The following is a 230,686-nucleotide window of genomic DNA, read 5'->3' as shown; positions in this document are numbered from 1 at the left end:
CCAGATACTGGAACTGTCTTCGCCGGAGCTGTTCGCTATTGTCGCTCCCGACATGGAGCCCACGTTCGAGTTGCTCACCCCGCCACAGGATATTTACGATATTGCCGTCGTGTCGAAACCTATCGTGCGTGCCGCCCAACATCGCGTGGCGGGAGCCGAACGGAGTATCCGTATTGCCCAAAGTGCCTTGTACCCGCAGTTGGAATTTGCCGCCGGGATTACCACGGGCTACTACACCGTGGCGAATTTCGACAGCCCCTCGTTCAGCAGCCAGTTCACCAACAACATGAACAAATCGTTCGGTTTTACGCTGACCATTCCTATTTTCAACCGTATGGAAACGCGTGACAAGGTAAAGAGTGCCCGTTTGCAGATGCAGAACCAATCGTTTATGCTCGATGCCGCCAAGAAAGCTCTGTTCAAGGAGATACAACAAGCCTATTATAGTGCCATTGCCGCCCAATCCACTTACCTCTCCAGTGCCACCGCCGTGGAAGCTGCCGAGGAATCCTATCGCCTCACGGAGCGGAAATACGAGGAAGGCAAGGCTACCGGGGTTGAATTTAACGAGGTCAAAACCCTTTTGCAAAAAGCCGTTTCCGATCGTATTCAAGCGAAGTACGACTATCTCTTCCGGTTGAAGATATTGGATTATTACAAGGGGATACCGATTGTCTTGGAATAAAAGAAGGTGTGTTTTTAACACACCTTCTTTACCACTATTTACTACTAACCCTAAAATTGGAACTACTTCGTGAGTCCACTTTTTTATAACCCATTTTTATTACTTAGTCACATTCAATAGATGCAGGAAATATAAAAAGGTTGCGTTGGGAGGAGAAAAAAAAGTATATTCGCGTTTGATTGTAAAAAATGAAGCGTTATGGCTTGTTGTAATAATAGACGTAAACCGGAATGGTTGAAAATTAAATTACCGATGGGACAGTTGTCCACGGGAGTTTTGAACATCGTGCGGGGACATAACTTGCACACGATTTGTACGAGCGGGATGTGCCCGAACCAAGGGGAATGCTGGGGAGCGGGTACTGCCACGTTCATGATCGGGGGCGACGTGTGTACGCGTTCGTGCAAATTCTGCAACGTGGCGACAGGGCGTCCGGCTCCGCTTGACCCGCGGGAACCGGAGAATATAGCCAACTCCGTGAAGTTGCTGGAATTGAAACATGCCGTGATAACCTCGGTGGATCGCGATGATCTCGAAGATTTGGGCGCGGGGCATTGGGTGCGGGTGATCGAAGCCGTGAAGAGGGAGAACCCGAACACGACGATGGAAGTTTTGATACCCGACTTTCAAGGACGGCGGGAACTGGTGCAACAGGTGATAGACGTCCGTCCGGAGGTAATATCCCATAATCTGGAAACCGTGCGGCGATTGTCGGATAGCGTGCGGAGCCGCGCGAAATATGATATCTCGCTGGAAGTGATCCGGCAGGTGAGCGAGTCGGGAATCGTGTCCAAGTCGGGTATTATGCTGGGACTGGGAGAGACGCGGGAGGAGATATTACAGACGATGGACGATTTGCGTGCCGCGGGATGCAAGGTGATGACCATCGGGCAATACCTCCAGCCGACATCCGCGAACTTGGAAGTGAAAGAGTACGTGACCCCGGAGACTTTCGAGGAGTACGGGCGTATCGGGCTGGAAAAGGGATTCCGCCACGTGGAGAGCGGTCCGTTGGTGCGGTCGAGCTATCACGCGGAGAAGCATGTAAAATGAGTTCATCAAGTTCATAAGGTTTATAAAGTTCATAAAGTTCATAAAGTCTATTAAGATACCATGAACTTTATGAACCTTATAAACTTTATAAACCTTATAAACTAAACATGAAAAAGACAAAGTTTCTTGACTTGGGTACGGCAAGTTACATGCCGGTATGGGAGAAGCAGGAAGAATTGCACGAGCGGGTGATTGCCGCGAAGTTGCGAGGGGAGGAAACGGAAAACTATTTGCTTTTCGTGGAGCATAACCACGTGTACACGCTTGGGAAAAGCGGAAACGAGGCGAATATGCTGATCGGCGCGATACAGTTGCAGGCGGCGCATGCCGAGTTCGTGAAGGTAAACCGGGGCGGCGACATCACGTATCACGGACCGGGACAATTGGTCGTGTACCCGATCGTGGACATGGCTAATTTCGGGGTGGGGGTGAAAGACTACGTGGAGCGTCTGGAAGAGGTCGTGATTCGTGTCATCGGGGAATACGGTATCTGCGGGGAACGGCTGGCGGGAGCCACGGGCGTGTGGATTGACACGGGTACGCCCCGTGCCCGTAAGATATGTGCCATCGGGATAAAGTGCTCCCGTTACGTGACCATGCACGGTTTCGCGCTAAACGTGAACACGGACTTGAACTATTTCAATTATATCAATCCTTGCGGTTTCGTTGACAAGGGGGTGACGTCCATTGCTAAAGAGCTGGGACACGACGTGCCGATGCAAGAGGTGAAAGACGCCGTGAAACGGTATTTCATGGAACTATTCGGGATGGAATTTGTTGATTCAGTGATTCAATGATTGCGGATCCCGTGATTCTTGTAATTATTCGTGTAACTCAATAGACAAAATAAAATACTATTGTTTTTATTGAAAATATCAATATATTTGTGTATAATTAAACGATCGTTTTTAGAGAGTTAACGTGCGGCTCCTCGGCGTGAAAAAGACAGTTATTCCCGGTTACAGCGGGCTACAATGTAATAATTATTATTAAATTGAAAACCATGAAAAGAACAGTAACGGCTATCACTATCACCCTGCTTGTCCTTCTTGCGGCATCCTGCGGGAAAGACAAAGTGCAGCCTGACTACAGTGTCACCCTCTCCGTCTCCATTGATAACGGCACGTCGCCTGCCGGGACGATCGCTATACCCGAGGGACACAAATTGCGCTACATCGTGGAAGCATGGGATGCGGAAACCCCGGCAAACCTCATCCTCCGCGAGGAGAAAATCGCCGATACGGGCGAGAACGTTGAGTTTGCCTTCCAGCTTCCCGGTACTAGTGACTACAAGGCGTTGCTATGGGCGGATTTCATTAAGGAGAACACCGGCACGAGCGTGGAGGTACACTGCGCTTCCCCCGGTGATGTCACTTTCAACCACTACGCCGACCTGTACTATAATACCTTGAATCTCCTTACCGCCGTAGCCATCCGGAAAGCGGGCACCGGTTACAAGGTGAACGACTCCGCCCGTGACGCCTTCTGTGCCAGCCTCGACATCAAGAAAGAGTATGGTGCGTGCCGCCGTACGGTCACCCTCACCCGACCTTTCGGGCGACTTTACGTTGCGAATAACGACATGGTGTCCGTCGCCGCCACATTTGCGTACAGCGTGCCGAGAGGCTTTAACGTTGCCACTGGTACCCCCGCCGCCGACCTCGTTGCGGTGAATCCCACCGTCGCTGCCCCCGCCACCGAGACGGGACTCCTGCTCGAGGACTATATCTTTGCCCCGCTGCGCCCGGCGCATATCGCACTCGGCGAGATTGTCATGACCCTTGCGGGCGGTGATTCCTTCACTGTCCCCGCCGATATTCCCGTCGAACGGGACCGGAACACCGCAGTCATTGGCAACATCCTTTACCTGGCCGGCACATTGCGCCCCGACGTCAATCTTTCCGTGTCCGTCACCGCTAAGGAATTTGACCTCTACATCCCCGACGTCAGTTTCCGTCGCATCTGTATCATGAAAGGTTATGCCGACAACGAGGGCTACATCATCAAGGAAAAAGCTGCGGTCGTCACCGAGCTTAACGTGGATTACCAGAACATTTGGACGTTGAAAGGGATCGAGTACTTTACCGGGTTAACGACATTGTGTTGTAACGGTAACCTGCTCGCGACGCTGGACTTGGCGGGACGCACGGGGTTAACGAGGCTGGAGTGTCACTTTAACCAGATACTGGCGCTGGACTTGACGGAATGTCCTGCGTTAACGAAATTGGCTTGTGGCAACAACCCGATCGCCAAACTGGACGTGGCTGGACGTGCGGCGTTAACGACATTGTATTGCAACAAAACCCGGATCGCAACGCTGGACTTGACGGGATGCACGGCGTTAACGATTCTGGATTGTAGCGAGGCCGGGATTGCGGCGCTCGATGCTTCCACCATGGCAGATCCGGCGGATTATGACCTCGTGTGTGGCAAGCAAACGGGAAGTGACGGGAACGACCAATCGCTTTCCCTGACCTTGCACCCCGACCAACGGGTGCGATGGGAAGAAATAGCTACCCGTTTCGAGAACAAGAACGTGAACGTGAATTACAAGAGCGATTGAATAACTAACTGACGCCCTTGTCTTGCTACGTAGAACGAGTATTTTAATTTTAATTTAATGATTTCCGATTCCGTGATTCATGTGGCATCGTTTGTGTAGCTAGAATTATTCAATCTAAAATTATAGAATTACAGAATCGACAAACTCCCTCCCGTCTCCGCCGTACTCTCTCTATAAACAGAGGGAGAGCTGGAATACAGTCCCGTCTTCAGCTAACTTTTCCAATCATAAATCAAGAAATCATAAATCTAAAATTCCTCAATCACTGAATCGGCAATCAATAAATCACTGAATTGATAGGATCACGGAATCGACAGGAGCATTAATTTCTTGAATTATTTGCAGGTTGTCGATTATTTCTTTATATTCGTGTTATGAAACGGATTTCGCGTTAAGAAGATTGTAAGGAAATGAAGAGAAATATTGAGGTTGAGGTTTGCACGTTTTCATTGGAATCGTGCATGAATGCCCAAACGGCAGGTGCTAACCGGGTAGAGTTATGTGCGGCGATGTATGACGGGGGGACGACACCGTCGGCTGGGATAATCCGTATGGCACGGAAACTGTTGTCCATAGAACTTTACGTGATGATTCGCCCGAGAGGCGGGGACTTTCTTTATTCCGGGCAAGAATTTGAGTTGATGAAAGAGGAGATACGGCACGTGAAGGAGAGCGGTGCGGACGGTGTCGTGCTGGGAATTTTGAAGGCTGACGGAACGGTGGACGTGGAACGTACCCGTGAACTGGTGGAGCTTGCCGCCCCGTTGAAAGTTACTTTCCACCGGGCGATAGACATGACGCGGGATTTGAACGAGGCTTTGGAAGACGTGATTCGGGCAGGATGTTATCGTGTGTTGACCTCGGGAGGGCGTAACACGGTGGCGGAAGGACTGGAGCAAATAAGAGTATTGACCAAACGGGCAGCCGGACGCGTACAGGTCATGGCGGGAAGCGGGGTGAACGCCGCGAATACACGTTCGTTACTGGACGCGGGGGTGGATGCCGTGCATTTGAGCGGCAAGAGCGGCAGGGATAGCCGGATGGTGTACCGTAACCCGGACGTGTCAATGGGTGGAGTACCGGGATTGCCGGAATACGAGCAGTATTACAGCGACGTGGAGAAGATAGAGGCGGTGGTGAAAGAAGCGAAAGATGATTTTAGATTTTAGATTTTAAATTGCAGGACGCCGGAAGCCCGTGTTAGAATTTAAAATGAGTGCGGCTCGCGCGCGGGTAATCGTAAATCCTTGAATCATTCAATCTAAAATTTAAAATCTAAAATCTAAAATAAAATAAAAGGGTAAACTAAAAGCGAAGACGATGTTGCGTACATTTGTAGAGAAAATATTAAACGCGGAAAAAGGAAGTGTTGTGATTCGGGAACCGGATTACGTGATGAGTCATGATAATTCGGCAAGGGTCAGATTCCTTTTCGAGCGGATTCACGGGACGAAGGTACACGACCCGTCGCGGGTGGTAATCGTGCTGGACGGGAAAGCCTCCGGGCTGATGCACGAGTTGTCGTTCGAGTATAACTCGATACGGGATTTCGTGGAGGAACAGGGAATTGAACATTTCTACGATTGCGATAGCGGGATCAGTCACCAGATATTGGCGGAGCTGGTGCGACCGGGCATGCTGGTGGTGGGAAGTGATTCACACACGGCAACAGCGGGAGCTTTCAACGCGTTTGCCTTGGGAATCAACAAAACTGAAACTGCGGTATTGTGGAAGACGGGAAAAATGTGGTTCCGGGTTCCGGAAACAGTAAAGATCGTGTTGAAAAACCGCTTGCCGGAAGGTGTTCTGGCGAAGGACTTGGCACTGTGGATTAAAGGTGTACTCGGGGAACTTGACGTGAACGGGCAGGCGATAGAATATCACGGCGAGGGCGTGGAGTCGTTGACGATAGATGACCGTATGACGATAGCCAATATGTCTACCGAAATGGGCGTGGTGAGTGCCGCGTTCCCACCGGATGACACGCTGGCGGATTATTTCAACGAGCCTGCCGTGAGAGGTGTTTGGGCTGACGAGGGAGCCGTGTACGACCATTCGATAGAAATTGATTTGGCGAAAGTCTTTCCTTTGATATTCAATACCCGAAAAGGAGAGATTCGAAGCGTGGATGAATTTGAAGGTTTAAAAATACAACAGGGATTGATCGGGGCTTGTGCGTCGGGACGTTTGGAAGATTTAAGATTGGTGTCGATGATTCTCGACGGGAGGCGTATCGCTGACGGCTTCCAGTTGTTCGTGGTACCCGCTTCAAGGGATATTTATTTGAAAGCGGTAGAGGAAGGCATTATTGACAAGATCGTACACTCGGGCGCGATGGTATTGGGTTCGAGTTGCGGACCGTGCCTCGGTGTCGGACACGTTGCCTCGGCAGGGAACAGTCGTTTGATATCGACGGCGAACAGCATGTATATCGGGGGTGCGAATGCCTCCGGTGTTGAGAAATATATTGCTTCTCCCGCCACGATTGCCATGACCGCTTTGCGCGGGGAGCTCTCGTCGGTGATTCATTTCGAGGGAGCGCGTTATAAATACGAGGTAAAACCCGTTGAGCCGGTGATGTTGGGCGGCTATGATTATCGTAGGGTGAACGGGGTATGGAATTATGCGGACGTGGATAATATCTCGAGTAACCAGATTTTCGCGGAGAAATTGATGTACCGTTTGACACTGGAACAGGTGGAGGAGATCAAGCCTTACCTGTTCGCCGGGTTGGATAAGAATTTTGCCACGGACGCGAAACCGGGTGATATTATCATAGCCGGGGAGAACTTCGGTCGCGGACCGTTGGTGAAACACGCCGCCACGGGGTTGGTGGCTGTCGGGGTGAAATTGGTTATCGTGAAATCGGTAAACCATGATTTCTATCGTATGGCGATTAATCACGGTTTGCTGATTCTGGTAGACTGGGCTATCGCGGATGCCTATACTTCCGGTGAATCATTGAAATTCGACTGGGAGAATCGGGTGGCGTATTTGAATGACAGAGAATACCCACTCCCGAGAATGGACAAGGAATTTAGTGAAATTATCGGAAAAGGCGGACTCGCGAAAGCCTTTTCATGATTTAAAGATATGATGCGACTGACGATTTTCATGTGTGTGTTGTTTTTTGTTGTATCCGGGTACGCCGGAACAGAGAGAGGGCAATCCTTACGGGTTGCCCTTATTCAAGCACACTTGCAATGGGGTGATGTGGACGGAAACCTGAAAGCGTTCGGGGAGAGGGTGGAGAGATGTGGCGAGGCGGACGTAATTGTGTTCCCGGAGTTGTTTGCATCGGGTTGCGAGATGAAGAAAGGAGGCGGGGATAAGAAAGCTGAGATTGCCGCCCGGTACGGGGATATACGTGAAAAGTTGAAAGAGTGGGCGGTAAATAAAAAAGCGGTGGTGATGGGTTCGACGATATTCGCGGAAGGCGATCGGTATTACAATCGGTTGATTGCGGCTTTCCCGGACGGGAAGTGTTTGTATTACGACAAGCACAACTGTTTTAAAAAAGGAGCTTTCTCGCCGGGAGAAGGGCAACTTATTTTTGATTACAAGGGATTCAAGATAGCCACTTATATTTGTTATGACTTACGATTCGCTGAATGGAGCCGGAACACGACGGGGTACGACGTGGCGGTATACGTGGCGAATTGGCCGGCTTCCCGTCGGGAAGACTGGCAGAAACTGTTGCGGGAAAGGGCTAAAGAAAATAAAGCTCACGTGATAGGAGTAAATTGCGCGGGTACAGACTCGAATGGATTGTATTATGCCGGGGATTCGGGAATAGTCGGCACGGACGGGGAGTGGATAGACCGTTGTGATGAAGGAAAAGACGAGGTAAAGGTGGTGAGGATTTATAAAAACTAAAAGTTGGGAAGTAGCCTCAAGCTATCTCAAACTTTTAGTTTTTAACTTTTATCTTTTAGTTTTCTATTGTAATGTTCCTGCTTCTGCTTGTTTAATCATGTTGGCGTTAGCCGTGATGTATATTTCCACCCGGCGGTTTTGCGCGCGTCCCTCGGCTGTACTGTTGTCCGCGACGGGTTGGTCAAACGCAAGTCCCTCGGTTGTGATACGGGCGCGAGAAATACCGTTGCCCACGAGGAAGTTGGCTACCGCGTCCGCGCGTTGTTTGGATATTCTTTCGTTTACTTCACGGGTACCCGTGTTGTCCGTGTGCCCGTAGATTGTAACATCCGTGTCTGGAGAATTTTTGAGTGAATTGGCGAATTTCGTCAAAGCATCGCGGGATGAATTGCTTAATTGGCTGGAATTAGTGGCAAAAAGAATACCGTTGTCGAAAGTTACCTTGATCGCTTGCAAGTCATTGGCATCGGTAACTGTTTCTACTTTTGCTCCTTCGATAGCTTCCAGTTCTTTCTTTTGCTTGTCCATCTTCTTCCCGATCAAGGCTCCCGTTCCGGCTCCCACTGCACCGCCGATGGCTGCACCGATAGCCGCACCTTTGCCTTTACCTACCAAGGCACCGATGCCTGCGCCAAGTGCCGCACCGCCACCGGCACCGATGGCCGCACCTTTACCCGTGTTACTCATGGAAGCGCATCCGGAAAGAATGATACTTCCGCTCAATGCTAAAATGGTGAATAAATTAGTCCTTTTCATATGTATTTAATTTGAAATGTTGGTTTCACTCGTTAATTTCTCCGCAAAAGTAATACCATTTTAATAATTTCAAAATAAAGTGAAGGTAAGGGGATAAAAAAAGAGGTATGTCACAGACACACCTCCTTGTTTTTTATAAACTAAAGTATTAGAACATCGGTAATTGATAAATAAACCCGACTTCTACTCTTTGCGTGTTGTAGTTATTTTTACCGAGTACTTTAGCGCGATCGGTGAAATTGTAGCTACGTCCCACGAAAGTACAGAAGAAGTGCAAATTGGATTCCATCGGGTAGAATTCAACACCTGCCAAGTAACCGTATGAGGTGCGGTATTTACCTTTTTCTACATTTTCGGTAGCTTTGAAGATAGATGCGGTTTCATACATTCCTTTCATGAAAACGTTCCATTTCGGTAAGAAACGATAGTTTACCTTGGCTACCAATGACATGTATTTGGCATTGAAAGCGTTGTGTTCATCTTCTAGTCCCACGATACCGGTCATGATACCTTTGCGGTCAATGTCCTCGTCGGAATACATGAAATCCACGAATGCGTTTACTTTCTTGGAGAAGGTAAAATCGTTACCTAACGCGTAGTAATACATTTGTTTGTCTTTTGCTTCGGACATAATGGATGCAGACCAACGGGTTTTGTAGAAACCGTCGAATAAACTACCGTTCCAGTTTATGGTATAAAGTAACGGGGCTCTTCCGTCTTCAAGGTTCTTTCCGTAAGTATCTTCAAATGAATTATTACGGCTATCCAAAATTTGGAATTGTATCTGATGATTATCATCAACTTGGTAAGCGATGTTCAATCCGGTCATGAAATTGCTCATGTTCTCGATCATGTCGCTATACTCGTAGATTTCAATAGGATTAAGGTCAAATTCAATACCCCCGTAAGCGGCACATTGTTTTCCTGCGAAGAAAGAGAATTGGTCGTTTAGTTTTACCCCGATACCGGCAATATCGATAGAGGTCGGCATATTGTCAATCGTACCGCTACCGTTATTACCGCGGTTCAAACGTTGCCGCCAGCGATAGGACAACCACGGGGTAATGTTACCTTTTGCCTCGATACGGAATTGACGCATCTTGAAAGCTGCTTCGCTCAATCCGTTCCTGTCATAATTGAAGCTGGCATCGAATGACCCTTGCATATTCAGGTAGAAGTTGAACCAGTCGATTTTTTTCTCGACATTGCTTACTCGTTCAAAAAGTGTTTTTTCCTTGGGAGAGCTTTGCGCGAATGCACTCGCGCCGAACCCCATAACGACTATTAATATGGCTAATTTTTTCATGTTCTGCTTTGTTATGGTAGAAGGTCGTGTCGTTATACGCGGCTACGACCTTCTACCTGTATTGTTTTCAGTTGGTTAGTATTCGTTGAAGTATTGTTGGATTTGTTTCCAATCACTGGTTTTCGTCAACGCTAACATTAATAAAATACGGGACTTTTGGGGGTTCAATTCTTGAGAAGCGATGAACTTGTATTGATTGTCATCCACTTCTGCATCAAGGGTGGTAGGACCTGTCGGTACACGGGTGGAACGAACGATAAGAATACCTTTGTTCCGCGCGCTAATCAGTTCCGGGAATACATTCTTGTGAATGTTACCGTTACCCAAACCGGCATGAATGATGCCCTTGTAACCGCTGTTAGCCATCATTTTAACAACATCGCCTTCCATGTTGGAGTAGCTGTAAACGATACCTACTTTCGGAAGCGCGTTTAAGTTGGTCACGTCGAACACGGATTGGCTGGTGTGTTTTTTCAACGTGGCTTGGTTATAGAATACTTTACCGTTGTAAATGTACCCGAGAGCCCCTGAGTTCGGTGCTTGGAACGTTTGCACGTCGATAGTGTTCATTTTAAGCACGCTTTGCGCGCCGATAACGAGTCCGTTCATGGCAACCAGTACGCCTTTACCGATGGATTCTTTCGCTCCGGCAACAACTACGGCGTTGTAAAGATTCAACGGTCCGTCTGCGCTGAGGGCGGTAGAGGGACGCATTGCCCCGACAAGAACGACGGGTTTGTTGCTTTTCACTACCAAATTCAAGAAGTAAGCCGTTTCTTCCATCGTGTCGGTTCCGTGAGTGATGACGATACCGTCAATATCTTTTCTAGCCAATAATTTGTTGATGGTCTTGGCAAGAGTCAACCACACGTCGTCCGTCATATCCTGAGAACCAATCTTCACGATTTGTTCCCCGGTTACGTTAGCAATCTTTTGAATTTCGGGAACGGCTGAAAGCAATGTCCCGATAGCTACTTGTCCGGCAGTGTAATTTGTTCCGGTAGAAGAGGCACCTGTTCCGGCGATAGTACCCCCTGTTGCCAATATGTGTATGTTAGGCAACTTTTGTGCAAACGTTGTTGCAACAGAAAATAGCACCAAGGCTACCAGCAAACTTAAATTTCTAAACATTTTCATAACTTGTGTTTTAAATTTACTATAATATAGACTATTAGAAAATCTGAATAAAAAGCAATCCAAGCCCGACGGCTACAACCGTGGCAACGAGTCCGGGCATCATGAACGAGTGGTTCAGCACGTACTTCCCGATGCGGGTGGTACCCGTCCGGTCAAAGTTAATGGCGGCAACCACGGTGGGGTAGTTCGGGATAAAGAAATACCCGTTTACTGCGGGAAACATGGCGATTAGCATATAAGGCGATATACCCAACGCGATCCCGAGAGGCATCAAAGCGCGGACTGTTGCAGCCTGACTATACAGTAATATAGACATGACGAACAAGGCTATACCGAACAACCACGGCATCTGTCTTACGACTTCTTCGATGGAAGATTTCAATTCAGCCATATTGCCTTGCAGGAATGTATCACCCATCCACGCTATACCGAAGATTGCCACGACGGCTTGCATCCCTGCCCCGAACACGGAACCTTGCGCGGCTTTCAACCCGTCCGTGCGGGTTACCAGCAAGATAAGCGCCGCGGCAGACAGCATCAGAATCTCGATGATTGCCGGCATATCCAGTAATACTTGGTTCCCGTCAATCATGAAGGAAGGGCGTAAGTTGTCGAATGAACCGAAAAGCACGATAAATACGGTAGCGAGGATAAACACGAGAACGGATAGACTTGCCTTCTTTTTGTTGGCCACGTCCTTCAACTCGTATTTCTTATCGTTGAATACACCTTCTTTCAAACGTTTTTGGTATTCCGGGTCATCAACAAGCTCTTTACCCACCCGCATGGAGAAGAATGCCCCTACAAGCACGCCGATCAAGGTGGCGGGAATCGTGATTTTCAGAATATCGAACAACGTAATATCGAAACCGGCTAATAGCCCGAGTAGGGCAACCGTGGCAGCCGAGATAGGACTTGCCGTGATAGCCTGTTGTGACGCGATGACTGCAATCCCGAGCGGACGTTCCGGTCGGATTTTCGTTTCTGTCGCGACCTCGGCGATAACCGGGAGCACGGAGTAAGCCACGTGTCCTGTTCCGGCGATGAATGTAAAGGCGTAAGTCACGAGCGGACTTAAAATCGTCACGTGCGCGGGGTTCTTTCTGAGTAAGCGTTCGGCGACCTTAACCATTAAATCGAGTCCTCCGGCGGCTTGCATGGCGGCCGCGGCTGATATTACCGCCACGATCATGAGCATGACATCAATAGGAGGGGCTGTTGGTTGCAGTCCGAACACGAATGTTAAAATCCCCAGCCCGATTCCGCCCATAACACCCAACCCGACACCGCCTAGACGCGCTCCGATGATGATTGCCGTTAAAACGAAAGCTAATTGTAAAATCATCTCTTTTCTTTATTTTAATGTTTAATAATGCAATTATTCTAATTTCAACACCCATACTTTACGGTTTTCTTAACAAGAAGGTTTCACATTTTTATCAACAATTAGTTACAATAAAAGGTTTTCTCGTTAAAATAATAATCCGATAATAGATATTATAATGTTTAAAATTAACAAATGCATATAGTCAATTTGTATGCCAAACTTTCAATTTCTTATAAATAAATGATTGCTTTTAGGGCTTTATGGAAGGGGGTATTGAGCTAGAATAAAGACAGATAGAGTCTATGAGGTTTATAAAGTTCATAAAGTTCATAAAGTTTATAAAGTCACGGGTGTCCTTCGGACAAAGCTTAACGGCAGCGTGAGCTGCCGTGGGCAAAGCGCCCGCAGGGTCAATGAACTTTATGAACCTTATAAACCTTATAAACTTTATAAACTCTACGTCCTTTCTATATTCATCCGAAAGTATTATTTTTGCTATAAATTTTGGAATATATGCAAGATCTGTACCTGTTTAATCCGGATAACGAGATTTCTGTTGCTAACGGCACCAATGGTTACACGCCGAAAGCGAATATCGCTGTGATGGCGGATAATCTTTCTTTTTTGATGGCGTATTTGACGGGGGAAGAGGATTATGTTCTGGTATCCCGGCTACCGGGATATGATTTCTTGGAGAGAAGACGGGAAGTATTCGGTTTGACGTGCAAGCCGATTCTTTGGGATAGAGCGTGTTTATTGTCTTTCCGGGAAGTTCGCCCGTGGGGGTGGAGTCCTAGGGTACATAATTTACTGGGCGAGTTGAAAACCCGTTGCGGTGAGCGATTCCGGCAAGGTGTTATGGCGGAATGGAACGATGAACGACGGGAGTTGTATAGCAGGCAAAGGGCTCGCGAATGTTTGGAGTTTATCCGGCAACGGTTACCGTTGGTCGAAGCGACGGTCGTACCCCGGCAATGTTCTTCCTTGGATGCCATTCGGGAGATCACCGGCGAGGAAAGTGTAGTGGTGAAGGCACCATGGTCGTCTTCCGGGAAAGGTATATTATTTATACCGCGGGGAGAGTTCACGAAGAAAGAAGAAGAGATTGTTTCCGGAATGTTGCATAAGCAAGGATTCGTGATGGTCGAGAAGCGTTTGAATCGAATACTTGATTTCGCCATGGAGTTCAAGATGGATAATGATTTTCAATTGCAATATTTAGGATTTTCCGTGTTTAAAACCGGTAAGCGGGGGGAATACGAGGGAAATGTCGTCGCGTCGGAAAGCCGATTGCGGGGCATGATATCGGCTTACGCGGACGAGGAGGTATTGGAACGTGTCCGGGAACTTTTGACGGAAGCCTTGCTCGAACAGTATCGAGGGATATACACGGGATATTTGGGCGTGGATATGATGATTTATCAAGACGAAGAGGGACGATACCGGGTACAGCCATGCGTGGAAATCAATTTACGCTACAACATGGGGATTGTCGCTTTACAGTTACAACGGCATTTGGCGGAGGGAGCGGAAGGTCGTTTCTGTATTCGTTTTTCAGCCAAGGCGGGAGAAATCCGCGGTTCCGCAGAAGAGCGACGGAAAATGTTTCCGTTGGAAATTCATCACGGGAAGGTCGTTTCAGGGTATATCAATCTGACTCCGGTTGATGAAGAAAGTCGCTTCGTGGCAGAATTAATCGTGGAGAAAAAATAAACTTTGTAAACTTTATAATCTTTTATGTAGTAAAATAAAGAAAATTTTATTCTCTTTGTACTTGATAATGAATTACGGATCTGGCAATAAATAGGGGTTAGCATATGCACATGAAAATTAAGATCGAGGGTATTAAGGAACTTTTTATAGAGGATATCCTTCCTACCATGGAAAAGCACGGTTACCATTTTCTAAGGTCAAAGAACTCGTTTGTTCACGAGAACAGGGAATGGAAAAACGAGTGCAATCTGCGTTTCACGGATTGGGGTGACGATCATGTATCATTGCGAACAGAGTATTTTGTGACGAGCAAGAAAGTTTCCCGTTTGTTTAGCGAGGCAACTTTAGAGTCGGGATGTATGCCGACTTGTGGTGTGCTCGACGTGGGATGGGCGTATAAATATCTGGGGATTCCGTTGGAAGATAAGCCGTGGTTTGAAATGAGAATCGCCAAACTCGATTCTATCGTGCAGAAATGGATCGTTGAATTCGAGAGCGTGGGTTTGTCTTTTTTCAAGGAGATGAACGATTACGAGAAGTTGGAGAAGGTATTGGATATATATAACGTGTCCGGTTGTCCGGCTTTGTCGGTATGGACAGGTGAGCGCATTCTGCACGGGATATGCCTGCATTATATCAAGACGAGGGACAGGCGTAGGACATTGGAACTTTTCTCCATGTACCGGAAAAAGGTCGAGGGGATGGATTACTCGTTGATAAAAGATCAGTTTATTCGTTTGGAACAATATTTCAAGAATTTACCGGACGGTTTAAATCGGAAGTTATGAGAATTGCAGGCGTTTGTTTACCTGTTTTATTGAATTTGGTGTTTGTATTTACATCATGTAGTGACGATAAGGATGAATCGTTGAAGATTTTGGATCCATCCGGTGTGAATACATTGACGGAAGTGAATGTTAGTGTCGGGGAAAGTTGGATTCGGGTAAGTGGCGGTGACGGCGAATATTCGGTGGTTTCCGGGAATAAAGAGATCGCTGATGTCAGTGTTGATAAGGATGTGATGGAAGTTCGGGCTTATCGTCTGGGCGATACGGAAATTACGTTGGCGGATCGTGCCGGGGAACAAATAAAGCTTCCGCTTCACGTGGAAGCAAAAAAACGAGCCTTGGAGGTCAAGCGTGTTGCCGTTTACGTGGAAACGGAGGACGCGGATGTAAAAGAGATGCTCGAGGAAGAATTGCGGGCGAAGTTTCCGGTTTCAGAGGGCGGACGATATGGATTGATGCAGGAGAAATGGAGTTCTACGCGATATGAAGGAAAACTTGTCGTTTACCCGGGGACGTCAAACGATGAGAGTTACCCGGGGACATTCGTGTGGGATAGGAATGTGAAGCCGGAACGATTGACGTTTGAATACAATGGCGTGACACACGTGTACGAGTTGCCTGTAAAAGGACTACCGGAAGGAGGCGAATCCGAAGCGGGTAAAATGATTCACGGGGATGAATTGTTCGAGGGTAAGTCTGTTGCAAGAGACTTAGGACCTGTCCAAGCGTGGATGGGAGAGGATTTTACAGAACAATACCGACGGGATTATCCGAATGTTACGCGGGTGATAAGTTTGGAATATGTTTCATTTTCCCGGTAAGGACAGAACAAAAAATCTATAAATTCGGAATGTTTTTTTGACCATCATGGCTAGTCTATGGTGGTCTTATTGTACTATTATCCCGGTATAACCCGTGGATAACCTATATATTATTAATATAATATATGTATTTAAGATATATCAAATATGTATTAAATCATATTCATTCCCTATTAAAATACTATTTTTATCCCTTTGGAATAGGAATTAAATGGGAGATGAATAGGAGTTGAATAGGAGATGATATAAAGAAACTACTAATTTAATACATTGAATATTTATATTATTATACTGTTATCTCACTGTTAAATACGGTTAATGCACGGAAAACGGAAAGTAAATATGCGGCGATGTTCTCACTTGAAAAGAGGTGAGTCACGAGTTTGGGAAAGTTGGTTTAAAGGGTGAAAATATCTCGTTAAAAGTTCGATATTCCGGCATATTTTTACTATATTTGTACGTTTTGTGGAAACACAATGGAAAGCTTGACGGAGAGGGATTTAGAGATATTTGAAAATATAGAAAACCATTAAATATGAGTGAAGAAATAGAGCAGAACATGAATGAAGAATTAGAGCCGATGAATAACGAGTATTCGGCTGACAGTATTCAGGTGTTGGAGGGGTTGGAGGCCGTGCGTATGCGTCCTTCCATGTATATTGGTGATGTGAACACGAAGGGGTTGCATCATTTGGTGTATGAGGTGGTTGACAACTCGATAGACGAGGCGTTAGCCGGTTATTGTAAAAATATCGAAGTAACGATTAACGAGGATGACTCGATAACAGTTAGTGATGACGGTCGCGGTATTCCCACGGGAATGAACCAGAAAGAGAATCGTTCTGCGCTTGAGGTCGTGTTGACGATTTTGCACGCCGGGGGTAAGTTCGATAAAGGATCTTACAAGGTTTCCGGTGGTTTACATGGCGTGGGTGTGTCTTGTGTGAACGCTCTTTCTATCAAATTAACCGCCACGATTTACCGGGAAGGGAGTATCTGGTTTCAAGAATATTCCAAAGGTGTGCCTTTGGAAGACGTGAAGATTATCGGTGAAACCGATCGTACCGGTACGACGATTACTTTCAAGCCGGATGATTCGATCTTTTATGTAACGGAATATAAATATGATATATTGGCCGCCCGTTTGCGGGAATTGGCTTATTTGAACCGGGGTATTCGTTTGTCTTTGACGGATAAACGGGTGATTGATCCCGACACGAACGAGTTTAAATCCGAAATTTTCTATTCCGAAAAAGGATTGAGCGAGTTCGTGGAATATCTGGATGCCAATCGTGAAAAACTGATTGACGAAACCATTCATATCACGACCGAGAAAAACGGTATCCCGATCGAGGTGGCTATGCATTATAACACGGAGTTCAAGGAAAACGTGTTCTCTTACGTGAATAATATCAACACGATGGAGGGTGGTACTCACCTTGCCGGCTTCCGCAGGGGAATCATGCAGACGTTGAAGACGTATGCCGACAATTCCGGCGCGTTGAGTAAATTGAAGTTTGATATTAACGGGGATGACTTCCGTGAAGGTCTGACTGCCATTATTTCCGTGAAAGTGGCTGAACCGCAATTCGAGGGACAGACAAAAACCAAGTTGGGTAACACGGAAGTGGGTACGGCGGTGGCTCAAGCGGTAAGTACGGCTCTGGCCAATTATCTGGAAGAGCACCCGAAAGATGCCCGTTCGATCGTGGACAAGGTGATTCTCGCTGCACAAGCCCGTCACGCGGCTCGCAAGGCACGTGAGCTGGTACAGCGGAAAACGGTACTTTCCGGTTCCGGGCTTCCCGGTAAACTGGCGGACTGTTCGGATAATAACCCGGAGAACTGCGAGATATTCCTCGTCGAGGGAGATTCTGCAGGGGGTACGGCAAAACAAGGACGTGACCGTAAATTTCAAGCTATCCTGCCTTTGCGCGGTAAGATACTGAACGTGGAGAAAGCGTTGGCTCATCGGGTATGGGAGAGTGACGAAATTAAAATTATATTCCAAGCGTTGGGTATCACGATCGGTACGGCAGAGGACAGCAAGGCCGTGAATCTCGAGAAATTGCGTTACCACAAGATCGTGATCATGGCGGATGCCGACGTCGACGGGGCGCATATCGCTACTTTGATTATGACTTTGTTCTTCCGCTATATGAAACCCGTGATCGAAAGTGGTTATCTATATATCGCTACCCCACCTCTTTTCTCCGTGAAGAAAGGAAAAGAGCAACGTTATTGCTGGACGGACGAGCAACGTTTGCAGTTGATTCAAGAAATGGGAGGCGGAAAGGAGAGCAGTTTGCATATCCAGCGCTACAAAGGTTTGGGTGAGATGACCGCGGAACAGCTATGGGATACGACTATGTCGCCTGAAGCGCGAATCCTGCGTCAGGTGACGATAGAGAATGCTGCTGAAGCGGATCGTATTTTCTCCATGCTTATGGGAGATGACGTGCCGCCTCGTAGACAATTTATCGAGCAGAACGCCACGTACGCGAATATTGACGCCTAGGGTGTCAATGTTACAGGTTGCAGGTTGACAGGTTACAGGTTTGTGACTGTCCTGCAACCTGTAATTTTAGTATTTGATTTCTATATATCTGGTTTTATGAGAGTTTGTGTGTTTTGTGCTTCTTCTGAAAAGATGGAGAGCGTGTATTTCGAGGCGGCGGCCGAATTGGGGGAGGAGATCGTGAAGAATGGCTGGGAGTTGCTGTATGGCGGGACGAATTGCGGGTTGATGCGGGAGGTTTCGGACGCGGCGAAGAAAGCAGGAGGGAAGGTAACGGGAATTATTCCGCGATGTATCGTTGACCGCGGCGTGTCGGCTCAAGGGATAACGGAATTGATAGTTGCTCCCGATATGAAAGAACGGAAAAGTATGATGCGGGAGCAAGCCGACGCGTTTATCGCTTTGCCCGGCGGATGGGGTACTTTGGAAGAAATCACGGAGGTAATTACCTTGAAACAATTAGGTGTTCACAACAAGCCGATTGTCTTTATTAACACGAATGATTTCTATGAATACTTTTTTTTGTTTATCAATAATATTCGAAAAGAAGGTTTTGTATCAAATGCTTACGATGGTTTGTACACGGTCGTGAATGATGTTGAAGAAGCCCTGGCTTATATTAAAAAATACAAGGCGAAAGAATTTTCAAGTAAATATTAGGAAATAGTTGTTTTTTTAATATTTATGGACTATATTTACAGTGCTAATATAGCGTATGAGTTGACTATTGTAGTGATACAAAAGTTTGGTTAGTTTAGTTTAGAATGTAAAGGGTGATTTTGGTCACCCTTTATTAATTTGGCGTGAAATAATATGATTTAGATTTTCGGTATGAACACGTGGTTGGTTTTAGTATTGACCACTATTTAGGGGTATATTGAACAAAATCGTTTGTTTTTTCTTTTTTAATATTTAAGTTTGCAAAATGAAATAATAAAAAGTGAGGATAATATGAACAAACATGAATTAATTAGGATTGCGGCTAAAAAGAGCGGAGTGTCACAGAAAACAGCAGGAATAGTTGTATCGTCAATTCTTGAAACAATTTTAGAGAGTCTTAGAAATGATGAGGCTGTATCCATGTTGAATTTTGGAAAGTTTTCCATAAAAAAATATGATGCTCGCAATGGCTATAATGTTGCAACAAAGAAAATTATGACGATTCCGGAGAAAAAAGTTGTCCGCTTTAAAATAGCGAAAGGCACTGGTTTAAAATAAAACAATTTTAGCCCGGTAGAATAACGAAAGGCGTAGAAAAATGCCTCTTGTATGCGGTACGTATTATGCGTACCCGTAATTTAATAAACCTAAGGGCAAAAAGCGTTTTGACGCGTTTGCCCTAGTCGTGGTATTATCCGGATAGCTTCTTGTTTATTCCATTAATCCTCTACCAATCTTTTTGATTTGATTTTTCTCTTTGAGCAAGATAACTACTTTATCCAGTACCCCGTTGATGAAACTGCTACTTTTGGGCGAACAGTAGTTTTTGGATATTTCAATAAACTCGTCCAGAGTAACTTTTACCGGGATAGACGGGAAATATTTTAACTCGGCGATGGCGATGTCCATGATCAATTTATCCATTTCGGAAATACGGTCTAATTCCCAGTTGGCGGTAAACTGATCGATGATTTCCATGTTCTCTTTCATGTCGAGGATAGACTTCCGGAACAGGGTTTTGGCAAAATCCAAGTCTTCTTCTTCATTATATAACGAGATAAAGAAAACGGTGTTTTCCGAATAACTTTCTCTCATGTTTTTAACTGTCTTGTAGACGATGCTTAACACCAGTTCGAAATCGTCGTTCCAGAAGATGTTTTTCTCTTCCATTGCCTGCTCGAAGTCTTCGTCAACGGCAATAAGTTCTGAAATCATGTCCAACACGAGTTGCTTGTGGTCGTCATAAGTAACGGTCGGTTTGTTCATGTACAGGTTAAAGAAGTCGGTTTCTACCAGTTTGTTGTGTAAGGAAACTACCACGTCTTGACACTCGTTTAATGAAACGAGATTGGTTGAAACGTATGTTTTGAATTTCCGGTTTTCGGCTATTTGGTTGATTACCGGGTTATCAATGAACCGGGTGTTCGGGTTTAAGTCCTTGTGGGATGCAAGCTTTCGATTGCGGGCGGCATCTATTTTTAGAAACGCGTGACGTTGGATCTCTGTAATCAGAAGGAAGACGTGGTAATACAAGTCTGTACTCTTTGTAATACTCTTGAACAAATCCCGTTCCACTTCCGTGATTGTCACTCCCTCTTTCTTCGTGTAAGAATATAAAAGCTGTAAAACTTTAATTCTAATTAATCTTCTGCTTGTCATTTTATAAAGAACTATTGTTATATCGGGCACAAAAGTACGAATTTAATTGAAAATTGGAAATTGATAATTGAAAATTATTCGTTACTTTCGCACGGATTATGCAGTAAAGGATTAAAGATGATACGACATATACATATAGTAAATTACGCTCTGATTGACAAGACGGATCTGGAGTTGGAGAAAGGGTTTACGATTATCACGGGGGAAACAGGTGCCGGGAAATCTATTTTGTTGGGGGCTATTGGGTTGACTCTCGGACAGCGAGCCGATGCTTCGGCTATCATGGATAAGGACAAGAAATGTATCGTGGAAATCACGTATGATGTCGCGGGGTATCATTTGCGGCAGTGGTTCGAGGATAATGACTTGGATTATGATGACGAGGTGGTGGTACGCCGGGAATTGAACGCGGACGGAAAGTCCCGTTCGTTTATCAATGATACGCCCGTGAATAATAAGGTTTTGAAGGAATTCGGGAGTTTCTTGATTGACGTGCATTCCCAGCACCAGTCTTTGTTGATTGGGCAGCCGGAATATCAATTGGAGATTCTGGATGCTTTTTGCGGCAATCAGTCTTTGTTGAAAGAGTACAGGATGAAATATGCATCCCGTCAGTCGTTGCTCTCGGAGTTGGAACAGGTGAAGCGGCAGGCACGGGAAGCCGAGCAGGAGGAGGATTATTTGAAATTCCAGTTTAACCAGCTGGATGAGGCGAATTTGAGGGAAGGGGAACAACAGGAGTTGGAAGACGAATTGGCCGTTTTGAATCATGCCGAAACTATAAAAAGTGTCTTTTCCGAGGCTACTTACGCGTTGACGGAGTCGGATGCGCCTGTTATTCAAACATTGAAAGGTATACGGAATAGAATAGCCGCTTTGGATGAAGTGGTGAAGGAGGCAACGGATTACGGTCAGCGATTACATTCGGTGATTGTCGAGTTGGAGGATATCGCTGATGAGGCGGAACGGGTTGCCGAACGGGTGGAATATAATCCCGGACGCGTGGACGTGATAAATGACAGGCTCGGGGTGATGTATGACCTTCTGCACAAGCATAAAGTGGAACGGACGGAGGATTTAATCGCTTTGAAAGACACTTTGCGGGAGAGATTGAAAGGTATACAATCTTTTTCTACCCGCGTCGAAGAGTTGGATACGCGAATTGCCGCGTTGGAAGCGGAAATGGAGGTTCTGGCTCGGAAGATTCACGCTGCCCGGGTGGATTCGGAAGGGAAATTGCGGGAGGAGATGCAGGGGTTGTTAGTGGGGTTGGGTATCAAGCACGCCTCGTTTAAAGTCGGGATTGTTCCCGTGGAGCATTTTACCCCGACGGGAAAAGATGAGGTTACTTTCCTGTTCTCGGCGAACAAGAATCAAGAGCCGGGTGAATTGTCAAAAGTCGCTTCCGGGGGAGAGATTTCACGCTTGATGTTGTCTTTGAAGTATATATTGTCCCGGACGAAACAGTTGCCTGTTATTATTTTTGACGAGATAGACACGGGTGTGTCCGGTGAGATTGCCCACCGGATGGCTGCCATGATGAAGGAAATGGCTGCCCGTATGCAGGTAATCAGTATCTCGCACTTGCCCCAGATAGCGGCGGCGGGAGATAGTCATTTTAAAGTGTACAAGGAAGATGATCACGCGGGAACTATTTCGCGGATTCGCCGTTTAACAGAGGAAGAACGGGTGACCGAAATAGCCGGGATGATTAGCGGAAGCGTGGTGAGTGAGGCAGCTTTGGAAAATGCCCGGTTATTACGGGAACAATTTTAATTTAATATTTATGAGTTACAATTTATTGAAAGGAAAGAAAGGAATTATTTTCGGCGCGTTGAACGAGATGTCTATCGCTTGGAAAGTAGCGGAGAAATGTTTGGAAGAGGGGGCGCAAATCGTTTTGACGAACACGGAATTATCTATTCGTATGGGAAAGGTGAAGGAGTTCGCGGAACAGAATAATATTCCTTTGATTCCGGCAGATGCTACTAGCGAGCAGGATTTGGAACAATTGTTTCAAGCGTCGATGGATTTGTTGGGTGGAAAGATTGATTTTATCCTGCACTCCGTGGCAATGTCTTTGAACGTGAGAAAGAAACGCTCTTACGATAATTTGGATTACGACTTTTTGCAGAAGACGTTGGATATTTCAGCCGTATCGTTTCATAAGGTATTACAGACCGCGAAGAAGCTGGATGCCATGAACGAGTGGGGTTCCGTGGTAGCGCTCTCGTACGTGGCCGCGCAAAGAACCATGTTCGAGTACAACGATATGGCGGATGCCAAAGCGATGCTGGAGTCTATTGCCCGCAGTTTCGGGTATATTTACGGGCGGGAAAAGCGGGTACGCGTGAACACGATTTCCCAATCCCCGACGATGACCACGGCAGGTAGCGGTATCAAAGGTTTCGATTCGTTGATTGATTTTGCCGAGCGTATGTCCCCGCTAGGGAATGCCGATGCCGACGAATGTGCCAATTATTGTATTACCTTGTTTTCCGACCTTACCCGCAAGGTTACCATGCAGAATCTTTTCCATGACGGCGGATTCTCCAGTATGGGTATGAGTTATCGGGCAATGCACCAGTACAACAAGAGTTTTGAAAACGATAATTCAAAATAAAATCGGATTTCCGGTTTGTGATAGTAGAAAATCATAAATCGGAAATCATAAATCGGATATAGAAAAGATGTTTTTATTTTTTGACACGGAAACGACGGGACTTCCACAACGGTGGAATGCTCCCATAACCGACTTGGATAATTGGCCTCGTATGGTGCAGTTGGCGTGGATTATGTGCGATGAGAAAGGGAATATTATTGAAGAACGGAGTGACATTGTGAAACCGGAAGGATTTTTGATTCCGGCAGAAGCGTCCCGGGTGCACGGGATAACGACGGCGAAAGCGCAGGCCGAAGGTAAAGAACTGCTGTCTGTTCTGGAAGTTTTTTCAGATAAAATAGACGAGGCGTACGCGATGGTCGGTCATAACATCAGTTTCGACGAGTGTATCGTGGGCGCGGAGTTTGAGCGTAAACGAATCATGAGTTCGATGTTTTTGAAGCCGAAGTATTGCACGATGAAATCATCCACGAAATATTGCAAGCTGCCGGGCGGGAAGCAAGGATTCAAGTCCCCGAAGTTGTCCGAGTTGCATCAAGTGTTGTTCGGCGAGGGATTCGAGAACGCTCATGACGCGTTGGCTGACGTGAGGGCTACCGTGCGGTGTTTCTGGAAGTTGAAGGAACTCAAGGTGATGTGAGGAAAATAAATAAAAAAACGTATGGCTAAAAAGCAGGAATATAATTATAAATCATTACAATCGGATTACGGGAAGATGCCGCCGCAAGCGGTTGATTTGGAAGAGGCGATACTGGGTTCTCTGATGTTGGAAAAAGATGCTTTTATTACCGTGAGCGACTTTTTGAAGCCGGATTGTTTCTATAAAGAGGCGCACCAGAAGATATATCGCGGAATCCAGAATCTGTCCTTGAATAACGAGCCGGTGGATATTCTGACCGTGAGCGAGGAGATGAAGCGGTTGGGAGAACTGGAAGAGATTGGCGGTTATTATTATCTGGCACAGTTGACTTCCAAGGTGGCTTCTGCCGCCCACATTGAGTTTCACGCTCGCATTATCGTGCAAAAGTATATCCAGCGGGAGTTGATTCGCGTATGCACGGATATCCAGAATAAGGCTTATGACGATGCCACGGATGTTGCCGACCTGGTGGATATGGCACAAAAGCAGGTATTCGAGATTGCCGAGGGAAACATCAAGAAGGAGACGACGGCTATTAACGCTTTGATTGATGAAGCCATCAAGGGAATCGAGATTGCCGGGAATCGTCCCGACGGATTGAGTGGTGTGCCTTCCGGTTTCACGGCATTGGATGAAGTTACTTCCGGCTGGCAACCTTCCGACCTCGTGATTATTGCCGCGCGTCCTTCTATGGGTAAGACGGCATTCGTGTTGTCCATGACCCGGAATATGGCGGTAAACCATAACCAGCCTATCGCCTTGTTCTCTTTGGAGATGTCTTCGGTGCAGTTGGTCAATCGTTTGATTGCCAGTGAAACCGAGTTGGGCTCCGAAAAGATTCGGAACGGACGTTTGTCCGAAGACGAGTGGCAACAGTTACACGCGAAAATCAAAGCGTTGATAAAGGCTCCTATATATGTAGACGATACTCCGGCTCTTTCTATTTTCGAGTTACGGGCAAAATGCCGTCGTTTGCAGCAGCGTTATGGTATCAAGGTGTTGATTATCGACTACTTGCAGTTGATGACGGCGGGAGCCGATATGCGAGGAAACCGGGAGCAGGAGGTAAGTATGATTTCCCGGCAGTTGAAGATTATCGCCAAGGAGTTGAATATACCCGTGATTGCCTTGTCGCAGTTGAACCGCGGCGTGGAGCAACGTACGGGAGATGCCAAGAAACCGATGTTGTCCGACTTGCGTGAGTCGGGAGCCATCGAGCAGGATGCCGATATGGTGCTTTTTATCCATCGCCCCGAACGTTACGGGATCATGGAAGACAGTATGGGAAACAGCTTGAAAGGGATTGCCGATATCATTATCGCCAAGCATCGTAACGGTGCCGTGGGGGAGATTCAATTGCGCTTCCGTAACGAGTTGGCTCAGTTCTGCGATCTGGAAGAGGTTTCTCCTTTTGCATCCGGTGGTTCAACGGTAAAAACCGTTACTTTCGGTTCCCGTATGAACGAGGATGCCGCTCCGCAAATGCCGCCCCTCGATACGGATTTCCGGGACGGGGGAAAGAGTTTCGAGAGCGGTGGTAACAGTGGGGCTGCACCTTTCTAATAATTGAAAATGGAGAATTGAAAATTGAAAATGAAAGGATTCCCGAAGACGATAACTATTCTATCTCCTCCTCTGTTTATAGAGGAGGTGCCCGAAGGGCGGAGGAGTTCAATCTAAAATCATAAATCATAAATCTAAAATCATAAATGGTCAGGTTTTTATTGAAGTATTACGTGTTTTGGGTCGTGTTCTCGATCGCGGCAAAGGTGATCTTTCTGGTTTACCAGTGGAAAGAAACGGCGACACTCACCGGGTACGATTACGTGATGTTGTTCACGAGAGGGTTGCGTATGGATCTCTCTTTCGGGGGATACGTGATGGTATTGGCTTGCGTGATTATGGCGATAGGTGTGTTCCTGCCGCCCAAATGGTTGAAACGCGTGTATTCGGTAATAACCTTGATACTTTTGGCTATATCCAGTCTGATTGTTGTCGGAGATTTGGAGTTGTTTAAAAACTGGGGCTATCACATGGACGCGACCCCGCTATTCTATTTGAAAACGCCGGGAGAGGCAATGGCTTCGACTCCCACGTGGTTGATATTGGCATTGGTCTTGCTTTGCGCGGTTATGGTAGGGGTATTTTATAGCCTTTATCGCCATTGGGTGGCAAATTCCTTGAAGCCGGTCCGGGAAGCTGCTTGGAAGAGCGTCGTTTATCTCCTTTTGGGTGGATTGATGATTATTCCGGTGAGGGGCGGTTTCAACGTGGCTCCGATGAACGTGAGTTTCGTGTTTTTTAATAACAAAAATATGTATGCCAATCAAGCGGCAGTGAATCCGGTATGGAATTTCTTGTACGAGGTGGCACACGTCAACAAGATTAAAAGCGACTTCGTTTTTATGCCGGAAGATAAGGCAAGACAGCTGGTGGACAGCGTGTACACGGAAACGGGTACTTTCCCGAGTGTGTTGAAAACGGATAAACCGAACGTGGTGGTGCTTTTGCTGGAAAGTTTTACACTGAACGCTTGGGACGCCATGCCTAATTTGCAGGCGGTGGCGAAAGAAGGCATTTTCTTCTCGAATATATACGCCACGGGAAATCGTTCCGACCGGGGAATACTGGGGGTTATCAGTGGTTTTCCCGCCCACCCGCAGGTGTCCATGCTGAAGTACCCGAATAAAACGTATCTTCATCCTCGTTTCCCGTTGGATTTTGAGGCTAACGGGTATAGTACCCGGTTTTATTACGCGGGGGATTTGAATTTCGGGGGATTTCGTTCCTACGTGACGATGAGTTTTCAAGGTAGCGTGACGGAGAATGATTTTTCCGGGGAAGCTATCGAGAACCGCTTCAAATGGGGGGTACATGACGGTTATATGCTGGAGCGGTTGTATGAAGATTTGCGTGTGGCGAAAACTCCGTTCATGTATATGGCATTTACCATGAGTAGTCACGAACCGTTTGTCGTACCCATGAAAACGAAAATTCCGGGAAGTGATACCGGTTCGAAGTTTAAAAATGCCATTGCTTACACGGACCAGTGTTTGGGTGAATTTTTTGAAAAGTGTAAAAAGTCCGGGATTTGGGATAACACGTTGTTTGTGTTGATTGCCGACCACGGGACTCGGCACGTGGGAAACCTGCAACCTCATGCGCCGGAAACTTATCGTATACCGATGATATTTACCGGGGGGGCTATGAGTGTGCAGGATTCGGTGGTGAATACCTTGGGTTCGCAAACAGATATGGTAGCTACTATGTTGGTACAGTTGGGAATAGATGCTTCGGCTTATCATTACAGCAAGAATCTGCTTGACCCGAGTGCCGTACCTTTTGCTTTCTATGCCTTTACCAATGCGGCAGCCGTGGTGACAAGCAATGGAGCCTATATTTATGATTTGAAGTCTAAAAAGGATATCGGGGCGAATACTAATCCTAGAGATGAAGCCTTGCTGAAGGCTTATTTACAAATTATCGATCAAGACTTCAAGGAAAGGCATTGAGAATATAGGTTTATTCGTGAGTTTGACAAAATATGCAATTAATATGCTGATTGTTGCGAATAAAAGTAATGTGAATTGAGTTTTGTTCTTGTATCAAAATATTTTAATTGTGAAATTTGCGAATTTGCAATAAATTTTATATCTTCGTAACAAAGAAATACTAACTATTGAATCGTCAAGTTATGAAGAAAATTAATCGAAAATTTTTTAAGCCATTCATGTTTATTTGTGTGGGCTTAATGGCTGTAATGCTTATGGGGGCAGCAAACCCGTATGATCCTCCTGGAGCACCCGGAAAACCCGAAATGGTCGACGTTGGGAATGATTGGTGTACAATTAAATTTACTCCCCCAACAAGTGACGGGGGGTCTCCTATAACCTCTTATCTTGTTGATTATAGAGATATAAAGGGAGGACGTTGGGTACGGGGGGCTGAAACAGATAAATGCAAAGTAACAGTTCGTAATCTTAAAGAAGGTACTAAAGTTGAATTTCGTGTTAGTGCTGTAAACGAAGGAGGAGAAGGTCCTCATTCTGAAGCCAGTGAAGTTATCTTAATCAAAGAATAGAATAATTTTTCAAGATTATAATATAAAAAGCCAACTATGAATTAGTTGGCTTTTTATATTATAATCTTCCGCTTAAACCTACCTACTCACTTTCACCCATTTCATGGCATCTGCCACTACCAACTGAGAGTACTTTTCTTCACCCCATTTCTCTGTCACCTCAAACGGGGGAATACCCCTATCATCTAAGACGACACGGGATTCTCCTGCTGGTAATTCAAATTTCCCTAATGAAATCCACTCATTGGTATCGTCCCCAGTCCTCTCGATCACGATTTCTTCGCTTCCCTTCGGGGTATAGACTGTATAGTAATTCTTCATTCCCGGATAATTTGATTCACACCTCATCCCCTTAGCTAGTTTTTTAATACGAGATTGATAAATAAAAATCTCGTATTTGCCCGCTTCCGGAAGATTCGCTATCCACTCTGCCTTACAACTTCCGTTCCCGGAAATCTTGATAAAGGCACTCTGCACCTCATCCCCGTAAACTCCACCTGGGTCAAGAAATGGTCTTCCCCACGTGCTCTTCTTGAAATCAAGACCAATTCTATATCCCTCCTTGTCTTCTTCCGTCAATCGATCTGCTAACCGCTTAAACCTGTTTCCCGACGAATCGATTAAATGAAAATCTTCGTCCTCGTTATCAACTATAATCTCCCCGGGAGGATAAAACTGATTTTTGTCAAGGGATTCGACACACTCTGCTGGAATATCCCCCTTCCACAATGGGGTACCATGACCGCCCAACATAACTCGTTCTGGTACGCTCCTTGCGAAATTAGTAGATACAAAAAAATCTGTCCTATTAGTCTCGTGGGCAATAATCCGCTTGTATTCTCCCGGTTTGACCAAGTAGCTCCGCCAATTGTCAATAACCCATTTCCCGTAATCATCTTGATAACTACTGATTACCGAAATCAAACCATCCACTTTACCGATATTGCCAACCTTGAAATCAACCGACTGCATATCCTCTGTCTGCCGGAATGTCAAATCCCTTATCGCCAACCTCGGTACATCATGCGTCGTGTACCAATCCTCCACGAATGGCTTGATGTCCTGCCCGAAACGCTCGCGGAATCCCTCCATGAACACGTCAAAATCCACCTCCCGGAAACGGGCATTCTCGTAGAACTCCCGTGTGTAAGCGCACACCGAATTCCAACTGGCAATTGTTGTCAGGTAGGCGAGTAACTGCGAAACTTTTATGCTAATCAACTTATTGTATCCATTCGGATACTCTCCCCGGATTATCCTTTCCAATCCCTTTGCCGCAATGCTATCTAGCATCGGTGGGAATAAAATAAACTTGTCAAGTGTCGGGTTTGCTATTTTACCGAACAACATGTCTATCCCTGCGTACCTGTCGGAAGCAACACTCCAGTGGAAATCCGAGAAAAGTCGTTCCGCATGTATGTTCTTCAAGAAATAAAGAAAATCATTGAATAACATATCTTCTTGCACTTTCGTGTACTCCAGTTCGTCAACGGAAGGGGGACCTGGTTTATAGTCTTTCTCTAACAACCGTTCCCCGAAAAATGCCATTTCCGGCTGTATATGATTATGGAAATAATAATCATTAAGGAAAGAAGAAGGTGCCTCCACGAATTTTAGAAGCTTGAAAGGATACGGGTTAGGCATAGTTCCTTCTATAAGGTTACGGCACTTGTTTACCAATTCCTCCCAATACTCCTCTGCGTTCGGATACCCCGCTATTTCATCCATCCAACCGTCAAACGGCTTCAAGTAAAAATCATTTCCCGGGTACGTGTAGAACTCCAACGTGATGGAATCCGCCACCACCGACCGCTTCACGTAATTGCCCATGCAAAGTGACAATCCGGTTAGAGCCTGTAAATTGTGGAACGTCACTTCGTCCTGTCTTTCCTCCGGTATGCCTTGCGACAACACCACCTGCCCGTCGGGATTCTTCACGTGCAATGTGTAATCCGTGAAATTCGTTTCTTTCGACGGCTGTAAGGCTACCGGTGCTACAGTCGCCGGGTACCATAATACCTCCGGTATAAGCAGCGTGTAATCCTCTGATACGAACGCCGAATGCTTCCCGTACCGCTCTATTTGCCCCGATTGCCGTACGGGAGCGAAATATCTATTATCATCGATATTTACCTGATAAATATCTTCATCAATATACCCGGCGTACTCCATTTCCAACACCACGCTATCTCCGGGAGTCAACGACCGCTCTACGACAACCACTTGTTTGTCCCTCTGAAAAGGTATTTCCCGTCCCTCCGACTCCAGTCGGCTGATTTTTAGTCCGGGATTCAGGAACAGGAGCAACTTTTCCATGTTCTTTGCTTTCCGATTCACCACCGCCATCCGGCTCACCGCCGAGAAATTCTTACCCTCGGGCATATAGGTGATGTCATGCGTCAAGATTCTTGCCTTGGGATATGACTCGTACCGCGAGAATGTATCCCGGTACGCCTCTCGGTTCTCCCGGCGGGTCTGGAACTTATCGATGTAAATATATCCCATCCCCACGGCTAATACCAGTAACAGACCACCTGTCGCGTGATAAAACGCTTTCCGTCCCGGCACGTTGGGTAACCGCCTCGTGAAAGGAACTGCCAGACATAGTAATCCCAGCCCCAGTAACAAGAAGGTCCCCCGTTGCAACAGACACACGCCGGAATGCATAAATCCCACGATCGAGGAAAAAGATTCCGGTAACAAACTTCCCCGGAAATCCAGTATCCCGTGAAGTGGCTTCGTCAGGTAAAGATACGATATGCAAAGAAACCCGGTCAGCACGAACCAGCTCACGAAAGGATGTCGCAATATCCTGTTCACCAGTAACGACATCCCCGTCACGAACACGAACGTCGGCAACACATCTCTCAACAAGAAGGACAGATACACCCACGGGTTCACCGGCGAATCCGGAATAATCAAATTAATAAATAGCCAGAATGCCATGAAAATAACATCCACGACCAAAAAAGGAATGACCAGCCCCGCTAATTCCGCCCCGAAAATCTGGCTATTACTTAGTGACCGAATAGAGAGCACTTCCCGGCTATCCGCTTTCTTTCGAGCCCTCGACCTGTCGCAAGCCAGAAATACCACGACTAAAGATTGGAACAAATTCAAAAAATAGACTCCTCTCACCGGGATAGAGGATGCGAACACGATGTTCGCCCACGCCTCCTGATGAATGTCCCATGGGATTAGAAACGCCAGAGTGTAACCCAATACACCCAGGATAAAAAGACGGAACAACCAGTTCCTCCTTACTAACTTACTCTCGTAAGTAGTAGTAATTTGCCATCCTGCCATACACAACATTTTTTATTAGTACACATTTTAATAAATACTTGAATATTCTTATCTCATAAAACTTATTTTATTTACAATTGTTCGTTAATTCTATCAGCGTGATTTCCGGTCGTTGACCGATGCGTCCGGCAAAGCCGAGGTAACCTTCGCCGCGGGAAACGTATAATTGGTGTCCATTCGTTTCGTACAATCCGTTGTATTCGGGGTAGATGTATTTTGAAGGACTCCACCGGAAGCTGCCGATTTGTATCCCGATTTGCATGGCATGGGTATGGCCTGCCAGCATGAGAGCCACGGGATAGCGGATTACCTCGTCCCGCCAGTGTGACGGGTCGTGGGAGAGGAGTATCACCGTGTGTCCTTCCGTGCCTTGCAGGGCTTGTGGAAGGTTCCCGAAACAGGGGAAAGGTGGACGTCCGCAATTCTCGACTCCGGCAAGATAAATCGTATCGGTACCGATAACGAGGGGAACATTGGTGTTGTTTAGCATGTGGAAGCCTGCCGCTTCCATGTTCTTGAAGAATTGTTTCAGGTTATCCGCCTGTTCTTCCCGGGTAGCCCATCTCACGTATGTACCGTAGTCGTGATTACCCGTGGAGGAGTAGACGCCGTATTTAGCTTTCAGTTCTTTCAATTGGTCAATCCACGGGTTCATTTCCGAGGCAAAGCTATTGACCATATCCCCGGTAAACACGATAAGGTCGGGGTTCAGCGCGTTGACTTCTTCCACGAGTTTTTTAATACCGGGATAATGCTCCCCGTAACTTCCCAAGTGCAGGTCGGTTAGTTGCACGATACGATACCCGTTGAAATTGTCGGGAAGTTCTTTAATGCATACTTGCTGGCGTTCTATTTTGTAGTTGCAGCGTCCCCACGTGATACCGTAAAAAATGACTAAAAAGGAGAATAGGGCGATGCCTAAAGCTGTTCTGCTTATAATACGGGCAGCCGGAATGCATTTTAATTTTCGTAACAGGATTGCAAACGCGTTGATAATGATATATAGTGTTTTCGGGGTATAAAAAAGTAAAATCACGGAAACGCCTTTGCCTACCCAAAAATAGGCTTCCGGTCCTTTCAACGTGGGAATAAAAAAATGGTACACGAAAATACAGGCCATGAAAAACAAGGAGTGTGCCCAGAATAGACAAGTGTAAATTCGTTTTCTCAAGTAACGTCTGATTTGCAAATAGAGTAGCGAGTCATTCAGTAACACGCAGAGAAGTCCGGCAACGAGTATGAACAGTCCTGTTTTCATGTCAGTTTATTTAAAAATGAGTGTACCGAAATGTTCCGGTTGGTGAAAGTCCGGTTTGGGTGTTTTCACGGGGTGCCATGTCACGAAATGCGGGTGTGGCAATTTGTTACCGCATTTGTGGATATTACCTCGGATGGTAGTACCCGGTTTGGGTTGGAATTTATGTCTGAAAAAAACGGTGTATGGTATTTTCACCATGAGCGACCATTGATAGTAGGCTTCGTCCGGGTTCTCGTTGTTGAACTTTATCGTGGAGTCACGGAGAATATCGCTATCCAGTCTGCGGGGTATGGGTCTTCGTTTCTCCCGGCTGGTGCCGAAGGCTCCCAGTACCGTGCCGATAGCGTTGAGCTCGATGTTGTAATATCCCGTGCATTTTTCCGGTTGTATGAAAAATTCGACGCATGAGTCTTCCCACACGGGAGAGCAAGGCGTGAGCGCCGTGGCACGAAATTCATATTCCTGCACGTCGAATTTCAAGAAAAGATGGTGTTCATTGTAGGCAATCCGGAAATAAACTTCCGGCTTGTATGGATATACATCCGGCCAATTGATTTCCTTCAAGTTTATTCGGTTACATTCTCGGTCTAGGTGATAGCTTAGAGCCTGTAATGTTTCACTACTCGCTACTTCCGGAAACTTTTTTATTTCAATGATATCCATGATATGAGAGAAAATAAGACGTGTCAGGCAATTTTCACCTGACACGTCGGTATAATGTTTTAGAACAGGCCGGTAATTTTACCGTTGTTGTCAATATCTATTTTTTCCGCGGCGGGAATATCCGGTAAACCGGGCATTCGCATGATACTACCCGTGATCGGTATGATAAATCCTGCTCCGGATGCTATCTCGATCTGGCGTACGGTAACCACGAAATCTTTCGGGCGTCCCAGTAATTTCGGGTTGTCCGAGAGTGATTTTTGTGTTTTGGCGATACACACCGGAAGTTTGTCCAACCCGAGATCCATTACTTTCTTCAGGTCGGCTTTGGCCTCTGCCGAATAGTCTATCGCGGCGGCACCGTATAGTTCTTTGGCAATGGTTTCAATCTTTTTCTCCACGCTCCAGTTCCAGTCGTAGAGAGGTTTCATGCTGCAAGTGCATTGCTCTGCCACCTTGGATACCAGTCGGGCAAGGTTTTCGGCTCCTTCACCGCCTTTTGCCCAGACTTCGGCGACTTCCATGGGTACGTCCAGTGCTTTACACGTTTCGGCAAGGAACGCAATCTCTTCGTCTGTGTCCGTCACGAATTTATTGATCGCTACAACGGGGCAGATGTTGAATTTCTTCATGTTCTCGACTTGTTTTTCCAAGTTGCCGATACCTTTCTTCAAGGCTTCGAGGTTCGGTTCTTTCAATTGGTCGAGTTTCATTCCCCCGTGATATTTCAAAGCTCTCACGGTAGCCACCATGACCACGGCACTGGGTTTCAATCCTGCTTTCACGCATTTGATGTCGAAGAATTTCTCCGCGCCCAAGTCAAAACCGAATCCGGCTTCCGTGACCACGTAATCGGAAAGAGTCAAGCCCATGCGGGTGGCGATGATAGAGTTCGTTCCTTGCGCGATATTGGCAAAAGGACCACCGTGTATAATGGCGGGGTTGCCTTCCAGAGTCTGCACGAGATTGGGTTTGATGGCATCTTTCAACAAGGCTGCCATAGCCCCGTGCGCGTTTAAATCACGGGCGTAAATCGGTTTCTTGTCAAACGTGTAACCGATGAAGATGTTCCCGAGTCTGTTCTTCAAGTCTTCAAAGTCGTCCGACAAGCAGAGGATAGCCATTACCTCGGAAGCGGCAGTGATGTCGAATCCGGTTTCACGGGGAATACCGGCAGATGTACCGCCCAATCCCACGATGATGTGGCGTAGCGAACGGTCGTTCATATCCATTACCCGTTTCCATGTCACCGTGCGCGGGTCGATGTTCAACGAGTGGGTTTTGCTCTGTATGTTATTATCAATTAAAGCGGACAGTAAGTTGTGGGCTTTCTCGATAGCCCCGAAATCACCCGTGAAGTGCAGGTTGATGTCTTCCATGGGAACGACTTGTGAATATCCGCCCCCGGTGGCACCTCCCTTGATACCGAATACCGGACCTAGCGAGGGCTCGCGCAACACCACGGTGGCTTGTTTGCCGATGCGGTTCAATCCTTCCGTCAGACCGATGGAGATGGTCGTTTTTCCTTCACCCGCGGGGGTGGGGGAGATGGCGGAAACCAGTACCAGTTTTTTCCCGTCGATTTTTGATTTATCGATCAGGCTTAACGGTAGTTTCGCTTTATATCTTCCGTAGGGTTCCAGTAGATCCCTATCGATTCCTAACTTATCTGCGATCTCGTAGATCGGCTTTATCTGTATGGAATTGGCAATTTCAATATCTGTTTTCATACGCGTGTAGTTAATGTTATTTTAATATGAATTTTGTTGTCCCGATCTGTTGGTTGTCCGAGAACAAATCGGCAATGTATTCTCCTTTTTCCAGACTGCCGTCATTCGGCCAGAATATGGCGATTTCCAGTTTTTCGCCCTCGTACTCTATTTCGCGTCTGGCGGAATAGGTCAGCGTGGCGTTTTGGTATTTGAAAAATGATTTACTGGATGCTGCCAATACTTGTCCGTCCGGGCGGGTAATCCGCAGGTATATCATCCGGGGACCTCGTTTGGCCGTGATATTTCGGGCAAGCGAGAAGTCTGCTTTCAGTTGGAAACATCTTCTCAAGTTGGTTTCTTTGTCGTTTTTATTGACGCAGTACACTTTGAAGTTTTCAACGGATAGCGTACTTGCTTTTTCGAGGGTTTCCGCCAATTGTTCGGTTTTCTGTTCCAGTGTTTTATTCCTGTCCCGAACCCAGTCCATTTGTTTTTTCACCTCGGTGTTTTCCGCTACCAATTTCCGGTTCAGTTGGTTCAGCGAGTCGATTTGCACCACGTAACTTCTCAGAACTGTTTTCAATGTCCCGATTTCTTTCTTGTACCGGTTGATCTCGGCGTAAGAATTATTACGGAATTCTTTCATTTTCTCCATGAGCGAGGCTATTTTCTCCTGCTCGTGTGCCAATTTGTTGTTCAGTGTATCGTTATCTGTTTTTAAATTGTCGTAGTGATGACTCAAATCCGTCAATTCTTGTTGAAGTTCTTCCTTTTCGGCCGTGATGGCAACCATATTTTCCCGGTTTTCTTTTTTCTCGATCATGAAAAAGACAAAAAGGACGATCAGTATAGCGGACAGAACGCCGATGACGATGAGTAACGTCTTATCTTTCTTGCTTTTAATGAGTTGTTTTTCTTCCATATTTATATTCGGTTTTATGTTATAACAAAAGCTTGGTTATTCATTTCAACAAATATAGATATAAAACGTTATAGAACGGAGAAAGGATTAGATTTTATAAAAATTTAGCACTTGTTTTTTTGATTAAATTTTTCTAATATTGTAATCGGCGTTTTGAATATTATATTTTGAACCCTTGACAAAGCTATAATTTTAAACAGGGAGTTACTATGACGGAAGAATTTTTGCAATACGTGTGGGCGAATTCTCTTTTCACGAGCACGAGATGCCTTTCAACGAAAGGAAAAGAGGTGGAGATTTTGAATGTCGGTTTACAAAACCGGGATGCAGGACCAGACTTTTTCAACGCGAAGGTGCGGATTGGCGATGTCGTGCAAGCGGGAAACGTGGAAATTCATCAAAAAGCGAGTGACTGGTTTCGGCACGGGCACGAGAAAGACACGGCGTACGATAACGTGATTCTTTCCGTCGTGGCGGATGCCGACATGGAAGTGCGTGATTCTAAAGGCAGGGAAATAGACGCGATTACCCTTCGGTATGACGTGCGGTTATGGGATGAGTACATCTTTATGCAGGGTGTTCCCGTGGAACCTCGTTGTTACCGGAATTTGCGTCGTGTTGATCCGGCGCGTATGGATATGCTTTTCACGGGATACGCGATCGAGCGGCTGGAACGGAAATGCGGGGATATTAAAATAATACTGGATGAAACACGGAATGATTGGGAAGATTGTTTTTACCGGATGTTGGTTCGTTACTGGTCAGGTAACGTGAACGCGGAGGCGTTTGCCCAGTTGGCACGGGATTTATCCTACAAGAAGGTAATCCGTTGCAGTGATAATTTGTTTCGGGTAGAAGCCTTGTTACTGGGGTATTCCGGGTTATTGACGGGATTGGAACAAGAGGACGATTACACGATAGCTTTGCGGGAGGAATACGAGTATCAAGCAGCTAAGTTTCATCTGACTGCAATGGAACGGGCACGATGGAAGTATATGCGGATTCGTCCGACTTCTTTCCCGACGGTACGGTTGGCTCTTCTGGCGTCTTTAATGATGCGCTTCAATTTTTTGCTTTCCGCCGTGCTGGAAGCGGAGCATTTGCCGGAGGTGTATAAATTGCTGGACGTGCAGGCTTCCGACTATTGGGACTCGCATTATAAACCGGGTGTACCCGCCGCGAGGCAAGTAAAACGATTGGGGAATAGCATGAAGACCGTTATCGTGATCAATGCGATTATCCCTTTCCTTTTTATTTATGGCAGGGAGAGAAAAGAAGAGCGATATTGCGACAAGGCTATTCAATGGTTGGAAGAGTTGGAAGCGGAACGCAATCACGTGACTGAGGCGTGGACGAAACAGGGTATCGGGTTGAAGTCCGCTTTACAATCGCAAGCGTTGCTTCAAATCAAGCGGGAATATTGTGACGCTCACCGGTGTTTGCATTGCAAGATTGGTGGAGAGGTGTTTCGAAGTGTCGTGAAATAATCAGCCGGGATACAATGGCTAGCCTGCCCTTGAACTAGGGGAAGTCTATATTTAGGGGTGGGTTTAAGGTGACTGTTAGGTGGCTTTTAGGCGGCATCGCCTACACTTTGCCCACACTTCGCCTGCGCTTCGCCCACGTTTTAGTAAACAATACGCTTTTTTAACATTCACGGGTGGTGATGTTTCCCGCGAAACAGAAGAGCAAGGGGATGTCAGTTTGCAGGTTACGCGAGGGGTTGATTGTAGGAAATGTATAATTGTGGGGTTGCCTGTCCCCGGGTTTTTCAAGGTATGGAAAAGGGAATGACCGATTTGTCGTGAGGTCATTCCCTTTGTACAGTTTATATATATGAAGGTGTTATTTCAACCCTTTTCTTTTCAATAGAGGCTCGATGGACGGTTCTTGTCCCCGGAAGCGTTTGTATAGTGTCATGGCGTCTTCCGATCCGCCTTTTGCCAGAATATTTTCCCGGAATGATTTTGCTTTTTCGGGATTGAAAATGTTTCCGGTTTCCTTGAAAGCCTCGAAAGCGTCGGCGTCCAGTACTTCTGCCCACGTGTAGGCGTAGTAGCCGGAGGAGTACCCGCCCGCGAATATGTGCTGGAAGTAGGGACTGCGGTAACGTACCGTGATTTCGGGAATCAGCCCGATCTTATCCAGCGTGGTTTTCTCGAATTCATTCGGGTTCACGAGGTCTGTCGTGGTACGTGTATGGTAAGCCATATCCAACAGGGCGGCAGCCATAAACTCGGTGGTGACGAAACCTTGGTTGAAATGTCCGCTCGCTTCCAGTTTGTCAATCAAGGATTGCGGGATTGCCTCACCGGTTTGATAATGGCGGGCGTATATTTTCATCACTTCGGGATCGGAAGCCCAGTTTTCCATGATTTGCGAGGGGAGTTCCACGAAATCGCGGGGAACGGATGTTCCGGATACCTTATTATATGTACATTGAGATAACAACCCGTGAAGCGCGTGCCCGAACTCGTGGAAGAGGGTTTGTGCCTCGTCGAAACTGAGTAGGGCGGGTACGTCTTCCCCGGCAGGTTTGGTGAAGTTGCACACGTTTGTGATGACGGGGGATACTTTTTTACCCAGCGCAGACTGTTTCCGGTAGGAGTTCATCCAAGCTCCCGAACGTTTGCTTTCTCTCGGGTGGAAGTCCATGTATAGGATACCGATATGATCGCCGTTGGCTTCTTTTACCTCGAACGCCAGTGCGTCGGGGTGGGGGACGGGAATATCCGCTCGTTGCGTGAAGGTGATGCCGAATAGCTTGTTGGCGGTGTAGAAGGCTCCTTCTCTCACGCTTTCCAGCGGGAAGTATTGGCGGAGTTCGTTTTCATCCAGCCCGTACTTGCTCTTTTTCACTTTCTCCGCGTAATAACGCCAGTCCCAAGGTTGTAATTTGAAGTTCTTACCTTCCTTACGAATCATACGTTGAAGTTCGGTTGCCTCTTTTTTGGCAATCGGTAGAGCCGCTTCCCAGATTTGGTTGCACAAGTTGTAAACGTTCTCCGGGTTTTGTGCCATGTTATTGTCAAGGATAAAGGCGGCGTGGGTGTCGTAACCCAGCAATTGCGCTTTTTGTACTCGCAAAGAGGTCATCTTGGCGATGATTTCCTTGTTATCGTATTCGTTGTCGTTGTTACAACGATTAATGTATGCCTTGTAGATTTTTTCTCTCAAATCACGGTTGTCGGCATATTGCAAGAACGGGATCATGCTCGGGTTGTGGAGCGTGAAAACCCATTTGCCTTCCAGTCCGGCGTTTTTCGCTGTTGCCGCTGCCGTGGCTATCACGTTGGCGGGAAGACCGGATAGGTCTTTCTCGTTGTCGATAACCAGTTTGAAGGCGTTGGTTTCGTTCAGAAGATTTTCGCCGAACTGCAAGCTTAACACGGATAACTCGCTGTTCAAGCGTTTGTATGTCTCTTTGTCTTCGGGGGAGAGGTTTGCACCACCTCGCACGAAGTCTTTGTAGTATTTATCCAATACGGTCAACTGTTCCGGGGTGAGATTTTCTTTGTTCCGGTTCTCGTACACGGTCTTGATGCGCGCGAATAGCTTGTCATTTAAGTTAATGGCATCCCTGTGGGCGGTTAGCTTCGGGGTGATTTCCTTGGCGATGGCTTTGATCGAATCATTCGTGTTGGCACCTTGCAGGTTCCCGAAGACGGAAGCGACTTTGTTGAGCATTTCCCCGGATGCCTCGAGGGCGTCGATCGTGTTTTTGAAAGTAGGTGGTTCCGGGTTGTTGATAATCGCGTTGATTTCAGCTTGTTGCTGTTTCATCCCTTCCTCGTAAGCCGGAATGTAGTGTTTGTTTTTAATTAAATGGAAGGGCGGAACCTCGTGAGGGGTTTCGTACGCGTTGAAAAATGGATTTTCATTCTTCACTTGCCCTGATTGGCAGGATTGCATAGCCAATCCCACGCAACAAACTAAGTAAGTGATTTTCTTCATTCGTAAAATTTTAATTGGTTATTGATTAAGGTTTGCAAATTGTCATTTGCAAGTTACAGGTTGCAGGTTGGCAGGTTACAAGTTATTGTGTGACTTGAATTGACTTGCTACTTACAAATTGTAACGTCACGCGTTTGCGTGCGACAAATATAATAAAAGTTTGCAAATTATCATTTGCGGGTTATAGGTTACAAGTATTATGGAATACCTTTTATTAACTTGTAACCTGCAAACCTGTAACTTGTAACGTGACGCATTTATGCGTGACAAAATATACAAGTAAATGATTTTCTCGCTATTTTTGTGTGCTTAATAAGATTTTGATGTTATGAGTGTAAAAGAGAATGTAGCAACATTTGTCACGAAGTTGCCTAAGGTTATATTATTGTGCGTGATTGTTTATTTGATTTCGTTGAATTTCAAGAGCGCGGAGGAGAACAAGGGAGAAGATGTGAAGACGGAAACAGAGGTTGTTCCCTTGGATGAAGTGAAGAAATATTTTCCCGCTTGCACGGGTATCGAGAAAGTCAGTGAGGTGCGTTATGACGTGAAGAATAACGGGGACGTGATAGGTAAATTGATCGTGACGACGCCGATAGCCGACGATCTGATCGGTTATTCCGGGAATGTACCTTTATTTCTGGCCGTGTCCGGGGAAGACGTGATTTTAGGACTTACTTTATTAAATCATAGTGAGTCACCCGGTTTTATCCGTCAGATAACGAGGAAAAATTTCTTCTCGTCATGGGACGGTAAGACATTGGAGGAAGCGGCAGAGATGAACGTGGAAGCCGTTAGCGGTGCCACGATGACCACGGATGCCGTTCGGGGAAGCGTGAAGAAAGCGTTGAATTTTTATTTCGAGCGTGACGGGGGCGGACGGCATACGGATTGGTTGAAACTGGTTCGTCATGCTTTGGGGGGATTGGTAGTGCTGTTGGCTCTGGCCAGTATGTTCTGGGGAAGCCGGATGAAGAAGTGGCGATTGCCGTTACAGGTGGCTTCCATTCTGATTCTTGGTTTTTGGAGCGGGTATTTCGTTTCGTTCGAGTTGTTGTTCAACTGGTTGTTGAACGGGATTCCTTGGGGGGCGCGTGTTTTATTGCCCGTGATCGCCGTGTTGGCGATAGTATGTCCTTTGTTTCTGAACAAGGCGTATTATTGTGCTTATCTCTGTCCGTTCGGGGCGGCTCAAGAAGTGATGGGGAAAATCCGCAAGAAAAAAATCGTCCCGAAGGGTATTTGGAAAAATATTTTCAAATATACCCGGGTTACCTATTTTATGGTGATCATCGCTTTGTTATTGTGGGGAATCCCGCTGGAATTGGCGTCTTTGGAACCTTTTTCTGCGTTTCTGTTGACGGCGGCATCGAGTTGGGTGATCGCGCTTGCCGTGGTATTTTTAATCTTGTCAATATTTTTTTCTCGCCCGTGGTGTAATTATTTTTGTCTCACGGGAGAGTTGTTGGATATTTTGAGAAAGGGCGATACAAAGGTAAACCCGGAGAGATGGAAGAAGGTGTTTCGGGAATGCTTGGCGTTGGTGATTTTCTTGGGAGTATTGTATTTTATCTTACAGTAAAAAAATATTGAAACTTTTTTATCAAAACACTTGATTGTTTGAATTAAAAGTGCGTAATTTGCATCCTGTTTGGAAAGCGTTTATAAAATATTGAGAGAGATGTCAAGAATTTGTCAAATAACTGGAAAGAAAGCGATGGTTGGTAACCATGTTTCTCACTCTAAGAGAAGAGTAAAGAGAACATTCGAGATCAACTTGTTTAAGAGAAATTTTTATTGGCCGGAAGAAGAAAGATGGGTACGTTTGAATGTATCAGCTGCCGGATTGCGCCTTATCAACAAGAAAGGTATCAATGCTTGCTTGAGAGAAGCTACTGCCAATGGTTTAGTTAAGAACGTATAAAGTAAGAAGAGATGGCAAAGAAGAGCAAAGGAAATAGAGTACAGGTGATTTTGGAGTGCACGGAGCATAAAGAATCCGGTATGCCGGGAACTTCTCGTTATATCACTACCAAAAACAGAAAGAACACACCCGAGAGAATGGAGTTGCGTAAATACAACCCGATTCTGAGAAGAGTAACTTTACACAGAGAAATTAAATAATTAAGCTATGGCAAAGAAAGTTGTTGCAACATTAAAAACAGCAGATGGTAGGGGATTCGCGAAAGTGATCAAAATGGTAAAATCTCCGAAAACCGGTGCCTATACTTTTAAGGAACAAATGGTTCCCAACGAACAGGTAAAAGATGCCTTGAAAAAGTAAGATTTTAAATCTTCATATATGAAAGGAGCGTCGTGAGATGCTCCTTTTTCTGTATATAGATAAAATATTTGTTCCCGTTGGAAAAAAAATTCGGTAAAAGAGTAACCTATTTGAAATCTCCCCGTAAAAGAACACATATTAGCGAGCAAGACACAAGAAATGATTGCTAAAATTGAAAGAGTTAGTTTGAAAGATTGAAAAAATAAATTTCCTCGATTTTTTTTCGGGAAATAATGAAACCTTTCTTTTTCGGCGACGTTAAAGAGAGTATATTAGATGATGAACTTATGATTTATTTTTAGCTGTTATTAGATTGAATCATCTAGCATAAAAGAGAGGGGATAGCTTTGACTATGGTTTAAGCTGATTTTCTGAGAGAGTTCTTAATGGTACTGGAATATGTTCTACGGGACACCACGCACACACACCACACACACAGACGCACGCACACACACACACACATACAACATCTTTTCGTCAGTCCCAATATATTCCATTTAAGACTTACAGGGAATCCCTCCTTTTTTATTTATGATTTTAGATTTATGATTTAGTGTGTATATAACCCTTTTGGATTCATATAATTTTTAACCTTTTCATTTCCAGTTTTCGGTATTTCCAATGTCAATTTTTAGTATCTTTGTAAGTCAGTTTTTAAGGCCAAGGAAAATTCATGGATTACAGAGAAGAAGATAGCAATATAGCCATATATGGTGCCAGAGAGCACAATTTGAAAAATATAGATTTAACGATACCTCGCGATAAGTTGACGGTAATTACCGGGTTAAGCGGTAGTGGTAAATCGTCGTTGGCATTCGACACGATTTATGCCGAGGGACAACGTAGGTATCTGGAAACCTTTTCCGCTTATGCCCGTCGTTTTTTGGGTGGAATGGAGCGTCCTGACGTGGATAAGATCACGGGATTAAGCCCGGTGATCTCTATCGAACAGAAGACGACGAACAAGAATCCCCGTTCTACCGTGGGTACAACCACTGAAATTTACGACTTCTTGCGTTTGCTGTATGCCCGCGCGGGAGTGGCTTATTCTTATGCCACGGGAAGCAAGATGGTGAAATATACCGACGAGCAGATACAGGAGTTATTACAGAAAGATTTCGAGGGGAAGCGTATTCTTATATTGGCTCCCGTGGTGAAGGGACGTAAAGGACATTACCGGGAGTTGTTCGAGAATATGCGGAAGAACGGGTTTATTTCAGCCCGCGTGGATGGAGAGATACGGGAAATCACGATCGGGATGAGCGTGGATCGTTACAAGATGCACGATATTGAAATCGTGGTGGATAAAATCGTGATGGAGCAAGTTGACCAGAAGCGCTTGAAAAACTCCGTGGCGACAGCGATGAAGCACGGTAAAGGGGTGATGACGGTAAAAGATTACGAGAGCGACGAGATAAAATATTACAGCCGCCATTTGATGTGCCCGGACACGGGTATCTCTTATAAAGATCCGGCGCCCCATACTTTTTCTTTTAACTCTCCTCACGGGGCGTGTAAAAAGTGTAAGGGATTGGGATACGTCAATCAAGTGGCGATGGATAAAATCATACCGGATGATTCGCTTTCTATTTATGCCGGGGGTATCCTGCCCTTGGGGAAATATAAAGGATCTCTTATATTTTACCAGATTGAGACGATATTACGGAAGCATGGTGCGGATATCAAGCAACCGATTCGGGATTTACCGGAGGAGGCTCTGACAGATATTTTGTACGGTTATCCGGGACAGTTCCGGTTAGAGAATGCCGAGATCGGGGTATCATCCAATTTCCTGACGACTTACGAGGGAATTTTGAAGTACGTGACCATGCAGGAAGAGAATTCCACTTCCAAGAAAGCCAACAAATGGGCGGAACAGTTTATCTCCGTGGCGACTTGCGATGTTTGTAACGGGCAACGGTTGAATCAGGAGGCTTTGCATTTTCGGATAAACGGGAAGAACATTGCCGAATTGGCAAATATGGAATTATCCGACTTGTACGAGTGGATTTGTGACGTGGAGGTACATTTGGAAGAGAAACAGAAACAGATCGCCGGGGAGATTTTGAAAGAGATTCGTACCCGCTTGAAATTCATGTTGGACGTGGGATTGGAATACCTTTCTCTGAATCGGCAGTCGATGACGCTTTCGGGGGGAGAATCCCAACGTATCCGTCTGGCAACGCAAATCGGTTCGCAGTTGGTGAACGTGCTTTATATTCTGGATGAGCCGAGTATCGGGTTACACCAGAAGGATAACCGGAAATTGATTCATTCCTTGCAGGAATTGAGAGATAACGGTAATTCCGTGATTGTCGTGGAACATGACAAGGAGATGATGGAGAATGCCGATTATATCGTGGATTTAGGTCCCAAGGCAGGACGGAAAGGGGGAGAGATTACGGCTATCGGAACTTATTCCGATGTGCTGAAAAGCGATAGCCTGACGGCGCAATACTTGAACGGGGAGAAGGTGATTGCCGTGCCAGCGGTTCGGCGCGAGGGGAACGGGAAGAAGATTACCTTGAAAGGTTGTACCGGGAATAACTTGAAAAACGTGAGTGCCGATTTCCCGTTAGGTAAGTTTATCTGTATCACGGGTGTGAGCGGTAGCGGTAAATCTTCTTTGGTGAACGGTACGTTGCATCCGATATTGAGTGCTCATTTTTATAATTCGTTGACGACGCCGTTACCTTACGAGTCGATCGAGGGGATAACCAATATAGATAAAGTGGTCGTGGTAGACCAAAGTCCGTTGGGGAAGAGTCCCCGTTCGAATCCTGCCACTTACACGGGACTTTTTACTGATATTCGTAAGATATTCGAGAAGTTGCCGGAATCACAGATTCGGGGATACACGGCAGGGCGTTTCTCGTTTAACGTGAGTGGCGGACGATGTGAAGAATGTAAAGGGGCGGGGGTGAAAACGATCGAAATGAACTTCCTGCCGGACGTGTACGTGCATTGTGAAGCCTGTGACGGTAAACGTTACAATAAAGAAACTTTGGAAGTCCGTTACAAGGGAAAGTCGATAGGTGACGTGCTGAATTTAACGATCAATCAGGCTGTCGAATTTTTCGAGAATCTGCCTCATTTGCAATTGAAGTTGAAAATGTTGCAGGATGTAGGTTTGGGATATATCAAGATCGGACAGCCTTGCACGACGTTGAGCGGGGGAGAGTCGCAACGTATAAAACTGGCCACGGAATTATCCAAGAAGGATACGGGAAGAACCTTGTATATACTGGATGAACCCACGACCGGATTACACTTCGAGGATATCAATATCCTTTTAGGGGTACTGCAAAAGTTGGTGGATAAAGGGAATACCGTTATCGTGATAGAGCATAATCTCGACGTGATAAAAGTAGCGGATTATATTATCGATATGGGTCCCGGTGGAGGTAAAGCGGGTGGTACAATCGTGTGTACCGGAACTCCGGAGGAAGTTGCCAAGAATAAAAAATCGGAAACCGCTCCTTTCTTGCGGGAAGAATTCGGTTCGTGATTCATTTTATCTTCTTGAAAAAACGGCGCCACACGTAATCTTTCGTGTACGGGTCTTTCGAGGTGAGAATGAAAGAGGCTTTGCCCACGATGAAATCTTCGGGGATGGGACCGATGTAGCGGGAATCACGGGAGTCGAAAACTTTATCACCGGCGATAAAATACCAGTTTTTCCGGAAAGTGTATTGTCGGATAAGGCTGTCATCGAGATAGATTTGTCCTCTTCTGATGTAGAGAGGGGTTTGGGTTTCGTGGGTGATTATTCTTTGATACAGGGAGTAATTGGACGTGTCGATCGGGATGGTACTTCCCGCGGCAGGGATGTAAAAGGGACCGAAGTTTTGAATGTTCCAACCGTGACGGGTATCGAAAGGAAAAGCGCGGTAAATTCCGTCGGCATAATCTCCCCGGTAGCGGTGCAAGCGTTGTTGATCCTGCATATTGCCGTAACCGCTTTTGCCGTTCACGAAATTGATGCCTTCCCGGATAGACAGCGTGTCGCCCGGCAAGCCGATACAACGTTTCACGTAAAAAGTTTGCGGGTCCATTTCCCATTCCCCGTGTTGATTATACTTGGGAAAGTTGAAGACGATCACGTTGTTTCTTTCCAGAGAACCGTATCCCGGAACCCTTACCGTTTCCGGTCGTGCCCCTTCCAGAAAATCGAAGTTTTTATAGAAGCGTGCTCCCATGTACAGCTTATTCACGACAATAAAGTCACCCGGCTCGATGGTCGGGTACATTGAGTCGGAAGGAATACTGTAAAAATCCACGATAAAAAACCTCATGATAGCGGCAATCACGATAGCTAACAGGAATGCCCCGACGTATTGCAATATGTTCTTGACAACTTTTTTCATTTCTTTATGGAGATAAAAATACGTTCTAAATAGTAATAAAACAAGGGAATCACGTACAAACTGACTAAAGTCCCGATCGTCATGCCTGCGATCAGGGTAACGGACATGGAGCGTTGTAATTGTGAACCGATATCATTTCCCCATAGCATGGGAACAATGGCCAGTATAGTCGTGAGGCTGGTCATGAGAATAGGTTTCAAGCGTCGTACCCCGCCCTCGTGAATGGCTTCTTCTAAAGGGACACCTGAACGTTGCAACCGGTTGATCGTGTCTATTTTCAGAATGGAATCATTGATAACGATACCGCTCATCACCACGATACCGATCATGGACATAAGATTCAGTGATATACCGCATATCCATAATACCAGCATGGTGAAAGCGATATCCAACGGTATTTCGATCAACAGGATCAAGGGTAAGGACAAGGACTCGAATTGTGCCGCCAGAATAAAATAGAGCATCAGTATGGCGACGATGATGACCATCACCATTTCCCACAATGTTTCTTGTCCGGAAAAATATTGCCCGTCGAATAGGGTGTTCAATTTCTTTTTGCCCGCTTCTTCACGTATTTGATTGATGATCCGGGCTGTGGAGTCACCGACATTATAGATATTCACGGGAACGACCACACCTTCTTTGCGACCGATAATACTCTTGTAATCGAGTTCTTTTTCCATGCGGGTCAAGGCGGCAACGGGAATATCCAGTTGGTCACTGTTGCTCACGAACGAGGTGCGGATGATGTCCAGTATCGTTTTTTCTTCTCCCGATATGACGATTGGGACATAACGATTGCCCGTGTTGAGCTTCCCGATATTCATTTTGCTGATATTCTTTTCGAGTACATTAATTAGTGAAGATTGGTTCACTTTGTAGAGTGCCAGGCGGTCGGGTAAAATTTCCACCACGATTCGTTCGGAAGTACTCGGTTTGTCTAGTTTTAAGCCCGGCATCAGGGAATCGATATGCTCGATAAAAGCGTTGATCGTGTCGAGTTCGACGATTCCTCTTCGGGATTCCCCGCTAAGGTAGACAATCAAGGGGACATCACTGTCTTTAAACAACTGCTCGAAAAGGTTATCCACTTCCTCGATATCCACTTTGGCTGCCGGGTAAGTGGATTTAATATAGTTCCTGATGTCTTTCACTGTTTTGTCCAATTCGTGGGCGTTTCCCGTGCGGATGTAAAATTCTGCCTCGTTCGTGTTTTGGTTCTTTTCCCGGTTCAAGAAGAATAATTTTTCTCCGGCGTGGCAACTGATCTCTTCACATTCTCCTTCAAAGCGTTTGATAATATCCTTTACCCGGGATTCATTTTCTTCCATGTGAATACTCGCGTTCCAGTCTGTGCGGAGGATCATTTCGTTTGTTTCAATAACGGGCATTCGTTCCACTTTTAACTGCATGGCAATCATTGTTCCCGCGATTAACGTGATAAAACATCCGACAACGATCCATCTCTTGTGGTGGAAAACGACGTGAAAAATAGTCGTGTAATAGTCTTCAAGGTGTTTGAAACTGACGTGTTGTATAAAACGAGTGATTTTCCCCTCCCCGGCATTCCGGAACAAAAGGTGGAATACCACGGGGACTATCGTGATAGACACGAAGAATGAAACAAACAATCCGATGGCGACAGCCATAGCCTGATCGTAGAATAGAGCCCCGGCGATACCGCTCATGAAAATCAAAGGTACGAAAATGGCACAGGTAGTCAGAACCGACGAGAGGAGGGGAGTGATGATCTCGTTCGTTCCGTCCACGCAAGACTGGAGTAGCGATTTACCCCGGTTCCGGTGTTGATTAATGTTGTCAATGGTGATGATCGAGTTGTCGACCATCATGCCCACGCCCAAGATAAGTCCCGATAGAGAGATCGTGTTTATGGATATCCCGATGATTTGGAAGAAGAACATCGTGATAACCACGGATACGGGTATGCTGATGGCGATGATAAGCGGTGAGCGGGCATCCCTTAGAAAAAACAACATGGCTACCACGGCGAGCAAAATTCCTTGCCAGAGACTTTGGATGAGATTGTCAATCGAGTAATTCAACAACTGGGCTTGATCCCTTGAAACGGTAAACTCCACGTCCGGGTATTCTTCACGGAATTGTTCGAGCAAGTCGGTTACTTTTTCTTTCATTTCCGACATCCGGGCGTTTGATTGCTTGATAACGGCAAGACATAGTGACTGGCGGTCGCCGTTGAAGAATATACCTCTTTTTTCCCGGGGACGTATGCCTATTTGTGCCACGTCTTTTATTTGTAACAGTCGTCCGTTGATGTTCAAGTATACTTCTTGCAGTTCTTCCGGCGACATGATTTGCGAGGCAAAACTGATGCTGTACTGGTAATACCCGTCTTTCACGGAGAGATTCCCGGATACTTGATTGTTGTTGTCTATTGCCGTTTTCAGTTGGTCTTGGGTTATTTTCAAGCTTCTCAATTTTGTTTCGTCAGGCAGGATATAGAGTTCCGGGGAATACATCCCGCTGATATCTACCATGGCGATGTCTGTCAGTTGTTCTAGTCTTTTTTTCAACACGGCATCCGTGAACTCGCAGAATTCCAAGAATTTTTCTTCCGATTCGTATTCCTTCAGGTTGATGTTTATATAGAATACCGGGAGGTCGGACGTCGACGCTTTGATGATAGTGGGACGTTGTACTTCCTTGGGAAGGCTGTTCACGCTGGCGTCCACCTTTTGATTTACCTCGATGAAAGCGTAATCGAGTGAGGTCCCGTACTCGAATTTCATGGTGATCAACCCGCTTCCTTCTTTCGATTCCGTCTGAATTTCCGTTAACTTGGGGATTTGCTGCAATTGGTTTCTCAAGCCCGCCGTGATGGTGTTCTCGATCTCGCTGATAGAAGCGTTATCCCACGTGTAATGAATGGTAATCTCCGGGATTTCGATATCGGGCATCAACGACACCGGTAACCGGAACGATGCCACGATTCCTAGCACGATAAAGGCTATCGTGCTCATAATGACTGCTACCGGGCGTTGTATTAGAAAGCGAACCATATTTTAAATTTTAGATTTGATGATTTTAGATTTTAGATTTCCTTGCTCGTTCTGCCCCTCCTTTTCATTTTCAACTTTTAATTTTCCATTTTCAATTGTAAACGTCATTGGTAAATATATAATCAGTACCGGAAGCGAGAATGCAAGACCACTCATGGTGCCGATTGCCATGTTTTTCCAGAAAGGATTGATCTCTCCGATGAGGAAAGGGATAAATCCCAGCAGGGTAGAGGCGATGGTGAGGAATATCGGAACAATCTTGGCGTTGTACGCTTTCAGGTAAGTCCGTATCCCTCTCGGAGCCCCTTGCCTTATCTTGTTGTTATAATCGTTTAGTATATAGAGTACGGCGTTTACCGACAGACCGCTCAACAGGATAAAGGCAGCGAGGCATCCTTCGTCGAATCCTACCCCGAAGAAATACCCCCCCAAGAAGCAGCCAATAAAGGAAATCGGGGTGATACAGATCACGAGAAGGGCTTGACGTAACGATTCCAGTAAAATGGCGCAAATGAAGTAAATGATCCCGATAACCAACAGGATATACAGGATGCGGGCATCGATACCCCCGATATCTTGTTGCCAGTAATTTCTCCATTCGTCCGATTCTTTTACTCGGAACCCCACGGGCATAGTGCGGTTCATGGCTTTTATTTCTCGCTCTTTCACCTTTTGTGACAAGCGGTAAGCCCCGATAAAATCGTATTGTATCTCGACTTCGTACTCTTGGTTCCTTTTGGTAATGTTTTCGAAATCTTTCTCTTCCGTGATGGTGCCTATATCTTGTAGGCGATACACCGATTTGTCCCCTCGCAACGGTTGGTTACGCACGTCCCACACGCTCGCTTCCACTTTTTTGTCCGGTCGGATATCAATGTTCGAGTATTCCCCGTTGATGTATGCCCGCGTGGAGGACGAACCGGAGTAAGTCAATTGGTTCAAGTTACCCAGAAGATTAGAGATGTCGGCGTTGTTGCGGGCGAGTTTTTCTTTATCTACTTCCACGGCAAACGCTTTTGCTTTTGGAGAGCGGTCGCTGCCGATATATAGTTTCTTCACCCGGATATTATTTTCCAGTCTTTTTTTCAGTTGTTGGGCGTATTGCAGTACTTTGCGGTAATTATACCCGATTACTTTCAGGCGTTCGCTCCGGATATCTTCTGACGTTTTGTTCGAGAAGCCTTTGCCTACGCCGTTCACTTCCGAGTCCCCGTTTCCGATCGTGTTGGCAAAGCGTATCAGTTCGTTCTTCACTTGTTCCGGCGAACCGTCTTTCTCGTGTTCCGGTTTGAACGTGATGACCATCTCGGCTTTGTTTGCCGATGACACGTCCGAGGTAAATGCGGCGATGGATTCAAAGCCGGACAAGAAGTTTTCCAGTTTCCCGAAAGCCTCGTTCATCTGTTTGAGCGTGGCACCGTGGGGCATCGTCATGTCGAGCGTGAGTCGTGTCTTGCGGTTTTCCATTTCTTTCCGGCTTCGTGTCCACGCGTCACCCCCGCCTTCCATGAACAAGCGGAGAGAACCGCCCAGGATTTTGTCCGTGTAAGGTTTGATCGTCAAGTAAGTTTCGCTACCGAAAACAGTATTGTACGTGTTGCTATACCATTTTTCCCGGTCTACACTCGATGGCAACAGGAACACGGGGAGCCCGAATCCTAGCACGGCGAGTATCACCGCCACTTTCCTGTATCTCCGCGTGAAGCGGCTGAAACGGCTGTATCTTCGGTTGAACCGGACGATGCGTTTTAGGCGGCGGATGCGTTGTTGTTGATTTTTTTGTTTTAACGGTATTTTTTCCATCAGTGCGGGGACGAAAAAGAGTGCCACGGCAAGCGATACCCCCAAATTAATAATAATCACGGCAGAAAAGTCCCACATGCTTCTCATGATTGAACTGTCCATGTTAAAAATCACGCTCAACGCTCCCACGGTGGTCAGCGTGGCGGCAAGCACGGCAAGGAATGCTTTTCGGTTCCTGTGGTGACGGTAATGGTCGGTCATCACGATCACGCTGTCAATGACGATACCGAATGAAACCGTGATTCCTGCCAACGTGTACAGGTGGATTTCTATTTTGAAAAAATAGTAAAACACGAGAGCGATTAGTAAGTTTGCCGCCAGACAGATCGTGATAATTCCAAGGTAACGGAAATCTCTGCTCACGAGGTACACGAAGAGCAGTAATATCAGAATCGTGAATCCTGTCCGGTACAGAATCTGAGCCAATTCGTCCTTGATCTCCGTGCTGTTGTCCCGGATAAGTTGCACGGAATAGTTTGCCGGGAAACTTTCGGCGAGCCGTTTCATTTCATCTTTGATTCTTCCGGCGAGTTCTATCATGTTCGTGTTCTTTTCCGCGTATACGTTCAAGTTGATCCGGTTCAGCCCGTTGATTCTATAATACGCTGAAGGGTCCCTTTCCCGGTAATCCAGACTCACGATATTTTTCAGGTAGATGATTTTCCCGTTGATCACTTTTATCGGGAGATTCATGATATCGGTTTTATCCTCATCCGAGTTTCCCTTGAACACTAGGTAAGAGTATTTCTTTTCCGGCGTGATTTCGGTCAATACTTTCCCGGCATCATTCCTGTAATAGTAGCGGGAAATAGCACTCGATATATCTGATGCGGTAATTCCAATGTCTGCGAATAATTCCCGGTCATAATGCATCACCCATTCGAACGGGACAGCCCCCGTTACGCTCATGCTCTCCACGCCCGGCATGGTCGAGACGAGAGGGGAGATATGATCTTCCGCGAAAGTGGCGACTTCCTTCGAGTTACCCGGTCCCGTGAGCACGTAATTCATCAATAAACGCCGTTCCGATTCTGTCGCTTTCCCGTCATGAAATTCTCCGCCGCCGACAGCACTCACTGAAACACCCTCCGGCAGTCCCGGTGCTACCGACCGGATGATGGAGGACACGTATAATTTGACTGCATCTATATTTTCTTTTTCATCGATTGTCAGTTCAATCGTTCCGAACCCGTTACCCGTGGAAGAATGCAGCTCTTTCAGTCCCCGGATGCGTGCCAGTGCACCCTCCAGTTTCGTGGTTACCTCCGTTTCCAGCAATTCCGGGTTGGCATTGCTCCACGAGAACGACACGTTCAGCTTGTTCGACCGGGACGACGGTTCCAGTTGCAGCGATAGCCTCGGGATCAAGCTGATTCCCAGTAGCATCATTACCACGAACAGGGTATTTATCGAAAAAGCTGACAAACGCATGTTTTAATTTTAGATTTCTTGATTTATGATTTTAGATTTAAGATTGATAATCGAAAATCGTAATTCATAAATCATAAATTAATTAGTTTTCAATTGTCACGTTGTTCATGTGCGACAACCCAAGATTATTCTCGTGAATTACCGTGTCACCGGGTACGATACCTTCTTCCACGCTGACCTCCGAACTGTTCTCGTAACCCGTGGTGACGTATCGCCAGATGGCTTTCCCCTTTTGATAGACGAACACGACTTTCTTCCCTTGGCGGGGCAATACTGCCGACTTCGGGACAATGATTTTATTATCTATCTGCCGTTTCACGAGAATACTCACGTTCATCCCGTCCACGAGCAAAGCTCCCCGATTCCCGGTAACGGCTTTCACTTTCACCATTCCGTTCTCGTCAATCCGGGGATTCACTTCCGTGATTTCTCCTTTCAGCGTGTGTTCATGATTGGCGTATGGTGTGATTTCCACTTCCATACCCGCTTGGAGGTTGGATATTTCTGTTTCCAGCACGTTGAACACGACTTCCATTTTTGAATCGTCTATCAAGGTGCAGAGCGATTTATATGCTGCCGTCTGGTTATACGGTTTAGCTTCCAAGTCTGCCACGATGCCATCGAAAGGTGCGGTTGTCCTCACGAGTGAATACTCCCGTTGCGCTTTCTTGTAGGCGTTAATGCTGTTTTGATAACCGCTTTGCAGGTATATTGCCTCCATTCTCTTGGGAGGAATCTTCACCGTGTCCTCCAATGACTTCAATCCTTCCGATATCACGGCCAGTTTCAAATCGAGATTCGCTTTTTCCATGGTAAGGCGTGCGTCTTCCAGCGTCTGTTGTGCCTTGTAATCATCCACTATGGCAAGTACGTCCCCTTTTCTCACCCGGTCGCCATTCTTCACCCTCACCTCCCTGATCATGTCCGCCACCTCGAAATTGACAGTTGCCTTCCGTGTCGCTTCCGCCTTCCCGTTACTGATCAATTCCAGATTAAACGGCGCCACTCGTGCCACTTGCACTTTCACCACGTGGTTTTCCTCCTGCTGTTCCATCTTGGCTAGTTCCTCTTCCTCTGTTTTTTTACTCTTGCCATTACAAGCAAGCAAAAGGAGAGAGGTCACGATGGGTAGTATAAACTTGTAATTCATATAACAAACTTTTCAATCCTTTTTACAATTCCTCAAAGGTGGGAAATAATATTTAAAAGACATGTGTGTTAAGTTGAGAGAATCCTGAGAATTAATGCAATTTTTTTCATTTGGATAGAATTTTATTCACATTCGGGTATTGAATTATGTGTATTTTCAAAATATGCTTTTATTTTTTCCGACTCGTTCTTGTTTAATACAATAAAGTTTTTGCAATACCCGAGTGTCATTGAGAACAGAATTGGTTTTTCTCCACGAGAGAGTGTTAATTCTTTTTTTAAACTTACTACATGCCAATTGTATTTTGAGAAAAATTTCTTGTTAGCCCTAAATTTGCTTAATGGGGTTAGAATATAAATAGGTCTTTTAGAGTTTTTTGTGGATAAAGCTATGTCTTCATAGATGGCTGCATTACAATCATCACAAGTAGAAAGAGGTACGTACATAAATAATGCGTCATCAAAATTATCTGCTTTCAAAATTTGTTCGAGATATTTAGATTCTTTTTGAATTTCATTTTCCGATATTAAACGGATTTTTAAATCTGCTCGTGATGTTTCGATTAATATCTCTTGGCTAATAATTACTTTGTTTAAATTTTGGACTATATGATAATGTCTCCATGTTAATAGAATTATAACAATCGTGTATATTATGAATAAAATAATCCATAAACTATTATTCTTTATTTTCATGGGCTTTCGTTTTTACTTTAAGGAGTAGAGGATTGGCATTTTCATCGAGTTGTGGTAAATTATGTTGTTTGGAAAATGTTTTTTTCAGATGATCCGGAATTAAAGTTGATTCAACAATATAATAGAAAAAACCGTTTTGGAAATTGACTGGAAGAATTGCTTCGTTCGTAGGAATGGTAAAACCTGTTATTCCCAAAAAGTTGTAATATTTTTCTATAACAGTAGTTGTTTTACCATAATGAAATGCGTGTAGATAATTGTTTTCAAATTGGAATCCTAAATATAATTCGTTATTAGTAATGAAGATAGGCATTATACGGGCTATATATTCATGATTCTTGATGTTTTTATCGAAATCTACGACACTGGTATACTCTTTTTCTAGTATCTGGTCTGGGATTTGATATTTTCCGCAATCTAAGTTATAATATGGAATAATACCATTTTCTGTTAATTCATATATGGTATAATTTAAAGAGTAATAGAAAAATATTTTTTTATCAAGTTGGACGAAATTACTATTATCTTGATAATGTCGCCAGTTCAATTCATTTTCTTTAATCTCTTTGAATCTCTTGATGATCTTATTTTCTTTTATGGAATAGTAATTAAGACGGAAACTCGAGTTTTCTGAAGACGATGAACCAATATATATAGCCCATAAATCTTCATTTATTTTTATGAAAGATGAGCCGAACACACCGATGTATATCTCGTTGATAAATCTGCCGCCGGGAGAATATTCTACAATTTTGTGCCCATTTCGATCAAGAACGAAAAAATGTTGGTTGTCGTCTATGTAAAAATCTTCTGTTACAATATATTCCCCCGGGCCTCTTCCTTGGCTGGATATTTGAAATGCAAAGTTCCCATCTTTCTTGAATGTGATAATACGATTGTCTGATAAAAAAGTATACATACTATCTTTTGCATAGAATCGTTCTGCCCATGTTAATAAGGATTCTTCTTTTGTTTCAAGCGGAATGACTTCAATAGACGAAGTATCGAAAATTTGTCTCCAATCAATACTTTTAGATTTTGAAGGATTTAACTCTATGCTATAAAGAGTGTTTTTATCATTACTGTTTTTTTGGGGTGAGCATCCTAGTACAAGACAGTATAAAATAAATGAAAGTAAATGTAAAGTTTTCATCGTTTGTAGTTTAATAACGAGAGCTATAAAATTACTATAACTCTCGTTGGATTGATTATTCAGAACAACCGTAATCTTTTTCGTCAGCACAGTAATATTGCCACATTCCACTTCCAATTGGTCTGCCTTTTAGTGGATATTTTTTAGTAGTACTCCCTTCTCCTAAAGCTACAGCTTCAATATTTTTTAAAGAGATAGCTGTCGTTTTTTTTCCGATATTAAGGTTTATTTCGAGGCTTGCGATAATTGCCAACGTTAAAATAGTTGCTGCAATAAGTAATTTTTTCTTCATATTCTTTACTGTTAAAGTTTTTCTATTCTTTTCACGCACACACTATTGTTCTCTCAAACAATTTAAAGATGACGTACATCTTTTTTCCAATAAAAATACTATCTTCGCTTCACCTCCTTACTTTTTTTAGGAGAGGGTAGGCGACAGCCGGGGACGGTTTCTCAAGGTAATTCCCGACGTCGCCTTTACTCTCGGTTCATATTTTTGTTTTCTGTCTGTAACAACGTTTCAAATATATAGCGGAAATTCGGGAAATAATCAATAACAAGTTAAGAGAATCCTCATAATTTTTCACGGGATGGAGGATTTCTGCCCAGTTTCAGGGATGCTTAAGGTGATTTCCAGGATATAATGGACGTTTTAGATTTATTTTATAGAAATCCTGTTGATATGATTTCCCACTCATTTCCCATTCAAGTCCCACTCGAGCTCTATTTTGATAAAAAATATATAGAAAATTACTTGCATTTAGAAAAAAAATGTTGTATATTTATATACTGTTATTTTAACGAGAAAAAGCCGTAACAACCTTGAATAGGGCAAAAATTTTCAAGGAAGACGGCTAAATGTTTAATTAAAAAATTTAAAGAATGGCAATTTTAGATGAATCTATGTTAGTGGGAGCCTCGGGAAAAATCGATGGCTACGTGGTCTACAAGGTAGGCAAAAAGACTTACGCGCGGAAATCGCCGAGAACGATAGCGAATCCCCGCACGGGAGGACAAACGGCGCAACGGTCGAAATTACCGGGTGCGCAGACGATGCACCGGGCCGCACGGGGAAGCGTGCTGGAACAAGTTTACACGATCGTGGCACGAGAGGAAGAAAGACTTTCGGGGTACCATTGGTTTTTACACGCGAACATGAACGTGTTCGGGGTGGACGATTACGTTGACTATCCCCGTTTAATGCTGACGGCGGGTAGTTTGCAATTACCCTTCGGGATGCGGCAGGTAGCGGCTGACGCGGGGCAGCTGGAGGTGGCGTGGCAAGATAACTCGTCGACGGTGACGGCTCAATCGACCGACCGCTTGATGGTGGCTGCCATTTTCGACAACGAGCCCTATCAGCCCGTCGTGTTGGAAAACGTGCGGGGATGCCGCGCCGACGGGAAAGGGTGCGTGTATTTGCCGGAAGGCGAATGGACGGAGGCGCACTTGTATTGTTTCTTCGGGACTGTGGATGGGAAACGCTATTCCCCGTGTATGTATTTTTCTATTCGTAAATCTTAACGGGTGGTAGTTATGGCTATATTTGATCCTACTATATTTCAGGGGCTTTCAGGTTCCGTGGGGAACGTGACGGCGTACAAATTGGGCGACAAACACGTGGCGCGGGGAAAAGCGATAGTGATAAAGGACGCCAAGACCTTGGCACAATTGAAGCAGCGGGAGCGTATGCGGGTGGTCACGGCGCTTCGCCGTGGTTTTATCGTCGTGCTGGAAGCCGGGTATTGCTCCGCTTCACGAAAAGTATGCTCGAATTGTTTCGTGAGGGATAATATCGGGAAAGTCGAGGTGGACGACGAGTTGAACACTACCGTGGATTTGTTGTCGCTGTCCCTCTCGAGCGGAGAACTCGGGATGCCCCGGATCGGGGCGGAAGTGGAGGCGGGCGAGCGGCAAGTCGTGTTCCGCTGGGAAAGCCAGCCGTTAATGCCCCGGATGGCGAAGGACGATCGCCTGTTTGGTGCGGTGTTCGAGCGAGTGTTACGGAGAAGCCGGCTCGTGGAGTTGGGGACGAGGGGAGAGTGTGGCGAGTTGGCATGGATGCTGCCCGAGGAGTGGGATGCGGGGCAACTGGTTGTTTACGGTTTCGCCACCAGCGCTAACGGGAAGAGGGCTTCCGGGACGCTGGGAATACTGGGATAATGTTATAAACAAATCTCCTTGTCAGTAAAGGAGATTTGTTTTTAACGGGATAATGGTATCGTGGTATATGAATAATTGTTTGTTATCGTGATAAAGGAACGGGAGTTCCTCTTTGCCTGTCGTGAGATCGCGTAGCCAGTACAGGCGGTCGCTAGGTACGTTGTTGAATAGAAGGTAGTTGTGGCGGGCAATTTTAGTCCCGGCGTTTTTCCATTCGTTGTCCCAGTACAAGAGTTGATAACGGTGACCGATCACGATATGGTTTTCCGCGTTACAGGGAGCTACGCGGATTTTTTTCACTTTCATGGGACGTTTTAATGACATTTCGTTGGTGCTTTCATAAGAAGGATACTGCATACTCGTGTTATATAAAGGACCCCAACGTTGATTGGGATATTTTGCGATATCCGGGTGTAATTTCATGTATGTTTCTTGCCCTTTTTGCTTCCGGGCAACCTCGGGAGAAAAAACGGGTAAGGGAGTGGCTCGTTTTAGAGAATCTTCAGGGGTATATTCGTCCGTGAGAAATTCAATGATGCTCATGTTGCTTCGGGGAAACTCACCCGGGGCGACGTATCGATAGAAACGGAACGGACGGCATATTTCCGGGGTGTATTCCTGGAAATTGAGGATGGGGGCTTCCCGGATGGTGTAAAGCAGTGTCGAGTCTGAAAAATCCTCGCGGTTAGCCCCCTCGAATCGACCGCCTATCATTCGTTTTGCTTGTTCTTTCAAGTAAGGTTTTTCCGGAAATTTACGGAGAAGAACAAGAGTGTCTTTACGGGTTGAATGTTCCGGCACTATTTCCACAATTTGATATGATCCGGAAAGCGAATCAGCGGGAGCGATGTAAAATGGGGAAGCGAATGACACAAGCGTGTCCCCCCGGAAATAAGAGGGAAAATAAAGCGTGTGGTATACCACATTCTCGAACACGACCTGTTTTCGTGCTTTGTCGATTTTTCCCCATGTCGCGGGAGCTGTACCTGTTGGCGTGTTGTCGAACGTGTAAAGGAATGCCAAGTGATTGGGTGTATCTTTGTCGAAGGGAAGGGACACTCGTGTAACCCGGTAATATTCCCCGGTTACCTCTTTGAGGCAAGGGGTATCAAAATAGTCCGGTAAGTATTCCCCTTCGGCTTTTAACATGTAGGGACTGTTTGTTTGTGCGCCGAACGTGTTTCTGAAAAAACTGGGGGAAGCGCTGGAGTAGGGGCTGAGGGTGTCGAAATTGAAAGTTTTGTTATAAAAATTTTGATTTGTCGTGCTGTCAATAAATTTACAGTGGAAATGTCTATTTGTTTTCTCCCGAAAAGACACGTTGTGGTCCACGACCACGGGGATCCCGTAAGCCCGGAATATGTTGCAAGCGTTGTTTGCCATGCAAATACAATCCCCTTTATATCCAAGGAAAAGGTCATATACACCCACGTGTTGCCATTGATTGATTGCTAATGACGAGCGTATAAATCGAGTATAATGATTGTAACGTAAGATGAAACCGAGTATATCTTTCATGGTGGAACGATCCAGCCAGCCTTTGAACATGTCGTTTAGTCTTTTCCCGTTCTCGAAGAACGGGTAGCCTGCGATAGCCCGGTAGGGGAGAATCAATTCTTTGAATTGTTCAAAGGTGAGATAGGAGGCGTGCGGAGAGGTTTGCCATGCTTGGAAAGCATTTTCTATATGTGACACGAGAAAAGCGGAAGATATGTATTTCGGATCGGGAAATGTCCCTTTTTTGATTGTCGGGGTGTCAACGGGCATAGCGTTGATTAATTTTTTTATCGCGATTTGGAAATAATAATTTCTTTCCTCGTAATATCTTGAATTTAGCATGGTGTCCCGTATGTTACCCGTGGCGTATTTGTATAAGCTGTCTATTCTGGTATGCCATTTATAAATGGAAGAATCCGGGAATATAGCTTGTTCCGTGGAAAGATGCCATTTCATGTTGTCGATCAAGAAACAGGCGGCTTTGTATTTCAGGGAGTCGGCAGGAGCTTCTCGATAGTGGCGTAAGACTTTTTCCAGTTCTCCACGATTGCTCCCGGCGAGGGAAAGGGTTTCTTCCACTCCGGCGGGATAGCGGGTACAGGCAAAGGGTATGATGAGGACTAATAATAAAGCAATTTTTTTCATGAGGATTTCCATTTATCCGGGTAACTTGAATCGATAAATAATCATTTGTTCTTTTTCTTCGTCAATTATAGCCTGGGAATAATAATAAGGTTTAATGTACCCGGCAATTTTTAGGGTTTTCGGGACTGGCACGTCGCCGATTAATATTATATTCTCGTAAATTTGCAACCCGTCGGAGTTCTCTTTGTCACCCTTCGTGTATGAACGGAATAGGGTATTCGTTTCATTTATGTATTGCAACCAACCGTAGTAACCTTTATTCTTGCGTTCTTCATCATGATATTTGCGGCACTCTTTGTAACTGTTGATTTTTTTGTAACCTGTATTCATGTTTTTCTCCGAGAAGCCGAATGATAAAAGGGGTGTATAGTCGAAGTCATATTTGTAGATTAAAGAGTCCGCCTCGTATGATACATAAACATTGCCTTGATTATCTATATCAAAATTGATTCCCGAGAAGACAAGGAACTTGAGAGGATTTGATTTGTAAAATTCGGGATAGCCACCCCCGAGCATCCTTCCGTCTGCTTCGGTTTGTATATTGACTTCCGATATATGCCTGCACTTTTTCATGTAACGGTCTGTTTGTGCTATATAGTCCAAGTTGGGATGTTCCGAATACATGTTGAAATAGACGTTGTCGTTATAATTTTTACATGCCAAGCGATCGTATTGATGCGTGTATATGGCAGATGTTTTTGTGATGTCAGTGCTTTTATTTCTTTCGAGGAAAAATGTCTTTTTTAGATTGAAGGTTGAATCGTATACATGATGATCCAATTGGAAACCCAGTAGGAATAAATCTCCATCGGGAAGTAAAGTATATCCCGCGATTTTTCCGGCTGTTGTTTCGTGTGGGGCTCTACCTTGCCCGAGATACCGGTGTTTGAAGTTTCCCAAGGTGTCGAACGTGAAAAAGTAGCAATAGTACGTGTCGATGAAAAATAGGTCATTGTTTTGTGTTATACCGGATTTGTCTAGATACGAGGATTCTATGTGTTCCATGACAATGGTATCCCAATCTATTTTTGTGATTCGAATGGCTTTTTCCGGATTTGTAGGTTGAGGAAATAGATTTATATCCTCTGTGTGGCATGATACCAGAAGTATAATGAATGACGTGTAGATAATTTTCATATACGACATAATTTAAAAAGATTCGTAAGTCTTTAAAGGAAATACTTTTTTATACTTTTTGCTTGGGAAGGTTTAAGATGGATTACCGATTAGAATTATGTTATTATTTTCTTGTAAAAAAATAGTGATAATAATTTGGGAGAAATAACTTGGTTAATTAATATAATATTATCTATTTTTTTTGCTGTCGTTTTGATAATAACGGGATTATCTTTGAGATTGAGAGAGGTGAATATATTTTGTTCATCAAAACAATGATATTTAAAATTGTAAGATAACCAATCTCTTTGAATTTGTTTGTCTTGTTTCTCCATAATTAAATAAATAGAATTGATATCAATTTTTAATTGATTTATTTCTTTAAACAAGTCTATAACGCAAGTATAACATGCGTCTTTGGGTAAGAGTAAGATGAAAGTAGTATCACGAGTATAGAATGTTGAATCGTATTTTTCTATATATTGTAAGATTCTTTCATAAGAAGACATGGAGCAAAGGATATTTTGTTCAATATAGAATTCATTTTGATGGTTCTTGGAAATCATAATGTTCATGTAATTTTCTAACTTTTTATTTATAGACTTATTCGAAATAAGTCTATAAATTAATAAGAAATTGGATAAAATAATTATTCCACAAAAACTAAATATAAATAATAATTGATTTTTAGAATTGAATCGTATCGCCATATTATTATATTTTAAATTTGATTTTGATTATAGCTGGATTTTGCTCACCATTAATAAGTGAGATATTTGTTTTCTCCAATATGTATTTCTTTAAAGTGTTTTTCATCATTTGTTGTTCTTGATGGGAATAATCTTTATAATCATTATAAACACCATAGAAAAAAGTTGAATCTGCTGCTTTAAAAAGAAATACATCTTCTTCATTAGGATCACTCTGCCAACGAAGACCTTTGTGCTCTTTGAGAGAAAAGATAAAATATGTTTCCTGTGCTTTAGGTGCGCAACATCCGAAATAAAAATATTCAGAGGTGTTGTGTATATAAATAGGAAGTTTGTAATAATTTGTGTGCATGTATTCTTGTATAGGAAATCCTTCTCCAGGTTTTGGATGTACATAGTATTGAGGAATGTATTTGTCTTTAAAATCAATAGTAACAAAGGGTTCAGGTTTGTTATCTACAATTTTATAACAAATATTATCGCCTTGTAAAGGGCGTATGATGTATTCATTTTTATAGGATTGAGTGATAATATGTGTTGGAAAGATGAAATCTATGCGTTGTAAATATTTGTTTATGAATCTTCCTTCTTTATCAAATTCTATTAGACAATAAAAATCTTGCCTGAAATCACTAATATTAGGAGGATTACAACAGAATAAGAAGAAACCATTATTGCCTGATGGACAGATTTCTACAAAATCTAAATACCGTTCATCTAGGTTGTCCATTTCTGGAATAGTACGTTTTATGAATTTGCCATCTTGTAGATTGTATGTTATGATTTGATTTGTATAATCTAGTGCTAATAAATATTGATAGTCATTTGATAGACAAATATCTCTTAATGCCATATATTCTTCTGGACCTCTTCCTCGATTTCCTATTTTTCGTATAAATTTACCATTATGGTCAAATACTAATATACCTGTTGAATTTAATACTATTATTTCTTTATTTTTCGAGAGTAAAATCTTTTTTATGTGGGTAATAAATGATTCTGGGGTGACTTCTAATCGTACAACTTCTAATGAATCAATATAGCGACTAAATTCATTGGCCATTGTGGCTTGCTCTAAAGGAGTAATAGTGTAAAGTGAGGTTGTTGTTGTTTTAGGAGTTGATTTGCATCCCCAGATAAAGATAAATGCTATTGTAATATATAAAGTTGATTTCATAATGATTGTATTGGATGAGTTTTGAAATTGTTTTGAAGAAAGTATTCTTATTTTCACTAAAGTACTTTATCTATTATTCAATTGATAGAAATTGAATTATTTGATTAAAGTACTTTAGGATTTTTAATTTAGAAAGAAATGTCTCTTAACCCCCATTTGTCGCATCCTTCAACTATTGCATAATTACATCGGTCACGAATACAGCTAGGTGATGCACCTTCGCAACATCGATTGATCCAATTTTCCATAGCGTAGTTTCGACATCCTGCAGTTATTTGGAAGTATGTTTTACTTCCACCTGAACCTTCTCCTAATGCTAACGCCTCCGTATTAAATAACGGAAAGTTTGCTAAAGATGTGTTGAGTGATACGTATACATTGACTACAATTATTGTGGTCAAGATGATACTACCCCAAATGATGCTTTTCATTATTATCAAAATTTATTATTGATATGTATAGTTCCGTCTTTTACCCGTGTATATCGTTTCAACGGGAGAGATGACGTTTGTCTCGGATTTTTTTATCTTTACACTTTCTTCTTTTTTGAGGAAGTTGGCGGTGTCGGGGTCTTGCTAGGATTGTTCCGGCACCGCTTTTCTTCCATTTGATGATGTTTAATGGTTTGTTTGACTTCTATTCAATCACGTTGCCGTCTAGCTTCAGCTCGTGTATTTTGGATGAAGTGTTACATAACACTTGTATCGTTTTGTTGAAACGTCCAAGCGAGTTGGGCTTGAAGGTTACTTTTATATCTTTTGTCTTGCCCGATAGAACGGGACTTTTGTCCCATTGGGGGGCGGTACAGCCGCAAGTGGTGACGATATCCCGGATGATGAGGGGGTGTTTACCCGTGTTCTTGATGATGAAGATTATATCGGGGTGATCGTCGTAATGCAGGGTTTGCAAATTGACGGAATCTTGCAATATCTCTACCGTGGTGAGCGGGGCGTTTGTCCATTCTTGAACGGGAGCGGTAAAGGCAAGCCAACATGTAATGATGGCTGCCGAACATGTGACAAGTATACCTATATATATAAGGTGTGTTTTTTTCATGATGGTGGTGATTACAAGTTGAATTGGACAAGTTTCGCGTCGGGAGTAGTCCCGTAGAGTTGGTTTTCTTCCGTGTCGAACGCGAGGTAATTGGCGGCTTCCGGCAGGGTGTAATTATTTAACAGGGTTCCGTTCCAGTCGAAGACGAGGAGGGTGGAACTGTTGATGATTTTTTGCCCGTATTCTTTGTATGTTTTACCGGAGTATAGCACGTAAATTCGTTCATTAGACACTGCCACTTCCCGGAAGCCCGTGACGTTATCCGAGTAATAAGCCACGAGGGGATGTTTTCCGTCATTGATGTCCACGTGGGGATAGTAGTACGTGTGACGGCAGACGAGCGAGATCGTGTTGCCGTTGATGCGACAGATATCGAGTTGCCCGCTACGGATGTCGGTGCAGACGAAAGCCTTGTTGTCCGGGCGTAGGCGTAGTACGGTGCTTGCCCAAAGGATGCTTTTCCCGTAATCGGATAACTCGGGATAAGCGGGATGCACGGGGTAGGGGACGGCGTATGATTCGCTGCCGTCGTCCAGTGAATAAAAACGGTAGCGGCCTTGCTCGTAAAGCCCGGTGGAAATTACGAATCCGTCACCTTGGATAGCCGAGAGATGAGTGTTGGTGCCTTCTGCCAGCACGAGGGGATGAGCCGCGGAGCGGCTTAATGCCTTCGGGTTGTGGCGATGGAGTTTACCGGTTTCAAAATCGAAAACGGATAGTTCCCCTTGTTCGTTTACCGATAGATTGTCAATTGTGTATGCTTCATTTTCCCCTTCGCCGAAAGGTAACCAGTCGCGAGTGGTGTGGTTGGAAAGATCGATGAGGCTGAGGTTATTTTCTTCATAACGTCGTTCCACTGCGAGTAAATCCCCGTGTTTAGTGATTTTTAGCGGTGTCATGATCCCAAACTCGTGAAGATTTGTCACGAGGGTTGAGGTGATTTCATTACCCGAGGTCTGGATGGATGCCGGGATCTCCAAATAGCTGTTATCCGTGGAACAGGATAAAAATAGCGGTATTATAACTAATGTTGCAAGATGTTTTTTCATGGTGTTTACTATTTATGAGTCATACCGGGATATATTGTGTTATTGATGATGCATTTGCCTTCCGCGTAAATGCAATCGATTGAAGAAGAGCCTTCTCCTCTTGCAAGGGCTTCGACATTGCGGGAGATGGCCTCTTCTTTTTCAGAAATAGGTGAAAAACTGGTTAATAATCCCGCTAATAAACTTATCGCAACGATAATCGTATTTTTTCGGTCTAAGTGTTTCATATTTCAAAACTTTTTATTATATTGCATTAATTTAGTTTCGCTGTGTGCAACAAAAATATAAATAAAAAACAGGAGGAAGACAAATGCAAGTTCATAGAATTCTCATAAAATTGAAACATATAGGAAGCACACCATTATTTAGGGAAACGGTAATGGCTGTATTGGCTATTGGTTTCGTTATTTTGCTACAATATTGGCTTGTTTATTTGTTGTATACGGGAGAGAATGGAAAAATAAGAGATGAATTGAATAGGTCGACTTTATGGAGTATTGGGTACTGGAGTGGACGAGAGGGAATGAAAGTTGATAGTGTCGTGAGATATTGGGGTTATGATGCAAAAACACATGTATTGACGATCGGTATTCGTGATAAAGAATATTGTTTCGAGATAGATTCTATAGAAGCCGCTTGGGAGATGGATGCTATTGTTACTTACGACGTGAACTTGCAGAACCCGATTACCTTGGCTTGTTTGGATTCGTTGGTTAAGCATAGGGCGGAAGAAGTAATCGGTAATCTCTCAATCGCTTTCCGTCGCGTAGATTCATTGGGCAACACGAAAGAGGTATATCCGCCGGGTAACACGAGGTATATGGATATGGAGGAAGCGGGATACGTGCGATTGGGATATATTAGCGGGGAGAAGGTGGGAGTGCTTTTTGATTTCACGTGGAAGGATTTTCTATACAGGTTCTGGTGGCAGTTTACCGGGATTATTTTGGTCGGGTCTGTACTCGTGGTGTTGATTGTATCTTTTGCCTGTAGGATTTGGAAACAAAGGAAGTTGCGACAATTGCAGGAAGCGTGTTTAAGACAAAGAATGCATGATTTGAAAAGACCCGTGGGAGCGGTCGAAGGACTATTTCTTCGATTGCAGCGGCAGATTCAGAAGGTTTCGGATAGAGAGAAAGGCGAGATGTGTGATATCGGGTTGGAAAAAGCAGCCATGCTGAAAAGGGAAATGAGTAACGTGTTGCAGTTGGCGATGTTGATGTACCGCAAACGAGTGGAATGGGTGGATATTTCATTGAAAGAGGAATTGGTAGCGTTGGCAGCGGAAGAGCAGTTTGCTAACCCGGAAAAGGATATTCGGGTAGAGTTGGATTACAGGTTGCCGAACGTGTTGTTGCTCTCGGAACAGTTCGTGTACGCGTTGCGGAATCTGATGGATAATGCGGTGAAGTATTCCGGGGAAACGGTTTTTATAAAAGTAGCTTGTTACCGGGAGGGGAAAGCCCTTGTCGTATCAGTGACGGACGAGGGGAAAGGTATTGCTAAAAAAGATTTACCTTATATTTTTGAAGAGTATTGGCGAGTTGGTAGGGATGAGAAAGCAAAAGGCTTCGGGTTGGGATTGGCATCCGTTCAGAAAATTGTGAAAAGGCATAAAGGGAAAGTTCACGTGGAAAGCGAATTGGGAAAAGGTTCCACGTTCACTATAAAATTAGATAACTATGGAAAGAAAGATAAAACTTTTGTATGCCGAGGACGAGAAGGAGATGCGGATTACGTACACGGAAATATTATTGGAGCAAGGATTTGACGTTTATGCCGTGACGAATGGGGATGAGGCATGGGAGGCTTACCAAAAGGATGAATGGGATATATTGTTATTGGATATCGAAATGCCGGAAAAAACCGGGGAGGAAGTAATCCGGTTGATTCGGGAGAATGATACTCAGGTGCCTATCGTGGTATTTACCGGATACGACCAAGAGGGATTGTCTGTTATGGAAGCGGACGGGGGTGCGGATGATTACGTGAGCAAGGATTGGTCTGTCAAGGTTTTGGTTGATCGTTTGGGCAAGCGTTTGAAAGACGCGATGAGAAGGGCGGAAAGAGGTGAACAACGGGTATTCCGTCTGTCTTCGCGTATGACTTATGACAAGGTTACCAATATTTTGACGATAGACGGTAAGGCGACAAAATTAAAAGGAATGCAGGGGAAAATCATGTTGATATTTTGTACGCGCAGAAACGAAGAGATCAAGAGTACGGAATTATGCAAGGAATTATGGAATTTCGACGATGACCTCAAGAAAGGGGAATTATCAACATATATATCACAATTGCGAAAGATATTGAAAGCCGATCCCTCTGTTGAAATAGTCAATAATAACGGTTGTTACCTCTTAGTAGTTCCGGATAAGTAAACGCATATCTCTTTGCATTTCCTCGACGGCGGAGGAGAATACTTTCGGTTTTTTGTTGATGACGAGGTTGGCGGTGACGATGGCTTTATCGATTTGTCCGCTTTCGGCGTACATTTTAGCGAGAAGGTAGAGGGGGTAGATTCGGTTGGGAACCATGCGGGATGCCGTGAGGAAGGTGGCTTCTGCCAAGTCGTATTGTTGCATTGCCTGATAGTTTTTTCCCATGATATTGTAGATCATCGGGTCGGAGGAAAGAACGGCAGCTTCACGAAGTACCCGGTTACTTTGGTCTGGGTTGTCCGTGCGGGAGAGGCATTGCCCGTACTCGAACAGAAAGGCTGGATGATCTTTCAGAATGGGGTATATCGCCCTGTAATTGTCCACGGTTCGTTTGAATATCTGCATATTAAAATAGATTTGTTCGCTTCTCCAGCGTTTGAATGCTTCTCCGCGTTCTGTTTTTCCCGAGGTGAAGTACCACACGGGAACAAGTAAAAACAGGTAGAATATTCCCACTATCCATCGGGGGGACGGGGCGGAAGGCGATGCCGTACATTGTGCCGTGAGTAGCGAGAACAGGATGGCTAACGGCAACACGTTGAACGGGTAGGAGAAACAGGAGAAGATGAGAAAAGCGATTAACGCTCCCACGTGTCCCGCTTGTTTGTGTATTTGGGCTCGATAGGCATTCCGGATGGCGGAGGCGATGATGCCGAGAAAAAGCAATAGCCCGATAAGACCGTTTTCCACGGTGATTTGAATAAACTCGTTGAACGCGGATTCCGGGGCATCGGCAACGAGTTCTTCTTGTGGCGTGTAGTTGTCTTGCGTGAAATAGGCTTCCTGCGCTTTCCCGTAAGGTCCGGCGAAGTTTCCGAAACCGGTTCCTGTTACCGGGTGTGAAGTTATGATGGTTGTGGATACTTTCCAAATTAAAAGACGTCCGTCGGCGGAGCTTTTTTTCATCATGTATGTACCGATCATTAAAATGCCAATGACCAGAAAGATGACAATCGTGGCGATAGGGGTAATAACGGGATGCGCCCGATAGAATGCGATGCATTGCTGACGCAGGTGATAATGGTATCCCACTACAATTGCACACCCGACGATGGCTGCCACCCATGCACTCCGGCTCATGGTAGCGGGCAGGACGAGAAGGAGGGCGATTACCACGCCGATAGAAATGATATGAGGCCATTTGTGTGTCGTGAGGGCATAGTGTAAGGCCAGAGGAAAGATAGCGACCAGAAAGCCGGAATAGGGCCCCGGGTTAAAGAATGAACCTGTCAGGTCGAACTGGTTGTGAAATGAAGGAGTGAGCCCGTATAGCTGTGCCACGCCCCACATCGCCTCGATAAATCCGACAGCCAGAAGGGCGACATTGACGAAGTTTCCGGAGGAGAAGGAGGTGAGTATCCTGAAAAGGAAATAGGTAACCCCAACGAGCACGAGGATTCCCGCCCGGGCGTGTATTCCTTGCCCGAAGTAGTGCAGGTTCAGCAGGCTGTACGCTATATAGAGAAATACAAGTAGATCCGTGAGCGTGAAACGGAAAGGACGGATCAATGCCAACAATACACAGGGTATTGCAACCCAAGGAAGTATCGAGTAGAACCAAAAGATTTTCGCTATACGGTTTTCCAGTTCCCCTCCCGTGATGAATGTAGAGGACAACAATAATAGCGATAAGATGAAAACAATTGTTCCTAGCGTGTAAGTCTTAATATTCTCCTTCAATAGCATTTTACGTCGTTTTATGCAAAAGTAGGAAAATATATATAATATGTATAATGGAAAGTTGATAATATTCTAAGAATTATCGCTTGCTTCGTCTTCTTCCTCTTCTTGTTTAGGTGGTTGAGGGGTGTTGAAGATGTCGTATTTATCGAGGGGTTGCAGGTATTTCAACCAGCGGAAATCTTTCAGACGTTCTTCTCTCGGGTCGACAAGGAAGAGGGGAGTCAGGTCACCGTCGGGTTTGTTTATGAAAATGATATCTGTCACCCGTCGTTTCTCTATCATGATACGGATGTTGGAACTGGTGGCACGATTGACACCGATAATAGCACCTTGGTCATCCGGGTAGTAAATGGTTTCGCCACTCCCGTCCACGTATACCATGTATAACTCGTTATCCTTGAAATACCCGGTCATATTTCTTCCTTTGATCTGGTCGAACATTTCGGTATCCCATCGTCGTCCGACCATGAAGGCTTTGTTGTTCAAATAGAATTGTTTGATTTGCCCGTTACCCGTGAGCAGTGATATTTTTTCGGCAGTCATCTGGTAACCGGATGCCCATGTAACGGGTTCATTGTACAAGGTTACGGTTGAATCTGCGGTCAGGTATACCATAGAGTCACATACGCCTTGTATATCTTGGCTAAAGAATCTGACCTTATGAAACGCGCGTAGTATTTGATTTTTGGCGGAATCTTGTTCCATATACAGGGTATCGCCGTGCAGGAACAGGGAATCCTGTTTGCTGCAAAGGATAAGTAGGGCACTGTCGGTGACGAATGACTGGTTGGTTTCTCGGTTCATCTGGGCGTAATGTCCTTTCACGATCACGTCGTTGACCGAGTCTATCAAAGTGATGTTCCGGTACAAGTTTGCCATGCCGCTGATACTGTCAATTATCATGGTGTCGCCGTATCCCGTGTAAGTGAGGTGGGTGAGGCGGTTATTTTTATACAACTCGGCATGTCCTAAGTTGGAGTCGTACCATCCATCTTCGGAGTAGAGAGTGTTGTTGTCTTCGCCTTTGCCGTAAATATTGGTGGGACCGAGGATGTACACCAGTTTTGTCTCGGTGTTGTATTTCAATGTATCGGAATAGATATCATAATCGGGGGAAACCACTTTCACGCTATCCTTGAAAAAGGCGAGCTTGGATTGCGTGAAGTAGGTGCCTTGTTTGCTATCCAGCGTGTTTACTTCATCTTTCAGGTTACCCCAGTTGAAATAGTACCCGATGTCGAAAATCCCGTCATAATCCAGATAATTGGTCTTTAGCGTGATTTGCGGGTCTTTGAGGGTTACGTTCCGGCGTACTTGTATCATTTTTTTGTTCGAGTCATAATACATGTAATCCCCTGTCATGTGGATACTGTCATTCTTTATGACCCGCACATGCCCGAAGGCTTCAAGGTAATTGGTATCCGGTCGTTCTACTTGATAAAGACTGTCGCACCACATGAGTACATCATCGTGCTTCATGTGTACGTTCCCGATAAATTTTCGCAGGCTATTCTGGGTATCCATGCTGAAATTATCGGAATTCAGAATGTTTACTTTCGACTTTTTTACTTGTGCCATACCGTTTACGGGGAATAATCCCCATAACACGCATAACATTCCAACCCAAATACCTGCTCTTGCCATGAAAAATAGTCAATCTTAGATCATCAATTATTTAATCCAACCGTCGTAGTGGAATTTGATGTTTTTGTATTCATCGTCGATATGGATATAGGTATTCGCTTGTCTTTCCTTGATCCATTTCTCGATAACTTCCTGTTCTTTTTTTCTTTTCAGCCCGTTCTCGAAGCTCATCCAGTCATCTTCAAGATTAGCCGTGTGAGCGGGGTAATACGCTTTTATTTTGATGATTTTGTACTCGTCGCCTATTTCTGTTCTGTCAAGGAAGGGTTCGGAGATTTCACCTACTTGCAAGCTGTTTACCTGACGTGCCATATCTCCTTTGATTAACTCTTTCGGTAATTTGGAATCCGCGTCGTACGCGTTGAAAAGGAGTCCGCCATTTTTACTGGTTTTTTTATCGGTTGATACCCAGAAAGCGGCTTCTTCGAATGTCCATTCCCCGTTTTTGATGGTAGTCACCAGACTGTCCAGACGTTGAAGGGCTGCTTCACGGTCTTTTTCTTCAATTCTGGGGCGTAACAAGATATGACGAACGTTTACTTTATCTCCTTGGCGGTCGATGTATTGGATAATGTGAAAACCGTATTCCGATTCCACGATTTTGGATATTTTTCCCGGTTTCAAACTGAATGCCGCTTCGGCAAATTCCGGTGTCAATTCGTTCTTGGACATATAACCCAATTCTCCACCTTTAGCAGCGGTTCCCGGGTCTTCCGAGTAGAGTACTGCCAACGTATTGAATGATTGTTTGCCTTCAAGGATGTCATCGCGGTATTGTCTAAGCAGGTTCCGGATACGTTCTTTTTCCGTGTCGGCAATTTTCGGTTTAATCACGATTTGTTGTATCTCGTATCTGTCACCCACTTCCGGTAAACTGTCTTTGTTGAATTTGCGGTAGAAATAACGTACTTCCGAAGGGGTAACCCGAACGTTTTCCACTATTTTCTGTTGCATCCGATTGGTGATCATTTGTTCCCGCATCGGGGTACGCATTTCGTTTTTGATTTCCTCGTATGATTTACCGAAATAGCTTTCCAGTTTCTCGCGTGAACCGATGTTTCTCACGTATTCTTCCAACTGAGAGTTTAATTGTGCTTCTACCTCTGTGTCGCTAACAGCAATACTATCTATTTTGGCTTGCGCCATCAATAGCTTCTGAACCAGTCTGTTCTCGAATATTTGAGCTTTGGCATCGGCTTGGTTAGCGATTGCGCTTCGCGTCTGTTCATGTAAAAAATCGTTCTCGATGTCTGATTTCAACACGATTTCTTCTCCGACCACAGCGATAATCTTGTCAATCACGTTCTTTTGTGCTGAAGCATAACTAGCTAAAAATAAAAGTATAAGCAGTGATAAATATCTCATAATCCTTTAATAAATTTATACTCAATAAAAACGCTCTAAACTAATACTTTTTCTTCAAATCTAAGAATAATCCGTTCGTTTTCGCTTTTTTATTTTTAATTTTCAAATCCTGTTAATAAATTTTGACGTAATCTTTACGTGTTCCTTCCGCGTTTATGTCTTTCTCTAGGTTTTCCTCGAAGGCTATTTTGCGTTTGTTCAATAATAGTATTTCGATTTCTTTTTTCACGTACCCGAGGGGAGCAGTTTCGTGTTCTTGGCGAGTTTCGTATATTTTCAGGAAATAGTAATTCTCATCATTTTCCGTTTCTATCAACTCTTTGTTTTTATATTTGGCTTCCCAATCACTGCCCGTGATGGGCAACAGGTTCAATATATCGCGCAAGGGTATCCATTGGTCATTGAAGTTATCGTATTTTTTAGCCGAAGTAATGCAATACTCTTCCAGTGCCGCTTGATCTTTGGCATCTTTCGAGCGGAACCATTTCCGTACGTTGTCAATATTGATAGCCGATTTCGGCAACACGATAAACAATGCCCGCACGACGGGAGTGTTGAGTATGAAGTTGAACTTGTTGTTGTCGTAATATTGCGCTATCTCGGCATCGCTGATACCCCGGTCGAGTTTTTGAGCCACGAGTTTCTCCTTGTATTTATGGATGAGGATGGACGAGGAGTAATCTTCCACTTGCTTGCGGATATTCTTTTCTTCATCGCTTAGATTCTGGATTGCCTTGTGGAGCAGGAGTTCCTTGGTTATCCAGTTTCTCACGTAACTTTGTGCCATGATCGTGCTGTCTGCCGAGGGGGTGCCGGCGGGGATGATACTATTTACTTCCGAGAGGAATAAATATTTATCAAATGCTTTGGCAACGAGCTTTTCCTCTTCGGGGAAATTTTCTTTACATGCGCCCAGAAAAAGGGTTATCAACAGTATATATTGTAATTTCATCATCTCGCTTGAATTATATTCGGGCGAAAATAATAAAAAGCGATTTAATTCTATCGATTCGTGGCAGTTTTTTCGTGTATTTTGTATTTTTGTGGAAGATTTCGAATGATGACCCGCGATATAAAGGATATATTGAAAACGTACTGGGGATATGATGAGTTTCGTTCCCTGCAAGAGGATATTATCCGCTCCGTGATGAGCGGGAGGGATACACTTGCCCTTATGCCGACGGGTGGGGGTAAGTCCCTTACTTATCAGGTGTCGGGATTGGCGATGGAGGGCGTCTGTCTGGTGGTGACTCCTTTGATCGCGTTGATGAAAGATCAGGTGGAAGATCTGAAAGGGAGAGGAATTTCGGCTGAGGCGATTTATACCGGGATGAAGACGGAACGGGTGGCATCTATTATTAATAAGTGTATTTACGATACGGTGAAGTTCCTTTATGTTTCTCCCGAGCGTTTGTATTCCGAGCGTTTCCGTGAAAAATTACGGATGATGAACGTGTGCATGATCACGGTGGACGAGGCTCACTGCATATCGCAATGGGGATATGATTTTCGCCCCGCGTACTTGCGAATAGCGGATGTGCGGGAATACTTCCCCGGGGTGGTTATCCTCGCCTTAACCGCCACGGCAACTCCGGCAGTGGTGAAAGATATCCAGCAACAACTTCGTTTCGAGACTCCCCGTGTCCTGTCAAAGAGTTTCCGTAGAGAGAATATCTCGTACGTGATTCGGGAAACGGAGGCGAAACCGCTCGAACTTTATAACATATTGTCCAAGGTGCGGGGAGGGGCTATCGTGTACGTGCGTACACGGGAGAAAGCCTCGTCCGTGGCCGCTTTCTTGAATAAATCGGGAATAAAATCCGATTTCTATCATGCCGGTTTGTCTTCTTTACAGCGGGCACGGCGTCAGGAATTATGGAAGAACGGGGAAGTACCCGTTATCGTGGCTACCAATGCTTTCGGGATGGGGATTGACAAACCGGATGTGCGGGTAGTGGTGCATTACGATATTCCGGACAGTCCCGAGGCATATTTCCAAGAAGCGGGACGAGCCGGACGGGACGGGAAGCGGGCGTATGCCGTGTTGTTGTCTTCTCCCCCGGCCGTGGGTGCGTTAAAAAGGCGTATAGAGGATGCGTTCCCGTCGAAAGAGTATATTAAACGGGTGTACGAGGCTTTGTTTAACTATTATCAATTGGGTGAAGGCGAGGGCGAGGGGCTCGTGTCGGAATTTAACCCGGATGTATTCGTGACAAATTTCAAGTTGAACTTGGCGAAAGCGATGTCTGCCATTGAAATATTGGACGTGGCGGGATATCTGACTTACACGACCGATTTGAATACTCGTTCCCGGGTGATGTTTATCGTCGTGCGTGATCGTTTGTACGATATTGACACGGGTAACCCTTTAATGGAGAAGTTATTGGTACTTCTAATGAGAAACTACGCGGGTATTTTTGTTCAAGATGCTTATATTGACGAGGGCTTTTTAGCGGATCAACTGGGGATAAAGCGGAAAGAGTTGTATGATGCTTTCGTTACTCTGGCTAAACGCAAGATTATCCGTTACGTGCCGGGGGACACGAAACCTTATGTTATTTTCCACCGTCCCCGCTTGCCTCTGTCATACGTGTCTATCGGTCGGGAGGCTTACGAGGAGCGCAAACACGCGTATGCGAGCAAAATCGAGGCTATGGTGCGCTATTGCGAGGATAAGGAAACGTGTCGGCAATTGTTGTTGATGGAATATTTCGGGCAGAAGGAAAGCGAAGCCTGCGGTATATGTGACGTGTGTATCAGTCGGAAGAAAGCGTCGGTAAGGGAGGAACCTGTCGGGACGGACGAGCGGATACTGCAATTGCTCGCGGGGCGGGATGTTCCTGTAAATGAATTAGTCCGTGGAATAGGTGTGTCACCGGAGGTGGTGGTCGAGCGGATTCGGGTATTACTGGATGAAGGGAAGATTCGATATGTCACTCCGTCTGTTCTTGGATTGATAAGCCGGTAAAGTTTACCTGTAACTTGTGTATGGTAAAGGGTTCGTTACCCCTTACGCTACCCTTTCGCTACCTCATGAACGTAGCATGAACGTATCATGGACGTATCATGAACGTAACCCGTCGTTTATGCTGCCTTTGTGGTATGTTAAACCAGTATTTTTAAGGTAAAGTAGGGATAGAGAATAATATAGGGAACATAAAACTAAAGATATATTTCGAGTTTTATTTAGTGAAAGAAAAAAAGTTTTAGAATCATCGGTACCTTTTTTCTCGTGAAGTGTTATAAGGGAAATAGCGATGAGATGAGAAAAGAGAATGATGATATTATTCGTTTGATTGTACGGAGTCTTCGGGGGGAATTGACCCCGGATGAAGAGGTACTTTTTATATCGTGGAAATCTTGTTCGAAGGCCAACGAGGAGATGTACCGACGCTTGGAACGTGAATACAAGGAACATGCGGAGTACGCGCTGTACAAGCAATTTGATACCCGCAGGGAGTGGGCTGCCGTGGAGAAAGGTATTCGGAAAAGACGTTCCGTGCATCGTTTGTATCGTGTGGCGATTGCCGCTTCGTTCCTCGTTTTGGGTATTGCTTCTTATATCTTGCTCGCTCCCGAGAAGGAGAACCCCCGGCAGTTGGCAAAAGTCCTGCCAGTCGGCGAGTATTCTTTCAGCAAGAAGGCTTCTTTGATTTTGCCCGGGGGCGATACGTTACAGATTACACCGGTGATGAAGGACACGCTAATCGAGCGATTGCCTTTCGTGAGCAATAACGGGGAGGCGTTGGTGTATCACGAAACTTCGGGTTCGGATACTCTCGTGTATAATACTTTGGAGATTCCGCGGGGAGGGGCTTATTCCCTGCAATTGGCGGACGGAACGAAGGTCATGTTGAATTCCGAATCGCGGTTAAGGTTCCCGCAGGCGTTTAACGGCGATACCCGGGAAGTATTCCTTGACGGGGAGGGATTTTTCCAAGTGGCTAAAGACGCGGAGAAACCTTTTATCGTGCATTGTACCGATTACAAGGTGAGAGTACTGGGTACGACGTTTAATATCTCGGCTTACACGAGTGACGACGTGTCTATGACCACGCTGGTCGAGGGACGGGTGAACGTGGAGCGGGGGGACACGAGGGTGTTGCTGATTCCCGGGGTGATGGCTTCGGTGACACGTTCGGGTATCACCACGCGGGAGGTGAATGTCGATTCGTATATCTCGTGGACGAAAGACCAGTTTAGTTTTAGCGAGGAACGATTGAAGGATTTGTTGAAAAAGATATCCCGCTGGTATGACGTGGATTTCGTGTTTGACAACCCGGAAATCGAAGAATACAAGTTCTCGGGATTTATTCCCCGGTACGAGAATATAACAGCCGTATTGCAAATCATGGAGCAGGCTGCCGACGTGGTATTTAAAACAAGTGATGATAAGAAGATTACGGTGTACGATAGTCATGAGAAAGTACACTAAAGGTATAGAGTGAAAAAATAAGTTTGGTTTAAATTTTTGAAATGAAAAGATGGATTACCTTAAGTATGGTGATGCTATTTGTATTGCCATGCCCGGAGCTAACTTTTGCTTCCGCTAAAAAGAAGAAAAAAGCCACCACGGAGGTGAAGAAAGAACCCGTGAAGCGGCAGAGTAAGTATGACAAGCTGGTGAAGAATAAGCTGTGCGTGACGGCACGGGGCAATTTTGTTACCTTGCATAAGGTGGACGGGAAACTTTATTTCGAGATTCCCGCGAAGTACCTGAACCGGGAAATGTTGTTGGCATCGACGATTTCTGAGGCGAGTGACAATAACCTGTGCGCTATCGGGTACAAACCGAAACCGCCTATGCATATCAAGTTCACGAAGACTGATAGCACGATATTCATGAGAGAGGTGAACGTGACTGCCACCTGTAACGAGAACGAGGGACACATGAAAACCGTGATGGAGCGGAGTTTCATGGACCCGATTATCAACTCGTTCAAGATTTATTGCTACACGAACGATAGTTCTGCTTTTCTGGTCGATATGACCTCCCTGTTCACGGGGAACGTGGAGAAGTTGGCGCCGATAGCCAATTCGGGGGGAACGGTGGAGATCACGGCGGCGTTTAATAGTTCCGGGTCTATTCTGGATGATATTAAAGCGTTTGACGATAACGTGACGGTGAAATCATACCTTTCTTATTCCGTGACGGCGAAGATGTTGGGTATACTTTTATTGAAAAGGAACGAGCCGTTGACGGTGAAGGCTACGCGCACGCTGTTGTTGTTGCCGGAGGAGAAGATGCATCCCCGTGTCAGCGATTCCCGCGTGGGGGTGTTCCTGACGAATGCGAAACAGCATATCTCGACCGATCAGGATAAGATTCAGGCCTATACTCTGGCTACCCGTTGGAAGTTGGAACCCAAGGATATGGAAGCCTACAAACGAGGCGAGTTGGTGGAACCCGTGAAACCGATCGTGTATTATCTGGACGATGCTTTCCCGGAAGCGTGGAAGGAGCCGATGCGTCGGGGTACTTTGCGTTGGAATAAGGCTTTCGAGAAGATCGGGTTCAAGAACGCGGTACAAGTGTTGGATTTCCCGAAGGACGACCCGAATTTCGATCCTGATAACTTGAAGTATTCCTGCATCCGTTACGTGCCGGCAGCAATATCCAATGCCATGGGACCCTCGTGGACAGACCCGAGAACCGGGGAAATTATCAACGCGTCCGTGATTATTTTCAATGACGTGGCGAAGCTCGTGAACCAATGGCGTTTTTTGCAGACTTCACAAGTGGATGAATCCGTGAGAGGGAAGAAGCTACCGGATAACGTGTTGGCGGAATCTTTGGAGTATATTATCGCTCACGAGATTGGGCATACGCTTGGTTTGATGCATAATATGGCTGCTTCGGCCGCCTATCCCGTGGACTCGTTGCGGTCGGCAACTTTCACTCGAAAGTATGGCACGACTCCCTCTATCATGGACTACGCCCGCTTTAATTACGTGGCGCAGCCGGGAGATAAAGGGGTGAAATTGACTCCGCCCGATCTAGGAGTGTATGACGAGTACGTGATTAAATGGTTGTACACGCCACTACCGGGACTTAGCCCGAAAGAGGAGGCAGCCGTGTTGGAGAGTTGGATAGACGAGAAAGCGGGCGATCCGTTGTACCGCTATGGGAAACAGCAGGTGATAGAGCGTTATGACCCGAGTGCTATCGAGGAAGATTTGGGGAATGACCCGATTAAGGCGGGGGAGTACGGGATACGGAATCTGAAATATATTTTGTTACACTTGAACGAGTGGATTCAGGATGATGCGGACGGCGCTTACAAGGAGCAGATGTATAACGAGTTGGGGAACCAGTATTATCGTTATTTGCGCAATGTGATGTATAACGTGGGTGGTATTTACCTGTCGGAAGTGAAGGCGGGAACACCGGGTAAGACGTACCAATCCGTGCCGAGAGAGGTGCAACGGAAATCTTTCTTGTGGGTGTTGAATCAATTGAAGAATAGTGATTGGCTGCACAACGAAACGTTGACCGACCAGTTCTCGTTGCGGGTTGCCTTGCCCCCGATCGTGCGCTATTACACTGGAACCGAGTTGTTGGGATGTTACAAGAACGTGATGCTTTCCGCCCATGTATCCAAGAATCCCTACACGATGAAAGATTATTTTGACGATATGTACACCCAAGTTTGGGAAAGTGCTATTAAGAACCGGAAGCCGACCGAAGGGGAGAAGATCTTGCAACGTTTGTCGATAGACCAGTCTGCCGACGTGATCACGAAGAAGTCAAAATTGGTGAAAGTGTTGACTGATGAGGATGTGCCTGCCGTGGGGAACGAGGCGTATATGCCTTCCGTGGATGAAATTGTCACTTACGGTCTGGACGAATCCGGTTTGGTGAGCGTGTTCCGGGATGAATTGCGGGAGATAGAACGCGAACGGGGACGCGGCTTCGTGGCGAAACAAATGGCTCTTAATTCTTTCAAGTACGGCTACGGGTGGCAATACCGCGTGAATACCCGCACTATCGATGATTCCAAAACCCGTTTCCACGCTTACGCTATTCGGGTGAAGAATCTGTTGAACAGTAAATTGTCTTCGGCAGATACCGAAACGAAGGCACACTACCAAGCGATGCTTTACACGTTGGATGAGGCGTTGAAAGCGTTGAATGAGAAATGAGTCTATAAGGTCCGTAAGGTCCATAAGGTCTATAAGGTCACGGGTGTCCTTCGGACCAGATTAATCGGCAGCAAAGCTGCCGTGAACAAAGCGCCCCGCGGGGGTCCATGAACTTTCGACCTTATGGACTTTACGGACCTTATGGACCAATTAACAACCTAAATATGTTGAATATGAAAATGAATCTGTCTTTGAAATCCGGTGACAAGCTGCGGCGAATGTTTAAGGTTTGCCTGTCGCTTTGTTGCATTCTTCTATTCAGTTTTTCCGGTTTCTGTGATTCGTTGTCCCGGAAATACGACGAGAAGACACCTCTGAATCTGAAATTCGAGAAAGCCACGATGTTGCAGGTGCTGAATACGTTGAAGAAGGAAACCTCGTTGGATTTTGTTTACAACCACGAGGAAATTAAGGGAATCCCTTTGATCACAAGAGAATTTAAAAATGCCACTATCCGGGAAGTTCTTGATTATTGTTTGAAAGATACACCATACACCTATTCATTTGTCAATGACGTGGTGGTGATCAAAAAGCGTCAGGAAACCAAAACCGTGGAAAAGATCACGATCACGGGAGAGGTAAAAGACGAGGAAGGAACCCCGCTCGCCGGAGCCACGGTACTGTTGAAAGGTACGACTTTGGGGGTGGCTACCGATGTGGATGGAAAGTACAAGTTGGAAATCCCCGTTCAGAAAGAAATGGTGTTGATTTTCAATTTTATCGGTATGTCGAGCCAGACTTTCACGATCACGAAATCACAAGAGTTGAACGTGGTGATGAAAGAGGACACGAAGGTGTTGGAAGACGTGGTAGTCACGGGGTATTACACGCAGTCGAAGAACGCGTATACCGGTGAAATCACGACCGTGAAGGGGGAGGATTTGTTGAAAGTGTCTTCAACCAACGTGATACAGGCTTTGGCTGCCTTGACTCCGGGGTTGAGAATCATGGAGAATAACGAGCAAGGCTCAAACCCGAATGCTATCCCCGAGATCTTGATTCGGGGTGCCAATTCTATCATGACGGAGAATCAAGCGGACGTGAATACCCCTTTGATAATGCTCGATGGGGTGGAAATCTCGATAGAAGAGTTGTATGACTTGGATATTCATGATATAGAGAGAATAGACGTGTTGAAGGATGCTTCTGCCGCGGTATTGTACGGGGAGAAGGCATCCAACGGTGTGATTCTGGTAGAGCGTTCACGGGTAAAAGGAACGAAGCCCCGGTTCAGTTATAATTTTACACCCAATTTCAGTTATCCCGATTTAACTTCCTTGCGATTGACTAATGCAACACAGAAGTTGGAATTGGAACGCCTTGCCGGGTTGTACGATAACGTGGATGGTAGTCTTGATCCGGCTTATTATTATAAATTGGATAACGTGCGGCGGGGGGTAGACACGGATTGGCCTTCCAAACCTTTGCGCTGGGCTTTCTCGCACAATCATTCGGTGAATCTGTCCGGTAGGGGCAACGGGATCGAGTACAAGGCGAACGGGAGTTTCGGAGATTCTTACGGTGTGATGAAAGGGGATAACCGTAGAAGATACGGGTTGAATTTCACTTTCGCTTATCATTTGAGCGATAAGTTGACTTTCACGTATCGTTTCGCTTTTTCGATGACGGATAGTAAAGCGAGTCCTTACGGGGATTTCTCCACGTACACGAAATTGAACCCGTATAACCCGGTATATGATGAGGACGGGGAATATATCAAACTTTATTATTTTGATCCGTTGTCCGGTAGTTCTTCAGATTCTAAGAATCAAGGCAATCCGTTGTATAACGCAACTCTATCCAGTTTTAACAAGGGGAGAAGTAAGTCGTTCACGAATTATTTGAGTATGCGTTGGGATATTTTCAAGTCTTTCTTTATCACGGGAGATATGAATGTGAAGATGACGGAGTCGTGGAGCAAAGTGTACGTGTCGCCGGATGATTCTTCATTCGAGGGGGCTACCTTGAACAAGCGGGGAACCTATTCTTTCACGAATAACGAGGGAACCAGTTGGGCGGGCAAGTTCGTGTTGAATTATCGTTTGCCCTTGAATAAAGACGGTAACACGGTGTTATCTTTGAACGCGGGTGCTGATATCGGTATTAACAATTCTTCATCAATCACGACGAAAGCGGAAGGATTTCTGAAAGACGGGATGACGGATATTAAATTTGCATCGCAGTATGCCAGTACTCGTCCCTCGGGAGGTGATAAGAAATCCACGGAGGTAGGTTTTTTCGTGAATGGTAGTTTCGAGTTGTTGGGACGTTATTTTTTGAACGGTTCTTATAAGTCTGCCGGCTCATCAAAGTTCGGAAGCGAACATCGTTTTGCCCCGGTATGGACGGCGGGTATCGGTTGGAACGTGGATAAAGAGAATTTCATGAGTAATGTCAGTTGGTTGAATATGCTACGTTTACGTTTCAGCGTGGGTTCCACGGCTAACGTGACCTTCTCGCCCTATCAAGCGATGACGACTTACGAGTATAAGACCGATTTGATACATTACGCGGGAATCGGTGCCGTGCCTATCACGATGGGAAACCCGAATTTGAATTGGCAGCTCACGACGAAATATAATTGGGGTTTGAGTGCGACGTTGTTGAACGAGCGTGTGAATATTGATGCCAGTTACTACAAGAACAAGACGAAGGATGCTTTGATGCCGATCTCTTTACCGTGGTCGGTGGGTGTGTCTTCGGTGCAGGTAAATATGGGTAAGCTGGAAAATTCTGGATACGAGTTTTCAATATCGGGACAAATCATAAGACAAAAGGATTTGTATTGGATGGTTACCGTGAACGGTTCGCACACGATGGATAAATTGACAAACGTGTCCACGGCATTGAAGGCTTACGAGGTAACCCAGTCTTTGGGGGCACGTCCTTCTCTGAGATTTGAAGAGGGAGGTTCACAATTCGCTATCTATGCCATGCGGTCGGCAGGTATTGATCCGGCTTCCGGAAAAGAAGTTTTTATCACCAAAAACGGGGAATATACTTTGGATTATGATACGGATGAACGGGTAGAAGTGGGCAACACGAATCCTATTCTCGAGGGAAGTATATTTACCAGCCTTACTTACAAGGGGTTCACGTTGAATATCACGACGGGGTACAAGTTCGGGGGAGATGCCTATAATAGTACGCTTGCCGATAAGGTGGAAAATATTAACCCTTGGGAGAATGTGGATCGCCGGGCTTTTACCGACAGGTGGAAGGAACCGGGTGATTTGAAACGTTTTTTGGGAATTCCGGAAAGCAAAAGTGATGCTCAACGTTATTCGGCACGTTTCGTGGAACGTGATAATTTATTCGAGATCAAGAGTATTTCTCTTACTTACGAGTTTAAACCGGAATGGTTGAAGCGGATCGGTGTCAAGCGTTTGAACGTGGGTTTCGGGATGAGCGATATCGCGCGTTTCTCTTCCATGAAGTTGGAAAGAGGAACTTCCTATCCTTTCGAGAGGAGTTTTAATATCACGTTTAGACCGACTTTTTAGCAAACTGTAAATAGAAAAGAGTATGAAAAAGATAATAATTCTACTGTGTATATCGTTTTCCTTCTGCTGTTGTGACAGTTTTCTGGATGTGAATCCGGATTCGGAAGTGATTAATGGCGATATGTTCAACTCGGCAGACGGGGTTGAAGATGCTCTCTACGGTGTGTACATGACGATGGTAACCAAGGATATGTACGGTCGGTTGATGTCGAATATGATACCGGAGATATTGGGACAGAATTTCGTTTCCACCTATTCGTATCTGCCTTATCTGGGGCGTTTGGAGTATGACCGGAGTGAAACTCGGGGAATGTACAAGAGTATTTGGAAAACGGGATACTTGACGATTAGCTACTTGAATAATATTATCGAGAATCTGGAAGGAAAGAGCGAGAAGGATTTCCGTTATTATGATTTATACATGGGCGAGGCTTTGGGATTGAGGGCTGCTATTCATTTCGATTTGTTGCGGTTCTTTGCCGTGCATATCAATTCCTCGAACGAGTCGGCGAAAGCGAAAGCTATCCCGTATGTAACGGAATATGATTTCAAAGTAACGCCTTATTCTTCCGTGGCGGATGTTTACGGGAAGATTATTGCCGATTTGGAGAAGGCGGAAACTTTGTTGGCGGATGACGAAACGTATATGCCTGCCAATAGGGTCGGGAGCGAGAAAGGTTTTACCGGGGCACGGGTATTGCATTTTAATCTTTACGCGGCACAGGCTATGTTGGCTCGGGTGTACTGGATGAAAGGTGATTTGGCAAAAGCCAAAACGTATGCCGATAAGGTGATTCGTTCCAATAAATTCCGTTTTGCCAATAAGACGAACTTGAGTAGCTTCATGCAGAAAACAATTTCTTTGGACGAAACGATTTGGGGATTGTATAATGCTGAAATATATTCCGACTGGTACACGCAACATATCAATCGGCAAGGATTGGGAGAGTTGTGTGACGGTTTCGCGGATATTTATAAAGATGCGGGTCCCGCGCCGGGGAGCGATTACCGCTATTCGGCTTGGTTCGAAACTTACGAGAAGAGTGGGGTTAGTAGGGATATATGCGTGAAAATGATGGGACGGGTATCCGATACGACTTCTACAACCACGAGTTATGGCGGTGGGCCTTACTTGGGAACCAGTATGGTGAGAATCCCCGAAATGTATTATATTATGGCAGAGGCTTTGTTGGACGAGGGGGATGTAACGGGTGCAACGTGGTATTTGGATACGGTGCTCAGCGCCCGCGGAATGGTGAAGTTCGAGAATCGTACACCTGCTGTTGAGATCACGTTGGATGATATCATGGCGGAAAGAAGAAAAGAGTTGTTCGGGGAAGGACAATGGTGGTTCTGCTTGAAACGATTGAACAGTTCGGTAAGATTGGCGACTTCTTCGGCCGTGATTCCCGGTAGCGATAAAATTTATGCTTTGCCGTTACCGACAGAGGAAGAAGATTATCGCCCTAATGAATAACTATTAAAGTGAGTCGTTATGAAAAATAAATATTTGATATATATCGGAATAGTCCTTTTCTCGGGAATATGGGCTTGCAGTAACGATGCTGTTTATTATGACGCAAACCAGAAAAGGTCGATTTATTTCACGTGGGATAGATTGCATGCAGTCGAGAAGACGGCTAATGATACAGTGTTTTTCAGTTTTGCCTTGTACAACGAGTCGGAAATCGAGTACAAGATTCCGGTAAAGGTGATCGGGATGCCGATGAACGAGGAACAGGAGTACGAGGTGGAAATGGTGGCGGACTCTTCGACGGCCGTGTTGGATAAGCACTTTAAATTTGGCAAGTTGGTTATCCCCAAGAATGAAGTGGATGGGGAATTGTCGCTCGTGTTGGAACGTACGGATGATATCATGGATAGTCCTGTGTATATTTACTTGCGGTTTAAGGAAAACGAAAACTTCCAACCGATAGCCAAGAATTTTTATCGATTGGCTGTTGTGGACGGGGCATTGCCTGCTCCCCAGTGGTGGGCTGCCAATTATTTAGGTGTTTACGCGCAGAATAACGACAGGTTGTACCGGAAGATGCTGGAATATTTCTGGCAGTTGGAGGAGTTGAAACCGGTTTTCTATGCAGATGCGGTGAAGGAATACGGGCTTTACTTGGAGGATGCTCCAGCCGGATTTTACCAAAGGGCGGGTAATATAATCTGGATCAATTACGTGTTCAAACCGGCTTATGATTTTTATAGTGATCCGGCGAATACTTACGAGGGGTTTGCTATGGTAAATCCGGATAGGTTTATTCGGTAGTAAAGAAATTAAAAAGAATATGTTATGAAAACAAAATCTTATATAGTTCTGTTATTCTGTATCATGGCAGGAATGTATTCCTGTTATGATGACGACTCAACTTTGGGGAGGAATAATGTATCGAAGGTTTCTATTTCGGCGGCTTACGACACGCTTACCACTTATTTCGGGGAAGAGTTAGTGGTAAATCACGTGAAGGTGGAACAGTCGGGAGAGGAGTTGCCGTTGACTTACGAATGGGCATACGGGGAGTTGAATATGTCGAGTGGAGCTTTAAAGCCTTATCCGATCAAAGACACGCTTCATGTTGTGTCGACAGAGTTGGAATTGAATTATGCTTTCCGGAAATTGGGTACGTTCGGTTTAAGGTTGAAAGTGGATAACGGTGAAACAACCGAATTTAAGTATTTCGTGTTACAGATTGACACGGAATATGCCGAGGGGATCACGATGCTTAGTAAGAATAGCGAGGGAAAAGGTCGGCTTTCGTTCATGAAAACCTTGACAAGAGAGGAGATTAGCGCGGGGAAGGAGCCTTATTTCCAAGATGATATTATGGAGGTTTGTAACCCGGATATGGAATTAAAGAACGTGACCGACATGATACAGCATGACGGACGCTTGATGATTAGTTCCGGTAGTGATGCGAGAATATATAATATGGATTCCAGAACTTTCGGTATCGAGATGGCAAGTTCCTTTGCCGCAAGATTCCCGAATGCCGCTCTTCAGCAATTTATTGGAATTTCGAGTCAGGATAATATGCACGTGTATTCTTCCGACGGAAGGGCTTATGTTTATGAAACGATGCTGGATGAATTACTCGTGTTGGATGCTTTTGCGGATTTGGATGTTGATGCGGGGATTCCCTATAATAAACCTGTGTTCGTGAATTATGAGAATTCGACGTATTACATAGCTAGTACATCAAAGTATATTGTAACGAGTGGAAGTAATTTTGCGGATTTGGATATTATACAGACTTGCTTTATCGGTACGAACTTGTATATATTTGCCACACGGAAAGATGATCCTTCCAAGGTATATATCGGTCGTACAACTTCAAGTAGTTTTGGTAAACCAACGGCTGCCAATATGAAAGAATACACGGCTATGGGAGAGATATGTATGGATCGTAATTCCATATTGGTAGGAGTAAAACCCCATACTTGTGTATATTACACGTATAAGAATGCGATTTATAGATATAAACCTTACGAGGAGTTACCCACGCAACCTGTTATAACGGTGCCGGATGGAATGGAAATAAAGACTCTTTCTTTGGATCCTGACCACGGTTATCTTTATGTCGGTGTGTACGAGAAAAATAGTACTGAAACCTTGAAAGGCAGTCTTTATATTTATGACACGGAAAATAGTCGCTTGGTGGAAATGCACAAGAATATAGGGGATGAACCCGTGACTGTGATTTATAAAGAGAGAGTGTAGGAGATTTTGGATTTAATGATTTTAGATTTAAGATTCCTGTAATCTGATTTAAGTATTCCGGCTCTTTCTCTGTTTGTTGAGGAGGGGTTGGAATATTTTCTAATGACAAGGAGTACATGTTGAAAAGAAGCCGTGTGAGCGAATCATTAAACCTTCGATTATTGATATCCAAATATAGTAAAAATCCAAATCTTTTTCAAATAACTAAAGAGATATTTAATAGTTTACAATCAATATTTTAACACTGTATATTGTTTTAGTCGTGTTAGTTTTTTTGCACTCTCTTTTAACGAACGTTTATTAATACATAAGTAAATTTGTATGTTGATGAAACAAAAAGCGTTGTATGATGGTTTTGTGAAAGGTGACGAGAAAGCCTTGGAGATATTGTATGATCAATATTTTGCCACGTTGGGGGTTTACGCGAGTCGTTTCTTGCGTGAAGAGGATATGTGTGTGGATGTCGTGCACGAGAGTTTTATAAAAACTTGGGAGAAACGCGGGCAGTTTACTTCTTTTCAGGCGATTATCGGGTTTTTGTATACTTGTGTCCGAAACGCTTGTTTGAACGAGTTGCGGCATTTGGATATAAAAAACAAAGCATTATTACAGCAAGCTTCTGTTTGTGATATTGAAAATGAGATTATTGAAAATGAAGTGAAACGGATTATTTGGGCGGAGATAGCCAGATTATCCGGTGATTATCGTGATATTATGGCCATGAGTCTGGAAGGGTATTCCACGAAAGAGATATCCGAAGAATTGAATCTTTCCGAGCAGACGATTAAAAATAAAAAGGGGGAAGCTTTAAAGCAACTTCGTAAGAATATGGGCCCCTATCAATGGTGTTTGCGCTGTTTTTTCTAGTCTTTTTGCTATGTCCGGGTAGCAAATTACGAAAAAAGTTTCCCTACCCTTAGTTTTCCTCAATAAATAATTTTTTGCCTTCTTTTTGTTGGTGAAATTGCAATTTCTTTTGCCGTCTTTTCCTGATGCAGTAAGTCAATGAAATAATTTGTCAGGGGAATTGACGGTTCTTAATTATTCTATTACTTTTGTTCGCTATGTTGTAAAATACACGTGTTAAAATGTAAATTACGGGAAATGATGGTATATTTTTGTGGTACATTTGCATGTGTTTTGAATGTTGACACATGGTGATGCATATTGTTTTACTATATATTTAGATGTATTTGGGTTGATTTTTAAGGTATTGGATATACCTTAGCGGTTTATCGGAAGTTTTTAGTTATGGTAGAAGTGTATATTAGATACAAGAATTTATAAAATAGTAAACGAAAGGAAACTTTATTATAGGGTTTAAATAAAATGTCTAGAATTTTTTGTTCGATGCTTCTGATCATTTGTTGCGTGTGTCTGTTCCGTTTTCCGGGATTCGGTGATACACGTTCGGGGAAAGTTGTAGTTACCGGAGAGGTGAAAGGAGAGGAGGGCGAGTCGTTACCGGGAGTCACGGTTGTGGTGAAAGGAACCTCATGGGGATGTGTCACGGACAAGGATGGAAAGTTTAAACTGGACGTGCCGGATAAAGATGATGTCATACTCGAATTCAAGTATGTCGGGATGAAGACTCTGGAGATGCGGGTACCGAAAACCCGCGTGCTTGAAGTGGTGTTGTCTAAAGATACGAAAGAATTGGACGATGTGATTGTTACGGCGTATTACACCTTGCCGAAGAATGCTTTTACCGGAGAGATCACCACGTTGAGAGGTGAAGACTTGTTACGGGTTTCCCCGAACAATATCATTCAAGCGCTGGCAACGTTGGTTCCGGGATTGCGGGTTATCGAGAATAATGAACAAGGGTCTAACCCGAATGCCGTTCCCGAGATACTGATTCGGGGTGCTAGTTCGTTAGTGTTGAATGATCAGTCGGGAGTGAACACGCCTTTGATTATTCTGGACGGGGTAAAGATAACGATTGAAGAGTTGTATGATTTGGATATTTATGACGTGGAACGGGTGGATATTTTGAAAGATGCTTCTGCCGCCGTGCTATACGGCGAGAAAGCTGCTAACGGGGTGATTCTGATCGAGCGTACACGGGTGAAAGGAAATCGACCGAGGCTCAGCTATAATTTTACCCCTATCTTTAGTTTTCCCGATTTAAATTCCTTGCGTCTTTGCAACGCGGAACAGAAACTCGAGTTGGAGCGTTTGGCAGGACTTTATGACAAGGCGGACGGGAGCCTTTACCCGTCTTATGCTTATAAACTTGAAAACGTGCGTCGGGGTGTCGATACGGATTGGGCTTCCAAACCGTTGCGTACAGCTTTTACTCACGGGCATTCGGCATCCCTTACCGGACGGGGCGGGAATATAGAGTACAAGGTTGCCGGTCGCTTTACCGATATGTATGGCGTGATGAAAGGTGATTCCCGAAAGAATTACGGTGTCAACTTCTCGTTGGGATATCGCCTGCGTAAGAAGTTATTGATTACCTATCGTTTCGCTTACACGATGACCGATAGTAAGAATAGTCCTTACGGGAGTTTCGCGCAATATACTTTGATGAATCCTTACAATCCGGTGTATGACGAGTCCGGTAAATATATCCGGAACTACGATTTTTACCCGCTCGGCGAGAAGGGAAACGTTCAACAGAACCCGTTGTACAACGCTTCGCTATCCAGTTTCTCGAAGAACCGGGGCAAGAATATAACGAATTATTTATCTGTGCGTTGGGATGTGTTCAAGTCTTTGTTCGTTTCTGGTGATTTGAGCGTGAGTCAACGGGATAGCCGGAATAAAGTGTATGTTTCACCGGAGGATTCCCGCTTCGATTCCGAGGTGCTTGCCAACAAGAAAGGAACTTACACGGAAACCCATGGCGAGAGTACGGATTGGAGTGCCAAGATGGCGCTGAACTATCGTTTGGTATTAAACGAGGCGGGAACGACTGTGGTTTCTTTGAGTGCAGGAACAGATATCGGGAAATATAAATCGTCCGCTTCGCAGTTGAAAGCGGAGGGCTTTCTGAAAGATAAAATGACCGATTTGAAGTTTGCCGCGCAGTACGTGAACACCAAGCCGACAGGTGGTGAGCAGGAATCGGCGGAAGTCGGATTCTTCGTGAACGGCAGTTTCGATTTGTTGGGACGTTATTTCGTGAACGGTTCATACAAAACGTCGGGTTCCTCGAAGTTCGGGAGCAATCATCGTTTCGCGCCGGTGTGGTCGGCGGGTATCGGGTGGAATATACACGAGGAGGATTTTATGGATTTCGATTGGTTGAACGTGTTACGTTTGCGCTTTAGCGTGGGTTCCACGGCTAACGTGACGTTCTCCCCGTACCAAGCCATGACGACTTACTTGTACGGGAATGATTTGCTTCATTACGGTGGGCTTGGTGCCGTGCCGATTACAATGGGAAATCCCGATATGAAGTGGCAGATCACGAACAAGTATAATTGGGGATTGACGACTGCTTTATGGAATGAAAGAATAAACGTGGCGGCGAGTTACTATATCGAGAGGACGAAGGATGTACTTATGCCTCTTTCTTTACCCTCGTCCGTGGGAGTATCCGAGGTACACGTGAACATGGGTAAATTGCGAAATTCCGGTTACGAGTTCTCAATTTCTGCCGAGATATTGAAAACGAGAGATATGTCGTGGCTCGTGACTGTGAACGGTTCACGCGTGATAGATAAATTGACACGGATTTCGGATGCGCTCCGGGCTCAGAATCTGGCTGCTTATTACGGGGTGAAACCGCAACCCATGTTCGTGGAGGGTGGTTCGCAATTCGGGATATATGCCATGCGTTCGGCAGGGATTGATCCTGCTTCCGGGCAGGAGGTGTATATCAAGAAGAACGGAAAATACACGTTTACTTATGATTCGGAAGAGCGGGTAGAGGTGGGGAACACGAATCCCACGTTGGAAGGGAGTTTGTTTACCGGTTTCGGGTATAAGGGATTTTCGGTGAATGTGTCGGCAGCTTATCGTTTTGGCGGTGACCTGTATAACACGACGTTAGCGAATAAAGTGGAGAATATTGATCCTTTGGGTAACGTGGATAGACGGGCTTTTACGGAGAGATGGAAAAGACCGGGTGATCTAGTGCGTTTTCTGGGGATTCCCGAAAACGAAACGGTTGTTAAACGATATTCCGAACGCTTCGTGGAACGGGATAATTTGTTGGCAATCACGAGTGTGATGCTGAATTACGAGTGGCAAGCGGAGTGGTTGAAGAAAGTCGGTATCAGAAGGATGAACGTGGGATTCGGCATGTCGGACATTGCCCGGATTTCATCCGTGAAACAAGAACGAGGAACGGAATACCCGTTTCAGCGAGGGTTTAATTTTACGTTGAGAACAACCTTTTAAATGAAGAAAGTATGAGAAAAATATGGTTACTGTTGTGTATGTCGTTCCCGTTCTTCGGTTGTGAGAACTTCCTGAATATAAATCCTGATTCGGAGGTGGTGAACGATGATATGTTTAGTACCCCGGAGGGAGTGGAGGATGCTTTGTATGGCGTGTATATGTCAATGGTAAAGGAGGATATGTATGGTGGGAAGATGTCGGTGTTGATACCGGAGATTTTGGCGCAAAATTTCACGACAGGAGATTTATCTTATTATGATATGTCATGTTTGAATTATGAAAAGAAACCTCTTCTTTATACAATAAAAAGTGTTTGGCAAACGAGTTATTCGGTAATTAGTTATTTGAATAATATTATAGAAAATTTGGAACGTAAGAGTGAAAAGGATTTTCCGTATTACAAATTATATCATGGAGAAGCCTTGGGATTGAGGGCAGCAATTCATTTTGATATATTACGCTTGTTTGCAGTGCATTTAAATTCAACAGATGAAAATGCAAAGAAAGGAGCAATTCCTTATGTAACGAAATATACTTTTAAAGTTACTCCTTTCTCTTCTGTTGAAGAAGTATATGATAAAATTATTGCTGATTTGAAAGAAGCTGAGGTTTGTTTAGTTGAAGATAAATCTTTGATGCCTACTGTACGGAAAGGAAGTGAGTCCGGTTTTACGGGAGCCAGAGAATTGCATTTTAATTATTATGCGGCTCAAGCCATGCTGGCACGGGTATATTGGATGAAGGGGGATTTGGAGAATGCGAAGAAATATGCCGATAAAGTGATTCAATCCGGTAAATTCACTTTTGCCATTAAAAGTACGCTGGGAACTTTTATGACAAGACGGGTTTCTTTGTCGGAAACAATTTGGGGACTTTACACGACGAATATCAGTGCTTACCTGTATGATAAACAAATGAAAAGTAACGTGCTAAAACTTCCGTCAAATTGGGCAAGTATTTATGAAGAGGATGATCCGCGTCTTAAAAAATGGTTTGTGACAAAAGAATTTGAAGGAGGTGTTAAAGAAGTTTGTGTCAAGATTATGGATGAAAACAATGATGCTTCTCCATACACGGGTGGCGGATATTTGGGATTCAGCATGATTCGGATTCCGGAGATGTATTATATTATGGCGGAGGCTTTGTTGGCGGAAGGGGAAGCCGAAGAAGCAAGGGTTTATCTGGATTCCGTGGTGGCAGCCCGGGGACTGGTAAAGTTTGCCGACCGTGATTTTGTTCGAGATATAACGATAGATGATATTATGGACGAATGGCGTAAGGAATTTTACGGGGAGGGGATATGGTGGTATTGCTTGAAACGGGAGAACAAGGATATTTTCGTACATGAAAGAAATTCGGTCATTGCGGGAAGTGATAAAATATATACCTTGCCGATACCTGCCGATGAATTTGAATACCGTGACGAATAATTTCAAAAGTCAATGATGATGAAAGATAAACGTGTAATCTGGTTGATATTGTCAATGCTGGTTTGTGGATGGGCTTGTAGTGATAAGACCATAATCTATAATCCGGAACAGAAAAGAAGTATCTATTTTTACAAGGATGTTAATAGATATGCTTCAGGTGTCGTTCCGGATACGATAGAATTTAGTTTTGCGGCATTGGAAGAATCGGAATACCGTTATGATATTCCGGTGAAATTCATCGGGATGCCGGTAGAGGAGGAGGTCGAGTGTGAGGTGGAAGTTGTTGCCGACTCTACCACGGCGGAGGCGGGAAAGCATTATGATATGGGGAAGATTGCGTTTCCCGAAGGAGAGGTAGAGGGAATATTGTCGCTACGTTTGAAACGGACGGAAGATATACAGAAACATCCCGTGATGATTTATATGAGATTGCGGGAGGATGAGAATTTTGTGCCGATGGAGAATGAATGTTATCGGTTGTCTGTGGTGGATGGGGTTTTGGTTGCTCCGGGATGGTGGATAAGTGAATATTTCGGTGTGTATGCCAATGATAATTATAAACTTTACCGAAAAATACTGGAATATTACTGGGAATTGGAAGAGTTGAAACCCGTGTTTTATGCCGAAACCGTGAAAGAATACGGGAGATACTTGGAGAAAGCACCTGCTGGATTTTTTCAACGACCGAATAATATCGTGTGGATCAAGTACGTGTTTAAACCTGCTTACGAGTTTTACAGTGAGCCGGAAAACATGTATGACGGTTTTACCATGGTTAATCCCGATCGTTTTATTCGTTAGGTAATGAATTTACAAGGAGGAAAAGTGTTTATGAAAACGAGAATTTGTATAGGTATCTGGCTTTTGTTACAGTTTGGGATATATGGTTGTCTGGATGATCATACTTCCGTTGGGGATAAGGAATTGTCGGAAATCACAATAACCGCGGAACATGATACATTGGTTGCTTACTTTGGTGAAGAGTTTATTCTCGATCATTTGAACGTGGAACAATCCGGCGAAGAGTTGCCCTTGTCTTACGAGTGGGGATATGGTAATTTGAAAATGAACGGGAATGAAATAGCGGAATACCCGATTCGGGATTCTTTGCGTGTTATCTCGCACGATCCGCAACTTCGTTATACCTTTCGGGAATTGGGAACATTCGGGTTGAGTTTGAAAGTCGAGAACGGGGAGTCTATTCGCTTTAAATATTTCGTTTTACATATTGATACGGAGTTTTCGGAGGGAATAACTGTTTTAAGTCGTGATGAGGCGGGAAAAGGACGGTTATCTTTTATGAAAACGCTCACGAAAGAGGAAATCGACGCCGGGGTGGAACCGTTCTTCCGAACGGATATCATGGAAACCATCAATCCCGGAATAGAAATGGAGGATGTAACCGACATGGTACAAGCGAATGAAAGATTGTTGGTTTCTTCCGATAACACGGCACGGATTTATAATATGGATGTTCGTACTTTTGATGTGAATGGCATGACTTCTTTCCGGGGAACTTATCCGACTTGTTCTTTTCGCGGTTTTGCAGGGATATCGGCACAAAATAATATGTATATATATTCGGATGACGAGAGTGCTTACGTGTATGATTATGTGGTGGATGAACTGATACTAACCCGTTATTTTGAAGACGTGGTAGCGGATGCTTTTTGTATGGGAGAGAAGCCCGTGTTTGTCAATTACGAGAAGTCTGTTTTGTATTCTCCTCGAAGTGGTGGGCTTAATGAATCCGGAGAGAGATTTCTTGCTTTTGATATTCATGCTGTTTGTTTTGTCGGCTCTAACTTGTACATGGTGAATACCATGAAAACAATGCCGACGCAGGTTTTTTTGGCATTGACAAATGCTACATTCAGTTCCTTAAGTACTGTAAAGTTCTATCCGTCTCTCGAAGCGATTAAGATAGATCGGGAATCTATTTGCGTGGGATGCAGTGCTTTGAATTGTATATTTTATACTTATGATAATGCCGTGTATTGTTGGAATGTGACAAAGGAATTGCCGACCGAACCTATTGTTACCCTGCCGGATGGAATGGAAATAACTGCTTTGTCGATGAGTGCTGATGAAAATTTGTTGTACGTGGGTTTGTACGAGGAAAACTCAGTCCATGCTTTAAAAGGGAGTCTTTACATTTATGACGCTAAAGATTATAATTTGGTTAAAACTTATCCCAACATAGCAGATAAACCGTTGCGTGTGATATATAAAAAACGAGTGTAGAAAAAATATTCGAGTGATAGACATTGGATATTAAATACAATTCTTAACTTTGCTACGCACGTGTAAATGCGGTATATTAATATTAATTAAAAAATAGGTGCATGAAAAGAATGTTATTGCTTGTTCAGATATTGATTCTGACTATTTTTGTTTCTACCGGAAGCAACGAGATCGATACCAATAGAAGAGATGTTCCTTCGCTTCCGGTGCAAGCAGTGGATCAGCCTTATTATAACCAACTTTCCAAAGGTGGAAATTGTTACACGAAAGATCATCATTGGTTAAAGAATGGAAGTGGGCATATTCAAGTAGGAATGTCATATTTTCTTGTAGAGGCAATGGGAAATAGTGTTACTTTTATTTCTCCTGTAAAAATGGTGGATGAAACTTTTGTAAAAGGGGATTTATTGGCTGAAATAGAGGGTATTGCTGGAAATCACGAACTTCGAGCACCTTGTGATGGTAAAGTGATAGGTATAAACCCGCATATTGAAAATCCTTCGCAAATGGCACCTAATCAAGTATGGGTTTATAAATGTGAATTAAAAAGAGATCAGTTGGGAACTTTGATGGATGATCAAGAATACGCTAAGGCTATTCAATAGGATGATTAATGTCTACTATCACACCCTTGAAAAAGCATTTAAAATAGTCTTTTTCAAGGGTGTCTTGTATTTGGGTATTTATGATACAGGACGTGTTCCTATAGAGAACCCTATGTAATCCTATCGAAGACCTAGGGTAATAAGTACATAGGGGCGGTGCTGTTCTGTTTTAAGTCCCGTGATTCTATAATGGAGATAATAGGATCTCCACAGGATAAACGGAGGAAGAACGAAGGAGGGGTATGATTACGGTATTATTTGGGTAGGATTACAGTGGGTTCTCCATAGGAAATGGTTATTTTCAAACTCCTTGTTTGTTCCCGAAAAGAGAGATATGTAATCGGTCGCAGTAGCGCCAGCCATTCCGGATGCAATGTTCCAATGTTTTTGGGATGGTTAGTTTTAGTTCTTCGGGAGTGGCACCCATGGGCATAAGCAGTATGTCTTCTTTTTTCCAGTCTTTTAGCCGGGCAAGCAATTGTTTGATTTCCGTGATGTCGGACTCGTTGGAGTAAACGAATTTAAGTTGGAAGTCTTTCCCGTGTTTTCGGGCGTGCGTGATAAAAGATTGTATCGCTTCCGGGTTTAGGCGTATCGTGTTATGTCGTTCGGCGTGAGGGGGAGGAGGGACAGAGCCGGATAATTTGGGCGACATGCTAAAGAAATCGAGTTCACGGGCACAGGCTTCGTCAAAAATCGTGGCGTTCGTTTCCACGGTAATATGGAATGGAGTCATGGACTTTAGTTGACGGCATAACTCTCTGACTGCTTCCGCTTGCAGGAACGGTTCGCCGCCCGTGATGACGATATGGTCGATGTTTCCCCGGTTATGACCAATGACGCGTACGGCTTCTTCTATCGCTAAAGTGAATCCGTTCTCGACACGATACGCCGCGTAAGCCGTGTCACATTCACACGTGCCACCTGCGGGCGTGCGCCACGTGCAATGAAGATTGCAACCTGCCAAGCGTACGAAAAGAGAGGGTATGCCGTTTAATTTCCCCTCGCCTTGAATGGTTCCGGGTACAAGTAATCCCGAAGCAGGCAATTCTTTCAATAATTCACCTTCTTTATCTCTCGTGACGGGGAATATACCGTCTTTGGCAAGATGCAGATTCATTTTACTAATTGTTTCCACCATGCATCATTTTTCCACTCTTCCCGAATAGCCTCGGAGAAGCGTATGTCGTGAATGTCAAAATCGACTAATTTCATGTCCTCGCGGAATGCTTCGGCGTATCCGGTTGCCGTTTCATGTACCCGAACGGAAGAGAGTTGCACGTTGCCCTCGCCATTCTCGTGTGCCGTGTTCTGGAGAATCTTGTCTATCAAATAGAATAAAAGCAAAGCGTACCCTTCGGCTGACGGCGAAACGGGAATTTCCGCTACCCGGCGGTTGTATTTGTACACGAATGATTTCAGTTCTTCGGATTCTTCCCGCCACAGTGAATAGGTATGGTCGAAACTGTCCACGAGTTCTTTTACCTTGTCGAGCAGCACGAAGTCCATTACCATATAGCCTCTGTCCAACTTATCGGACGTGATAAATACTTCCACGATATACGAATGCCCGTGAATATTCTCCCGACACCGATGTGATGAACAGTTCCGAACAATGTGCGCTCCCTCGAATTTGAATAACTTTCTGATAAGCATGTAATGATTTTAGATTTTAGATTGAACTCCTCCGCCCTTCGGGCACCTCCTCTTATTTTCAATTTTTCATTTTCAATTTTCAATTGTAAGCGGGTCTTTTATCCCTGCTTCCTCGAATGCTTTGGCACGGAGGAGGCAACTGTCGCATTTGCCGCATGGTTTTTCACCGCCCCGGTAGCAAGTCCATGTAAGACCGTAGTCTACTCCAAGACGGGTGCCCCAGCGAACTTCGTCGGCTTTGGTCATGTGCATGAAAGGCGCGTGGAGGGTGATTTTTTGTTTTTTCTCTGCCCCGAGAACAGTTCCCAGATTGATGGTCTGTTCCATGGAACGGATGAATTCTTCCCGACAATCCACGTACCCGGAGTAGTCCACCTCACTGACGCCGATAAAGATATCGGCAATATCCAAGGCATCAGCGTAAGATGCCGCCACGGAAAGAAATACCATGTTACGTGCCGGGACGTAGGTATCGGGAATGGTTGTACGGTTGATATTCCCGTCGCCGATATCCATTTTCTCGTCCGTGAGGGAACAACCGTCCCACTGGTTCAGCATCAATTGCACGAATTTATGTTCTTTTACCCCTGCCGCTTTCGCCATGGCTTTGGAGGCTTCAATCTCCTTGTCATGTTTTTGCCCGTACTCGAAAGTAATGGCATACAATTCATCAAATCCCTGCTCTTTTGCGACATACAAGGCCGTCGACGAATCCAGTCCCCCGGATAATAAAACAAGCGCTTTCTTCATGATTTTCTTCTCTTGTCAATTTACACGACAAAGGTAAATATATTTCAGACATTGAACAATTCGGACGGGTCGGAAGAGTGAAATTCTTCAAAAGAAATTCCATCCGTTCCCCCGATAAAGGTTGGGTTTGGGTGATAAGTTTTTTTTATTTAGGTAAGGCTAATAAATTATTTAGAGATAGCGAATAAAATTTGGAAAAATATGTTTTGTTAGGAAAGAGGTTTGTTTCTTCTTCTATTTAGTAAATATTTTGTAAATTTGTAATAATGCATTTTAGGCAAGAGGCGGCTCGTTGGTAGTAATTTAATACGGAAGGTTATGAAAAAATTCAATGAAATGACGGAAGAAGAAATGTTTGAACGAATGCTTGAGATTTTTGAGGCATCTGTTCGTGCGACACATGATTTTTATACAGAAGAAGATATCGAACGTCATTTGTCGATGGTTAGAAATTCATTATCATGTCCTTGTCATTATTTTTGCATAGATAAGGAGAATGGGAATATCGTTGGGTTCGTGTCTTTAATTGGTAGGTATATTGATATGTTGTATGTACATCCGGATTATTTTAGCATGGGGTATGGAAGAGAATTGTTGGATATCGCTTTGAATGAATTTCGGGCGGACACATTGTGTGTTCTTGAGCAAAATACACGTGCGTTGGAAATGTATAAGAGAAGAGGGTTTGTGGTTGAAAGGAGAATGGAAGCGGGTGAAGAAGACGAGCCTTGCCCGGTTTTATATATGCGAATGGAGAATCCTGCGCTAAAGATGGTGGAAATTGACCCGAGTAGGGACCAATATGATGAGTTTTTGAGGTGCGGGAATTATTCGTTGGAAAAGAGGTGGTATTATTTGCAGGATTGCGAGATGTTTGGACTTGAACTTGATGGGGTGCCTATAGGGGTTGTTGTCGTGAATCAAGAGTGCCGGATAATGAATTTTGCTATATTGGAGGAGTATCGAAAGAAATGTTTTGATGTTTGGGTAATAACTTTTTTATTAGAACGTTATTGTAAACGTTTTCATTGGTTAAGAATAGCAGTGAGCGGGGAGCAAGTTCCTTATTTTAAATGTTTGGGTTTTAGGCGAGAGAAAACTGTAAAAGATTATTACCGGCATCTATATCTTCGTTCAAGAAGGATACACAGAAAACGATACGATCCGTGGGATTTAGTATTTATGCGATTGAAAATCGGGAAGTAGTTCTTTTTTATTTGCATTGTTAATAAAAAGGTATAATTTTGTGAAGGACATTATAGGAATGGGCATAACGGGTGTATGGTTATAACTCGTAAATGTTATATACATGCAGAATAGAAGAGAACGATTCTTGCAACAGATAAATACCAAGGAGGCGGAGGCTTTCAAGGAATTGTTCCGTGTATTTTATAGTACACTGGTAGAGTTTTCTATGAATTACGTGGGACAACAAGATGTGGCGGAAGATATCGTGCAGGAGGTATTTGTTTCCGTGTGGGAAAAAGACACGCGATATCCAACCTATAATGCTTTTCGGAGTTTTCTTTATAATTCGGTGCGAAACGGGAGCTTGAATCACTTGAAGCATAAAAGCGTGGAGGAAAAGTATCTGGCTTCTTTGGGCGGGGAAGTGGACGAGGATGATGCGGACTTGAAGATTATGGAAGAGGAGTTGTACCGCTTGTTGTTCGACACGATAGACGAGTTGCCGGAGAAATGCAGGAATATATTTTTGTTGCACTTGGAGGGTAAAGGGAACGAGGAGATCGCGCTTCTTTTGAAATTATCCGTATTGACCGTGAAAACCCAGAAAAAGCGGGCGATGCAGTTTATTCGGGAATGTTTGGGGACCGCGTATTTTTTGTTACTTTCTTTGGGGATGATTTGAATTTTTCGGTATTAATTTTCCAAGGTTTTTGCTAATATTGTGATTTGATAATTAGGCAAATAAGGTGTTTTTTGTTATTTGTTAAAGGCGTTCCTGTAAAAAAAATCATTTTTTTTGTACCTCTTTTTAAGTGCCTTGTTGTTTTAAGTGTAGAAAAGAATAAAAGGAATGGATGATTGTAAATTTAGAATGGTTGAACTGATGCATCTTTATTTGTCCGGGGTGATAACGGACGAGGAGACGCGGGAGTTACAGGAGTGGTTGGATGCCGCACCTGAAAACAAGCGAATGTTTGATAAAGTTCGTGCCGGAAAAGATATTGTATACAGGTATAAAATGCATAAGAAGGTGGATCATAAAGCCGCGTACGGGCGTTTCGAGAAACGGGTAGGTATAAAGAGAAGAATATTTCGCTTGTGCCTGAAGTATGCCGCTATATTACTTCTTCCGCTAGGCGTGATCTTTGTTATGTTGAGAACGAATCGGCAGGAAACTCCCGAGGTTGTGACCGTGGCAGATATATTACCGGGAGAAGCAAAGGCCATGTTGATTCTGGCTGACGGGAAATCAGTATCGTTACAACATGATACGGCACGTGATATTACGGTCGGTGATGGAGTGAACGTGACAAATTCCGGTAACGGTATCGTGTATTCCGGCAGGGGAAAAGGGATGGGGAATTTGCAATATAACACACTTCGGACTCCCCGGGGAGGTGAGTATAAAATTACATTGTCGGACGGTTCGATTGTACAGTTGAATTCCGCGACCCAATTGAAATTCCCTGTAACGTTTGATTCGGAGAAGAGAGAGGTGTATTTGTCGGGGGAGGCGTTTTTTGAAGTGGCGAAGGATTCGGAATGTCCTTTCTACGTGATCGCGGACGGAGTCCGGATTCGGGTATACGGTACTTCGTTTAACGTGAATACGCATGACAAGGAGCGCGTGCGAACGGTTCTCGTGGAGGGTGCGATCGGGTTGAAGGCGGAGAATGGTGGGCAGGAATACCGGATGAAGCCTTCGCAGTTGGGCGAGTTTCGTCGGACAGATGCATCTATTGACGTGAGGACGGTAGATATAGAGCCTTATATCGCGTGGAAAAACGGTTTCTTCGTGTTCGAGAACCTGAGTATGGAGCAGATCATGAATACGCTTTCCTTGTGGTACGATGTTGATGTTATTTACGCGAATGAGCAATTGAAGAAATTGCATTTTACAGGTCACGTGAAACGGTACGAGAAGATAGATAATATTTTGAAAGCTATCGAGAGCGCGATTGGAGTCACGTTCTCGGTACAGGACAGAACAATTAGTATTTCTAAATAAAAAACACCGGCAGGTGTTGGAGCACTTGCCGGTACGTGTTTAATAACCCTGATAAGTCGATGTTGGAGCATCTCTTATCAATAAAGTAAAATTTATAATGCTCAAAGTTATGAAAAAAAAATCAATTATGTCCTTTTTTTCACGAGATGGAGGACAAAAAACTGGATTGATTATGAGATTGACAGTATTATTGATGTGCGTGTTTTCGTTTACCCTCGTCGCGAACACGAATGCACAACAGGAGAGGGTGGATTTGAATTTGAAGGATGTGTCGATCCGGACGGTGTGCGGAGAGATACAAAAACAGACTAATTTGTCTTTCGTGTATAACGTGGAGTTGACCCGGAATTTAGGGCATTTCACGGTGAAAGCCAGACAGGAAACGGTGGAGAGTGTGTTGAACAGGATATTGGCTGATACCGGTTTGACTTACAAATTCGAGGGAGATATTATCGTGATACACGAGGCCGTTCCAGAACCCGCTCAACAGGAAAAGAAGGAGATCACGATCGAGGGGGTGGTCGTAGACGGCAGGGATTCTCTTCCGGTTATCGGGGCGACAGTAGTTGTAAAGGGAACGAGCTTGGGAGTCGCTACCGACATGGACGGAAAGTTTAAATTGACGGTTCCCCAAGCGCAGAACGTGGAACTAGAGTTCTCTTTCGTGGGTATGAAGAAGCAAATCGTGAAAGTGAACGGGATGTCTAATCCTGCGCCTTTAAAGATTGTGATGGAAGAAGAGGCTGTCGGCATGAACGAAGTGGTTGTTGTCGGGTATGGAGTTACGGCTTCTAAGGATTTGACAGGACAAGTGGCTTCTTTGAACGAGGAACAATTGAGTAAGAAAAATGCGACGAATGTTGAAACGATGTTGCAGAATGCGGCAGCCGGAGTAGTTGTTTCCTTGGCATCTTCTAATCCGAATGAAAAAATTCGGGTTAGGGTACGCGGAGAGGCTTCTTTGACGGGGGAGAATGAACCGTTGTACGTGGTAGATGGTATACCCGTAACTTCCGACGTGATGAGTGCTATTTCTCCGCAGGATATTCAATCGATGGATGTGTTGAAAGATGCTTCTGCCGCTGCTATTTACGGTTCACGGGGGGCTAACGGAGTGGTTATCGTGACAACCAAACGAGGTAAAAGCGGTAAGCCGGATTTGAATGTGAGTTATGCTTTTAGTGTAGATTCGAGGATCAATAATTTTTCCACGTTAAACGGGGATGAATTTCGTGAATTCGTGCGCTATATTGCCGAACAAACGTTAAAAGTGGATGCTTCCAACACGACTGCAAAGAGTATACTTGCCGAGGGAAGTACAGTATTGAAAGATGGAAACACAGATTGGTACAAAGAATTGAAACGTCCTTCTCATCGCCATGATTTGAATTTATCCGTTCGAGGCGGGGGAGAACGTTCAAATTACTATATTTCTTTAGGGGTATTGGATTATCAAGGGATGGTCGAGCACGATGATTTTACCCGTTACACGGGACGTATCAATCTGGATTACGATATTACCGATTTCTTGAAATTCGGAACGTCTACCACGTTAGGATACACGGATGTGAGTTCCCCGGGTACTTCGTTGTACACGGCTGTCGGATTCCGTCCCGATTTTCCGATATATAACGAGGACGGGTCTTATTATAAAGAAGGAACTTCTTATAACCCGGTAGCATCGAATAATGCCAAAAGTTATAAGGATAATTATAGTATCTTATCCGCTTCTTTCTTGGAATTAAGTATATGGAGGGGCTTGAAATTGAAGACTTCCTTGTCTATAAACCAGAATATGTCTTATTCGGAAAGTTACACGCCGACCTATTTGACTGCGGATGAGAAAGGTGCCGGTTCGGAATCGACGAGTCGTTCGTTTACCACGGTATTTGATAACACATTATCTTGGAACGGGCGTATTAATGATGCTCATGCTTTGGATGCCGTGGTCGGTATTTCATTTGAACGTACTAAAACACGTAGTTTCGGGGTGAGAGCTAAAAATTACCCGATGGATGAGATTTTGACGGGTATCACGAATGCCAGTGAGATTGTAAGTAAAAGCGGAGGTGGTACCGTGTATGGATTACAGTCTTCTTTTGCCCGTATCAATTATCGTTTGCTGGATAAGTATTTGTTCACGTTTACTGCACGTTATGACGGTTCTTCTTCCTTCGGAACGAATAATCGTTACGGGTTCTTCCCGTCGGGAGCTATTGCGTGGCGTATCAGTGACGAGAGTTTTATGAGGGGACTGAAGTTCTTGGATGATTTGAAAATTAAATTTAGTGTCGGTAAAACGGGCGTCCAGAATTTTGACCGGGGAAGTTACGCGAATAAAGATTTGTATTCTACCGGAGATTATTTGAATAATCCTTCTATATATCATAGCCAGTTGGGAAATCATAATATTAAATGGGAAACCACGATGCAATATGATTTGGGTATTGATTTCTCTATCTTGCGCTCTCTTGTGAGCGGTAGTATCGCATATTATCGCAAGAATACGGATGATTTGATTTGGACTTACACTCCGCCTTCAAGTTTGGCCGTGGATCCGATACCGACAAACGTGGGTTCCGTGCGGAATCAGGGTATCGAGATATCTCTTCGTGCTAATTTATTGCGAGGGAAAAAAGATTGGAGTTTGGAATTAGGTTTGAATGCCTCTCATAATCGGAATAGGGTATTAGAATTGGTTGAGCAGGGAGGAAGTGATAATGGAATGGGTATAACCGTACAAGGTTCCGGAAACCAAGTATTGGCAGAAGGACATGCGATGGGGTCATTCTTCGGTTATCAATATGATGGGATTATCCAGAATCAAGCTACTATAGATAAGTTGAACGCGAAAGCTACAGAGGCTAAAGGTAGCACGGCTTACTATAATGGATCCGGTTTACGTCCGGGGCATTTGTTACTTCGGGATGTGGATGGAAACGGTTATATTGATAATAAAGATCGTATGATTATAGGTTCTCCGGAGGCAGATTTGATTGGGGGTATAACTTCGACTCTGACTTACAAGCGATTGAGTTTATACATGCATTTCGGTTTCCAAATAGGAGGAGAGAAGTTGTATAATAAGACGTTACAGAATTTGCCGAATCAATTGACCGGGTTGGTTGATTACAATTTGCATAATCGTTGGAGCGATGAGAACCGGAATGCAAAATTGCCAGCCATGTATATAGGTGATGCTGTTGCACCCAATACGTCTTTATCGTTGTTTAGCACTTCCAATCTTCGTTTGCAAGAACTTCGTTTATCTTACGATATTCCGAAGTTATGGAGAGGTAAGTATTTGAATTCCGGAGAGCTTTATTTCACGGCAAGTAATCTTTTCGTGATCACGAAATACCCGGGACAAGACCCCAGTACAATAGGTTCGGCAAGTTCGAATTATGGTGCGAACTACGAGAATTGGAATTATCCGTCTTCACGTACATTCTCTTTTGGTGTTAAACTTAATTTCTAAAAATTGTGAGTATGAAAAAAATACTGATTGTATTTTCGATTATAATAGGTTTTACCAATTGTCAATTGGTAGACGTGTTGGAACAAGATCCGATGTACGAGTTGGATCTGGAGAACGCGATAACCTCGCCGAAAATGGCAGAATTAGCTTTAAACGGCGCGTATTCCTATTTGCCGTCCACTAGCACGAATTATTTGTTTGCCGCGTTAAGTGGTAGTTTTATGTCCGGGGCTATGTTACGGCAAGATTTTGTTACCTCGGGGAATGCTATCTATTATTCCGAGAGATATTTGAATACTTTGTCTTATAGTTCTTTCGGGGATGGAGAGTGGAGTGATGATTATAATATAATCAAGAATGTCAATTATTTGTTGACATCATTGGAGGGGATTAATGATAGTGAATTTGAAAAGGGAAGAAAAGAGGAGATTGTCGGAGAGTGTCATTTTCTAGTGGCTCTGGCTTATTTCAGGTTATTGCGTCAATTTGGCGAATATTGGGATGAAAGCAGTAATTACGGGGTACTTGTTCGGGATGAAATACCATCGGTTGCCAATGCCGTGAAGGCACGTACCACGGTAGCTAAAAGTTACGAGGAAATTTTTAATCATTTGGAAATAGCTTTGGCTCAAGCTCCCGCATACACGACTCCCACTCGGGCATCCGTACAGGCGGCAAAAGCGCTGAAAGCGGTTGTGCTGTTTTACCAAGGGAAATATAGTGAAGCGGCCGTTGCTGCCGATGAAGCTATCACGTCGGTGAATCCTTTAGACCCAAGTTATTCTAATGTGTTCACGAATACGGAAACGTCGAAAGAAGTTATTTTCTGCCGGGCATTTAGCACGGATGAGGCATCCGATGTATCTTATCTTATGGAGAAGGCTTCCGGGGCTTCCGGGTTGTGGGGACCGACCGAAAGTTATATGAATTTGATTGAAGGGGATCCTCGGAAAACATTGGTTACTGAAAATAAAAATGTTACTTATAACGGAGTGACCTACAATGTAAATACGGTAAAAAAGATTTATCGTCCGAATGATGGTGTGCCGGTAATATTCTTGCGTACAGCTGAATTGTACTTGATTAAGGCAGAGGCGTTGGCTCGTAGTAATAGTTCTATTGCTGATGCTTGGGCTCCGATCAAAGAATTACGCGGGCGTGTGGGAAGTACGAATTTAACAGAGCCGGCAACTCGTGACGAGTTAATGGATGAAATATTCAAAGAGTGGTGGATCGAAATGGCTTTCGAGAATTGGCATGAATGGTTTGCCGTGCAACGTTTTGATCGTTTGTTGGAAATGAATCAAAGTTTGGCTGAGCAGTTGGAAGATGAACAAGAGAAAGACGAGGAAAATAATACAGCTAGTTTCGTGGAGGCTTTCATGCAAAAGTTGGAAACCAGAAAGATTTATAATATCCCTACCGGAGAGATTAATGCAAATTCTATTTGTGAACAAAATCCCGGATATTAAAAGTAAAGATTATGAAACATATCGTGTATATAGTACTTCTTTTATGGAGTGTGAATATTTTCGCCCAAATGGAACCGAACTATGGTATTCAGTTTTATCATGGAACATGGAAAGAGGGAATAGAGAAAGCTAAGGCGGAGAACAAATTGATATTCGTGGATTTCTACACTCAATGGTGTGGTCCTTGTTTAAATATGGCGGAGAGTGTGTTCACTCTCCCCTTTATCGGGGATTTTTATAACACGAAGTTCGTGAACATGAAGATTGATGCCGAGAACGGGGAGGGAGTGGAACTTGCCAAACGCTATAGCGTTAATTCTTACCCGACTTACGTGTTTGTTGATCCGGCAAGCGAGGAGGTGGTACACCGGAGTAAATCCCGTCAGTCTGCCGAGCAGTTTCTTGCCACGGGAAAAAGTGCTTTGGTACCGGAATTGCGTTCCGGTTATTTGACTGAGGAATTTGCTAAAGGACGTGATGACCGGGAATTTCTAAAGAATTATATCAATTACAATGCTTCTATCTATGAACGGGAGAACGTGCAGAAAGCATTTGATATGCTGATGAAGAAGGGGGCGAAGTTGACGGAACCGGACGTTTGGAAGATATTTAAAGCCAATATCACGGGGGTGAATAATCCTTATTTTCAAGAAGTTGTACAGGGGTATGACAAGTTCGTAAGCGTGTTGGGAAAGGATATAGTAGACAACAAGTTGTACATGGAAACCCGGAATGCTTCTTTGGAGGAATTAAATCGGTTGCCGGAATTTAAGGGTAAAGATTTGAACAAGTATCTGGTACAAATCAATGCTTTGGTAAGAAATAAAGAGTATGATAAGGCTGATGTGTTGATTCGGCGTGCTATGGCGGATACCTCCATTAACCAGCAGGATTTTATCGAACAGTTCCGGTTTACCGTGCGCGGCAGTTATTGGGACCCGGAAACCCCGGTGGAGTGGTTGAGCAGGTGTGCCTCTTATTTGCAGTATATCGCTTATAATAGCGACAACCGACAGGATCCGTACATCCATCAAGAGTACGCGGCATTGCTGGAACGTCTGATTCGTAAGACCCCGGGGGCTGAAAAAGTTTTTCCCGCATCTATTATGGATAAACCGGAAGTCGGAGCCAAAGAATACAGTATGCGTCCGAAGAATCTGGCACAGAAACCGACACGAAAGAAAAAATGATATTTTAGTGTGTGATTGTTTTAATTGTGTGTAAGAAGCGGAATCCTGTCATGGTTCCGCTTCTTTATTTTGAAAGAATATAGATAACTTTGTCGAACAATAGACGTGTAAATTAGATTAGTAACATTATATTTGCATGGTTATTAATGTTGATGCTCGTGGATTATTCAGATGATAAAGAATTATTAGAAGTATTGAAATGTGGCAAGATATCAGCTTTCGAGTATATCTATACCACATACTATGATTCTTTGTTGAATTATGCCGACCGTTTATTAAATGATTTGGAAACCGCCCGGGATGTTGTCCAACAAATGTATTATAAAATATGGGAAGGGCGTGAAGTACTGAATATTTCTCTTTCTGTAAAAGCATATCTTTTTAAATCGGTTTATCACGCATGTTTGAATACTCTGGCTCATAAAAAGAATATTCAAAAGTATGAGCGGGAACAATTGGCAGACCTTTATTTTTCTAATGTTATTCAATCGCCGGAGGCTGAAATGGAATTGTGGCAGGCTGATGTAGCCAAAGCGTTGGACGAGGCAATAGCTTTGTTGCCGGAAAAGTGTAGAGAGGTATTTGTTTTAAGTAAGGTAGAGGGGTTGAAAAATAGGGAGATTGCTGAAAAATTGAATATTTCCGAGAAAACGGTAGAACGGCATATGACGATAGCTTTGAGTAAGTTGCGTGAGGAATTGGATTGGTTGCTGCAAATTATTTTATTTTTTTCGGTTTCTCATTGGGGGTAAAACATGTTTTGTCTGTCTTTAGTGTATAAAAGGCAGGAAAGATGGAAACAGAAACTTTCAATATAGATGAATTACTGATTCGTGTTTTGTCGCATCAGGCAGAACAAGAGGAAATTGTATATTTTTCAGAATGGATGAAGGATGAGCGGAATCGACTTTATTTCGAGAAGTTTAGAAAAGTGTGGAATCTTTCCTCTGGAAGACATGCAGACCGGGAAATGGTTGAGGTGGGACTGGAAGATTATAGACGGTTTATGCATCGGTCTTTAAGTCCGAAACACAACATGAAGCGTGTATGGAGAATGCTCTCGGCTGTAGCCGTGGTGATGATTGGTGTTTTTGCTTTGCTGCGTTTGTATGAACCGGAAAAACAAATTGTCCCCGAGGGGAAGGAAATTATTTATAGTAAAGGAATATTGTTGACTCTTTCCGATGGCAGGAAAGTAAATGTTCTTTCCGATTCTTTGGCTTTGTCCGACGGAATGGAAGATGATATCAAGATAAGTAAGATCAACAACCGGGAGATTGCTTATGAACTGAATGATTCATTGGCGGGGGCTGGGGATTTTGAATTGGCATATAATGAAATTATTGTCCCCGCGGGAGAGCGTTTCTCTCTTCGATTGTCGGACGGGACAAAGGTTTGGATAAACTCGGAGAGTTCGTTGCGTTACCCGATACGTTTCGGTAAAGAGAGACGGGAAGTGGAGGTACGGGGAAACGTTTATTTTGAAGTGACACGGGATACAGCTTGTCCATTTGTTGTTGCGGGGAGGGAGTTGGTGACTGAAGTACTGGGTACTTCTTTTGAAGTGAACCTGTACGGGGATCGGAATGAGGCCAGTGCTACTTTGGTGGAAGGAAAAGTGAGGGTTCAAGCGGGGAAACATGCTGTCGTTATGAAGCCCGATGAGCAAATCGTGTTCAACACGAAGAGCGGGGACGTGGAAGTAAAAAAGGTGGATGCTGCTAATATGGTAAGATGGAAAGATGGAGTACTCGTGATAGATAACGAGCGGTTTGATGATGTTGTCTGGAAACTGGAGCGTTGGTATGGTGTGACTATTATTAACGAGACAGGAAAATCATTCTCCCAGCTTTTTAGCGGAGAATTTGACAGGGAGGATGTTCGGGCGGCTATTGAAACGATATGCGTGAATCTGGGTATTCAATACAGAATGAATGAAGACAGTATTATTTTACAAAAATAAAAAAGGAGTTCCGAGCCGTGCGACCAACACTTGGGATACTCCTTTTAAATTAAGCTTTATATAATCATTTAAAACTTACATGACAAATCTATGGAAAAAAAACAACATTTTTTGTCGTTGTCAGTATTATTTCTCAAAAGAGTAGTTTTACTGACGTTGATATGGGGTGGTATTTGTTGCAGTCCGGTTCGGGGTGCTGATGTCGGACAACCCCGAAAGGTGACTTTGAAATTGAAAGGGGTGTCACTTTCCGTGCTGTTTAACGAGATTAAAAAACAGACTTCTTACAAATTCTTCTATAATGATACACAAGAGAAGAATATCGGGAAGGTTACAGTTTCCGTGACGGACGAAACCGTTGAAAACGTGTTGAAACGGGTATTTGAAAATTCTGCCTACACGTTTCAAGTCGTGGGTGAACAGATTGTGATCACGGATAAAAAAATGGAAGATACAAGGCAGAAAAATGTCCGTATCACGGGGCTGGTTACGGATCAACACAAGATTCCGTTGCCCGGTGTGACCGTGGTCGTGAAAGGATTGACGATCGGAACTGCCACTGACGTAAACGGTAGATATGCATTGACATTACCTGCGATGGAGAATATGGCTTTGATCTTTTCCTTTATCGGAATGGAAACGGCGGAAGTGAAATGTACCGGACAGGATACGATTAACGTGGTGATGAAGGAAGAACAGTCCGAGCTGTCCGAAGTTGTTGTTACCGGATACCAGACTATCGATCGCCGAAAAAACACGAGTGCCATTCAGTCTATTGAGATGGACAAAATCAAGGTTCCCGGGGTACAAACTATAGATCAGTTGCTTGAATCACACGTGCCGGGGATGATCTTTATGCAGAATTCGGGACAAGTGGGGGCAGCACCGAAATTACGTATCCGGGGTACTTCCACGATACTTGGCAACCAAGAACCCGTGTGGGTGTTGGATGGTATCGTGTTACGTGATCCCGTGAACGTGAGTCCGACTTTGATTAATAATCTGGATTTCGTGAATTTGGTTGGAAACGCTATTTCCGGCATTAACCCTGAAGATATTGAACGTATTGATATTTTGAAGGATGCTTCCGCCACGGCATTATACGGGGCAAAGGCGGCAAATGGGGTAATTAATATTACCACGAAGAAAGGGAAGACGGGACCGCCTTCCGTGACGTACAGTTTGAATGGCAAGTTCACGGCAAGACCCCGTTATTCGGACAAGAATATTTATTTGATGAACTCGAAAGAACGTATTGCGTATTCCCGAGAGATTGTCGAGAAGGGGTTGTCGTACCCGACTATCAATAATTGGGTCGGGTATGAAGGGGCTCTTGATAAGTATAACAATGGAATCTATACTTATCAACAGTTCACGGATGAAGTATCAAGATTGGAAACCGTGAATACCGATTGGTTCGATCTAATCACGGAAGATGTGTTTTCTAACAGCCACACGTTGAGTTTGTCGGGTGGTAGCACGAATATCCGTTATTATGCTTCCTTGGGATATTCTAACGAGAAAGGGGTGATCAAAGGTGAAAAGAATGATCGTTATTCCACGAGTATGAACATCAACGGGAGTTTCAATAAATTCTCGTTCTCGTTCGGGATGCTGGCTAATAAAGGGGTGCGGGAATACGTGAATAGTGAGGTGAATATTCTGGATTACGCTTATAATACTTCGAGGGCTATTCCGGCATTTAACGAAGACGGGAGTCTTTATTTTTATGACGTGAAAGGTTCTTCTAATGCCAGTTCTAATAGTCAGTTGGCATTTAATGCTTTGCATGAGATGGAAAATTACCGGGACGAGTATAATAGTTCCGGGATTACCTTGAATATGAATTTGAATTATCGTTTCAATGATTGGCTGAAAACCCAATTCATATTTTCATACAGTATTAATAACACGATGCAGGAAACGTTTATCGGTGAAAATTCTTTCTACGCGTCAAATCTTCGGGGTGTGAATTACGGGGTGGAGTTGACGCCGGATCAGAAATCGATTAGTTTATTACCCGTGGGGGGAGAGTATCGTGAGGATGTTACCCGGAACGATAATTATACTACCCGTCTGCAATTTGATTTCACAAGGTTCTTGGATAGCGGGCAAAAACATTTGATCAATGCCGCCGTGGGTTTCGAGTTGGCGTCTTCAAAATATGACGGAAAACATCAAGTACATCGGGGATATCTGCCCGAGCGGGGAAAGATGATCGCGACATTGGCTCCCGACGTGTACCCTTCTTTTACCAAATGGCAAATGGAAGAGGAGGATGCAAGAGGGGTGATATCGGATAATATCCAGAACGAGATGTCTGCTTATTTGACGTTGACCTACACGTTGAATAACGCTTATTCATTTAATTTTAACACCCGTGCGGATGCTTCCAACAAGTTTGGGGATCGCAGTAACGAAAAGATATTGCCGGTATGGTCGGTTTCCGCGAGTTGGGATATGAAGGCAAATATATTACGGGATGTTAATTGGGTTAACGGGTTATCCGTGAGAGGTTCTTTCGGGTATCAAGGAAATATGTTGAGTAATCAGACTCCGGAACTCATTATCAAGAAAGGGAATATGAACGATTATTTCGGGGAGTACGAGTCGAATATACAACATTATCCGAATCCTGATTTGCGGTGGGAGAAGACGGGAGCCTTCAATGGTTCCGTGGACTTTGCCTTGTTCAATAATCGTATCCGGGGTACGTTCTCGTATTTCTACAAGAAGACTAAAGATGCTTTCCTGAGTAAGACGGTAGCGGATATCAATGGCGTGGAAACCTACGTGATTAATTCCGGGACAGTGGAAAACAAGGGTTTCGAGATGAGTTTCAATTTTACTCCTTTTAAAGCGGGTGGTGAAATCGGTGGTTTCCGTTGGGATATTGATCCGCAAATAGGGCAAGTGTTGAATACCTTGTTGACGAAAGCGGTTAATAATGATAACTTCGAGAAAGATCAGGATGAGATATTTTACACGAATTATCTGGATGGGTCGGCGTTGATTGAAGGGGAGCCTCTGAATACCTTCTTTTCATATAAATTTCAAGGGCTTTCGCCCGAGGACGGACGCCCGATGTTTTATGACGTGGAGGAAGAGCTTAAAGATGAATATTTGAAGATGGAACGGGAGGATGTGTTTCGCCGGGTGATGAAGGTGTCCGGTACGCGGGTGCCGGTTTTGCAGGGTGGTGTGTCGAATACCTTCTCGTATAAACGGATGTCATTGAGTTTTAATTTCTCGTACTCGTTCGGTTCTAAAATTCGGTTGATGCAGTTGTACGGGACGAATAAAAACGGAACGACGGTTGCTCCTCTGCCGGAAAGAAACGTGCGTCGGGAGTTCGTGAAACGCTGGCAACGTCCGGGTGACGAGCGGCACACGAGTATCCCGGGATTATTACCGAATGCCGAGTATAGCAGGACTTTGCAGCCGTGGTGGAAGTCCGGGAACAATAACTCGATTAACTTTGCCGATAATATCTGGCAGATGTATGATAATTCCGATATCCGGACTGTGAGCGGGAATTATTTGAAGTTGCAGTCTTTTGTGTTTAATTATACTTTGCCGGAGGAGTTCTGCAAGAAGTTGTTGTTGAAGTCGGCATATGTCGGGGTTTCGGGAAGTAATTTGTTTACCATTTGCAGTTCGAAACTGAAAGGGCAAGATCCTTCACAATCGGGGACAACCGATAAATTGAATTTGTCGATTCGCCCCTCGTATTCCGTTAATTTAGGTATCACGTTTTAATTAATTGAGGCTATGAAAAGTTATATAAGTTATTTAATCCCGATTCTTTTCTTTTTAAGCTCGTGTAATGATTTCTTGGAAGAGTATTCACAGGATATGACATACGCGAAGACGGCGGCGGATTTGGACGAGATATTGATAGGGGACGGGTATATGAAGGTGCCAAGTAGGCAGGTTATTGTTTCCTTGGGGGGTGATGACGGTTATTATTTCCCTTGGATTCACGTGATGGATGATGATATAAAGCAGTTTGGTCCGGGAGGGAATGCTGATGCTTCGCAGTTTATTGATTTTGCAAATTTTTACACGTGGTCGGAATATCCTTATATGCGGGAAGGCGAGGAGGTGAGCGATACGGATTGGAAACGCTTGTATAAGCACATCAGTTCTGTGAATGTGATACTGTCTAAAACGGAGGAGATAAATGATCGGCCGGAAGCCATAGAGCGGATTAAAGGCGAGTGTTATTTCTTGCGCGGGGTGTACTATTTTTATCTTGCTAATATCTATGCCAAGCCTTACGTGAAGGCTTCTGCCGCGATAGATTTAGGTGTGCCGATTAAGACTACCGAATACGTGGAGGATATTTATTTCAAGCGGAATACATTGGAAGAAACCTATACCCGCATCACGGAGGATTTGACGTTGGCTGCCCGTTTATTGAAAGGCAAAGAGCATAAAACGATTTATCGGGCAGGCTTTTATGCCGTGCATGCTTTTTTGAGCAGGGTGCATTTGTACATGGAAGATTACGAGAAAGCACTCGCGTCTGCCGATACCGTGTTGCAGGGAGGATACGCTTTGTTGGACTACAACGAGCGGTTGGCGTTGGTGGTACCGGACAAGTGGGGAACAATTAACGGTGCCAGTATCACGTTTAAAGATTCGCCTGAAACAATCTTTTCGCAAGGGGGGAATTGTTTTGCAGATTGTGATATGACGAGCATGAGTAATTTTGATGTGTCGGATGCTTTGGTTGAAATGTTCCGTCAAGAACCGGGTAATGATTTGCGTATTGATTCTTGGTTGGGGATTTACAAAGATGCTTGGGGAAATCCCGTGTATCTTGTAAAGAAATTAGTAGATAGTCAGGATGGACTGGTTTCTTCTGAGTGTCTGTTGCGTTTGTCCGAGGTTTTGTTGAATAAAGCGGAAGCTTTGGCTATGCTTTCCCGTGAGGATGAGGCGCAGAATATAATTGAAGAGTTGAGAAGTAAACGTATGAAACAAGGTACTCACGTCGCTTTGGACAAGCGGACGGGCGAGAAGTTGATGGAATTAATCCGTGACGAACGCCGTCGGGAACTTTGCTTCGAGGGACACCGTTGGTTTGATTTGCGTCGTTATGCTGTTCATTCCAAGTATCCTTATTCCAAACCGATTATTCATGATCAGTATTTTTATAATAATACGACTTGGATGCGCGAGTATTTGGGCAGTTACCAGTTGAACGAGTACGCTTCGGAGCCCGCTTACGTGATTCCGATCCCGCGGTCGGTGATCGAATTCAACAAGGGGAACATGGTGGATAATGCCGCTCGTCCTCAAAGAGAAATGTTTAAACGCTTTTAATTTTAATTCCAATGAAATATCATATATTACTTCTGGTGATGGTGTTCTTTGCTACGGGATGTAGTGAAGAGGATGATTTGCAACCCTCGTACTCGGACGTGGAGTGGTTTGTGCTGCAAGATAATCTTGATGATGCGGTGCAACATGCCGCTTACGGGGTGTATTCCACTTGGGGGATACCGGTCTTCTGTAATGATACGATCGGAAGTCAGGAACGGGGTTTGGATCACAATGGAAACCCGATCGTGTATTATAAAGTGTTGGATTTGAATTATAATCTAAATAACCCGACTAACGCATTTAGTATTAACGCCAAACATATTTCGTTGATACGGGATGAAGCGGACAAGTTGGCGGGAATAAAGTTCGTGGATGAGGTGCTGTTGCCTAATGTTCCCGAGATATTTTATATTCAGTCGATTCTTTTGTTGGACTCGATATATGAACAGCAATACGTGGGAGGGGCGAAGAGCATGAAAGCGGTGCATCAAGCCATGGAGACGTTGGCTGTAGCCGATATTCCTGTCATCGCGAATATGTCGCAAGCGGAGAAAATAGAGCGGGCGAATGAGATTATCACCTATTTGGCTATTAAGTATCTGGCAAAGAATCCTTCGTCCGAGATTGAGACCTTTAAAAAGGTGAGTTATGATCCAGCGACACAAAGAAGTTATTACGGGATGAATGTGCGTACTCCTAATTATCCGGGAGAGTCGTGTCTTGCACCTGCCCGTTGGGAAGTGTACGGTTTCTTGGATTATTCCCGGGACAATTATCCGTATGTGACCGATCCCGATATAACGAAATGGCGTTACAGGATTGTAAAGGAAGATGAGGATATCGAGGACTATATCATGGCGGTGGTTTCGTATAGTAAGGCGGAGTTCGAGGGAATGTATGCCGAGTACCCGATGGTGTTGGAGAAATTCCTGATTATGCGTGGCGTGATGGAATCAATAGGCTTTGAATTAAAGTGATTTGTAATGGAGAAATGCATGAAACCGATTCTTTTGGGAATTGTCGGAGTATTGTGTGCGTTGATTTCTGTTGCACAGGATGCGAAGGTCGTTTTTAAGTCGCATCCTGTATTTCAACGTTATCCGGCAGAATTGATTAAAGAAACCCGATATAATATGGTTCGTTCCGAACGGGTAGCTCCGGGAGATTCTATTACTTTTTTATTGCGGGTGACCGATCCGGAAGGGGAATATTACAGATTGTACGATTGGGGAGCATTGAATGTGTTCGTGAAACCGGGTAGCACCATCGTCATTGATTACAATGACCGAGAGCGGACGAAGACGAAATTCTCGGGTGATTTGGCCGCGGAAAATGCGTGGCTAAACCAATCTTGGTTTTTGAGTTATCAAATGCTGTACCCGAAGTTGCTTACACCTCAAACTACTTACAAGGAGTATGAACGACGGGTGTTTTCCAATGCCGATTCGTTAAAGCGAGTTGTAAAAAGTATTTTTCTCTCGAAAAAGTTCGTGGAGGACTGTCAATGCCGGATTGATTTTATGGTTATCAGCACCTTGTTGAATTACTATCAGTTCTCGGCTCAAAGTATGCAACGGGAATTATCCGCCGCAGATTTTGAATCTTGGAACAGGGATTTCAAACTTGCTTTTTCAAAAGTCTTTTTGAAAAAGGCTCGTCATATATGTAAGCTTTACAAAGAACAGGAGGTATTGCAATATTGGCAAACGAGTCAGGCGTTAATGAATGTTGTTCATAATATCGAACCCGGTTTTGCCGGACAAATCGGTTATTCACTATTCGAGGAAGAATACGCTTTGATGCAGGTACTGAATGATGTGACTCGTCTATATAGTCCTGAGCTTTTGGATTTCCCGGGGAAAGTAAAAGATTCTGTTATTTTGGATATTGTAAATGAACATATTAAAGACAAACGTGATCTTTTGACAGGGGTGGAAGCGATGGATTTTGAGTTTAAAGACATGGACGGCAACGCGTGTAAGTTGTCGGATTACAAGGGAATGCCCATTTTTATAGACGTGTGGGCAACATGGTGTAATCCTTGTAAAGCCTTGGCTCCCGTGTTTCACGGGTTGGCTCGGGAATACAAAGAAAAGAATATTAAATTCATTTCAGTATCTATTGACAAGAAGGCCGCTCCTTGGATGAATTATTTAAACGGACATCCGCGAGTGGAAAATGTTCTGGAATTGCATTCCGGCAATAAAAAGTTTCAGGAAGCGTACAAGATTAGCGGTATTCCGCGTTTCATATTGATTGATAAGAATTTTAAAATACGTATGGCTTTTGCTTACAGACCGGGAATGAAAGCATTGAATTCTTTGCTCGATCTGGTTTGCGTGGAGTAATTTTTAAGATTGCAGAATTGCGTCCATCAACAAGATTAATGTTGATGGACGTTTTATTATAAATCGGGTAATAAGCAGTACCTAATATTAAAATATACGGATATTTTCGGAATTATCTTTTGAAAGCTGTTTCATTTTTCGTATTTAACGTTAAATTTGTCAACATTGAATATTGAAAATGTGGATACATGCAATTATCAGAAGAGCAGATTATTAAGTTAGCTCCTGATGCGGCATCCGTGAAAGCCGGGAAGGGTTTGGCTTCGGCGGCGAAGTGGGTGTTGCGGGGGGCTAGTGAACGGGCGTTGTGGGGACATTGTCAGGGAAGCGGGGCGAATCCTTACCAGACACAGGTGGATTTGCAGAATATAGCTTTCAAATGTTCTTGCCCAAGTCATAAATTTCCTTGTAAACATAGTTTGGGATTACTGTTTCTGTATGCCTCACAGCCAAACTTGTTTTCGACCGGAGAGGAACCCGCGTGGGTGGCGGAGTGGTTGAATAAGCGGGAGAACAAGGTGGCGGAGAAAAAAGAGAAGAGCGATAAACCGGTGGATGCGGCGGCACAGGCAAAGCGTCAGGAAGCGAGGCATCGGAAAGTACTGGGAGGTGTCGAGGATTTGCAGGGTTGGCTAAAGGATTTGGTGCGGAACGGTTTGTTGAACGTGCCGGAACGTGCGCAGGCGCTGTTCGAGGGGATAGCGAAGCGCATGGTCGATTCACAGGCTCCGGGATTGGCGGGGATGATGCGGCAGTTGCAGGAAATCAATTATTTCGGGGAGGATTGGAAGTATGAATTGACCGCTCTATTAAGCAAGGCATACCTTGTGGCGGAGAGTTACAAGCATTTGGACGAATTGCCCGATGATTGGAAGGACGAGATTCGTACTCTCGTGGGATACCCGCAGGCTAAAGAGGAGGTGCTGGCAAAGGGGGAAACGGTAACGGATGATTGGTATGTTGTGGGTACCGAGTCGCTCGAACAAGACCGCCTGACGGTAGAGTATAATTGGTTGTACGGACGACAGAGTAAAAGATATGCGCTGCTTTTACAGTTCATCATGGCGGGCTCGTTGCCGGAGGTGGCATTATTACCCGGTACGGTCGTTCGTGCCGATGTCACCTTTTACCGGGGAGTGAATCCTACCCGGGTGCTGGTACGTGAACAACGGGGAAGTGGGGAGTTATTCTGCCTTACAGACGGGAATGCGGGGTATATGAACTTGACGGAAGCGACGCGGAGATTCCGGGAAGTGCTGACGGTAAACCCTTTTACTTACGAGGTGCCGATGATAGTGAGCGGGGTACGCTTCGTGATACACGAGGGACAACTTTGGTTGCAGGATAGCGACACCCGTTTGTTCGCCTTGAGCGTGGGAGAAGCCGGACGCTTGAAAGGGCTTGCCGTGACGGGAGGTCGTGAATTTACGGGTTTCTTCATGGCGGGGGAGCGTAGGTGGAGAGTGTTATCGTTATGGATAGATGATAAATATTACACGTTGAATAATGAGTATAACGGATAATATAATAAATACAGCCCTATTGGGTACGGCAAACCGGGAGTTGACGGAGGGGGAATTGCCGGAAGATTTGAGCGATACTTTGTTGAAGGTAAAAGAGAGTGCCGCGGACGGGGAAGAAGTTTTTTACAAGACGGCTGCCGTTTTGTTTGCTTATTATCGTTCCGGTTTGGAACCCTTGAGGTTGAAGGAGCCGGTTCCGGTCATGGAAGCGGAGCCGGAAACAATGCCATACGCCGGGAAGAAAGCGGCGGCTCTTTTAGGAATGTTATTGGGGGAGAAATACTCCTATATGCTACTGTTATGGTACAAGACGGCAGCAAAGCACGGTTATCTGATTCCGGCGGAGTATTTGCCGGGGGTATTGGGAAGGGTATTCTTGCCCGGTAGCCAGACGGCAAAGCGCGAGAAACAATTCTTGCCTTCCCTGATTGGTAACCGGGGACGGTGGTTATTGCCGTTGATGAATTATCCGCCTTTGCAGGAGGAAGGAAATGAAGATTGGGAAACGGCGACTCATGCTGACCGGAAGCTGATTTTGTCCCGCGTGAGGAAGGACAATCCCGCCCAAGGTCTTGAATTATTGCGGGCGGAATGGAAGAACGAGTCGGCACAACATCGTGCGGAATTATTGGCTTGTTTGGAAATCGGTTTGTCGAAATCGGATGAAGAATTTCTGGAAAGCGTACGTGCTGGAGATCGTAGTAGCACGGTAAAGGATTGTGCCTTAGATTTGTTGCGGCAAATACCCGATTCCAATATAGTGGAGTTGTATTCCCGGACATTGAAGCAGCATTTGCGTTACCGTCGTTTGCTCGGCTGGGCTGTTGAACCGATTGCGTATTCCGAGGAGTTGAAAAAAGCGGGTATCAGCGAACTTAGTAGTAACAAGGGCGAGAGTGACAGTGATTACATATTAAGGCAAATGGCTGAAAATGTGCCTCTCTCCTTTTGGTGCGAACTGTTGGAATGTGACGCTGAAACCGCGGCACAGCGGTTGCGTAAGTCCCCGCCTTTCTCCAAGTATATTTGTTTGGAAAACGCTATTTTTAATTTCCATGACCGACAATGGGCTTACTATTGGTTGAAAGGAGAACGGGTATTGCAATCCCCGGAGTTGACATCATTAGTACCTCTTTTGCCTGTCGGGCAACGAGAAGAATTGAATCTGGAGGGAAAAGTACAGCAGAACTTTTACGTGACGCAATGGTTGGACGATACGGACAAGGAGTGGGGAGTGAAGTTTTCCCGAGGGGTATTGAGAATACTCTATTCCATGACATATTGCTATTACGACCGTCCGACTTGCGAGCAACTGGCTCTGCGTATACCCGCTTCATTGTTAGGCTATATCGGGGAACTGGGCGCGACGAAAGAGAATAGCAACAGCCATTGGGAATTTACCGTTCGTATGCAGCAACTACTGCAAATTAAGAAGGATATAGAAGAAAGCCTGATTGATTTTAGATTTTAAATTTTAGATTGAATAATTCCAGCCGCACGGGGCTGACGTTTTTTGATATTAACTTTTTTATAACTTGAAATATGGGTTTATTATTAAGACGACACGCGGAACAGCAGTTCGAGGAAGAACTACACGAGTTAAAGAAGAATGAAACAAATAAGGTTCCGGAGAACTGGCAACTATCTCCGCAATCCGTTGTGACCTATCTTATGGGAGGTACGTTGAAAAACGGGTTTGAAGTGAGTCCTAAATATATTGGAAATCGGCGGTTGATAGAGATTGCCGTGGCAACACTGGTTACGGACAGGGCTTTGCTGTTGTACGGTCTGCCCGGAACGGCCAAGAGTTGGGTGAGCGAGCATCTGGCGGCAGCCGTATCGGGTGATTCGACGCTGATAGTGCAGGGTACTGCGGGGACGGGGGAAGAAGCCATTCGCTACGGTTGGAATTATGCCAAATTACTGGCGGAAGGTCCCAGCGAAGGGGCTTTGGTGCAAACTCCCGTGATGCGGGCGATGAAAGACGGGAAACTGGCTCGTATCGAGGAATTGACCCGCGTGGGGTCGGACGTGCAGGACACGTTAATCACGATTCTCTCGGAAAAGGCTATGCCTATTCCTGAATTGGATAGAGAGATTCAAGCTATACGGGGGTTCAACGTGATTGCTACTGCCAACAACCGTGACAAAGGAGTGAATGAATTGTCGAGCGCCTTGAAGCGTCGTTTTAACACGGTAATTCTTCCTTTGCCCGACACGATTGACGAGGAGATCGATATTGTCCGTCGTCGGGTAGAGAGCTTCTCCGGCGTGATGGATATACCTGCCGAGAAACCTGCATTGGAAGAGATTCGCCGGGTGGTAACCATTTTCCGCGAATTGCGGGGCGGGGCTACCGAGGACGGTAAAACAAAATTGAAGACACCGAGTGGTACGTTAAGTACTGCCGAGGCTATATCCGTGGTGAACAATGGGTTGGCTATGTCCGGTTATTTCGGTGACGGTCGCTTGAATGCTATCGATCTCGTGTCCGGTATTATCGGTGCTGTCGTGAAAGACCCGGTTCAGGACAAGGTGATATGGCAGGAGTACTTGGAAACAGTAGTGAAGGGACGCGACGGATGGAAAGACATCTACCGTGCTTCTCGCGAAATGCTGTAATTATCTTTTAGTTTATACAATGATTGATGGAATACATTTTTTAGGTATACGGCATCATGGTCCCGGTTCTGCCAAAAACGTGAGGGCGTATCTGGAAGAATTGGAACCGGATATGATATTACTGGAGGGACCGCCCGAGGCGGAGGCTTTGCTTCCGGGAGTGCTCTGCGAGCAGATGCAACCACCCGTGGCTTTGTTGGCTTACCAACCCGACGAACCGAAGCGTGCGGTTTTCTATCCTTTTGCCGAGTTTTCCCCGGAGTGGCAGACGATGCGGTTTGCCATGAAGAGGGAAATACCCCTTCGGTTTTTCGACCTGCCTTTGATACATCATTTAGCGTTATGGAAAGAGCGGGAAGAGCGAGCTGAAGCCCTAGAAACGAGCGAAGAGCAAGGGGAAACGGATAACACGGGGGACTCGTTACCTTTAGCCCCCGAAGAAATGATACATGTCGATCCTTTTGCGGCTTTGGCAAAAGCGGCAGGGTACGATGATCCGGAATTGTGGTGGGAAGTGAATTTCGAGAATCGTCGGAACAATGAAGAAATCTTCCTTGCCGTCAAAGAGGCGGTGACCGCCTTGCGGGAGGCTTTCCCGAAAATAGACCGGGAAACGTCGTTGCGGGAGGCATGGATGCGGAAGATGATTCGGGCGGTACAGAAGGAGGGATACAAGCGCGTAGCTGTCATCTGTGGAGCGTGGCACGTGCCCGGGTTGGAGAATATGCCGAAGCAGAAAGAGGATAACGAGATACTGAAAGGTTTGCCCAAGGTAAAAGTCGAATGCACGTGGATCCCGTGGACATACGATCGTTTGTCTTACCGTAGCGGTTACGGTGCGGGGATTGTTTCTCCCGGTTGGTACGACCACGTGTGGGATTACCCCGATGACGATGGAACCCGCTGGATGAGTAAAGTGGCATCCTTGTTTCGTTCGAGGGGAATGGATATTTCCGTTGCCCACGTGATTGAAACGGTACGTTTGGCGCAAGTCATGGCGGCTTTACGCGGTTTATCCCGTCCGTCGTTGGAGGAGTACAACGATGCCGTTACCACGGTAATGGGTTTTGGCGATCCCATCGTTCTGCAAATCATCCGGGAGGCTTTGGTAATCAGCAATCGCATGGGAAATGTACCCGACGATGTTCCTAAAGTGCCTCTACTCGTGGATGTGGAGAAATTATTGAAGCGTTTACGTTTACCTTTAAGCACGGAGATTAAGGAGTACAACTTGGATTTGCGCAAGCCGAACGATTTGGAGCGGAGTATCGTTTTCCACCGTTTGAACTTGTTGGGAATACGTTTAGCCCGACCGATAGCGACCGACGGGAAAGGGACTTTTAAAGAGTCTTGGTCTGTTTATTACGAACCGGAACAGACATTGGCTATTATCGAGAAGGCCGTTTGGGGGAATACACTGGCGGAAGCGGTGGTGTCGTATAACGTGCACTTGTCGAAAGATATCTCTTCCATTTCCGAATTGGTAGACCTCTTGCAACGGGTTATTCCCGCCGACCTGCCCGATTTGGTGGAGGAGATGACGCGACGTCTGGACGTACTGGCGGCTTCCGTGACGGATGTCGTCGAGATGATGAAAGCCATTCCCGGCATGGTCACGGTGGTGCGTTATGGTAGCGTGCGGAATCTGGATTACGGTAAGGTGAACGATATGCTCTACGCCATGATGGCCAGAGTATTGGCGGGAGGAGTACTGGCGTGTGCCAATATAGACGAGGATGCGGCGTCCGACCTTATGGATAAGTTTGTCGCCGTGGATTATGCCGTTGCCACGGCAAACCAACAGGAATTAACGTCTATGTGGATGGAACTCGTGCAAAAGGTTCGGGAGGCACGTAGCAGTCATCCCTTGTTATCCGGTTATACCACCCGTTTGTTGCGTGATAAAAACGTGTTGGGATACGAGGAAACGGCACAGACCTTGCAATACTATACTTCCCGCGGGAATGCCGCTTCCGAAACGGCTTTCTGGTTCGAGGGATTCCTGAAATCATCGGGAACTATCCTTTTATTGGACGAGCAATTGTGGGATCTCGTGAATGGTTGGCTGGCTTCCCTTGGTGATGAAACTTTCATGGAATTGTTGCCCATATTGCGGAGGACGTTCAGCGAGTATAGCGTACCGGAACGCCGGAAACTGGGGGAGAAGGCCAAAGGAACTTCCGGCGTGAAGCGTGTAAACATGCAGGACGAAGCTTTTAATGCGGAAGACGCTAGAAAGGTAATTCCTGTGGTGTGGCAGCTAATGGGAATAAAGTAACCTGTATTTTCAATTATTAAAGTAAATATTATGGAAGAAACCCTTTTAAAAAGATGGCGGTTGATACTCGGGGGTGATGCGGCGGACGGCACGGGAATCTCGTTAAGTCCCGAAGAGTCCCGCGTGGACGATGCTTTGCACGCCTTGTACGACAGTGATCGGCGGGGAGGTTTGGGTGGTTCTGCCCCTAAAGTGAGTCGTTGGTTGGGTGATATCCGGGAATTCTTCCCGCAATCGGTAGTACAGGTGATACAGAAAGACGCTATCAAGCGGTTAAACCTCACCTCTTTACTTACCGAGAAAGAGATGCTCCAGTCCATTGTGCCGGACGTGCATTTGGTGGCGACGCTTATGTCCCTGAGTCGGGTAATCCCCGAGAAGAACAAGGCGATAGCCCGTGACGTGGTGCGTAAGGTCGTCGACGAGTTGATGAAGAAACTCTCCGCGCCGATGCAGCAAGCGGTGACGGGTGCGCTGAATCGTTCCAGCAGGCGTCGCAATCCCCGCTATAACGAAATCGACTGGAAAACCACGATAGAAAAGAACCTGCGCAACTACCAACCGGAGTACAAGACGATTATCCCGGAGGTGCGTATCGGCTACGGGCGGAAACGGCGGGCGCTGAAAGACATCGTGCTTTGCCTCGACCAGAGTGGCTCCATGGGTGCCTCGGTCGTTTATTCGGGAATATTCGGTTCCGTGTTGGCTTCCATTCCCGCGGTGCAAACCCGCATGGTTGTCTTTGACACGTCCGTGGTCGATCTGACCGATGACTTGCAAGACCCCGTGGATTTGTTGTTCGGTGTACAATTGGGCGGGGGTACGGATATCGACCGTGCTTTGGGGTACTGTCAAACGGTTATTACCCGTCCGTCCGACACGGTGCTGGTCTTGGTTACCGACCTTTACGAGGGCGGGAACGAGAAAGAGATGCGCGAGAAGATGATTTCCCTCGTGCAGAGCGGGGTACAACTCATCGTTTTGCTGGCATTGAACGACGACGGGGCGCCTTTCTACGATAAAGAAAATGCCCAATTCCTAGCCGAATTGGGAGTTCCCGCTTTTGCCTGTACGCCGGATAAATTCCCGGATTTAATGGCGACCGCTTTAGCGAAACAAGATATAAGTATATGGTTATCAAAAAACACATGATGATTAAAGGTAAGAAAAGTATAGAGCTCATCGAGCGTTGCGCGGAGATATGGGAGGCCGCGGTACGGGCAACCCACCATTTCGTGAAGGAAAGCGATATCGTCTTCTACCGTCCTTACGTGCGGCAGAATTGCGACAATCTACCCCTTTTGTTGCATCACGAGGGGGACGAGGTGGTGGCGTTCCTCGGTTTGGATTCCACGTATATAGATATGCTGTTCGTGCATCCCGATTACAGGGGAAAGGGTATCGGGCGAAAACTGGTACAGAGGGCGGTAGACGAATACCACGCCGAAACACTTACCGTCAACGAGCAGAACGAGCAAGCCCTCGGTTTTTACCTGAAACTGGGTTTCGAGGTGCAAAGCCGCAGCGCCCTCGACGGGTTCGGCTTTCCTTATCCGCTCTTGCACATGCGCTTGAAGAATCCCCGCCAACGATTGGTAAAAGTGACGGGCGACAAGAAAGCCTATCTTTCCTTGCTCTTGCTTGCCGATCCCTCGGAGGAAATGGTCGATCGTTACCTGCCCGACGGTGAGATGTTCATTCTCGAACGGGACGGACAGGTAATCGGTGAGGCGGTAGTGGACGCCGCGGGCGAAATAAAGAACCTTGCCGTCGCTCCCAACTACCAGAGGCAGTATTTCGGTAGGTACATACTAGCCGCGTTGGCTGAACACTACAAAGACCGTTTCGATTATTTATGGGTAGGTACCAGTGATTACGGCACGGTGTATTACGAGCAATACGGTTTCGAGTGCGATCACGTGGTAAAGAATTTCTTCACGGACAATTATCCCGAACCAATCATCGAGGACGGCAGGCAATGTGTCGACATGGTCTACCTCAAGCGGAAAATACGGTAGAATAGGTTCCTATTCTACCAACCACTTTTCAATATTTCTCGTCTTTTTGGAGAAGTTGATTCCTATTTTAAATAACTCGCGGGAATCAGCCTCAAAGGGTAGGGCGTAGTGCTTTTCATTGATTTGCTTTAATGCCTCTTCCGCCGATCCTTCCAGTTTAAATTCCATCACGTAGATATATTTGTCTGTCTGCAAAACCAGATCGATACGTCCTTCACCGGTATGATATTCCGCTTTGACATAGAAACCTATCAATTTGAAGACAATAAAAAGTATGTTTTGGTAGTGTAATTCAACATCTTTCGCCAATTCATAAGGTGTGTCGGCAAAGAAACTTTGCAAGCGTCGGAAGAACGCGTCGTAATTACCCGTGCAAATCTCGCCGACAAACTGTCGGATGGCAAAAGGTGAATCTACCGCGTTCGTGTTAGCGTAGAAAGGAAGCAGGAATTGAATGAACCCCTCTTCTACCTCTCGGTTGGGAAATCCTAACGAGTAGAGCCCGAACACCTTGTCGTATCCTTTGATGGTTAAGTAACCGCTCTGGTATATCACCGGGATAGCACTCCCGTCGTTGTAAATACTGTTCAGCACGTCGGCACTGGTTTCCACGTTTTCTATCTTTTCCAGATTATAACGATTCTGTTTCAGTAGTTCCACCAGATACGTGGGAGTTCCCGTTTCGAACCAATAGTTGCCGAATTGCATCTTTTTGAATGTATTCAGCAGGCTGAACGGGTTATAGATACCTTCCGAGTTTGCCGTGAAATGATAACCGTCGTAACGTTCCTTCATCTCTTTGCAGGTTTCCTCGTAGCTCATGCCTTGCGTGGCTGCCAACTCGTGCAAGTCTTCCTCGAAACCGGTATGCAGTTCGTTGTCCGTGATTCCGCACAAGCTCACGTATTTCCTGTCCATAGATATATCTTCGAGGTTATTCAAGTCACTGAACACGCTCACTTTGCCGAATTTCGTCACTCCTGTCAGTAAGGCAAACTTGATATACCCGTCCATGCTTTTAAGTACACCGTAAAAGGCTTTCATCGTGTTACGGTACGCATTCTGCAATTCCTCGTTGCCAATCGCTTGCAGCATAGGTTTGTCGTATTCGTCAATCAGGATAACTACATCCTGTCCCTCTTTTTCACGAGCCCTGCGAATAATACCTTTAAAACGCAGCGAGGGACTGACCTCCGTTGGTCTGCTCCCGTACAATTCTTCCCATTCGGCTAACCTGTCGTTTAATATGTTATCCAGACTATCGGGTTTGTCGTACTTTTGCGCATTCAAATCCAAGTGCAGGATAGGATATCTTTTCCATTCCTTTTCCAGTTTTTCCATGGCAAGCCCAGTGAAAAGCTCTTTTCTCCCTTGGAAATATGCTTCCAGTGTTGAAATCAACAGACTCTTACCAAAACGGCGAGGGCGGCTTAGGAAATAATAACGTCCGGACGATACCAGTTCATAAACCAATGCTGTTTTATCAATATAAAGATAATCATCATTGCGTAGACTCTCGAAATTCTGAATACCGATAGGATATAGTTTTTTCATGGCTTGTTTATTTCATTGTGTCGGACTATGACAAAGATAGTATAAATCACGGTAACAGGAAAGATATTTTATGAAATTCCTGCGGATACCTCCCTGATTATTGTATATTTGTCATGACTAACGTTTGTGGTGCATGGAAATAATGACGGAATTCCCCGCGGGGATAAAATTCAAATACGAGTGGCGGAAGTATCAGGTGCGGGTATTGGGTGAACTGGAGGCTTATTTGTCCAACGGTTCGCTCCACGTGGTGGCTCCTCCCGGTTCGGGAAAGACGGTATTGGGGTTGGAGGTTATGCTGAGGCTTAATCGTCCGACGTTGATACTGGCGCCCTCGTTGGCGATACGGGAGCAGTGGATAGATCGTTTCCGGGAGCTGTTTTTACAGACCGATCGAAAGCCGGAATGGATATCAAGTAATATACGGAAGCCTGCTTTCGTGACGGTCTGCACGTACCAAGGGGTGCATGCCGCGTATAATAACCTGCCGGATGAAGAGAAGAACGGGGATGCGCCCGCCTCGAAGACGAATATCACGCGGGAGTTAAAGCGGTTGGGGGTAAAGACGGTCATACTGGATGAGGCTCATCACCTGAAAAACGAGTGGTGGTATACTCTTGAGCGTCTGAAGAGTCACTTGTCGCCTGTGATTGTCGGGCTGACGGCAACCCCGCCTTACGACGTGACGTTTGCCGAGTGGCAGCGTTACCTTGAATTGAACGGAACGGTAGACACGGAGATTACCGTGCCCGAGTTGATACGCGAGGGAGATTTATGTCCGCATCAGGATTACGTGTATTATTCTTTGCCTTCGCCAGGGGAATACGATCGCATCAACGCATTCCGGCGGGATGTCGATACGCTCTTCCGGGAGTTACAGAAAGACCCGATGTTGATCGAGGCGTTCGCGAATCACCCCGCGTGGGTGGATCCTGCGGGGTACTTGGAGTGGATATTCGACCATATGTCTTTCTATTCCGCCATGTTGATATTCCTGCATCACGCGGGGAAAGAGATTCCGCCTGTCCACCTGCAAGTGCTGGGACAGGAAAACATACGGGTGCCCGCGTTGGATTACGCGTGGATGGAGGTATTGCTGGAGTTTTATTTGCAGGGAGGACGGGATACTTTTATCGGTCGCGAGGAGCATCAGGTATCTCTGGAAAACAAGTTGGTGCGGAATGGTGTCACGGAGAAGAAACAGATCAGTTTCCGGTATAACGGTCGGTTAACGAGGATGCTGACGGCGAGTATAAGCAAGTTGAACAGTATCGCCGACATTGTTTCTTTCGAGTCCCGGCAGTTGGGCGACCGTTTGCGGATGGTGATATTGACGGATTACATACGGAAGGAATGGAAAGTGGCATCACCCGCGAACGACCTGCCTTTGGATAAAATGGGGGTGTTCCCCGTGTTCGAGAAGTTGCGGCGGTCGGGTACCGGTGGAAATCGTGTCGGGGTGCTGACGGGTTCGATCGTGGTCGTACCCCGCGCGGCGTTGGGGGTACTGGACGAGGTGATGCGCGAGATGAGGTTGGGAAAGGCGTCCGTGAAACCCCTGCCTTATGATGATTCTTACGCCGAAGTCGCTTTAACCGGGACGATAAAGGACGAGATAACCCGCGTTGTCACCTGTATGTTCGAGCGGGGGGCTATCGAGATTCTGATCGGTACAAAGTCGTTGCTGGGAGAGGGGTGGGATGCACCTTGCATCAACACGTTGATACTGGCGAGTTTTGTCGGTTCGTTCGTGCTGTCGAACCAGATGCGCGGGCGGGCTATCCGGGTAGAAAAGGGAAATGCCGCCAAGACGGGGAATATATGGCATCTGGTGTGTGCGGACCCGACTTCGCCCACGGGGGGGGACGATGTGGAGCTGTTGCGACGCAGGTTCAAGGGCTTCCTCGGGATATCCGACCGGGAGGGCGAGAAGATCGAGAATGGCGTGAAGCGCCTCGATATTCCCGCGACCTTGTGCGATAGGGAAATCATTGAACGGAGGAATCAACGTACTTTTGAAGAAGCGGGCGGCAGGGAGCGGTTGCGGGGGCGTTGGGACGCGGCGGTGAGGCAGGGCGTGCATCTCGTGGAAGAGATCAAAGTACCGTATCCCGGGGTGGAGAAGTTTCAGGAGGTGAAACGGTTGTATTTGCAGAAAACGCTCAAGTACTTGTTCGTCGAACTCGGTTTCATCGTGTCCTCGGTTCTTAACGTCATGTTCTATGATTTTGCCCGGATGAGTTCGCGAATACATTCCTCGCGCATGTTGTTTACCGTGCTTTTAGTCTTTTTGGCGGTCGGGTTTTGTGTTATATTACCCCCGGCGGTGAAGGCGTTGCGTCTTTACTTGAAATATCGCGATATCTCGAAGGATATACGGAAGATAGGGTGCGCTTTGCTACGGACTTTGCAAGACGAGAAGGTGATACTTTCGCCACCGGGGGAGGTGAGCGTGGAGGCGTACGGCGATGATTCCGGTGCCGTGTACTGTCACCTGAAAGGCGGTTCCAATTACGAGAAATCGGTATTTATCAATGCCTTGAAGGAAATTATCTCACCCGTGGATAATCCCCGTTACGTGATCGTGCGGGAGAGCAGGCTATGGAGTCGCTTGAAGCAGGAGGATTACCATGCCGTCCCCGAGCTTTTGGGGAAGAGGAAAGCCTCCGCCGAGTGCCTGCGGCGGCATTGGGAGGAGGAAGTCGGGGCATGTCGTCTGGTGTTTACCCGCACGCTGGAGGGGCGTAAGTTTCTGCTTCATTGTCGGGTGAATTCTCTGGCTACCAAATTATCCGATGATATCGAACACGTGAACGTGTGGAGGTAAAAGTTCGCAAATGGTAATTTGCAAACTTTTACTATATTTGTCACGTGCGACCTGTAACTCGCGAATGACAATTTGCAAACTAAATAACAATATACTATGGGATTTTTAGGTAAAATATTCGGTGGTGGCGGTAATGGTGGGGAGAAGAAAGAGAGTTCGGCGGATAGGATGTTGAAGATTATTCGCGAGAGGACGACAATGGACTACGCGGAGGTTGTTCCTGCGGACGAGCAGACCATGCCGTGGAACAGTAAGATAGGGGGTATTCCTTATATGCCGGAGGGGTTCGTGTACCCGTGTGACGAAACGGATTACACGGTACAGGCGGAGGGAAGCGTCGCGCCACAGCCGCGAACGGCTCCCTCGGATGTTCTTCTGGGAGGTACCGGACAACCGCGGGTGGAGAACCCGGAGATTATCGCGGGGGACACGGCGCTAGCGGAGGTTGCCGAACCCGCCGAACGGGAGAAGAAGCCGTTGCATTTCCTCGGGCAGTTGAACTTTGCCGAGATGCCCGCGTTGGAGGGGTTCCCGCGGGAGGGAATATTGCAGTTCTATATCAGCGGGGAGGATTCCCTCGGGTTGAACTTCGAGAACCGGACAGACCAGAAGGGCTTTCGGGTGATTTATCACGAGCGGGTGACGGAGGATACTTCCCGTTTGCTCGCCGAGCTGCCGACGACCGGTATGGAGGATGCTTTCCCGTTGTCGGGAGAGAGAAAGTTGAACTTCCGGAAAGCGTCTATGGCTATGACTTCATGGGATTTCCGTTTCGAGAAATTGTTATTGGAGGTCTACAATCAAACTCACCCGGACGCTACCGTGCCTACTTTAGACCGGGTGGACGAGTCCGTTTTCGACGAGGTGTACGCCCAACTGGAGGCGGGGGGACACCGCGTCGGCGGCTATCCTTCTTTCACGCAGCTCGACCCTAGAGAGTATGACGAGCGTATCCAAGAGCATACCGTCCTGCTTTTCCAACTGGATTCAGACAGTGACAACGGCATCGCGTGGGGCGACAATGGCGTGTGCAATTTCTTTATCCGCCCGGATGATCTGGCGAAGCGGGATTTCAGCGGGGTGTTGTATAATTGGGATTGCTATTGAGTTTATAAAGTCTATAAGGTCCATAAGGTCCGTAAGGTCTATAAGGTCCATAAGGTCAGTAGACCCCTGCGGGGCGTTATATCAACGGCAGCTCAAACTGCCGTTTTAACTCTGTCCGAAGGACACTCGTTACCTTATGGATTTTACTGACCTTATGGACCTTATAGACCTTATAGACCTTATAGACTTTACGGACTTTATGGACCTTATAGACCTTATGGACCTTATGGACTTTACGCCCCTTTCTCTTCCATCCATTCCATGTTTGTCGGGTATTGGAATACTTTCAGTTTGAATAGCGGGAGGATAGCGAACAGGTGGTCGAACACGTCGGCTTGCGCTCTCTCGTAGACGAGCCATTGCGTGCTTGCCGTGAAGCAGTAGATTTCCAAGGGGATACCTGTCGCCGTGGGTTGCAGTTGGCGTACCATGTGTGTCATGTTCAAGTTGATATCAGGGTTGGCGGTAAGCCACGCTTCCATGTATTCGCGGAAGGTGCCGAGGTTTGTCAGGCGGCGTCTGTCCAGCGGGTTGACCACTTTGGCATTGTATTCGTTGATTTCTCGTTGTTTATTCTCGATATAGTTTTTCAGCAGGGACGATTGTTTCAGGTTTTCCAAATCTTCGTCCGAGAGGTAATGCACGGAGTAGATGTCGATGTTTACCGAGCGTTTGATGCGTCGTCCCCCGGCTTCCTGCATTCCCCGCCAGTTGGTGAACGATTCGGACACCAGTTTGTAAGTCGGTATGGTGGAGATGGTTTTGTCCCAGTTCTGCACTTTCACGGTGGTGAGGTTAATCTCTATCACGTCGCCGTCGGCGTTGCTGCTGGGCATCACGATCCAGTCGCCGATGTTCACCATGCGGTTGGAGATTAATTGTACTCCTGCCACGAACCCGAGGATGGTATCCTTGAATACCAACATCAGCACGGCGGATAAGGCACCGAGTCCGGCGAGCAGTGTCGCGGGATTCTTGTCGATCAAGATGCTGATGATGACAATCGTGGCGGCACAGTAGAAGAATATCTTAATGACTTGGATAAATACTTTAATCGGTCTGTTTTTCGCCACGGGATAACTCTCGTATATACGGTTGATGCCGTCCAGTACGCTCGATATAATGAGCAGGAAAGAGATGGTAATCCAGATATTGATACAAATCATCAATATATTGATTCCCGTCCAGTCGTACGCCCTGAAAACAACTAGGGTAACGATCGGGGAGATTAGCAGTCCCAAGCGGTTGAAGAATCGTTGGTCGAACATCAGGTCGTCCCAGTTGGTCGATGTCCGTTTGGTCAGTTTCATCACGATACGCGCCAGCCATTGCCGGGTGAGCACGTGGACAATCCACGTGATGATACCCATGATAATAACCAGCGCGAGAAAGTAAAGCAGGTCTGAGAATCCTTCCGAATAGACGTGTAGATGCTGTAATCCGGCATCGATGTACTCTTTAATAGTCATGTTAATATGTTTTAGTTGGTTTTGCACGGGGGCAAAGATAGGAAATAAGTCTGTAAAGTCCATAAGGTCCATAAGGTCCGTAAAGTCCGTAAGGTCAAGGGTGCCCTTTGGACTGTGTTTGTCGGCAGCTAACGCTGCCGTAAGCAAAGCGCCCCGCAGGGGGCCATGGACTTTATGGACCTTATAGACCTTACGGACTTTATGGACTTACGGACCTAATACGTCACCACCGACGTCTGTTTCTTCCCGTCCATCCACACGGTGAGGGGGGCTTTGAAGCGGACGTGGCGGGAGTATTTAAATTCCTCGACCACTTCCTGTTGTGCCAGCACGTCGAAGTTGATGAAGGCGTTCGCGTCTTGGAAGGGGATGGCGAAGTAGCCCACGTTCATCGAGGTGACGTTGTGGAAGAAGTGGGAGCCGAGCGACGCGTCGAGCGGGAAGTCGGGGAGTCCCTGTTCGACGATGACTTTGGCGTTGGCGATATCCGACCACTGCACGGGGATGCCCGTCAGCGGGTCGCGCGTGCCCCAGCGACCGGGACCGATAAGCAGGTATTTCTCGCCTTCGCGGGCGATGTCGGCGTTATGGCGTTTGATTTCCTCGGCGATCTCTTCCGTCCGCAGGCGGTCGAATTTCTCCGGGTCGACGTACACCACGTCCCGTATATATTGCAACTTCCCGTTGCCCATGCCCTTGTCGGCACGCAGCAGGACGTGTTCGGCGTCGATGGCGTCGTTTTCTATGTCGATGTTATACTCGTTTTTAATCAGCGGTTTGATTTGCAAGAGGTAGAACACGGGTTTCCCGCCCTCGAAGTTGACGCAAAATTCGATTTCCACGGGCGAACCCATCGCCTGCGAGAAGATGTCGAGCAGGATTTGCAGCGCGGGTGCCAGCGGGAAATAGTCGTATTGCAGTATCTTCGAGAAGTCGACGACACGGGGACCTCTCGTGGAGAAGTCGTACGTGATTCGGTCATTCATGAAGTCGTAGACGGACGCCGTGTATTCCAGAGTCCCGTCCCGTTCCGCCTCCGGCATGTCATACGCTTTTATGGCGGCGTTTTCCCCGTCGCGGTACAGGTCGTATTCCTGCCGTTCGAGGTCGATGGCGTAGAAATAGCGTTGCGATGCCTTTATTTTGTCTTGTATGGAAGCGAGTTGCAGTTTCGGGTACGCGGGGCTGAAGCGGTGGGTTTTCTCGCCGCCCACCACGTAGGCACCCAACCCGACGGCGGTAACGGCGAACCCGTCTTCCGGCTTGATGTAGGAGAAGGGATAGAAGTTGTACGACTGTGCCACGCCGCTGATTTCCGGGTAATAGCGCCCGTTATGCTCGTTGCCGACCACTTCTTGCAGGATTACCGCCATTTTCTCTTCCTCGATCATGTAGTCGATGGCGTTGAAGTACGCCCGCGACTCGGGCGAGAAGATGGAGGCGTACACCAGCTTGATAGCGTCTTCCGCATCCCGCGCCCGTCGCTCGAAGTCCGGGTGATTGTTGGGCAGGAGGTAGGTGGAGTACACGCCGGCAAAGGGTTGGTTGAGCGAGTCCTCGAACAACCCGGAGGAGCGTACCGCCAGCGGTTTGGTCATCACGCGGAGGTATTCCCGCAGTTTTGCCCGCAGTTTCTCCGGCAATCGTGCCGTCCGGAAGGCGTCGATGATGTGGTCGTATTGCTTGTCGGCGTAGAGAACGTCGTAAAGGTCGTTCTCCTCGATAAAGTTGTCAAATTCATCAACGCCGATCACCGTCGTTTTGGGTATCATCACTTGCAGGTCGGGAATGAGTTTTTTAAGGTACACGTTCTCGATGAAGTTGGAGAGGAACGCCAGCCCGCGTCCCTTGCCGCCGAGCGAGCCTTTGCCGAGGCGGGTGATGTAGCGGTTGGAGTCTACCAGCGACGGGTTGAAGTTGATGATGCGTCCCCGCAATTTTTTCAGTTCCGACGCCTCGAAGACGTTGGCGATGAAGCGGCGCGTTTCCTCCGCGTTTTTGAAATAGCTGAAACTGTAACGGCGCAGTTTTTTGGCGAGGTTGATTTCCGCCCGTGCCATGAGCCACGTGGAGATGCCGTTGCGCTTGGCGTGGTATTCCAGCGACTCGTCCGGCACGGTCATCAGTTTGCGCCGGAATTCCTCGACGCTCGTCGCCCGGTCTATGGGCAGACCGTTGGCGTCGCGGAAAATAAAATCGCCGAACCCAAGTTCCCCTTTAATGAAGTTGCGGATATCCCTCGAAAGGGTCGGGGAGTTTTTGACTATGAAATTGGCTTTTGTTTCTTGGGCCCGGCGTAGGTTTTCGGGTTCGTGGCTTTGCAGCAGGCAGGGAACGTGGGTATCGAACGCGCGCACGTGGCGGATCAGTTCGATGCCCGCGTTCTCGTCCTCCACGCCGCCGCGGGGGTAACGGACGTCGGAGATAACGCCGATGATGTTGTCCCGGTACCGGTCTATGATATCGACGGCTTCCTCGAACGTGCTGACGAGTATCACTTTCGGGCGTACCCTCATCTTGAGTATCACGCCCATCTCGTCGTTCGAGGGTTCCTCGTTGATGATCGCCTGCGTTTGCGTCATGACCTCGGTGTAGAGCAGCGGCAGGTAGCGCGAGTAGTATTTGACGGAGTCCTCGACCACGAGAATCACCCGCGTGTCGGCGAGGCGGGTGTCGACGTCAAGGTTGATTTTGTCTTCAAGGTATTTCGCCATGGCGAGAAATACTTTCGTCGACCCGTTCCACACGAACATGCGTTCGATGGATTCCCGTGTTTCCGCTTCCACGCGCCGGAAGTGGGCGAGGTCGGCGTTGTTGTTCACGAGCATCAACTGGTGGATGTCGGGATACAGGCGTTTGATGGAGCGGCTCGTGGCGACGGGTGTCGTCTTGTCGATTCCCGCCATGATGATGATGAGCTCGAAATGCTTGTTCGCCAACGCGCGCAGTGCCGCTTCCTCGTTCGCCACGGAGGTGAAGCGGGGGGCGGTGTAGAGGTTCAGTTGCAGGTATTCGCCGAATATCTTGTCGGAGAATTGTCCCTCGCGCTCGATGGTGTACGAGTCGTAGTAGTTGGCGATGAGCAGGATTTCCTTTACCTTGAAAGGCATGAGCTCTTGAAAGATGTCGCGGTCGCTCTTTTTCCGCTTGTATATTTTGTTCAAGTTTATTTTTTCCATAAGACAAAGATACAATTGAAAATTGAAAGTTGAAAATTGAAAGTGAAAGGACTACCTCCCCTTGTTTCTAAATCTCGCGCGGAAGGGGGAAACGACTTGTCGGATCGTTTCTCCCCCCACGCGGAAAGAAATTTGGAGGGGTAGTTTTTGGCATTTTCAATTTTCAATTTTCAACTTTCAATTGTCACCGTGAGGTAGACGGAGTTGGAGGTACGTTTCCCGTTGGCGGTTTTAGCGTAGACGTAGACTTGGTAGTCCGCGAGCTCGATGCCGTCGCCGGCGGGGATGAGTTCGGAGGTGGCACCGCCTTCACCCCTGAGGCGCAGTTCTTTTTGCAGGCAGAACCCGTTCTCGGGGTTGTAGATGATAGCGCGGACAAGGTCGTTGTTGTAGGCGTAAGCTCCCTCGATAGCGTTGGGCGTTTGCTCGAATTGTAGCTTGTAGCCGGTAGCGTTGGCGTCGACTTTAACGGCGTCAATCTCCTTGGCGGACGCTCCCTTCAGGGTAAGTTGCTCGCGCTTGAATTCGAGTATCTGTTGGGCGTTGACGGGGGTGGCGGTGACGGTCACGACGGGTTTCCACAGGGGACCCTGTGCCATGATGACTTTCGACCAGTCTATTTGGCTGGCAAATTCCTCGTTCGACTTTTTCTTCGGGTCGACGGGGGTGTCGGGGTCGATCTTGGTGGTGGTGATCACTTCCGCGTTCTTTTTGTTCACGCTCGTGAAGCGGTTCGCCCACTTGACGCCCTTGCTGTCCGGCGGGAAGCTTTCGCGCAAGGCGAGGTTGAGGAATTTCACGTGGCGGTTCAATTCCGAGAATCCTGACGCGTTTTTTTTCTGGTCTTCCTGCAAGGGGGCTTGCGTGGTGTTTTCCATGCGGACACCTGTCCAACCTTTACCGAGGGCGGAGTAGATTTTGTTCCCGATTCTTCCCGTTACTAGGGTGTAGTCGGGTGATTTTTGTCTAGCCATTTTTGTAATGTATTTAATTTGTAACTCAAACGCCTTTCCATACTCTTCGTGGAAAGTTCTTAACAAATGTAGAATCATATTTTTTTATATCCAAGAAAAATTATAAATATTTTTAAAATAAATTAACATATACTCTCGACGTTCCGGGTTTACCTTCCCCGCGGGGTGACGATATAGCGTGAAACGCCTGTGATGGCGGGGGATGGTGTAACTCTTCCTTCAGTTTAATATCCATAAGTGTTCCATAACTCTTCCATAAGTTATCCTTGTTAACATGGTATAAAGGTAGCTGTGGTATGGGTAATTTGAGGAATATTTATTAAATTTACAGTTAAGGTGGAATGAAGGTGCGTCGGGGGAGTATTAACGGTAAAAAGGAGGTTAATATGGCGAATTTGAAATCAAAAGGTAAGGACACCGGGCGGCAACGTTCCGGGGGTAAAACAAAGTATCACAGGAAAGGTAAGGAATGCACGTGCGACAGCAAGCGCACTCCCGCGACGACGGAGGCGCGGGACAAGGCTCTCGCCAAGCGCACGGACGCGCAACGGGACAACTCGGATTGGTTCACCGCGGCGACACTGGTGGAGAGTGCCGCGTACCGGGTGCTGGAGGATTGGAACATGTGGAACGATTTCGCGCGGGATTTGACGGTCACGGGGTGGAACCTGTGCCACATGATTAATGGCCCGTATTGCGACGGCAGCGGGGTGATCAATTTCCCGGCGTTCGTGTTCAGCATCGGGTGGCTTGCCAACCCGACGTACACACTCGTGAAGCGGGAGGGATGGACCGTGACGCTGCAGTGGACGAGTACCGCGAGGCAATTGCGCTCGGGGGGAAGGGACAGGCTGATGGTCGGGTACTTTCACGCCGCGCGTCCCACTTGTCCCCAGTTTCTGGAGGACACGGGAGCGAGGCGGGAGGACGGGAAGGTAACGCTGACTCTGCCGCGGCATGATGCGCCGGAGGGGGACGTGTTGCACGTTTACCCGTTTTTCGTGCGGCGGAACGGCACGGATTTCTCGCGTTCGCTCTATTTCCGGGTGGCGGACGGGATGGACGGGGAAGTTTGAATAATTGAAAGTTGAAAATTGAAAATGTAAAAAACTATCCCTTCAAATTTTCTTTCACGTGGGGAGATAAACGCTCCGGCGAGTCGTTTCCCCCCTTCCGCGCAAGACAAGAACTAAGGGGAGGTAGTCCTTTCATTTTCAATTTTCAACTTTCAATTTTCAATTTTTTTGCTTGTCGAGTAATACCAAAGAATAGTTCGGGTATTCTTATGGTGTTATGGATAAAGATAGAATATATATAGTATTGGATTTATTTCTTAAATCTTGGAACGGGACTCTAAATCGGGCGGAAGAGGAGGAGCTGGGGGCATTGTTGGCGGAGCCGAGATGGGCGCGGTTGAAAAGAAATCTGGAGAGTGACCGTTTTATCATGGCGAGGTTCAAGGAATACGGGAAATATAATTCCGCGGCGGATTTCTCGTTTTTCCTGAAACAGGTCAGGAGAAGGGAGAGGTCGCGACACGCGAACACGTGGTGGCGGCGGGTGATCGCTAGCGCGGCTTGCGCCGCTATTTGCGTTGCCGCGGGATGGTGGTGGTCGCGGGAGGCGGGTGAAGAGGCGGCACCCGGGTTCAGGGCGGAGAGCGTGGTGGAGCGGCAAGTCGCCGACCGGAACAGCGTGCGTCTGGTGCTGTCCGATAATCAAGTAATCACTTTGTCGAAGAAGACGGAGATTATCCCTATCTCGCGTCTGGATTCGATCGGGGTTTCGCGGTCGGCGGGTGTGCCGACGCTGGATTACACGCGGTTGAAAAAAGAGCTTTTGACGGACACGGTGGTCTACCACACGTTGATCGTGCCGCGGGGGGAGATGCAGTCCGTGATTCTTTCCGACGGTTCGCGCGTGGTGGTGAACGCCATGTCCATGCTGAAGTACCCGGTCGTGTTCCCGGATTCGACGCGGGAGGTGTACGTGGAGGGCGAGGCGAAGTTCGAGGTGGCTAGGGACGGCGGGAGGTCTTTCGTGGTTTCGGGCAAGGATTTTCAGGTGGACGTGCTGGGGACGGTGTTCAACGTGATGAGTTACGACGAGGAACCGGTGTCGCTGGTGACGCTGCTTGAAGGGAAGGTCAGGGCGTCGTCGGGCGACAGGACGGTGATATTGAAGCCGGGAGAGCAAGTGTCCATCACGCCGGATCACGATACGCGGGTGAGCGAGGTGGACGCGGAGGCTGTCGTGGCGTGGGTGGATAAAAAGATTAATTTCGACGCGGAGAGGTTGGACGCGGTGATGAGGAAATTGTGTCGATGGTACGACGTGCGGGTGCTTTACGAGACGCCCGCCATGAGGGAACGGCGTTTCACGGGGATGATGATGTACGATGTCCCGTTGGAGATGTTTCTCGAGTGGCTGAGCACGACGACGGATATGCGATTCACGTTGAGTGACGGGGTGATCGTTGTTGCCGCGAGCGGCAAGTTACATACGCCGTGAGCGGCGGGTTACAAGTTACAGGTTGCATTTGCCGCGGGGCGGCAAGTTAGAGGTTATGGCATTCGATGAACGGCCAAGGGGGCATGCTATGCTTATTCTACAAATCAGACATACAAACGATGGTGGAGCCCGCGCGAGCGAGGTGATGGGACACGAGAGCGAGCGCGGGTTTTCATCTTTTATGAAATCTAAAACTAATCTACATGAAAAAGAAGAAGTCTAATCTATTGATGATGAAGAGGAAGACGGGCATCGTGTTGATGTTGGTTCTCTTTCTTCAATCTTTTAACACCGGGGTTTGTCGCGCCCAATCGGCGGACGAACCGAGGTTGACCGTGGAGTTTAAAGAGACTCCTTTCACGGGGGTGCTGGATTACATCAAGCGTCACACGAAGTACGAACCCCTGTACAATAACGAGGAGATGAAGCGGATTCCCGCGGTGACGCGCAGTTTCAAGTCGGTGCCGTTGTCGGACGTGCTGCGGGCTTGTCTGGAGGGGACGGAGTACACGTTCAGTTTCTACCAGAACATGATCGTGATACAGAAGCGGCAGCGGACGGTGACTCCCGTGACGATACGCGGCAAGGTGCTGGACGAGCGGGGCGACGCGTTGCCGGGTGCCTCGGTGGTGGTGGAAGGAACCACGCTCGGGGTGAGTGCCGGGGAAGAGGGTACGTTCACGTTGAATCTGCCGCGGATGGACACGATCTATCTCGTGGTGACTTTCATGGGTATGCAACCGAACAAGGTGGCGGTGACGACATTTGACAAGGAGATCGTGGTGCGTATGCAGCCGGACACGCGCGAGATGGAGGAGGTGATCGTGACGGGTTTCGGGACGGTGAAGAAATCGAGCTTCACGGGAAACGCCGTGGTGGTGACGCGGGAGGAGTTGTTGCAAGTGTCGAAGACGAACGTTATTAAGGCACTGGAGGTGTACGACCCGTCCTTCCGCGTCAAGACGAACAATCAATGGGGGTCTGACCCGAACGCGCTGCCCGAGATACAGATACGGGGGCAGTCCAGTATAGGTATCAAGGATCTGGACAAGAACACGTTGTCCAAGTCGGCGCTGGAGAATAACCCTAACCTGCCGATTTTTATACTCGACGGTTTCGAGGTTGCCATCAACAAGATTTATGATATGGACCCCAACCGGATCGAGACGATGTATATCTTGAAAGACGCGGCAGCCACGGCTCTGTACGGTTCGCGGGCGGCGAACGGCGTGGTGGTGGTGACGACGGTAGCCCCGAAGGTGGGAGAGGTGTTGATCGATTACACGATCGTGGGGAGCGTGACGATGCCCGATTTGTCGGATTATAACCTGATGCACGCTGCCGGGAAGTTGGCGGCGGAGATCCCGGCTGGGATTTTTCTTCCCGTCGGGAATAACGATACGCGCCACGATATGGATCAGGAGTATAACCGGAAGTTGTTGAACGTGCTGAGAGGGGTAGACACGTACTGGATCGGGAAGCCGGTACGCTCGATATTCAATCACAAGCACAGCCTCTCGTTCGAGGGGGGAACGGAAGTGATGCGTTACGCGTTGGACTTGCAATACAACAATGACAACGGGGTGATGAAGGGATCGTACCGCGACCGTATCGGCGGCGGTTTCCTGTTCATGTACACGGGCGGTAAGATTGAAGTGCGTAATTACGTGTCTTACGGGGAAACGAGGGCGAAGGAGTCGCCTTACGGGGATTTCAGCCAGTACACGAAGCTATTGCCTTATGATACTTATAAGGACGAGGACGGGAAGTACTTGAAGGAGTTGCCGTACTGGACGGGACGCGAGAGTCTGGTAAATCCCTTGTACGAGGCTAATCTCGGGAGTTATGACCGGACGCACATGACGGATTTAACGGATAATTTTAACTTGAACTGGTATATTACCCCGCACATGTACGCGAAGGGGGAGGTTGGCGTGACTCACACGACGGAAGAACGGGAAGTGTACGTGCATCCCGATTCCGAGACGCAGAAGGGGACGGAGATGAACGAGGATAACCTGTATGCCGGGACGTTGGGGAAATCTACGCGGAAAGCGACGTCGTGGGAGGCGAAACTGACGTACTCGTACAGCCAGTCAATGGGGGATCACGACGTGAATTTCACGGGTGGTGTCAATATGGTGACTTCGCGGGATAATAGCGCGAACGCGCGGTACCGGGGGTTCCCGACGGGCGGCGACTTCGTGTCCGTGAATTTCGCCAAGGAGATCGTGGAGAAACCTACCGAAAGGGAGAGCCGGAAGCGTTTGTTCGGGATACTGGGAGTGGGAAACTACTCGTACAAGAACACGTATTTGCTGGACGTGCTGTTCAGGTATGACGGGTCGTCGCAATTCGGGTCTAACAAGCGTTGGGCTCCCATGTGGGGGTTCGGGGTGGGTGTGAACCTGCACAAGTACAGTATTTTCGCCGATTTGGGTTGGGTGCAGTTGCTGAAGGTGAGAGGGTCTTACGGGAGAACGGGAAAGACTGGTTTCCAGTCTTACGAGGCGATACCCACGCACGAGATTAATATCGAGGAGTGGTACGTGACCGGGGCGGGTGCCTCGCTGGTGAACACGCGCGGGAACCGGAATTTGAAGTGGGAAACTACGGATAAGTTGGATGTCAGTCTGGAATTTGATATTTTCAACAGTTTGCTTTACGTGGAGGGGAATTATTATTACGAGGTGACGAAGGGGGCTATCACGGACGTGACGTTGCAGGCGTCGACCGGGTTCAAGACTTACAAGACGAACATGGGCGAGGTGTTGAACGAGGGGTTCTCTATCCAGTTGAGAAGCACGTTATATCAGGATAAGGATTGGTACGTGGCGGTTTACGGTAATATGGCGGGCAACAGGAACACGTTGAAAAAGGTGTCGGACGCGTTGAAGGAGTACAACGAGCGGGTGAACGATTATTATAATGACGCGAATAATGATTTGGACCGCGTGTTGACGAAGTACGAGGAGGGGGTGTCCATGACCGCCAAGTACGGGATGAAGTCCCTCGGGATAGATCCCGCTAACGGGAAGGAATTGTTTATTTATCGCGACGGGACGGTGAGTTACGACTGGGCTGCCGCGGAGATGGTGAAAATCGGTGACGAGACGCCGAAAGCACAAGGTTCGTTCGGGGTGAATTTGCGCTACCGTAATTTCACGCTGTTCACGAGTTTCATGTACGAGTTCGGGGGGGATATGTATAATTCGACTCTCGTGAACGAGGTTGAAAATGCCGATATGGCACGCAACGTGGACAAACGCGCGGTGACGCAACGCTGGTACCAACCGGGGGATATTACCACGCTGAAGGATATCAAGGATCGTAACGTGACGACTCAGCCGACCTCGCGTTTTATGCAACGGAATAACACGTTGACGTGGAATTCGGTGAACGTGGGGTACGAGTTCACGCGGGCGAGGAAGAAGATGGGACTGAGGTTGGCGCGCCTTGAAGTGGGGGCGAATGATCTGGTGCGTTTCTCGACGATCAAGACGGAGCGCGGTACGTCTTACCCGTTTGCCCGTACCGTTAATTTCTCGTTGAAGTTGCAATTCTAATGTTATTAAAACAGGAAAAAATGAAAAGGATAATATATATATTGGGTTTACTCGCGGTGACGCTCTCGGCATGCGAGAATTGGTTTGACGTGCAACCGAAGGAGGAGTTGAGCAGCGATATCCTGTACTCGACGGGAAACGGGTACCGGATGCAATTGAACGGTATTTACATGACGCTGTCGAAGGCGGATTTGTACGGGCAGGAGTTGTCGTGGGGATTTCTGGACGCGGTGGGACAGTATTACAGCAAGTCGAAGATGCCGCAGAAGTATCAGGACGCGAATGATTTGCTTTACGGTACTTCCGGGGTGAAGTCGACGATAGAAACGATATGGAATAATATGTATCACGCCATCGCGGATGCCAATAATCTGATAGAGCATGTCGTGAAGGAGGATTCCTCGCGCTTCGAGTTGGGCGACCGGGAGAGAAAGCTGATTCATGGTGAAGCGTTGGGATTACGCGCTTTCATGCATCTCGACCTATTGCGATTGTTCGCCCCGGCTCCCGCGGCAAACGAGAGCGGCAAGTGGATTCCTTACGTGACGAGTTCCGAGTCGGTGACGAATACCCCGCTGACGGTGAAGGAAACGATGGAACGTATCCTTGCCGATCTGGACGAGGCGCGCCGGTTGGTGGCGGTATCGGACTCCATGGAGTTGAATGGCGACAGGGATAACTGGAATTTCCAAGCCCGCGGTTCCGGGCTGCCCAAGTTCTTTCAAGCCCGGCGGGTACGCATGAATATGCACGCGGTGATGGCGATACAAGCCCGCGCTTACATGTATAACGGGCAGAAGAAGGAAGCGCACGATCTGGCGAAGGAGATTCTGGGTGAAGAACCGGACGAGTGGGGCGGTCCGGCTTGGAATAGTCTTTACCGGTTTACCGACGAGTGGGATTTGATGGGCGATATTTATAACCGGGACGTGAAGATGTACAGTGACGTGGTGATGGGATTCGCCAACTCGAAGTGCGCCGATTTGTACGAGCCTTACTTGACGTTGGATCGTAATCTGGCGATACGCAACGTGAACAGTTTGTTTCAGGATAAAGAGATGACGAACGATTTCCGTTACGTTTACCTGATCACGGATATCGAGGGCGGTGCGGAGGTGTCGATCAAGAATATACGGGGAAAGTTAAATTCGGGGGGAAGTCAGGTAGCCGCTTTTCTTCTGCCGATCATCCGCCACACGGAGTTGAGTTACATGATGGGTGAATACTTGTGCGAAACGCCGGGCGGTTTGGACAAGGCGATCGAGATACTGCGTATGGTGCAACAGGCACGCGGGGAGTATCGCGAGATTCCTATCACGAATAGCGCGGAGTACATGAACGCGCTGTTGAACGAGGCTCGCAGGGAGTTTATCGGCGAGGGGCAGTGTTTCTACATGTACAAGCGTCTGGGCTTGCCGCTGAATGACGGCGTGGGGAATATTGATTACGGGACGAAGGTTTATTTGCCTATCCCGGATAGTGAAACCGTAATACTTTAAGTTATGAAATATTGTATTGTTATAATTGTTCTGTTTGTGATGTTCGGGGCTTGTTCCACGGACTCGTTGGACACGTACACGGCTGACCGTTACATATACTTCTCGGGTAAGAACGCGGAGGACAGCGTGAATACCTCGTTTTTCTTCTATCCCGGGGCGACGGAGTTGGACGTGCCGATCGAGATATCTTTCGCCGGACGGCCTATCACGACGGACACGGAGTACGAGTTGGTGATCGACGAGGGTATGACGACTGCCTCCGGGGCAGACTATTCGGTGGAAACGAAAAGGGTGTGGAAAGCGCACCGGAACCGGGACACGGTGAGAGTGACGTTGCATAAAACGGCGGCACTCGACAATCAAGTGGTGCGGTTGGCGTTGAGGGTAAAGGAGAATGATAATTTCCGGGTGGGACCGTTGTCGAACGCTCTTTACCGCGTGGTGTTTACTTCGCTGGCGGTGCGTCCCGTGTGGTGGACGGAGCGTATCGTGAACGAGTACTTGGGTGCTTACAGCGAGGCGAAGTATCAACAGTTGATTATTGCCACGGGGGTGAGCGACCTGTCGAATAAGACGGCCAGTGAATTGAGATATTATTCGTTGAAGCTCAAGTATCATTTGCAGCGAGAGAAAGATAACGGGAACACGATTATGGACGGGGAAGCGGAGATGTCGGTACCGGTAAAAGGTTAATTTAAAAGGAATGTTATGAGAACGAAAAATTGGATATACGCCGTGATTTGCTTTATCTTCATGTACGGGTGTTATGACGATAAAGGGAATTACGATTACGGGGATATAAATGTGATCACCGTGGAGAAATACTTGACGAACGCGGATCCCTGGTTTTATAAAGGTGATATGGCGGAGATTACTCCGGTACTGAAATTCAGCTTGGACGAGGAGATAACGACGTTGAAGTTTCGCTGGGAGTTGAGGACTTCGGAAAAGGAATACAAGACGTTGGGACACGAGAAGGTGTTGAACTGGGAGGTGGATACTGCCGGGTGGTTGCAGTTCGTGCTGACAATCACGGACACGACGAACGGGTTGCAGTGCGTGGATCTTACCCGGCAGTACGTGATGGATAATCTGGCTTACCCGAGTGGCGTGTGGCTGGTTTTGGATGAGAAGGATAACGGGGCGGAGCTGGCGATGTTGGATTTGGACAGGAGATTGGATGAAGCGACACAAGAGTATGTCACTTATCTTGACGTGTACGCGGATCTTTACACGTTGGAGAACGACGGGCAGAGGTTGGGGGGGAAGCCTTATTTCCTTCAGGAAGTGTTCGCGGATTGGGATTCGCCGAGCCACGTGCTGATATTGCAGGAGGGGGGAATAGGTCCGGTGTACGTGGACGGTAGTTCTTACAAGAAAACGATTTCCTTGGGCGAGGAGTTCACGGGGGGCGCGCTACCCGCGGGACAGGTATTTGTCGGGGCGGCGTATCACCATAAAGGGGATATTCTGATGTCGAAGACAGGGGATATTTTCGTGAGGCGGAAGACGGACGAGGAGGTATTTTACTCGGGTATGTATCCCGATTTCCCGGCGTATTACGAGAAGGGACTGGAGGTGACGCTGATGTGCAAGACGCGGAGCGGTATCTCGACACTGGTGTACGATAACAAGAATCACCGTTTCTTGGCCGTGAATGACGGAAACGTGTATTATGATGACGAGATCGGGGAGTGGGTGACAGACCCGAACACGGCGGCTATCCTGCCGGTGTTCCCGGAGAGGATGGAGGGGGTGACGCCCTTGAATAACATGGGGAACGTGGAGATGTATTTCTGTGACGGGTACACGGACGGGGATCGGAAGTTCTGGTGCGTGTTCAAGAATAGAGAGGACGGGGTGTATTACATGCAGTTCTTCTATTATGACGAGTGGAACGGGTATAAGGTGATTCCACAATATGAATTGCCGTTCCCGCATCAGGATTTGCTGGACGGGACGAACAAGTTCGAGTTGACGACGGATTCGCGGGAGTTCCTGTTCTTTACTTCCAACGGGACGTCCGTGGCGGGAGCGCCTCACGATAAATTGTACGCTTACCAGCATGCGAGAGGACGGGGGGACGCGAAATTGTTGTACGATTTCCAAGGAAGAGGAATCGTGTCGATGCTTGCCTCGCAGAGAAACAATGCCGGCGGTTATCTGGTTGTCGGGTTGGATTCCGGTGAAGTGTATTTCTTCGCGGCGGGTACCACGAGCATTTTTGCCGGTGGAACGATCGAGTACGCGTATAAGACGGAACCGGTTTTCGGACGGATTGCCGATATAAAATATCGATTCGGCGGTCAAGGATCGATTGTGGATTAATTGATTCAGTGATTGCTGTTGCGTGGGCAACGCTTCATTAATCACTAAATCACCGAATCAATAAACTCCTCCGTCTGCTTCGCAACCACCTTCTCTATAAACAGAGGAGGTGGTTGTGAAGCCGGGAGGGAGTTTTGAGAATCACGGAATCACTGTATTTTTTGATATTTATTATTTAAAAAAGTATGAGAAACAAAACGATTTATTTACTGGTTATCGTTCTGTTGCTGCCTTGTGTCGGGATGGCGAGGAAGAAGAGAGAGGACAAGAAAGCGAAGGAGGATACCCCTTACGAGCGGCTTTTCAAGGATAAGGCCGTCGAAACGATGAAAGGGCTTATCACGATTCACCGGGTGGACGAGAAGGTATATTTCGAGATTCCTTTCGGGGTGTTCGGGCGGGAGATGCTGTTGGGATCGACGATCACGGAGATCACGAGCAACCTGTTCGGGAGCGTGGGAGAGAAGCCTTTTGAACCCCTGCACGTGGTTTTCATGCAGGACGATTCGGCAAAGGTGAGTTTGCGGCAGGTGAACGCGATTCACTCGACAAGCACGGAGCGGTACCGGCAGCGAATCAAGGAGAGTACGGTGCCCGGAATTATCGAGAGCTTCGAGGTTAGTGCTTACTCGCCGGACAGCACGGCGGTGGTGATCGACGTCACCCGTTTCCTGATGAGCGACAAGGAGGAGCTGGGGCCGTTCACGCCGTGGATGCCGATACTGTCGATGAGCCGGGATATGAAGATGGAGAAACAGTTTAAAAACCAGCAATCCCGTATTGGGACGGCGAAGGCGTTTGATGATAATTTCAGCGTGCAGTCTTCCCTGACTTACGAGATGTCCGTGCGGGACAACCGGTTTTATTATTTATACAAGTTGCCGTTCACGGTAGTGATGACGCGGAGTTTTGTGCTTCTGCCCGAAGAGCCTATGCGCCCCCGGTTTGCCGATCCCCGTATCGGGATATTTATCGGCGGCAGATACGCTTATGACGAGGGAGAGAAGACGAGAATTAATTACCATATCAACCGCTGGCGCTTGGAACCCAAGGACGAGGCGGCGTATCGGCGGGGGGAACTGGTGGAACCCGTGAAGCCGATCGTTTTTCACGTGGACAACGCGTTCCCCGAGAGCTGGAAAAAGCACGTGCGCGAGGGCGTGGAAGAATGGCAGGCGGCTTTCGAGCGCATCGGTTTCAAGAACGCGATTATTGCCGTTGACTTCCCGACCGATGATCCGGAGTTTGATCCCGATAACCTGAAATATTCCTGCGTGCGCTATTCTCCCTCGCCCGTGGCGAATGCCATGGGTCCCTCGTGGACGGATCCCCGGAGCGGGGAGATTATACAGGCGAATATTTCGGTCTACCATAATCTGATACAACTGGTGCGTGACTGGCGATTCCTGCAAACGTCGCCTGCCGATCCCGCTGCGCGGAAGGTGGAGATGGACGAGGAGATGCTGGGAGATTGTATCCGTTACGTGATTTCCCACGAGGTGGGGCACACGCTGGGATTCATGCATAATATGGCGGCTTCGGCGGCTGTGCCGACGGATTCGCTTCGTTCTCCTTCATATACCCGGACATACGGCACGACGATGTCTATCATGGATTACGCCCGTAATAATTACGTGGCTCAACCCGGTGACGCGGAGCGCGGCGTGAGGGTGACCCCGCCTGCGCTGGGGGTGTATGACTATTTCCTGATCCGGTGGGCGTACACGCCCCTGTTGGACGCGAAGAGTTCGCGGGAGGAAGTACCCGTGCTGGACAAGTGGATTTCCGAACGTTCCGGCGACCCCGTGTACCGCTATGGTAAGCAACAGTTCTACGGTTACCTCGATCCCTCGTCGTTCGAGGAAGATCTGGGGGACGATGCCGTGAAGTCTGCCACTTACGGGGTGAAGAATCTGAAATACGTGTTGGCGAACCTGCACGAGTGGACGGGAGAGGACGACAAGGATTTCTCGTTCCGCCGGAATATGTATAACGAGCTACTGTACCAGTATATCCGCTATATGAACCACGTGTTGGTGAACGTGGGCGGGATACACGTGAACGAACGTTACGACGGCGACGGTCTGCCTTACTTCTCTATCGTGCCGAAGGAGAAACAGCGGCGGGCGCTCCGTTTTATGCTGGAACAGACGCGGGATGCGGGGTGGGTGGACGATAAGGATTTCCAAGCCCGTATGCCGATCATGGGAACGTACGCGCAGGTGTTGCAGGATATTGCCCTGAAAGCGATTTTCAACCGGGCGGCTCTCGTGGCGTTCGGCGCGAAATACACGGGGGAGGAGAGTCCTTATACCGCCGAGGAGTATTTCGAGGACATACACGGGTTCGTGTTCGCTCCCACGCGGGAGGGCAAAGAATTGTCCGGCGCAGAGAAGAAGTTGCAAATGGCTCTGCTGTCGGAACTGATTTCCGGTTCGGGAGTCGAGAGCGGTAAGATCGGGGGCGGCGGGAACGTGGGAATCAGTGATGCCTACCGGATAGCGGTGCCCCGTGAGATCGCGGAGAAGAGTCGCGCCGCGTACGGTTTGGTGGGAGAGTTCGACACGGAGATGACACGTGCCCGTTGGCTGCGGCAGGCGGAAACATGTCCTTCCGCCAAGGTGCGGGGATTCGGCTGGCGGGTGGAATTGCCAATCATGAATTACCCCATGGAGCCGCTTTATCTCTCGACGTTGAAGAAGACTCACGCGCTGTTGAAGAGTAAGGCTGATACAGGCTCGGATGCCAACCGGCGTCACTACGCGCTGTTACTTCACAAGGTGGAACAGGCACTAGGACAATAACATGTAAAACGAGTAATTATGAAGAATATAATATATATACTGTTTCTTCTTTCGTTGCTGCTGCCCGCTTCCGCGGAAGCCGATGCGTCGGGACGTAAAAAGAAAAAGGATAGGAAAGGCGGGGAACCGGAGAATGTCGAACTCTCGACTCCTTACAGCGAATTGTTCAAGGGCAAGAAGGTGAAGACCGCCAAAGGATTGATGACTATACACCGGGCGGACAAGAAAATATACGTGGAGTTCCCGCTCCGCCTGCTGGATAAAGATATGCTCTACGCTTCGGTTATCCGGGGTATTACCGATAACGGCGAGGGTGCCGTGGGCGAGTTCGTGGGCGGCGATAATGCCTTGCGTTTCACGCGACGGGATTCGGTGTTGCAAGCCCGGATTACGGTGCAGGTGGACTACCCGCCGTTGCGGGCGTTCAACAGTAGCGGTGACGGGGCGATAGACAAGGCTTTGGAGAAGGCTTCGCGACCGGGTATCTTCGGGACGTACAAGATAGAGGCATGGACGCCGGACAGTACGGCGGTGGTGGTGGATATGACGTCGTTGTTCACGAATTATTCGGCGTACACGACTCCTTTTGCCGCTTACGCACCGAACGCCATGTTCGGTTTCGTTTCCCGGAAGCACGATATCCGCGAGGAGCGGACGACGCTGAAGGATGTCGTCGCTTTTGACAATAATGTCACGGTTACTTGCGAGCAAGGGTTTAACGTGGATTATTTCATGATGGGATTCCCGATGGCAAAGGACGTGAAAGTGACGGTGACGAGCGACAAGATTCTGATGTTGCTGCCGGAGGAACCGATGATGCCCCGCTTGGCGGATTACCGCGTGGGGGTACGTCCTTTCATGCAGGCGGATTTTAGCGACCCGCTACGAGGACTGGAACGCGTGTTCTACACGCGGCGGTGGCGACTGGAACCGACGGACAAGGCTGCCCACGAGAGAGGTGAGGCGGTGGAACCCGTGAAACCGATCGTTATTTACATGGACACGCTTATGCCCGCCGCGTGGGCGAAATATATAAAAGAGGGACTGGAGGAGTGGAATACTGCTTTCGAGAAAATAGGGTTCAGGAACGTGGTGCAGGTACGGGATTTCCCGCGGGATGACGCGGGGTTCAATCCTTTTGACGTGAATCATTCCGTGATTCTTTATTCTCCCGTGTTATGGTACTCGGCAATGACGAATCAACTCACGGATCCGCGCACGGGCGAGATATTGAGTATGTCGATCTGTATACCGGACAACTTCACGAATATGTTGTACAATGACCGCGTGTTGATGACAATGAATGCCGATCCTTCCGTGCGGCGGGCGAAGCTGAGCGAGGAACAGATGGGGGAGTTGATTCGCGCGAATATGGCGAACTGCATGGGGTGGAACTTGGGCTTGTTCCTGAACGCTTCCGCTTCCGCGGCTTACCCGGTGGATTCGCTGCGTTCCCCTTCGTTCACGCGGGAACACGGGTTGAGCCCTTCGATTATGGACGTTGTACCCTGCAACTATATCGCTCAACCGGGTGATGCCGAACGCGGCGTGCGGATGACGGCGAAAGGGGTAGGACCGTACGACGACTTTACCATCCAATGGCTGTACAAGCCGATAGCGGGGGCGAATGTGCCCGCGGATGAGAAAGCGACGCTCGACAGCTGGATCAAGGAGTCGCGCGCGAATCCTGCCTGCCGTTATCACTTGTTCGACGACTGGGGGGCTTTCGATCCTCTGGTGGCGGTCTACGACTTGGGGGACGATCCGGTGAAAGCCTTCGAGTATCACGTGGCTAACGTGAAGGGTTCTTTAAAGAACTTCTTCGAGTGGTACCGGGAAGACGACCGCGATATGGTTGTCCGTCAAGGGATATACGAGGGGTTGTGCTCCGTGTTGGGTGCGAATCGGTTGCCGCAGTTGGCGACTTACGTGGGAGGTATCGTGATGAATGCGGCGAATGCTGACGAGGGGATCAGGCAATACGAGTTTCTACCGAAGAAACAGCAACGGGAAATGGTGCAATATCTGTTGAACTTCTCCCGTGACCTCGATTGGTTGGAAGACCTCGATTTGCTCCGGCAACTGGGTCCGGGACGTATGCCCATGAAAGAGGCGATGCGGGCAACCGTGCTGGACGTGTTGTTCTCCCGCTACGATCGGTTGAAATGGTGCGCCGCCAAATCGGACGATGCCTATAAACCGAGCGAGTTGTTGGATGATATCTACCGTTTCGTGTGGGAAGGTACGCTGAAGAACCGCTCCTTGACGAAAGAGGAAATGGGATTCCAGACTTCTTATCTGGCGATGATATTGCAATCTTCTACCGTGGGGGAGTCGGCTTCCGCGTTACAGGTGTCCGCCCGGCGGGACGGTGTTGCTGATTTCAGCCCCGCGAACTTATACTTTATTAATCGCGGAATCACGGAAGCGAGAAATCCCCAATCTTACAATGCCTCTTTCGACCTGCCGTGGTGGGTGAGAGTCCCCGGTAATCCCGATGCCCACGAGTTCTACGGCATGGTGCTTCGCGTGCAGGGATTGCTGAATAAAGCGGTGGTGACGAGCACGGGCGATACGAAGTTGCATTACGAGTATCTGCTCCACAAAATCAAGAAGTCGTTGGAAAAGAAATGAGTTCATTTAACGAGAATATTATGAAACGAAACAAGATAGTATACCTGTTTATCATCGTGTTCCTGCTTCCCGCTTCCGGGTTCGCCAGAAAGAAAAAGAAGGACTCGAAGGAGGACGGGAAAACGGAGAGCCGTTACGAACAGTTGTTCAAGGATAAGGCTCGCGAAACGAAACGGGGGCTGATAACTCTCCACAAAATGGAAGGAAAGATATATTTCGAGATACCGACGGCGGTGATGGGACGGGAGATGTTGCTGGGTTCGACGATCGCCGCTTCCACCGATAATCTGCTGGGCGGGGTGGGTGAGCGCACGCATACCCCGTTGCGGGTGGTGTTCACGCTGAAGGATTCCAACAAGGTGAGTTTGGGCGAGATACAGACCGTGTACACCACGACCGACGATAATCTCCGGGAACGGATGCGGCGCGGTAATTTGCCTGCGGTAATCAAGAATTTCGAGGTGCAGGCATGGTCGCCGGACAGCACGGGAGTGGTGATTGACATGACGGATTTCCTCGTGAGCGACAATGAAATGCTTCCGCCGTTCTTCCCGTGGTCGCCGGTGGTGTCGATGACGGAAGGACGGCTTGACAAGAATTTCATACAGGAAGGGTCGCAGGTGTTGGAAATAAAAGCCTTTGAAGATAACGTCAGCGTGCAGTCGCGACTGGCTTACCGGGTGACGGCGGAAACCTTTATGGGAACTTATTGCAAGAACAAGCCGATAACTAATGTTCTAACCCGCAACTTTATCCTCTTGCCCGAGGATGCGGCTCGTCCCCGTTATGCCGATCCCCGCATCGGGGTATTCTTTGACGGGAAATACGATATCGGTCACCCGAGAAAGAATATCGACGTGTTCTATCACGCCAACCGCTGGCGTCTTGAGCCGAAAGACGAGGAGGCTTACCGTCGGGGCGAGTTGGTGGAACCGGTGAAACCGATCGTGTTCTACGTGGACGACGCGTTCCCCGCGAGTTGGTTGCCTTATATACGTCAGGGAGTGCTCACGTGGAACGAGGCTTTCGAGAGGATTGGCTTTAAAAACGTGATGCAGGTGCGGGATTTCCCGTCCGATGATCCGGATTTCGACCCGGAGAACTTGAAATACTCCTGTATCCGCTATTCCCCTTCCGTGGTGGCGAACGCCATGGGACCGTCGTGGACGGATCCCCGCACGGGCGAGATTATCAACGCTTCGGTCTACGTGTATCACAATCTGGTGGCGATGGTACAGGACTGGCGTTTCCTGCACACGGCTCCCGCCGACCCGTCGGTGCGCAAGGTGAAGCTGGACGAGGAAACTTTCGGCGATTGTATGCGTTACGTGATTGCCCACGAGGTGGGACACTGCCTCGGTTTGATGCACAATATGTCCGCATCGGCGGCAATACCCACCGATTCGCTGCGTTCACCGTCCTTCACCCGGAAGTATGGAACCACGCACTCGATTATGGATTACGCCCGTAACAATTACGTGGCGCAGCCGGGCGATGCCGAGAGGGGAGTGCGTATGACGCCGCCTAATCTCGGGCTTTACGATTATTACGTGATCGAGTGGTTGTACAAACCTCTGCTCGACATTCCCGCGGCGAAAGACGAGATACCCGTGCTTGACCGCTTTATTTCGGAACGTTCCGGTGATCCCGTTTATCGCTATGGCAAGCAACAGTTCTGGAACGTGTTAGACCCCAGTTCCATAGAGGAAGACTTGGGCGACGACCCGGTGAAGTCCGCCACCTATGGCGTGAAAAATTTGAAATACCTCTTGGCGAATCTCAACACGTGGGTCGCGCACGAGGATAAAGACTATAAGTTTCGTACCAATATGCTGAACGAGGCTCGTTTCCAGTTCTTCAGGTATTGCGTCCACGTGCTGAGAAATATCGGTGGATTCTATTTTAACGAGATATACGAGGGGGACGAATTGCCCGCTTACAGTGTGGTGTCCCGCGAAAGGCAGAAAGAGGCTTTGCGCTTCCTGCTGGAACAGATGAAGGACGTGGCATGGTTGGATAACGTGCCCGGTTTGCCGCCGGGGCGTGACGTGGGAGCGGAGATTCAAGAGGAGATGATGCGGGGATTGCTTCGTGCGGGTCCGGTGGTGGCGATCAACGAGAAGCTGACCACGGATAGTAAACCTTTCACCCGTGATGAGTACATGAATGATATATACGCCTTTGTCATGGCACCGACCATGCAGAATAAGGTGCTGACGAAGAGTGAACGTTCCTTTTTGCAGGAGTTCGTGAACAGCTTGATCGAGGAAACCGGGGTCAACAGAAAGGACATGGGAGCGGAGCCTTTCCGTTTCCGTTCGGGGGTGTCGGTATGTGTGCCGGAGAGTATAAAGGCGAAAAGCCGCGAACGTTACGGCGTGCTGGGGCATGACGTGTTGGGGGTTTTCTCGAATGCGGAGTATCTACCGATAAACGCGGCGGGAGAGGTGTCCGGGTTTGGCGAAGTCAATCTCTGGTATCGTCCCTATCCCTCGGAACCGGCATGTTTCAAGATGTTGCAACGGGTGTACACTCTTGTCAAAAGCAAACAGAACACGGGGAGTGCCGAAATGCAACGGTATTATAAACTTATGGCCCGTCAGATCGGGAATATCCTCGATAATTGAACGTGTAAAAATTGAATACTATGAGAAGAATAATCTATATACTGCTTCTTCTTTCTCTCGCCGCGGGTGTCAATGATTCCTTTGCCGCCGGACGGAAAAAGAAAGACAAGAGGAAAAAAGAGCTTACTGCCTACGAGAAGGTGTTTGACGGGAAGAAGGTGCAGACCGCCCGCGGGCTGATGACTTTGCACAAGATAGACGATAAAGTGTACGTGGAATTTCCTCTCGCCCTGCTCGGCAAAGAGATGCTTTTCACGTCGACGATAGAGGGAATCAGCGACAGCGGCGAGAGTGCCGTGGGGGAGTTCTCCGGTCAAGGTGTGCCCGTTCGTTTCACCCGTGCGGACTCCGTGCTGCAAGCCCGTCTGGTGGTGTTGGGCGACCTGTTGAACCTGTCGGGTGATGCGTCGGTTGACCCGGCAATCGCACGCTCCGGTATGCCGGGCGTGTACGGTAATTACAAGATAGAAGCGTTTACTCCCGACGGTGCGGCGATGCTGGTGGATATGAGTTCGCTTTTCATGACGCATAGCATTTACACGACTCCTTTCGCCGACTATGCCGGAAACTCTTTCTACGGGTTCGTGATGCGGAACCATAAGTTTCAGGAGGAACGCACTTCCTTGCACAGCGTGAAAGCGTACGCGAATAACGTGGTTGCCACGTGTGACTTGGGGTATGATGTGGATCATATCTTCTTCGGTATGTTCCTCATGGCGAAGGATATGAAAGTTTCCGTGCTGGCGAACCGGATTCTGATGCTGTTGCCGGAACAACCGATGATGCCCCGTCTTGCCGATTACCGGGTAGGTACGGAAGTGCTTCGGGCTTCCGCGCTCAATGCCTCGATGGAAGAGGTGAAACCGATTCACCTCGCTTACCGTTGGCGTTTGGAGCCGTCCGATCCCGTGGCGTATCACCGGGGTGAACTCGTGCGGCCGTTGAAACCGATCGTGTTCTACATGGATACCCTTATCCCCGAGGCGTACCGTCCGCACGTGGCGGCGGGAGTGCTGGAATGGAACAAGGCTTTCGAGGCTATCGGGTTCCGGGACGCCATACAGGTGAAGGATTACCCGCGGGATGAACCCGGTTTTGACCTTGCCGACGTGAGTCATTCCACGATATTATTTTCCCCGGTGAAGATGTACGAGGTGAAAAGCCAGATGTATTCGGATCCCCGCACGGGTGAGATATTGTCGGCTTCCATTTTTATTCCCGTGGGGTATGATCCCGGCTTTTCATATAAGGCCTACACGCTGGCGGCAGACCCGCGGGTGCGGGAACAGTATTTGCCCGTGGAGATTTACGGGGAACAGATCAGAAACGACGTGGCGAGGGAGATGGGAAAATGTCTGGGGTTTGCCGAGAATCAGCTTGCCTCGTCCGCTTATCCCGTGGATTCCTTGCGTTCGCCTTCTTTTACCCGTGAATACGGTTTGAGTCCCTCGATTATGGACCGCGTGCCTGCAAACTATATCGCCCGACCGGGGGATATGGAGCGGGGGGTGGCTCTGGTGCAGCATGGTATCGGGGGATATGACTATTTCCTCGTGAAGTGGTTGTATCGTCCCGTTCCCGGGGCGGTTACACCGCGGGAGGAAACTGCCGTGCTAGACCGCTGGGTGGCGGAATCGAGAAGTAATCCTTATTTCCGTTTCGGGCGTTTCGTGTGGGGGATGCACCGTCCGGTCAACGATCCGCGAATGCAGGCTTTCGACTTGGGCGACGATCCGGTGAAGGCGTTTCGCTATCGCCTTGACAATATAAAATATATCATGGAGAATTACGGGAGCCTCACGTGGGAGGACGACAAGGAAATGACCGCCCGTGTCAATTTCCGTAACGTGCTCACGAATGCGGTATCCGCGGAACTTAACCGGATGCTTTCACACGTGGGCGGTGTGTATATCAACGAGGTACACGCCGACGAGGATATTCCCGCGTATACCGTTGTCCCGAGGGAACAACAGCGTGCTATCGTGCGCTACGCCTTGGAACTGGCGAAGAGTTTCGACTGGATGGACGACGTGGCTTACATGGAACGTTATAATATCGGCATGGGAAACCTGCCCGGTGAAGAGATGTACTTGACGATACTGGGCGGATTGCTCGGGAAGGTGGGCGATTTACGGCTTTGTGCCGCGAAATCCGATGATGCCTACACGCCCGATGAATTGATGGACGACCTCTATACTTATATCTGGGACGGTACGATCGGGAAACGGGCGTTGGACGAGGACGAGCGTTTTATGCAAAGGGCTTTCGTGGCGGGTATCATGGCTACTTCTGCCGTGGCGGAATCCGCTTCCGCTTTCGAGAAACCCGAACGCCGGATGCCTTTCATTGCTGACACGAAACTCGTGTCATGGTCGCCCGATACCCGTTCCCTGCACCGCGAGGAACAGCGTCTGGCGGCAGCCCGCCTATCCGGTACTGCACCATACAGCGGTTTTGACGGGCATTACGCCGTGGTAAAGGGCTACAATGCGGCTCCTGAATTTTACAGTATGCTGTTGCGTGTACGGGACTTGTTGAAACAGAACCTCGCCTCTTCGTCCGGTGATACCCGCGAGCATTACGAGTATCTGCTGTACAGGATAGGGAAGGCGTTGAGTAAAAAATGAATCTAAAAGAGAATATTATGAAACAAACCTCGATAATCATAGTGTTGGTTGTTTTGTTGTTACCGGTTCTGGCGGAAGCGCAGGGCAGAAAGGGGAAGAAAACCAAACGCGACGTCAATAGCGAGATGCCCGCACTTCCCAAGGAATCGGCTTACGACAACCTGTTCAAGGATAAAGCCTGCGAAACCGTGAAGGGGCTGATGACGCTTCATAAGACGGACGGGCGTGTCTATTTTGAAATTCCGCTCGACCTGCTGGGAAGGGAGATGCTGATCGGTTCCACGATAGCGGAAACTACCAGCCATTACTTCGGCAGCGTGGGAGAGAAGCCGCACGAGCCGTTGCACGTGGTATTTACCCGTACCGATTCGTTAATCAACCTGCTGGAAGCGAATGCACTGCACATCACGGGCAACGAGCGGATGCGTAAAAACGTGGATAAAAACGCCTATCCCGCCGTGTTGAACAACTTCGAGATCAAAGCGTGGTCACCCGACAGCACGGCGATTGTCATAGACATGACCGATTACCTGTCTGGCGGGGAGAACGAGGCGCTTGATCCCTTTTCCCCGTGGATGCCTATTTTATGGCAATACGGTGGCGGGGAGGAAGGACAACTTGAAAAAGAATTTAAACGGGAGTTTACCCGAATCGGGCGGATCGCGGCGTACGAGAATAACGTCAGCGTGCAGACATCACTGACTTATGACGTGAGCGTGCAGGCGCAGCAATGGTACTGGATATACAAGATGCCTTTTACCGCCTTGATGACCAGAACATTCCTGCTGTTGCCGGAAACTCCCGCGCGTGCCCGGTTGGCAGATCCGCGTATCGGGGTATTTTTCGGGGGAAAATACCTGTACGAAGAGGACGAGAGGGGCGTGGAAGTACGTTACCATACCCATCGTTGGCGACTGGAACCCAAGGATTTGACGGCATTCCGACAAGGACGCCTCACGGAGCCGGTACAACCTATCGTTTTCTACGTGGACGATGCTTTCCCGGAAAGCTGGAAACCTCACGTGAAGGCGGGTATCGAGGAATGGCAGGCTGCCTTCGAGAAAATAGGCTTTAAAAATGCTATCGTGGCACGGGATTTTCCCGCTGATGATCCGGCTTTCGACCCGGAGAACCTCGCTTATTCCTGCGTGCGTTATTCCCCCTCTCCGGTGGCGAACGCCATGGGACCTTCGTGGACAGATCCCCGGAGCGGGGAGATATTGCAGGCGAACGTTTCCGTGTACCACAATATGGTGCGCCTCGTGCAGGATTGGCGTTTCATACAGACGGCTCCCGCCGACCCGTCGGTGCGGGGTGTGAATCTTGACGAGAAAACACTCGGGGACTGTATCCGTTACGTGATCGCCCACGAGATAGGGCATTGCCTCGGTTTGATGCACAATATGTCCGCGTCGGCGGCTATTCCGACCGATTCGTTACGCTCGCCCTCGTTCACGCGGAAGCATGGAACCACACATTCGATCATGGATTACGCCCGCTTTAATTACGTGGCGCAACCGGGGGATGCTGCCCGCGGGGTACGGATGACTCCGCCCGAACTGGGACTGTACGATTATTACGTTATTCGCTGGTTGTATACCCCGCTACCGGACGCAGTGACTTCCCATGACGAGGTGCCTGTACTCGATAGTTGGATCAGCGAACGTTCCGGCGATCCGGTTTATCGTTACGGTAAACAGCAATTCTACGCTCATCATGATCCCTCGTCCTTTGAAGAGGATTTGGGGGACGATGCCGTGAAATCGGCAACCTACGGGGTAAAAAACCTGCGCTACCTGCTTGCTAACTTGAATGATTGGACACGTGACGACGATCCGGATTTTTCGTTCCGTGAACGGGTGTACAACGAGATTGTCAGCCAGTACGTGCGTTACCTGAATCACGTGGTGGCAAACATCGGCGGCATTTATCTCAACGAACGTTACGAGGGGGACAAACTGCCTCATCAGGCTTTCGTGTCGAGAGAGAAACAGAAACGTGCCGTTCGTTTCCTGCTCAACCAAGTGAAAGAAGTGCAATGGCTCGATAGTCCCGCGTTCCAGAAGGAGATGCCTCTCATGGGAATGGTTTCCCGCGAATTGGAAGATAAAATCATCGCTGCCGTTCTGGGACGTCTGGCTCCCGTGTCTTACAACGCCGATAAAGCCCCGGCGAAACTGGCTTACACGCCGGACGCGTACATGAATGATATTTACGATTTCGTATTCACGCCGACCATACAGGGACGCACGCTCTCGGCAACTGAGAAAAAGTTGCAGTTAGCCTTGCTTTCCCGTGTAATCGGCGGGGCAAACGTGGAGAAAACATCCGCTAGCCGGGGAGGTTTCCGTATGCTGATTGATGTGCCGGAAGCGGTAAAAGCGAAAAGCATAGCCTATTACGGGGATCTTGCTAATCTGTCCCGTCCGCTCGCCGAACGACAGGGATTCAGCTATTACGTTGACATAGATCCCAAACAAGCCGATATGGCTCCCTATTATTACGATTTAATGAAACGTGCCCGCCAACTGTTGCAGGGAAAAGCCTCTTCCGGTTCTGCGGATACACAGCAGCATTATAAATTTCTTCTCCATAAACTGGAGCAAGCCATGAGGTGATGAGTTTTCCCTTGTTCCTCTCCGTCGCCGTCGGAAACTTTCCGCGGCGGCGGGACAGGAGGGATTAGTGATTAATGATTTATGATTGTAAATTATATAAAATAAAAAAATTAAGCTTTTAGAGTAATACCAAACCTCGTTTCATGTATTTATTGTACGGATGAGCGTGAGATGTGGCATTGTAAGTGAAGCTAACTGTAATAAACAAACAAATTGTGACAAACGAGTAGTACGGGACAAGGGAAAAATTAGAGTCTGAATCAAAATATCTGTCGGCATTTATCCGGTAGATTTTGCAGGGAATAAGTACGGCGCTTTGCAACCGGACAGTTCCCCGGTACTGTCATTATGTCTTCAATTGATTGTTTACACTTTATGAAAAACTGAGAAGTTTAACAAGAATAAAGATGGTAAACCTTGAATCTATTTTACCGGGGATAAACGGCAAGGACGAAAGATGTTGGGAACAACTTTACAATTCTTGCTACGCTGCGATGTGCGTTTACGTCGAATCGATCGTTAAGGATATGGATTGTGCGAAAGATATCGTGCAGGATCTGTTGGTGAATCTCTGGCATTCCAATGTGCAATTCGCTTCCTCGAAAGAGTTAATGGGGTACCTGTACAAATCTCTGTATCACAATTCATTGTTATACATCCGCAACAAGAAGAAAAGAGCCGCCATACTGGATAAGATTGACAAAGAAAAAGAAGAGGAGGATTTTGCCGCGGATTTCCTTTTGGATACGGTACAGGAAGAAATAGTACGCCTGCTCTACATGCATATCGGTGATTTACCCCGAATGAGAAAACAGATTATCAAGTTGAGTATAAGCGGTTTTTCCGGTAAAGAGATTGCCGAGAAACTAGGTATCAGCGTTAACACGGTGAAAGTCCAAAAGAACAAAAGCATCAAATATCTTCGTGATCGCCTTATGCATCGCGGGAGAGAACTCGACCTTTGAAGAGCCGCGGCAAACAAAGTGTTAAATTTAAGATTTTTCTAACGATTCGTTTGGAAAATGAAAAATAATGTTATATATTTACAGTGAACGATGATAGAGATGAGGGAAGAGAGTTTGGTTTGAGTTAGTAACTTTAAAATGAAGACGGAATGAAAGCTAAATGGAATCAAATGGTAATCGTAGCCCTTCTACTAGTTGTAATCACGAGCATCGTCGTATACACTTGGATAGGGATAGCAGAGATCATTCATTATTTTGATCATCTGGCGTACGAGTCCTTCACTACCGTGAGAATACTCGGTTTGTGACGGGGAACAAGGAACAACCGGTACACGATCCGGTAGACATGGTACTTAATTTTTCACAAGAGTGTCGATAACCCGATGATTATTGTTATTTTTGTAGGGACGGAAAATGAATAAAATAACAATTGATGACTTCTAAAATGATTCGGGTATTATCGCTGTTTTCTGGATGCGGGGGAATGGATTTGGGACTGGAAGGCGGATTTTCAGTTCATAGAGATTGTATTAATCAAAAAATGAATCCCGACTTTATAGAAAAGAACGGACGGAACGGGTGGGTAAAGTTACAATCAACCCGTTTCCGGATTGTTTTCGCCAATGATATACTGAAGGAAGCCCGGACGGCGTGGACACGTCATTTTGCCAAATACGGTTATTCTGCGGAAGTGTACCGCCAAGAGAGTGTTGTAGACCTCGTGAAACGCCACCGCGCGGGGGAAAAGGTATTCCCCGAAAAGGTGGATGTCGTCACGGGAGGATTCCCTTGTCAGGATTTCAGTCTGGCGGGGAAACGAGGTGGATTCAATTCCCATAAAGACCATAGGGGAGAGGTTATCAACGGGGAGATCGCTTCGGAAGAAACCCGGGGAAAGTTGTACATGTGGATGAAAGAAGTGATCGAGATCACGAAGCCCAAAATATTTATAGCCGAGAACGTGAAAGGACTGGTAAACCTCGCGAACGCGAAAGAGATTATTCAACGCGATTTCGCGCGGGCGGATGGTGACGGGTATCTGGTATTGGAACCGAGGGTGTTGCATGCCGCCGATTACGGGGTGCCGCAATCCCGCGAACGCGTGATTTTTATCGGTATCCGTAAATCGGCATTGACTCCGGAGGCACGGGAGATTTTGTCGGGAGAAGTGATTCCGGCAGAATACTGTCCTTACCCTTTGCCGAGTCACGGTTATCGTGCCGCGGGAGAGGGGCTGATGCCCCCGCAGACTCTCGCGAATGTATTTGCCGGGTTGGAAGAACCGGAAGCGAGCGCGGATCCGTCGCAAATGTACTACTCCAAGGCAAAATTCTTGGGCAGGCATTGCCAAGGACAGATAGAGGTAGATCTCGAAAGTATCGCCCCAACTATCCGTTCCGAACATCATGGAAATATAGAATACCGCCGACTCTCGAAAGAGCATGGCGGAATCATTAACTCTGAGTTGATGGAGGGTTTGAAAGAGCGTCGATTGACTCCCCGCGAGTGCGCGTTGATACAGACCTTTCCCCCTGATTACGAGTTCGTCGTGCCTGACGGGGGAGGGGGTAAATACAAACTATCCCCCTCTTCGGCGTATAAAATCATCGGGAACGCTGTTCCCCCCTTGCTGGCATACCATATCGGGAAACGCGTGGAAAGCTTGTGGGATTTCTACTTCGGGAAGGAGCCGCTTGTTTAATTTTACAACTTCAACCGGAAGATATCGGAAACTTGTTTAAACCCCTGATGCTCGAAAAAGCGGTGGGCGGAGTGGTTATTCACTCCCGATTCGAGATAGCAATCCCGTATGCCTTTCGCTTTAAAGTTCTCCGTCGCTTCTTGCAGGAGTTGTTGACCGATACGTTTTCCCCTGTACGCGGGATCGACACTGAGGTCGAAAATCACACCGTAAGGAAACGCGCCGTCGTCCGTGATACCGAAGAGGACAAAACCGATAATATCTTCATCTTCCAAGTAGAGTAATAACGTGTTGGCGGGATCCGCGACTTGGCGGTCGAGGTATTTTAGCCACATTTCCTTGTAATCCGGAGCCAACTCGTTACTGTCGAGTGCGATACCCATTTGTAACTCACCATGTGAGATATAAGCCTTGTGATTCTCGATAATGCGGGAAAAAAATTCGCAAAGGCGTGTCCTGTAATCTGTGGAGTACGTTTTTATCATATACGATGTGTTTAGTTTCTTGATTTCTTACTTATACGTTTCTTTCTTAAATAATGGATAATTACCCGAATCAATACTTTCATGCTGAAATAGATTCCGATAGACGTGATTATCACGAGAAGCACGGCGGTAAATACGCCGAACTCCTTGGATATCATCGAGAACACGGGTGCTTCCCCGTTCCCTTCCAGCAACACGCCGAAAAGCGAGGCGATGGAGATAAAGAGAAGGATGTTCTTCGTGCTGTTCGCTTCTTTGAGGTCGGCGATATTGTTGGCGTTCGTGAGGGATTTGTCTACCCGCTCGGTAATTTCCTTTAATTGGCGTTCGTCATCCTCGATACGCAATCGACGGCTGGTTTCATGGTACATGTGCTTGTGTGACATGTAGCGAAGGTAACGCACCGAATCAAGTTGCAGGATGATATCCGACAGGCTGATACTCAAGCGGGCGTTTTGCTCGATCATGTCCAGAATCTTGTCGTTGATAATGGTGAAGCCCTGTTGTCCGTCTTTGGAGTCCGTCCTACTGTTTTCCCTGATGGCTTGACGGGAGTTGAAGATATATTTGTTGAGGACGTAATTGATCGTGTGTTTCTTTGCCAGCAGGATTTCGACCAACACGAGGTATTCCGGCCAACTGACGTGATAACGGTCCCGGCGGGCGAGATGCTTTTTCCAGTCGGTGGGAGCCTCTTTGCCCCGGTTGCCGTACGTGCCGACCACGAGGCTCATGGTTTCGTTCGCGAGCACGAGATCGTCCGTGTCGATGGCAATATTCTTGCCGCACACGTCCTCGAAACTGGAGTCCATGCGATACGGCCATTCTTCTGGGTAGAGCGTCATTAAACCCACGAGTTCCGCTTTGTGACATTGTTCGATGTGTTCGATGACCTGATCCTCTCGCATCTTGTCGAAACGGATACGACCGGAGTGACCAATGGATTCCCAGATGTCGAGGAATATGTAATTGTGATCACCGTATTCGAATTCTTTCTCTTCCTTAGGTTTGTCGTGGTCTTTACACGGTTGCCTGTCAAAGAAATAGCGGTAACGTCGTTGCACTTCCTCGAAGGTAATTCCCTTTGTCCTCACGGTTGTCGGGTGGAAGTTTGACCGTTCGTCCAGATGTAGATCACTGATGGTGACTATCTTCAAGGAACCGTCTATTTCCTGTCCTTTCAATTTCTTGTTGTACACCCAGTGTTCCACGTGCTGCACGATACCTGCCACGGCGATCAATTGATCGGTGTTGAAAGGAACATCCGTTTGACAGAATTTGGAACCGTTGATTCTTCCCGTTTTCGTCACGATAATGCGATAGGATATCTCTACCGTTTTGTTGAAAAAGACGGTAGCCCGCACGTGCACGTGTCCCCACAAGCGTGCGGGTGTCAATCCCCCGATATCGATACAGATATCAAAACCTTTCAAGCGATAGCGTTCGATCTTGGGACCCGTGCGCATTCGATCGTGGGGTGTACCCTCGTCCCACGGGTGGCGCGGGCAGGTATTGGTAAATAGTTGATTGTCAAAGTTTCCCTCGTTGTCCTTTTTAATAAAAGACTTGACTTCAGGCTTCTCCGAATCGGGAATTTCGATCCCGGGAGAGGTAAAGGTCTGGATCAAGATAATGGAAAACTCGTTATATACAAGTCCACATTCACATTGGTTGTAATTTTTCATAGCACCTAGGTTTCGTGCAAATGTAATTATTTCTTGTTGTTTGAAAAAATAATAATGACCGGGAGGGGGGATAGGATTAAATTTCTTAACTTTGTTAAGATATAATGATTTGATGTTGAATAAAATATATGAATATGATGCTAGGAGGTTTAATCGGAATATTTATTACCGTGATTTATATGGCTCTATTCGTCGGGTTTATTATCTTGGGTTGGAACGCGTATCTGGCTCTACGGATATATATCCGGAAAAATAGTGATACAGGAAATAAGACTGACGAATAATCGTCAGTCTTGTACCAGTTCTTGCACGAAAGGCGTTGCCGGGTGGTTTCGAATATTGTCGGGCGTGTCGAATTGTTCGACGTGTCCCTTGTTCATAACCATAACCCGTGTGCCGAGTTTTAACGCTTCTTTTATATCGTGAGTGATGAACACGATAGTAACTCCTAGTTGCTCGTGTATTCGAAGTATCTCGTTCTGAAGCATTTTGCGAGTGATTTCATCGACGGCACCGAACGGTTCATCCATGAGCAATATGTCCGGATTGGCGGCAAGGGCACGGGCTATGCCCACCCGTTGGCGTTGCCCGCCGGAGAGTTCCGACGGGTATCGGTCGAGCATTTCCTGTTCAAGTCCCACGACATCAATCAATCGTTCCACGGCACGGCGTGTTTTTTCCTTGTCCCGGTGATTTAACAGACCGGGGACATAGGCAATATTCTTACGGACAGTCATGTGGGGAAACAGTCCGATGCCCTGTATCACGTAACCGATGTTGCGGCGTAATAGAGTCTGGTCTTCTTTCGAGATATCCTTTCCGTCCACGTAAATAATCCCGAAAGTGGGAGATATCAACCCGTTGATTAGTTTCAGAACCGTGGTTTTCCCCGAACCGGAACTCCCGATAATGGTCAGAAATTCACCTCGTCGGATTTCCATGTTAAAGTCATTCAGTATCTCCCGTTCCCTGTATGACTTCGTGACGTGTTCAAAACGAATAGCTATATCATTTCCCATGGTTATCTTGTTTTAGCAGACCTTTCTTTTGCAGAAATTCGGCGGCAACTTCCCGTTCGGAACGATGTTTCACGTCCACCTCGTGGTTCATACCCGCCATTTCAGAATCGGTCAGTATACCTTTCATCTTTTCTAAAATACCTTCCAGTTCGGGATGTTCTTTCAGGGTTTCTTCCCGTACCACCGTGGCGCAATAATAGGAGGGGAAGAAATGTTTGTCATCATCCAGCACGGTTAGGTTGGCTCCACTCAATTGACCGTCGGTGGTGAATATGTTCATGACATCGATGTTGCCCGACTTGATAGCCTCGTATTTCAACCCGATATCCATATCCAGATTCTTTTTGAACTTTATGTCATAATAAGCGCAGAGGTCGGTGTAACCGTCGTTGATCTCGTAAAAGTCGTACTCCGCGCCGAAAATAAACCGATCGGGATAACGTGCCAGATCGGAGAAGGTTTTCAAGTGATATTTCTCCGCCGCGTCATTGCTGACAGCCAGACTATAAGCGTTGTTGAAGCCGTAGGGAGCCACCCATTTCAACCCGTACTCCCGCGAGTATTCTTTTTGCAGCTCGGCGTATAGCTTGTCCGGTGGCAGCAGGGTGTCTTTTTTCAGAATCACGAGCCATCCCGTACCCGTGTATTCCGGGTAAAGGTCGAAATCTCCCTTGACCATCGCCGGGTGAATGTTGCTCGTGCCGCCACCCACGCCTTTGGTAATCTTCACGTGAAGGTCGGAATTTTCTTCGATCAGCAGCGAGAGCATTTCCCCGAGAATGAATTGCTCGGTCATGGGCTTCGTGGCGATATGAATGGTATCTTTTTTCTGCCCGCATCCCCACGGTAACACGAGCCCGATAATCACCGCGAGTGAATAATATTTCATGTATCTTTTCATATTAGTTTACGTTTTCTTTTTATGTATTTTTCATAGCGTCCTACGCCCCAGTCCGCCAACAGGGCAAGCAGGGCGATGAGCAAACTTCCGGCAATGGTCATGGCGGAATTGTTCGTGGTGATACCCCGGTAGATGGCAACGCCCAATCCGCCCGCCCCGATAAAAGCGGCAATACCCGTGAGGGCAATCGTCATGACGACCATGTTGCGTATCCCTGACAAAATCACGGGGAATGCCAACGGTACTTGTATCTTGTAAAGTATCTGGAACGTGGTACTTCCCATGCCCCGTGCCGCCTCGATGATCTCCCGGTCGATACCCGTGATGCCCGTGTAAGTGTTATGTACCATGGGCAGGAGGGCGTATATCGAGAGAGCGATAATGGCTGTCGTGTTGCCGATGCCCGAGAACGGGATCAGAAACCCGAACAGGGCTATCGACGGTATCGTGTAAATAAAATTCGTGAGTCCCAGTACCGTGGACGAGCTTTTCCGGTAAAGGCTGATCAATATACCCAACCCCAACCCGATAATGGCGGCAACCGCGATGGATACCAGTGATATCTGGAGGTGTTCTCCCGTGAGGCTCAAGAAAAAACGCCAGCGCTCGACGTATAACGTGTAAATCTCTTTTATCATCCTGTTTTGTTTTTGTTATTAAAAATAGTAACCCACGTTCACGTTAAAACGTGCGTGCCACGAGTTACTTGCATCTCCGGCACTGAAACCGTCCCAATCGGGTCCCAGCCACCCGTGATTCTTGCCCATGGCGTAATCAACGTATATGATGACGGGATTACAGTCCAACATTCCCCCGGTGACATTCTGGAAACTGTCCTTGAAATCGTTGTTTTGTTTTTGCAGGCACCCGAAGTCGTTGTATACTTGTATTTTCTTTAGAAACTTGCGGTTTATGGGGAAAGTGTATCCGGCACTCAACATGTAGATGTTTGCTTTTGCGGCAACGAGGTAGGGTGCCCCGTAGGCGGTCATGGATATGACCTCATCGTCATCGTCCGCGGCGTTTTTAGGGTGCATGGCGTAGGTCGTTACTTGCGCTTTCAGGCTTACCTGTTGCCATAGCAGTTCGTAATGCAAAGCGAGAGCGTAGTGCGTGCCGTTCTTCCGTCTGTCGAGGTTGTAGAGTTGACCGAACTCTGCCGACGCTCCCAGTCGTTGCCGGGAGTTTTTCCCGAATTTATAGAATGCCTGCCCGTTAAACTGGTTTATCTCTTTGTTGCGTCCTGCCACGTCATAACCGTAACGGTCGTCCGAAGTTTCGTTGTCCGAGCCGAAAAGCAATTCATCGGCATTCTTGAAAAAGGCAAAAGCGAGATCCCAACGCTCGCTGGTGTGGAGATATTTGATACCCATGTCCGAATCATCTTCCAGACCGACATAATAGGCTATCTGCAAAAAGAAGTTATGGGAGGCTACGGGTTGTATCCCGAAAGGTACGCCTGTCAGACCGACTTGTATCTGGTTATTTGCGTTAAACCGGTAACCGATCCACCCGTATTTCAGCATGGGACCACCGAAATCCTTGCTGTAAAAGCGATAGTCGGCACTCAAAATAATATCACGGTAAGAACCCGTCAATTTGAGGTATAACACGTCAAACCCGAAATCCCCGCCCCGGTCACGATGTCCTGCTTTCCAGTCACAGAAATTGTAGTTAAAGCGTAAAGCCCCGCCTAATTTGAATTTCGGGAGTTCCCTTTCTTTTTCTTGTGCGGGAAGTGAAACCGCACTGAACAGTATCCATATTATCAGTAAGAGTTTTTTGTTTTTCATTACACCCATCTTTTATCGTTTTTGGTGTATAACGGAAATTAAGTGAATTAGGTTTGCTTAAAATTATACTTTGTTTGCATAGTACTCGTGAAGGTAACCAAACAGCAGAAAAGTAAAACCATTTTAGGGTATTCCCGTTAAAGGAACAAGAACAGGGAGGGAAATAATACAATTTATGACCTGTGACTTTAAGATAAAATAGAAGATTATGGATAAGAAATTTTTGAATTACACGGATTGGCAACAGACAGCTGACACGGTACACATGTACTTGCAAATGTTGGGTAAAGTGAAACTCGTGCGCTGCCACCAACGTCCGGAATGGGCACACGTGCGTTTATATCTCTCGATAGAAGGACTTTCCACGGGAATCATCCCCGGGGACGATTCTCCTTTTGAGATACAGGCTGACTTCATGAAACATATGATTATTTTCCGCAACGGGAACGGGAAAACGGTGCATTTTGATTTACACGACGGGCTTTCCGTGGCTGAATTTTATAAGCAGTTTATGAAATCACTGGAAGAGATTGGTTCCCCGACAACGATCAACGTGAGGGCGCAGGAATTTTACGATCCGGTAGATTTCGACAAGGACACGAAACACCACCATTACAACAGGGAAGCGGTACATTTGTGGCATCAGAACCACCTTTTCGCTCACGAGGCATTACGGGGCTTTCTGTCCCGTTTCCGGGGGAAAGTGGACGGTCCGGCGTACTATTTCGGTACTATGGATCTCACGGGTATCGTGTACAGTGGCGAATCGGCTCCTTTCGGTATGAACAAACCCATTTCCGATCATGCTTTCGACGAACGTTATTTCGAGTGCGGCTTCTGGCCGGGTGATCCGAATTATCCCCGTCCCGCTTTTTACGGCTTGCCTTACCCGTTTATCAGTGATTTGAGAGGTAACGATCATTTGATTCGTCCTGCTATGGCAATCTTCAAACCCGGTAAGAAAGAATTTTTCTTGACACTGGAAGATGCTTTGGCCTACGATGATCCCTTTGATGCCGTGCGGCAATTCCTGCAATCGAGCTTCGATATCATGCAGAAGATTCACCCGTGGCAACATTTGGACTGGATAACGACACCACTAACATACGCTAATTAGTTCTTTTCCCGAGGGAATCCTTTCTTGTAACGAGAAAAGATTGGTTTTGTTTGTTCCGGATTAAAAGTTTACCTTCGCGGAAAAGGTACGTTTATGATAGATCAATCCGTGATATGTGCAATAGCAACCGCCCCCGGCATGGGAGCATTAGCTGTGATCCGGCTTTCGGGTAAAGGTAGTATTGAACTCTGTGAGCGGCTGTTTGTTTCGCCATCAGGGAAACGACTGGCGGCAGCACGCCCGAATACCGTGCATTTCGGCAAAATCATGGAAGGAGAGGAGATGATCGACGAAGTTCTGGTTACTGTTTTCCGTGCCCCGCACTCCTTCACGGGTGAAGATTCTATCGAGATATCCTGTCATGGTTCCGTCTATATCCAACAGCGTCTGTTGCAGTTACTGATTACTTCCGGAGCCCGTTTGGCCACTCCCGGGGAATTTACGCAACGGGCATTCTTGAATGGTAAAATGGATCTGTCACAAGCGGAAGCCGTGGCAGACCTGATTGCCTCGTCCTCGTCAGCCGCCCATAAAATGGCGCTAAACCAGATGCGGGGTGGCTTTTCCGACGAATTGATGAAATTGCGTATGGAACTTTTGCGTGTTACTTCATTGCTTGAATTGGAACTCGATTTCTCGGAAGAGGATGTCGAGTTTGCCGACCGCTCCGAACTACGTTCCATTGCGGTGGGTATCGATACCTTGATTTTCCGCTTGTGTGATTCCTTTTCTTTGGGTAACGTGCTCAAGAATGGTATTCCGGTCGCTATCGTCGGGAACACGAACGTGGGGAAAAGTACCTTGCTGAATGCCCTTCTTCGGGAAGACCGGGCTATTGTTTCCGATATCGAAGGAACCACCCGTGACGTCATCGAGGACACGATCAACCTGCAAGGTATCACCTTCCGTTTTATCGACACCGCGGGTATCCGCCATACCGACGATAAAGTGGAATCCATGGGAATCGAGCGCACTTTCTCCAAAATAGAACAAGCCCGCGTAGTGCTACTTCTTGTCGATACGACCAAAGATATCTCGAACTTTGTCCCGTATTATACCCGTGTCAAAGAACGTCTGGCTACCGATGCCCGCCTGCTGATCCTTCTCAACAAAATCGACTGTTTCCAAACCTCGGATTCCCTCGTGGCTGAAATTGCCGCCCTCTCTTCCGGCGAACCCATTCTGCCCATCTCCGCGAAGACAGGGTACAAGATCCCCGACCTAGTGGAACAGCTTGTTGCTACCGTCAACATCAACGCCCTTTCCTCCGGCGACGTTATTGTCAGTAACGCCCGCCACTACGAAGCCCTATCCCGCGCCCGCTCCGCTATCGAACGTGTCATTTCCGGTCTGGACTCTCACCTTAGCGGTGAATTTATCTCCCAAGACATCCGCGAATGCCTCCATTACCTCGGCGAAATCACCGGACAAATTACAACGGATGAAGTGCTGGGGAATATATTCAAGAACTTCTGCATCGGTAAATAGACATTCTGTGTGGGAAAATAAAGACAAGAAAGGAAAAGCATAAAAAGAGCAAATATAAAATCATAAATAACATAATATCAGTAGATTAATCTCAAAAGAACATTTTCTTATTTTTGTCGTATTTTCTGTGAGATTCTATATATTTTCTGTATTTTTGTCCCTAGTTTGTACCCCACATTCAAAATGAGGGACAAAAAACAGTCCCTTGAGGGACAAATTTAATTCTATTAGTAATTACTTTAACAGAAGATATTATGGCAAAGAAAACTAGCGAACAGAAAGAACCTGTAAAACTTCGAGAGAAACCATTGGCTAACGGAAGTAGAAGTTTGTATCTTGACATATACCGAAATGGCAAGAGGCATAAGGAGTATTTGAAACTTTATCTTTTCGACGCCAAAACTCCTGCAGAAAAAGAGCAGAACCGTCAGACGTTGGCAACTGCTCAAGCCGTTAAAGCTAAACGAACTATTGAACTTCAAAACGGAGAGTATTCATTTACTAAACAGTTTAAAGAGAATACTCCTTTTCTCGAATACTACCGCAACATGGTTGAAGAAAGACGTAAGAACCCAGAGTCTCAAGGTAATTGGGGAAATTGGCGTAGTTGCCTCCGATACCTTGAAATATATTGTGATGAGACGACAACATTTCGTGATGTTACTCCAGAGTTTATTTTGGGTTTCAAATCTTTCTTGGAAAATGTCGAAAAAGATATATATAAAAGAACTACAGGTGTACGCCGTGAGCGCGATACCTTTCAGGGATTATCCCAAAATTCAAAAGTTTCATATTTCAACAAGTTGCGTGCTTGCATTAATCATGCTTTTGATGAAAGGATTATTGCTGTAAATCCACTCCGTGGTATTGAAGGTTTCAAAGCGGCAGAAAGTAAACGTGATTACCTGACATTGGAAGAAGTAAGGATTTTGGTCAAGACTTCTTGCCGTTTTCCTGTATTAAAAAGAGCTTTTCTGTTTTCATGTCTTACGGGGCTACGCAAAAGTGACATTCAGAAACTGACATGGAGCGAAGTGGAAAAGTTTGGTGATTTCACACGAATTATTTTCAGGCAAAAGAAAACAGGGGGACAGGAATATCTTGATATCAGTCCTCAAGCTGAGAAGTATATGGGTGAACGTGGAAAACCTGAAGACAGTGTCTTTAGTGGATTCACATACGGCTCATGGACATCCGTTGAATTGAAGCGCTGGGCATGGGAAGCAGGAATCCAAAAAGATTTAACTTTTCATTGTGGAAGGCATACTTTTGCTGTACTGATGCTTGATTTAGGAACTGACATATATACTGTATCAAAATTACTTGGCCATAGAGAAATTTCTACTACACAAATTTATGCTAAAGTATTGGATAAAAACAAACAAAATGCAGTATCTCTTATCCCCAATATAGACCAACCTATTGATCATGATTAAGCAAAACATAGTTATCAAAATAGTTAAGATTACCCGTTTAACAGGTGAAATAAAATATCACATTGATGTCAACGGAGTTGTTGACCTTGACCTCTTTGTACCAGATATAATGTATCTTAATTCATGGATGGAAGAGATATATGCTTATGTTCTGAAAGATAAATCACAGAGGCTGGAAAAATTAATAACTAATATAGGATTTAACGATGCCATAGAGAAATACATTCAAAATCATAGAAATGAGATTAAACCATCTATACTTGAAGTATTAGAAAACTACTTTTTTACTTCAAGAGAGCTATTTACACTTTGCGAAGAAAACAGTATGGAACGTAGAGGTAAATACATATATCTTATTGAACCATTGGCAAAAGCACAAATCGCCGAACTTTTGGATAGAGCTATTGGTGCAGGTATATTAGATAAGTATTATCAACCAGTACCTGGAGTCAGACTACTGCATCTTAAAATCATTGCTTATGCCATATCATTTATATGTAAACTAAAGCATCCTTATACTCTTTTCGAGAAACAATGGGGACGGAAGGAAACTATGAGAATAAGCACCTGTAAAACTCCCAAATTTATAACAGAAGAGTATGAATTAACAAAGTCTTTATATCCAGAAGTAGATTTCTCTGAATTGGAGCCACAGCATAAAATAACCGTATTCTATACACCCCAAGATGTAGATGACATCTATGACATGTATCAAGATTTGATAAAGTACAAATACATTGCCACAAATACAGCATTTGACACATTCAAAGGTATAGTAGGAAAAGCAGATTTTTCAGAGCCTGTCGAATGGCTTAAGGGGCAACGACAACTGGGTTATTTTATTTATTTAGCTTTCAATAAACACAACAGTAAGGATTTATGGATTAAAGGAGAATGCTGTTTTTATATAAAAGGTGAGCCCCCTCATAGAAATTCATTTCTATCAGGATACAGCTATATAAAACGGACTGGATTGATAGATAAATATGATTTTAGGCTCAAAGCTATATGTAATAAATTCAATCATATTGATTCCACAGAATCATGTATAAACGGTCGTTTGATACATACCAGCAAATATGTATTTTATAGTAGCAAGTCTGAAGATAAGAAAAGAAAAATGTTTTCTGCCTTATTGGCGGGAGAGTATATATCTCCAGATACTACTTATACTATCTTTAGTGGTATTTTTGAAGAAATTGATTTCAAGCAGCCTGTGGTGTGGATAAAGAAACAATGTTCGTTAATTTATTTCATCTATATGGTGTTTAAAGATGAAAACCCATACGATTTATGGGCAAAATGCGTATATTGTTTTCGTTTACAAAACAATAAGATTATTAATAGACGAAGTCTTGACGGAAATCGAATAACACTTATGAAAACAGATAAACCTTATAATATTGAACTGAAGAGAATTGCTGAGGAATATAACGATAATGTCAACAGTGCTGACGCATCTATGAATATGGTTGCTGATGCACATATTATTAACACTTAAAAACATTCAAAAAAATGACAAAGATTAATGCTATGCACCTCTCTCTTTTTGAAAAGACTGATGCGTGGTTCTAAATGGACACCTGCGCATACCGGTAAAGATGGGTTATTCCGGTTGGTCAGACTCGCCCATAGTATTTACACAAATGAAGTAGTAACTCGAATAAAGAGTTATCATAGATTTGTTACTGATTTCGTAAACTCGACACAGTATCATGATGAAAATGATGCATGGAGCAAGAATGAGCATCAGAAGAATTACCGCACCATTGCAGAACTTCTGACTAATCACGAAAAAATTGTACGCAGGTATTTTGACTGTGATGTGTTAAACGAACAAATAATCACTAATCTCCTCAGTGAATTTTATGCATACGATTTACATGAATTGAAAGCTTCTGATGGTACCTTGACAGGCACCACGAATTCTCAGGATTGTAATTTAATATCTTTATTTGACAATAATACTCTAGACCTCATTGTGCGTCTTGCCAATGAGGTTGGTTTATTTACAGAGGTTTTGGATGCAGGAGAAATCATCAGAAAATATCAAAATAAAGATTTTATACCTATTATTTCAAGCAATAATACTCGACTTGTATTAGTACTTGACAGACTGGCCTATCATAATATCATACCATATAATTGGCAATCATTAATTGAGCGTAAAAAACTAATATTAAGTTCTTCTGGCAATAAATACCTGGATAAGCATAATATGGCGTCTACACTCAACCGTGTAAAAGATATGCCATTGAGCCCGCAGTATAAGAGATTACTGTCAATAGTCGACCAGTACATACAGCAAATCAAAGACAGGTAAAACAAGCAAAAGCAATAGAATATGTTGATACTTGTATTGAGAATAATATTGAGACTCAATAGTATCAACATTCTGGTGTATTCCATAGCATTTAACTTTGCCCTCCGTAATCGATTACAACGGAGGGCAAAACCTTTTAATGTCAAACGCTAAATTCAATCAAATGAAACATCGAGAAACAATGTACGGCAATAAAAGAATCTCTGACTGCATGAAACAGATTGACAATTTGATTCTATGTATGACGAAAGAGAAACCGTTGGAACGTATCAGAGCGTTAGAGCAGAAGATTAATGAGGTAGAAAAAATCAGCAATCTTGAAGACGTCATTAATCAGATTAAAAAAGAACTATGGTCAACAAAAGAAGTTCTATCATCATCGGAAGTTTGTGCTTTTCTGGGTATCTCTGAAAGCTATTTGTATAGGCTTACTTCATTGAAACAGATTCCTCATTACAAACCAAATGGTAAAATGATCTTTTTTAACCGTAAAGAATTATGCGAATGGATATTGAGAAATCCTGCAAAAGTAGTTGAAAGTTCACCAACAATAAATAAGATTGCATTATGACAAAAAAAGAATTAGAAATATTGTTATCCCGAGTTGAAGGAATTAAGTCACTCCTTGAGAGTAATTCACTTGAACAATTCCAGCAAGAGGTATTAAAAGTGGAGAATTATCTCAAACGATTCGGTTCGCTTGCCGAATTACTATCTCATCTTGAAAAACTTGAGAATATGGCATACGCAGCGAAAGACTTTCTGAGCATAGATGAAGTAGCGACCTATCTAAATATATCAAAAAGTTCAGTATACAAGATAACTTCTTCCAAAGAACTAACTGTATATAAGCCAAATGGCAAAAACATTTTCATTCTACGTTCCGATTTGAATGGTTGGATTAAACGTAACCCTTGCCTTTCAAATGACGAACTTGAAAAGCAGGCTAATATTGTAGCATATAATCTGGAAAGATCCAATAAGCAAAAGCGAAATAACAAGAACAACAAGTTATGAAAAATGATTTGATCATGTCCAATAATCTAAGGATTGATGAAGAGAAATATAAATCAATCCTGAAATACATCAGGTTGAATGTAACTGAGAAATATGACTTTCCCCAGGAAATAGTACAGATTGATGGAATTACGATAGCTACACTGGGAAACTTCAGCGCATCTACCGGGAAGCCCAAAAGTAAGAAGACATTCAATGTAAGCGCCATTGTTGCTTCTGCCCTATCAGGAAAGGAAGTTCTGAAATATAAGGCAAATCTGCCTGAATGTAAAAATAAGATTCTTTACATTGATACCGAACAAAGCAAATGTCACTGCCATAAGGTATTACACAGAATCCTATCTCTTGCCGGGTTGCCTACCGATCAGGAAAATGACAGGATTGAGTTCTTCGTGCTTCGTGAATATACCCCTGACCAGCGCAGGGATATAATACGCTGGGCCTTACATGAAGAAACTAACATAGGTCTTGTCGTGATTGATGGTATAAGGGATCTTATACATGACATCAACAGTCCGAGCGAGTCGCTTGATATCATAAACGAACTTATGAGATGGTCAAGCTATTACGAACTGCACATCCATACTGTACTGCACCTTAACAAAGGGGATGACAATACACGAGGTCATGTGGGTACTGAATTGAACAACAAGGCTGAAACAGTTCTTCAAATCTCGAAGAATATGGAGAACGGAAATATTAGTGAAGTAAGAGCCATGCACATAAGGGACAAGGAATTTACTCCTTTTGCATTTGAAATTGGAAAAGATTCGCTGCCTCACCTTGTAAGCGACTACCAATTCAAAATGAACAAAAGGGACAAATTGACATCGTATGTGGATATGACCGAACAACAACACCGCAGCGCTCTTGAAATCGCATTCCAAGACGGACCAGTAGTCGGATATCAGGCATTACTGGATGCTCTGAAAAAAGGATATGACAGCATTGGGTATGCCCGTGGACGGAACACACTTGTGAACCTCTGCAAATTCCTCCTCCAGCACGAAGCAATCTTGAAGGACGGCAGAGGGTATTCATTCAATGAGAAATTCAGCATCTGAACCGGGTTGGTTTAGTTTGCGGGTATATATAACAGAACTGTACCAAACAATGATTTGACCATGAACATATCAGATGCTAAACAAATCCGACTTGTGGAATTTCTCCGCAAGCTAGGTTTTTCACCTGTAAAAAGGCGAAATTACCAGTACTGGTACATAGCCCCATATCGGGATGAAAAGACAGCTTCTTTTAAAGTGAACGACCAGTTAAATGAATGGTATGACTTTGGAATATCCGAAGGTGGCAGTATTATAGAACTGGGTATGAAGATTTATAATACACACAATATCAGTGACGTACTTCGGAAGATTGATGAAGTAACGAAAGGATTACCTTCATACCAATATAGAACAACCTCAGTTAATACGGCTGACATGGAGGAAGTCATTCAGGAGTTAAAAGTCCTGCCACTGACAAATCATGCTTTGTTGTCCTATGTCGCATCAAGGAATATAGATACAGAGCTGGCAAAGCATCATTGTGTGGAAATACATTATAATCTGCGTCGTCGGCACTATTTTTCAATAGCATTCAGAAACAAGTCTGGAGGTTTTGAGGTCAGGAACCCATATTTTAAGGGCTGCATAATGGGTAAAGACATATCGCATATTCTGTACGAGCAGTCAATCATCCAAAAACATGTTTGTGTTTTCGAAGGTTTTATGGACTTCCTATCCTATCTTACGCTGAAAAAGGAATGTGATACGATTGTGTGTGTGCATCCTCCGTGTGATTATATAATAATGAATTCTGTAAACAATCTGAAGAAGACTCTTTATACACTAGAATCCTATGAGTACATTCATTGTTATCTTGACAATGATCTTGCTGGAATAAAAACGGTAGAAACATTCTGCGGACTCTTCGGAATGAAAGTGGTTAATGAAGCCATTCGCTATTCAGAATACAAAGACTTGAACGATTATCTGAAGAAGAAAAAATGCTGAAGCATTGATTCACTCTATATCCTACATGAAAAGCTCTCCTTCGGGAGGGCTTTTTTCATATTAAAAATGTCTCAAAAAGCATATTTAGAGTATGATTTAGAGTATGATTGTTGCTTTTTACCGTATTATTTCCCTAAAATCATCAATTTACAGCAAAAATATTTCTGAAAATGAAATCTAATATCTTCCTTTGTGAAATCATACTATACAATACTTTAATATCATACTTTATAAATATGAAATCATACTTTATTTTCGCCATTTTCCTAACGATAGCCTACATCATCTATTATGTTGTAATCATCACACAGGAACTGTATGGCAAAAAAAAGGACGGAAAGCCGGAGGAAGAGGTATTTAATATTGACTCCGATGAAGAAGAAGAGGAAAGCATCAGTGTGACGGAAAGCGATACAGGCTTCAACGTAGGCAGTGAACAGTATGAAACGGAGTATCATGATTCTGCAGCCAATGAAGAAGCACCTGAGCCAGCCCCTCCAGAAGAAACTGCCGCCATGAGACTTGCACGCATGAAGGCGAAAGCAGAGGAACGCATGGAAGAGGCGGAGCCATACCTGTCAGATACCTATTCTGCAGAAGACATGTACAAGGCCATGGTATCCGGCGGCCATCTGGAGAACCGACCGGCAATGGTCTGGAACCCATTGAAAGACAAACTGTAACACAATACAATGCAACAAACGAGAAAACTACTATGTACTTTATTCCTGACGATGCCCTATTACGCCTTCGCCAAATGCGGAAGCGTGAACTACAGTTGGGGTGCCGATTCACTGGCCACGATGCACGACTATGTGGTGACGATGATGCTGTATGTACTATATGTATGCTATGCCATTGCTTCAGTCCTTGCAATCGTGTCCGCGCTCCAGATCTACATTAAGATGAATACCGGAGAGGACGGAATCACCAAGTCCATCACTTCACTGGTTGGAGCGTGTCTTTTCATAATCGGTGCATCGGTTGTATTCCCGGCATTCTTCGGTTATCGGATCTGAACAGATTATTCAGAAAACTGAACTGTAACACAAACACAAGTATTCACCAAAAAGCTAAACAAGTATGTTCAAAAGAGTAAAAGGATTTTTCAAGGAAATGACATCAGCTACCTTAATTAAAGTACAGATGCTGATAATTGTACTGACATGCAGTGTATGTCCGATGATGGCACAGAATACGGCCGGAGACTATACTGCGGGAACCAATGCCCTGTCCACTGTGGCAGAGGAAATCGCAAAGTACGTGCCTATCATGGTAAAACTGTGCTATGCGATAGCCGGTGTAGTAGCTATAGTCGGTGCTATCAGCGTCTATATTGCCATGAACAATGAAGAACAGGATGTCAAGAAGAAGATTATGATGGTAGTGGGGGCCTGTATCTTCCTGATAGCTGCAGCCCAGGCACTTCCATTGTTTTTCGGTATCGGTGCGTAACGCAGAAAGAGACATGAAAAGAGAAGAGACACGCTATCCTGACTATCCGCTGTTCAAAGGACTGCAAAGGCCTCTTGAACTAATGGGCATACAGGGACGCTACATCTATTGGGCGGCTGGTGCGGCTGGTGGAGCCATTGTGGGCTTCATTGTCGCCTACTGCCTATTCGGCTTCATAGCTGGTCTTATCATGCTCTCTGCGGTACTGTCCACGGGAATCTCACTGATTATCATCAAACAGAGACACGGCCTACACTCCAAGCGTATCGACCGCGGAGTGTTCGTGTATGCCTGTTCGAAGAAAAAGTAACAGAACTAAAATGAACCATCATGAATCATGTGTGGCCTTATTGAATGTTGAACATGGGTGGGTTCGCCTTCTTAGGGGGCGGACCTGCCCTTATTTGATTGAAACCGAACATATATGACATTATATATAATTATAATCTTCATCGCCCTTTGTACCGGTATGGCCATATCGGTATATGCTTTCGGTACCGGAGGGAAACGCAAGCGCATATTCCAGGACATCTACTTCACCGTGGAGGAAGTGAACGGCGTGGGTGTGGTATATACCAAGACGGGCGAATACTCCGCTATTCTGAAAATGGAGAATCCGGTAGAGAAGTATTCGGCCAACACAGACGGATACTATGAATATACGCACCTCTTTTCCGCCCTGGCCCAGACTCTGGGTGAAGGATATGCGATTCACAAGCAGGATATATTTGTAAGAAAGCAGTTTGAGCCGGACAGCAATGAGCGCAAGGAGTTTCTTTCCGAATCCTATTTCAGATATTTCAAAGGCAGAAACTACACGGACAGCACATGCTATCTGACCATCACACAGGAATCAAAGAAAAGCGGGCTTTTCTCCTATGACAACAAGAAATGGCGGGATTTCCTAGTAAAGATACGCAAGGTACATGACCAGCTTCACGATGCAGGGATACAAGTCTCATTCCTGAATAAGGCAGATGCGAACTGCTATGTGGACCGCTTCTTCTCGATGGATTTCAAGAACAGAACAATATCTATGTCGAACATCAAGGCGGACGACGAGATGTTGGCGATGGGCGACAAACGCTGCAAGGTGTACAGTCTGGTGGACGTGGACTGTGTAAACCTGCCGTCACTCATACGCCCCTACATGAAAATGGAGGTGAACAACAGCGAAATGCCAGTTGACCTGCTGTCTGCGATTGACAGTATACCGGAAGCTGAAACGGTAGTGTATAACCAAATAATCTTCATGCCCAACCAAAAACGTGAGCTTGCAATGCTTGATAAGAAAAAGAACCGCCATGCGAGCATTCCGAATCCGGGCAACCAGATGGCCGTAGAGGACATCAAGCGTGTACAGGAAGTAATAGCGAGGGAAAGCAGACAATTGGTGTATGCCCACTACAACCTGATAGTGTCCGTGGCATCTGACACCGACATACAGAAATGTACAAACCATCTGGAAAACTGCTTCTCACGACTGGGAATACATATCAGCAAAAGAGCCTACAACCAGCTAGAACTGTTCATCAGCTCCTTTCCTGGTAACAGCTACAGTCTGAACGAAGATTACGACCGATTCCTTACACTCAGTGATGCGGCAGTATGCCTTATGTACAAGGAGCATATCCAACACAGCGAAGACAGTCCGCTGAAGATCTACTATACAGACCGTCAGGGCGTACCCGTTGCCATAGACATTACGGGAAAAGAGGGAAAGAACAAGCTGACTGACAATTCTAACTTCTTCTGTCTCGGCCCGTCGGGCAGCGGAAAAAGTTTCCACATCAACAGTGTGGTGCGACAGCTTCACGAACAGGGAACGGATGTGGTGATGGTAGATACGGGTAACTCCTATGAGGGACTTTGTGAATACCTCGGAGGGAAGTACATCAGCTATACGGAGGAAAAGCCGATTACGATGAATCCGTTCAATATTACGCAGGCAGAGCTGAACATCGAGAAAATAGACTTCCTGGAGAACCTGATACTGCTGATATGGAAAGGATCTGACGCACAAGTATCAGAGCTGGAATTCAGAATTGTGGAACAGATGGTGACTGACTACTATGATGCCTATTTTCATGGATTTGAAGGGTATGATCCTGTACAGAGAGAAACCCTTAGAAAGACACTGACTGCATACGAAAAGCGCAGGAACTCTGGCAATACGGAAGACCAGTCTTTACTTGAAAAAAAGGTAGAAGAACGGATCTCCCTGCTGGAGAAACGGCGCAAGGCATTGAAGGTAACTTCACTCTCGTTCAATACATTCTATGAATATTCGTGTGAACGACTGGAACTTATCTGTCTTGAGAACAACATATCTGGAATAGACTATGACAGGTACATATACATGATACAACCCTTCTACAAGGGAGGTACTTACGACAAAATTCTGAACGAGAATGTGGACACCACACTGTTTTCGGAAACCTTCATCGTATTTGAAGTGGATGCCATCAAGGAAAACAAGAAACTGTTCCCCATCGTGACACTCATTATCATGGACGTGTTCCTTCAGAAGATGCGTATCAAGAAGAACCGCAAGGTGCTAATTATTGAGGAAGCATGGAAGGCCATTGCCAGTCCGCTGATGGCAGAATACATCAAGTTTATGTACAAAACAGCAAGAAAATTCTGGGCGAGCGTAGGTGTGGTGACCCAGGAGATACAGGACATTATCGGTAGCGAAATCGTGAAGGAGGCCATCATCAACAACTCTGACGTAGTGATGCTTCTGGACCAAAGCAAATTCCGAGAGCGATTTGACAGCATCCAAACCATCCTCGGCCTGACGGATGTGGACTGCAAGAAGATATTCACAATTAACCGTCTCGAAAACAAGGACGGCCGAAGCTACTTCAGAGAGGTCTTCATCCGCAGAGGAACAACAAGCGGTGTGTATGGTGTGGAGGAGCCCCATGAATGCTATATGACCTATACGACAGAGCGTGCCGAAAAGGAAGCCTTGAAACTCTACAAGAAGGAATTATGCTGCAACCATCAGGATGCTATCGAAGCCTATTGCCGTGACTGGGATGCCAGCGGTATCAACAAGTCTCTTCCTTTTGCAAAGAAAGTGAATGAAGCGGGAAAAGTATTGAATCTCAAACCATCAAAAAAACAATAAGACAATGGAAAAAATTGACATCAGTAAAAGCGTGAAGTCGATAGACTTTGGGAAGCAGTATGGAGTTCGCGTTCAAAGGATATTTCAGACAAATGGGATATTCACAGTCAGAGACCTTTGCAGACAAAGCAAACAAGAGCTGGTGCATATTCGATATTTTAGTGAAAGAAGTATCTCAATGATTGAAGAAGTTCTGGGAAAATATGCATTACAGTTAGGTATGACAAACAAGGAAATGGACGAATATGCCGGTATTGACTTTCAAGAGAGCGGAAATCTATCAAACATTCCCATAGAAAAAGATACAGAAGCCGACAAATGGGAAGAACGAAGATATGAGATTGCCAAAGAGCTTTTTGTTCACCAGCATTTGTCAGCATATAATGCTGTAACAGAAGCGGACAGTCTTATTAAATATCTTAAAAACATGCCCAATAGTAACTGATAGTCCATGAAACATTCCACGTCAATGAAAAGAATGAATGTAAAGACGTATATATCAAACACGTACATTCCAACAGGTTCGTATATGGTTATCCGAAAGGCATTGATGCAGGCGGGTATTGTTACCATAGAGGATTTGTGCAGGAAAACCGAGGAAGAACTTTCAAGTATTCCTTTTATCAAAGGAAAGAACCTGCAGGCCATAAAGGATATGCTTGCCGAAAAAGGTCTGCATACCGGCATGAGCCAAGAGGAAATCAACGTGTATGATACCATTTATTGGAGTAACCTATAGCAAAAACAATCGTAAATGAAACACCTGTCACTTATCATAACAATACTACTGCTGGCTGTCACCCGACCCGTACATGCCCAGTATTACAGCGTGAACTACGATGCACGTACCGTAGCTGCCATGGCGGCCGCATTCGGTACGGAAGCCGTAGCGGAGGGCTATTACGGTGAACAGGTGGACAATATTCTGAAGCACTACAACGCCGCGGAAGTGGCCGCTACCGGAATATTTGCGTCGAAATTTCTTCAACACAAGGCTTTTACAGACCTGGGAATATGGTGCAGCAGTACGGAAAACTACTATTACCGCCGTATCTACCGCATGGTGGCAGAAAAAATCATGCCCAAAATTGTGGTTGTATCCAAACAGATGCTCCATTCGCCACAAACGGCCATCTACTGGGGCAGCTATCTGATGAAGGTATGCGACGACACGAAAAACCTGTGTATGCAGTTTGAGAGCATCGTGACCAACAGTTCACTAACCTTTTCGGACATCACTTTCCTGAAAATCAGCGAGGAAATAGCTCCGCTTCTGAGACTGTCGGAAATTGGTAACATTGACTGGCAGCGTATGCTGGACGATCTGGCCAGCGTTCCGGGTAACTTCACCAAGGAAAACCTGCATCAGGATATAGACAACCTATACAATCTGGGAGTGGGACTTACCACCTCCGGTACAGCCAATCTGGGAGAAGCCCTGCTGCAGGAAAGTGCGTTTCACAACCTGATGAACGGAAAGGTGGAGGAAATCTTCAATCTGTACGACCATTACGGCGGACTGATGGAACGCGCCGAACAGGATGCCGGCGGACTGCTGATTGATATGGTGGGCGGTCCGGACAACGTGGCCGGTCTCTTTGACATCAGCAACTATAACCTTACCCAGTGGATATCAGACTATCTGGATGAAACGGCTGGCACCTATTATACCCAGCGTTGGTATATAGCCCGCCGCGACCAGGGAAGCACCGTACTGTGTGACTACTATCCTCCCACAGACGACAACAGCATCCTCAACGGTGGTGAATGGACACGCTTTGCCACCACGGATGCCGGATTCTACCCGGACGCTTCGCAGAGAGAACAGGCACTGGCCAACTCAGAACGGTATGCGGGATGGTCGAGAGACCGTGTGGAACAGCTCAACAGGCAGAATGACGGATACAACTACAGTATAAACTACTGGATGAAGAGCTACATTATCAGTCGTGGCGGCAAACAGACCAAGAAAGCTTATGCCTATGAGATACATGTAAAGAAAAGCTGGAACCACGAGGAAATTGTATATGAAGAGGTGTTCGACTCCTACTCGATGGACCTGAATACCTTCAAGGCACAACTGAACGCACGGCTGTCGGAGTTCAACGAAAACGAGGACGGCTATACCTATTATATAGCATCGGACGGTAGGAACTACTACCAGGCCACGGATGAAGTGAAGCTGCATGGATGCGAAAGTGTGACCATCAGCGTAACATGCTCGGACGGGGTAACACTAGGACAAGGCAGTACACAGTACAAATGCCACAAGTGCGGAAAATCGCCGAACGCCCATACCAAGGAATGCTCGATGCAGACAACGGTGACAGACGACGAGTTGGATCTCTCGGAGCTGGACGGCATGATTCAGGAAGCGCAAAACAGGAAAGCATCGCTGGAAGCACAGATAAAGGCACTGGAGGACGAGAACGCCATACTGCTGAAAAAGATTTCGGAAGCCAGTGTGGAAGAAGCAGCCGTGCTCCGCCAGCAATACAATGCGAACAAGACGCAGATAGACAAGCTGAAGGCGGAACTTTCCGAATGTGAACGGAAACTGACGGAATATGAACAGGCCAAGGCCGATGCCGCAGAGGACAATTCGGTAGCTACGGATGACTATTACCGCATCCCGACCATCATGCAAGACTGCAAGACCACCTATGGACTCAGTTGGAAGGACAGCGGCTCATGGAATGGCTATACATTTGTCCGTAAGGCCACCATGCCCAACATTGACGGGGTAATCACATTCCGGGCAACGGTATCCATAGCCAGAAAGCCGAAATATTTTCTCGGCATCAAGATACACCGCGCCATCGTACAGATAAGCTGGGAACTGACCTCGGAGTACACGGATACCCATGTAGCCGAAGTAATCACTCTGGATCCGGGCATGTCGGATGCGGAAAAGACGAAACTGGTAAATGACCGCATAGCGGAAATTGCCCGCCAGTATCCGTCGTGCAAGATTACGACGGAATACATGAAAACACCTCCGCTGGAAGAGACGCCTACTGGAGAGGTATATCATCTGCTCTGGTCGAGTGACCGTCTGGAGATAGCCAGAGAAGTGGATTCGCGCATTACGAAAATATATGCAGACCTTGTATCACTGGAAAAGATGATGCACTACAAACGGAGTATCATTGACGTACTGAAGGACATCGCCCCTACACTAGACTGGGACGAGGGACGCCGCCGGACACTGGTAGAAGAATGCCATGAACGATGGGTAGAGAATGCCAGAAACCTTCCGGAAAGGACAAGCAGAAAGGAGACAGAGCCATGAAACAATATCTGATTATCGGTCTGTTGCTGATTACCCTTCTGCCGGATGCTGCAAAAGCCCAATGGACTTTTGATATTGTATCGGTAGAAGCCTACATCAACGACCACAAGAAACAACGCAGTCTGTTACTGGCACGCAGTACGCTGGAATACAGCAACAAGCTGCTGCATGAATACAGCCGGGACGAGGTAGGCAATTACAAGGAACTGAATATAGATCTGGACCGTTATACCCGGGCTTTTGACGTGATTGACGTGATGTACCAGTCGCTGCGGACGGTGCTGAATGTAAAGAACACCTACAACACGGTGAGCGACCGAATAAGTGACTACAAGGACATGCTGGGAGCCTATAACGAAAAGATACTGCAGCATGGACGTGTAGATCCGTCGGACCTGCTGATAATCACCATTAACGAAAGAGCCATACGGGATATTGCTCATGACGGAGAACAGCTGTACAAGTCGGTAAGTGACCTTGTGCTTTATGCAACGGGAGCCGCCGCCTGCTCGACCGCCGACCTGCTGATGGTACTGGAATCGGTGAACCGCTCACTGGATGACATCGAGCGTCATCTGAACCAGGCCTACATAGAGACCTGGAGATACATTCAGGTAAGAATCGGCTACTGGAAAGCGAAGATATACAGAGAAAGAACCAAACAGGAAATCATAGACGGTGCCTTCGGCCGCTGGCGCGGTGCCGGTCGTCTGGATTATTAACGATAAAAACAAAAAAGATATGAAGCAGACATCAAAGACATTAACACTGCTTGCCGTGATAGCCGTTCAGGCTACAATGGCCCATGCACAGTATGCTACCTACAACCATGACTCTCCCAAGCAGAATCAGATTACTGTAATGGAGACCGGTACGGGAGCGCTCACTCCGGAACTCTATTACTGGGCTCTGCACAACAAATACAAGAAAACGGCCGCCACAAAGAACAAGCTGTCGTTCCGCACAATCGCTGGAGCCAACCTTTACGGTCAGGTGGACGATGCGGAAGCAATTGATTCCGCACTGGTAAAACGTGCGGAAATAGAGGCCCTGAACGTAGCCGACCGTCAGATAGACCTTGCATGGCAGGCTGAAGGAGACAAGATAAACGGACAGATGGAACGCTTCAAGCGAAACATCGACCGCATCCTGACTGCCGGCGGTACCACCGACGACCGAGAAAGGTGGACAGAGTACTATCAAATCTATGAATGTGCCATAAACGCCACACGGGATGCCTACATGCCCAACGCCCAGCGCAAGAAGGAATACCTGCGCATCTATGAGGACGTGGCACGACAGAACGAGATACTTGTATGCTACCTGGCCAAGCGACAGAACGCTTCGCTGGCAAGTGAGCTTCTGAATGCGGAAGATGCGGGCCGAACTCCCGAGAAAGGAAGCATAGCCCGGGAAGCGATGAACCGATGGAACGAGTCGCGCTTTGCCGTCCGCGGCTCGCAGGGTACGGGCGGCACACAAGGCGGTGACGGAGAAGAAACAGTAAACAGATAAGAGGGAAAGGAGAAACAAATGGCAGACGGAAACATACTATCGGATTTCGGCATCAATATTCTCGAAGAGGAAATAGATGACGTGATATTCCAGACGAATGAATTTCTAACAGACGCGACCTTCACCGGGTCGCAGGGGCCGTTCTGGTGGATTCTACAAATGTGCATGGCACTGGCAGCCCTGTTTTCACTTGTCATGGCAGCAGGCATAGCCTATAAAATGATGGTAAAACATGAGCCGATGGACGTGATGAAGCTGTTCCGCCCTCTGGCTGTGTCCATTGTGCTTTGCTGGTGGTATCCACCTGCGGATACAGGTATGGCTAACAGCGGTAACAGCTGGTGTTTTCTGGACTTTCTGTCCTACATACCCAACTGCATAGGCTCGTACACGCATGACCTTTATGAGGCAGAGGCCACCCAAATATCAGACAAGTTTGCAGAAGTGCAGGAACTGATATATGTACGCGACACACTCTACACCAGCCTGCAGGCTCAGGCGGACGTGGCCCATACAGGAACCTCGGACCCCGGACTGATAGAGGCAACAATGGAACAGACCGGTGTGGACGAAGTGACAGGAATGGAAAAGGATGCAGCCAAACTGTGGTTTACCTCCCTGACCTCCGGTGTAATCGTGGGAATTGACAAAATCATCATGCTCATTGCCCTGATCGTATTCCGTATAGGCTGGTGGGCGACCATATATTGCCAGCAGATCCTGCTGGGAATACTGACCATTTTCGGTCCGATACAATGGGCATTCTCTCTCCTGCCGAAGTGGGAAGGTGCCTGGGCCAAATGGCTGACCAGATATCTGACCGTACACTTCTACGGAGCAATGCTGTACTTCGTGGGTTTCTACGTTCTGTTGCTGTTTGACATTGTACTGTGTATCCAGGTGGAGAACCTGACGGCGATAACCGCAAGCGAACAGACTATGGCAGCCTACCTGCAGAACTCGTTCTTCTCTGCTGGCTATCTGATGGCAGCAAGTATCGTGGCGCTCAAGTGTCTGAACCTGGTACCTGATCTTGCGGCATGGATGATTCCGGAAGGCGATACGGCATTCTCTACCCGAAACTTTGGAGAAGGGGTTGCCCAACAGGCCAAGATGACGGCAACTGGAGCCGTAGGAGGAATAATGAGATAATGCATACTGACTATACACATACGAAGATGAGACAAAATGACAAGATAGAAAAATGGTTGGAAGACAACTCTTTCACGGACTATATGCAGAAACGCACTATAGAAATATTCAACTACATTCTGAACAATTATCCGTATGATCCGAAATATGAAGAACTGGATGAATATTTCGATCGTGATGACCGGTATGTAGCACCGCTTGTGGACTATCTGGTGTACAGGCTGCACCTAGCCAAACTGAAGAGGAACTCCAAGAAGCGCAGAGAAGGAATCTGGTGGGTGTTCGTACAGGTCATCCTGCTTGGAGAATATGTAGAATGCTTCGCAGAAGAATTTAACCGGCTTCTGCCGGAACTGAGGATAAGCATCATTCCGATGCTTCATACGGAATATGTCAGGACAAAGAATAACTAAATATAATAATATGGTAATAAAGAACTTAGAGAACAAGATAAAATTGGTCGGTATAGTTTGTACCGCCTTTCTCATAGGATGCATAATCATAAGCGTATCAAGCATCTGGACAGCCCGCACCATGGTGACTGATGCACAGAAAAAAGTGTATGTGCTAGACGGCAACGTCCCTATACTTGTAAACCGAACAACTATGGACGAAACACTGGACGTAGAAGCTAGAAGTCATGTGGAGATGTTTCATCACTATTTCTTTACACTGGCACCTGATGACAAGTACATCCGTTACACGATGGAAAAGGCTATGTATTTGGTAGATGAAACCGGACTGGCGCAGTACAATACACTAAAGGAAAAAGGATTTTATTCCAACATACTAGGAACAAGTGCCGTATTTTCCATTTTTTGCGACAGTATAGCCTTCAATAAGGAAAAAATGGAGTTCACCTACTACGGCAGACAGCGGATTGAACGCCGTAGCAGTATCCTAATGCGTGAACTGGTAACTGCCGGTCAGTTGAAGCGTGTGCCGAGAACCGACAACAATCCCCATGGATTACTCATTACCAACTGGCGAACACTGCTGAACAAGGATATAGAACAGAAAACAAAGATAAACTACTAAAAAACGGAAATATGAACATAAAAGGATTCAGGCGGATGCTGTTTGGTGAAAAGATGCTTGACAAGAATGATCCGCAATACAAAGAACGCTACGAACGTGAGATAGAAGCAGGACGCAAGTTTGCCAAGGCAACCCGAATAGATGTGGCTGCAGCCAAGGTACAAAAGTTTGCCAACCTGCACAGGAATCTGTTTCTGGTTATCGTCTTTGCCTTTGTTTTAGGCGGACTGGTATGGAACATTTACCGTATCACTGTAGTGTATCGTCATCAGCCAGTACAGCGCACCGCAACCGAAATACAGGATTCCATATTGAGGGAACGGCGAAAAGCATTTTCCTTACCATCAGGACGTAACAACAATAAAGAGGAATACACAAGTCCATAAAAAAGCAGTTTCAGGGAAAAACAAGCAAACACAACTATGACACGTATGAACACAAGATTTGAAAGGATTGAAAAGGCTTCAGATGAATGGTACACCCCCAAAGAGGTGCTGGAGGCATTGGGTAAATTCGACCTTGACCCCTGTGCGCCGATTGCTCCATTATGGCCTACAGCTACGGTCATGTATGACAAACATATTGACGGATTGTCTCAAAAATGGGAAGGTCGTGTATGGCTCAATCCCCCTTATTCACGTCCGCTTATAGAGCAGTTCGTGCTTCGGCTGGCAGAACATGGCAACGGTATCGCATTGCTATATAACCGATGTGACTCCAAGATGTTTCAGGACATCATCTTCAAGAAGGCTATAGCCATGAAGTTTCTACGCCATCGCATCAGATTCTACCGTCCAGACGGTACACGCGGTAATTCTCCAGGATGCGGAAGTATTCTTATTGCCTTTGGAAAAGACAATGCAGAAATCTTAAAAACATGTACCCTTGAAGGAAAATATGTACAAATCAATTAAAGAGAGCAATGGAACTAATAGACAGAATCAAGCAAATCAACTGGAGACAGACGAAGTTCATGCTTCCCGCCATCCTCTATATTCCGCTGATGGGCGGGTCGTACTTCATCTTCGATCTGTTTCACACGGAAAAAGCAGATGTCCCCGACAAGACGCTACAGACGACTGAATTCCTGAATCCTGAACTGCCTGACGCACAGATAAAGAATGGAGACGGAATCGGCAGCAAGTATGAGAACATGGCAAAGTCCTGGGGTAAAATACAGGACTATTCAGCAGTGGACAACATTGAACGGGAAGAACCTGAAGAAAACAAGCAAACGTATGAATCACAGTACACAGACGATGACATTGCCCTGCTTGACAAACAGGAGCAGGACAAGGCTCTGGTCGAAAAAGAGACCGATACCCAAGAAAGAGAGAAAGAAGCCCTCGCAGAACTGGAAAAAGCCCTTGCGGAAGCACGGCTGAGAGGACAGGCAGTAACCGCCCCCATATTAGAGGATAGTACGGCAACCGAACAGCCGACAGACACTGCCGAGCAACCTGAAGGATATATCGACGAAGACAGCCGCACGGTAAAGGCCCCTTCGGAAACGGACAAAGCCAGCGAGGTAGTGAAGAAGGTCAAGACCACATCTGACTACTTCAATACCCTGTCAAGAGACATCCGAGAACCGAAACTCATTCAAGCCATTATAGACGAGAACATCAAAGCCGTTGATGGTTCGAGGGTAAGACTGCGCCTGCTTGACGATGTGGAGATAGACGAACACATCGTAAAACGTGGGTCTTATTTATATGCCACCATGAACGGTTTTTCTTCCGGCAGAGTGAAAGGAAGCATCAACAGCATACTTGTTGACGATGAACTGGTAAAGGTAAGCCTTTCACTCTATGATACGGACGGGCTGGAAGGACTCTATGTACCGAACAGCCAGTTCAGGGAAACCGGTAAAGATGTGGCCAGCGGAGCTGTGACCGGTAATATGAACATGAATACGGCAAGCTCAGGCAACAGCTTGACACAATGGGGTATGCAGGCCATGCAAAATGCCTACCAGAAGACAAGCAACGCCATCGGGAAGGCTATAAAAAAGAATAAGGTGAAGTTGAAGTACGGAACTTTCGTGTATTTGGTAAACGGGAATGAATCAAGGAACTAAACCAAAGGGATATGAAAAAGGATTTATCAAAGTACCATAAAGGTACTGACGGCTATCTGTACAATGATTTTCTGCCCCCGGAGAACACGGGAACATTTACCGGATTACTGGTAAGTATGGAATGGTGGCATCAAAAAGGGAAATATGCCCTGATATGCAACTTCAAGAAAGAAGACGGCAGCAGAATATCGCTGTTTGCATTCCAAAAACATACCGGATTTTACGGACCAAAATCGAAGAATGTAAATTTCAAGGAAGTTGACCTCGGAACACGATGGCTCTGTGAAATCAGAAAAAGCAATACAGGACGCCTTACCTGGTATGATGCGACACAGATAACTTAAACAACAACTGAGAGCGTATGATAAAACAAGACCAAATATACCATATGGACTGCCTAAAAGGGATGAAACAGATGGCCGACAGAAGCGTAGATGCCATAATAGCTGACCTACCATACGGAGTTCTGAACAACAGGAACATTTCTGCCAGTTGGGACAGACAGCTTCCTCTGGAAGACCTGTGGAAGGAATATCTGAGAATCAGCAAGCCGGAAAGTCCCATCATCCTATTTGGCCAAGGAATGTTCACAGCCAAGCTAATGCTTTCGCAACCTAAGATATGGAGATACAATCTGGTTTGGCACAAAGACCGTGTAACAGGATATCTAAACGCAAACCGTATGCCACTGAGACAGCATGAAGACATCATCGTGTTCTACAGAAGGCAGCCTGTTTACCATCCCCAGATGAAACCCTGTCCGGCGGAACAGAGGAACCATGGACGCAGCAAGACAAGCGGATTCACAAACCGCTGCTACGGGCAGATGAGTCTGACACCCATAAGGATAGCAGACGACAAATATCCTACATCAGTCATTGCAATTGCCAAAGAACACCGCAAGGGCTGTTTCTATCACCCCACGCAGAAGCCGGTAGCCTTGCTGGAGTATCTGATACGGACCTATACGGACGAAGGTGATACTGTACTGGACAGCTGCATAGGCTCAGGTTCTACTGCAGTGGCAGCCGTCCGCACAGGACGGCACTACATCGGATTTGAGACAGAGCAATCGTATTTCGAAACCGCCATTCACCGACTAGCTAATGAGATGGAACAGTTCCATCCGGATACGGAGATCAAGAAACAATAAATAACAGAATAAACATACTGAATAAAATGCTTATGAACTTGAAAAGTACAATGAAGATGTTTCTGCTAACGGCTGTAGTGTTCATCGGCCACAAAGCTTCGGCACAGCGCACCTATGAAGAAATGGAACATCTTACAGTAAACGAACAGGTAACCACAGTCATTACGGCATCTGAACCCATCCGCTTTGTGGACATATCAACCGACAAAATTGCCGGTGACCAGCCCATAGACAATATTATCCGGCTGAAGCCCAAGGAAACCGGACATGAGGACGGTGAAATTCTGGCCATAGTAACCATAGTGACGGAACGCTACCGAGCGCAGTATGCACTGCTCTATACGACAAGAATGCACGAGGCGGTAACTGACAAGGAAATACAGCTGCAGGAACGTGAGGCATTCAACAACCCTTCGGTATCCATGTCGCTTGCCGACATGACACGGTATGCGCGACGTATCTGGAACTCTCCGGCAAGAATCCGTAACGTAGCAAGCAAGGAACACAGGATGGTCATGCGTCTGAACAACATCTATTCGGCAGGTGACTATTTCTTTATAGACTACTCTATTGAGAACAAGACCAATATCCGATTTGACATAGACGAGATACGCGTGAAGCTTGCTGACAAGAAAGTGACGAAAGCCACGAACTCGCAGGTGATCGAGCTGAAGCCTGCTCTTGTACTGGAAACGGGAAAGACCTTCAGCCGCGGCTACCGCAATGTGATTGCCATAAAGAAGCTGACCTTTCCGAACGACAAGGTGCTAACCATAGAAATGACCGAGAAACAGATAAGCGGACGTAACATCAGTCTGAACATTGATTATGAAGACGTGTTGTCGGCAGATTCGTTCAACTCTAACCTGCTGGAGGAGGAATAAGCATGAAAAGGACAATACTGCTAACCATCACTTGCATGTGTATCTGCCTTGGCGCATCGGCACAGCGCAATAGCGGCCGTCTGTCACTTGGTGCGGGGCTGCTTTACAAAAACGGAGCAGAAATGACTCTGGCGTATGAACATGAGATGAACTACCGCCATATCTGGGAGTTTTTCGCCAATGGCTATCTACAATGGTCTGACTGCAGGACCTGCGGTCACATCTGTCCGGAAAGCTTCTGGAAGAATTACCGCACCTGGGGTATCGGAGCCGCCTACAAGCCCTGTGTAATAAGAGGAAGGAACCACTACGGGAGTCTCAGGCTGGGTGCTTCGGGAGGCAGCGATACGGAAAAGTTCGTGGCAGGAATACATCTGGGCTATGAGCACAGCTATGTACTCCGTAGCGGCTGGATCTTCTACTGGCAGGTAAAGAACGACGTGATAATTAGAGGGGCTGACCTGTTCCGTACAGGTGTAGCCCTGGGTATCAAACTACCTATAAAATAAGGGAAAAGATGAAAGGAATGACAAAAACTAGAATCTGCCGGTTATTGCCGGCAATACTGGCAGCTGTCCTGCTAATGGGCTGCGATGCCCATATTATGGAGAAAGACACCTCTGTGCGTCCGGGACATGTACTGTGCGTAGATGGCAGCGTCTTGGCATACGATGACTATGCAACCAGCGGCAAAGAAGCCATTGCCGTAATATTCCATACAAATCCGACCGGTGAGACAGCCGGAAACGGCTATGCTGTATATCTGTGGGATACGGCGCCGAAGGCTTTTGCAGACAGTCTCGGTATCGAGCAGGGAACATCAGCCATGACAGATGCATTTGATGGTAACGAAAACACATTTGCCATCTATGATACTAAGGAAACCACTTCACCTATGGCTGAAACCGTATTTGATATGTGGCGGTATGGTCAGAGTGCTTTCATCCCTTCTGTAGCTGAGATGCGTCTGATGTATTCGGCACGCCTGACAATCAATCCTATAATAGAGAAATGCGGCGGAGACACTCTGCCGTCAGCAACAGACGAGTGCTGGTACTGGACATCGACGGAAGTGGACGGTCAACAGACTGCTAAAGCCTGGCTCTTTTCGATGGGCAGCGGTGTGATTCAGGAGACACCCAAAATAAAATCTCATAAATTACGTCCAATAATAAGCATATATAAACAATAAGGCCATGAATGAAAATAGTACCTTATACTTCTACCTGGTTGTGATGATATTGGGAATAGTCCTTATTGCCAAGGGACTGAGAGACCAATATTTGGAAAACAAAAAGAAGGCTGCCGCTGATGCAGCTGAGTCTGATAAACAACGGGTAGACAACCTTGTGTCGGCATTCGGTTCACTGCTGGGGAAAATGTCTGCCGACAACGAAAAATACACAGTGCTGTCATATCAAGTAACCCGACTGAAAAACCTTGTGAATGAATTGGAAAACAGGCAAAAGGAACTTGAGGATAGCAACCGTGTCTTGTCTGATGTAAACACGGAACTGAAACGAAGCAACACCACGTTGATAAACAAAGCTAAGGATCTACGCGAAGACATACAACAACGTGAAGAAGCTATCAGAGATATGGAAAACTATGTAGATTCAATAGAGAGCATCAAATTAGGTCTTGAAATTGCCGTCAACAACATAGATGCAGAAGAAATATCTTTCCTGTCAAGGGCAATTACCAGCCTTGGTGTTACACCTTCTGTGCGAGAACGACTTGCAAAAGAAGGAATTTTATATATAGGTGAATTGATTTATCTGAGTGAGGATTACCTTATGGATATTTGGGGTGTCGGTCCGGTGACCATTGACAGGATAAAGAATAAGCTGAACGAAAACGGCGTATGGTTCGGCATGGATGTAATCAGAATAAACGACCGCTGGTATCGCAGAAAATCAACAAATAATGTATTGAACTATGGAAGAGAGTAAGGAATTGCAAGGATTCTATAGAATATTCCGGGCTGTAATCTACATATCCGTGCTTATGGAGTTTTTTGAATATGCACTGGATCCAGCCCTGCTTGACAATTGGGGCGGAATATTGTGTGATATACACGGACGTATCAAGCGCTGGATGATATATAATGACGGACATCTGGTGTACAGCAAGGTGGCAACCTTCCTGCTCATCTGTATCACCTGTATCGGTACACGTAACAAGAAACAGCTGGAATTTGATGCCCGGCGAATGGTGCTGTACCCACTCGTGGGCGGCGTGGGATTGATTGTACTGTCTGTATGGTTATATAACTATACGATGGATATACGTCTGTACAAACTATCACTTAATATTTGGTTCTATATGGCAGCCTCACTGACAGGCGTTATACTGATCCATATCGCACTGGACAACATTTCGAAGTTCCTAAAAGACGGACTGATGAAAGACAGGTTCAATTTTGAGAATGAAAGCTTCGAACAAAGCGAGGAAATACAAGAAAACAAATACAGTGTGAACATCCCCATGCGATACTATTACAAAGGTAAATTCCGTAAGGGTTGGGTAAGTATAAGCAACCCATTCCGCGGGACATGGGTGGTAGGTACACCGGGTAGCGGTAAGACATTTTCAATCATCGAACCATTTATCAGACAGCACTCTGCCAAGGGGTTTGCTATGGTCGTGTACGATTATAAATTCCCTACCTTGGCGACAAAACTGTATTATCACTACAAGAAGAACCAGAAACTGGGCAAACTGCCACAAGGTTGTAAGTTTAACATCATCAACTTTGTGGATGTAGAATACAGCCGTCGTGTGAACCCTATACAGGCAAAATATATCAACAACCTGGCCGCAGCAAGTGAAACAGCTGAGACATTGCTTGAATCATTGCAGAAAGGGAAAAAAGAAGGTGGCGGCGGAAGCGACCAGTTCTTCCAGACTTCTGCTGTGAACTTCCTGGCAGCCTGTATCTACTTTTTTGTCAATTACGAGAGAGAGCCATATGATGCCAAGGGGAACAAGCTGTACGCTGAAAAACGACAAGATCCGGAAACTAAGTTCTGGAAACCAACTGGAGTGGTGCGAGACAAAGAGGGCGGTAATATCGTTGAGCCTGCCTATTGGTTGGGTAAGTATTCGGATATGCCACACATATTGTCATTTCTGAATGAAAGCTACCAAACTATTTTTGAGGTACTGGAAACAGATAACGAGGTAGCCCCCCTACTCGGACCGTTTCAGACTGCCTTCAAGAATAAGGCTATGGAACAGTTGGAAGGTATGATCGGTACTTTAAGAGTATATACATCCCGTCTAGCTACCAAAGAATCTTATTGGATATTCCACAAGGACGGAGACGACTTTGACCTGAAGGTAAGCGACCCGAAGAACCCAAGTTACTTGCTTATAGCCAATGACCCGGAGATGGAAAGCATCATCGGTGCGCTGAATGCCCTTATCCTGAACCGTCTTGTGACCCGTGTGAATACCGGGCAGGGTAAGAATATCCCGGTGAGCATCATCGTGGATGAGCTGCCGACACTGTATTTCCATAAGATAGACCGACTGATTGGTACAGCGCGAAGTAACAAAGTAAGCGTGACGCTGGGATTCCAGGAACTGCCACAGCTTGAAGCCGACTACGGCAAGGTAGGTATGCAGAAGATTATCACCACTGTGGGTAATGTGGTAAGCGGTTCTGCACGCTCAAAAGAGACACTGGAATGGCTGTCGAATGACATTTTCGGAAAAGTGGTTCAGCTGAAAAAAGGCGTAACCATAGACCGTGACAAAACAAGTATCAACCTGAACGAGAACATGGACAGCCTGGTACCTGCATCAAAGATATCCGACATGCCTACCGGATGGATCTGCGGACAGACAGCCCGTGACTTCGTGAAAACCAAGGTAGGCAACGGCGGGACAATGAACATTCAGGAATCGGAAGAGTTCAAGACCACAAAGTTCTTCTGTAAAACGGACTTTGATATGGCAGAAATAAAGAAAGAAGAAGCCGGATATGTACCACTGCCAAAATTCTATACATTCAATTCAAGGGACGAAAGGGAACGCATCCTGTACAAAAACTTTGTACAGGTAGGGCTGGATGTGAAGGAAATGATTAAAGATGTACTGAACAAACGAGGAGCCAAATGAAGTATAGAAAAATATTTGTCTTCATGCTGATGATAGTAGTTATGACGACAGTATATGGGCAGGAAAGGTACAGAGCAAAACCGGCATCCACCCAACTGTCCATATACAGTCTTCCACCGCTGGAACGGGCAATCAGTTGTATAAAATTCTATGAGAGCTGGCATGGAGAGAAAAAGCACTGGCCCTATGTTGGATGGGGACATAAGGTTCTTCCCAGAGAGAGATTTACCAACAACATCACAAAAGCTCAGGGAGATTCTATTTTAAGAGCGGACATGATGAAGTTTTGCCGTTTATTCAGTAAATTTGGACGCGATTCAGTGATTTTAGCCTGCTTGGCTTACCAAGTGGGCGCATTCCGCCTTTTAGGCAGTAAAAATCTACCCAAAAGCAAACTCATACAAAAACTGGAAGCAGGAGACAGAAACATATATAAGGAGTATACTTCTTTCCGCTGCTATAGAGGTAAGGTCGTACAAAGCATCGAACGCAGGAGGAAGGTAGAATTTATGCTGCTTTTTGAAGAGTAAGTCTGTCGAGACAATTAGATTCCTGTTTGAATTTAAGACATTGTAACGGAGTACCATTTACAGCCAAAAACAATTAATGAGGAAATGAAAAAGGAAATAAGCCACAATAAAAGCTATATTGTTGAGATATTGGTGAAATTAAACAAGAAGTCCTCCAAAAATGAAGGACTTCTCGTTTAATATTAGTGAAATGATATCAACTGTTCACAGAAACGGGCATATTCTTCCTTGTCCGTTCCGCTTTCTATATGGCTGTCGATAATCTCTCCCAGTTCATCGAAGCAAACTTCATCACTAATGCAGCTGGTTCCTTCCTCATTCTGAAGATACACCTCATAATAATCTGAACCGTTCAGGCAAATCAAGACATACCCCTGAAAGAGACGTCCGTTGACACAGAACTTCAGTCCAGGCAAATCCTTATATACCGTTGCCATAAATTCATGAATTCCCCATGACATAAGGATTGCTGTGTCGGTCATTGATACCAGCTGTTCGCGGATTGTTCCGGCTATACGCATAACATAATCTTTATCCATAATGCTAAAGTATTTAATGATTACATACTAATTATTCAAACCACTCACGATTATCCTTCTTCAGCTCTTCGATAAACTGTTCCTCTGGTAAAGCAAGAGTTTCCGCATCAGTGAAGAAAAAAATCTCGTCATAAATATATTCGGCTTCCTTATTAGCAAAGCCTTCATTTTCATCTTCAAAGCTACCGGGTTGGATTGCATCCAATAAGGCGGTAGGTGCGATAATAAGTTCTTCGCCATCGTTGGCTTGAACAATACGACATACATAAGTATTGCCGTCAAAAAAATATTCCTTTGTTTTCATAATTCAATTATTTAAGAGGTATGTTACGTCCATGCTTATTGAGGTATTCCATCAGGCATTTCGCTTCCTCATGCGAAGCCATGTTACGGTCATCGTAGTAACGGGTATCATCTGCCATAACCTTGATGCATTCCTTGATCAATCTGTACAGGCTCTGTTGCAGCGTGGGATGCATTGTAGGGATTGCCGCCGCAAAGCGTTTCGGATTGAAAGAAAAACTGTTCACCGCCATTTCCCAATCTTTGGCAAGGCGGAATTCTTTAGATTCCTGAATGTTTTTGTCCATAGTTGATTCTATTATTAAATTTGATAACTCGTTTATTTTTTCCCTCAGTTCGGCTTCCTTATTACCGGAGTCGCTTCGGGTTTTATGGTGCGAGAAATGTCTGCCGTAAAAGCCTATTCCGACGTTTTTTCTTGGTAAAATACTCTTGCCCGACAAGGAAGATTTTATCAAGAAATTCATTTCAAAACGTGAGAAGCAGGCGCGGCTGACTAAATTTGCACCTGATAAAACCAATGCGGCGACAAAGGAAGGGCGAAAGAAAAACTTGACATCTAGTTTCTGTATAAAAGGGGAAAATATAATGGGACAAGGGTGGCGGTGGGGCAATGTGACGGATGGTGTATAACTGGAGAAATTATAAAAGTTTCCGGAGCGGCCGATGACAGAAGACTGCTCGTGCCGGATTCCGTCATCAGCCACAGATCCGGACCGGGATGATTCCAGTAGCCATAGGCTACCGGAAGATAAGGAGGTGAATAAAAAAGGACATTAACCACATATGAAACAGAGAATGATATAAAAGTCTTCCGGGGCGGCCGATGACGGATGACTGCTTGTGCCGTCAGTAGGAATCAGCCAAAATCCCGGAGTGTATTGTTTCAGCAGCCAAAAGCTGCCGAAAGACAAGAAGCCGGTAAAAAAGGACAGCCAGAACACTGGCGTATATACAAGAGGAACTATTATAAAGGTTCCCGGAGCGGCCGATGACAGATGACTGCTCGTGCCGGATTCCGTCATCAGCCACAGATCCGGACCGGGTATCTCCTGTAGTCAAAGGCTACCGGAGAAAAAGCAGGTAGATAAAAAAGTGATTCGGGCAGTAACATGAGAAACCGATACAAAAAATACAGGACGGATTTCTCCGTCCTGTATCTGAAACAAATTATGAATTATGGTCAGGCAGCAGCCTCTTGAGACTGAGGCTGTTGTTCGGTAGTATCACTTTCAGAATGTTCTGTCTCATGCTTTGCCTGTTCCTGTACCTGCAGGACAGCTTTCTTTTCCTCGATGCGCTGGTGACGCTTTTCGTACACCTCATCATGAGAACTCTTGATTTCAGCCAATGCTTCGGGCATGTGCTTCTGCGCAAATTCAAGCAACAGGTCGGCTACGGCATTGTTTCCGTATGCGTTACTCTTGAAATTGGCTATCAGATAATCCCTGCGGATAACAGCCTTTGCCTTTGGAGTAAGATTGGCTATAATATTCAGTTTATTCTCGTCAGACAAATACCGAATGTCTTCATTCTCTATGCCAACTATAGCGAAATGCTCTTTGCGAAGCGATGAAAGCAGGAAGAAATATATCATCTTGTCTTCTTCTGCTCCAAATTTAGCTTCTGTCACGTCAACTTCGAAAATCCGTCTCTTGGCATCATCTATGGTCTTCTCACGTGCAATTTCCTTGTTGCGTTTATCCTGCTTTTCCAATTTTTGTATTGGTGACAGCTGCTCCTGCCCTGCAGTCTGTCCGCTGCCTGAACTTTGTGTTGGCACTTCCACATAGCACATGGAAATATCTTTCTGACCTATCTGTGCGTACAGGCTTATCTCTCCCTCTTCGTTTCTGCGAACCAGTTCCTTGCATTCTTCCATATAGTCGTTGACTTCCTGGTCGTACTCCAACTTGGCTTCTCTGAACGCATCTTCCGTTTCATAGTCGGAGGACTGCGGTTCTTCCGGCAATTCGGGGTATTGGTAACATCTGCCTGAAGGTTCTGTGACTTCATAGCCCAACTCTTTAAGGCGGTGTACTGCGTCTGCATCATAGTAGTATGGATTGTACCCAAGAGAAAGTAGCGGATGGGCACTTAATGCCTGAACAGACTTTTCTACAATGAATGCCGTATTCATTTCAGCAAGACAACTGCGCTTTGCACAATTTCCACAACCACCCTCACAAAAGAGGGTCATGTTGTTCGTATTGTGAGGACATGACAGACAAAGTGTTTTATCAAAATTGTAGCGGTCAAGGTCGGCCGTAAAGTCACGTTCTATGTTTTTCGCAACTTCGGTAGCTTTCATGCCTCGCCAACTGCCATACGTAATACCCTCTTTCAGATGTTTATCGAACACTTCTCTCTGAATGTCTTCGCCATAACGGCAGATTTCACTTGCTACACTAATTGTCAGCTCGTCCTTTTCCAGAAGTTCCGCAATTTCGGGGATAAGTGCGGTAAACTTCAAGCGAGTGCGTATATAGGTTTCATTCTTACCGAACTGCACGGCCAAAGACTGAATGTCATGCCTACCGCTTTCAATAAGTTTCTGATATGCGTTTGCTTCCTCAATGGGTGTAACATCCTTTCTTTGCAGGTTCTCCGTTACCGCCATTTCCTCTGCCACCTCGTCCGACACGTTCAGTATGACCGCCGGAATTACCGTCATTTCCGCCATAAGGGAAGCACGGTATCTGCGTTCTCCGAAAACTATCTCAAATTTTCCACTTTCATCAATCGGGCGTACTCCTATAGGCTGCAAGACCCCTTGCTGACGGATGCTGTCTGCCAGTTCCGCAAGGCTCGCCTCGTCAAAATGCTTGCGTGGGTTGTAACCGCTCGGCTGAATGTCTGCCAATGCTACCATACTGATGTTCTTTTCTTCTACTGACTGCATACCTTTTTTTTCCATAATTCATTGAATTTAATTGTTAATAATATTTTTATTTTCCCTCTGGTCGGTTCCTTTTTGTCAGACCGCCTTGGGGTTTTATGGTGCAGAACAAGGATGTCGGTACAGCCCATTCGACGTTTTTTTGAAGCAAAATACTCTTGCCCAGCAAGGAAGATTTTCCTTCAAAATGCACTTCAAAACGGAAGAATTAGGCGCGACAGCCTACATTCGCACCCGATAAAACCTATGCGGTGGCAGACAAGGAATGACAGCTGGCAATAATCGCAAATAGAACAGGAATTGGCCAGCGGCCTGTATAAAAGGCATCTGATAAAAGGAATGACGGCTTGGGTGGGTAAAAGAAACAGTCTGCCGGGCAAACAAAAAGGAGACTCTTTCTGCCTGTGACATTCCGGAGGCACGACGGACGGCACAAGCAGAATGTGTCACCGTTTGCCCATGACGCCGTCGGCCCGGAAAGGAAAGATACGGACAGAAGGCGGAATGTGCCGGAGCAACAATCTGGCAGGATGCCCATATAGCGGAATACCGGTTGTTTCGACGGGTCGAAGCTCCGGCATGAAGTGGTATGAAGCAGACTGCCGTTGATCAGGCACAGCCTTCCGTACCTTGAAGTGAAGGGCGGACTGCGGCACAGACATCATACCTTAATTTCGGGTAGGGAAAGCCGGATATAAAAGGAAGAAAATACCGGAAAGGTATCCATATAAAAGGACAATGGCAGACAAGGCCATGAAGGCAGTCCCGTATGACCGCCTTCTCCTGCCTGTCAATCAACGAAGTTGAAATACCTGTCGCAAAGCTCTTTCTGCTGCATGAAGCGTTCGCTCTGATAAAAATCCACCTCGGGATATTTGCAGAAACCCGAAACGGCATATCTGCCGGTAGGAGTACATAATCCGTAAAGCATGAGCCAGTCGAGAACTTCTTCCCCGTTGTTGTTCGTGTCGATGAACTGGCACCCGGCACTGCGTTCCGCGCCAGGAAGATTGACCGTGATGACAGCTTCCGATTCAAATTCGTTACAGTCTTCTACATACGCCAACAATGCCAGACAAAGCGGTGTTCCAAGTCCATGCTGGTAATACGTGACAAACGGGAAAACCCATTTTCCATCCTTGTGTAACAATGTCAAAGTCTTGCCGTCAACAACCACTTCCTTTTCTCTGATTTCATTTTCCATAATGCTATCGTTTTTTAAGTTTATTTTTTTCTTTCCCTGCTTTCGGTCCTCAAAGACCTTCGCCGGATTTATTTTTCCGCACCACGAAAGTGATAACGGCAACCGGACAAATCTGGCGACAGAAATACGCTTCTCCCCGAGAAGGAAGATTTCCGTCGGCCACCGCAGGCCGTGAGGATTTGCAAGGTACAGCTGTTATCCGTTACTTTCGCGGAACAATAAGCCGGAAGGTCAGGACGGACTGCAAGGACAAAGATATAAAAGGATTGAAAGACAGATATAAAGGGAGGCGATAAAAAGGGAAAAGGAGGATAAAAAAGGTAGATGCCAGGCTTATAAAAGCCAACCGGGTCCCGGCAGGACGGAACACAGGAAAACCTGCCCGATCATCACGACCGGACAGGCAAAAGGTTAAATCAACGAATCACGGTCAGGCAGCCCTGACAGTGTTTTCTTCTTCGGGAACTTCGGACTGCGGACGCTCGGCTTCCTTGAGTGCCTCGTCAATCCGTTGCTGCAAGTCCTTACATTCCTGTTTCAAGCGTTCCAGTTCTTCCGCCTTGCTCCACTTCCGGGCGGTGATTTCCTGCAAGGTCGGTATCTCGTGCTGGAGTTGTGCTATCTGTTTCTGCTGTTTCTCTATCAATGACGGCATCCTTTCAAGTGCGGCCTGCGGGTAGCGTGCCGATTCGGCAAATCCCAACGGCAAGGCTCCCGACACGCCACAGCGGTATTTCAGTCCGCTTACGCCCTCGACAAAGAAAACGTTACGGTCGAACGAGCCGGAAAGGGTGTACTCGCTGCTGACAAACAGATTTAGCCCCATATAGCTACCAATGGTGCGGTATGCCTCGCCCCTGTATGTCTTGGCTATGCGGTGCAGTTCACGGCCTGTCTCTTCCCGGGTAGCCTGCGGCAGATTGAGCAACAGCGTTTCCCTGCTGCCACTATAGGATGCGATATACTCCATATCCTGCTCGACCTGCGCCACGATGCGTTCTGCCTTGCCGACAGCTTCCGTGTTGGCCGCAATCTTGCGCTCCGCACGGATGCGCTCTTTCTTGAATATGGCCTGTTCTTTCTCCAGCTGCATGATTTTGTTGTCGAGCTTGGCCTTGTTCAAAAGGTCGGTATTTCCTGAAAGGATAGCCACGAACTCGGCGAAGTTCATGCCGTTGTCCTCGTCCATGCTGTCCTCGTCGATGCGGCGCACGGCAATAGTGCCGTTGTTTATCTGGTTGATGAACATCTGCTTGTTTTTGAGCAGGTTGAACTTGTAGGCATCGAGCGTCTTTTCCGTTCCGTAGATTACAATATCCACCACGTTACCGCCCCAGAGCTTCACGGTGTTACCCTTGCGTACCGCACGACCGTTGCGCTGCTCCATGTCGGCAGGTCTATCGGGTAGGTCAAGGGCATTACTGCCCTCTTCCCCCCTCAGAACCGTACGTGAGGGTTTCCCCTCATACGGCTCAAGCTTTTCAAAGTCTCTGTTCGTGTGCAGAGACCGGCTCATCCTACTTCTTGTTTCCATTGTTTTTTACGGGATAATTTGAAACATTCATCATGAACCAACAGATTGCATTTCCGTCCGTCTTGTACGGTCGGCATTACATTCCATGCCTTATGCGTGTCAATCGGTTCACCACATATCGGACATTTCCGACCTTGCTTTTCCCATAGGTAAAGCAGGGATTTACGTCCTTTCAGCGTCACAAGCATCTTTGACTTCATTCTTTTATTGAAGTACAGGCGGCAGTCTGCGTCAAACGGATTCATGTCCCCCTTTATCTGCGTATATTGCAGAAAAGGAAACGAAGATGCCAGTTTCAACAAAGTAAGTTGGTCTTCTTTGCCGTTTGATTTCTTGAACTTAGCCGCAAAAGTCCAGCTATTCCCTCGGATATTGTGCCAATAGCGGTCTTTTATCCACCGTTTCCCTTTCTTGGAATGACGGCGTTTAGCCCATTGCCACAAGGCGAGAAATATCTGATGGTCGATTCTGTGAAAAGAATCACGTGTCGCCCCATGCTGATAATATGCTCCCCATCCTCGAATTTTAGCATTCAACATCCTGATTAATGATTCCTGCTTGCAACCCTTATGACCTTTTGTCACCTTACGGATATTCTCCATAAAGCGTTTTTCGGCTTTCTTGGTCGGCTTGGTCAATATTTCATTGCCGAATTTGCGGATGTTGAAACCGAGAAAATCGAAACCGTCATGGATATTGGTTATCACCGTCTTTTCTTCTGATAAGGTCAGACCTCTTTCAGACATAAAGTCGGCTACCAATGGCTTGATTTCCTTTTCAAGTGTTTCACGGTTCTCGCAGGTAATTATAAAGTCATCAGCGTAACGGACAAGATTCACCATTGGCGAATATAACTTACCTTTGATTCTAACTCGTTTATATTTCTCTGCAAGGACTTTCTGCAATCCGTCCAATGTCATATTGGCAAGCGTGGGAGAGATAATGCCACCTTGTGGCGTTCCCTCCTCTGTCGGGAACATCTGTTTGTTGAAGATATAGCCGCATTTCAACCACTTTCGGAGTATTGCCTTGTCCATAGGGATGTTGGCAAGCAGCCATTCATGGCTGATATGGTCGAAGCACCCCTTTATGTCACCCTCCAGAATCCATTCGGGAGAATAGCCTTTTCGGAGAATGTTATGGCATTGCATTACCGCGTCCATACAGCGGCGTTCCTTGCGGAAACCGTATGAACGTGAGTCGGCTGTTGTTTCCGACACTGGTTCTAATGCCATAAGGTAGAGTGCTTGCATGGCTCTGTCTTTCATTGTCGGTATTCCCAACGGTCGCAGTTTGCCATTACTCTTTTTGATGTGGACTCTTCTCAATGGCTTCGGCTGGTAGCCTCTGCGTTTGAGTTCGCTTATCGCTTGTGTTTTTGCTTCAGGTTTCTCCCATGTTTCCATGTCCACTCCGGGGGTGTTGCCACCTCCGTTAGAAGTAACTCTCTTTACGGCTAAGGCTTTTGCGTAAAAAGAGTGGGTCAGCGTCCACTGCAAGGCTTTCACCTTGTTGTATCTGCCTTCCTTCTGAGCCTTTACAATTCGTGCTTGTAGCTTTCTGACGGCCAACTCCGCTTTAGTCCAGTCTATTCTGTCCCAAAGTGTTTGCTGATTGTCAGCAGGCGCACACGATGTCTTGTTTTCGTTCATTTGCTTTCCTCCTTTTGAAAGTTCTAAAAGTTAATTGTAAAGAATCACCATTTGACAACATTCGGTTTGATTGCCTACCTAATGTCGTCACAGAAGTCTGCCCACTTTCGTGTCGGATGATGTCGCCCACATCAGCCCGTGATGTCGGTTCAATCCGTATCCGCTCCATTACAGAACAGCGTTCGCTTTTTCTGTTATCTTATACCTGCACACCATTCGGCCTTCATTGCTGTCAGCTTACCTGTCATTTTTACATGACAGGAGATATACAGGCTTACCATGTTCCACATAGATAACTAACGGATAGGTTAGGTTCTGTCTCATCCTCCGGCGGTGCTTATATCCGTGTAATCCTACCATGGAGAGGATTAACCGACCGCTTCCCTTTTGGGTAGAGTGTGCCAGTATCTTACACTCTTTCGTGACATTACGAAGTTTACTAACAGTTCGCTTGCGCTAACCATACTATCCAGCCTCGCCACTCTACGGTATGATACTAACCGTACTTGACTTCCCCTCACGGTTCTGTCTTGTCTTGCGAAAGTGTACTTCGTCCCGACCGCTTAATACAACATTAAGGTGCATCGGTCGGTAGGCTACCGCTGACGGAACAGCGGGTTAAAGCTGATACCCGTAAGTATCATTCCAACAATTATCTATGCGACTTCATGTCGCACCCACGGTATCTCCAGATGATGCACCGCCACAGCCCGCTGCTGGGCATTGACCCCTGTACCGAGCATGGATGTAGAGCCGAAGAGGACACGCACCCTGCCGCTGTTCATGTCTTCAAAGAGGCGTTTCCTTGCCCTCTCCGTGGTGGCGCACTGGATAAACTGGATTTCATCAGCAGGGATGCCGAGGCGTACCAGCTTCTCCTTGATGTCGGTATAGATGTTCCACTCGTTAGGCTTGTAGGTACTTAGGTCGCTGAAGACAAACTGCGTACCCTTATTGGCTGCCGAGCGTACATAATAGTCATAGATTGTCCGGGCGCAAATGGAAGCCTTGTTACCTGCATCATCGCTGAACTTCTCACCCAAAAGGCGCATGTCGAGAGCCATTTTGCGTGCCACATTGGTAGCAATGAGCATCTTTGCCTTGTCGAGGTTGTCCGGCTCGATCATGTCAAGCCCGAGGTCTTCCCAGTTTCCACTACCGGCAAAGGAAACGAGGCGACCGATCATTTCTTCCTGCTCGACTGTCGGCGCATAAGAGAGGAAGCGGACGTTTTTCTCCGGCACGTCAAGATTTATCATGTCGGCTGTACGGTAGTCGGTGATTTCACGCAGGAACATCGCCAGTTCCGGCACTTTGATATAAGTGCGGAAACGCTCCTTGCGCTTGATTGAGCCTGTCACGTTCAGTTCATAGTCGGCTGTCTTTTTGGTAAATATGGCCGCCCATGCATCGAAACAGCTAATCTGCTGACGCTTGAGTTCTCGTGGACGCAAATACTTGAACATCACATACAACTCTGTCAGCGCATTTACCACCACCGTACCGGACAGGAACGTAGCCCCAAGGTCACGGCCTGTGCGGTGCTGGATGTCACGGATGGCAAACAGCAGGTTCATCGCCCTTTGCGAGCCTTTTGTGTTTCCGATACCTGCCACCCTGTTGTGGCGTGTCTGGAACATGAGGTTCTTGAACATGTGGCATTCATCGACAAAGATGTGGTCTATACCCATTGAATGAAAGTCCACGGTATCATCCTTGCGGCCGTCCAGTTTTGTACGGAGTTCTGACAGCTTCGCCTTTAGATTTTCCTGTCTCACTTCCAGCCCTTTCTGCATCTTGCGGCTACGGTAGCGCATGGTGGACTGTTCCAACACTTCAAGGCTTCGCTCCACATCGTAAAGCTCTTCGGTGAATATCTCTATCATGGTTTCCTCGGACTGCGGTATCTTGGCGAACTGGTCGTGCGTTAAAATAATGCAATCCCAGTTGTTGTTCTTGATTTTGGAAAACACCTCTTTGCGGTTGGCCGGTGTGAAATCTTCCTTACCCGGGTACAGGATTTTGGCGTTCGGGTATGCCTTGCGGAACGTGTCGGCAATTTCGTGTACATTGGCTTTAAGGCCGATAATCAGAGGCTTCTGTACCAATCCCAGACGCTTCATTTCATAAGCCGAAACGCACATAATCATCGTCTTGCCTGTGCCTACTTCGTGCCAGCAGATACCGCCGCCGTTCTGCTTAATCATCCAGATTGCGTCTTTCTGTGACGCATAAAGTTCGTTGTACGGGAATTGCTCAAAGGAAAGCTGCGGAAAGGTCTGTGCCGAGCCGTCATAGGCCGGACGGACATAGCAGTTGAAACGTTCGTTGTATGTGCGTATCAGTTCATCCCTGACTTCCAGAGAACAGGCATCGAGCCACTGGTTGAAATTGCTGCGGATTTCCTGTATCTTGGTAGCCGCTTCCTGAATGGCTTCCTCGTCTGGCACACGAACTTTGTCGCCGTTGCGATACACCTCTTTGGTTATTTCGGGTACGGTATCGTGCAAGGCATGGACGAACAGGTCTTCACCGTTGAAATTCCGCACAGAATAGGTGTTGTATGCTGCCGGGGAGTAACCCTTCAGACGCACCACATAGGTATCGTTGACATCAAAGTACATCACTTCGGCTTCCACCCCGAAAAGGTCTGCCGCAAAGTCGGCGTAAAGCTGCGGGTCAATCCAACGCTCGCCCATATTGATATCCAGCTCTTCATAAGGTATCGGTTCGGGCGTTGCGTTCTCCAGTGCCCTTGCGGATATTTCCGTCCAATCCCTTTCCCTGCCGGACAGGTCATCAAGGCAGGATGTGAGTTCCTTGTACTTGTCAACCACATTTCCGGCAAGAAACCTGCCTTTGTGTTCCCATTCTTCCGTGAGGGGATTGTAGTAAATCTCGCCCTGCAGTGCCTCGATTACATCTTCATCAGACAGGCCGGTAGAGCGCATGATATAGTCCATTTCCACCTTGCCGTAGAAATTGAGGCTGCTTGCCAGTGCTTCCGACGGCTGTAGAATACGGTCTGTCGCAATCTTCGTGAAAGCCACAGGTTCACGCATGATGTCGGCCTTGACTATATCGCCGCCAAGCTGCATTTCGATAGTGAACACCTCGACACCGAGGCTGTCAAGCATGATAAACTCCTTGTTGTCGTTCTCATAGAAAAATCCCCATTTGGCTACAAAGGCATCATACAGCGTGTTCAGCCGCTCGCGTATGGCAGTCTGTTCGGTCTGCAGATCCCTTTCCTTGACAGAAAGCATGAAATACGCTTCACGGACAGGGAAATAGTCGGCTGCACGCTCCATATTGACCTTTCCCTCGTCCACCGGAACGAAATCCACGGCCACATCTGCATAGTGGCTTGACTTGCGGAACACGACCGTACCAATCTGCCCCTCGAACATTACCAATGTACCGCTTTTCATCCAATCATCGAGCTTTTCAGTATATGGCCTCCGTCCTCTGTTTACGGAGAGTGCGGTCGTCTCCTGCATCCCGAACAGCGACATCTGCACGGACGCTTCGCCCTGCTGTCCGAAAAGGTTTTTACGGAAATACCGGTCAAAGTCGTATTTCAGAAGTGCGGAAAGGTATTGTGCCATGGCCGCATCAGAGCCGAGCCACTGGTGTTTGCGTACATATTTGCCATGTTGGTTCATCACGATACGGCTATCGGTCGCCAGTACGGTCTTCGGCATGGAAAACAGCCTGTTGGCGTTTTCGGTCATCGTTCCGCTCATATCGTACATTTCTTTGCCCACCTGCAAAAACATCTGTTCACGTGCGGAGAGTGCCGCCTTATTGGTATGCTTCTGGAATATGAGCAGGTCGCTGCCCACCTCGATACCGCTTGTCTGCATGAAAAGAGCGTCAGGCAAACGTACTGCGCTGATAAGGTTGGCATGGTTCACCAGATACTCACGTACAAACTTATTTCCTGCCGTGTCGGCCACACCTCTTGACGTGACGAAAGCCAGCAGACCGCCATCAGAAAGCAGTTCCATAGCCTTGACAAAAAAGTAGTTGTGAATAGTCTTTGTAGCCTGTTCATAGATACCGCCCTTTTTCCACAGGTCGGCATCGAAGACACGGAAGTTGCCGAAAGGAATGTTTGAGGCAATGACATCGAATTTCCGATGCTCCAGCTCCTGTGTGTCTATCGTTTCAAAGCCTGCCGTTACGGTGGTTGCGTCCTCATGCAGCAGCGAAAGCACAAGTCCTGTAATGGTGTCCTTTTCAAAGGCATAGCTGCGTGTGCCGGGCATGGCTACAGGCAGGAAACCGCCGATACCTGCGCTCGGTTCAAGAAAGCTGTGCATCTGCAAGCCGTTGGCAGAAAAGGTCTTGTGTATCTGTGCCGCCACTGCGTCAATCAGGAATTGCGGCGTGTAGAACGCTGTCAATACAGATGACTTGATGCTTTCAACAAGCGAACGGCAAGCTGCCTCGTCACCCCCTGCAAGTGTCCTTAACGCATCCAGCAGACGGTTCAAAAGCCCTGCAACCCCTTTGTCAAGCGGTTTGTCCGTACCCAAGTCCAGTACATCCTTGATACCGCCGAAACCTGAATACTGCGCCAATACCTGTTTTTCCTCTTGCGTGGCTGTCCTGCCCTGTGTGCGGATAGCTACTGCTGTCTCTATGGCCTTGATGTTGGCCGATAATGATGTCAATTTGTTGTAACCCATGATTTAACCTAATTTTTTTATTTCCCTTTTTTCGGCCCGTTTGCGGCCGCAGGGATTATTTTTCTGCCTTGAAAGGTGGCGGTGACCATCCGCCATGGCCGGTAAGGAAAAATACGCTCGACAGCCGGAGAGGAAGATTTTTCCGAGACCCCACGGGCAGAATGCCGGCATTGGCAGGAATGGAAACCGGCGGTTACCTTTGCTGAAAAATCCAATCCCCCGAGGTCGCACGGCGGAGAACGGAAGAGCAGCTACAAGAGGGATGGATAGAAAAGGATTGAAAACAGGCGGATGGAAAGATAGAAAAGGAAAATCTGGGTAAAAAAGGGACAGCGCATGGCAATGCCGTCGATAAAAAGGGACTTTGCCGTCGGCAGACCGAAGCCGGAACAGACCCTGCCGGGCCCCCAGGTAAGGTCTGTCCGTGGATTATCAGTCAATATCGTAACCAATCATGAAGTCGTCATTGATTAGCAGATAGTAATAGCCGTTGCCGCAATTCCGGTACTCCTTGCTGAAACCGGCAGCCATGTCGCCGTTTTCACGCGGCTCGCACCAAAGCGTACCGTCATAACCGCAAAAGTCGAAACGAAACGTCGAGAATTTCTCCTTATCCTCAGTGCCTGGCGGAACCGCTGCATATTCCAGCTTCCGCAATACTTCTCAATCGTGGAAAGGCGGATGCACTTTCCGTCAATAGCCGTTCCCGTGGTGATGCGGTTTTCGTATAGGGACTTCTCAAGGCCTGCTGCTGCAATCTTGCGAAGCCAGTCGTTGGTATGCGTGGCAAGGCGTGCGAGCTTCTGGTATTTGAGAATCATTTTCCTGTCCATATTCTTTTCGTCCTCCTTTACCTGTGACGGGTAATAAATTTTTTCGATGCTGTTCCAATCTGAAAAAATGTAGCCATGCTTGCGTTTGCCTTTCGCAATAATACCGACGACGTTCTCCCTGCCACGGTTGATAAACAATTTTCTGCGTTCCCCGTAAATTCTGACATACAAGACCGGCGGGTTCTGTTCGTTACGGAGATATTCTTCTGCCGGATGCATTGTTGCTGCTGTTGTGTCCATACCTGTATTTTTTTAGTTGTTAATTTCCCTTGGTTCGAGCCGCTTCGGACTCTCATGCCGGGATTGGAATTTTCAAGCAATGAAGACTGGGAAAACGGACGACAAAAGCAGGTAAAGCGGCTGCGGATTTTACGGAATACCCCCAATCTCCGATTTGCGGAAGGCTGCCGTCAAATCCGTACCCGGTTAGCATAGCGGTATCTGCGGTTCGGACCGGCCAGTAGATTCGCGAAGAAAATCAATGCCGGTGATGAGTACCGTATGTGAGGCGTAACAGGAAATGAATCGGAACATGTGACGGTACAAAAGGAAGCCGCCCTGCGGGTAAAAAGGGAAAATCCGGCATCGGATGAATATAAAAGTGATACGGGGCTTCAAAACAGACGGATATGCTGCCTGCATATCCGCCCTGACTGTGATTCAGAGTTCGGGAAGTGTGCCTGTCCTGACTTTCTCGCCATCGCAGTAAAGTTCGATTGTATCAGGTCTGAACCCCATTTCACCGAAAGCTATGTTTCTGACATAGTTCCGGTACTCCTTTCCGGAGAAATTCTTACCGCTAAGGTTGTTGAAAAACATGCGGATGCTGAATCCGTCTTCACTTGACAGTATTGTCTTGCCGTTCTGTCTGATTTCTTCTTTCATTTCTTTTAGCTTTAATAGTTTGAAAATCCGTTTTTCTTATTTCCCTATTTTGGTGTTGCAGGGCCGTATTCACTACTTTTTGAGGCATGAAAGGACAAAGCAGGCCGCATAATAAACCAAGTGCGGACAGGAAACCGGTCGAAAGGTTCTGTTTCCGCCATCCGAATACAATGTCGCTTGGAAATTATGCGCTTTGTCCTACATTCGCCGATTAATAAAGTGTGAAGTACACAAGCCCCTGCGGTAAAACAAGTGCAATCAACAGCAAGAAAGTAGGCAAAAAACAGTGCAAAATATTGTCCCTCAATAAATTGATATAGTCTGATAAATTTATTATATTTGCACTGCGTAAAAATACGCACTACACTTCGTAAATTGTAACACTATGTATAAAAGAGTTGAATATCAAACAATTAAAAGCAGAGTTGAAGAACCGAGAAAGTTCATTCAGGTAGTAATGGGTGCCCGTCAAATCGGAAAATCGACGGTAGTAAAACAGGTATTGAAGGATATATCCATTCCGTACCAACTGTTTTCAGCAGATAATGTACCAGCTACGAACAGTGCATGGATAACCAACTGCTGGGAGGCAGTGCGCAGCCTTAAAGAAAACAACGGATGGGAAGAGGTCGTCCTGGTGATAGATGAGATACAGAAGATATCCAACTGGAGCGAGGTCGTAAAAAAGGAATGGGACGATGACACATTTCATGACCGCAACATCAAGGTGTTGCTGTTGGGCAGCAGCCGCGTGCTGTTGGAAAAGGGACTGTCGGAATCTCTTGCCGGAAGATTCGAAGAGATACGCATGAGCCACTGGAGCTATACGGAAATGAGGGACAGTTTCGGTTTCTCAATCAATCAATATCTCTATTACGGAGGCTATCCCGGCGCGGCCTCACTTATCGGTGACGAAGACCGTTTCCAACAATACATACAATCCGCCATTATCGAGGCGACCATCAACAAAGACATTCTGATGGATACTCCCATCAGCAAGCCGGCGCTGCTGCGGCAGACTTTTGAACTGGGTGCGGCCTACTCAGGCAACCTGCTGTCGCTGAACAAGATGCTCGGCTCCCTTCAGGACGCCGGCAACACGGCCACACTGGCCGGTTACATCAACCTGCTGGAAGAGAGCGGACTACTATGCGGATTACAGAAGTACAGCATTGATACGGCCAGAAGAAAAGCCAGTATTCCGAAGTTCCAGGTGTTCAACAATGCACTGAAAACGGTGTATAACCCTATTTCATTTGAACAAGCCCTGCTTGACCGCCGGGCATGGGGACATATATTTGAATCCGGTATCGGAGCCTACCTTGTAAGTCAGGGGTTCGTCCACCGGTTTGAGGTATTCTACTGGAGAGAACGAAATGATGAAGTGGACTTTGTCATCCGCAAGAAAGGCATAACAATAGCTATCGAAGTAAAGAGCAATGCCGAAAAAAGGACGGACGGTCTGAATAAATTCAAGGAACTGTTCACACCACAGGCCTCGTTTATTGTTGGCGACGGCGGCATCAGCGTAGAAAATTTCCTCTCGATGGATATCAGGAAACTATTCCAAAGCCCCCGATAAGACAAGTATGCTTGCGAGATTAGTATTCACGCTTTTATGTGTGCTGGTGTGCATCCTATTCTACGTCATAGGATTCTGGCGGAAGAAAGCCGGTGATGCAGCCTTTGCCGCCGCACGAACCGCCATAGACGAGAAAGAGCGTGACCAGTATTGCCGACTATCCGTATTGGCTGGGAACAGGAATGCCTGCCGCATGTTCTTCTTTTCACATACGGACATTTACGAGAACCACCAACCGCTGAAACCGTACAGTTTCAGGGGGATGAAAGTGACCTTCTACGGCTACTATTACCCAGCACGCCATGAGAAGTTGCTGAGCAACAGACAACGGATGTTCTGCCATGCGCTATTCAGATTCAAGGACGGTGAAATCCACGGAGTAAGATTCTTCAAATCCTGTATGGAAGCCCAGCATCTTGAAGAAGAGAACCTGCATGTCATGTTTATGCCGTGCAGCAGCCGTGAGAAATACATCCGCCGCTTCAGACGGCTGGACGAATATATATCCACGCATTGCCCGCAGATGACCTCGGGACTGAACGATGTGGTGATAACCGGAACACGCGAAAGCCTGCACAAGATGAAAGGCGGCAAAAAACGTATTCTCAAACGGAACTATAGCATCACCGGCGATGTAGAAGGAAAAAATATCGTCATCGTGGACGACGTGATGACAACCGGGCAGAGCGTATCCGAGTACAAGAAAGAGATAGAACGGCACGGCGGACGGGTAACAGCCGCCATCTTCTATGGGAAGACGGTGGAAGTTCCGCCGCTTTTTTTACTGAGAATGCACGTCTTGTATATTCAGGTAAAATGCCTGCTGAAAACGAGGAAAAGATGAAACAGCGGCATAAGCATGAAGCCTTAAAATGCCATTACAGGTCTCTCAAAGCTCTTACACATTCATCCTTAATATTTTTGATGTGACGGAAAAGAATCCGCGGGTCGATACTTTTTCCGTTAAGCTTGCAGGTAATATGCAGATGTTCGCCCGTACTGCGCCCCGTAGAACCGGTTATTCCGACTGGTTCTGCGGGGCTTACCTTTCTGCCAGTTTCTACCAGAATACGTGAAAGATGGCAATAGCTGACCTGATAATTGCCATGACGCAGGACAACATACTTTCCAGAAGCATTGTCCTGCCCTACCTTCACCACAATACCAGCCATCATAGCCATAACCTTTTCTCCCCTCGCATAAAGATCAAGACCTCCATGAAATCTTTTTTTCCCTGTAAAAGGATCTCTGCGAAATCCATATGGTGAAGTAACCTTCAATTTCCTGAGCGGCAGACTTACGCTCAAGTATCTCTGCGTCCAGATTATTTTGGATTCTTCCATATTTCCGGCAAGTCCTGCATTGCCAGTAGTATATTCTTTTTCTTCACCTTCCACAGATACTGTAACTTCCGCTTCAGCACATACATCTGTAGGCACAAGCGGACAGGACTGTGCGAATACAGGGCATGATAATATTGAAAAGCCTGTCAAGACGAACCATATATTTTTTTCCATCTGGCAAATATAGTATTCAAGTATCACGGATACGAATTACATAAACAGATTCTGAATTAAATATGAAAATACCACTATTAAAGTATGATTTTTATAAACAATTCATACTCTAAATATAAAAACAACGTATTATATCTCTTTATAAAGCAGTTTATTTCATCATCTGAACAAAAAGAATTTATATTTGCATAGTATAATTTATAATATGATTTATAATATGAGAATGAACCATTTTGAACTGGAAGAACTACCGTATCCTGTGTTGTCGAAATTTGGACTTACACGTGAAATGATTGAAGATCTTCCCATGCGAATCCTGAAAGAGATATGTAATGGAAGACACTCGCCAGTACTTCCAGTACGTGTGACTGACGAAAACGGCCAGACTGCGGAGAGCCGTACCCGTTTTGCTTGCATCCGTAAAGAAGACGGGACTACGGATGTGGTTTTCTATCCGGTACTGAAATCCTCACCCCTTGAACAATACACACCGGAGCAACAGAAAGAATTAACGGAGGGTAAAGCCATTATTGCGGATGTAATACAGAGCGACGGCAGACACGGCAAGGCTTTCGTGCAGATTGATCCGGAGACCAAACAGGTAATGTCGGTACCGACCCCCATCATTGGACGCAATCTCCAGGTACTTGCAGAAGAGCTTCGCCTAGGAGCGGTGGAAATAAAGAGTATGCAGCACGGAGATCCGCTTACCCTGCTTGTGAATGACGATACGGTTACGGTAGGTATTGACCTGACAACTCCGACCGGCATCCGTTTCTGTGACGGAGACGGACAGAAATGGAAAGAACGAGACAAGCGTGAATGGGACAAGTACACTTTCGGGTGTTACGGATGTTGGGTGATGGACAATGACGGTAACCTGGATTATGTACCGGAAGAAGAGTACACTGAAGAACTCTGGAACGAGCAGAAGAAAAGCGGAGAAAGGAACCGAGCAGCTTCGCTTCATAAATAAGAAATCACCATTAAACCATAAAATAAAATGTCAGAACAGAAATATTATCCGGAAGATATTCTGGTAGAAAAAATGGAAAACGGCGAATACGGCTGGCTGGACTATGTAAACCATTATTCAGCAGAATGGCAGGAGGAATACAGCAACTATTGCGAAGAGAACGGTCTTTCCATCGGTAACGAATCGGCGGCCGAGTTTGTCCGTCATAAAGATGCTGAGCTGGAATCCGCCATGGAAAACGGTGAAGCCTAGAAAAAAACTAACTAAAAACTACACTACGGATTATGGCGATACGAACAAATACCAATCCCCGAGAAATGGACCTGCAACCCGAAATGCAAAAGATTCTGATGCGTAACGGGATGCAGGCTCATGTGGTGTCTGACAGTTCTGGTTACAGACTGGTCGTGCAGGGACATGACTCACCTCTGCTAACCTACGCCATCACTGAACGCCAGATGCTGGCACTTACGGACTGGGGAACAAACACTGCAAACAAGAAAGCCTACAATGTATTTACCAGCATCGTAGGCAATGACTTTTATCTGCCCAAAAATTTTGTTCATGCCCGAAATGCCAACGGACGTGTGGCCATGGGACTGCATGGCTACAGGATAGGCATCGGAGAATACGGGCGGACTGCGTGGCCGCACATGCCGCCTCCGTTTCTGGGGTGGACTCCACGCAACCAGTGGGGCTTTCATCTGCGCAGAGTGGGCGGCGACCTGTTCTATCCGGGCGGACCTGCTGTACCGGAACGATGGGACGGACGGATGAAACCCGGAGAACTGCAGTCAGGAGGTTACGGCTTCTACTACAAGGGGAACAGGCAGGCCGCCCCCCAGCAAGAACGGGACGTTCTTCAAGACCTTCAGGCTGTAATCACTCCGATGACAAGCCGGCCGAGAAGTACGGAGCCGGCAATACCATACCGGGAACTGATAACATCACCGGTATATTTTTCCAATGAGAAATGGCAGGAATGCCTGTCATCACATGGAATAATCATTGACCAGGATGCCAAAACTATGACTGTTCAGTCGGAACGGGAGACGATGGACATGGTCTATGACCTTTCGGAGGAAGAGACAGCCATACTGACCTCCAACTCGATAGAAGAGCATCCGACAGAAAAACGCATCAGCCTGATAAACGACATCATCAGTCCGGACTTTGCCGACAAGGTAAGTATGGAAACGCTGAACAGCAACAGCCGTATCGCAGTAGGCCTGCATCCTGATATACGTCAGGAAATTGAACAGGAGAACCAATTGCAGGAGAACACTTTCCTGCAGGAACAGCAAGTACAGGAGCAGCGGATGACAACGGATGTACAGGCTGCAGCCACAGTGGACGGACGTGACCTGACACCGCTCAACGAAAAGATGGGCTGGTACAGGGAGGAAAGGAACGGACGTGAGGTAGAGGTTGGCGAAATAGCCGTACACCCTACTGAAACCGAGGGAAAGTTCCGAATGAGCGCCGTCATTAACGGACAGGTCGTGAGCCATGAGATAAGCCAGAAGCAATATGACAAGTTTCTTGCAGTTGATGACTATCACAGAATGAAACTGTTTTCGAAAGTGTTTGACGAAGTGGACATGAAAATGCGTCCGGAAGCCCGACAGGGACTTGGAGTGAAGATACTTGCCGCATTGTCGGCAGGCACGGTGGTAGCCTCGGAAGTGGTGCACAACCTGCGGTGCCATCATGCACCGGAAGTGTACACCGAGCATTACTGCGGCCCGAGACCCTATTACAAACCGGGAGTTGACACGCCAAGGGATGTGGCAATACGCTACTTCGAAGCAGAAATGAACCGGGAAATTACAGACATGAGATTAGGAAGGTAAATATGAGAGACGGAGACCTTACATACGACGACTATCTGCGCAGACTAAACATTCAGGACGTGCTTATTGATGCGGGTTACCGCCTGAACAGGCGGGACGGCCTTCGCTACCCTTCGTATGTCCGCACGGACAGCGACGGACGGCGTATCCGTGGCGACAAGTTCATAGTGACGGCCAACGGACAATGCTGTTTCCAGCCACCGCAGCAGAAACTCTACAATATAATATCGTTCATCAAGGAGCATCCGCAGCTTTTTGCGGAATACAGAACCGGTATCTCGCCTGACAGACTGGTAAATCTGGTGTGCTGTCGTCTGCTCAACCACCCCATAGAGGAACGCAGTGCCCGTATCCTGCAGCCCAAACGTGATATCAGACCTTTTGACATTGAACAATACGAACTGCATAAATTCAACCCGCAGGATAGGGAAACACAGAAAAGATTCTATCCTTATTTCAAAAGCAGAGGTATAGATCTGTACACCCAATATGCTTTTCACAGGAATTTCTGTCTGGCAACCAGACATCTGGAAGACGGGAGAGCTTATACCAACTTGTCGTTTCCGCTTATCCTGCCTAAAGAGCCGGAGAAGACTGTAGGATTTGAAGAAAGGGGCCGTCCGCGACCAGACGGAAGCGGAAGCTACAAAGGAAAGGCAGAAGGGAGCAATTCGAATGAAGGAGTCTGGGCCGCCAGTCCTGCACAGACCAAACCGGCTGATGCAAACGACATCTACTGGTTTGAAAGCGCATACGACGCAATGGCCTATTACCAGCTAAACCAGAAAACAAACAGGGAATTGAGAAAGGCCGTGTTTGTATCTACCGGAGGTTCACCGAGCCGCCAGCAGTTCAGAGGAATGTTTGAAGCAACGCCAAAAGCTTCGCACCATCTTTGCTTTGACCGTGACCGTGCGGGAAAAATCTATGCAATAACCTTTGCCCTAACCCATGCCGGGATGGAATTTACCAGCTTTACCCCAGAAGCGGATTTGCTTGTAATTCAGGAAAACGGCAAAGGAAATCCACGTCATGAAATAAAGCTGGAACCCTTTGACTTCGACAAGATAATCAAAGCATTTGTGAAACAGGAAGAAGAGCCGGCTATTACAAACGAGGCGGAAAGAAGGTCTGATTCCTTGAACCCTCGCTCCACAGCCCGTATCATCTATGAGCCGGCAGCTGACGGCTACAAGGACTGGAACGACCAGCTGCTAGATCTGGGGAAGCCAATAGAAGAAAAGCAGGGCGAACTTCAGGAGATAAGCGGTAAAGCCACTCTGAACCGCGCTTTGGCTGCATTGCCGGAAGTCAATCCTGAACATATCCGTACCGGAACGTATGACGAAGCGGATTATAAGGCGGTACGACAAAGAATTGAGCGTGCGGACAAGATAATATTCTCCTTTGAAACCCAAGATCAGGGTATGCCTGAAAAAGGTTTCCAGGAGATGTACAAAATACGGGAAGAACTATCCAGTCTGGAAAACGAGATATCCGATTCCTTATCTAAGATAAAAGAAAACAACCAACCACGGTTTCACCGATAAACAGAGCCAGCCTATGCAAATGACACATTACGATATCATCAACTTCCGGCCGCATCCGGTGCAGTTTGTCATCAATGAGCTGCCGCTGATGTCGGTCTGTGTTGCTGGACTAATATACGGAGGCATGGAAAACATGCCTCTCGTAAGCATGGCGACCACAATATCTGCACTTGCACTTCTTGTACTGCTTTACCGGTACATCTATCTGCGCAGAATACGTTATGACATAACAGCCGAACAGCTTGTATGCGAGCGCGGTATTCTGCTAAGAAAGGTGGATTATATGGAACTGTACCGCATCGTGGACTTCCAGGAGAAACAGAGTATCCTACAACAGATATGCGGACTGAAAACGGTAAGCATCCTCTCGATGGACCGGAACACACCACGGCTTGACCTGCTGGGAATGAAACGCAGTGACAGAATCGTGACTCTGATACGCGAACGTGTGGAATACAATAAACGAAAAAAGGGAATATATGAGATTACCAATCATTAGCATACTGATGGCACTTGCCATTATAGTTCCACAGGCACTCCATGCACAGGTAGCTGCTTCGAATCCTCTGGAATGGATGGCACTGGCCGAGGGCAATGACCTGATAAACGGACAGATAGAAAAGCAGATTAAGGGGCAGACACAGACGGCACTGCTACAGAATACGATAGCGGCAGAGTTCAACCGCATCCACCAGTGGGAGAAACAGTACAACAGCTATCTGAAAACCGTAAACGGCTATGCATCGTCGCTGAAAGCCTGTACCCATCTGTACAACGACGGCGTGCGGATATTTCTTACTCTGGGAAAACTTGGCAAGGCCGTTCGTGACAATCCGCAGGGAATCGTAGCCGGAATGAGCATGAACAACCTGTATATAGAGACGGCAACCGAACTGGTGTCTGTGTTTACGCTGCTGAACGATGCTGTGGCCAAGGGGGGAACAGAGAACATGCTGACCGGAGCAGAGCGCAGCAAGACACTGTGGGCACTGAACGACAAGCTGTCGGCTTTCAGCCGAAAGCTGCATCTGCTCTATCTGAGTGTACGCTATTATACACTGAATGACGTGTGGAACAGCGTGACGGCAGGAATGATAGAACGGAATAACGGAGAAGTGGCCCGGACAGCCATGTCGCGCTGGAGAAAGGCTGCTGCCATGACACGATAAAACAAGGCAAGATGGACAGGATAATATTAATAATGGCACTTCTGCTGTGTACTGGACTGTCAAAAGTCCGGGCGCAGAATGACCCGGTACTTGCCGGTATGATACTGCTGTACACAGAGAAAGCAGAAAAGGAACTGAAGAACCAGGAGAAGGTTATGCTGATGCAGACAACCGGACATATCTGGACCAAGGAAGAAGTGGAAGCCACGACCAACCTGCAGCGTGAGTTCAACAACTATCTGGATTCGTTCCGCTCGATAGTCAGCTATGCGGCACAGACATACGGATTCTACCACGAGGTATCCAAACTGACGGACAATATGGGTGATTTCAGCCGGCAACTGGCAAGGAACTCTCCGAACGCCGTAGCCGTGGCCCTATCAGCCAGAAGGAATGCCATATACAGGGAACTTATACTGAACAGTGTGGAAATTGTAAATGACATACGGTCTGTCTGTATTTCCGATAACAAGATGACCGAAAAGGAACGGATGGAAATCGTATTCGGCATCCGTCCCAAACTCAGGATGATGAACCAGAAGCTGCAACGGCTCACAAAAGCCGTGAAGTACACAACGCTTGGTGACATCTGGCTGGAGATAGATGAAGGCGCACGGCCGGTAGCAGACAAGCGGGACATTGTGGAAGCGGCAAAAAGACGTTGGAAACAGGCAGGAAAGAATGTAAGACCTTAATATACGGAAAGATATGGGATTTTGGAACACTTTATTAAAATACGGCGGCAAGGCTGCCAAAGGAGCCGGAAAAGCCGCAGTTGCAACTGGGAAAAGTGCCGGGGAGGCGGTACTTCACCCCACAAAGACTCTTCGCGGAGCTGGTCAGGCAATTAAGACCGCCACCGTGAGTGGTGCCGTGGGGTATGTAGGCTGGGAAAAGCTGACATCGGACAAAAGTGTAGCAAGAATCGTGAGCGAAGCTGTAGTAGGCAAAAATGCTACGGAAACTCTTGCTGGAACGACCGAGGAGATGAAAGCCCTGAAAGAGAAAGCCGGAGCAGCAATGGATACTGTAACAGAAGCTGTATCCGGACTTGACGGAAAACTGGACGGAGTATCAAACTTCCTGAAAGAAACAACAAGCGGAAGACTTGGAACGATGATAGGAAATTTTTTTGGCAATCTGGGACGCGGAAACGTATCAGGCCTGAGTATCGCAGGGCTGGTAGCGGCCGCATTCCTTGTATTCGGCCGTTTCGGATGGCTCGGCAAAATTGCCGGTGCACTGCTGGGAATGATGCTTATCGGTAACAATTCGGGTATTACCCGTATGTCCTCACAGGAAAGTGCCGTAAGGGTGCAACCGCAAGTCGCACCGGAAGAAGAGCAAGTGCGACCGGGGGGCATGAGAAGATAGGACTAAAAAACAATACAAGATATGAAATATACAGAAGAAATGATCCTGCACTCGAAAAGCGGCTACTGTATGCCGTTTGAGGAAGCACAGGGAAAAGATGTGGAAATGTCGCTTGGATATGGCGAACAGGTACATCCGACAACTGGAGAAAAATTCTTTCATCACGGCATTGACTTCAGCGTGCGCAGCCGGATGCTGTCAGCCCTTGCGGACGGTATCGTGTCGGGCGTGTCCAACAATCCGGTACACGGTATCTGTCAGACCATCCGATATGGCGGCTACGAAGTGACATACGGACATCTGTCGAATGTGTTCGCCCAGTTCGGGCAGCGTGTAAAAGCCGGACAGACAGTGGCACTTAGCGGCGACCTGCTGCATCTGGAAACCCGCTTTAAGGGAGAAGAACTGAATCCGCTAGAATTTCTGACCATGCTGTACGGAAACATCCGGGCAGCCAGACAGGCAACCGGCAGCGCGGCAGACTTTGACGAGGAAGGAATGACCGTAGCAACCAACTATGAGAATGACAGAGAGGAAATAGAAAAACTGATGCTCCGCTTCCTTCCTCTTTATATGGAAGACCTGAGATCAGGTGCATATACACTACCGGAGCATACGGAACTGAGCCTGCGTCATCTGTTCACCATGGGAGCCGTAAAGGAGTATTTCTATGAGAGAATGCCCAGCCTGGCCAATCCTCTGGGACTCGGACACAGAGCCCTTCCACTGGCCGGCAAGGTACAGAACCTGCTTATCGGGGATTTTCTGAACTATCTGGCACTCAGACACGAAATATTTCTGAGTACGACTGATGAGGGCTTAAAAAAAAACTCCGTAACGAAGCAGTAGCCAGCGGAGGAGTAATTGATCCGCTGGCGGGTCTGGATATAGATATCCAGAGTTTCGACATCCCGAGAATAGTTTCTGTATATCCTGACAGGTTCGGCATACGCTGGTGGACAAAGGCATGGTTCAACAACCATGATGAAGGAGAAGCTTCGGTGGAAATCGAACGTGAACAAGCAGTTCGTTTCCTGCAGGACAACATAGAGAAGGACAAATGGCTGGAAGAATATTTTCCAAGACAGATGGAAGTATATCACCATGCCATCGAGCAGACCAAGGAGCAACTGCTCAAACAGATAAACATGGTATAGCGAAACAATGACAAGATATGGACGGAATCAATAGCAGACGGTTTGCGGAAATGGAGGCTCTCACGGGCAGTTATTTCCGCTGTTACCTGGTACCGGTAATGAATGAAACACAGGCTTTTCTCAACAGTAAGCAGGTCGAGGAAATGAAAGAATACTCTACCTCTGCCAGCGGTATTCTCAGTATGATGGCGACTGCGGGACAACCTTTAGGAGACCCGTACCAGACACTCAAACTGACGGGCGAATGGAACTCAAAGACTACGGAAGAGTATATAGGAATGTGTAAGGAACGCATCCTGGCCTCGGATGATATCCAGCGTGACCTGGCCTGTATGGCCGGGCAGTGGCGCGAAACCGTAGTGGCTGAAATAGGACGTGAGCGTTACGATGCCCTTTCGGAAAAACTGGGATGCGACCTGGCGTATGCCTATCTGGATTACCGCTTGGACCGGCTGATGGTGGACAAACTGGTGAATGACCGGATACCCAAGTCATCAGCCGAGTACATTATCCGAAAGGCCGGACAATCGAGTCTGCTGGGACTGGCACAGACACTGGGACGTTCGCCACTGGCAGAAGAGATTGAATCACGCAGCGAGGCAGCCTATCATCCCAGTACGCTGGAAAAAGGTGCCGGAAATGTACTGGGCGCTTCGGCAGATGCCATTATGCTGGGAGGTGCCGGATCGTGGGCTTCGCTTGCAAGATTCGTGGGTGTGGATGTTGTACTGACTGCTGCAGCTGACAGTCTTGTGCCTGAAACTCCCCGGGAACAATCCGTAGAGGAATGTATCAGCAAAGGTGTGTTCGGAAAGGAGAACAATGTATTTGATATGTTCCGCAAAGAAGCGACCATGATTCCAGCCAAGGATAATAAACTTATTGCTCAAGTCAACGGACAGCTGAGAAATAAAATACCTGTCATCAATTTCAGTTTTATGGATTGGAGCAAGAAAGAAAATGAAAAGCCGGCATGGATGAAGAACTACAGTATGCCGGGAAAAGAACGCAAAGAGCAGTACAAAGATGTTCCGCTGGTAGTAGCTCCCGGATATGAGGATGCCTATCTGAAAGAACAGGAAATGCTGAAGGACAACACGGAAAGCGAAATAATGGAACAGACAATGAAAAATACGGAAACACCGACAAGCGGATACAACGGACAAAATGTGAAAGACGACGAAGCTGCCGTAGGTACGCGGGAAGAAACGGAAGAACAAGCGGAACATACCAATACAAACGGCTGGGACGGGCTTTTGCGCTCATTCGGTCTTGACGGAATGGGAAAAGTGGCCGGTAACCTGGGTTATATCATAGCCATGCTGCCGGATATGCTGCTGGGGCTCTTTACGGGCAAGACGAAACCCCTCGGACTGAAGGATAACCTTTTGCCGATAGCCAGTATCGTAGCAGGACTGTTTGTCCGGAACCCGCTGCTGAAGATGCTGCTCATGGGACTTGGCGGTGCAAATCTGCTGAACAAGGCCGGCAAGGAAGCACTGTCAAACCAACAGAGCGAAGTTGACGGATATCCACGTAGAGAAAGCGGAAACGTACAATACAAACGCTATGCGGACGAACCATTGAATCCACGTATCGTAAATCCGGTATTGCAGGGCTGCACGCTGATTGCTACGATAGACCGTGTTCCCTGTACCATACAGATCAGTCCGACAGTAGCGGATGCCTACCGTAGCGGCGCGGTGCCCCTGAACACACTGGCCAATGCCATACTTGCCCAAAGCGACAGGCTGCGTCAGATGGCTGCGGAAAACTACGACAGCGGACAACAGGAAACTGCGGCCAGAAGCAGAGGTATCCAGTAAGAAGTACATAAAAATAAACAACACAAACACATCCAAATATGAAAGAAAAGTCGCAAATAGAGAAGAATGCCGCACAAAAGCAAATAGAACTGCTTTCATCGGCATTGAGTGGCGCTTCGGAAGCCGACGGCCACTGGCTCAATGCTGCCGGCAAGCACTATCCGAGACTCTATCCGCAAGGAGTTTCGGCCAGTCCGTTCAACGCCTTGTTTATGGCTCTGCATTCGGACAGCAAAGGATGCAAGACAAATCTGTTTACCCTATACACCGATGCTAAGGAACGCGGTACATCGGTAAGGGAACATGAACAGGGGGTACCGTTTCTCTACTACAACTGGAACCGCTACGTGAACCGCAACAATCCAGAGGATATCATCACCCGACGGGATTATCTCCTGCTGGAGCCGGAAATGAAGGAACAGTACAAAGGCATTCACAACAGGGAGATACGAACACTGTTCAACATTGATCAGACGACATTCCCTTATGTGGACGAAAGAGGCTATGACATAGCATTGAAGACTGACGGTGGAATCACGGAGAATGGATATTCAGAATCTGACGAACGCAAACTGCACATCCGATTCAACGACTTCCTGCTGAAAATGCGTGACTATCTTGTTCCAGTACGTTCGGACGGAAGCGGTATGCCACATTACGAAACAGACCGTGATGCGGTGTATATGCCCCGCCAGCGAGAGTTCAAGCATTACCATGACTATGTACAGGAAGCTTTGAGACAGATAGTGAGTGCAACCGGACATCAGCAGAGGCTTGCACGCGAAGGTATGGTGATGAAAAACGGTATGCCACCTTCGGAAGATGCATTGAAACAGGAAAGGCTGGTGGTAGAGATAGCATCCGGAATCAAGATGCTTGAACTTGGCTTGCCTGCACGCCTGACGGAAGAAAGCAGGAAGATGGTGGACTACTGGAACAGGGAACTCAAGGAGAATCCTATCCTGATTGACGCATTGGAAAGTGACGTAAACAATGCCCTTGAGGTGATTCACAAAGCGGAAAAAGGCGAAAAAATAGAATATGCCACCTTGCGCAACAGACAAAAGACAACCGACCTGCGCGACCAGCTCCCGAAGCACTACTTTGTAGCAGATGAAATCAGCAGATACCCAAGCAAGGAAGACAAGAACATCGTGCTTGTCATAGACCGTCAGGGCAAGAAGGCCGACGTGGTACTGCCCGCAGGAGCTTCTACGGAAGTGGATAATGAGGTGCCGGGCATGAACAAGGCTCGTATCGAACGTGCCTTGCGACTGGAAGGTATAGAAAACGTGCGTTTCTTCAATCCGGACGGTGCCTTGGGCTACCGACCCGATGATGCGTATTTCGCAGAAAAACAGGTATCGCTGGCCCGTCTGAAGAACTGGACAATGGAAGTACTCTCTACGCTGGACGTTACTCCAGCCGTAAAACAAGCCAATGAAAAATGCTTTGACAAGATACAGATGGTGCAGGACGACAAGAACCGCTGGGCTCTGTATCTGAAACCGGAGAACGAACCGGGATACAGCGTTTATCCGGACAAGGAGGACGTAAACCGTTTCTTCACCACGCTGAAACAGGCAATGGATGACATTGACAAGGTACGCATGGAACTGGCACACAAGTATTATGCGCTGGCTGAGATTAAACCAGACCTGAAGGTTGATCTGTTCAGCACAGAGACCAGGGACATAGACCTGAACCGCATTCAGAGAGTCTGCGTATTCAAGACGAAGAAAGACGGTATCCAGTGTACGGCTACCATAGACGGCAACCGTATGCAGCCGAGAAGCCTGACTCCGCAGCAGTGGCAACGCATGTGGCTGGCAGAGGACAAGAACGAGTATAAACGCAATCTTGCCGCAACGCTGTTTGCAGACATACTGCAACAGGGACAGACACAGGACGAACATGCCGGAGAGAAACAGGAAAAGGATGCAGAAAGACAGCAGACTGCCGAGACCACAAAAGACAGTGCTGAAAAGACGGTACAGAATGAAACGTCTGCACAACGGGAATCCTGGGACAGGATAAAGGCAAAACATCCTGATGCCCTGCAATTGGTACGGAAAGGTGACTTTTACCGTATGTACAATGATGATGCCGAGAAGGGAGCCAGCATACTGGGAGTTACCGTACAAAAGCTTTCGGAAGGAGGTGAACGGGGATTTGCACAATCGGCTGAGTTTCCTTATCACAAACTGGACGACTACCTGCCCAAGCTAATCAGGGCCGGAGAACGTGTAGTCATCTGTGATGCACCGGAAATGGAGAAAGCAAGAAGCAAGTCCTTGCAACAGTCTGGAAGCATGTCCGACGGGAGGCAATCCGAAGGGACAGCCAGAGAAACAGGCCAAGCATCCGGAAAAGACGGAAACGAAGAATCAGTGGAACAACGTACAACATTAAGGAGATAATAATATGGCTGGTAAAAACAGAGAATATGCAGACAAGTATGCAGAGTATGCCATGGAGCAGATGCGCCGCTACGGCATTCCTGCATCCGTAACACTTGCCCAGGGTATTCTGGAGAGCAGTAACGGACAGAGCCGACTGGCACTGAACGAGAACAACCACTTCGGGATCAAGGCTACGCCTGACTGGATTGCACAGGGTGGCCGTTATGGTCTATACACGGATGACAAACCTAATGAAAAATTCTGCAGCTATGACAATGTAGGCGAATCATTCGAACATCATTCCAGGTTCTTGAAAGAGAACAGCCGCTATGCCGAGTGTTTCAAACTCAACCCGGATGATTATAAAGGATGGACAGAAGGCATAGCAAAAGCCGGATATGCAACCGGAGGAAACTATGCAGCTACACTACAGAAAATCATTGAACAGAATGGTCTTGACAAATACGACCGTCAGGTCATGCAGGAAATGGCCGCACAGGGAAAAACATTCGGGATAGAACAGAATCCTTTGCGCAGCGAGGAAAAAGCAGGAATGGCAGAAGAGTATTCGTTTCCGGTGGAACGCGAGGAGTTTCTCTTTGTAACATCGGCCTTCGGTATGCGTCAGGATCCGATGAACAAGGAGAAGCAGCAGATGCACAAAGGACTTGATATACGATGCAAGGGTGATGCAGTACTGGCAACGGAAAATGGCGGAAAAGTAGTGTCGGTGAACAATAATGTGAACTCCGCCGGGGGAAAGACGGTAACAGTAGAATACAGCAGACCGGACGGTAACAAGGTACAATGTACCTACATGCACCTGAGCGACATTACCGTAAAAGTCGGTGACAGCGTAAATGCAGGACAACGACTCGGTACTTCCGGCAATACGGGAGGCAGAACAACCGGCGAGCATCTGCATTTCGGAGTGACAAACATATACAGCGACGGGACGAAACGCGAGGTGGATCCGGCAGCCTATCTGGCAGAGATTGCCCAGAAAGGAAATATCAAACAACAGGTGATGTACAACGGAAGTGACCTCTTGGCCAAGTACAGGGATAACGAGAACATTAACACAGACAAGACCATGGCACTAGATGCCTGGATGAAAAAACTGCTGTCCTCGGAGGATAGCGGTGTCGGCATATCGGGTTGCAATGATCCTATCGTAGAGATGGCTATGACCGCTTTCACATCCCTGATGCTTTTGGCTGCACAGATAGATGCGAAGAGTGAAGAAGAACAGAATGCCGCAATCTCTGCTGCTATGGACAGGCGCAGGATTGACCTGACATCCCTGATGCCGGGCATGAAAACTTGCGAACTGAGCATAGAAGAAAACGGCAAGGCCATCCTGAAAGCGGATAACGGAGAACTGAAAATATCCCGAGAACTGACATCAGCCGAGTTGAGCCGACTGTCTGCAGTATTAAACAGCAACGAGCTTTCAGAAGAAAGCAAAAGGATGCGGGTGACCGGACTGCTGAATACCGTGATTCTTTCGGAAGCCGCCTCCCGGAATTTCGAGCAAGGCATGTCGCAACAGCAGACACAGGCGGAAACCATGAAAAGATAGATATGACAAACACATAACAGACATGACAAAACGCGTGGTGATAACAATAAGCAGATGTTTACTCGGACTATCCGCACTGGCAATGCATATTATGGTATGCCAAAGGCTGGTCGGCTGGATCGGTACGGCTGTCATCGTAGCCGTACAGGTGGCCATCGCCGTATGGATAGTCTATATAAAAATACGTGCCCCCGATTAGGCAGCACCATTTTCAGCATTCAACATCAATATTCAGCATTCAGCACATACATGGTCCGTGGACATGTAACACTAATAAACAAGACACTTTATGATCAAATGCAATGTAACGGTATGCGGCTTAATCAGCCGTGATGCCATCCTCAGAAACGGGAAAGAAGGGAAACAGTTTGTCAGTATGACCGTACAGACCACCATTCAGGGAAAGGACGGCCAGGGCGGAGCAGTGGAAATCAGCGTCAGCATGGACGGAACACAGGAAGAAGCAGCGCGTCTGCGAAACGGTATGCGTGTAAAGGTAACAGGCATACTGGTACCGAAGCACAGGGGTGACAAAACGTACTTCAACCTGTCGGCAGAAAGTATCGTTCCAGCCGGAGCAAACGACACAGACAGCCTGCAAGGGGAACTTATATTCCGTGGTAAATTAGGAAAAACGGTAGATGAACGAACGGACAAAAACGGGAAACCGTTCTTCAGCTTTTCAGCATTTAGCGCAGAAAAGGTAAATGAAAATTTCGAATACTTGTGGGTAAGGTTCTTTTGTTTTGACAAACAACGTGAATCCTGGTTGCAGCCTGCTACAAAAATAGAGGCAAAAGGTGAAATCGACTTGTCCTTATATAACGGTAAGGTTGATATTGCATGCCGTTGTCAGGAAGTAAACCAGTATGTACCGACACCAAACAATAACTGACGATATGGCTAGTTACAGGAAACGCAATACGGACGGACCGAACAGCGAAGACAAAGCTCTTGACCTGTTCGCTGAAATGATGATTGAAAAGCTGGAAAGTATCGGTAAGGACTGGAAGAAGCCTTGGTTCACCGAGGGGGCACTCCAGTGGCCACGTAATCTTTCCGGACGCGAATACAACGGTATGAATGCGCTAATGCGTGCGTCCAGAATGGTCGCATAGTAAATATCTCTGTGGCAAGAGATTAGAATAGGATACAATATGTTCTACTCCCAACTGAATAAGCCCCGAGCGAAAGCAAAAGGTGAAAACAG

At 46.5% G+C, this 230,686-nt stretch carries 178 protein-coding genes and 3 pseudogenes (1 of these 181 cut by a window edge); 128 read left to right on the top strand and 53 right to left on the bottom strand.

Annotation, left to right across the window (positions count from 1 at the left end; all coding sequences use genetic code 11):
• The 7 genes from H8S64_RS07835 to H8S64_RS07805 all read left to right on the top strand — a co-directional run.
• A protein-coding gene (locus tag H8S64_RS07835; RefSeq protein ID WP_410025539.1) for a TolC family protein crosses the window boundary here: on the top strand, positions 1–685 show its 3' portion. 635 nt of this gene lie to the left of the window's left edge; the window shows 685 of its 1,320 coding nt (coding positions 636–1,320); its start codon lies off the left edge, out of view; the stop codon is at positions 683–685.
• 198 nt (positions 686–883) lie between these two features.
• Positions 884–1,738: a lipoyl synthase gene (gene lipA / locus H8S64_RS07830; protein WP_186975641.1), complete on the top strand. Its 855-nt coding sequence runs from the start codon at positions 884–886 to the stop codon at positions 1,736–1,738.
• Between the two features lie 107 nt (positions 1,739–1,845).
• Entirely contained in the window at positions 1,846–2,535 is a 690-nt protein-coding gene (gene lipB / locus H8S64_RS07825) for a lipoyl(octanoyl) transferase LipB (protein WP_186975640.1), read from the top strand.
• Between the two features lie 206 nt (positions 2,536–2,741).
• Positions 2,742–4,301: a DUF6562 domain-containing protein gene (locus tag H8S64_RS22760; RefSeq protein ID WP_366482522.1), complete on the top strand. Its 1,560-nt coding sequence runs from the start codon at positions 2,742–2,744 to the stop codon at positions 4,299–4,301.
• A gap of 410 nt (positions 4,302–4,711) precedes the next feature.
• Positions 4,712–5,470, top strand: coding sequence for a copper homeostasis protein CutC (locus tag H8S64_RS07815; RefSeq protein WP_186975638.1), 759 nt, complete (start codon positions 4,712–4,714; stop codon positions 5,468–5,470).
• 151 nt (positions 5,471–5,621) lie between these two features.
• On the top strand, positions 5,622–7,385 hold the full coding sequence (locus tag H8S64_RS07810) for an aconitase family protein (protein ID WP_186975637.1): 1,764 nt from the start codon (positions 5,622–5,624) through the stop codon (positions 7,383–7,385).
• A 9-nt stretch (positions 7,386–7,394) separates the two neighbouring features.
• A complete protein-coding gene (locus tag H8S64_RS07805; protein ID WP_186975636.1) occupies positions 7,395–8,177 on the top strand; it encodes a nitrilase-related carbon-nitrogen hydrolase in 783 nt (260 codons plus the stop codon).
• A gap of 63 nt (positions 8,178–8,240) precedes the next feature.
• On the opposite strand, the gene H8S64_RS07800 is transcribed toward H8S64_RS07805, so the two are convergent.
• The 4 genes from H8S64_RS07800 to H8S64_RS07785 form a co-directional block, all read right to left on the bottom strand.
• Positions 8,241–8,933: a YiaD family glycine zipper/OmpA-like lipoprotein gene (locus H8S64_RS07800; RefSeq protein ID WP_186975635.1), complete on the bottom strand. Its 693-nt coding sequence runs from the start codon at positions 8,931–8,933 to the stop codon at positions 8,241–8,243.
• Positions 8,934–9,081: 148 nt separating this feature from the next.
• On the bottom strand, positions 9,082–10,239 hold the full coding sequence (locus H8S64_RS07795; protein WP_186975634.1) for a porin: 1,158 nt from the start codon (positions 10,237–10,239) through the stop codon (positions 9,082–9,084).
• A gap of 75 nt (positions 10,240–10,314) precedes the next feature.
• Positions 10,315–11,376 carry an L-asparaginase 2 gene (ansB, locus tag H8S64_RS07790; protein ID WP_186975633.1) on the bottom strand — a complete coding sequence of 354 codons (1,062 nt, stop codon included), beginning with the start codon at positions 11,374–11,376 and terminating at the stop codon, positions 10,315–10,317.
• A gap of 34 nt (positions 11,377–11,410) precedes the next feature.
• The gene (locus tag H8S64_RS07785) at positions 11,411–12,721 is read right to left on the bottom strand and encodes an anaerobic C4-dicarboxylate transporter family protein (protein WP_186975632.1); all 1,311 of its coding nucleotides are present in this window, start codon (positions 12,719–12,721) and stop codon (positions 11,411–11,413) included.
• A 495-nt stretch (positions 12,722–13,216) separates the two neighbouring features.
• Here H8S64_RS07785 and H8S64_RS07780 point away from each other — a divergent pair, with 495 nt between their 5' ends.
• The 6 genes from H8S64_RS07780 (at position 13,217) to H8S64_RS07755 (ending at position 19,761) form a co-directional block, all read left to right on the top strand.
• On the top strand, positions 13,217–14,416 hold the full coding sequence (locus H8S64_RS07780; protein ID WP_186975631.1) for a hypothetical protein: 1,200 nt from the start codon (positions 13,217–13,219) through the stop codon (positions 14,414–14,416).
• A 104-nt stretch (positions 14,417–14,520) separates the two neighbouring features.
• Positions 14,521–15,204 (top strand): hypothetical protein, encoded by a 684-nt coding sequence (locus H8S64_RS07775; protein ID WP_186975630.1) that lies wholly within the window; start codon positions 14,521–14,523, stop codon positions 15,202–15,204.
• Positions 15,201–16,025 carry a hypothetical protein gene (locus H8S64_RS07770; protein ID WP_186975629.1) on the top strand — a complete coding sequence of 275 codons (825 nt, stop codon included), beginning with the start codon at positions 15,201–15,203 and terminating at the stop codon, positions 16,023–16,025. Before H8S64_RS07775 ends, H8S64_RS07770 begins: the two co-directional genes overlap by 4 nt.
• Positions 16,026–16,584: 559 nt before the next feature.
• Complete coding sequence (gene gyrB / locus H8S64_RS07765) at positions 16,585–18,543, top strand: DNA topoisomerase (ATP-hydrolyzing) subunit B (RefSeq protein ID WP_186975824.1); 1,959 nt, start codon at positions 16,585–16,587, stop codon at positions 18,541–18,543.
• A 96-nt stretch (positions 18,544–18,639) separates the two neighbouring features.
• Positions 18,640–19,203: an LOG family protein gene (locus tag H8S64_RS07760; protein ID WP_186975628.1), complete on the top strand. Its 564-nt coding sequence runs from the start codon at positions 18,640–18,642 to the stop codon at positions 19,201–19,203.
• Between the two features lie 291 nt (positions 19,204–19,494).
• A complete protein-coding gene (locus H8S64_RS07755; RefSeq protein WP_186975627.1) occupies positions 19,495–19,761 on the top strand; it encodes an HU family DNA-binding protein in 267 nt (88 codons plus the stop codon).
• A 153-nt stretch (positions 19,762–19,914) separates the two neighbouring features.
• On the opposite strand, the gene nusB is transcribed toward H8S64_RS07755, so the two are convergent.
• Positions 19,915–20,862 carry a transcription antitermination factor NusB gene (gene nusB, locus H8S64_RS07750; protein WP_222621160.1) on the bottom strand — a complete coding sequence of 316 codons (948 nt, stop codon included), beginning with the start codon at positions 20,860–20,862 and terminating at the stop codon, positions 19,915–19,917.
• A gap of 117 nt (positions 20,863–20,979) precedes the next feature.
• On the opposite strand from nusB, the gene recN reads away from it, so the two are divergent.
• From recN to H8S64_RS07720, 6 genes are all read left to right on the top strand, one after another.
• Entirely contained in the window at positions 20,980–22,638 is a 1,659-nt protein-coding gene (gene recN / locus H8S64_RS07745) for a DNA repair protein RecN (protein WP_186975626.1), read from the top strand.
• A gap of 10 nt (positions 22,639–22,648) precedes the next feature.
• Positions 22,649–23,485, top strand: a complete 837-nt coding sequence (locus H8S64_RS07740) for an enoyl-ACP reductase FabI (protein WP_186975625.1) — start codon at positions 22,649–22,651, stop codon at positions 23,483–23,485.
• A gap of 67 nt (positions 23,486–23,552) precedes the next feature.
• The gene (locus H8S64_RS07735) at positions 23,553–24,125 is read left to right on the top strand and encodes a 3'-5' exonuclease (protein WP_099292664.1); all 573 of its coding nucleotides are present in this window, start codon (positions 23,553–23,555) and stop codon (positions 24,123–24,125) included.
• Between the two features lie 21 nt (positions 24,126–24,146).
• Positions 24,147–25,688 (top strand): replicative DNA helicase, encoded by a 1,542-nt coding sequence (dnaB, locus tag H8S64_RS07730; protein ID WP_099292663.1) that lies wholly within the window; start codon positions 24,147–24,149, stop codon positions 25,686–25,688.
• Between the two features lie 146 nt (positions 25,689–25,834).
• Positions 25,835–27,637 (top strand): LTA synthase family protein, encoded by a 1,803-nt coding sequence (locus H8S64_RS07725; protein WP_186975624.1) that lies wholly within the window; start codon positions 25,835–25,837, stop codon positions 27,635–27,637.
• Positions 27,638–27,819: 182 nt separating this feature from the next.
• Entirely contained in the window at positions 27,820–28,206 is a 387-nt protein-coding gene (locus H8S64_RS07720) for a fibronectin type III domain-containing protein (protein WP_186975623.1), read from the top strand.
• Positions 28,207–28,284: 78 nt separating this feature from the next.
• Here the strand turns inward: H8S64_RS07720 and H8S64_RS07715 are convergent, their stop codons facing one another.
• From H8S64_RS07715 to H8S64_RS07695, 5 genes are all read right to left on the bottom strand, one after another.
• Positions 28,285–31,512 (bottom strand): carbohydrate-binding protein, encoded by a 3,228-nt coding sequence (locus H8S64_RS07715; RefSeq protein WP_186975622.1) that lies wholly within the window; start codon positions 31,510–31,512, stop codon positions 28,285–28,287.
• Between the two features lie 67 nt (positions 31,513–31,579).
• Positions 31,580–32,770, bottom strand: coding sequence for a metallophosphoesterase (locus tag H8S64_RS07710; RefSeq protein WP_186975621.1), 1,191 nt, complete (start codon positions 32,768–32,770; stop codon positions 31,580–31,582).
• Positions 32,771–32,776: 6 nt separating this feature from the next.
• Entirely contained in the window at positions 32,777–33,433 is a 657-nt protein-coding gene (locus H8S64_RS07705) for a carbohydrate-binding family 9-like protein (RefSeq protein WP_099292658.1), read from the bottom strand.
• A gap of 59 nt (positions 33,434–33,492) precedes the next feature.
• Complete coding sequence (locus H8S64_RS07700) at positions 33,493–35,163, bottom strand: formate--tetrahydrofolate ligase (protein WP_099292657.1); 1,671 nt, start codon at positions 35,161–35,163, stop codon at positions 33,493–33,495.
• Positions 35,164–35,179: 16 nt separating this feature from the next.
• Entirely contained in the window at positions 35,180–36,067 is an 888-nt protein-coding gene (locus H8S64_RS07695; RefSeq protein ID WP_099292656.1) for a coiled-coil domain-containing protein, read from the bottom strand.
• A gap of 209 nt (positions 36,068–36,276) precedes the next feature.
• Between H8S64_RS07695 and H8S64_RS07690 the strand changes: the two genes are divergently transcribed.
• Positions 36,277–37,554, top strand: a complete 1,278-nt coding sequence (locus H8S64_RS07690) for a DUF2851 family protein (RefSeq protein WP_186975620.1) — start codon at positions 36,277–36,279, stop codon at positions 37,552–37,554.
• A 358-nt stretch (positions 37,555–37,912) separates the two neighbouring features.
• Here the strand turns inward: H8S64_RS07690 and H8S64_RS07685 are convergent, their stop codons facing one another.
• Positions 37,913–40,021: a M3 family metallopeptidase gene (locus tag H8S64_RS07685; protein ID WP_186975619.1), complete on the bottom strand. Its 2,109-nt coding sequence runs from the start codon at positions 40,019–40,021 to the stop codon at positions 37,913–37,915.
• Positions 40,022–40,349: 328 nt separating this feature from the next.
• Here H8S64_RS07685 and H8S64_RS07680 point away from each other — a divergent pair, with 328 nt between their 5' ends.
• The 5 genes from H8S64_RS07680 to uvrA all read left to right on the top strand — a co-directional run bounded on the left by H8S64_RS07680 (position 40,350) and on the right by uvrA (position 45,813).
• Positions 40,350–41,603: an FMN-binding protein gene (locus H8S64_RS07680; protein ID WP_186975618.1), complete on the top strand. Its 1,254-nt coding sequence runs from the start codon at positions 40,350–40,352 to the stop codon at positions 41,601–41,603.
• A gap of 99 nt (positions 41,604–41,702) precedes the next feature.
• Complete coding sequence (gene rpmB / locus H8S64_RS07675; RefSeq protein ID WP_099292652.1) at positions 41,703–41,945, top strand: 50S ribosomal protein L28; 243 nt, start codon at positions 41,703–41,705, stop codon at positions 41,943–41,945.
• Between the two features lie 11 nt (positions 41,946–41,956).
• Positions 41,957–42,145 carry a 50S ribosomal protein L33 gene (rpmG, locus tag H8S64_RS07670; protein WP_018336620.1) on the top strand — a complete coding sequence of 63 codons (189 nt, stop codon included), beginning with the start codon at positions 41,957–41,959 and terminating at the stop codon, positions 42,143–42,145.
• 7 nt (positions 42,146–42,152) lie between these two features.
• Positions 42,153–42,305 (top strand): DUF4295 domain-containing protein, encoded by a 153-nt coding sequence (locus H8S64_RS07665; RefSeq protein ID WP_099292651.1) that lies wholly within the window; start codon positions 42,153–42,155, stop codon positions 42,303–42,305.
• A gap of 673 nt (positions 42,306–42,978) precedes the next feature.
• Complete coding sequence (gene uvrA / locus H8S64_RS07660; RefSeq protein WP_099292650.1) at positions 42,979–45,813, top strand: excinuclease ABC subunit UvrA; 2,835 nt, start codon at positions 42,979–42,981, stop codon at positions 45,811–45,813.
• Between the two features lies 1 nt (position 45,814).
• Here the strand turns inward: uvrA and lepB are convergent, their stop codons facing one another.
• The 7 genes from lepB to H8S64_RS07625 form a co-directional block, all read right to left on the bottom strand.
• Complete coding sequence (gene lepB, locus H8S64_RS07655) at positions 45,815–46,672, bottom strand: signal peptidase I (RefSeq protein WP_186975617.1); 858 nt, start codon at positions 46,670–46,672, stop codon at positions 45,815–45,817.
• Positions 46,669–49,710 (bottom strand): efflux RND transporter permease subunit, encoded by a 3,042-nt coding sequence (locus tag H8S64_RS07650; RefSeq protein WP_186975616.1) that lies wholly within the window; start codon positions 49,708–49,710, stop codon positions 46,669–46,671. Before H8S64_RS07650 ends, lepB begins: the two co-directional genes overlap by 4 nt.
• A gap of 3 nt (positions 49,711–49,713) precedes the next feature.
• A complete protein-coding gene (locus H8S64_RS07645) occupies positions 49,714–52,944 on the bottom strand; it encodes an efflux RND transporter permease subunit (RefSeq protein WP_186975615.1) in 3,231 nt (1,076 codons plus the stop codon).
• An 82-nt stretch (positions 52,945–53,026) separates the two neighbouring features.
• Positions 53,027–54,094, bottom strand: a complete 1,068-nt coding sequence (locus H8S64_RS07640; RefSeq protein WP_186975614.1) for an efflux RND transporter periplasmic adaptor subunit — start codon at positions 54,092–54,094, stop codon at positions 53,027–53,029.
• A gap of 122 nt (positions 54,095–54,216) precedes the next feature.
• Complete coding sequence (locus tag H8S64_RS07635; RefSeq protein ID WP_186975613.1) at positions 54,217–54,789, bottom strand: hypothetical protein; 573 nt, start codon at positions 54,787–54,789, stop codon at positions 54,217–54,219.
• Positions 54,773–55,942 (bottom strand): DUF4934 domain-containing protein, encoded by a 1,170-nt coding sequence (locus H8S64_RS07630; protein WP_186975612.1) that lies wholly within the window; start codon positions 55,940–55,942, stop codon positions 54,773–54,775. The genes H8S64_RS07635 and H8S64_RS07630 overlap by 17 nt, the downstream gene beginning before the upstream one ends.
• Before the next feature lie 55 nt (positions 55,943–55,997).
• Positions 55,998–56,234, bottom strand: a complete 237-nt coding sequence (locus tag H8S64_RS07625; RefSeq protein WP_186975611.1) for a hypothetical protein — start codon at positions 56,232–56,234, stop codon at positions 55,998–56,000.
• Between the two features lie 590 nt (positions 56,235–56,824).
• Here H8S64_RS07625 and H8S64_RS07620 point away from each other — a divergent pair.
• On the top strand, positions 56,825–57,466 hold the full coding sequence (locus H8S64_RS07620) for a DUF6266 family protein (RefSeq protein WP_186975610.1): 642 nt from the start codon (positions 56,825–56,827) through the stop codon (positions 57,464–57,466).
• A gap of 12 nt (positions 57,467–57,478) precedes the next feature.
• Positions 57,479–58,105 (top strand): hypothetical protein, encoded by a 627-nt coding sequence (locus H8S64_RS07615; RefSeq protein WP_186975609.1) that lies wholly within the window; start codon positions 57,479–57,481, stop codon positions 58,103–58,105.
• Between the two features lie 21 nt (positions 58,106–58,126).
• On the opposite strand, the gene H8S64_RS07610 is transcribed toward H8S64_RS07615, so the two are convergent.
• From H8S64_RS07610 to H8S64_RS07580, 7 genes are all read right to left on the bottom strand, one after another.
• On the bottom strand, positions 58,127–60,247 hold the full coding sequence (locus H8S64_RS07610; protein WP_186975608.1) for a hypothetical protein: 2,121 nt from the start codon (positions 60,245–60,247) through the stop codon (positions 58,127–58,129).
• 12 nt (positions 60,248–60,259) lie between these two features.
• On the bottom strand, positions 60,260–61,384 hold the full coding sequence (locus H8S64_RS07605; RefSeq protein ID WP_186975607.1) for a hypothetical protein: 1,125 nt from the start codon (positions 61,382–61,384) through the stop codon (positions 60,260–60,262).
• Positions 61,385–61,479: 95 nt separating this feature from the next.
• Positions 61,480–62,073 carry a hypothetical protein gene (locus H8S64_RS07600; protein WP_186975606.1) on the bottom strand — a complete coding sequence of 198 codons (594 nt, stop codon included), beginning with the start codon at positions 62,071–62,073 and terminating at the stop codon, positions 61,480–61,482.
• A 4-nt stretch (positions 62,074–62,077) separates the two neighbouring features.
• The gene (locus H8S64_RS07595; protein WP_186975605.1) at positions 62,078–63,250 is read right to left on the bottom strand and encodes a DUF4934 domain-containing protein; all 1,173 of its coding nucleotides are present in this window, start codon (positions 63,248–63,250) and stop codon (positions 62,078–62,080) included.
• Positions 63,251–63,886: 636 nt separating this feature from the next.
• Entirely contained in the window at positions 63,887–64,306 is a 420-nt protein-coding gene (locus H8S64_RS07590; protein ID WP_186975604.1) for a DUF1573 domain-containing protein, read from the bottom strand.
• Between the two features lie 11 nt (positions 64,307–64,317).
• Positions 64,318–65,355 carry a BF3164 family lipoprotein gene (locus H8S64_RS07585; protein WP_186975603.1) on the bottom strand — a complete coding sequence of 346 codons (1,038 nt, stop codon included), beginning with the start codon at positions 65,353–65,355 and terminating at the stop codon, positions 64,318–64,320.
• An 8-nt stretch (positions 65,356–65,363) separates the two neighbouring features.
• A complete protein-coding gene (locus H8S64_RS07580) occupies positions 65,364–65,582 on the bottom strand; it encodes a hypothetical protein (protein ID WP_186975602.1) in 219 nt (72 codons plus the stop codon).
• A gap of 110 nt (positions 65,583–65,692) precedes the next feature.
• Between H8S64_RS07580 and H8S64_RS07575 the strand changes: the two genes are divergently transcribed.
• The gene (locus H8S64_RS07575) at positions 65,693–67,126 is read left to right on the top strand and encodes a sensor histidine kinase (RefSeq protein WP_186975601.1); all 1,434 of its coding nucleotides are present in this window, start codon (positions 65,693–65,695) and stop codon (positions 67,124–67,126) included.
• Positions 67,038–67,736: a response regulator transcription factor gene (locus tag H8S64_RS07570; RefSeq protein WP_099292631.1), complete on the top strand. Its 699-nt coding sequence runs from the start codon at positions 67,038–67,040 to the stop codon at positions 67,734–67,736. The genes H8S64_RS07575 and H8S64_RS07570 overlap by 89 nt, the downstream gene beginning before the upstream one ends.
• On the opposite strand, the gene H8S64_RS07565 is transcribed toward H8S64_RS07570, so the two are convergent.
• The 4 genes from H8S64_RS07565 to H8S64_RS07550 form a co-directional block, all read right to left on the bottom strand.
• Positions 67,716–69,482: an O-antigen ligase family protein gene (locus H8S64_RS07565; RefSeq protein ID WP_186975600.1), complete on the bottom strand. Its 1,767-nt coding sequence runs from the start codon at positions 69,480–69,482 to the stop codon at positions 67,716–67,718. The two genes, H8S64_RS07570 and H8S64_RS07565, sit on opposite strands and share 21 nt — an antisense overlap.
• A gap of 66 nt (positions 69,483–69,548) precedes the next feature.
• The gene (locus tag H8S64_RS07560; RefSeq protein WP_186975599.1) at positions 69,549–71,123 is read right to left on the bottom strand and encodes an OstA-like protein; all 1,575 of its coding nucleotides are present in this window, start codon (positions 71,121–71,123) and stop codon (positions 69,549–69,551) included.
• A 27-nt stretch (positions 71,124–71,150) separates the two neighbouring features.
• Positions 71,151–72,488, bottom strand: a complete 1,338-nt coding sequence (locus H8S64_RS07555) for a peptidylprolyl isomerase (protein ID WP_186975598.1) — start codon at positions 72,486–72,488, stop codon at positions 71,151–71,153.
• Positions 72,489–72,600: 112 nt separating this feature from the next.
• Positions 72,601–73,443, bottom strand: a complete 843-nt coding sequence (locus H8S64_RS07550) for a peptidyl-prolyl cis-trans isomerase (RefSeq protein WP_255469472.1) — start codon at positions 73,441–73,443, stop codon at positions 72,601–72,603.
• Positions 73,444–73,548: 105 nt separating this feature from the next.
• Between H8S64_RS07550 and H8S64_RS07545 the strand changes: the two genes are divergently transcribed.
• From H8S64_RS07545 to H8S64_RS07485, 13 genes are all read left to right on the top strand, one after another.
• Entirely contained in the window at positions 73,549–75,456 is a 1,908-nt protein-coding gene (locus tag H8S64_RS07545; protein WP_186975821.1) for a RecQ family ATP-dependent DNA helicase, read from the top strand.
• 294 nt (positions 75,457–75,750) lie between these two features.
• Positions 75,751–76,923, top strand: a complete 1,173-nt coding sequence (locus H8S64_RS07540) for a FecR family protein (protein ID WP_186975597.1) — start codon at positions 75,751–75,753, stop codon at positions 76,921–76,923.
• 41 nt (positions 76,924–76,964) lie between these two features.
• A complete protein-coding gene (locus H8S64_RS07535) occupies positions 76,965–79,631 on the top strand; it encodes a zinc-dependent metalloprotease (RefSeq protein WP_255469471.1) in 2,667 nt (888 codons plus the stop codon).
• 173 nt (positions 79,632–79,804) lie between these two features.
• The gene (locus H8S64_RS07530; RefSeq protein WP_255469470.1) at positions 79,805–83,134 is read left to right on the top strand and encodes a SusC/RagA family TonB-linked outer membrane protein; all 3,330 of its coding nucleotides are present in this window, start codon (positions 79,805–79,807) and stop codon (positions 83,132–83,134) included.
• A gap of 22 nt (positions 83,135–83,156) precedes the next feature.
• Complete coding sequence (locus tag H8S64_RS07525) at positions 83,157–84,611, top strand: RagB/SusD family nutrient uptake outer membrane protein (protein ID WP_099292624.1); 1,455 nt, start codon at positions 83,157–83,159, stop codon at positions 84,609–84,611.
• Positions 84,612–84,629: 18 nt separating this feature from the next.
• Positions 84,630–85,412 carry a DUF4843 domain-containing protein gene (locus H8S64_RS07520; protein WP_099292623.1) on the top strand — a complete coding sequence of 261 codons (783 nt, stop codon included), beginning with the start codon at positions 84,630–84,632 and terminating at the stop codon, positions 85,410–85,412.
• Between the two features lie 24 nt (positions 85,413–85,436).
• Complete coding sequence (locus tag H8S64_RS07515) at positions 85,437–86,861, top strand: hypothetical protein (protein WP_186975596.1); 1,425 nt, start codon at positions 85,437–85,439, stop codon at positions 86,859–86,861.
• A 327-nt stretch (positions 86,862–87,188) separates the two neighbouring features.
• Entirely contained in the window at positions 87,189–87,728 is a 540-nt protein-coding gene (locus tag H8S64_RS07510) for a sigma-70 family RNA polymerase sigma factor (protein ID WP_186975595.1), read from the top strand.
• Between the two features lie 483 nt (positions 87,729–88,211).
• Complete coding sequence (locus H8S64_RS07505; protein ID WP_255469469.1) at positions 88,212–91,214, top strand: SusC/RagA family TonB-linked outer membrane protein; 3,003 nt, start codon at positions 88,212–88,214, stop codon at positions 91,212–91,214.
• A gap of 11 nt (positions 91,215–91,225) precedes the next feature.
• Positions 91,226–92,644, top strand: coding sequence for a RagB/SusD family nutrient uptake outer membrane protein (locus H8S64_RS07500; protein ID WP_186975593.1), 1,419 nt, complete (start codon positions 91,226–91,228; stop codon positions 92,642–92,644).
• Between the two features lie 18 nt (positions 92,645–92,662).
• Positions 92,663–93,445, top strand: a complete 783-nt coding sequence (locus H8S64_RS07495; RefSeq protein ID WP_255469468.1) for a DUF4843 domain-containing protein — start codon at positions 92,663–92,665, stop codon at positions 93,443–93,445.
• A gap of 30 nt (positions 93,446–93,475) precedes the next feature.
• Entirely contained in the window at positions 93,476–94,888 is a 1,413-nt protein-coding gene (locus H8S64_RS07490; RefSeq protein WP_186975591.1) for a hypothetical protein, read from the top strand.
• Between the two features lie 101 nt (positions 94,889–94,989).
• Positions 94,990–95,493: a glycine cleavage system protein H gene (locus H8S64_RS07485; protein ID WP_186975590.1), complete on the top strand. Its 504-nt coding sequence runs from the start codon at positions 94,990–94,992 to the stop codon at positions 95,491–95,493.
• 301 nt (positions 95,494–95,794) lie between these two features.
• On the opposite strand, the gene H8S64_RS07480 is transcribed toward H8S64_RS07485, so the two are convergent.
• The 3 genes from H8S64_RS07480 to queC all read right to left on the bottom strand — a co-directional run bounded on the left by H8S64_RS07480 (position 95,795) and on the right by queC (position 97,899).
• On the bottom strand, positions 95,795–96,631 hold the full coding sequence (locus tag H8S64_RS07480; RefSeq protein ID WP_366482506.1) for a 7-carboxy-7-deazaguanine synthase QueE: 837 nt from the start codon (positions 96,629–96,631) through the stop codon (positions 95,795–95,797).
• On the bottom strand, positions 96,610–97,149 hold the full coding sequence (locus tag H8S64_RS07475; protein WP_186975589.1) for a 6-pyruvoyl trahydropterin synthase family protein: 540 nt from the start codon (positions 97,147–97,149) through the stop codon (positions 96,610–96,612). The genes H8S64_RS07480 and H8S64_RS07475 overlap by 22 nt, the downstream gene beginning before the upstream one ends.
• 72 nt (positions 97,150–97,221) lie before the next feature.
• Positions 97,222–97,899, bottom strand: a complete 678-nt coding sequence (queC, locus tag H8S64_RS07470) for a 7-cyano-7-deazaguanine synthase QueC (protein WP_186975588.1) — start codon at positions 97,897–97,899, stop codon at positions 97,222–97,224.
• 318 nt (positions 97,900–98,217) lie between these two features.
• On the opposite strand from queC, the gene H8S64_RS07465 reads away from it, so the two are divergent.
• The 18 genes from H8S64_RS07465 to H8S64_RS07380 all read left to right on the top strand — a co-directional run bounded on the left by H8S64_RS07465 (position 98,218) and on the right by H8S64_RS07380 (position 125,318).
• A complete protein-coding gene (locus H8S64_RS07465) occupies positions 98,218–99,105 on the top strand; it encodes a GNAT family N-acetyltransferase (RefSeq protein WP_186975587.1) in 888 nt (295 codons plus the stop codon).
• Positions 99,106–99,208: 103 nt separating this feature from the next.
• Positions 99,209–99,769, top strand: coding sequence for an RNA polymerase sigma-70 factor (locus tag H8S64_RS07460; protein WP_186975586.1), 561 nt, complete (start codon positions 99,209–99,211; stop codon positions 99,767–99,769).
• Between the two features lie 168 nt (positions 99,770–99,937).
• A complete protein-coding gene (locus tag H8S64_RS07455; RefSeq protein WP_186975585.1) occupies positions 99,938–101,095 on the top strand; it encodes a FecR domain-containing protein in 1,158 nt (385 codons plus the stop codon).
• A gap of 172 nt (positions 101,096–101,267) precedes the next feature.
• On the top strand, positions 101,268–104,573 hold the full coding sequence (locus H8S64_RS07450) for a TonB-dependent receptor (RefSeq protein WP_186975584.1): 3,306 nt from the start codon (positions 101,268–101,270) through the stop codon (positions 104,571–104,573).
• An 11-nt stretch (positions 104,574–104,584) separates the two neighbouring features.
• Positions 104,585–106,045, top strand: a complete 1,461-nt coding sequence (locus tag H8S64_RS07445; RefSeq protein WP_186975583.1) for a RagB/SusD family nutrient uptake outer membrane protein — start codon at positions 104,585–104,587, stop codon at positions 106,043–106,045.
• A gap of 11 nt (positions 106,046–106,056) precedes the next feature.
• Entirely contained in the window at positions 106,057–107,235 is a 1,179-nt protein-coding gene (locus H8S64_RS07440; protein ID WP_222621159.1) for a thioredoxin family protein, read from the top strand.
• Positions 107,236–107,387: 152 nt separating this feature from the next.
• Positions 107,388–107,987, top strand: a complete 600-nt coding sequence (locus tag H8S64_RS07435; protein WP_255302108.1) for an RNA polymerase sigma-70 factor — start codon at positions 107,388–107,390, stop codon at positions 107,985–107,987.
• A gap of 41 nt (positions 107,988–108,028) precedes the next feature.
• A complete protein-coding gene (locus H8S64_RS07430) occupies positions 108,029–109,198 on the top strand; it encodes a FecR family protein (protein WP_186975582.1) in 1,170 nt (389 codons plus the stop codon).
• A gap of 90 nt (positions 109,199–109,288) precedes the next feature.
• Complete coding sequence (locus tag H8S64_RS07425) at positions 109,289–112,957, top strand: SusC/RagA family TonB-linked outer membrane protein (protein ID WP_186975581.1); 3,669 nt, start codon at positions 109,289–109,291, stop codon at positions 112,955–112,957.
• Between the two features lie 12 nt (positions 112,958–112,969).
• On the top strand, positions 112,970–114,529 hold the full coding sequence (locus H8S64_RS07420) for a RagB/SusD family nutrient uptake outer membrane protein (RefSeq protein WP_186975580.1): 1,560 nt from the start codon (positions 112,970–112,972) through the stop codon (positions 114,527–114,529).
• 11 nt (positions 114,530–114,540) lie between these two features.
• Complete coding sequence (locus tag H8S64_RS07415) at positions 114,541–115,506, top strand: hypothetical protein (protein WP_186975579.1); 966 nt, start codon at positions 114,541–114,543, stop codon at positions 115,504–115,506.
• A gap of 6 nt (positions 115,507–115,512) precedes the next feature.
• Positions 115,513–116,877: a TlpA family protein disulfide reductase gene (locus tag H8S64_RS07410; RefSeq protein ID WP_186975578.1), complete on the top strand. Its 1,365-nt coding sequence runs from the start codon at positions 115,513–115,515 to the stop codon at positions 116,875–116,877.
• 188 nt (positions 116,878–117,065) lie between these two features.
• Positions 117,066–118,400 carry an SWIM zinc finger family protein gene (locus H8S64_RS07405; RefSeq protein WP_186975577.1) on the top strand — a complete coding sequence of 445 codons (1,335 nt, stop codon included), beginning with the start codon at positions 117,066–117,068 and terminating at the stop codon, positions 118,398–118,400.
• Entirely contained in the window at positions 118,384–119,871 is a 1,488-nt protein-coding gene (locus H8S64_RS07400; protein ID WP_186975576.1) for a DUF5691 domain-containing protein, read from the top strand. The genes H8S64_RS07405 and H8S64_RS07400 overlap by 17 nt, the downstream gene beginning before the upstream one ends.
• A 71-nt stretch (positions 119,872–119,942) precedes the next feature.
• Positions 119,943–121,022: an ATP-binding protein gene (locus H8S64_RS07395; RefSeq protein ID WP_099292604.1), complete on the top strand. Its 1,080-nt coding sequence runs from the start codon at positions 119,943–119,945 to the stop codon at positions 121,020–121,022.
• Between the two features lie 19 nt (positions 121,023–121,041).
• Positions 121,042–123,300, top strand: a complete 2,259-nt coding sequence (locus tag H8S64_RS07390; protein WP_186975575.1) for a DUF5682 family protein — start codon at positions 121,042–121,044, stop codon at positions 123,298–123,300.
• A gap of 30 nt (positions 123,301–123,330) precedes the next feature.
• Entirely contained in the window at positions 123,331–124,452 is a 1,122-nt protein-coding gene (locus H8S64_RS07385; protein WP_099292602.1) for a VWA domain-containing protein, read from the top strand.
• The gene (locus H8S64_RS07380; RefSeq protein ID WP_222621158.1) at positions 124,431–125,318 is read left to right on the top strand and encodes a GNAT family N-acetyltransferase; all 888 of its coding nucleotides are present in this window, start codon (positions 124,431–124,433) and stop codon (positions 125,316–125,318) included. The genes H8S64_RS07385 and H8S64_RS07380 overlap by 22 nt, the downstream gene beginning before the upstream one ends.
• 9 nt (positions 125,319–125,327) lie before the next feature.
• Here H8S64_RS07380 and H8S64_RS07375 read toward each other — a convergent pair whose 3' ends face one another.
• A complete protein-coding gene (locus H8S64_RS07375; protein ID WP_186975573.1) occupies positions 125,328–126,872 on the bottom strand; it encodes an ATP-binding protein in 1,545 nt (514 codons plus the stop codon).
• 133 nt (positions 126,873–127,005) lie between these two features.
• Here H8S64_RS07375 and H8S64_RS07370 point away from each other — a divergent pair, with 133 nt between their 5' ends.
• Positions 127,006–129,699 carry a DEAD/DEAH box helicase family protein gene (locus H8S64_RS07370; RefSeq protein WP_255469466.1) on the top strand — a complete coding sequence of 898 codons (2,694 nt, stop codon included), beginning with the start codon at positions 127,006–127,008 and terminating at the stop codon, positions 129,697–129,699.
• Between the two features lie 96 nt (positions 129,700–129,795).
• Positions 129,796–130,806, top strand: a complete 1,011-nt coding sequence (locus H8S64_RS07365; protein WP_186975572.1) for a YwqG family protein — start codon at positions 129,796–129,798, stop codon at positions 130,804–130,806.
• 233 nt (positions 130,807–131,039) lie between these two features.
• Here H8S64_RS07365 and H8S64_RS07360 read toward each other — a convergent pair whose 3' ends face one another.
• The 3 genes from H8S64_RS07360 to H8S64_RS07350 all read right to left on the bottom strand — a co-directional run bounded on the left by H8S64_RS07360 (position 131,040) and on the right by H8S64_RS07350 (position 136,506).
• Positions 131,040–132,275: a mechanosensitive ion channel family protein gene (locus H8S64_RS07360; protein ID WP_186975571.1), complete on the bottom strand. Its 1,236-nt coding sequence runs from the start codon at positions 132,273–132,275 to the stop codon at positions 131,040–131,042.
• 215 nt (positions 132,276–132,490) lie between these two features.
• Complete coding sequence (locus tag H8S64_RS07355) at positions 132,491–135,454, bottom strand: PEP/pyruvate-binding domain-containing protein (protein WP_186975570.1); 2,964 nt, start codon at positions 135,452–135,454, stop codon at positions 132,491–132,493.
• A 170-nt stretch (positions 135,455–135,624) separates the two neighbouring features.
• Entirely contained in the window at positions 135,625–136,506 is an 882-nt protein-coding gene (locus tag H8S64_RS07350) for a hypothetical protein (protein ID WP_186975569.1), read from the bottom strand.
• A 308-nt stretch (positions 136,507–136,814) separates the two neighbouring features.
• Here H8S64_RS07350 and H8S64_RS07345 point away from each other — a divergent pair, with 308 nt between their 5' ends.
• The 14 genes from H8S64_RS07345 (at position 136,815) to H8S64_RS07280 (ending at position 162,309) form a co-directional block, all read left to right on the top strand.
• Positions 136,815–137,504: a hypothetical protein gene (locus H8S64_RS07345; protein WP_186975568.1), complete on the top strand. Its 690-nt coding sequence runs from the start codon at positions 136,815–136,817 to the stop codon at positions 137,502–137,504.
• 217 nt (positions 137,505–137,721) lie between these two features.
• Positions 137,722–138,939 carry a FecR family protein gene (locus tag H8S64_RS07340; RefSeq protein ID WP_186975567.1) on the top strand — a complete coding sequence of 406 codons (1,218 nt, stop codon included), beginning with the start codon at positions 137,722–137,724 and terminating at the stop codon, positions 138,937–138,939.
• A 203-nt stretch (positions 138,940–139,142) separates the two neighbouring features.
• Complete coding sequence (locus H8S64_RS07335) at positions 139,143–142,505, top strand: SusC/RagA family TonB-linked outer membrane protein (protein ID WP_186975566.1); 3,363 nt, start codon at positions 139,143–139,145, stop codon at positions 142,503–142,505.
• 20 nt (positions 142,506–142,525) lie between these two features.
• Positions 142,526–144,004: a RagB/SusD family nutrient uptake outer membrane protein gene (locus H8S64_RS07330; protein ID WP_186975565.1), complete on the top strand. Its 1,479-nt coding sequence runs from the start codon at positions 142,526–142,528 to the stop codon at positions 144,002–144,004.
• 3 nt (positions 144,005–144,007) lie between these two features.
• Complete coding sequence (locus H8S64_RS07325; RefSeq protein ID WP_186975564.1) at positions 144,008–144,697, top strand: DUF4843 domain-containing protein; 690 nt, start codon at positions 144,008–144,010, stop codon at positions 144,695–144,697.
• Positions 144,698–144,712: 15 nt separating this feature from the next.
• A complete protein-coding gene (locus tag H8S64_RS07320; RefSeq protein WP_186975563.1) occupies positions 144,713–146,332 on the top strand; it encodes a PKD-like family lipoprotein in 1,620 nt (539 codons plus the stop codon).
• A 185-nt stretch (positions 146,333–146,517) separates the two neighbouring features.
• Positions 146,518–149,136, top strand: coding sequence for a zinc-dependent metalloprotease (locus H8S64_RS07315; protein ID WP_186975562.1), 2,619 nt, complete (start codon positions 146,518–146,520; stop codon positions 149,134–149,136).
• Positions 149,137–149,154: 18 nt separating this feature from the next.
• The gene (locus H8S64_RS07310; protein WP_186975561.1) at positions 149,155–151,770 is read left to right on the top strand and encodes a zinc-dependent metalloprotease; all 2,616 of its coding nucleotides are present in this window, start codon (positions 149,155–149,157) and stop codon (positions 151,768–151,770) included.
• Between the two features lie 20 nt (positions 151,771–151,790).
• Positions 151,791–154,397 (top strand): zinc-dependent metalloprotease, encoded by a 2,607-nt coding sequence (locus tag H8S64_RS07305; RefSeq protein ID WP_186975560.1) that lies wholly within the window; start codon positions 151,791–151,793, stop codon positions 154,395–154,397.
• A 20-nt stretch (positions 154,398–154,417) separates the two neighbouring features.
• Positions 154,418–157,024 carry a zinc-dependent metalloprotease gene (locus tag H8S64_RS07300; protein WP_186975559.1) on the top strand — a complete coding sequence of 869 codons (2,607 nt, stop codon included), beginning with the start codon at positions 154,418–154,420 and terminating at the stop codon, positions 157,022–157,024.
• A 17-nt stretch (positions 157,025–157,041) separates the two neighbouring features.
• Positions 157,042–159,642: a zinc-dependent metalloprotease gene (locus H8S64_RS07295; protein WP_186975558.1), complete on the top strand. Its 2,601-nt coding sequence runs from the start codon at positions 157,042–157,044 to the stop codon at positions 159,640–159,642.
• Between the two features lie 407 nt (positions 159,643–160,049).
• Positions 160,050–160,607, top strand: coding sequence for a sigma-70 family RNA polymerase sigma factor (locus H8S64_RS07290; RefSeq protein ID WP_099292588.1), 558 nt, complete (start codon positions 160,050–160,052; stop codon positions 160,605–160,607).
• A 149-nt stretch (positions 160,608–160,756) separates the two neighbouring features.
• Positions 160,757–160,915, top strand: a complete 159-nt coding sequence (locus H8S64_RS07285) for a hypothetical protein (protein WP_176555078.1) — start codon at positions 160,757–160,759, stop codon at positions 160,913–160,915.
• Positions 160,916–161,040: 125 nt separating this feature from the next.
• Positions 161,041–162,309: a DNA cytosine methyltransferase gene (locus H8S64_RS07280; protein ID WP_186975557.1), complete on the top strand. Its 1,269-nt coding sequence runs from the start codon at positions 161,041–161,043 to the stop codon at positions 162,307–162,309.
• 2 nt (positions 162,310–162,311) lie between these two features.
• Here the strand turns inward: H8S64_RS07280 and H8S64_RS07275 are convergent, their stop codons facing one another.
• Together H8S64_RS07275 and H8S64_RS07270 are read right to left on the bottom strand one after the other, a co-directional pair.
• Complete coding sequence (locus H8S64_RS07275) at positions 162,312–162,794, bottom strand: GNAT family N-acetyltransferase (RefSeq protein ID WP_186975556.1); 483 nt, start codon at positions 162,792–162,794, stop codon at positions 162,312–162,314.
• Positions 162,795–162,805: 11 nt separating this feature from the next.
• Positions 162,806–164,479, bottom strand: a complete 1,674-nt coding sequence (locus H8S64_RS07270; protein ID WP_186975555.1) for a hypothetical protein — start codon at positions 164,477–164,479, stop codon at positions 162,806–162,808.
• A gap of 134 nt (positions 164,480–164,613) precedes the next feature.
• On the opposite strand from H8S64_RS07270, the gene H8S64_RS07265 reads away from it, so the two are divergent.
• Positions 164,614–164,763: a hypothetical protein gene (locus H8S64_RS07265; RefSeq protein WP_176555077.1), complete on the top strand. Its 150-nt coding sequence runs from the start codon at positions 164,614–164,616 to the stop codon at positions 164,761–164,763.
• A gap of 3 nt (positions 164,764–164,766) precedes the next feature.
• On the opposite strand, the gene H8S64_RS07260 is transcribed toward H8S64_RS07265, so the two are convergent.
• Genes H8S64_RS07260 through H8S64_RS07245 form a run of 4 tightly spaced genes read right to left on the bottom strand, consistent with a single transcriptional unit; the run spans position 164,767 to position 168,192 of the window.
• Positions 164,767–165,498 carry an ABC transporter ATP-binding protein gene (locus H8S64_RS07260; protein ID WP_186975554.1) on the bottom strand — a complete coding sequence of 244 codons (732 nt, stop codon included), beginning with the start codon at positions 165,496–165,498 and terminating at the stop codon, positions 164,767–164,769.
• Positions 165,488–166,399, bottom strand: coding sequence for a glycine betaine ABC transporter substrate-binding protein (locus H8S64_RS07255; protein ID WP_255469465.1), 912 nt, complete (start codon positions 166,397–166,399; stop codon positions 165,488–165,490). Before H8S64_RS07255 ends, H8S64_RS07260 begins: the two co-directional genes overlap by 11 nt.
• Positions 166,396–167,037, bottom strand: a complete 642-nt coding sequence (locus H8S64_RS07250; protein ID WP_186975553.1) for an ABC transporter permease — start codon at positions 167,035–167,037, stop codon at positions 166,396–166,398. The genes H8S64_RS07255 and H8S64_RS07250 overlap by 4 nt, the downstream gene beginning before the upstream one ends.
• Before the next feature lie 18 nt (positions 167,038–167,055).
• Positions 167,056–168,192, bottom strand: a complete 1,137-nt coding sequence (locus H8S64_RS07245; protein ID WP_222621157.1) for a putative porin — start codon at positions 168,190–168,192, stop codon at positions 167,056–167,058.
• Between the two features lie 208 nt (positions 168,193–168,400).
• On the opposite strand from H8S64_RS07245, the gene H8S64_RS07240 reads away from it, so the two are divergent.
• The 33 genes from H8S64_RS07240 (at position 168,401) to H8S64_RS07080 (ending at position 197,945) form a co-directional block, all read left to right on the top strand.
• Positions 168,401–169,309 (top strand): DUF5996 family protein, encoded by a 909-nt coding sequence (locus tag H8S64_RS07240; protein WP_186975552.1) that lies wholly within the window; start codon positions 168,401–168,403, stop codon positions 169,307–169,309.
• A 93-nt stretch (positions 169,310–169,402) separates the two neighbouring features.
• Positions 169,403–170,797, top strand: a complete 1,395-nt coding sequence (gene mnmE, locus H8S64_RS07235; protein WP_186975551.1) for a tRNA uridine-5-carboxymethylaminomethyl(34) synthesis GTPase MnmE — start codon at positions 169,403–169,405, stop codon at positions 170,795–170,797.
• Between the two features lie 254 nt (positions 170,798–171,051).
• Complete coding sequence (locus H8S64_RS07230; RefSeq protein ID WP_186975550.1) at positions 171,052–172,233, top strand: site-specific integrase; 1,182 nt, start codon at positions 171,052–171,054, stop codon at positions 172,231–172,233.
• The gene (locus H8S64_RS07225; RefSeq protein ID WP_255469464.1) at positions 172,226–173,734 is read left to right on the top strand and encodes a hypothetical protein; all 1,509 of its coding nucleotides are present in this window, start codon (positions 172,226–172,228) and stop codon (positions 173,732–173,734) included. Before H8S64_RS07230 ends, H8S64_RS07225 begins: the two co-directional genes overlap by 8 nt.
• A 48-nt stretch (positions 173,735–173,782) precedes the next feature.
• A complete protein-coding gene (locus tag H8S64_RS07220) occupies positions 173,783–174,556 on the top strand; it encodes a hypothetical protein (RefSeq protein ID WP_366482492.1) in 774 nt (257 codons plus the stop codon).
• A 163-nt stretch (positions 174,557–174,719) separates the two neighbouring features.
• Complete coding sequence (locus H8S64_RS07215) at positions 174,720–175,127, top strand: helix-turn-helix domain-containing protein (protein WP_128129116.1); 408 nt, start codon at positions 174,720–174,722, stop codon at positions 175,125–175,127.
• Positions 175,124–175,573: a helix-turn-helix domain-containing protein gene (locus H8S64_RS07210; protein ID WP_128129117.1), complete on the top strand. Its 450-nt coding sequence runs from the start codon at positions 175,124–175,126 to the stop codon at positions 175,571–175,573. The genes H8S64_RS07215 and H8S64_RS07210 overlap by 4 nt, the downstream gene beginning before the upstream one ends.
• Positions 175,570–176,637 carry an AAA family ATPase gene (locus H8S64_RS07205; RefSeq protein WP_186975549.1) on the top strand — a complete coding sequence of 356 codons (1,068 nt, stop codon included), beginning with the start codon at positions 175,570–175,572 and terminating at the stop codon, positions 176,635–176,637. The genes H8S64_RS07210 and H8S64_RS07205 overlap by 4 nt, the downstream gene beginning before the upstream one ends.
• A 60-nt stretch (positions 176,638–176,697) precedes the next feature.
• Positions 176,698–177,585 (top strand): DUF8464 domain-containing protein, encoded by an 888-nt coding sequence (locus H8S64_RS07200; RefSeq protein WP_186975548.1) that lies wholly within the window; start codon positions 176,698–176,700, stop codon positions 177,583–177,585.
• A 236-nt stretch (positions 177,586–177,821) separates the two neighbouring features.
• Positions 177,822–178,268: a hypothetical protein gene (locus H8S64_RS07195; RefSeq protein WP_186975547.1), complete on the top strand. Its 447-nt coding sequence runs from the start codon at positions 177,822–177,824 to the stop codon at positions 178,266–178,268.
• A 9-nt stretch (positions 178,269–178,277) separates the two neighbouring features.
• Complete coding sequence (locus H8S64_RS07190) at positions 178,278–178,604, top strand: DUF4134 domain-containing protein (RefSeq protein ID WP_008142428.1); 327 nt, start codon at positions 178,278–178,280, stop codon at positions 178,602–178,604.
• Positions 178,605–178,668: 64 nt separating this feature from the next.
• Positions 178,669–179,040 carry a DUF4134 domain-containing protein gene (locus tag H8S64_RS07185; RefSeq protein WP_128129118.1) on the top strand — a complete coding sequence of 124 codons (372 nt, stop codon included), beginning with the start codon at positions 178,669–178,671 and terminating at the stop codon, positions 179,038–179,040.
• Between the two features lie 13 nt (positions 179,041–179,053).
• Positions 179,054–179,350: a DUF4133 domain-containing protein gene (locus H8S64_RS07180; protein WP_186975546.1), complete on the top strand. Its 297-nt coding sequence runs from the start codon at positions 179,054–179,056 to the stop codon at positions 179,348–179,350.
• Positions 179,351–179,464: 114 nt separating this feature from the next.
• Complete coding sequence (locus H8S64_RS07175; RefSeq protein WP_186975545.1) at positions 179,465–182,176, top strand: TraG family conjugative transposon ATPase; 2,712 nt, start codon at positions 179,465–179,467, stop codon at positions 182,174–182,176.
• Positions 182,177–182,180: 4 nt separating this feature from the next.
• Complete coding sequence (locus tag H8S64_RS07170) at positions 182,181–182,621, top strand: hypothetical protein (protein ID WP_186975544.1); 441 nt, start codon at positions 182,181–182,183, stop codon at positions 182,619–182,621.
• Between the two features lie 24 nt (positions 182,622–182,645).
• Complete coding sequence (locus H8S64_RS07165) at positions 182,646–182,915, top strand: DNA-directed RNA polymerase subunit alpha C-terminal domain-containing protein (protein WP_154577798.1); 270 nt, start codon at positions 182,646–182,648, stop codon at positions 182,913–182,915.
• Positions 182,916–182,930: 15 nt separating this feature from the next.
• Positions 182,931–185,468 carry a coiled-coil domain-containing protein gene (locus H8S64_RS07160; protein WP_186975543.1) on the top strand — a complete coding sequence of 846 codons (2,538 nt, stop codon included), beginning with the start codon at positions 182,931–182,933 and terminating at the stop codon, positions 185,466–185,468.
• Positions 185,465–186,190 (top strand): hypothetical protein, encoded by a 726-nt coding sequence (locus H8S64_RS07155; protein WP_186975813.1) that lies wholly within the window; start codon positions 185,465–185,467, stop codon positions 186,188–186,190. Before H8S64_RS07160 ends, H8S64_RS07155 begins: the two co-directional genes overlap by 4 nt.
• 19 nt (positions 186,191–186,209) lie before the next feature.
• Positions 186,210–186,983, top strand: a complete 774-nt coding sequence (locus H8S64_RS07150) for a DUF5045 domain-containing protein (protein ID WP_186975542.1) — start codon at positions 186,210–186,212, stop codon at positions 186,981–186,983.
• A gap of 18 nt (positions 186,984–187,001) precedes the next feature.
• Positions 187,002–188,135 carry a hypothetical protein gene (locus H8S64_RS07145; RefSeq protein ID WP_186975541.1) on the top strand — a complete coding sequence of 378 codons (1,134 nt, stop codon included), beginning with the start codon at positions 187,002–187,004 and terminating at the stop codon, positions 188,133–188,135.
• Between the two features lie 26 nt (positions 188,136–188,161).
• Positions 188,162–188,548 carry a hypothetical protein gene (locus H8S64_RS07140; protein ID WP_186975540.1) on the top strand — a complete coding sequence of 129 codons (387 nt, stop codon included), beginning with the start codon at positions 188,162–188,164 and terminating at the stop codon, positions 188,546–188,548.
• Positions 188,549–188,558: 10 nt separating this feature from the next.
• Positions 188,559–189,173 (top strand): conjugative transposon protein TraK, encoded by a 615-nt coding sequence (gene traK / locus H8S64_RS07135; protein WP_186975539.1) that lies wholly within the window; start codon positions 188,559–188,561, stop codon positions 189,171–189,173.
• A gap of 11 nt (positions 189,174–189,184) precedes the next feature.
• Positions 189,185–189,559, top strand: coding sequence for a hypothetical protein (locus H8S64_RS07130; protein ID WP_186975538.1), 375 nt, complete (start codon positions 189,185–189,187; stop codon positions 189,557–189,559).
• Between the two features lie 45 nt (positions 189,560–189,604).
• Positions 189,605–190,087 (top strand): DNA N-6-adenine-methyltransferase, encoded by a 483-nt coding sequence (locus tag H8S64_RS07125; protein WP_186975537.1) that lies wholly within the window; start codon positions 189,605–189,607, stop codon positions 190,085–190,087.
• An 8-nt stretch (positions 190,088–190,095) separates the two neighbouring features.
• Positions 190,096–191,253, top strand: coding sequence for a conjugative transposon protein TraM (gene traM / locus H8S64_RS07120; protein ID WP_186975536.1), 1,158 nt, complete (start codon positions 190,096–190,098; stop codon positions 191,251–191,253).
• 11 nt (positions 191,254–191,264) lie between these two features.
• On the top strand, positions 191,265–191,597 hold the full coding sequence (locus tag H8S64_RS07115; RefSeq protein ID WP_186975535.1) for a hypothetical protein: 333 nt from the start codon (positions 191,265–191,267) through the stop codon (positions 191,595–191,597).
• A 17-nt stretch (positions 191,598–191,614) separates the two neighbouring features.
• Positions 191,615–192,406, top strand: coding sequence for a DNA-methyltransferase (locus H8S64_RS07110; RefSeq protein WP_186975534.1), 792 nt, complete (start codon positions 191,615–191,617; stop codon positions 192,404–192,406).
• A gap of 50 nt (positions 192,407–192,456) precedes the next feature.
• Positions 192,457–193,290 carry a conjugative transposon protein TraN gene (gene traN / locus H8S64_RS07105; protein WP_494545988.1) on the top strand — a complete coding sequence of 278 codons (834 nt, stop codon included), beginning with the start codon at positions 192,457–192,459 and terminating at the stop codon, positions 193,288–193,290.
• A complete protein-coding gene (locus tag H8S64_RS07100; protein ID WP_186975812.1) occupies positions 193,287–193,799 on the top strand; it encodes a hypothetical protein in 513 nt (170 codons plus the stop codon). Before traN ends, H8S64_RS07100 begins: the two co-directional genes overlap by 4 nt.
• A gap of 17 nt (positions 193,800–193,816) precedes the next feature.
• Complete coding sequence (locus H8S64_RS07095; RefSeq protein WP_186975811.1) at positions 193,817–194,482, top strand: Lcl C-terminal domain-containing protein; 666 nt, start codon at positions 193,817–193,819, stop codon at positions 194,480–194,482.
• Positions 194,483–194,525: 43 nt separating this feature from the next.
• The gene (locus H8S64_RS07090) at positions 194,526–195,242 is read left to right on the top strand and encodes a DNA-directed RNA polymerase subunit alpha C-terminal domain-containing protein (RefSeq protein WP_255469487.1); all 717 of its coding nucleotides are present in this window, start codon (positions 194,526–194,528) and stop codon (positions 195,240–195,242) included.
• Positions 195,229–197,415, top strand: coding sequence for a type IV secretory system conjugative DNA transfer family protein (locus tag H8S64_RS07085; protein WP_186975531.1), 2,187 nt, complete (start codon positions 195,229–195,231; stop codon positions 197,413–197,415). The genes H8S64_RS07090 and H8S64_RS07085 overlap by 14 nt, the downstream gene beginning before the upstream one ends.
• Positions 197,412–197,945 (top strand): glycoside hydrolase family protein, encoded by a 534-nt coding sequence (locus tag H8S64_RS07080; protein ID WP_186975530.1) that lies wholly within the window; start codon positions 197,412–197,414, stop codon positions 197,943–197,945. Before H8S64_RS07085 ends, H8S64_RS07080 begins: the two co-directional genes overlap by 4 nt.
• 182 nt (positions 197,946–198,127) lie before the next feature.
• Here H8S64_RS07080 and H8S64_RS07075 read toward each other — a convergent pair whose 3' ends face one another.
• From H8S64_RS07075 to H8S64_RS07030, 10 genes and pseudogenes are all read right to left on the bottom strand, one after another.
• Positions 198,128–198,484: a hypothetical protein gene (locus H8S64_RS07075; protein ID WP_128129134.1), complete on the bottom strand. Its 357-nt coding sequence runs from the start codon at positions 198,482–198,484 to the stop codon at positions 198,128–198,130.
• Between the two features lie 31 nt (positions 198,485–198,515).
• Positions 198,516–198,788 carry a hypothetical protein gene (locus H8S64_RS07070; RefSeq protein WP_128129135.1) on the bottom strand — a complete coding sequence of 91 codons (273 nt, stop codon included), beginning with the start codon at positions 198,786–198,788 and terminating at the stop codon, positions 198,516–198,518.
• A 7-nt stretch (positions 198,789–198,795) separates the two neighbouring features.
• Positions 198,796–199,074 (bottom strand): hypothetical protein, encoded by a 279-nt coding sequence (locus tag H8S64_RS07065; RefSeq protein WP_128129136.1) that lies wholly within the window; start codon positions 199,072–199,074, stop codon positions 198,796–198,798.
• A gap of 896 nt (positions 199,075–199,970) precedes the next feature.
• The gene (locus H8S64_RS07060) at positions 199,971–201,704 is read right to left on the bottom strand and encodes a ParB/RepB/Spo0J family partition protein (protein WP_186975529.1); all 1,734 of its coding nucleotides are present in this window, start codon (positions 201,702–201,704) and stop codon (positions 199,971–199,973) included.
• Positions 201,705–202,476: 772 nt separating this feature from the next.
• Positions 202,477–202,890, bottom strand: coding sequence for a DUF4313 domain-containing protein (locus tag H8S64_RS07055; protein ID WP_186975528.1), 414 nt, complete (start codon positions 202,888–202,890; stop codon positions 202,477–202,479).
• A gap of 430 nt (positions 202,891–203,320) precedes the next feature.
• Positions 203,321–204,304 (bottom strand): annotated as a pseudogene (locus H8S64_RS07050) (DNA methylase); the annotation flags it as partial.
• A 98-nt stretch (positions 204,305–204,402) separates the two neighbouring features.
• Positions 204,403–206,076 (bottom strand): group II intron reverse transcriptase/maturase, encoded by a 1,674-nt coding sequence (gene ltrA, locus H8S64_RS07045; RefSeq protein ID WP_118032878.1) that lies wholly within the window; start codon positions 206,074–206,076, stop codon positions 204,403–204,405.
• A gap of 656 nt (positions 206,077–206,732) precedes the next feature.
• Positions 206,733–210,770, bottom strand: a complete 4,038-nt coding sequence (locus tag H8S64_RS07040) for a helicase-like domain-containing protein (protein WP_186975526.1) — start codon at positions 210,768–210,770, stop codon at positions 206,733–206,735.
• 432 nt (positions 210,771–211,202) lie between these two features.
• Positions 211,203–211,843, bottom strand: a pseudogene (locus tag H8S64_RS07035) (hypothetical protein).
• Between the two features lie 420 nt (positions 211,844–212,263).
• Positions 212,264–212,488 (bottom strand): DUF7688 family protein, encoded by a 225-nt coding sequence (locus tag H8S64_RS07030; RefSeq protein WP_186975525.1) that lies wholly within the window; start codon positions 212,486–212,488, stop codon positions 212,264–212,266.
• 385 nt (positions 212,489–212,873) lie between these two features.
• Between H8S64_RS07030 and H8S64_RS07025 the strand changes: the two genes are divergently transcribed.
• On the top strand, positions 212,874–214,070 hold the full coding sequence (locus H8S64_RS07025; protein ID WP_186975524.1) for an ATP-binding protein: 1,197 nt from the start codon (positions 212,874–212,876) through the stop codon (positions 214,068–214,070).
• A gap of 7 nt (positions 214,071–214,077) precedes the next feature.
• The gene (locus H8S64_RS07020) at positions 214,078–214,914 is read left to right on the top strand and encodes a phosphoribosyltransferase family protein (RefSeq protein ID WP_128129197.1); all 837 of its coding nucleotides are present in this window, start codon (positions 214,078–214,080) and stop codon (positions 214,912–214,914) included.
• A gap of 34 nt (positions 214,915–214,948) precedes the next feature.
• On the opposite strand, the gene H8S64_RS07015 is transcribed toward H8S64_RS07020, so the two are convergent.
• Positions 214,949–215,587, bottom strand: coding sequence for a M23 family metallopeptidase (locus tag H8S64_RS07015; protein ID WP_186975523.1), 639 nt, complete (start codon positions 215,585–215,587; stop codon positions 214,949–214,951).
• A gap of 217 nt (positions 215,588–215,804) precedes the next feature.
• Here H8S64_RS07015 and H8S64_RS07010 point away from each other — a divergent pair, with 217 nt between their 5' ends.
• The 16 genes and pseudogenes from H8S64_RS07010 to H8S64_RS06935 all read left to right on the top strand — a co-directional run.
• On the top strand, positions 215,805–216,563 hold the full coding sequence (locus H8S64_RS07010) for a DUF4099 domain-containing protein (protein WP_128129195.1): 759 nt from the start codon (positions 215,805–215,807) through the stop codon (positions 216,561–216,563).
• A gap of 27 nt (positions 216,564–216,590) precedes the next feature.
• On the top strand, positions 216,591–216,815 hold the full coding sequence (locus tag H8S64_RS07005; protein WP_186975522.1) for a hypothetical protein: 225 nt from the start codon (positions 216,591–216,593) through the stop codon (positions 216,813–216,815).
• Between the two features lie 32 nt (positions 216,816–216,847).
• Positions 216,848–218,416 carry a hypothetical protein gene (locus H8S64_RS07000; RefSeq protein WP_186975521.1) on the top strand — a complete coding sequence of 523 codons (1,569 nt, stop codon included), beginning with the start codon at positions 216,848–216,850 and terminating at the stop codon, positions 218,414–218,416.
• A gap of 2 nt (positions 218,417–218,418) precedes the next feature.
• Positions 218,419–219,966 (top strand): toprim domain-containing protein, encoded by a 1,548-nt coding sequence (locus H8S64_RS06995; RefSeq protein WP_186975520.1) that lies wholly within the window; start codon positions 218,419–218,421, stop codon positions 219,964–219,966.
• Positions 219,967–219,979: 13 nt separating this feature from the next.
• Positions 219,980–220,465: a PH domain-containing protein gene (locus H8S64_RS06990; RefSeq protein ID WP_128129191.1), complete on the top strand. Its 486-nt coding sequence runs from the start codon at positions 219,980–219,982 to the stop codon at positions 220,463–220,465.
• Complete coding sequence (locus tag H8S64_RS06985) at positions 220,446–221,135, top strand: hypothetical protein (protein WP_186975519.1); 690 nt, start codon at positions 220,446–220,448, stop codon at positions 221,133–221,135. Before H8S64_RS06990 ends, H8S64_RS06985 begins: the two co-directional genes overlap by 20 nt.
• A gap of 11 nt (positions 221,136–221,146) precedes the next feature.
• Positions 221,147–221,830, top strand: a complete 684-nt coding sequence (locus H8S64_RS06980; protein ID WP_178287758.1) for a hypothetical protein — start codon at positions 221,147–221,149, stop codon at positions 221,828–221,830.
• 13 nt (positions 221,831–221,843) lie between these two features.
• Complete coding sequence (locus H8S64_RS06975) at positions 221,844–222,509, top strand: hypothetical protein (RefSeq protein ID WP_186975518.1); 666 nt, start codon at positions 221,844–221,846, stop codon at positions 222,507–222,509.
• A gap of 21 nt (positions 222,510–222,530) precedes the next feature.
• Positions 222,531–223,358, top strand: coding sequence for a M23 family metallopeptidase (locus H8S64_RS06970; RefSeq protein WP_186975517.1), 828 nt, complete (start codon positions 222,531–222,533; stop codon positions 223,356–223,358).
• Between the two features lie 23 nt (positions 223,359–223,381).
• Positions 223,382–223,666 carry a hypothetical protein gene (locus tag H8S64_RS06965; RefSeq protein ID WP_154577578.1) on the top strand — a complete coding sequence of 95 codons (285 nt, stop codon included), beginning with the start codon at positions 223,382–223,384 and terminating at the stop codon, positions 223,664–223,666.
• 17 nt (positions 223,667–223,683) lie between these two features.
• Positions 223,684–225,492 carry a hypothetical protein gene (locus H8S64_RS06960; protein ID WP_186975516.1) on the top strand — a complete coding sequence of 603 codons (1,809 nt, stop codon included), beginning with the start codon at positions 223,684–223,686 and terminating at the stop codon, positions 225,490–225,492.
• A gap of 38 nt (positions 225,493–225,530) precedes the next feature.
• Positions 225,531–227,912 (top strand): MutS N-terminal domain-containing protein, encoded by a 2,382-nt coding sequence (locus H8S64_RS06955; protein ID WP_186975515.1) that lies wholly within the window; start codon positions 225,531–225,533, stop codon positions 227,910–227,912.
• 4 nt (positions 227,913–227,916) lie between these two features.
• Positions 227,917–229,476 (top strand): glucosaminidase domain-containing protein, encoded by a 1,560-nt coding sequence (locus tag H8S64_RS06950; protein WP_186975514.1) that lies wholly within the window; start codon positions 227,917–227,919, stop codon positions 229,474–229,476.
• A 22-nt stretch (positions 229,477–229,498) separates the two neighbouring features.
• The gene (locus H8S64_RS06945) at positions 229,499–229,675 is read left to right on the top strand and encodes a hypothetical protein (RefSeq protein WP_168947880.1); all 177 of its coding nucleotides are present in this window, start codon (positions 229,499–229,501) and stop codon (positions 229,673–229,675) included.
• A gap of 90 nt (positions 229,676–229,765) precedes the next feature.
• Complete coding sequence (locus H8S64_RS06940; protein WP_186975513.1) at positions 229,766–230,371, top strand: OB-fold nucleic acid binding domain-containing protein; 606 nt, start codon at positions 229,766–229,768, stop codon at positions 230,369–230,371.
• A 4-nt stretch (positions 230,372–230,375) separates the two neighbouring features.
• Positions 230,376–230,570, top strand: a pseudogene (locus H8S64_RS06935) (ArdC family protein); the annotation flags it as partial.
• Positions 230,571–230,686: the final 116 nt, after the last annotated feature.

It is taken from the genome of Butyricimonas hominis (genome assembly GCF_014287455.1).
In the GTDB taxonomy this organism is placed as follows: domain Bacteria; phylum Bacteroidota; class Bacteroidia; order Bacteroidales; family Marinifilaceae; genus Butyricimonas; species Butyricimonas muris.
The sequence above is the reverse complement of the archived record's forward strand: the minus strand, read 5'-3'. Positions and strand labels throughout refer to the sequence as shown.

Bases quoted from the DNA above. Each gene is read 5' to 3' on its own strand.
- H8S64_RS07710 (WP_186975621.1), bottom strand. From the start codon at position 32,770: ATGAAAACAGGACTGTTCATACTCGTTGCCGGACTTCTCTGCGTGTTA.
- H8S64_RS07410 (WP_186975578.1), top strand. From the start codon at position 115,513: ATGGAGAAATGCATGAAACCGATTCTTTTGGGAATTGTCGGAGTATTG.
- H8S64_RS07740 (WP_186975625.1), top strand. From the start codon at position 22,649: ATGAGTTACAATTTATTGAAAGGAAAGAAAGGAATTATTTTCGGCGCG.
- H8S64_RS07015 (WP_186975523.1), bottom strand. From the start codon at position 215,587: ATGGAAAAAAATATATGGTTCGTCTTGACAGGCTTTTCAATATTATCA.
- H8S64_RS07250 (WP_186975553.1), bottom strand. From the start codon at position 167,037: ATGATAAAAGAGATTTACACGTTATACGTCGAGCGCTGGCGTTTTTTC.
- H8S64_RS07385 (WP_099292602.1), top strand. From the start codon at position 123,331: ATGGAAGAAACCCTTTTAAAAAGATGGCGGTTGATACTCGGGGGTGAT.
- H8S64_RS07345 (WP_186975568.1), top strand. From the start codon at position 136,815: ATGGCGAATTTGAAATCAAAAGGTAAGGACACCGGGCGGCAACGTTCC.
- traM (WP_186975536.1), top strand. From the start codon at position 190,096: ATGGAACTAATAGACAGAATCAAGCAAATCAACTGGAGACAGACGAAG.
- H8S64_RS07140 (WP_186975540.1), top strand. From the start codon at position 188,162: ATGAGACAAAATGACAAGATAGAAAAATGGTTGGAAGACAACTCTTTC.
- H8S64_RS06985 (WP_186975519.1), top strand. From the start codon at position 220,446: ATGAGATTACCAATCATTAGCATACTGATGGCACTTGCCATTATAGTT.
- H8S64_RS07040 (WP_186975526.1), bottom strand. From the start codon at position 210,770: ATGGGTTACAACAAATTGACATCATTATCGGCCAACATCAAGGCCATA.
- H8S64_RS07210 (WP_128129117.1), top strand. From the start codon at position 175,124: ATGACAAAAAAAGAATTAGAAATATTGTTATCCCGAGTTGAAGGAATT.
- H8S64_RS07665 (WP_099292651.1), top strand. From the start codon at position 42,153: ATGGCAAAGAAAGTTGTTGCAACATTAAAAACAGCAGATGGTAGGGGA.
- H8S64_RS07075 (WP_128129134.1), bottom strand. From the start codon at position 198,484: ATGGATAAAGATTATGTTATGCGTATAGCCGGAACAATCCGCGAACAG.
- lepB (WP_186975617.1), bottom strand. From the start codon at position 46,672: ATGAAAAAAGTTGTCAAGAACATATTGCAATACGTCGGGGCATTCCTG.
- H8S64_RS07605 (WP_186975607.1), bottom strand. From the start codon at position 61,384: ATGAAAATTATCTACACGTCATTCATTATACTTCTGGTATCATGCCAC.
- H8S64_RS07110 (WP_186975534.1), top strand. From the start codon at position 191,615: ATGATAAAACAAGACCAAATATACCATATGGACTGCCTAAAAGGGATG.
- H8S64_RS07460 (WP_186975586.1), top strand. From the start codon at position 99,209: ATGCAGAATAGAAGAGAACGATTCTTGCAACAGATAAATACCAAGGAG.
- H8S64_RS07265 (WP_176555077.1), top strand. From the start codon at position 164,614: ATGATGCTAGGAGGTTTAATCGGAATATTTATTACCGTGATTTATATG.
- H8S64_RS07600 (WP_186975606.1), bottom strand. From the start codon at position 62,073: ATGGCGATACGATTCAATTCTAAAAATCAATTATTATTTATATTTAGT.
- H8S64_RS07615 (WP_186975609.1), top strand. From the start codon at position 57,479: ATGGCTATATTTGATCCTACTATATTTCAGGGGCTTTCAGGTTCCGTG.
- H8S64_RS07810 (WP_186975637.1), top strand. From the start codon at position 5,622: ATGTTGCGTACATTTGTAGAGAAAATATTAAACGCGGAAAAAGGAAGT.
- H8S64_RS07090 (WP_255469487.1), top strand. From the start codon at position 194,526: ATGATATTGGGAATAGTCCTTATTGCCAAGGGACTGAGAGACCAATAT.
- H8S64_RS07155 (WP_186975813.1), top strand. From the start codon at position 185,465: ATGAAACAATATCTGATTATCGGTCTGTTGCTGATTACCCTTCTGCCG.
- H8S64_RS07510 (WP_186975595.1), top strand. From the start codon at position 87,189: ATGAAACAAAAAGCGTTGTATGATGGTTTTGTGAAAGGTGACGAGAAA.
- H8S64_RS07240 (WP_186975552.1), top strand. From the start codon at position 168,401: ATGGATAAGAAATTTTTGAATTACACGGATTGGCAACAGACAGCTGAC.
- H8S64_RS07645 (WP_186975615.1), bottom strand. From the start codon at position 52,944: ATGCGTTTGTCAGCTTTTTCGATAAATACCCTGTTCGTGGTAATGATG.
- traK (WP_186975539.1), top strand. From the start codon at position 188,559: ATGGTAATAAAGAACTTAGAGAACAAGATAAAATTGGTCGGTATAGTT.
- H8S64_RS07800 (WP_186975635.1), bottom strand. From the start codon at position 8,933: ATGAAAAGGACTAATTTATTCACCATTTTAGCATTGAGCGGAAGTATC.
- H8S64_RS07270 (WP_186975555.1), bottom strand. From the start codon at position 164,479: ATGAAAAATTACAACCAATGTGAATGTGGACTTGTATATAACGAGTTT.
- H8S64_RS07650 (WP_186975616.1), bottom strand. From the start codon at position 49,710: ATGGTTCGCTTTCTAATACAACGCCCGGTAGCAGTCATTATGAGCACG.
- H8S64_RS07200 (WP_186975548.1), top strand. From the start codon at position 176,698: ATGAACATATCAGATGCTAAACAAATCCGACTTGTGGAATTTCTCCGC.
- H8S64_RS07595 (WP_186975605.1), bottom strand. From the start codon at position 63,250: ATGAAATCAACTTTATATATTACAATAGCATTTATCTTTATCTGGGGA.
- H8S64_RS07805 (WP_186975636.1), top strand. From the start codon at position 7,395: ATGATGCGACTGACGATTTTCATGTGTGTGTTGTTTTTTGTTGTATCC.
- H8S64_RS07780 (WP_186975631.1), top strand. From the start codon at position 13,217: ATGCAAGATCTGTACCTGTTTAATCCGGATAACGAGATTTCTGTTGCT.
- H8S64_RS07530 (WP_255469470.1), top strand. From the start codon at position 79,805: ATGAAAATGAATCTGTCTTTGAAATCCGGTGACAAGCTGCGGCGAATG.
- H8S64_RS07815 (WP_186975638.1), top strand. From the start codon at position 4,712: ATGAAGAGAAATATTGAGGTTGAGGTTTGCACGTTTTCATTGGAATCG.
- H8S64_RS07030 (WP_186975525.1), bottom strand. From the start codon at position 212,488: ATGAAAGAAGAAATCAGACAGAACGGCAAGACAATACTGTCAAGTGAA.
- recN (WP_186975626.1), top strand. From the start codon at position 20,980: ATGATACGACATATACATATAGTAAATTACGCTCTGATTGACAAGACG.
- H8S64_RS07325 (WP_186975564.1), top strand. From the start codon at position 144,008: ATGAAATATTGTATTGTTATAATTGTTCTGTTTGTGATGTTCGGGGCT.
- H8S64_RS06970 (WP_186975517.1), top strand. From the start codon at position 222,531: ATGAAATATACAGAAGAAATGATCCTGCACTCGAAAAGCGGCTACTGT.
- H8S64_RS07315 (WP_186975562.1), top strand. From the start codon at position 146,518: ATGAGAAACAAAACGATTTATTTACTGGTTATCGTTCTGTTGCTGCCT.
- H8S64_RS07770 (WP_186975629.1), top strand. From the start codon at position 15,201: ATGAGAATTGCAGGCGTTTGTTTACCTGTTTTATTGAATTTGGTGTTT.
- H8S64_RS06940 (WP_186975513.1), top strand. From the start codon at position 229,766: ATGATCAAATGCAATGTAACGGTATGCGGCTTAATCAGCCGTGATGCC.
- H8S64_RS07070 (WP_128129135.1), bottom strand. From the start codon at position 198,788: ATGAAAACAAAGGAATATTTTTTTGACGGCAATACTTATGTATGTCGT.
- H8S64_RS07180 (WP_186975546.1), top strand. From the start codon at position 179,054: ATGAAAAGAGAAGAGACACGCTATCCTGACTATCCGCTGTTCAAAGGA.
- H8S64_RS07685 (WP_186975619.1), bottom strand. From the start codon at position 40,021: ATGAAGAAAATCACTTACTTAGTTTGTTGCGTGGGATTGGCTATGCAA.
- H8S64_RS07760 (WP_186975628.1), top strand. From the start codon at position 18,640: ATGAGAGTTTGTGTGTTTTGTGCTTCTTCTGAAAAGATGGAGAGCGTG.
- H8S64_RS07550 (WP_255469472.1), bottom strand. From the start codon at position 73,443: ATGATGAAATTACAATATATACTGTTGATAACCCTTTTTCTGGGCGCA.
- queC (WP_186975588.1), bottom strand. From the start codon at position 97,899: ATGAAGAAAGCGCTTGTTTTATTATCCGGGGGACTGGATTCGTCGACG.
- H8S64_RS07555 (WP_186975598.1), bottom strand. From the start codon at position 72,488: ATGAGATATTTATCACTGCTTATACTTTTATTTTTAGCTAGTTATGCT.
- H8S64_RS07280 (WP_186975557.1), top strand. From the start codon at position 161,041: ATGACTTCTAAAATGATTCGGGTATTATCGCTGTTTTCTGGATGCGGG.
- H8S64_RS07430 (WP_186975582.1), top strand. From the start codon at position 108,029: ATGGAAACAGAAACTTTCAATATAGATGAATTACTGATTCGTGTTTTG.
- mnmE (WP_186975551.1), top strand. From the start codon at position 169,403: ATGATAGATCAATCCGTGATATGTGCAATAGCAACCGCCCCCGGCATG.
- H8S64_RS07185 (WP_128129118.1), top strand. From the start codon at position 178,669: ATGTTCAAAAGAGTAAAAGGATTTTTCAAGGAAATGACATCAGCTACC.
- H8S64_RS07610 (WP_186975608.1), bottom strand. From the start codon at position 60,247: ATGAAAAAAATTGCTTTATTATTAGTCCTCATCATACCCTTTGCCTGT.
- H8S64_RS07340 (WP_186975567.1), top strand. From the start codon at position 137,722: ATGGATAAAGATAGAATATATATAGTATTGGATTTATTTCTTAAATCT.
- H8S64_RS07165 (WP_154577798.1), top strand. From the start codon at position 182,646: ATGAAAAGAATGAATGTAAAGACGTATATATCAAACACGTACATTCCA.
- H8S64_RS07520 (WP_099292623.1), top strand. From the start codon at position 84,630: ATGAAAAATAAATATTTGATATATATCGGAATAGTCCTTTTCTCGGGA.
- H8S64_RS07620 (WP_186975610.1), top strand. From the start codon at position 56,825: ATGGCAATTTTAGATGAATCTATGTTAGTGGGAGCCTCGGGAAAAATC.
- H8S64_RS07565 (WP_186975600.1), bottom strand. From the start codon at position 69,482: ATGCTATTGAAGGAGAATATTAAGACTTACACGCTAGGAACAATTGTT.
- H8S64_RS07560 (WP_186975599.1), bottom strand. From the start codon at position 71,123: ATGGCAAGAGCAGGTATTTGGGTTGGAATGTTATGCGTGTTATGGGGA.
- gyrB (WP_186975824.1), top strand. From the start codon at position 16,585: ATGAATGAAGAATTAGAGCCGATGAATAACGAGTATTCGGCTGACAGT.
- H8S64_RS07190 (WP_008142428.1), top strand. From the start codon at position 178,278: ATGCAACAAACGAGAAAACTACTATGTACTTTATTCCTGACGATGCCC.
- H8S64_RS07465 (WP_186975587.1), top strand. From the start codon at position 98,218: ATGAAAAAATTCAATGAAATGACGGAAGAAGAAATGTTTGAACGAATG.
- H8S64_RS06980 (WP_178287758.1), top strand. From the start codon at position 221,147: ATGGACAGGATAATATTAATAATGGCACTTCTGCTGTGTACTGGACTG.
- H8S64_RS07725 (WP_186975624.1), top strand. From the start codon at position 25,835: ATGGTCAGGTTTTTATTGAAGTATTACGTGTTTTGGGTCGTGTTCTCG.
- H8S64_RS07080 (WP_186975530.1), top strand. From the start codon at position 197,412: ATGAAGTATAGAAAAATATTTGTCTTCATGCTGATGATAGTAGTTATG.
- H8S64_RS07735 (WP_099292664.1), top strand. From the start codon at position 23,553: ATGTTTTTATTTTTTGACACGGAAACGACGGGACTTCCACAACGGTGG.
- H8S64_RS06995 (WP_186975520.1), top strand. From the start codon at position 218,419: ATGAGAGACGGAGACCTTACATACGACGACTATCTGCGCAGACTAAAC.
- H8S64_RS07125 (WP_186975537.1), top strand. From the start codon at position 189,605: ATGAACACAAGATTTGAAAGGATTGAAAAGGCTTCAGATGAATGGTAC.
- H8S64_RS07375 (WP_186975573.1), bottom strand. From the start codon at position 126,872: ATGAAAAAACTATATCCTATCGGTATTCAGAATTTCGAGAGTCTACGC.
- H8S64_RS07455 (WP_186975585.1), top strand. From the start codon at position 99,938: ATGGATGATTGTAAATTTAGAATGGTTGAACTGATGCATCTTTATTTG.
- H8S64_RS07145 (WP_186975541.1), top strand. From the start codon at position 187,002: ATGGCAGACGGAAACATACTATCGGATTTCGGCATCAATATTCTCGAA.
- H8S64_RS07170 (WP_186975544.1), top strand. From the start codon at position 182,181: ATGGAAAAAATTGACATCAGTAAAAGCGTGAAGTCGATAGACTTTGGG.
- H8S64_RS07580 (WP_186975602.1), bottom strand. From the start codon at position 65,582: ATGAAACACTTAGACCGAAAAAATACGATTATCGTTGCGATAAGTTTA.
- ltrA (WP_118032878.1), bottom strand. From the start codon at position 206,076: ATGAACGAAAACAAGACATCGTGTGCGCCTGCTGACAATCAGCAAACA.
- H8S64_RS07535 (WP_255469471.1), top strand. From the start codon at position 76,965: ATGAAAAGATGGATTACCTTAAGTATGGTGATGCTATTTGTATTGCCA.
- H8S64_RS07505 (WP_255469469.1), top strand. From the start codon at position 88,212: ATGCTTCTGATCATTTGTTGCGTGTGTCTGTTCCGTTTTCCGGGATTC.
- H8S64_RS07435 (WP_255302108.1), top strand. From the start codon at position 107,388: ATGCTCGTGGATTATTCAGATGATAAAGAATTATTAGAAGTATTGAAA.
- H8S64_RS07450 (WP_186975584.1), top strand. From the start codon at position 101,268: ATGAGATTGACAGTATTATTGATGTGCGTGTTTTCGTTTACCCTCGTC.
- H8S64_RS07785 (WP_186975632.1), bottom strand. From the start codon at position 12,721: ATGATTTTACAATTAGCTTTCGTTTTAACGGCAATCATCATCGGAGCG.
- H8S64_RS07360 (WP_186975571.1), bottom strand. From the start codon at position 132,275: ATGACTATTAAAGAGTACATCGATGCCGGATTACAGCATCTACACGTC.
- H8S64_RS07475 (WP_186975589.1), bottom strand. From the start codon at position 97,149: ATGCTTATCAGAAAGTTATTCAAATTCGAGGGAGCGCACATTGTTCGG.
- H8S64_RS07285 (WP_176555078.1), top strand. From the start codon at position 160,757: ATGAAAGCTAAATGGAATCAAATGGTAATCGTAGCCCTTCTACTAGTT.
- H8S64_RS07635 (WP_186975613.1), bottom strand. From the start codon at position 54,789: ATGAAAATAAAGAATAATAGTTTATGGATTATTTTATTCATAATATAC.
- H8S64_RS07640 (WP_186975614.1), bottom strand. From the start codon at position 54,094: ATGAATTACAAGTTTATACTACCCATCGTGACCTCTCTCCTTTTGCTT.
- H8S64_RS07085 (WP_186975531.1), top strand. From the start codon at position 195,229: ATGGAAGAGAGTAAGGAATTGCAAGGATTCTATAGAATATTCCGGGCT.
- traN (WP_494545988.1), top strand. From the start codon at position 192,457: ATGAAGATGTTTCTGCTAACGGCTGTAGTGTTCATCGGCCACAAAGCT.
- H8S64_RS07495 (WP_255469468.1), top strand. From the start codon at position 92,663: ATGAAAGATAAACGTGTAATCTGGTTGATATTGTCAATGCTGGTTTGT.
- H8S64_RS07705 (WP_099292658.1), bottom strand. From the start codon at position 33,433: ATGGATATCATTGAAATAAAAAAGTTTCCGGAAGTAGCGAGTAGTGAA.
- H8S64_RS07525 (WP_099292624.1), top strand. From the start codon at position 83,157: ATGAAAAAGATAATAATTCTACTGTGTATATCGTTTTCCTTCTGCTGT.
- H8S64_RS07320 (WP_186975563.1), top strand. From the start codon at position 144,713: ATGAGAACGAAAAATTGGATATACGCCGTGATTTGCTTTATCTTCATG.
- H8S64_RS07215 (WP_128129116.1), top strand. From the start codon at position 174,720: ATGAAACATCGAGAAACAATGTACGGCAATAAAAGAATCTCTGACTGC.
- H8S64_RS07420 (WP_186975580.1), top strand. From the start codon at position 112,970: ATGAAAAGTTATATAAGTTATTTAATCCCGATTCTTTTCTTTTTAAGC.
- H8S64_RS07115 (WP_186975535.1), top strand. From the start codon at position 191,265: ATGAAAAAGGATTTATCAAAGTACCATAAAGGTACTGACGGCTATCTG.
- H8S64_RS07300 (WP_186975559.1), top strand. From the start codon at position 154,418: ATGAGAAGAATAATCTATATACTGCTTCTTCTTTCTCTCGCCGCGGGT.
- H8S64_RS07500 (WP_186975593.1), top strand. From the start codon at position 91,226: ATGAGAAAAATATGGTTACTGTTGTGTATGTCGTTCCCGTTCTTCGGT.
- H8S64_RS07715 (WP_186975622.1), bottom strand. From the start codon at position 31,512: ATGGCAGGATGGCAAATTACTACTACTTACGAGAGTAAGTTAGTAAGG.
- H8S64_RS07065 (WP_128129136.1), bottom strand. From the start codon at position 199,074: ATGGACAAAAACATTCAGGAATCTAAAGAATTCCGCCTTGCCAAAGAT.
- H8S64_RS07540 (WP_186975597.1), top strand. From the start codon at position 75,751: ATGAGAAAAGAGAATGATGATATTATTCGTTTGATTGTACGGAGTCTT.
- H8S64_RS07295 (WP_186975558.1), top strand. From the start codon at position 157,042: ATGAAACAAACCTCGATAATCATAGTGTTGGTTGTTTTGTTGTTACCG.
- H8S64_RS06960 (WP_186975516.1), top strand. From the start codon at position 223,684: ATGGACGGAATCAATAGCAGACGGTTTGCGGAAATGGAGGCTCTCACG.
- H8S64_RS06975 (WP_186975518.1), top strand. From the start codon at position 221,844: ATGGGATTTTGGAACACTTTATTAAAATACGGCGGCAAGGCTGCCAAA.
- H8S64_RS07695 (WP_099292656.1), bottom strand. From the start codon at position 36,067: ATGGAAGAAAAACAACTCATTAAAAGCAAGAAAGATAAGACGTTACTC.
- H8S64_RS07590 (WP_186975604.1), bottom strand. From the start codon at position 64,306: ATGAAAAAAACACACCTTATATATATAGGTATACTTGTCACATGTTCG.
- H8S64_RS07755 (WP_186975627.1), top strand. From the start codon at position 19,495: ATGAACAAACATGAATTAATTAGGATTGCGGCTAAAAAGAGCGGAGTG.
- H8S64_RS07255 (WP_255469465.1), bottom strand. From the start codon at position 166,399: ATGAAAAGATACATGAAATATTATTCACTCGCGGTGATTATCGGGCTC.
- H8S64_RS07370 (WP_255469466.1), top strand. From the start codon at position 127,006: ATGGAAATAATGACGGAATTCCCCGCGGGGATAAAATTCAAATACGAG.
- H8S64_RS07570 (WP_099292631.1), top strand. From the start codon at position 67,038: ATGGAAAGAAAGATAAAACTTTTGTATGCCGAGGACGAGAAGGAGATG.
- H8S64_RS07005 (WP_186975522.1), top strand. From the start codon at position 216,591: ATGTCAGAACAGAAATATTATCCGGAAGATATTCTGGTAGAAAAAATG.
- H8S64_RS07175 (WP_186975545.1), top strand. From the start codon at position 179,465: ATGACATTATATATAATTATAATCTTCATCGCCCTTTGTACCGGTATG.
- H8S64_RS07390 (WP_186975575.1), top strand. From the start codon at position 121,042: ATGATTGATGGAATACATTTTTTAGGTATACGGCATCATGGTCCCGGT.
- H8S64_RS07290 (WP_099292588.1), top strand. From the start codon at position 160,050: ATGGTAAACCTTGAATCTATTTTACCGGGGATAAACGGCAAGGACGAA.
- H8S64_RS07330 (WP_186975565.1), top strand. From the start codon at position 142,526: ATGAAAAGGATAATATATATATTGGGTTTACTCGCGGTGACGCTCTCG.
- H8S64_RS07160 (WP_186975543.1), top strand. From the start codon at position 182,931: ATGAAACACCTGTCACTTATCATAACAATACTACTGCTGGCTGTCACC.
- H8S64_RS07310 (WP_186975561.1), top strand. From the start codon at position 149,155: ATGAAGAATATAATATATATACTGTTTCTTCTTTCGTTGCTGCTGCCC.
- H8S64_RS07275 (WP_186975556.1), bottom strand. From the start codon at position 162,794: ATGATAAAAACGTACTCCACAGATTACAGGACACGCCTTTGCGAATTT.
- H8S64_RS07680 (WP_186975618.1), top strand. From the start codon at position 40,350: ATGAGTGTAAAAGAGAATGTAGCAACATTTGTCACGAAGTTGCCTAAG.
- H8S64_RS07440 (WP_222621159.1), top strand. From the start codon at position 106,057: ATGAAACATATCGTGTATATAGTACTTCTTTTATGGAGTGTGAATATT.
- H8S64_RS07025 (WP_186975524.1), top strand. From the start codon at position 212,874: ATGTATAAAAGAGTTGAATATCAAACAATTAAAAGCAGAGTTGAAGAA.
- ansB (WP_186975633.1), bottom strand. From the start codon at position 11,376: ATGAAAATGTTTAGAAATTTAAGTTTGCTGGTAGCCTTGGTGCTATTT.
- H8S64_RS07545 (WP_186975821.1), top strand. From the start codon at position 73,549: ATGACCCGCGATATAAAGGATATATTGAAAACGTACTGGGGATATGAT.
- H8S64_RS07205 (WP_186975549.1), top strand. From the start codon at position 175,570: ATGAAAAATGATTTGATCATGTCCAATAATCTAAGGATTGATGAAGAG.
- lipB (WP_186975640.1), top strand. From the start codon at position 1,846: ATGAAAAAGACAAAGTTTCTTGACTTGGGTACGGCAAGTTACATGCCG.
- H8S64_RS07445 (WP_186975583.1), top strand. From the start codon at position 104,585: ATGAAAAAAATACTGATTGTATTTTCGATTATAATAGGTTTTACCAAT.
- H8S64_RS22760 (WP_366482522.1), top strand. From the start codon at position 2,742: ATGAAAAGAACAGTAACGGCTATCACTATCACCCTGCTTGTCCTTCTT.
- uvrA (WP_099292650.1), top strand. From the start codon at position 42,979: ATGGATTACAGAGAAGAAGATAGCAATATAGCCATATATGGTGCCAGA.
- H8S64_RS07130 (WP_186975538.1), top strand. From the start codon at position 189,185: ATGAACATAAAAGGATTCAGGCGGATGCTGTTTGGTGAAAAGATGCTT.
- H8S64_RS07060 (WP_186975529.1), bottom strand. From the start codon at position 201,704: ATGGAAAAAAAAGGTATGCAGTCAGTAGAAGAAAAGAACATCAGTATG.
- H8S64_RS07380 (WP_222621158.1), top strand. From the start codon at position 124,431: ATGGTTATCAAAAAACACATGATGATTAAAGGTAAGAAAAGTATAGAG.
- H8S64_RS07400 (WP_186975576.1), top strand. From the start codon at position 118,384: ATGAGTATAACGGATAATATAATAAATACAGCCCTATTGGGTACGGCA.
- H8S64_RS07720 (WP_186975623.1), top strand. From the start codon at position 27,820: ATGAAGAAAATTAATCGAAAATTTTTTAAGCCATTCATGTTTATTTGT.
- H8S64_RS07305 (WP_186975560.1), top strand. From the start codon at position 151,791: ATGAAACGAAACAAGATAGTATACCTGTTTATCATCGTGTTCCTGCTT.
- H8S64_RS07355 (WP_186975570.1), bottom strand. From the start codon at position 135,454: ATGGAAAAAATAAACTTGAACAAAATATACAAGCGGAAAAAGAGCGAC.
- H8S64_RS07260 (WP_186975554.1), bottom strand. From the start codon at position 165,498: ATGGGAAATGATATAGCTATTCGTTTTGAACACGTCACGAAGTCATAC.
- H8S64_RS07365 (WP_186975572.1), top strand. From the start codon at position 129,796: ATGGGATTTTTAGGTAAAATATTCGGTGGTGGCGGTAATGGTGGGGAG.
- H8S64_RS07195 (WP_186975547.1), top strand. From the start codon at position 177,822: ATGAAATCATACTTTATTTTCGCCATTTTCCTAACGATAGCCTACATC.
- H8S64_RS07335 (WP_186975566.1), top strand. From the start codon at position 139,143: ATGAAAAAGAAGAAGTCTAATCTATTGATGATGAAGAGGAAGACGGGC.
- H8S64_RS07485 (WP_186975590.1), top strand. From the start codon at position 94,990: ATGAAAAGAATGTTATTGCTTGTTCAGATATTGATTCTGACTATTTTT.
- H8S64_RS07055 (WP_186975528.1), bottom strand. From the start codon at position 202,890: ATGGAAAATGAAATCAGAGAAAAGGAAGTGGTTGTTGACGGCAAGACT.
- H8S64_RS06955 (WP_186975515.1), top strand. From the start codon at position 225,531: ATGAAAGAAAAGTCGCAAATAGAGAAGAATGCCGCACAAAAGCAAATA.
- H8S64_RS07225 (WP_255469464.1), top strand. From the start codon at position 172,226: ATGATTAAGCAAAACATAGTTATCAAAATAGTTAAGATTACCCGTTTA.
- H8S64_RS07585 (WP_186975603.1), bottom strand. From the start codon at position 65,355: ATGAAAAAACATCTTGCAACATTAGTTATAATACCGCTATTTTTATCC.
- H8S64_RS06950 (WP_186975514.1), top strand. From the start codon at position 227,917: ATGGCTGGTAAAAACAGAGAATATGCAGACAAGTATGCAGAGTATGCC.
- lipA (WP_186975641.1), top strand. From the start codon at position 884: ATGGCTTGTTGTAATAATAGACGTAAACCGGAATGGTTGAAAATTAAA.
- H8S64_RS07690 (WP_186975620.1), top strand. From the start codon at position 36,277: ATGACGGAAGAATTTTTGCAATACGTGTGGGCGAATTCTCTTTTCACG.
- H8S64_RS07415 (WP_186975579.1), top strand. From the start codon at position 114,541: ATGAAATATCATATATTACTTCTGGTGATGGTGTTCTTTGCTACGGGA.
- H8S64_RS07095 (WP_186975811.1), top strand. From the start codon at position 193,817: ATGACAAAAACTAGAATCTGCCGGTTATTGCCGGCAATACTGGCAGCT.
- H8S64_RS07150 (WP_186975542.1), top strand. From the start codon at position 186,210: ATGAAGCAGACATCAAAGACATTAACACTGCTTGCCGTGATAGCCGTT.
- H8S64_RS07020 (WP_128129197.1), top strand. From the start codon at position 214,078: ATGCTTGCGAGATTAGTATTCACGCTTTTATGTGTGCTGGTGTGCATC.
- H8S64_RS06990 (WP_128129191.1), top strand. From the start codon at position 219,980: ATGCAAATGACACATTACGATATCATCAACTTCCGGCCGCATCCGGTG.
- H8S64_RS07630 (WP_186975612.1), bottom strand. From the start codon at position 55,942: ATGAAAACTTTACATTTACTTTCATTTATTTTATACTGTCTTGTACTA.
- H8S64_RS07230 (WP_186975550.1), top strand. From the start codon at position 171,052: ATGGCAAAGAAAACTAGCGAACAGAAAGAACCTGTAAAACTTCGAGAG.
- H8S64_RS07245 (WP_222621157.1), bottom strand. From the start codon at position 168,192: ATGAAAAACAAAAAACTCTTACTGATAATATGGATACTGTTCAGTGCG.
- H8S64_RS07405 (WP_186975577.1), top strand. From the start codon at position 117,066: ATGCAATTATCAGAAGAGCAGATTATTAAGTTAGCTCCTGATGCGGCA.
- H8S64_RS07625 (WP_186975611.1), bottom strand. From the start codon at position 56,234: ATGAAGAAAAAATTACTTATTGCAGCAACTATTTTAACGTTGGCAATT.
- H8S64_RS07395 (WP_099292604.1), top strand. From the start codon at position 119,943: ATGGGTTTATTATTAAGACGACACGCGGAACAGCAGTTCGAGGAAGAA.
- H8S64_RS07795 (WP_186975634.1), bottom strand. From the start codon at position 10,239: ATGAAAAAATTAGCCATATTAATAGTCGTTATGGGGTTCGGCGCGAGT.
- rpmG (WP_018336620.1), top strand. From the start codon at position 41,957: ATGGCAAAGAAGAGCAAAGGAAATAGAGTACAGGTGATTTTGGAGTGC.
- H8S64_RS07700 (WP_099292657.1), bottom strand. From the start codon at position 35,163: ATGAAAACAGATATTGAAATTGCCAATTCCATACAGATAAAGCCGATC.
- H8S64_RS07000 (WP_186975521.1), top strand. From the start codon at position 216,848: ATGGCGATACGAACAAATACCAATCCCCGAGAAATGGACCTGCAACCC.
- H8S64_RS07515 (WP_186975596.1), top strand. From the start codon at position 85,437: ATGAAAACAAAATCTTATATAGTTCTGTTATTCTGTATCATGGCAGGA.
- H8S64_RS07010 (WP_128129195.1), top strand. From the start codon at position 215,805: ATGAGAATGAACCATTTTGAACTGGAAGAACTACCGTATCCTGTGTTG.
- H8S64_RS06945 (WP_168947880.1), top strand. From the start codon at position 229,499: ATGACAAAACGCGTGGTGATAACAATAAGCAGATGTTTACTCGGACTA.
- H8S64_RS07425 (WP_186975581.1), top strand. From the start codon at position 109,289: ATGGAAAAAAAACAACATTTTTTGTCGTTGTCAGTATTATTTCTCAAA.
- rpmB (WP_099292652.1), top strand. From the start codon at position 41,703: ATGTCAAGAATTTGTCAAATAACTGGAAAGAAAGCGATGGTTGGTAAC.
- H8S64_RS07775 (WP_186975630.1), top strand. From the start codon at position 14,521: ATGCACATGAAAATTAAGATCGAGGGTATTAAGGAACTTTTTATAGAG.
- nusB (WP_222621160.1), bottom strand. From the start codon at position 20,862: ATGACAAGCAGAAGATTAATTAGAATTAAAGTTTTACAGCTTTTATAT.
- H8S64_RS07350 (WP_186975569.1), bottom strand. From the start codon at position 136,506: ATGATTCTACATTTGTTAAGAACTTTCCACGAAGAGTATGGAAAGGCG.
- H8S64_RS07490 (WP_186975591.1), top strand. From the start codon at position 93,476: ATGAAAACGAGAATTTGTATAGGTATCTGGCTTTTGTTACAGTTTGGG.
- dnaB (WP_099292663.1), top strand. From the start codon at position 24,147: ATGGCTAAAAAGCAGGAATATAATTATAAATCATTACAATCGGATTAC.